Source organism: Deltaproteobacteria bacterium (assembly GCA_016183235.1).
GTDB lineage: Bacteria > UBA10199 > UBA10199 > DSSB01 > JACPFA01 > JACPFA01.
This window is the reverse complement of record JACPFA010000026.1, coordinates 1-171,982: the sequence shown is the minus strand read 5'-3', so window position 1 is coordinate 171,982 and position 171,982 is coordinate 1. Positions and strand designations below refer to the sequence as shown.

The window sequence follows — 171,982 nt, the reverse complement described above, 5'->3', positions numbered from 1 at the left end:
GTTCTCACATAGGGCTCGTTGTTGCGCCGGAAGGACGGGGTCTCCTTTTGGTGTGAAGGCGATATCAGCCTCGGTATAAACCGAACAATCGGCAAACCGAATATCGAGACCGCGGCCGGTTTCATCAGCAACGCCGTTCCACAGCGGGCTTTTCGTAATGTCAAACTTATCGTTCATGTTAACTTACCCCTTTATGTCATTGCGAGCGAGCTTAGCAGGGCCCTCTGTCATTGCGAACCCAGCAGGGTGAAGCAATCCCACCGGTTAGGCAGAAGAGATTGCTTCGCCCTGCTGGCCTCGCAATGACAGAGGGACCTTGGGCTCGCAATGACACTCGTTTCGACCCAAAAGGCCATTAGTTGCTTCATTCCGGCATTTCGCTCGCCGCCTTAAAGGCCTCCAATAAATCACGCATCTCTCTATCCCCCTGTTTCCCTTCTTCTTCCAACCCTTCATACCCCAATGCCTGCAAATAACTGCGCCACGTCCCATATTCGGCTTCAGCCTTTGCCACCGGCGTGTATCGGACAATCAACTTGCCAAGCAACCATTCATCACCCCCCAGCTTGTCCAACATGCCGGCATAAACTTCTGCTTGCTTGCGAACTCGATCATTGATGTCTTTCACTTGTAGGCTAGTATCTTCGGCACTGCTTTGCAGGTTAGCCAACATTTTATGTTGGGCTTGCAGCTCGTTGGCTGCGCTATGATAGAGGCTTAAAGAAACTTTTAAAATATCCGTATCTAATCTTTCCAACACTTGCATTTTCTGATTAATGGCCGCTCTTTTAGAATAACGTTCATCTAACGTTGTGCGAGCATCTGAAATTCCCTGCCACTTTTCAGCCGGCAATAAATCCATGGCTCGGCTGTCAACCAACCCCAAAATCAATTGCAATTTTAAATATTCTTGAAAGGTTTGATAGGTCTTATCATCGGCCAACACATTGCCCGGGCTGCGTAGCTCAGCCTCACTCATCCCTGAATGGATCAAATCTTCTAAAGTTTGGAAATTCATTTGCGCCAACAACTCGCCTTCCAACAAAGTCATTTTAGCAACACATTGGGCCTCGAGTGCATCCGTGTGTTCAATGTTTTTCAATTCCCCTTGTAATTCTGCTTTACGCCGTTCCCAATCCCCTTTCACTTCTTGCAAAACCCCTGCAAAACCCTTTTCGCTATCCGCTAAGGCCTGCTTTGCCCGTTCGTAACTGGGCACAAAGAGGGTTAATAAATTACCCTGTAACGCCTCATCGATCTCCACCTCCTGCCCCCTCACTACCGCCTCCACCATAGGGTGCATTAAATTTTCCAAGGCCTCGGTGGCCAAGACCCTACCTGCTTGGTCAATCACCCCCGCTGCCTGCGCCACGGCCCTGGCGTCTTTGCCATAAATCGTTTCCATGCCATAAAAAAATGCCTGCGTAACCATGAGTTTGCGTTGCAAAAGGGCATGTTCTTCAACGGTATAGTAAGGATTCTCCACAACCTCCGGAACTAACCTGCTCAACAAAACCGCCTTACCGCCTTCATTTAGACGGCCTTCTTGATCAAAGGCCTCGCGGGCCCAATCGTTAACCGGTTGATCCACCCAATGCAGATAGGCAATCCCTTGCTGCAGGTTATACACTTCGTAACGCCAAATAAGATCCATCACTTGCTGTTCTGTCATCTCGTAATCGGCTAAAACAGCCTCCAGATCCACACCCCCTTGCTGTTTAATCAATATCGTTGAGACAAGTAACACTTCAGATAATTCTAAGGTTTGCTTAGTTTCTAAAAAACCAAAGGAGAGTCGCGCATAATCATCGGGATTGGTTGGGTCAAAATAGTTTGATGGTGCTTCAGGGTCACTCGCAATAACCTGCGGCAACCATCCGCGCAAACCTGCCAAGACCTCCAGCGATTTTTTACGATCTTCTGCTAGCACGGCGTTCGTAATTTCTGGATATTCAGCGGCAATGTCGGCAGCATTGGCCGAACCTAGAAAAAAGTTTCCTATCCAACGAATGGGTAAAAATAACGGAAAAAGATCCTCGGTATTGATCGCCAACACCCTCGCATGAACATCTTTTTCATATCCCGAAAAATAAGCCTCACAAGATAGCTCGGCAGCTAAACTTGCCCATCCCACAATCGGGATGAGCTTGCCAGCCCCAGCCACCAACCCACGTCTGGCCAACCATCGTCTGGCCAACCATCCGCCAGCCCTTGCCAATAGGGCTTTCCCCACTACTCTTTCCCCTATCTTTGCCACCTGCTTCCCCACAAACCGCGTTGCCCTACCCTTGAAAAAGGCCGCATCCACCAAGGGCGTGGCCACCACCACCCACTTGCCATATTTGCGCGCCACATTATTTTGCGAAACTCCCAAACCGCCCAAAATTTCATCATAGGCATGCCCGGCTATAGCCCCCCAACCCAAGGCCCGCAAATTACCGCTTTGCCACAGTGCTTTACTCAAAGTCACCGAAGCCCGGGCGCTAAATTCAAGTCGCACCGCCATTTTGCGAAAGGCCCAAGCGAGCGGCCTTCCCAAAACCGGTATTTTTCGCAGGCCACTCAACCGCGCAGCCCATTTGGCCACAATGGTGGTTTTAAGTTCGATAAAAATATTCGGCCGAATCCCCAAAATTCGATACGTAAAACCCTTCACAAAATTGACCACCGGAACATAAACTTTTTTAATAAAAGGCAATTTTTTCAAAAGCCAGTGGCCAATCCCTGCTACTGCGATCTCCCCGGTCAATCTCAGGTAATCATCGACAAAATGCCCCCAGGCCAAGGCGGCTTTTGAAGGCTCCTGGCACGAAGTCTTCTCCCCGCTTTGAGTCACCAAGGTGCACAAACCCGATTCGATCTGCAGTAGGTTTTGATCTAAACCCATTTGTCCAGAAGTTAACATGGCATGACCCTTAAATTGGGCTGGTTCTTGCGTGTCCCGCCAACGCAAGTCTTCAATCACACCGTTAATCCCTGGCAACGTTTCAGCCCCCTTCGGGGTCAATATGGTCACATCCCCACCCGTGCTCACCGTGATACGAAATTGCGGCAATGCCAGTTTAACCCCGTCCACCATTTGAGAATCGCTTCGTTCCATCACAATTTGCCCATCACGCCACGACCTATCGCTAGCACTAGGCAATAAAATCCTGGCCCCAATGAGCGGATGCAGCTCTGCGGGTGGAACTTCAGGTCTGGTTCTTGAATCTTGTGTTTTCGGTGTAGAATCTAAACGCCAAGGTTTCACCCCAGGAGGTAAAAACCCCAAGGCAGCTAAGCGTTCATCGATCTTTTGCAAGGCCTCATACTTGGCAATATGGCAGGCCTGAATTTCAACAATCTGGAACGGCTTGTCTAATTTAACCCCTGCTTTAGCCAAGGCCTGGCGCTTCTGTGAGTCCAACGGCAGGCAATCTTTATTCGTAACCTCACCATCGGCCCAGCGCTGCCAATAGTTTTTAACCCATTGAAATTTTGGAAGATCACCCTTAACCCCCGGCGGTGCCATAAAAACCCCTTGGTAAAGACCCCTTAACTCTTACACTCCCCCATTCCCATTAAGAGTTCATCGGCACAATAACAATTTTGTTTCGGATTAAATGGAATCTTCCATTTAAATCTAGAGATTGAAGCTTGACTTAATCAAAAAGTAAGGTATCCTTACTTTAGAAAGTAAGGATACAAGACATGCTGACTAAAGTAACTAGCAAAAATCAGCTCACCCTACCTAAAAAAGCCCTAGAAAGTTTGGGGTTTTCTGCCGATGAAGAAAAGTATTTTGATATTGAGGTCAAGGGTAACAAACTGATTATGACCCCGGTGGTCGTCACGGTAGAAGAAAAGATCCCCCCTGCTCAATGGGAAAAATTCAAAAAATGGGCTTTAGAAGACAAAACTGGCGATGTGGTTTTTAATACTGCCGCCTCAAGCATTTCGTTCCTTGAAAAACGTAAGAAAAAATGAAGTTCATCTACAAATCAAGCTTTGTTAAGGCGTTTGATAAGCTCAATGCAAAAGATCAAGAACTCATTATCGCAACCGATAAGTTGATAAAAACTTATTTTGAAACCCAAAAAGCTTCATTTGGTTTGCGAATCAAAAAACTACACGAGGGGGTATTTGAGGCACGCGTCAACGATAAATTAAGGACCGTGTGGATTATGGGGAAAGACGAAGTTGTTTTTTCTTTACTAGGTAACCATGAAGACGTTCGGCGATTTGTTAAAAATCTTTGAACCGATCCCTGTTCAATTACCAAAAGGCGCAAAGGCTAGGCCTTCTGCGGTAAAGCAGGCCAGGCCCTTTGCTAAGGTAAGACAAGGCCCGCCACTCTTGGCAAATTCAAAGGTCTGGGTAGAAACCTTGCCATCGGCTAAAGTCAACACCCGCACCTCGCCGTCGGCATTCATCACATAGGCATATTGTTGATCGGGCGACAGCGCGATGCTTTGAATATTCCCCGTTTCAAATACACCCACGGGTTGTTGGCTCGAGTCGTCAAGGTTTAGCAAAATTACCCGGCCCGAGGCATCTGCAGTGCCCAACACCGCGTATTTTCCTGCAACACCTTTGAAACTTTCAATGACCGGCACATTGCTTTGTGCGGATGGCCTAAACCCTAGGCTGATGTTTGCGGTAGGTTCTGCCTTGGCATTCCATAATGAGAGGCTTTCACCTTCTTGGGCCACCAAAAAGAAATTACCTTCACCCATATCGGCCCCGCCTACCAATCCATAATCCCCCACGAAAACCGTTGCGGAAAGATTCGCAGCGTCAACACTGCCATCAGCCGGCGGCGGAACATAGGCACCTGAGCTATCAAATTGAGCCTTGGGCAAACGATAACTGTTTTCACCAAAAGCACTAGCATCGGCTGGCACCGCAAAACCATTAGACACGGTCATCAATTGAAAGGTGCCAGGTCCTAAAATAGGCGTGCCATCGATTTCGCCCCGAGGGTTAGCCGTTGCCACGACTAAACGAGTTTGAAATTCTGGTTCTTCCCCTGCGGCCGTTTCCACCGGCACTTGCACGGCAAATAAAGCCGTGGGCCGATTGGGCGTAAACACTCCCACACCATTGCCTGTATTATCGGTCACCTGACCTGCCCCACCCGGGCCACTGGCATCAACGGTGTCAAATAAGATCGACGTCTCGGTTTCACCTGACCCCAGGGCCACACTGTGTACCCCTGAAGCTAGAAAATAATTTTTGCTAGGATCTGCTGCATCAAGCCCTTGAGTAAACCCCACATAGGCCAACGCGATTTTTTCTCCACTGCTAGGTTCTTCATAATCTGGATTAACGTAAGTGGCGGTAGGAAAAACCGCAACCTTTGGCGAACCCGCTCCTATGGCTGGGGCCAACTCAGTAGGTAACGCAATCTCTCTGGCTGCATCGGTCGTTGCTGGGCCTACCACCGCTAATTTTGTTTTATCACCACAAGTGGCCACCACTTCGCTAGCACTTGCAGTATCAAGATCAGCAGGCTCTGCACAAAAATCACTTAAACTTTTAACAATGTTATTTTGCAACCTCCCAACATCGCCGCCTGCTTCCACGGGTGGATTATCGGTAGGCGGTGGGTTGACCGATGGCACCACCGGCTCACCTGGCTGCGCAGGCAAATCGCTATCACTACAAGCCCACGGGATCATGCCGGCAACAAATTCAGCCACCGCGATATGGGGTTTTAAAATCCACAGAGTTTCATGTTGGGGTCGCGAATCTTTCACCACGATACGGCCATAAGCAACCGGGCCTCTTGAATAGCGACTCACATTCCATGTCAGCGTCATCCCCCGACTTGATCGGGGGATCCACGACGACCCTTCAACCTTGCGTAATTTCGGAATCGCCGGGGCCGGTGCACTTTGTGCATCCGCATGAGGCCAAGAAAAATTTAACCAATCCAAAACAGATGTCATCCCTGCGAAGGCAGGGACCCATGATAACGAATCGTTTGCCATGATTGAACCCTCTAGTTTAATTAAAACCCCCCACACTGACAAATCGGCAATTTCTTCGCCCAGTTCCAAGATTAGTTGCTACAAAATGTCTTGGAAAAGTCTTTTCAAATTTTTACAAAATCCCCGCAACCAATTCCCCAATCCAGCGATGAATCCCCCATATAACGCAATACGTCAAACCCCTTGCATAGGCCATTTTTATGGGCGAACCTACAAATCCCCGCGGTGCATTTAATGTGTGTCTGGCACCACCGCAACCACCTTCTCCCCCTCGATCACCTGACCATTCAGACATCGCCGCTCGCGCTCGACCCTATGGTTTTAATGCTGGCTTTGAAACCCGCTTTATAGCACCCGAAGCCAATTGGATCCCCCCTAAAATTTACGGCAATGGGCTGACGTTGGGGGCCTTCTATCGTATTGAAACCAGCTACAACACCTTGCTCGCCTTGGAGCTCGATTACGCCCATCTCTGGCTTCGGCATGGCTTTAGCATGATCGATGCCTTTGGCGAATCAGGCGAAAGTGGCGCTATGGATATTGGCGCTTTTTCAGTTTATCATGTTGTCAAATTCACCGATATCGCAGGTATCGATGTTGGGGGGCGCGTGGAAGTAGCCCATTTATCTTTAGAAGATCTGCTTCCCCCGGGCGGCAGCCTCAAAGATATTCAAAATCTCAATGACACCGGTGCCCACCTGCTGGCCTCAGGCCGGCTTGCCCTTTGGGAAGATGCCTTAGTGGTAGCCGTGGCTGCAGGCGTGGGCTTTTATGGCGATGGCCATCAAACCTTTGTAGGTCTTTTATCCATCAACGCCAACCCCTTTGGCATTCACGACGCCCTAAAAGATTAAAACCTCCTGCCACCCTTCAGGATACGGCGTTACAATCTTCGCCCCTGGAATTTGCAACCACTCTTTGGGAAAATGCACCTCTGTTGCATGCAAAAAATAAAAATCAAACGACCTGGCACCTTCAATCACTTGCCCGTAAAGCTCATCCCCCAACACCGGGTGCCCCAAAAAAGCCAAGTGGCAACGAATTTGATGGCGCGCCCCTTGGGTAATTTCTACCCGCAACAAAGTTTTATCGGGTAAAATTTTTTCAGGCCAATAACGGGTCTTGGCCTCTATATTCCCCCGTTTGGAATCTACCTTCATCTTCATCCCTCGCGGCCCCGTGGCTTTAAGCGGCAGATTAATTTCACCGGGCTGCTCGACCCTCCCCATCACCACCGCATGATAAATTTTGCGCAACCTGCCTGCTTTTTGTAATTTAAAATATTCCCGATAGGTCGTTGCATCTTTGGCAAACAGCAACAACCCACTGGTTTTAATATCCAATCGATTCAACAACCCCGCTTCGAGTGGCTTATCCCCCACCCCGCGCAATTGCGGATAAACAGCGGTGACCCAACCCACCATGGTTTGAGTTTCATCAGCTGATAAAGGCTGCGAAGGTAACCTAGCTGGTTTGTTAACGGCTAAGATGTGCTGATTTTCATAAACGAGCCAAGTGTGCTGTGTCATCAGAGTATTTCTAATAATTTGATTTCTTGGGGACCTCTAAAAAGGGCCCAGATGTAAGGCGCCCGCAAAGACGCGACCGGAGCGTATATGGAAATACGTGAGGATCGCGGCTTTGCGGGCAACGCCGCAGATGGGTCCTTTTTAGAGGTCCCCGTTAGGGTTTGGGCTCGGTATCGATTTTACCACTGCCCCTACAATGCGGACATTTTTCTTTTAACCCAAAGGTTTTAAAAATGATCCGCGTGTATTCGTCGTGCTCGTAGCCGTGGTCGTCGTATTTGAGATGAGCAATTTCGTGAGCCAGGGTGTCGAGAATTTTTGATTTTGGCAAACGCACCACTTTGCCAATTTTGAGTCTGCCTTTTTTATCTAGATAAGTGGTTTGCGTGTGAGTGGCCAACACCACCACCTTACTTTGAAAATAAGCATTGCCCAACACGCGCATGACTCGCGTGTGCGAGGGTCGATACGAACGAATGTATTTGGGCAAAAGCAAATTGGGCATTTTTTGTTGGGCCTTGCGCAAGAAAGGATAAACCCAATGCAGGTTGGGGCTGACCTTTACCACAACCCCGGTGAGGTAACGCGAAGCATGGGGTGCTTTGGCTAAAGCTCGCGCCCATACTTTTTTCTTCCGACCTTTTTGAATGGTGTTTGCCCTGGCCTTCATGATCGGTTACCTCTATACGAACCCGCCAAGATATCAATATAAAACTAACCTATTTTGCTGAAAAAAACAAGGCAAGGAGCCGAAGGTTGGAATGAAATTTGTGTTAAAAAACCCTTAAATTTTATACCTTTATGCGTCATGGCTAAAATTTAGGCAAAAATTGTGTCAAAAATTTTTCTTTCAACGGCGCCCCCATAAAATCCATTAATTTCCGCTAGTCCCATGGGGCTGGTCACATTGATTTCGGTAAGGAAACCCGCAATCACGTCTAATCCCACAAAACGCAAACCCATTTTGAGAAGCTCGGGCCCCACCGTGTCGACTATTTTTTGATCTTCGGGGCTTAAGCGGCTGGCCACGGCCCGCCCCCCGGCATGGAGGTTGCTACGAAACTCGCCCGGTTTGGCGATCCGATTAAACAAGCCCAATATGGCTCCATCCCATAATATAATGCGCTTATCCCCAGCCTTGACTCCGGGCAAAAAGACCTGCGCCACCACGGCCCGGGTAAAATTGCAGGTTGCGGCTTGCAAAAAGGCTCGTTGCACCATGGGGTCTTGATCTTGCAATAAGGTAATCCCAGCCCCACCCGATAGCCCCAAGGGCTTGAGCACAACGGGTTTGCCCCTTTGAGTAATAAACGCCATCAATTCTTCTGCTGCGGCCGATATCACCGTAGGGGGGCAAAGCTCGGGAAACTGCAAAGGCAAAATTTTTTCTGCCGCCCCTAGGATGCCCGCAGGATCATTAATCATCGTGACCTGACCCCTTGCTAACATTAACAATTGCAAGTGCTGTAAATAGCGTTCATCAAAGGGCGGGTCTTTGCGCAAAAAAACCACGGCCATGTCTTGTAAAAAACAACGCTCTTTGGCCAAAATTTGATAAAAAGATTCTTTGGGCTTGAAAGGCATGATCGCCAGGTGCAAAAAATGCGCCCCCACTTTGCCATTTTCACAAAACAAATCCTTGGGCTCGGTGTGATAAATTTCAAACCCACGCCGAAGGGCCTCGCGCATTAATACCAGCGTCGTTTCGTTATTGGGGTTGAAATTAGCCAACGGATCAGCGATGAAAGCAATTTTATGGGAAGACATGGCAGAGAACATACTATAAATGTCACCCTGAACGAAGGATTTTGTCATTGCGAGCCCATTCATGGTCTCCTCTGTCATTGCGAGGCCAACAGAGGCCTTCTGTCATTGCGAGCCCGAGGTCCCTCTGTCATTGCGAGCCCAGCAGGGCGAAGCAATCTCTCTGTGTCTAACCGGTGAGATTGCCACGCCCAGAGCCTGTCCTGAGGCTTTGCGAAGGAGGCTCGCAATGACAGAAGGCCCCGCCCTGAGTTCGCAATGACATAAAGTATTTATGCAAAAACTTACCGTGACTCCTAAAGACGATAGCAAAAGGATCGACCTTTTTCTAAAAGAAAAACTCGCGATTAGCCGCAAACAAGCCAAAAGCCTGCTCGATGCCGGCCGGGTTTTTTTAAAAAAGAAAAAAATCTTGATGGCCGGATGGCAAGTTCAAACCGATAACGTCTTTGAAATCTTTGCCCCCAACGAAACCATCGAAAAAAAATCTCCGAGTCGCAAAAGATTTTTGAAAATTTATTATGAAGATGCCGACCTCTTGGTGGTTGAAAAGCCCGCAGGGGTGGCTTGTGAGCGCACTGCCCAAACCACTAGCTCAACCTTAGTGGATGACATCAACGACTACCTTAAACGGCAATCGGGTAGCCCACATAACTATTTGGGTTTAATGCACCGGCTCGATAAGGGCACAAGCGGGCTCATGGTTTATACCAAAAGCAAACGGGCCAATGCCCTCTCGCAACAATTTAAAAACCACTCTATTGAGCGACAATATTTAGCCCTCGTGCACGGCCGCATGGGCAAAGCCGAAGGCCGTATTCAAGTCCCTATTTTAAAAGACCCCACCAACCCGCGCCGCCAAATCACGGCTTCTAAAAATCAACCGGGCCTCCCCTCGGCCATTACCGATTATCAGGTCGTCGAACGTTATCCAAACGCAACACTCATCGAAGCCACCCTCCAAACCGGCCGCACCCACCAAGTGCGCGTGCATCTTGCCTCCCTGGGCCACCCCATCATAGGCGATCGCGTTTATGGTCAAGACGACGGCCTCAACCGCCACGCCCTCCACGCCAACTTTTTAGCCTTCCACCACCCCGTCTCCAAAAAACCCATGAAGTTCAATTCCCCCCTCCCCCCCGACCTAAAAGCCCTAATCGACCAACTGCGTAGTTACTAACCAGTCGGCTGTATGGGCCACAGCTTACTTCGGTTTATGGGCTGCGGCTTGCGTCAGATTTCACAAAAAGTGCTCAGCCCTTCGCTACCGCTCAGGGCAGGCTCCGCACTATGGCTACGCCTCCGCGCTTTTTGCTCATCTTCCTTGTCTCGCTCCATAACCCTCGCAATCTGTAGCCCATACAGCCAACTGGTTAGTAGAATTTTTCTTAAAATATTTGTAGAGAAGTCTTTTCAAGGTAGGGAGAGGTCAAGGGAGAGCCTTTTAGCGCTAAAGGTCGGCTCCTTCGCAAGGCCTCAGGACAGGCTCCGGAGGGCCTCTGTCATTGCGAGCCCAACGGGCGAAGCAATCTCACCGGTTAAACCGAGGAGATTGCTTCGTCGCAAACTCCTCGCAATGACAGAGGACCTCATAGGCCGACCGGGCGCGGGCTCTCACTTGGCCTCTCCCTACCTTGAAAAGACGTGGCGTTAATTGCAGATGAATGGCAGAATAAAAAGGAAGATTGCCACGCTCGCAAACGATGCTCGCTCGCAATGACATGAAATTACTTAACGACAACTTCGCGCGTGGTATTGGTCACCACCGTCACGGTGTCTTTGACCTTCCAATTTTTCCCCCGCACTTCCACATCATAAGTCCCCGAAGGTAACGTGCAAACTGCATTAGGCTTGCATTGGCCAACTGACGCCCCTCCATTGGCCCGATAAATTTCCACCTTGGCATCATCGATCGCACTTACTTTAACATTACCATAGCCCACAATGATCACATCGCTACGTTCGGTGGAAAGTACTTTGGTCTTGCGTTGCTCGGAGTTGTTCTGCAACTGCACTTGAATTTGATAGTCTCCCACCGGCACATGCATCACTTCGCCGGACTTTAAAGAATATTGTTTGCCAGTGCCCACATGGGTTGCGGTAATTTTATCGGAATCGGGCAGAGGTGTGGTCACACTCAAAAAACCCAAATTGCGATTTTCTTTGGGGGCATAGGGGTCAAGGGCATAACTCGTAGTGGCCAATAATAACAACACCATAACTGTCATTACCCGACTTGATCCCCCGGTCAAGCCGTGGGACGTAACCCATTGAATAATATTTTTCATATCAGGTCCTCCTCGTTTTTTTTCTTATGGCCCCATCTTTTCCCAAACGCAAGAGTTGATCCACCCAGTAGGGCTGATTTTTTAAACCTGGCACCTCAACCCAATCCCCCCGATAAATACGCCCTAAATCCTCATTTTCCTCACTTTGGTCTTTATCGAGCCTACTCACCCGAGTCAACCCCGCAGCGTTGCAAACCAATACCTCCGTTTTACCGCGGGTTTTCATTTGATTACTAACGACCAAGGCTTCTGTGTCATTGCGAGGCAAGTCGGGGCGTTCTGTCATTGCGAGCCTTTTATTCTCTGTCATTGCGAACCCAGCAGGGTGAAGCAATCTCTTCTGTTTAAGCGATGGGATTGCCGCGCCCTGCTGGGCTCGCAATGACAGAGGGCCAGAGGACCTCGCAATGACAGAAGGCCTCTGCTGACCTCGCAATGACAGATGATGGTTCGCAAGGATAAGATAACTCACCTTCAAAAACCGATTGTCATTCCCCACGATTCGATCCACCTGTTTTAAATAAGCCGGTTCTTGCCATGGCACGTAAAAATGGCACCAATCTCCGCGGGTGGCCGCCAACATGGGGCAGGGTTTGTTATGCAGGCAAGGGGCCAAGGCCTGCCAGCCATAGCCATGCTCTTTTAATAATTGATCCCGCACTTGCATTAAATCTCGGGTGGTTTGGCGCAAGGCGGGTTCAATCAAAACCAACAAACCATTTTCTTCCAAATTAGCTTCTAATACCCTAAGCACAAATTTTAATTTAAGCGCTGGAGTTTTGAATTCGTTGAGCACGTGGGACAAAAGAATTAAATGAAACCTTCCCTTAACCCGCACTTCTTGCAAGTTCCCACGGACGGTGTGAAGGGTGGGGGTCGCAGGCTTGGCCAAGCCCTGCAGCAGCTGTCTTGCATCTTGCAGAGCTTGCGGCGACCAATCCACGCAGGTTATATCTTCAATCGTATATCCATAATTTCTGGCCCAGTGGAGTGCGGCCAATCCTGCACTGCCCGGCCCCGAACCTAAATCCAAAACTTTTAAATGTTTGGGCAACACCTCTGCAGCAGGGATTTGGTTCAAAACAAAGGCCGTTTTTGCAAAATTGATGGGCAAAAAATAAAGCAAATACCCCGAACGCAATTTAGGTTGGTTATAATAATGATGCGGTATGTCCCCCCGCTCTTCCGTAAACCAAGTGGAAAGCGGCCCCACCCCACTGGCAAAATAGTCCAAGGATTTATTGCCAAAGGTTTCTTTTAGGTACGATTTTAAAAGGGGTTCCAATGTTTCTGGAAAATATAGATTCATAGAAATCGACTTGTCATTGTTTCGACCCTGCCATTGCGAGGCCAGCGGGGACTCTCTGTCATTGCGAACCCAGCAGGGTGAAGCAATCTCTTCTGCCTCACCGGTGAGATTGCTTCGGGCTGTTGCCCTCGCAATGACAGAGGGTCCCTGCTGGGTTCGCAATGACAGACCGTTCAAAATTTTCCTTGCTTTAACGCGCCGCATTACATAGACCTTTGCCAGCTCTTTGGCAACCCGTAGGTACCAGGTTTTACTGATAGTTTTTGTACAAAACATTTGCTTGACGAAGTGGATTTGCTAAATTACACTGGCGTCAGCTTTGGTAGACCTACTTGTACCTGGGGTGACCTAAAGCAACGTAAAGCCACAATTTAGTTTTAAACGCAACCTTCGTTTGGGAGGTCGTTTTTTAATCTTTCTTACATTAATAAAGGAGAGAACCCAATGAAGAAAATGAAGAAAGTCGCACTGTTTGCTGCACTCGTTGTAGCGCTTGCGCCAAGTGCCAGCTTCGCTGAAGAAGGTGGGCTTGAAATTAGCGGTGCCATCGACACCTTGATCGGTTGGCAGAAAGATGATGCCAATGTAGCGGGCAATTTTAGCTGCCCTAACGGGTTTGCTACCCCAGCAGGCCAAGCCTGTAATTCAGCTGCCGATGCCGGGGCTGGTACGGGCCAACTAGGTGACCTGCGTGGTGTAGCTACTGCGAGTCGTGACACCTTTAACTTCTACGTCGATACGGTCGAAGTCGATCTTTCTAAGACCTTTGGCGAAAACATCCGCATCCGTGCTGACCTTGATTTCCAAGGCCCAGGGACCGGTGGTGCTGGCTCGGCTGGGGCATTTGCCCTTGAACAGGGTTATGTAACCGCTAACATTCCTGTCGGTAATGGCTTGGAATTATTGGTGGGTCGTTTCAATATCCCCATGGGTGTTGAATCGGTTGATCGTCAAGACAACATCGCGGTGTCTTTCTCAAACGTCTATCGCTTCTTAAGGCCACACAACGTCACAGGTGCCAAACTCTATTATGCCTTTAATGACATGATCGATTTGCATGTGTACGCGGTTAACAACCTAAAAGACACGATTTCCAGCGCTGCAGGGACTGAGTCTGCCTTTCCCGGTGCGGGTCTTCGTTTAGGTTTTAACTGGGGCGAAGAAGGCCAAGAAAGCAGCATTGGTTTGTCTGGTGCTGGTTCGTCTGAAGTCACTACCCACAACAAGCATTTCTCGTTTATGGGTGACTTAGATGTAACCTGGGCTATCAACGATAGCTTCACCTTGGCTGGCGAATTCATTTATCGTCAAGACAATCGCTTTCCTGCCGACGGTTTTGCGGGTACTAAAAACCACAAAGCCATGGCCGGGACCCTACTCGCTGCTTATAATTTCAGCGATGCTTGGGGTGGATATGTCCGCGGTGGTTGGTTGCATGATATTAACCCACCTGCGGTTTACACCGGTACCGATCAACAAATCATCGATTGGTCGGCTGGTTTCAGCTACCAAATCGCTGACAGTGCCAAGTTAAAGATTGAATATCGCGGTGACTGGTCCTTGTTTGCTGGTGCCGCCACCAACAGCTTGGTACACGGTGCTGCTGCTGAATTCGCTTATCACTTCTAGTTTATTAGCTTAATCGAGCGGAAACACTAAGAGGCCCGGGTTGAGTCGAAAGATTCACCCGGGCTTTTTCTTTACATCGCCTTTCATAATTGCCTTTACTCTGCGTTGAAAACAAAATTGCATCCTCGACGTACAGCTAGCTTGGATCAAGAGCTTATACGCTTAAATAGTTTGCCTTCAGCCACTGGCTGAAGTTTGCCTATTACGCGAGTACGCCTCCGGATGCAATTTTGTTTCCGCCTTGATTAAAGGCAATTCTAAAAGGCTATCTGGTTTCTTAACCAATTGATTCTTAAATATTAATTTATATGATTTAGGTCAGTTTTTCGCTTGCATGTTTTTTTTAAACAAGTATATTCCGGCTCAAGTTTATCAGTGCCCTTAGCCTCAACCCTTGCCACGGGTTTTAGTGCACACCCTTCATAATTAAAAAGGAGAGAACAATGAAATGGAGATATCTTATATTGGCCCTTTTCGCCGTGGGTTTTGTCAGCTCGACTACCCAAGCCGAAGAAGGTCTTGAACTCGGTGGTAATGTAACCACCTTCTTTGGTTGGCAGAAAAACGATTCTAATGCCCTTGGAACCACCATTGGTGCCATTCCTGAACGCGGCGTTGGGACTGCCAATCGCGACACCTTCAACTTTTATCTTGATGAAGTTGAACTCAACTTACAAAAATCTTGGGGCGATAAGGTTCGAATTCGCGCCGATTTAGACTTTGGTTCGGCAGCCCTGGGTTCCAACTTTTCAGACTTTGCAGCCGCTACCGCCTTTGTGCTCGAACAAGGTTATATTGGCTTTAACATCCTCGATGCCGAAATCATCGTGGGGCGTTTCAATGTTCCCATCGGTGTTTATTCCGTTGACCGCATCAACAACGTCACCATTTCTTACCCAACGGTGTTTGGTTTGTTACCCTCCAATGGAACGGGTGTTAAATTGTTCTGGGGCATCAACGATTCTTTCGACATGCAACTCTATGTGGTTAACAACATCGCTGATACCGTCAGCACGGCAGCCGGCGGCGGACTTGGTGGGATAATTCCCTCTGGTGGTTTCCGTTTGGGTTACAACTGGGGTGATGAAGATCACCGAAGTACGGTTGGTTTGAGTGGTTATGCCGGTGGTCAATTACCCGCCTTGATGAAACACCTCACCTTCATGGGTGACATTGATTTAAGTTGGTATGTCACTGAGCAACTCTTAATCCAGGCCGAAGGCGCTTATCGCCAAGACAACAAAGTTGGGGCTGGTAAAAACAACAAGGCCTATTCTGGTTTCCTCACCCTCGACTACCTCATCAATGATTCCTGGGATGTTTATGGTAGCTATGGTTACATCCATGATTGGGAAGGTAACTTGAGTGCGGCTGGGGCCGGTGGATTCTACACGGGGGCCGATCAACAGGTTCACAGTGGCACGGTCGGAGTTGGCTACAACATCACCGATGGTGCAAAGTTCCGCCTTGAATATCGTTTAGATTATCAATTGCCCGCTGGTGCTGCAAGTAATGCGTTAACCCATGCAGCCGTGGGTTCTTTCTCCTACGCTTTCTAAGCTCATTGTCATCCTCCGACTTGATCGGAGGATCCATAATAAGCTTCCAAAAAAGGCCGGTGGCAAAACCATCGGCCTTTTTTATTTGTCGTATATGGATCCCGGGTCAAGCCCGGGATGACGCAATGCCGTCATCCCGGACGAGCCTGCCCCGGACTTGATCCGGGGATCCGGGATCCATGATGCCGAAGCAATCTCTCCCCATAACAGAAGGCTTGTCCAAATATGTTCATTTGCGATAGGTTAGACTATGACTCAGCGAGGTTATTTCGTCACCTTTGAAGGCATTGAAGGTTGTGGCAAAACGACTCAAATTCATCTACTCGAAAAATTTTTGCTCCAACAAAAACATGAAGTCGTTTGCACCCGCGAACCAGGCGGCACAGCGGTGGCCGATCAAATTCGCCATGTCTTACTTGACCCCAATAACCAAATCGACCCCATGACCGAGCTTTTACTTTATGAGGCCTGTCGCAGCGAGCATGTGGTAAAAGTGATTGAGCCGGCATTGCAAGCCGGTAAAATTGTACTCTGCGACCGTTTTAGCGACTCGACCATTGCCTACCAAGGTTATGCCCGAGGCCATGCTTTCAACAAGCTTGAACAATTGGCCCACTTAAGTCACCGCGATCTCAAACCTGATTTAACTATCCTGCTTGATTGTCCGGTTGATCAGGGCCTGAGCCGTGCCCAAGAACGCAATGTTAGCCAAGACAGTCGTGAAGACCGTTTTGAAAAAGAAGCGCTTGGCTTTCATGAAAAAGTGCGCCAGGGGTTTTTAAAAATTGCTAAACAAGAACCCACTCGCGTGATTGTGTTTGATGCGTTACAACCCCAAGCAGAACTTGCGAAGAAAATTCGAGAAGTTGTGATGTCGAAATTAAAATAACTGTCATCCTGAGGCATGTGATTTTGTCATTGCGAGCCCAACGGGCGTGGCAATCTCACCGGTTAAACAGAAGAGATTGCTTCACCCCTCAAGGGGTTCGCAATGACAGAAACGATGCTATTTCGGATTGCCTATGTTTCTCGGACATACAAAAATTTGGCAAAACCTCACTGAGCGGATCCGTGCGGGCACCTATCCTAATGCCAGCCTTTTCCTTGGCCCCGAAGGCATTGGCAAATCATTGGTCGCTAAAAGCTTAGCCCAATTGTTACTTTGCCATAGCCCGCAAAATAATGAGGCCTGTAGTCATTGCCCAGCCTGTCAAAAATTTAAACTGCACCAACACCCCGATTTTTTTACTGCCGAACGGGAAGGCCAGTTCATTAAAATCGATACGATTCGTCAGTGGATGCCGCATTTAAAATTCTCCCCCTATGAAGGGAGGGCTCGAATCTTTTTTTTACCCGATGCCCATGCCATGAACTTATCGGCGGCTAACGCTTTGTTAAAAATTTTAGAAGAACCACCCGCCCATCACTATTTTATCCTCACCACCCATGCCACGCATCGTTTACCCACGACCATCCTCTCGCGTTGCCAAAAAATTTACTTTTCCCCTTTAAGCGCCCAAGAGATCGAACAAATTTTTTCGCAAACCACTTCTAATGAACCCCTGCCAAAGTTTCCAAAATCATGGCTTGCCTTGGGGAGCCCGGGGCTTATTTTAAGCTGGTTAGCCAATACTAAATTTTTGCAACATCCTATTTGGAAAGATTTTTTTAATCATCCTGAAACGATAAAGTGGAAAGAACTGATAGATTTTTGCACCCTATTTAAAAGTTGTGAACACCCACAAAGTTTTTACCAATGGTTACTTTTTAATTTATCCCAAATTTTAAAAGAACGCCGCTGCTTTGCCTTGATGGATTTTTCTGAAAAGATCACTCGCGTGCAACGCTTGGCAGGCGTTAATTTAAATCCTATGCTCACTATGGAATATTTGTTATCGTCGATAAAAGTATGAATAGATTTTACATCACCACCGCCATTGACTACCCCAATAGCCTGCCACATTTGGGGACGGCCTATGAAAAAATTGGGGCCGATGTGTTGGCTCGTTACCATCGCATGTTGGGTGACTCGGTTCACTTTCAAATGGGAAACGATGAGCATTCGGTCAAGGTCAAGAAAGCAGCCCTCGAATTAAACCTAGACCCCAAGGCCTATTGCGACAGCATGAAAGAAAAGTTTATTGCCACCTGGAAAAATTTAGGGGTTAGCTTTGACGATTTCATTCAAACCTCCGAACCCCGCAATAAAACTGCAACCCTCAAACTCTTTACCCTGTTGCAAAAAAAAGGCGATGTTTACAAAGGCTCGTATGAAGGTTGGTATTGTGAAGGTTGTGAGGCCTTTTATTTAGATAAAGATTTGGTGGATGGCTTGTGCCCTGCCCACAAAGCCAAACCAAAATGGCTTAAAGAAGATAATTATTTTTTCAAACTTTCTCATTATGCCGATTCTATTAAGCAACATATTTTGGCGCACCCTCATTTTATTTTACCCGAAATTCGCCGTAACGAAATTGTTGCCTTTATTGAACAAGGGGTCGAAGACATTTCGATTAGCCGCTCGGGCAGTGATTGGGGCGTGCCTGTGCCCGGCGATGAAAAACAATTCATTTATGTGTGGTTTGACGCCCTGGTCAATTATTTAGCAGCCGTTAAATTTGGCGAAAAAGACGATCACCTTTTTAAAACCCTGTGGCCAGCCGATATTCATGTGATTGGCAAAGATATCACGCGTTTTCACTGCATCATTTGGCCAGCCATGCTCATGAGTGCAGGGTTGCCTTTACCTAAAACTATTTTTGGGCACGGCTTTGTTTACCTAAAAGGGGAGCGCATGAGTAAAACCTTAGGGAACATCGTTAGCCCTATGGAAATTGTCGAAAAATATGGGCCCGATGCCTTGCGCTATTATTTATTGCGTGAATCGAGTTTTGGCGCAGACAGCAATTTCACCTGGGAAGGTTTTATTAAACGTTACAATAGTGATCTAGCCAACGATTTAGGGAATTTGCTCAATCGCACCTTAGGCATGGCTAAAAAATATTTTGATGGCTTGATTGAAAATGGTCGCGCTGAAACCGAAAACCTTGATTATGATTTACTACACCGTCATGGGCTAGAAGCGGGAAAACGCATTCATGAACTTATGGATTATCAAAATGGGGATTTAAATTTTCACCAAGCCTTAGCTAGTCTTTGGCAATTTATTTCGCAATGCGACAAATATATTAATGACATGGCACCTTGGAGTTTAAAAAAACAGGGCAAAGCAGAACGGCTAAAAGACTTTACGGTTACATTAGTTCTAGCCCTAAGACTGATTGCCACCTATATAAGGCCCTTTTTACCCCACACCTCCGATAAAATCTTTGCCCAACTTAAATTCCCGGTCCCACATAACTTTGAGGAAGTAGAAACCTTTTCTAACATCAAACTCCCCCACCAGCTGGGCGAGGCCTCACCCTTATTTCCACGGATTGAACTCGAAGCCAAAACCTAAAAACAGTCTTGGCTCCAAGCATCCATGGTACCCGATTCTTTTTTCGTAAAGCTAAAACTCATCGCGTTAGCCTGAGGGCAGAATTGCTCGTTGGGAGTATTGTATTCGATCCCAAACACGGCCTTGTTCGCCTCGATGAAATCAGACAAAACATCACACTCGTGATATTCAAAGCACTGCTCGTTGATGGCAAAATCAAAATAGGGCAATAGATCTTTGATTTGCTCAAGATCGTTTTTAAGCCCCACCGCAAGATTTCGCTTGTGGGCCTCTTCGGCTAAAAACTTATTGTAAGTGATTTGATCTTGGTAATGCAGTGCAAAGCCCGTGCTGTCATCGTAGCCCGACACATTATCGGGATCAATACCATCGCAGCCTTTTTGCAGGGCCAAATCCATGCGCTTTTTCATGATGGGGCCTAGAATATCGAGCTTACTGATATCTAAATAGAGTTCGCCTTCCCAACCATTGCTCAAACCCTTCACACTTTCGGGAAAGTCCCCCGCATCCGGGCGCCAATCCTCCCAAGAACCGGCACTAAAATAGCAGATCACCTTCACCCCCCGATTTTTTAAATAGGCTATTTCTTCGGTCTTATAATCCCACAAATCAATGTCATACATGGCTACTTGACGCTCAAGATCCAAATCACCTTGAAATTGAATATGCCACGTGGTCTTAGGTTTGGGCTGCCACCAAGAGGGGCTGTTCTTGATAAGGTCATTGATAATGTCCCAGTGTGGGGGTTTCAATTCCCAAGGTTGAATGAGCGGGCCAAGGTCTTTGATATTTTTGGCCCCCAGGGGATTTTTAAAATCAAAGTTTTTAATCCAATCAACCAATGAGCCATTCCCAGAAGGAGGCACGACTGGGGTGGGAGTAGGAACAGCCGTGGACGTAGGTGTGGGGGTTGGAGAAATTTTGGGAGTTGCGGTCGCAGGCGGTGGAGTGGGGGTTGGGGTTACCGTCGGTGTCGATGTGGGTATAGTACTTGGAGTTGGTGTAGCCGTAGGCACGCAATTGACAAAAACCCCCGGGGCACAGTCTGGCAAACCCGTGTCAGAGCCTGTATCGCCAGAAGTTGTAGCTGTATCGGTTGTTTTTTTAGGAGTTTCGTCTTTAGGGATTGTCTCATCCCCTAGCGGCACATTATTTTCACCACCGCAACCAACGAGTAAAAGAAAAATCACCAACCATTTTGCCTTCATGATGCCCCCCGACATTTTAAATTAAAGGTTATTGTAATGCTTCAGTCTTGCAGGGAGAGCGCTTGGGTTATTTCGTCAGCCGCGCTCCATCGGCGACCCTCATGGGGCTAGCCGGCACGGAAGCCTTCCGGTATAACCGGCTTTCCATGCCGGCTAGCCCGCATGGGGGCCCCGCCGCTTCCGCGATGGCTTCCTCAACAACCCAAGCGCTCTCCCTGCAAGACTGAAGCATTACAGATCATTGGAATAAGCCATAGTATTTTAACTTTTTAATAGTATGTTTTCTGTCATCCTCGCGAAAGCGGGGATCCAGTTCTGTAAGTAGGGTTAAGCGCTGGATCCCCGCCTTCGCGGGGATGACAGCCTATTTAAAAGTTAAAACACTACAGCGCTTTTAGCTCGGCTGGATGAAAAATAGGTTGCGTCGAAAAACAGTACTAGCTAATTACAATTGATGAAGCATGATGGCCTGGGCCATAGCATAAGCGCGGCGAATGACTTCCTTCCAATCGGTATAAGGGGCTTTAAGTGCTTTGTAATGGCCTAAGTTTGTCGCGGAGAGATCCCAGGGTTTGGGTTCGGCTAATTGAAGAGCTAGCTGTTGACTGATGGAATTTCCCTCTTTTTGAGGATAGAGGCGATCTAAAGGACCCAAAGCTTGTAAGGCTTGGGTGGTGCCCATTTGATCAAAAAGAGCTAAAAAATCGATGAAATCCCGGGTGGTATTACGCCGTACAATCAAGTAAGCCTTGATGCGAAGCATCTCTTCTACCGTCGGAATTCTTAACCCTCGCACTAGGGTTGTCTCAAGGGGGGCTGCTCGAATGAGTTGCCTTAAGCCTGTTCTTACTCCCTGAAAATGCCCAAGGATGAGCACGGGCGGCTCTAACCTTTTAGTGTGCCATCCTGCCTCTTTTTCTACGGCTTGAAGAATGTTTGCAAACCGTTTTTTCAAATCGGAAACGACATAATCGGCATCTGCCGTCTCACCCACTAAAATACATTCAGGGAAATGGGATTGAAAGATCATTTGCGCTGAAAGCAACTTTTCCCATTCAGGAAGTTTAGCTAGAGACTTTTTACTGGATTTTTTATTCATACAGAAACTTCCCCTTGGACTCGCTTTAAAAGCCCTTCCCACAAGGGAGTAATGCCGTAAATTTTTGTTGAGGCCAAAACTTTTTTTAAGGCTAATGCCGCGGGCCCAAAAGGTTGGTCGTATAACTGACGATACAACTCTCGCCAAGCCTCTAAGGAACCTTCTGAAAGTATCTCTTCAAGATAAACTGGGTTATTCCACTCAAGTTTGGAAAGCCGAACGCTAGGTGGAAGTAAGTGAGCTTTTTTACCCCAACGGGCATGAGCCCCTTGCACCGCAATGGCCCGACGACGTTCAGCCGAAAGCTGACGCGCTCGGATCTTTCCCCCTTGTTTACCCCAGTTTTGAAAAATCAGCTTAGTTGGTTTAAAAACCTTTGCCATATCTCATCATATGCTTACCCCCTAAGCATAGTCAATATTTAAAAACAGAACAAGTTTAAAAAGGCCCTACAAATTTTCATCTACTAAAAATCACCTGCACATGCACTTAACGCCACCGTTGTCATTCCCGCGAAAGCGGGAATCCAGAGGTGTTTGAAAAGACTGGATCCCTGCCGGAGTTTACTCCTGCGTAGGCAGGGGCAGGGATGACAAGAAAAAGCGCGCGGCGTCAAGTGCATATGCGGGAAAAATCACATATAAATATGCATATTAGTTCTATTTTTATTCATAAAAGCCAAAATTTTTATATAATAGGCAACAAAAATGCCCATTGCCCGATAATTCTTTGTCAAATGGGGTAATCGCTTTAAGGAGTTTTTTATGGGATGGCTAGATAGTCTTTTTGATTCTGCAAGTTTTAATCGATCCTACGTTATGACTGACATTAATGGAGATGGGTTAAAAGATTTAGTTGTGGGTCCTAAATTTGAACTTGATCCGACCCCTGGGACCAATCTTTCATATTTTATCCAAACAAAAGAGGGCGAATATGTCCCATTACGGGATGCTCCAGAGTTTAGAGTTAAAAGACAAGATGGTACTGTGGCCATTTTTAGAAATGGGACTCCCCTTGGTGGAGAAGGTGGCTATAAAGATAATGTTATAAAAGGTTTTTATCTTACAAGAGAATCAAAATTGTTGACTGTTTTGTGTGCTACCGAAGAATATAGTGACGTTAGGGTTTGTCATGCAGGTCGCTACAAGACTTACCCGAAGGATGGAGAGACTCGTTCTCTAGAGCTAATTCCATTACAATTGATAGGTATCCTAAGTAACCCGCCCGAGGTTGATGAGCCTAACTTGGTACTCGGTGGTTGCCTTACCTTCCCCGTCGGCTTCGACTGCACCGGCACAACAGATGAAGAGGGAAATTTTAAAGAACAACCTTGTGGTTGTGAACTGGTTAAGCTTGATGCATGGGAAGGGGAACCTATTAAATCTCAAGAAGAATACGAGCCTGAACCTGTTATCACCTGTGTGCCGCCTTTGCCCTATGACTTGCCACCCCCCACAGAACCTGAACGTCGCATTGCTCGTCGCCATCGATCAACCAGCCAATGATTAACTAAAATCAAAGGGGTCTTTTTTCTTGGTTGAATCAGCGGGTTCGTTGGGTTCATCGGGTCCAGGCTCGGGGGCTTCGTCATTTATGTCTTCCCAATCTTCTAGCAGCTCGTCTTCTAGCTCAGGCAGGTCTTGATTTTTAAGCTCGGCTTTGAAGGCTTCGTCATCTGCCATTTCAAAGGCAACGGGGGCCTTGCCACGTGTCTGAGATGGCGGCGGTGGAGGGGGTGGGGTGGGGCGCCGTGGGGCACCAAAACCATAGCGGTTCACCGGCACATGGGCCGCATTGCTATCGACCACATTAATCCGTTGGCCCGTTTGTTGTTCCCATTTGCGCAGGGCCTTTTCTAAAACCGGTTGATTGATCGACCACAGCATTTGGTCTTCGCCATCTAAGATGGTGGTGGAAAACAAATTATAGGTGATGGAGAATGATTGAAAGCCCGATTCATCGGGCCCACCCCAAACAATAAATGTGCAAGGCTCTTTGATTTGCAATCGCACCGGATCGTCGGGCCGATTCTTGGTGCGTAAAAAACCCACAATATTGAGATTAAGGCGAATGGTCCATAGGTGCTGTTTGAGGCCTTTCATCACCAGCATGAGCTCGTCTAAAAAAGTTTGTTGATCGAGGTTTTGGCGTTTGACTTGTTTGGTCGCGTTGTAAGTTATAATTTCCATCGAATCAGGAACCACGAGCCCAAAAAACGACCGCAAAAAATTAAACACCTGTTCAAAAAACCAAATATTGGTTTCTTCAGGTTTCATGCGAGTAAAATTGAGATTAGAACTGAAGCCCCAGGAGCCAACCACCTCGTTGCGATTGGCCTGCATTTCCAAATATTCATCTAAATTTTTGATCATAGGTTAGTTGCCATGAAAGCCATATTGGTTAACACCAAATATTGGGAAGGTTTTATTCCCAAATACAATATGCTTAAGGCTAACATAGCCACTAAGGTGAGAGCCAGGGGATTTATCCAGGTGATGGTGACCTTGTCACCAGTTTTAAAATACATGGCCACAATGGGGGCCACATAATAATAAAAAGAAATCGCGCTAGTAAGAACGGCCACTACCACCAACGAAACATGGCCCATCATCACCGCCTGTTTGAACAAATAAAATTTACCCACAAAACCCACGGTGGGGGGCAGACCGGCCAACGAAAAAAGAAAAATCGCCAAAAGCCCAGCTACAAAAGGTTTGCGGCTTGCTAAGCCGGCTAAGTCATTCAGCTCAACGGCCTCTTCAGATCCTTTGGCGAGCGTACTTAAAATCGCAAAAGTTCCCAAGGTCATGAGGCAATAGGTTAAGAGATAAAAAAGGATGGGGCCAACATCTCCAGCCGCCTGCCCCTGCAATTGACTTAAATAGGCCACCACGCCTAACAGTAAATAACCTGCATGGCCAATCGAAGAATAGGCCAAGATGCGTTTGAGATTGGTTTGGCGTAAGGCCGCCAAGTTACCTACAATCATGGTGGCAAGGCTTAAGAGGGTGACCAAACGAATCGAAGGAACGGGAAAAAGATTGAAGGTGTATTGCAAGACGCGAAGCAGGGCCCCAAAGGCCGCTACCTTAACCCCGGTGGCCATAAACCCGGTGATGGGATAAGGCGCCCCGGTGTAAACATCGGGGGTCCAAAAATGGAACGGCACCGCCCCTACTTTAAAAGCAAAGCCCAAGATCAACAGCACAATGCCCAATTTCAAATATAAATCAAAAGGCTTCACTAACGTCACGCCCAATGAACCTTGCACCGAAAGGCTATTGGTAGCCCCATAAAACAGGGCGATCCCCAATAATAAAAAACTACTGGCGGCCGACCCCAAGACAAAATATTTTAAAGCCCCTTCACTTGAAATAAAGGCCTGCCGTTGCACGCCCACCAGCACGTAAAGCGAAAGACTCATCACCTCAAGGGCGATAAACAAAGTTAATAAATGAGTGGTCATCACCATGAGGCACATGCCCACGGCTGAAAATAAAAGTAGCGAAAAGATTTCGCCAATGCGTTCTTCTTGTCGTTTAAAATAAGAAATGGCGAGCATGCTAATCACCGCACCCACTAAACAAATAACGATGGCCAAAAAACTCCCGTAAGGATCGACGATGAGAAAAGAGGTGCTCGCTTGCGTAAAATTCGTTAAATGACCAGCAAAACCAAACAAAGCGCCCAAAAACAGTGCGGTGGTAATATAACCACAAACTTCAATGCGAATCAGGGCTTTGAGAAAGGCCAAAAACATTATCAAAAGACCCCCCGCGGCCAACAACCACACGGGCCAGAATGACTTCAGTATGCTTAACACTTGTATATTATCGATATAATGTTCAGTTAACATAAAATTATTTACTGAAGTCATTGCGAACCCAGTATTTACTCTGTCATTGCGAACCCAGCAGGGTGAAGCAATCTCTTCTGTTTAACCGGGGAGATTGCCACGCCCTGCTGGGCTCGCAATGACAGAGTGCCTCGCAATGACACCTTTTTTGAAACTTGCACCCCTCGATAGGTTTTCATTTGTAAAAGCAAGCTTTGGCTAGCCACGTCGACTTTATCGAGGAAAAATTTAGGCTGTACTCCCATCCAAAAAATTAAAACCACCAAAGGTGCCATGACAAAAATTTCTTTCCACTTCAAATCGGTCAACGTTGCCAATTTGGGATTTCGCATTTCACCAAAAAACACTCGCTCGACCATCCATAACATGTAAACCGCCGAGAGCACCACGCCAGTAGAACCCACAATGGTTAGCCAAGGCAAACTAGCATAAGCCCCCGACAAAATTAAAAATTCACCGATAAAACCATTGGTGCCCGGCAAGGCGATGCTTGAAAAAGTCACGATCATAAAGATGACGGTAAAAATGGGTACTTGTTTGGCAATGCCACCATAATCTTTGATTTCACGGGTATGAGTTCGATCGTAAATCATGCCTACCAACAAAAACAAGGCCCCCGTGCTAATCCCATGGTTGAGCATTTGATAAACTGCACCGTTAATGGCGTGAGGAGAAAGCGACATCAACCCCAACATCACAAACCCCAAATGAGACACCGAAGAATAGGCCACCAGTTTTTTAATATCTTTTTGCACCATGGCCACCAAAGCACCATAAACAATACCGATCACGGCTAACAGCGCCAGCAAGGATTGCGATTTAAGCAAGGCCTCGGGGAAGAGCGGCATGGCAAAGCGCACAAAGCCATAGGTCCCCATCTTTAGTAAAATACCAGCCAAGATAACACTTCCGGCCGTTGGCGCCTGCACATGGGCATCGGGGAGCCAGGTATGTAAGGGCACCATGGGAACCTTAATCGCAAAAGAAAGGGCAAAGGCGGCAAAAAGCCACAGTTGTTCGGTAAGATTTAATTCGAGGTTGTACCATTGGCTCAATTCAAAGGTTTGGCCGGCTTTAAAATAAAGATATAAAATGGCCACCAACATCAAAACACTACCCACTAGGGTAAAAATAAAAAACTTGATGGCCGCATAAATTTTTTCTTTGCCGCCCCAAATGCCAATGAGAAAATACATGGGGATGAGCATGGCTTCCCAAAAAATATAAAAAAGAAACACATCAAGGGCCACCAGTGCCCCCAACATGCCACACTCCAAAACCAACATGAAAAAATAATATTCTTTTTCGCGCTGCTGAATGGAACCGGTAGAAAAAACGACCGACAGAAAACTTAAAATCGTGGTTAAAAGAACAAGCCAAAGGCTAAACCCATCAACACCCAGCTTATATTGAATACCTAAGCTTGGGATCCAACTCATGGTTTCAGAAAAACGAAAACCTGCAGCGCCGCTATCATGGTACCAAAGGTGCAGCGACACTACAAAAGTTACCAAGGTGCCGAGGGTGGCAATGTATTTTGACCAACTACCTTTGAGGAGGAGGCCAAGCGCTGCAAAAGCTAGCGGTAAAAAAACCACCACGGTTAAAATATGTTCATTGAACCACAACATAAAATTACTCTCAATTTAAACCAATGCCCAAGTTAACAACCCGATCAAGGCAACAAAAAAGTAAAGGACATAAGCATTCACCGAACCGTTTTGAAAACGATTCACCAAACCGCCCCCTACTTGGGTAAAAAACGCTAGCCCTTTAATAAACAGGGTGTCGATGATGCCCTGGTCACAAAATTTTGCTAATACATACTGACTGACGCTTTTGATGGGTTGGATAATCAAAGCATTATAAATTTCATCGATAAAATATTTTTCGCGTAGCAACGCATACACCCATTTGAGTTTTTGTGCACAGTTTTGTGGCCAAGCTGGTTTTTTAAGATAGATATAAATCGCCAAACCCACAAACAAAGCACCCCACAGGGCAGAGATGAAGGCCAGCTCGATTTCTAAGCTATGCACATTGTGCCCCTCGAGGCTGGTTTCGCCAACCCCAAAAGGTAACCAAGCTTGCCAATAATTATGCAGCCCCAAACCATGACCCAAGGCATCGGGAATACCTACCCAGCCCCCAACCACTGAAAGCAAGGCCAACACCACCAAAACACTTTGCATACTAAAGGGGACTTTTTGCACGTGAGCTGCATGATGATGCCCGTGATGTTCGAGGCTAGACTTACCCAAAAAGGTTAGGGCCACCAGCCGAAACATATAAAAAGCGGTAAACCCAGCGGCAATAAAGGCTACGGTATAAAGATAACGATGACCGGTAACATAGGTTTGAAAAAGGATCTCATCTTTAGAGAAAAACCCAGCCAGCGGTGGAATACCTGCAATGGCTAAACTGGCAATGGTAAACGTAACAAAAACCACGGGGAGTTTCGATTTAAGGCCACCCATCTTTTGAATATCTTGTTCATGATGCAGGGCATGAATCACTGCACCCGCGCCCAAAAAGAGACAGGCCTTAAAAAAAGCATGAGTCATTAAATGAAAAATCGCGGCCCCATAGGCCCCCACGCCTACTCCCAACACCATGTAACCCAATTGACTCACCGTTGAATAGGCCAAGACTTTTTTAATATCGTTTTGCACTAACCCGATGGTCGCTGCAAACAAGGCGGTGGCGGCCCCCACCGTGGCAATGAGCTGCATGGTATAAGGTGCCAGGTCGTAATTGAATAAGAAAAAAAGCCTTACCATCATGTAAACGCCAGCAGTCACCATGGTAGCTGCATGAATGAGAGCTGAAACCGGGGTGGGACCAGCCATGGCATCGGGCAACCAAACATAAAGGGGAATTTGGGCGGATTTTCCCGTGGCGCCTAAGAACAAACAAAAAGTGACCCAGCCTGCCACGGGGGCTAATTGCTCGACATGTTGCATCAGATAATTAAAACTCAAAATATTTTCGCCGGCACTCACACTCATTCCCAATTGCCCCAAAATTAAAAAGAGTCCGATGAGAAAACCAAAGTCGCCAATCCGATTCACCACAAAGGCCTTTTTACCCGCCGCGGCTTTGTCAGCATCGGTAAAATAAAACCCAATCAATAAATAAGAACAAAGCCCTACCCCCTCCCACCCTACAAATAAAAAGAGTAGATTATCGGCCAACACCAGCACCAACATGGAAAATAAAAAGAGGTTTAAATAACAATAGTAGCGAGCAAAACCCGCATCCCCGTGCATGTAACCCCGAGAATAAAAATGAATTAGCGTGCCCACGCCCGTTACCACCAACACCATAACCACGGAAAGCCGATCGAGCAAAAGACTAGCACTGACTGAAAAAGGCCCGGATACGACCCAATCAAAAAGATGTTCTTGGGTGGGTGCTAGTTGACCATTCAACAAAAATGGTAACGATGCCTTGACGGCAATAAGAAAAGATAAAAATGGGAAAAGCACCCCCACTATAGCAATCAATAACTCAGGCAAAGGGCGTTTGGTTACGGAGGCCTTCACGGCAAAGGCGCCGTTCAACAACGATCCTAGGAGAGGCAATAATAAAATGACTGCTAAATCCACTTATTCCTCACTATTACTCTATAGTTACCTTCAAATACTGGATCCCGTCCCCCGACTTGATCGGGGGATCAAGTCGGGGGATGACCCGCTATGAGCGGGTCACCCTATCTCTCAAATCCATAAACATATGGGTTTGCACCGAGGCACGTTTGCGAAACAAAGCAATCACAATGGCTAAGCCAACGCCTGCCTCGGCTGCTGCCAACACAATGACAAAAAAAGCAGCCATTTGCCCTTCAACCCCCTGATGCAGACGGCTAAAGGCCACCAGGGCGATATTCACCGCGTTAAGCATGATCTCGACCCCCATCAACATAATGAGCAAATTGCGCCGCAGGCTCAAAACGGCAAAACCCAAGATAAAAAGAATAAATGACAAAACGAGGTAATGGTTGAGTGTGATCAAGGTTTTAAACTCCTCTTGGCCAAAATGATGGCACCTAAAATAGCGACCGTAAGCAAAATAGAGGTTAATTCAAAGGCCACTAAATATTCGGTAAACAAGGCCTTGCCTACAAATTTAATCGTGCCAAACTCTAAAACATTAAGCCCTTGAAACCGAGTGGGCTCTTTTAAAACCAAGGCCGTTAAAGCGAAACTGCTGATCACCAACAAGGCGACCAAAAATTTAAACGGCCCGGTAACCCCCTGCTCTACTAATTCTTCGGCTTTTAGATTGAGCAACATGATCACAAAAACAAACAAAACCATGATGGCCCCGGCATAGACCAACACTTGAATCGCTGCCAGGAAAGGCGCATCGAGCATAATGTAGAGCCCAGCAATATTGAAAAGTGCCAACACCAAAGCAATGGCACAATGAACCGGATTTTTAGCCGACAAAATTAATAAGGCGGCTAAAATTGAAACAATTGAAAAAAAGTAAAATAAAATTAGCATAATATAGTGGATCCTCAGGTCTTAGCCCGGGATGACATGTTGAACTTACCTCAGTAAAAGTTTTATCGCTGCATAAACAAAAATATTGGCCAAGGCGGCTGGCAACATGAGTTTCCAACCTAAACGCATGACTTGATCATAACGAAACCGCGGCAAGGTCCAACGAACCCAAATAAAGATCCAACAAAAAATTAAAATTTTAATAAAATAAGTGCTGAACTGCAGGGCCGCTACCATGATTTGAGCCTGGAGTTGGCTTAAAACAAGGGGGGCTTGCGTTACTACAAAAATAGCTAAGGCCATCCCTGACAAAATCAATAAAGTAGCTAAGCGCGCCTTTTCGCGATCCCTGGAGTCGCCCCATTTTATTTTGGTGCGGCGTTTGTAAAGGTGCCAACCCAAGGCTATAAAAGCAACCGCGGTCGCTAACAGCACAAAATACAACACCGAGCCCGCATGCATGCGCAACCATGTGGTAGAAGCAAAAGGAATCTGCCAACCACCAAAAAATAGCGCCACAATAATCGCGCTGCCAATCACAATGTGAGCATATTCGGCCATAAAAAAGAGGGCGAATTTCATCGAGCTATATTCGACGTGAAAACCCGCTACGATCTCGGCCTCGCCTTCGGGCAGGTCAAAAGGTAAGCGACTGGTTTCGGCAAAGACTGCGGTGATAAAGGTAAGGGCCGCAATGGGTTGAAGGATAATATTCCAATGCCAAGGTTTAACCCCCTGTTCGGCAATAATACCGGAAAGTTCAAAGGTCCCGGAAAATAAGACGACGCTCACCACCGAAAGACCCATCGAGATTTCGTAACTAATCATTTGGGCCGACGAACGTAAGCCCCCCAATAAGGCATATTTGTTGTTTGACGCCCACCCCGCCAGCATCACGCCATAAACAGAAAGCGAACCAATGGCAAATATATACAAAAGGCCAATATTTAAATCGGCGGCCTGCATGGTAAAAGCCTGGCCATTGACATGGAGGGTATCGGCAAAGGGAATGACCGCAAAGGTCATGCAGGCTACGGCCATCGTAATCATGGGTGCCATGGTGTAAAAAATGCGATTCACGTGCGCCGGGGTAATATCTTCTTTGGTGAGAAGTTTAACCACATCTGCAAAACTATGAATCAGGCCACCTAATCGAAACCCTGCAATGCTCGCCCGATTGGGGCCTCGACGATCTTGAATATAAGCCGCACCTTTACGTTCGAGCCATATCAAAAAGGGGAGCAGGTTCATGATCGCCGCAAAGGGAACTAAAATTTTGATAATAGCTAATAACATATTATTCTCTCTGTCATTGCGAGCATCCGCGAAGCAATCTCGTCGTTGGATGAGATTGCGGAGTTTATCCTGAGCCTGAGCGAAGGAGCTGGCTTGCCTCGCAATGACAGAAACCCAACCGCACAGCCAACTCTTCGATCCATTGCGAAGCGGGTCTGGTATCACCCTTGGGCTCGAAGGCCTTGGCAAAGGGCTGCACCCTACCTTGAAAATTAGTAAAGGTCCCCTCTTGTTCGGCAAAGGTTGCAGTGGGGAATATTAGATCGGCGGCTTGGGTATCTGGCCCTTCATTAGAAGCCAGCATCACCCAATGGCCGCTAGCTTTTGGTTGCAGAGCCTTTTGCTCTGCTTCAGACAGACCACCCAAGATGATACAAACCTTACTATGAATAGGAGCAGCCCCTAGCAGGGGTTTAAACCCTAATTTTTCTACACCCGCTCGGTTGGGGTTTTTATCGGCCTTGATTAAGAAATCATCGTGCGAGGGATTAGGCACAATTCGAGCCGAATAATACAAATGCGTGACTCCCAAAAGATCGGCCAATTTCTTAAGCGCCAAATTATTTTCGTTGGACTCGAGGGCCGAACCCACCAATACAATATCTTGTGGCTTGGTTTTTTCTACTTGAGACACCAAAACTTCCATGGCCACGGTGGGGGCTACAAAAGAAGCCTGGCCGTTGGTTTTGGCCTTGGGGCGCAGCAATCGACTTGAGTCGTTGACAAATTTATAGGAAAGCCTCCCCTCATCGCATAACCAACATTGATTGACCGCTTCGTTTTCTCGCGGAAGATAGCGATAAATCTTATCGTCATAATGATTGATTGTAATATTGCAACCCGTTGCACAACCCGTACAAATGGAAGGGGTCTCTTTTAAAAACCACACCCGACAGGCAAAACGAAAATCTTTGTTGGTTAAAGCCCCCACGGGGCAAATATCGACGGTGTTGAGGGAATAAAGATTATCGAGCTTCATGCCCGGAAAGGTGGTTAAGGTTTGATGATCCCCGCGATTGACAAAACAAAGCTCGCCGGTTTTTGTGATTTCGTCGCAGAAACGAATGCAGCGACTGCACAACACACAACGTTCATCGTCTAAAACCACCAATGGCCCTAAGTCGACCCGCTTTGGTTTATGCACTTTGGCCTCCGTCATCTGACTATCGGCGATCGAATGATCCATGTAATATTCTTGTAATTTACACTCGCCGGCTTGATCGCAAACCGGGCAATCGATGGGATGATTGATGAGAATAAATTCCAAAACGTTTTTACGCAAATTTTTGACTTTTTCACTATCGGTTTTAACCACCATGCCTTCTGCCGCTGTTACCTGGCAGGAAACAACGGGCTTGTTCATCTTTTCAACTTCGACCAAACACATGCGGCAATTGCCTGCGATAGAAAGTTTTTTATGATAACAAAAATGGGGAACGCTTTTACCAACTTGCTTGGCAGCCTCGATCAAGGTGGTACCCGGTTCTACAGTAACTTGAATGCCATCAATGGTTAGGGTTGGCATAGGCCTCAAACTCTCCTCTAAATTTTTTCATATAACTCCAAATAGGCATGGATAAAGAGTCAGCCAGCACACAGATGGTTTTACCCGCCATATTATCGGCAATAGAACGCAATAGTTCTAAATCTTTGGGTCTACCCTCCCCACTTAACATGCGATCTAAAATTTTAGCTGCCCAACCCGTACCCTCACGACAAGGCGAACATTGCCCACAGGATTCGTGGGCATAAAAACGGGCGAGGTTGCCCAAGGCGTCTACCATATTGGTGGTGTCATCCAACACAATCACCCCACCCGAACCCAGCATGCTGCCATGGGCCTCCATGGATTCATAATCTAACAGCACGGTTTCAACATCGTTGGCATCGAGGATCGGCGTAGAAGACCCACCGGGGATCACCGCCTTTAATTTTTTGCCACCCCGTATTCCACCACAATCTTCAAAAATTAAATTTTTAAGTGGATAACCCAAAGGGCGTTCATAATTGCCTGGGCGAACCACATGCCCGGAAACACAAAACAACTTCGTGCCAGGGCTTTTTTGCGTGCCTACGGCTCGGTAGGCCTGCACCCCATTTTGAATAATATAAGGAACACTCGCAATGGTTTCAACATTATTGATAATGGTGGGGCAACCAAACAAACCCACGATTGCTGGATAAGGGGGTTTAAGCCGCGGGTGCCCCCGTTTGCCTTCAATGGATTCTAAGAGTGCGGTTTCTTCACCGCAAATATAGGCCCCTGCCCCACGATGGATATAAACTTCTAAATCAAAGCCTGAGTTCAAAATGTTTTTCCCCAATAGCCCTGCCTGATAAGCCTCCTCAATAGCGGCCTGGAGGCGTTGCATGGGAAAATAAAATTCGCCCCGAATATACACATAGCTCACATGGGCCCCGATGGCATAACAAGCGGCAATGATACCTTCGATTAAAAGGTGAGGGTCGAGCTCGAGGATGTAGCGATCTTTAAAGGTGCCAGGTTCGCTTTCATCGGCATTCACTGTTAAATAAACTGGCTTGCCAGAATTTTTTGGGATAAAACTCCACTTAAGCCCTGCCGCAAACCCAGCCCCACCACGCCCCCGCAGCCCTGCCTCTTTAACCTGGTTGATAACTTCTTCGGGTTTCATTTGAAAAAGTTTAGCCAGGCTTTGATACCCCCCCTGGGCACGACTCACCTCCAAGCGATGGCTATCTTTGACTTTAAAATTTTTTGTTAAACGTTGTTCCATAATTTTTCTGTCATTACGAGGCCTTCTGGCCCTCTGTCATCGCGGGACCGAATGGCCCCTCTGTCATTGCGAGCCCAACGGGCGTGGCAATCCCATCGCTTAAACAGAAGAGATTGCTTCACCCTGCTGGGCTCGCAATGACAGAAGGCCTCACATCTATTTCAACTCCTCAAGAATCTTATCTACCTTTTCTATCGTTAAATTCTCATGATATTCATCATTAACCTGAAACATAGGCCCCGTCCCACAAGAACCCAGGCATTCAACCTCCACTAAACTAAAGCGCCCATCGGTGGTGATTTCCCCTAAACCAATCCCCAATCGCTTTTTTAAATGTTCGGTAATACTTGGGCTACCTAACAACTGACAAGAAAGGGTGCGACAAACTTGAATATGATATTCCCCCACTGGTTTTTGATGAAACATCGTATAAAAGGTCACCACTTCGTAAACCTTGGCAGGCGCCACGTCTAACAGACCTGCCACATAAAGCATGGCTTCTCGGCTAATAAAGCCTGTTTGTTTTTGGACAAGCCAGAGCGCCGGCAACAGGGCCGCTCGCTTGATGGAATAGCGTTGTAAAATCTTTTGAAACTCGGCTAAATTTTCGCTGGTAAATTCAAACATAGTTTATAATCGAGATTGCTTCGCCCTGCTGGTCTCGCAATGACAACGTACCTGTCATTGCGACCCCGGACTTGATCCGGGGGAAGCAATCCCTACCTATCCAGTTCTCCTGCTACAACATTCAAGTTACCTAAAATTGCAATGGCATCGGCAATCATGCCCCCCGTGATCATTTGCGGAAACGCTGCATAAATGGCAAAACAGGGTGGCCGCACCTTAACGCGATAAGGGTTTTTGCTGCCATCGCTGACAATATAAAAACCCAATTCCCCATTGGCCGCTTCAGTCGAAGAATAAATCTCGCCGGGTGGGGGGCGAACCCCTTCGTAAATTAATTTGAAATGATTCATAAGGGCTTCGATGCTTGTGTAAACTTGGGCCTTGGGAGGCAGCGCAACGCGATGATCCTCGCTCACAATGGGGCCAGGTTTGAGTTTTGCCAAGGCTTGCTCGATAATGCGAATGCTTTGGTTCATTTCTTCGACGCGTACAAAAAGACGATCAAAACTATCCCCATGCTCACCCACCACGACTTCAAAATCATATTGTTCATAACCTAAGTAGGGTTTGTCTTTGCGAATATCTCTTGCCACCCCGGTGGCCCGCAAACAAGGGCCGGTAAACCCATAAGATATCGCATCGGCTTGACTCACCACTCCGATGTCAACCGTACGATCTAAAAAAATCTTATTGCGTTGTAACAGGCTAGAAACATCGTCGATACTTTGGCGTAAATCTTTTAAAACACTGCGGAGGGTGGGTTCAAAATTTTCTGGCAAATCACGGCTTACGCCACCAATACGGGTATAATTGGTGGTAAGCCTAGCCCCACACATGCCTTCAATCAGGTTATACATTTTTTCTCGTACGTTGAAGAAATACCAAAAATTGGTGAGTGCCCCTAAATCAACGGCATTGGTGCCAACACAAACCAAATGATCCATGATGCGATTCATTTCACAGGCAATCACGCGACACACCTGAGCACGCTCGGGGATGCTCACATGAAATAATTCTTCGACCGCTAAACAAAACCCAACATTATTCATCATGGGTGAAACGTAATTGAGCCGATCGGTGTAGGGAATCACCTGCGTGTAATCGCTATTTTCAGCATGTTTTTCAAAACCACGATGCAAATAACCAATTTCGGGGATGGCCTTGATGATGGTTTCGCCATCGAGCTCGCAATAAAGGCGCAGCGTGCCATGCATGGCCGGATGATTAGGGCCAATATTGAGATGCATGGGTTTGGTATTTAAATCGCCACCGGATGGTTCGCTCATGGTATTTCAACTACCTCCGGAATGGGTTGACGCCTGGTAATCGGATAATCTTTACGCAGCGGATGCCCTTCAAAACTTTCGAACAGCAAAATGCGCTTGAGGTTGGGATGCCCTAAAAATTTGATCCCCATCATATCGTAAACCTCACGTTCGGCCCAATTCGCCGATTTCCACAAATCGGTTACCGTAGGTAACATGGGTTTTTGTTCAGGAACCTCTACTTTGACTAACAAACGGTGATTTTTTTGAACCGAATATAATACATAAACCACCTCAAACCGAACGGGGCGCTTGTTGTGATAATCTACAGCTACCATATCAAGCAGCATGCTCATGTCGGTGGCTTTATCTTCTTTACAAAATTTCAGAAAATCTAAAAGGGCCGAGGCTTCTACCACAACGTAAGGAATACTATGTTGCATCCCACACGAAATAACCTTGTCTCCAAACCGATTCGTTATTTTTTCTAATTCAATCTGCATGTACCTGCGCTTTCGGCTTATCTACAGCCACCTCACCACGGGCCTGCTTTTCCAATTTTTCTTGAATTTTTATGATCGCTAATAAAATTTGCTCGGGGCGCGGTGGACAACCCGACACAAAAACATCGACCGGAATGATTTCGTCGATGCCTTGCACCACCGCATAATTGTCATAGAAACCACCGCAGGAGGCACAGGCCCCCACCGCAACCACCCATTTGGGTTCGCACATTTGGGCATAAATTTTCTTCAAAATAGGGGCCTGTTTGTAATTGATGGTCCCTAGCACTAACATCAAGTCGCTTTGCCGTGGGGAAAATCGCACCAATTCAGCGCCAAAACGTGAAATATCAAACACCGACGACACCGCACCCATGAATTCAATGGCACAGCAGGCCGTACCAAAGGGCATAGGCCACAGAGAATATTTACGCCCCCAAGCCACCACTTCTTGGAGTTTGGTGGTTAAGACATTATTTTCTGCCACGGATGTCATATTAACTCCATTCTAGGGCGCCTCGTTTCCACACATAAACTAAACCCAACGCCAGCACCCCAATAAATAGAACCATCTCACCAAAGATGAAAAGCCCCATCCCCATGGCTTGAAAATCTTTAAATAACATGGCCCAAGGAAATAAAAAAACCGCTTCAACATCAAAAAGAATAAAGAGCAAGGCCACTAAGAAAAACTTTACGGAGAACCGATCCCGAGCCCCTTCTTTGGAAGGCACACCACATTCATAAGGGCTCAAATCAGTGCGCGATCGCTTGGGCCTGCCTATTAAATAACTCAAAACGACAAAGGCACCCGAAAAGCCAACGCCCAAGACAATTAATAACAACACCGGAAAGTAAGGATGCACAGGTTCCCACATGGAGGCTTTAGTTATCAAGCCCCTATCGATTAGACAAGCCTATTCAATATGATTTAGGACACCCGCAAAATTATTTTTGATCACATTAACGGAGGCGGGTTAAAAATATTTATTCAAAGTCTTTTCGAAAAGTAGACGGGCCCTATCCTTGTTGGCAAACATTGCGCATCTATGAAAAAGCCGGTCAAGAAAAAAAATCCCCCTTGATCAAAAAGAGGTTTCTTTTTTGACCGCACGTCCTAAGTTTGTTTAAGGGCACCAGGAGAGAGTCCGCACGAAGGCAATACAAATGCTGTCATTGCGAGCCCCGTTGGCGAGCGTGGCAATCCCATCGCTTAAACAGAAGAGATTGCTTCGCCCTGCTGGGCTCGCAATGACAGATGGCGAACGGTAGGGCGAACGGTGCGCGTTTGCAAACAAGGATAGGGCCCGTCTACTTTTCGAAAAGACGTGACCCAATTTGCAAATGAAATGAAGAATAAAAAGGAAGATTCTTCGCCATCATGGGTCCCTGCCTCCGCAGGGATGACATTGTTCAGAATGACAGATTTAATGTAATTTGGATTTGATGTATTTTTCGATTTCGAGGACGTTGTCGTTGTAGAGGCCTTGAAATTTGAGCGCCAGCCCATCTTTGGGGTCATGCCGAATCACATCAGCAACCATGACAACAGGTGTTTTGCGATTAGGTAAATGAATCGCCACTTCTAAACTTTTTTTAAGCTCAGCAACTCTCGACCTAATATTTTTAATGTTAAGATAAATCCCACCACAACTGATATTGGCGCATTTGGCCTGGATCTTTCTTCCACCATAAAGCAGCGACACCTTCAAAGAAGAATCAATTCTTTTGAAGATACGCTTCTCAATATAATTGCCAAATTCTCGACTCGACATGAAAAAACCCCTTCTCTAATTTTGGGTATAGGGAGTGGTGTAACTACTGTCAATCATTTTAAATAACGCCTTGCGTCGGTTATATAAATTAACAATGCCCCCATTACCCATTGACCAACCCCCGGGATCATACGATAATATGCAGATTGGCCAGGTAAGGGGGCGGAGGTTTGCTATGTACCCCATTGATCGAAAATTAGAAACATCGATTACCAAGCTTGATTATCTGCTGGGCAAAAAGGTGGAGATCATTGCCTTTGGTATTTCTTATATGGGTGTTCTAGAAGATGTGGATTACGAACGCGGCACACTAAAAATTGCTGACCAAAACGAATCAGCAACCATCGACCTTGAGCGCATTGAATCGTTCGGAATTGTCGAAAATTAACTATGGGGACCTCCAAAAACGACCCATCTGCAGAGCCTGTCCAGAGCGTAAGCGAAGGATTGCCCGCAAAGTTGCGATCCTCACGTATTTCCATATACGCTCCGGTCGCATCTTTGCGGGCGCCTTGCATCTGGGCCCTTTTTAGAGGTCCCCTATCTTAGACCAACATTGGTGACCTGCACATTAGCCGGCCGCGTAAAATCTTGAATCCTTTTTAAAACCTTGTTTTCTTCGATTTGAGTGGATTGTAGATTAGAAACGATGCTCTTTGCAATCGAGGCTATTTCGACCCGGGTCTTCCCACCTTCCGAGGAAAAATTTAAAACTAATTTGTGATAGGCCCCCACCGTGCCTCGGTCTTGACGCTCGAAATAAGCCACATAATGAGAATCGGCAGTGGTAGGTTGCCAGCCCGTTTCTAATTGGTTAGCCGTTTCATTTTGAATGCGATAGCCATTATTTTCTAAGGCTTGTTTAGCCGCAGAGACGACTTGGGCTTGATCGGCCTCGACAAATTTTACCAAGGGTTTCATGTTTTGAACGGTATCAAACAATAATGGTTTGCTACAATGAGCCAAACCCATGACCAACACCACACTCAACAACCACCAACTTTTTCGTTTCACAACCACCTCATTTTGTTTTGCGCGCTTGATATAACAACGCCATCAACACGAAGGCTAATACAAATAAAATCCCGCTAATAAATTGGGAAGTGCTAAGTACCTGCCCAAAAAGATTTTCAAACACAAATTTTCTTTCAATGTCGCCTCGAAGTATTTCAATCAAAGATCGCACGATGGAATAAAGGATTAGATAACTTAGAAAGACCATACCGTCAAACGCTTTATAACGACGCACGACCCCAATTAAAAAAAGAAAAAGCGCAAACTCCGCGGCCGACTCCATTAATTGGGTGGGATAAAGCGGCACCCCGGTGGGAGCCAAGGTTTCTTCAATGGGATGGAAAATGACGGCATACCAAGCCTGGGGTTGAGCCGGCTTGCCAAAACAACAGCCCGCTGCAAAGCAACCCAAACGCCCAAAGGCATGGCCCACCGACAGCGCTGGGGCCATGATATCGCCCACCTTCCAAAACGAAAGGTGTTTTTTACGAAGATAGTAAACCGCGATTGGCCCTGCCACCAATAAGCCGCCATACCAAACCAAACCACCCTGCCAAATCTTAAAGACATCGATGGGATTATCGCGAAACAATTCCCAATTTTGCAAAACATAAAAGACCCGCGTGCCAATCACCCCTGAAAAAATCATGGCAAAGGCAAAATCGGTCATGGTGGCAACGGGTAACCCGCTTTTTTTAGAATCGTATCGCACCCAAAGGAGAGCCGCCAAAAAACCAATGGCCGCCATCACCCCATAGGTATGAATTTGGAAGGCCCCTAGTTTGAACAAGATAGGATGCACGCCCAGCAACTCTAGCAAAAATAACAGTAGATGTCATTGTAATGCTGCCATTATTCAATTCATTCGCAAATCGGGCCACGTCTTTTCGAGGTTAAGGAGAGGCCAATGGAGGGCCTGCGCCCGGGCGCAGGCCCTCCATTGGCCTCTTCCTAACGGCTACGCTGCAAGAGTTCTAAACCGTAGGGGAGGGTTCAGGATTAACTGGGGTTACGGTTGGCTTTTTCTTTTGGCCACGCTGATAAAACCAAAGTAAGATGAGAAAAACAACGGCCATTAAGTTAATTCCCACCCCAATGGAAAACCCAGCGCCTGGGTAAAAGAATTGGCTATTCAAATATAAGTCGAGCCCTAGCCGGGGGTGAAACCCAAAGGTAAACCAGGCAGCGCCTGCAAAATCGACGATAAAATTGATGGGAACACTCAACAATAAGCCACAGCGGTAGCCAAATTCAGCCCAATGCAGGTTCAAAGAAAGCCATGGCAATTGAAGCAAGGCCCACCAAAAACTCAACCGCAAAGACTTGGTGGCCAGCAATTTTGCGCCGGCCAACAAACCCATCCCGCTCACGAGGAGAAGAACCGTCAACAGCACAATCTGCACGGCTACACTGGCAAGCTCGGTAAGGAGGTAAAACCCAACGCCCACCCCAGCCACACTGGCAATCAATTCATAAAAACCCAAGATTTTCCCAAAAATAGAAACCGGGGTGGTTTGTTTTTTGCCCCAACGCCATAAGAAAAGTAAAACCAGCGCCAAAAACAGCACATAGGCCACTAATGCCCAAATCATCCACGACTGAAAACCAAGGGGTTTTTCCAAAGCTGACGTAGGGGAAATGTCGTGATTGGTTCGGGAAGGCGACACTTCGCCTGAAACATGTGAAGGAGTTAGATTATAAGCCAACGTGTAATCTAAAGATTGGTCATCGGCCCAATCTTTTTCATCGAGCTTCACACGAATATAAATATTTTTGGGGGTTGAAGACGCAGGCACCTCATAAGTAAGGGATTTGCCTTCGCCAAAACGCCCCTTGGCTAAGATTTCTCCCAAGTCCCCCACAATTTCAATGTCCACGTCATGGTAATCGCGACTCCCCTTCTTGCCTCCCAATACAATTTTTACGGCATTACCGCTTGGTATCCCAATTTTAAATAGATCCATCAGATCAGCGGGCTCGGTGACGCTGTTGACTTCATACAAACCCGGCGCAATGGGAATAGCGGTGCTCGTGTTATCCCCAGCGTCGCGGCCTGAATTAGCATCGCCTATTTCTTGGGCCGAAATGTTCACCTGCCCTTGTTTGGTCACAAGCACAAATTCATGGTCTTTATGCATATCAGCTGAAGGGCTGCCAACGACTAAATAATGAGGTGTTGAACCAGGGGCTTGGGAAGTAAAATATTCACTTTCATGTTGATGATCAACATCGTCATCGGCCAATCGTTGCAATTCTTTTTGACCATCGGCCAACACAAAGCGAAAACCCTCGGGGTAACACCATTTTTTCCCTGGCTTCTCTTCAATTTGAATACCCGCGACTTCTAAGCAGGTAGGGGTTGGGAAAACTCGGATCGCAATGGCCTCTCCCTGTTTTAAATTAAATACAAAATAATCAAACTGGTTCATGCGCTGGTGATGATCTAAGTTATAACGTTTGCCAATTTCGATTGGAACGGCGGTAGCAAAGCTATCCCCACCTCGAATCTGGTTTTTGTCTTGTTTTTTCTCGATTAAAAAAGTCTGTTGGGCAAGCTTTTGAATCTCGAGTTGCAAACCAGCGCCACTACGCACATCGCTATAAGTGCCCCCAAATTGCTCGGCTAAACTTTTAAGCTGTTGGCGCGCGATTTCTTCGACATTAAACCCAATGGTGTTGATCACCACCTTAAAACCTTGTTGCGTCAAAGACCGGGCCGCCGCTAAGGGGTCGCCCCCGCAGGTTTCTTCACCATCACTCACTAAAACAATAGTATGCAGGCTCTCTTTATTGCCGGCAAAATCGCCGGCGGCTTGTTCGAGCGAATAGGCAATGGGGGTCCAGCCTTTGGGTTGAAGCATTTGCGCCATGCTCGCTATGGTGGGGCCATTCCCTTTGCCAATGGGAACCAGCAATTCGGTGTCTTTACAACTGGCATCGCGGTTACTTTTGTCAACCCGATGGGCATAAACCCGCAAACCGACTTCTGCTTGAGGAGGCACGACCGCCATGGCTTGGCTGATGGCTTGCTTGGCCAAATCTATCATGCGTTGGCCCTCGAGCAGGCTATTCATGCTGCCCGACACATCGAGAACAATCAGCATGTCTTGTTTAGGCTGACCAACGGTGGTTTGTGCAAAGGCAGACGGGGTAAGGATTAAACTAAACAGAAGAATTAAAAAAAACGAGGGCTTTTTCTTCATAAGCAAGTTTACCTTTAATTACCTAGTGGGAATGTCGAAAAATGCACTACTGGATCCCCGCTTTCGCGAGGATGACAGAAAACATACTACCAAAAAGTTGAACCACTACATTACTCAAATTCAGGCATTTTGCGAAGTTGTTTTTTTGCCCCCTGGTGTTTTTTAGCCGCTAACATTTTTTCTTTAGCCCGTTTACTGCGTTTGCGTTTTTGCCGACGGATTTTTTCAAAGGCTTGTTGCTTGGCGCTTTTTTCTCCAAGTATTTTTTCGGCTAACTTATCTATCAAACTTTTTCGGGCGTAATAGCGATTGAGGGCTTGGCTGCGGGTTTGTTGACAACGCACTTGGAGCCCCGAAGGGGCGTGCGTTAACAAAACCGTTACCGAACTTTTATTGATCTTTTGCCCGCCCGGGCCTGAACCTTTGGTAAATTCTTCGACTAAATCTTCTTCTCTAATTTTTAAATTGGCCATGGCCTGCAATAGGGCTTGTTGCTTGGCAAACGAGACTGGAAACATTTAGGTTAACTCCAACACCACCGGACAATGGTCTGACCCCATCACATGAGGTTGATGATAAACCCTTTGCACCCGAGGGCATAATTCTGGCGTTACAAAAAAATAATCGATGCGCCACCCCACGTTGTTGGCCCGGGCATTGGCACGGTAAGACCACCAAGTATAATGATGGGGGCTGGGTTCGCGTTCTCGAAAAATATCGACAAACCCGCTTTGTAAAAACTGCGTTAACCAAGCTCGCTCTGCGGGGGTAAAGCCTGTGTTGCCTTCATTTTCTTTCGGGCGGGCAATATCGATGGGTTGATGAGCAGTATTGATATCGCCACATATAATCATCGGTTTTTGTTTTTGTTGTTTTAAAGTTAACGCAAAATTTTTCGCCGCTTCGCTATAGCGCAATTTGTAGGGGATGCGACTCAAATCATCTTTCCCATTAGGGAAATACCCAGTGAGCAAAATAAAATCGGCAAACTCGGCGGTAAGCGTTCGCCCTTCACAATCAAACTCTGGAATCCCTAAGCCAGTAATCACTTGGAGGGGGGATTCTTTTACAAAAAAGGCCACCCCGCTATAGCCTTTTTTTTCTGCCGATGCCCAATGGGTTGCGGTGTAGCCCACAGGTTTAAGTAAGTCTTGGTCTAGCTGGGAAGGGCAGGCCTTGGTTTCTTGTAAACACAAAACATCGGGGGCTTCTTGGATGAGCCAATCCAAAAAACCCTTGCGGGCCGCGGCCCGAATTCCATTAACGTTCCACGTGATAAGTTTCATACAACGTTCGCAAGTGTTGATCGCCTGTGCGTTTGGTTGAGCAAATACAACAAAGGAAATTGTTTGAGTAAATTGGGATAATATAAATAAGCCACAAGCAAGCCCCAGCCAAAACCACCCACATGCACCCACCAGGCCAGTGCATTGGGTTGAAAAAATAACCCTAAGACATTAAACAAAATCCAGATGCCAAAATACCAAAACGAAGAAAGTTTGAATTGAAAAATGAGTAACATAAACGTTAATCGAGCGCGTCGAAACCAAAAGGCATAGGCGGCCATGAGCCCTGCCACCGAACCACTGGCCCCTGCAATCATCACCAGTTCTTCTTTTTGCACCAAAGACTGAGTAACCCCACCCATGATCCCCACAAAAAGATAAAAGGCCAAAAAACCTATTCGACTCATGGCATCTTCAATATTATCCCCTAAAATATACACAAAATATAGATTGCCCGCCATGTGCACAAACCCATAGTGAATAAATTGATAAGTCAAAAGATTCAAAAACCATTTTGACTGCCCCCACTGGTTGGTTACCATGGCAAGGTGACGCTCAAGCATTTCTGTGCCCCAAATAAATTGGGCAAGGTAGACGAAAATATTTAACGCAATCAGGGTGAACGTAACATAAGGGATTTTGCGGGGGCGAATATTGAATTCTACTGGCAACGCTAAAAAAAATTGGAAAAGCCAATGGCCCCAATGGGTCTTTTGATCAATGGCGGATTCGCAAGGCTGTACGTGATGCGCCACCTTGGCATGCTCAAGCTCGCCTTCGTCGAGCCAAAGACCAAAGCACTTGGGGCACACCTCGATTTTTAAGGGGTTGCCCTGTAAATAAGCATATTCTTCAAGATAAGGAATTTTGCAATTAGGGCAAGGCAACTCGGTAACGCGCGTTAATTTGCCCAAATGTTCGACGATTTGATAGTCGGCCGGGAAGTTAGGGTCTTGGGCAAGAATTATCTTTTCTAACTCTCGCTGGTCAAACCACAAGCCCCCACAATGCACACAAAAATCAATCTCGATCCCTTGGTGCCAAGTCAAATCCATCCCTCGTCGCCGACAACGGGGACATTTTTTAGGAAGCCTCATAAATGAACAAACTTTTCCTCAAATCGACGTTCGAGTTCTTTTAAGGCAAGTTCTACCGCCAATAGCCTCGCTGTATATTCTGCATACTTCTCATCAGACTCAGATAGTCGATGTTTGAGGCTTGCAATTTCTTCACGAATATCAGCAAAGATTTCCATCACGGCAGCTTGATACGCCTCTATCTTTTTCTCTAAATCGGAAAACTTGCCTTCGAATTTCGCATCCATTTGTTCGAAACGCTTATCGATGTCGGCGAAGCGCTTGTCGATGTCTTCGAAACGCTTGTCAATGTCAGCAAAACGTTTGTCAATATCGTCAAAACGACGATCGACCGATTCAAAACGTTTGTCAATACCTTCAAAACGCTTGTCCACGGCATTAAACCGCTTATCCATATCCTTGCGGATATTGGTACACACGGTCAGTAATGCCGTGTATCGATTTTCGCTGCGTTTATCGACCTCATTGAATTTTTGATCGACCTTTTTATTAAGCTGGCCAAACCATCTTTCAATGAACTTCATTTGTTGCTTTTCCATTGAGCAACCCTAAATAAAATAAAACTTATTTGCAAGTTCTACCACAAAATCGGCGTAATGCCTCAGTTTTAAATTTCTTCACACGTTAAATCGAAAAAACATAATGTCCCCATCTTTCACTACATACTCTTTGCCTTCAATGCGGTAGAGCCCCGCCTCTTTAACCTTGGCTTCGGTTCCACACTTAATCAAATCATTAAAATGATACACCTCGGCCTTAATAAAGCCCTTTTCAAAATCGTTGTGGATTTTGCCAGCGGCCTGCGGCGCCTTCATGCCTTGGGTGATGGTCCAGGCGCGCACTTCTTGTGGGCCTGCGGTAAAAAAGGTGGCGAGGTTGAGGAGCCGGTAGCCAGCTTGGGCGAGCCGGCCTAATCCCGAATGCGTCAAACCCAATTCTTTCAAAAATTCTTGCTGGTCGGCTGGAGCTAATGACGCAATTTCTGCCTCCATCTTGCCTGACAAAATCACGTAGGGGGCCTGCTCTTTTTGGGCAAGAGCTTCCACTTGTTTGACATGGGGCCCAGGGTTTTTAATATCTGCTTCGCTGGTGTTCGCCACCATCATGATAGGCTTGATCGTGATGAGATATAAGTCGTGCAATTGTAATTTTTCTTCTTCGGTAAGTGAACTTTTTCGCAAAGGGATGCCTTGATCCAGGGTTGCCTTCGCCTTGCTAAGGGCTTCTAGTTCTAGCTTTGCTGCCTTATCGCCCATTTTGGCAATTTTTTCTACCCTGAGGATGCGTTTATCGACGCTCTCTAAGTCTTTAAGCATCAATTCGGTTTCTACCACTGCAAAATCACGGATGGGATCCACTTCGCCTTCTACATGCACCACATCGCTATCTTCAAAACAACGCAAGATGTGCACAATCGCATCACAATTTTTAATATTTCCCAAAAATTGGTTGCCGAGGCCCTCCCCTTTTGACGCACCTTTGACCAGCCCTGCAATGTCAACAAATTCTACGGTGGTGGGGGTTAGTTTGTCGGGTTGAAAAATGTCGGCTAGCTTTTGCAAACGCTCATCGGGCACGGGCACCACCCCCACATTGGGATCAATGGTGCAAAAAGGATAATTGGCGGCCTGGGCGTTGGCCTGGGTAAGCGCGTTAAAAATGGTCGACTTCCCCACATTGGGGAGCCCAACAATGCCGCAATTAAATCCCACGTTGCTTCTCCTTATTTATTTCTAGCCACGACATAGTCGGTGAGGGCCATGAGCATTTGTTTAGGTTTGGAATCGGGAAAGATGGCCAATTGCGCCTTGGCAAGCTCGGCCCTGGTTTGCGCCAATTGCAGGGTTTCTTGCAAGGCCCCATACTTGTTTAAAATCTCCAACACTTTGGCAAAGTGGCCGTCACGGTTGCTCATGAGGCCAGCCTTGATGACCTTGCGCTCTCTGTCGTCGCACTGTTTTAAGGCCAGCAAAATAGGCAAGGTAAGCTTGCCTTCTTTAAGATCAACCCCATTGGCTTTGCCAAACTTCGATTCTTCACTATTATAATCGAGCGCGTCATCGGCCACTTGAAAACTGATCCCCAGGTTAAGCCCAAATTGCCGCAGGGCCTCTTGTTCTTTACGGCTCGCCCGCCCAATAATTGCCCCCACTTCGGTGGCGCAAGACATGAGAATGGCGGTTTTGAATTCAATGATTTTAAAGTATTCTTCTTGCGTCAAACTCAAGTCGCGCGATTTCAAAACTTCTAAAATTTCGCCTTCGGTGGTATAAGTGGTGGCATGGGTAATGGCCGCCAGCACTTGAATATCGCCATCTTGGGCAATCAAAGAAGAAGCCCGGCAATATAAAAAATCGCCCACCAACACCGAGCTTTTATTGTCCCAAATTGCATTACAAGAAGAGCGCCCCCGCCTGAGTTGGGCATGGTCAATGACATCATCGTGCAATAAGGTTGCAGTGTGAATGTATTCTAAAACCGTACCAAAGGTAGCGGTGCGTAACCCCTGATAGCCACAAAGGTCAGCGGCCAAAACTACCAACAAAGGCCGCAAGCGCTTGCCGCCGCTCATCACCAAATGCTCCGCCACCTGGGTGACCATGGGCACATCGGAAAAAAGATTTTCTTTGATGGCCCGCTCACAAGCCTCCATGGCCGGGGCATAGGCACTCAAGACCTTATCGAAATCGTAGGTGTCTAGATTTTCTTTAACGAGACGCAAGACCATGGTGCCTCGTTACCGATCGGATGCTTGCTTGTCAAGCATGCAAGGTTGGGTCATAATTAAGAGGATGATAACCCAGACCATTCGCCCGGTGTTTTTAAAAGGCGGCCCTCATGGGATTTTGCTCTTGCATGGCTTTACCAGCACCCCCCAATGCATGGAGGCGTTTGCGGCTCGATTTCACAAGGCCAAATTTACGGTCAGCGCGCCTATCATCGATGGCCACGCCACCCATCATCTTCATTTAGAAAAAACCCGGTGGGAAGATTGGTACCAAAGCAGCGAGGCAGAACTCAAACGGTTGGCCCGTTATTGCGAAAGGGTTTTTGTGGCAGGGCTTTCCATGGGGGGCTTGTTAAGCTTGCACTTGGCCCAAAACCATCCCCAAACGGTTCGAGCCATTGCCCTTATGGCGACCCCGCTTTATTTAGATGGGTTTTTGGTGAGGCATGTCTTTCCTTTCGTGTGGAAAACACCCTTACGTTGGCTTTATAGGTACCAGACTAAGTACAATGCCGGCATTAACGAGCCTTTGGCAAAGCGTCGCTACCAAACCTATCCCAAAATCCCAGTGCGTAGTGTGGCTGAATTGTTGGAATTGCAAATGGTGGTGCGAGGGGAGTTGCGCTACATCCACCAGCCCGCTTTTATCGCCCATTCTAAACTCGATAAAACCGTTCCTTTCGGCAATTTGGATTATATTCGAGCGGCCCTTGGTTCGCCTGAAGTCGAAACCCTTACTTTATCCAAAAGCAATCACATCCTCACGGTCGACTACGAACACGAAAAACTCTTTCACCACTTGTTAAAATTCTTCAACCACCAAAAAAAACGCAAAACTTTTTAATTGACCCTCCTACCATTAGTCGTTAGTCGTTCGTCGACTGCCATTCGACAAAAGGAGTTTTCCATGAAAGATCTTATTCTCGCCATCGACCAAGGCACCACCGGAACCACGGTTTTACTCATCGACAAAGATTTAAATTTAGTTGGCAAAAAAAATAACGAATTCCCCCAGCACTTCCCCCAAGAAGGTTGGGTCGAGCATAATTTAGAAGAAATTTGGGCGTGCACCACCCGCACCATTCAAGACGTTTTGACGCAAACTGGGGTTGATGCGGGGCGCATCGCCGGCATCGGCATCACCAACCAACGTGAAACCACCGGCATTTGGGAACGCAGCACTGGTAAACCCATCCACAACGCTATTGTATGGCAATGCCGCCGTACCGCCGATATTTGCAACAAACTCAAAAAGGCGGGGCATGAGGCTAAGTTCAAAAAAAAGACCGGGTTGGTGCTCGACGCTTATTTTTCAGGGACCAAAATTAAATGGCTGCTCGACAATGTCCCTCATGCCAAAGCCAGGGCCAAGACCGGAGAGTTGGCCTTTGGCACCATCGATACCTTTTTGATTTATAAACTCACGGGGCATCAAACCCATGTCACCGATGTCAGTAATGCCTCGCGCACCTTATTGATGAATCTTGCAACCCTGGCCTGGGATGCAGAGCTTATGAAAATTTTAGGGGTGCCGGCTGCCCTGCTGCCAGAAATCCGCTCGAGCAGCGAAGTTTACGGCCACACCCAAGGCGTTCCCGGCCTCCCTGATGGCGTTCCCATTGCCGGCATCGCGGGCGATCAACAAGCCGCGCTTTTTGGGCAGGCCTGTTTTGAAGTCGGCAGCGCTAAATGCACCTATGGAACCGGGTCATTCATTTTACTCAACACCGGCACTAAAATTGTGCCTTCTAAAAATAAATTGCTCACCACGGTGGCCTGGAAGATCGGCAACAAGGTCAATTATGCCTTAGAAGGCAGCGCCTTTATCGCGGGTGCTGCGGTGCAATGGTTACGGGACGGGTTAAAAATGATTAATTCAGCCTCCGAAATCGAAGCCCTAGCAGCGAGTGTGCCAGATTCAGGCGGTGTTACGGTTGTGCCCGCCTTTGTAGGTTTGGGCGCACCGCATTGGCGGCCCGAGGCCCGCGGCACTATCACCGGCATTACCCGCGCCACCACTCGCGCCCACGTTGCCAGGGCAACCCTCGAAGGCATTGCCTTTTTTCAATATGACATCCTGCAAGCCATGACCAAAGATTTGGGCAAAAAACTTAAAAACCTCAAAGTCGATGGTGGGGCCGTGGCCAATAATTTACTCATGCAATTCCAAGCCGATATTTTAGGCGTCAAACTCTTCCGCCCGCAAATGATCGAAACCACAGGGCTAGGCGCCGCCTTCTTGGCCGGCCTGGCCGTGGGTCTATGGAAAGATCAAAGCGAAATCACTCAATCATGGAAAGTCGATCGCATCTTCGATCCCAAAATGAATAAGCGCGAAGCCAATCAACACGTCACCCGTTGGCAAGCCGCGGTGAAGCGGAGTTATTGACTTTGCTCGCTATCTTGTAAAAATTGTTTTAGTAAATGACCGGCATGTTGAATCCTGAAATGGGTCGTAAACAATCCTTCTATATCACTTCCAAAAACCTCCGGGGATACCTCCTCCAAGCCTGCCGCCTTATATCGCATCTTGTTAAGAGGATTTCCCACATTCCAATAAGTCACGGTAACCCCTTTGCCTTCACTGGCCGCCTTATAGAGAAGTGCGCCTAAAAGATTTGCATCCATCGCATCCCTTAGCCCTTGGCCACGGGAGGCTTGGTGAACATAAACGTCAAAATAAGTAAGCGCATAGTCGGCGGGGGTCGAGCGAACTTCAAAGGAACGATACCCTAAGGGGATTAGCCCCCCTCGTAACATGGAACTTGGGCGTCGGGGGATAACCATTCCTTGACCACCGCTTGGATTATGGTCCAACCACGTTAATAAGGCGAAAAAAGTTGGGGTTGGGTCCTGGGGATCGAAGTAAAAAGGATAATAACTTGCCCCCATATAAGACAGTTTTCTATCTAAATCTTGATGCTCGCTCTGCCTACAGTAAGAGGGTCTTCGGGGCAAACCTGTAGGCTCAATATTAAAGGGGGGGAGCGTTTTTACATATCTTAAGACTTTATCTGCTCTTTTGTACGGATCAAGTTGCACCTTTAGTGGGTGGCTATCGTGGGTAACTCGAAAACTTGGAATCACTGGGGCAGATATAAACCTGCCATCGTTGGTTAAACTCATTCCCCCATAAGAAGGAGAAAAAGATTCTGCCAGAGCCTCCGTTTCATCTACAATGGGGAATTCTTCCATCCTGGCTTCCATGTACCATTGTCTTAAATCAAAATTTCTTACTTGGTGGTGAATGACCTCTAGAGGCTTCTCAAAACGCGCAGCTTCATACAGGGTAGCCCCCACCAAATAACTCGAAATAAGGCGATAAATCCCTCTTCCACGAACAGTGGGGTCAATAAATGCATCCATAAACGCTAGTTGATAAACGTTACTTCCTGTAACGATACTAAATTTGAGATATCCTATGGGCCAGTTCTGTTCGTAAATACCAAGGGTGTTATTAAACAAATCTCCTTTCTCCCGAATCGCCTCTCCTATAGATCGAAAAAATTCATTGGGATTTTTAATGTCTATTTTGAAATGGGGTATACTCCCAGTTAAATCACTATCACTTAGAGGAACAGCTGCCTCAGCCCCTTGCCCTCCCTCGACAGGAGATCTTTTCGAAACCCCGCGCCTTACATTAAAAGGCGGAAGTGTGTTTACATAATCCAACGTTTGATGAATTTGTCGATCAGAAATCGGCATGTTTCTAACCGACCCTGGAACCCCTGTAGAATAGGATCGAAAACCACCTTTATCTGCTTCAGGAAGCTTTACACTTAAACTGGCACGAGATCCTTCGGAATTAGCCCCAGCAAGTAGTGGCTTCATTCCAGCCGATGGGAAATTGGGCCATTGAAATGATTTTAAAAGTTTTGGATATTTTGTCAGGTCAAGTTTTGCAGCCAAAAAACGACCTTGGTTGTGTAACTTTGTCGCGGCTCTCCCGTAGGCTGGAATAAATTCATGCACACCCCGCATCCCCACCATAAATTGCGCTTGCGTCGTCGTCGCTTGGTAAACATCTTGTCCTACCGCCACCATTCCCACCGTGCCTCCCACAAAGGCACTCGTCACCCGGCTGAACGTCATGGCCCCGGCTAGCCTTGGCACCTCATACCTTCCCCATTGATGAAGCGCCTTGGGCACAACACCCAATCCCTCCATCCCCAACCTTAATCCCAACCACCCTATCCCAGTGTGAAAAAACTCTTCCCCTACATTAACCGGTTGTCCCGCCTTTACCTTATGCGCCACCCCTATCCCGGTGATACCCATTACTTCGGTCGTAACCCCCGCACCTTTAGCCAATATTGTCGCCGGTCTGCCTCGATTCCACCAACTCTCAACTCGCCTTCCCATCCATCCCATCACCCCATTGCGGGTCACTTGCCCCAACAACCCTACCCCGGCTAATAAGGCCACATGCTCGAAGTCTAGATTCTGCATCACCTGCGTGGCCCCGCCCATCACTCGCTCCACACTGCTACACCCGTGTTTGCTCTCAGCGCCTCCTTTACATAATTCACTGGCTGCTAATGCACCTTCATATCCCCCTTGTTCTTCGACCCATTGTAATAACGATGCACCAACGCCCTTTTGCTGCTCATTGCCAAAGCGCAACAGCTCAGCACCTCGCAACCGCAAGGCCTGCGCTAATTGTGGATCTTGTGAATGATTTATAGGACTTACCATGCATCTCCCTAGGATTGAACAATAGCTCTAAATCGCCTCAAAGATGCCTTTGTTGCTCGCAATAATTTTATAGATCTTTTTTCTGCTAACCGATATTATTTGAGTTCTGGATTTGAGTGTTTTTTATGTTAAAAACAATTAAGATTACTAAAAAAGGGCCCCTGAAGATTTGGGAACATAAAACCCATTCCCAGCGCGCAGCAAAAAAATTTGATATTGAGTTTTGGAAGCAGGCCGGCCCTCAAGCTCGGTTTGAGGCAGCATGGGGGATGATTGGGGATTTTTTTAAAATAAGAGGAAAAAATGCACCTAAGCTCCGACTACGAAGATCTGTTCAAAACATTGAATGGCTTCAAGATTAAATATCTTATCGTAGGAGCTTATGCAGTTATTTATTATACAGAGCCCCGCTATACGAAAGATATCGATGTATGGGTTTTCCCAGATTTAAATGATCATCAAAAAGTCTATGCTGCATTAAAAAAATTTGGGGCCCCTTTATCGGGTATCAATCCGCAAGATTTTCAAAATAAAAAACTAATTTATCAAATTGGCGTTGCACCTGTTCGGGTTGATATAAAAATGGATATTGAAGGCGTCGACTTTAAGATGGCCTGGAAGAACAGAAAAAAGATCTTGTTCGGAAAAACTCCTGTTTACCTCATGGGTATAAAAGATCTTATCAAAGCGAAAAAGAAAATGGGTAGGCCACAGGATCTCCTTGATATCCAAAAACTCCTTGAACATAGCCGCAAGCAATAATGAAACCGTCGTTTCGCTTAATAACCATTGTTTGTTCATTATCCCTAAGTTTGGGGTGTGGCCTAAATATCGCCCCTGAGCCAGAAGACCCCACCACCTTACCCGCTGCTGAACCCCTGCAATTCACCTATGACACTTACATGCCGCTGGCCCTGGGTGGGGTATTGCCGGGCTGGGACCAAATTCAAATCGATGGCCTTCAACCCGCCGACCTTGTCGACATCCTCATTGAACCAGCCACGCTCGCCTCCAGCCTAGCCATTGTCGATGATGGCTCGGCCATCACTTATCAAATCACCCCTCATCAAGCCGGCATTGGCAAAATCAATTACCGCATCAACGGGGTGCTGCAAAACGAAACTGTCAAACTGGTCATCCCCCCTCAGGCCATGATTCAAGTGGTCATGGGCGAGGCCCGCAGCATCATCCCACAAGAAGTCACCACCGACACGGAGGGTCGCGTTGCAAAAGACAGCCAATCCCCCACCGCCCAAGCCCTGCTAAGCGTGGTTCGCAATCGCATTGCCATTATGGAGGCAGAACAGGCCCCTTATTTATTCGTGGTCAGCACCGCTGCCTTTGCCCAAGCTAATTTAGCCGAGCGTTACACCTTGGTCATTACCGCCAACAACGGAACCACCTATCAATTTTCGCCGGTTAATCCCAACGACCCCAGTTACCCGGCCTATGCCCAGGCCGCTGACCGCGCTCAATTAACCTTCACTAGCCGCATGCTCACCTACGATCAAACCGTCTTAACCGCCGCCCAAATTTTTGATGATAGCCTAACCGATAACACCGACGGCGCCTTTGGCTATTACAGCCCCACGGCCACCCAATACCAAAACCTCCTCTCCGGCCTCAATTCCACCACCCTGCCCACAGGTATCGGCACCTCCGACAGCCAGTTTCCGGCCCTGGCCCCCATTCAAATCTTGCTTTTAAGCGACATTTCCCCCCAAAGTTTTGACGAGACCCTCCCTTCTTTTGTCCTAATTGGTGCCAGGTCTTTTCAAGACAATGCCGTTATTCAGCGCTAATCGCTAGAAACTATTTGACTTTTTTTGCTAGCCCCCGTATGAGTCAAATATGTTCGAATTCAGGGATAAAAAGCTGGGGCCCCTGAAGTTTATCAGCGTGAGTGAAGCGCGTGCCCGTTTTGCCGATTGCCTCAAAGAAGGCGATTGCAATATCGTTGTTACTCGCCACGGCGTGCCCTACAAAGTTTTTGTCAGTTACGAAGATTACCTTACCCTAAAAAACTCCACGCAAGTCGCCAACGAAGAAAATAAGGTTTCCCTTGGCAAAACCCTCGAGGCCGCTCAAACGGCTTCTCAAGAAGCTTCCACCTCCGATAGCCCATTATCCGGCCAATGGTCCCCCGTCGCCGGCTCGGTCAGTTCCACCCCCAACAAAACCAATTCCTAAAAAATTATTTTTAGAGGACCCCTTTATTATTTGAGCAAAGTCTTGCCGAAGCGGGCTAAGGGCTACCTTAAGTGTGTTTTCCGAAACCCTTTGCGCGAGAGCGACGAGTCATGAGCATCAAAAAAATGTATGGTTTGTAGAAGTTAGGGTATGACCAGAGGGAATACACTAACTTCTAAACAAACCAACATTTTTTTGATGCGAATACGAGGAGCGGAGCGCGGGTTGAGGAAACACACTTAAGGTAGCCCTTAGCCCGCTTCGGCAAGACGTGACCAGGTTATTTTTGCCCCAATTGGTATTTCTGCACCGCCGCCAGATGTTCATCATAAGTCTTAGAAAAATAATGCGTCCCATCCCCCTTTGACACAAAAAAAAGATATTCATGCTGCGCCGGATACAACGCCGCTTTAATGCTAGCCAGTCCTGGGTTGGCAATGGGCCCAGGGGGCAAACCCGGGTGAATATAAGTGTTGTAAGGGTGAGGGTCTAACAAATGCGCCCGCGTTAAATTACCATCGAAATTCTGAATGCCATAAATCACGGTGGGGTCAGTTTCTAACCGCATCCCTTTTTTGAGCCGATTATGAAAAACCCCGCCAATCAGCGGCCGTTCTGCCGCCGCTCCGGTTTCTTTTTCAATAATCGAAGCCAAGGTCATCACTTGGGGAATGCTCATACCTAGGGCTTGGCTTTGGGCCCGCAAGCTTTGATCAAACTCGTGGTTAAATTCTTCGAGCATCTGTTCTAACAATTGCCGCGCCGTCGTGTGCCCATCGTATTGATAAGTCGATGGGAACAAATACCCTTCTAGATTAGCCGCCTCGAACCCAAGTTTTGCTTTAAGCTGTTCGTCGATAAAAAGTTTGTCCCACTGCTCACTGCCCAATAAACCGGCCTTTTTTACCCGCTCGCCTATTTCTCTGAAAGTCAGGCCCTCTGGGATGGCCAAGGGAAAATGACGCGTTTGCCCCATTTCCATTTGCGTCAAAATATCTTTAATTCGCGTCATGGGCGGGATTTCATATTCACCAAAATGTAAGGTTTTGGGTTTGGCAAACTTGGCCCACAGCTTAAAGGCAAGCTCAGAGCGAATAAACCCTTGGCTTTCTAATTGAGCTGCAATTTGCGAAACCCCCATGCCCTTTTCAACATAGAAAATCCCCCCTCGCCCAAAAGGCGCCCACAAAAAATAATAAAAATCCCACAGACTAATGCCTAAAATCAAAATGAGGCTAATCCAAACCCACTTTTTCACAAAAGTCTCCCTGGTTATTTTTTTAACCCATGCAATAAATAATCTTCTAAAATCAATTTAGCCGCCATAGAATCCACGGCGCCCTTTTGTTTTTTAACATGCCCTACGGCCGCTTTAGCTGCAAAGGTCGAAAGCCGCTCATCCCACAACACCAACTCCACCTGCAAACCCTTTTGCTGCAAAAATTCCCGCAATTGCTCAAAAAATTGCGCCACCTTCATAGCCGTGGGCCCCACGCTCCCATCCATATTGATAGGCTGCCCCATCACCACACACGCAATATGCTCTTCTTGAATTTTCTCCGCCAAAAATAAAAGATCTTGCGCCAAGGCCCGGCGCTGATAAGTAACCACCGGCACACAAACCCCCTGCACCCCCAACGCCACCCCAATCCGCTTATCACTAACATCTAAAGCCAAGTATTTTTTCATAAAAAATTAATTATAGGTCAAAAATTATTTTAAGAGAAGCTCACGGCCCTTGTTTGAAAACATTGCCAGGAGCAAGCACCCTTCGCAAAGCCTCAGGGCAGGCTCCGGAGGGTTATTGTAATGCTGTCATTGCGAGCCCAACGGGCGTGGCAATCCCATCGCTTAAACAGAAGAGATTGCTTCTCCCTGCTGGGCTCGCAATGACAGATGGCGAACAGTAGAGCGAACGGTGCGCGTTTGAAAACAAGGGCCGTGAGCTTCTCTTAAAATAATTTTTGATATCTACATAACTGAAATGCTAATTACGCTGCATGTCTCAAGAACTCAAGCGCCTTCACCTCATTGTTTCCGGCCGAGTACAAGGGGTAGCCTTTCGGGCTTACACCCAAGGCGAGGCCCGCAGCTTAAAGCTAACCGGTTGGGTGCGCAACCTCCCCACCGGCCAAGTCGAAATTTTAGCTGAAGGGCCCCTGCAAGGCCTAGAAAAATTTTTACAGTGGGCAAGCCATGGCCCACCTTCAGCCCAAGTTCGCCACGTAGAAACGACATGGGGCCCATCCTTGGGTGAGTTTAGTGAATTCTCCATAACTTACTAAAGTAATGCCTCAGTTTTGCAGGGAGAGCACTTGGGTTGTTTCGTCAGCCGTGCTTTCCGCGGCGACCCTCATGGGGCTAGCCGGCACGGAATCCTTCCGCGTTCCCCCGCCAGAGGCGGGGGCCTCGGCTTTCCATGCCGGCTAGCCCGCATGGGGGCCCCGCCGCTCCAAGCAATGGCTTCCTCAACAACCCAAGTGCTCTCCCTGCAAAACTGAGGCATTACCTTACTAAACCCTTCCCCTTTACCTAGCCGTTCTGGTAAAAGAGGATATGATTTTTTACTTAACCCTATTATTTTTTTACCTAACGTTAGTTTTACCCAGCTATGCCGGCCCTAGCTTGCTTCCCGGCTCCATTGTTAACAAAGGTGGCAACTACTTGTTTATCCTTGAAGAAGGCCGCCAAGCCGAATGGTCGCCTGCTGGCACCGTAACCGTCAAAGACGCCAAAGGCAAAACCATCGTTGCGGTTAACCTCAAAGAAAAAGCCAAAAAAGTTTCTGGCTCTCAAGCCTTAGGCCTAGGGGTAGAAGAAACCGACCTAGGCGGTAACCTGCCAACCAACAAGATTTACCTGCAAAACAAACGCGTGATCAAAGGGCGAGCCCTCAGCGAAAAAATTGCCGGCGCCCCCATCCATGTTGAAAATTCCGATGTCAAAACCGTCGAAACCGGTTCTGCCCAAGGGATTAATTTCAAAAAAACCCTCTACAACAACGGGGCCTTCGCCTATCGAATGGAATGGCCGGGCGAAATCGAAGAGGCCTATTTTGACCTAAGGGGAAACTTGCGCTGGAACCGCAAACAAACCCACGTGGGCCCCATCACTTACACCCGCACCCAATGGGCCGACGGCAGTTACACCCGCCAATTCAGTGATAATAATGGGTCCATGACCTACGCCGCTGACACGATCGAAGGTTACACCCGTTTTGGCTTTAACAACGCAAACCAAGATTCATTGGTTGAAATCACCTGCAGCCCCACCTGCGAAAAGGCCGAATACCGCCCCGAAGAGGAAAAGCCCGACCCCGAAATAATTGAACAAGATTTATAATAGATAAGCGTTTTGCGGGCAGAGGTACCCTTGTTGGCAAACATTACCAGGAGCAAGCCCGCACGAAGGCTATTGTAATGCTGTCATTGCGAGCGGTGTCATCCCCGCGAAGGCGGGGACCCATGATAGCGAGCGTGGCAATCCCATCGCTTAGGCAGAAGAGATTGCTTCACCCTGCTGGGTTCGCAATGACAGATGACGAACAGTAGGGCAAACGGTGCGCGTTTGCAAATGAGGCTGGCTGCTCTCGCAAAACGCCTACCTTGTTTAAGCAACTTTTAAGGATTTGAGGAATTTCTGAAACGGCCGGGTGTAAATATCAAATTGATCGGCCGGAAAACTAGCGGTGATATTGATCGCAATATTATTGTGAATCAACGACACCTGAATTTGTTGTACCTTTTGCCCCGGCTTGATGTTCTTTAAGGCATCAGCATTGGGGCCCATAATTTTTTTCATCGCCGCCAAATCCCAACGACAAACCATTTGCATCCCCGACACCCCCGCCAACACCACCGCACGTTCATCAATAATTTCAAAACTTTGAATACCCCGTGCCTGCACCGCATCCTTGATTTTTTTAAAATAGGTTTGAATATCCATGGGTTCCAGCAGGCGTTCTTTGGTGATGATGATATTCGGGCGAACGCTTTCATCAGGATTAGGAATGGTTAACGTCACCATCCCCTGGTCTTGCCAATTTTCAGGAAATTCAAATTCTAAGCCATTCATTGAAAACTGTCCCATGGTTACTCCTATCTTACTTAAAGTAATTTTTATAATTATACCCGACCCCAGAAAGAGGGCAACTAATTTAAATATCGAGGTTACGCACGCTCAAGGCGTTACTTTCAATAAATTCCCGCCGGGGTTCTACCTCATCTCCCATTAAAATGGTAAAAATTTCATCGGCTTCAACGGCGTCGTCCACCCGCACTTGCAATAAGGTTCGGCTTTGGGGGTTGAGAGTCGTTTCCCAAAGTTGGTTAGGGTTCATCTCGCCCAAACCTTTGTAGCGCTGTACCTCTTGCCCTTCACGCCCTTCGGCTAAAACCAAGCGTTTAACCTCTCGCAAATTTTGTGCCGGAACCTCTTGGTCTTTTTTAATCAAGGTCAAGCTATCAACATAGCTATCAAACCCACTAGCCTCGATTTTTTCTTTAAATTTTTGCAATTCGATAAACTCAGGATTTTGCAAAAACGGAATCGAAATTTCGGTGGTACGACCCGAACCGTTGTATAAAGTTTTATAAATCATGCTCTTCGTATTGTGTTCTTCGTCTTCGACGGCTTCAAAATTAAAATCATGAAGTTCCGGATAGGCCTTGGCTAGAAAAGCCGCTATTTGATCGGCCACCTTATCCATGGCTTTGGCAGATTCCAAACATTTTTCGTCTAAATGGGCAGCCCAAACGCAGGCATCGACAATCCTGGGGTCCATCCTATCTTTAAACCAAAGCAGCATGTTGTCGTATTTAATCAGGGTTCGCACCAAATCCCCCAAGGCCTTTTCGGTCACGGCCTTGTTTTTAAATTTTAACTTTACTGAACTAATACCATTTTCCACCAGATAATTTTCTAACTCCGTTTCATCTTTCAAATAACGCTCGTTCTTGCCCTTTTTGATTTTATAAAGCGGGGGTTGGGCAATATACAAATAACCATGTTCGATGATTTTAGGCATTTGCCGATAGAAAAAAGTCAGCAACAGGGTACGAATATGCGCCCCGTCAACGTCGGCATCGGTCATGATAATGATGCGATGGTAACGCAGTTTTTCCAGATTAAAATCTTTTTCGCCAATCCCAGTACCCATGGCCGTGATCATGGTGCGAATTTCTTCGCTGGTGAGCATTTTGTCAAACCGAGCCTTTTCGACGTTAAGAATCTTTCCCTTCAAAGGCAAAATGGCTTGAAAGGCCCGATTGCGCCCTTGTTTTGCTGAACCACCGGCCGAGTCACCTTCAACAATGTAAATCTCAGAACGAGCGGGGTCGCGCTCTTGGCAATCGGCTAGCTTGCCGGGCAAAGAGCCAATGTCCATCGCACTTTTGCGCCGAATCAAGTCCCTCGCTTTTTTAGCTGCAATGCGCGCCTGAGCGGCCTCTACAATTTTAAGGGCAATCTTTTTGGCCACGCTGGGATGCTCACCTAGAAAAGCCGCCAACTTTTCCATCACGGCCGATTTAACTTGGCCCTCCACCTCACTATTGCCCAATTTACCTTTGGTCTGCCCTTCAAATTGAGGGTTGGGGATTTTGAGCGAAATCACGCACACCATGCCTTCGCGAATATCTTCACCCTCAATGTTTTCCTCTTTGAGCTGTTTTCCTAAACCGCTATTTTGAATGTAGGTATTGATACAGCGCGTGAGGCCTGATTTAAAGCCACTCACGTGGGTGCCACCATCGTGGGTGTTGATGTTGTTGACAAAACTATAGATTTGCTCGGCATAGCCTTCATTCCACTGCAAGGCAATTTCGACAATCACATCGTCTTTTTGAGTTTCAAAATAAATGGGTTTGGGATGTGCCGGAGTTTTGCGTTGGTTAAGATGCTCCACAAAACTAACAATCCCGCCGGAATATTGAAATTCGTGTTTTTTACTGGCATCGCGATCATCGGTGATGGTGATCTTGACCCCTTTATTTAAAAAAGAAAGTTCGCGCAGGCGATTACTCAAAATATCAAAGCTGTATTCGAGGCTTTCAAAGATCTCCGGATCGGGCCAAAAGGTGATTTTGGTACCTCGGCCGGCAGTCTTGCCCACTTCTTTAAAAGGTTTGACCGGATCGCCCTTGGCGTATTCTTGGGTAAAAACTTTGCCGTTGCGCTTGATTTCTAAGAGAAGTTTTTTAGACAAGGCATTAACGCACGACACGCCCACCCCATGAAGCCCGCCCGAAACCTTATAAGCACTTTTTTCAAATTTACCGCCCGCATGCAAGCGCGTCAAAACCAATTCTGCTGCAGGGATCTTTTCGGTGGGATGCATGTCGGTTGGAATACCGCGGCCATTGTCTTCTACCGTAATGGAATTATCGCGATGAATCTCCACATCGATGCGATCACAAACCCCAGCCAATGCCTCGTCGATGGAGTTGTCGACCACTTCGTAGACCAAGTGGTGCAACCCAGATGGCCCGGTAGAGCCAATATACATGGCGGGCCGCTTGCGTACGGCCTCTAACCCTTCCAAAACCTTAATGTCACTCGCGGTATACTTTTCGCTTTCTGCTGCCTTTGCCAAACGGGTAATCTCCATATCTTTTCTGTCATTGCGAGGCCAGCAGGCCGAAGCAATCTCTTCTGTTTAACCGGTGAGATTGCTTCGCCCGTTGGGCTCGCAATGACAACGAGTTAATCATACCCCTCACCGATTGTAAAGTTCGATTAAACCCCATTACGCTGGATATAACTTTCCTTCCTGAATCGAAAAAAATTTGCCCGTAAACTCACGAAATAAATCTTCGCGAGCGCTGGTCAGAAAACACTGACAACCCGCCCCCAGCATTTCTTGAATTAAAAATTTTAAACGCAAGCTGTCTAATTCAGAGCCCAGATCGTCTAATAAAATAATGGGTTTCATTCCTGTCTGCGTTTTTAGTAAATCCAGCTCTGCCAACAACAAGGCGATTACCAACACCCGATGCTGCCCTTGGGAGGCATGTTCCCAAGCGGGTTCGCCTGCTAAAGTAAGCAAATAATCTTCGCGATGCGGACCAGTTATGGTAAAACCTAACGCATATTCTTGTGTCAAATTTTGCGTCAAACTTTCTAGGTAGGGTCCTAAGTTTTCTCTTTGCCCCGTATAAGTTAAATTTAACAACACCTTAAATTGCCCCACTTGTTCAAAACGTTTTTGAAAAAAAGGCATCAGTGCTTTTAAATAATCTCGGCGCTTAAGGTCTACTTGGCAAGCAAGCGTTGCTAATTGCTCAGAATAAGAGCTAAGCGTTTCGTCGCAGCAATGCTCGCGTAGCAAGGCATTGCGTTGCTGCAAGCACTTTTCATATTTTCGTAATAACTGTAAATAAAAGGGGTCTTGATTGCCTAAACAAAAATCAAAACAACGCCGCCTCGAGCCGGGGGTGCCTCGAAATAGCCCGGTTAAATCTGGGGTAAAAGTGAGGACGCGAAAATATTGCCTTGCCAGGCTGGCTCGGCGGCTTTTTTTGCCATCAATCTCCCATTCTTTGCCCTCATTTTTTTGTAATAAGAACTGAATTCGGCTGGTCAAATCTTTATCTTGCACAAACTCAACCGTTACAGAGGCAAGTTCTGCCCCCCAAGCAATTTGTGCGTCATAAGCTACCCCGTGAAAACCCTTGCCCCATGCTAACGCAAAAATAGCTTCGAGCAAATTCGTCTTGCCTTGGGCATTATTGCCAAAAATAACGTTTAATTGGGGGTGGGCCGTTAAGGCCACTTGGGTAAGATTGCGATAGTGGTGGATATGTAAGGTTTTAATCCACACGTAGCTACCCTACTCACAACCGCATCGGCATAATAACATTAATGAAACTACGATCATATTCTGAGCGCATCACGCAGGGGCTAATTTCATCTTTAAATTCCAAAATGATTTTTTCATCGGAAAGGGCATGAATGGTATCTAAAAAATAACGCGGGTTAAAACCCACTTCAACTCTCTCCCCTTTGTAATCGACCTCTAATTCCTCCCTGGCTTCTCCAATATCCGGGTTACTACTTTGAATTTCTAAATTCCCCGAAGAAAAAATCATTTTAACCCCACGATTTTTATCTTGGCTAAGCAAAGAAACCCTTCGCAAGGCCCCCAAAATTTCATTACGCCCCACACTGACCACCTTTTCTAAATCTTTGGGAATAACTTTTTGATAATCCGGAAAATCCCCTTCGATCAATCTTACGATCAATAAAGCCTGATCGGTTTTTAACACTACATTTCTCCCCTCTACCCCAAACAAATATTCCCCCCCGCTTGCCAACAGACGTTTCATTTCCATCACACCCTTACGGGGAATAATCACTCCCTTTTCTAAACCTAGCGCCACCTTTCTCTCCACATGAGAAAGCCTATGCCCATCAGTTGCCACCATTCGCAAGCTTTCTTTATCTACCCTTTCAAGATAAACCCCATTCAAATTATATTTTGTTTCATCGAGCGAAACGGCATAAGAAGTCTTTTCGATCAAATAAACCAAATCTTCGCCACTCACCTTCACCAACTTACTAACATCGATCACAGGCATCGAAGGAAACTCTTCAGCCGGCAACTGAACAATTTTAAACTGCGATTTACCACAGCCCAATTCCACCCAACCACTTGTTTTAGCGCGAAAAATAATCTCTTCCCCACCCAACTCTTTGGCTATTTCATAAAGGCTCTTAGCCGGTAAGGCAGCCTTACCCTCTAGATTGCACTGTACCGGGATTTCAACGATCATCCCCACTTCTAAATCGGTGGCTGAAATCCTAAGACCACTTTGACTTAATTGAAACAAGGCATTCGACAAAATAGGCATGGTGCTTTTTCGGTCAACAATGCTTTGAATAGTTTGCAAACCTTGCAAAAGATCATTCCGTTTAATTTTAAAATCCATAGTTATCCTCTGAGTCTTCTTAAAATACAGATATAAGATATAAAAACAGTCGTAGTAATAAGTAACGTGATTAAGTGAGTAAGTGAATATTGTCTTTATATTTCAACGAGCTTACCTTCCCCTCTGCTTGTGGACAGAATGTACCTCCATTGGGGAAAAGTAGGCCTAAAATTAAATTCACGACTTACCAACTTTTATAAACCAACCTTTTCCACAATCTATTTCGTAAGACAAGGGGATTATCAATCTTCAATGTCATCCCTGCGAAGGCAGGGATCCAGATATTTGCATGAGGATCTAATTTAAGACTGGATCCCTGCCTTCGCAGGGATGACAACAGTGTCAAACAAGATGTTTTTCAATGGAGTGAATTTCGTGTTGCAGCGTCATGTCGCCTTGTAATTGTTTTTCGATCTTTTGTACGGCATGAACCACCGTTGAATGGTCTTTGCCCCCGAATTTTTGGCCCAACTCGGGGTAACTCGATTTGACGTGTTTGCGACATAAGTACATAGCGATTTGGCGAGGAACGGCAAAAGATTTTAAACGGCGAGCACTTTTGAGATCAGATAATTTGATGTTAAAATGTTCGGCCACCAATTTTTGTACCCCCTCAATGGTCAACATCCGAAAATTGTCGTTGATGGTGTGTTTTAAAACTTCTTTGGTTAGGTCTAAAGTAATCTCGGCATGGGTGAGAGAAGCAAAAGCGCTCATGCGAGTGAGCGAACCTTCTAGTTCTCGAATGTTAGTGCGAACATTGTTGGCCAAGAATAAGGCGACATCGTCGGGAAGAGGGATTTTGTCTTGCTCGGCCTTTTTGCGAAGGATGGCTAAGCGAGTCTCTAAATCAGGCGGTTGAATGTCAGCAATCAAACCCCAACCAAAACGAGAACGTAGCCGTTCTTCAAGTTGGGGGATATCTTTAGGGAAACGATCGCTCGTTAAAACAACTTGTTTTCTAGATTCGTAAAGAAAATTAAAAGTATGAAAGAATTCTTCTTGGGTTCGTTCTTTTCCGCCAATGAATTGAATATCATCGATGAGTAAAACATCACAAGATTCGCGAAACCTTTTGCGAAACTCAAACATCTTGTCATAACGAATCGAATTGATCAGTTCGTTGGTGAATTGTTCAGAATGGATATAAAGCACCCTCAATACCGGGTGAGAGCGTTTAATCTCAAGACCAATGGCATTAACGAGGTGAGTCTTACCTAATCCCACATCCCCATAGATAAAAAGCGGGTTGTAAGCTCGAGCCGGCAGATTAGCAACCGCTTTACAAGCGGCATGGGCAAATTGATTGGAGTTTCCAACCACAAAAGTATCAAAGTGATATTTAGGATTCAGATTACCCAAATAGGCATCGGGTTGACCTGCAATCAACATTCGTTCGGGTGTAACCGTGGGTCGCTCAGGAGTCGTAAGCTCGGGGGAGCGTTCTTGGGCTTGGGAGGTACGAAAATCAACCTTGTGTTCAACATTAGTTATTTTGAAAATTTCATATTTGATGAGATTGAGATAGTTGTCAGTAATCCAATCGCGGATAAATTTATTAGGGACTTCGATTGTCATCGAACCCTCAGGCTCAATGCTAAACGTAACCGGTCTAATCCAATTGTTGTAATTGAGATCACTAATTTTGGTTTTAAGTGAATTAAGAAACTTTTGAATGACCTCAGTCACATGAACAACCTTATCTTGGTTAGCCACAGGCTTATTCACAACTGTGGAAAACTCAAGAAAACAAAGAATTTCAATAACTTAAAAGAAAAAAACGCAAAAAAACCACCCTTTAACACACTAAGGTTAATTTAAAACCTCTGCGCATTCTTATTCAAAACCAACGATTTAATTTATTGCAGCGGAATGAACTAAAGTTGACGTTACCCTACGAAAAAACCTTTGCCTCCCTCTTTTACGCCGGACCTCTTTTACACCGGATGCTTTTTTCAAATTCAAAAATTAAAAAACTTTTTATATTGAATTTTTAAATTTAAAAAGAGCCATAAAAAATTTTCTTCACTTGAATCGTTAGCACGCGGAATTTTTACGAAGGCGATGATTGTTAATTTTTGCACCACCTTTTGGCAAGATTTATTTTTGATTATTTTATAACTCTAGAATTAGAAACGATTTTTTTTTGGCGTTGACAAAGGATTTTAAAAATGTTTTTGAAGCCCAAGTTCTAAATCAGTAACGAAGATCTTATTTAAAGAGTTTAGATTTCAATGAAGCGAACCTACCAACCTAGTAAACTGAAGGCAAAACGCAAACATGGCTTCCGTGAAAGGATGAGTACCACGTCGGGAAAAAATGTTTTAAATCGGCGTCGTGCTAAAGGCAGAAAACGCTTAGCTAAGCAAACCTATAAGAAATAAGCATTTGCGGGCAACTAACCCTGAAAAACTTCAATCCAAGCTTGTGGAGAGAGTTTTAAAAGGCCAACAGAAGATCGACGCTTCGCCTTTTCGACTTTGGTACTTAAAAAACGATCAACCCATTTCTCGGTTGATCTTTATCATTTCCAGTTCTAAGGTCCCCCGAGCGGTGGTGCGAAATAAAATAAGAAGGATTGGTAAAGAAGTCTTTCGAGAGCGGAAAAATTTTTTAGGCCCACTTGATTTGGTCATAGGAGTTCGGGAAAAAAGCTTAAAGCAAATTCAAAAAGCTGAAATTTGGGAAGCGATGAGGAAAATTTTTGGGTTGCTTGAGGCAAAAACGAAGTTAAAGACATTATGAAAAAGTTTTTTTTGTTCTTTATAAGAATCTATCAAAAAATTTTATCTCCTTGGGTGGGTCAGGGGTGTCGTTTTTATCCCACTTGTTCGACTTATGCCTATGAGTGCTTCGAACGGTTTTCAATAGGCAAGGCTATCTTCAAAACTTTAGGCAGGCTTGCTAAATGTCACCCCTTTCATCCAGGCGGTTTTGACCCAGTGGAGTTATCCACACATTGTGGATAAGTCGTTAACTTATGGAAAAAAATGCTTTCTTAGCGGTTATCTTAAGTGCATTAGTCTTTATTATCTATTTTGTGGTGGTTCCCAATCCCCAACGGGTACCCACGCCTCCTCCACAAAATCCTCCCATTGTTCAAACCGAGACCCAAGCGCCCCTCTCAAACCCCCCTCTCTTACTTACACCTGAGTCAGGGCCACAGTCCGTGACCTATGAGACGAGCAAGCTTGAAACAAAAGTTTTTGTAAGTCAGTTTTCAACAGAGGCAGGCCAAGCCTTAAGTTGGGAAATCCTAAATTTCAAAAAGACCACCGATGGGCAAGCGAGTCCCCTTGATCTGCTGCAAAATACGAGCGACGCCTTTCCCTTTGCTTTATTGCTCGATACCAAATTGGTGAATTCGTTTCACACCGTGGTTTCTGCCAAAACCGACGAGATTATTTATCAGACTCAGACCCCGCAATTAGCGGTGCAAAAGATCATCCGCACGACCCCACACGATTATTTTTTAGAGGTTCAGGTTCAAATCACCAATACTTCCAGCGAGGTATTGAGTTTTGTGCCAGGCTTAAGGTTAGCGGCCTACAATGACCCTCATGAAAAGCCCAAAGGCTTTTGGATCTTCAAGGCACCCTTGGATATTAACACCCCGCTCTATTTTATCGACAAGTCCGTGGAACGGCTTGCCAACCTTGACAAATTGCCAAGCTGGAAGGGTTTTATGGGCAACATTCTGTGGACGGGTTTGGAAAGTCGGTATTTTTTACGCGCCATTGTAGCCCGCACCGATTCGATGGAAAACCAAACCAATTTTGGCAAACAAGGCGATGTGTTATTTGCTGATCTTAATTATCCCAAGCAAACTTTGGCCCCAGGGCAAAGCAAACAGTTTATCTTTACGACCTATTTAGGGCCCAAGGACATGGATTTGCTCAAGGCCGGCGGGCCTAGTCTAACCAAGGCCGTTAACCTAGGTTGGTTTGGGATTATTGGTGAGCCATTGCTGTGGTTGTTGAAACAACTCCACACCTTGTTGTTTAACAGTTGGGGATTGGCCATTATTGGGCTCACCCTGTTAGTTAAAATATTACTGCATCCCGTTTCTAAAAAATCCCTCAAAGCCATGAAGGCCATGCAAGAGTTACAACCTAAATTACAAGAATTGCGCGAAAAATATAAAACCGATAAACAACGATTAAATGTTGAAACCATGAATTTATTTAGGGCCCATAAAGTAAACCCCATGGGCGGATGTTTGCCCATGCTTCTGCAAATGCCCATTTATATTGCGCTGTATAATGTCTTTTATAATTCGATCGATCTCTACCACACGCCTTTTTTGTTTTATAAAGATTTAGCCGCCCCCGATCCCTATTATATTTCACCCATTTTATTGGGCATCTTTTTGTTCCTCCAGCAAAAGCTAACCCCGCAGGCCAATGTAGATCCTGCTCAGCAAAAAGCCATGATGCTCATGCCCTTATTATTTAGTTTTTTCCTGCTTAATCTGCCGGCCGGGTTAGTGCTCTATATTTTTATCAACACGGTAATGGCAGTAGCGCAACAATATAAAATGAATAAGAATATCAGCTTTATGAAATTATTGAAGAAAAGTTGAAACTGCGTTAGACTATTGTGATGGTAGGTAACTTTCTCACCATAAGGTCCGATAAAAATAGAGGCGCATTAACAATGCAATTTTTTCGATGATTGAGGGAGATAGATACATGAAATTGGGTTGGCATTTAGCCGTTATTTTTTTGATGGTCAGCGTGGTCCCCTTTAACACCTTTGCAGAAAAAAAGAAGAGAGCGAGCGACCCACTTCCCTATGTAGAATTTGATAGTTCCAAACAACTCCAAGTCAAAAAGATTAAAGCCCCTAAGTTTTCTTTTAGTTACCCTTCAGTGTATCATGTTCACTCTTATGACGGGCAATCGATTAATATTAATGACTGGCGAAGTGCTGGGGATTTTTCAAACAGTGCCATTATTGTAAAATGGCGCAAGGGTTCTTTTAATCAAAAAGAAGAAGCCATGTATCTTAAAATGGGCAATGGCAAAAGCGCGGTTAAAATGATGCCCACCAAGAGCGTAGGCCCTACGCAGGGCAAAAAATTATGGGCCATTCGCGCTCAATATAATTTCGAAGGTACTTCGGCTGTCCCTATTACCCCGCCCGATACTTATAAAGGCGGCAAGTCTTTTGTCATTAAACCGGCCAAGGCGGTCTTGGACGAAGGCGTGGTGACCTTGCGTTGTGGGGGCTGGAACGTGCTGGTCAACTACAAATCGCGGGCCGAAAAAGACTATTCGACTCTGCAAGAGAACGTCGATCATATCGTCAAATCTTTCAAATGTAGTTAAGTAATGCCTCAGTAAAATAGATGTCATTCTGAACCCAGAGGCCCTTCGGCAGCCCTCAGGATAAATTCCGCGCGGATTTCGGAAAGCTTAAACCCCTAACACTGAGGCATTACGGAGTTAATAAAGACATCTGGATCTTTTTTTGTAAACTGCTAGTAGGTCTGGCATGAAGATGTTGACTAAGCGTGAGGATACGATTGCTGCTATTGCTACCCCTACCGGGAATGGGGGGATTGGTGTGGTTAGGTTATCGGGGACCAAGGCCTTCGCCATTCTTCAATCTTTGTTATCAAGCCCTAATATAAGTTTCACGTGGGAAACGCGAAAACTTTATTTTACATCTTTTGTGGATCCTCATTCTCACACCACCATCGATACTGGCTTAGTTTGTAAAATGCCCGGTCCCCATTCTTATACAGGCGAAGATGTGGTGGAACTTTATGGGCATGGCGGAAAGTTAGTGATGGAACGATTGCTCCAATGCGTTCTTGAGGGCGGGGCTAGGCTTGCTGAACCGGGGGAATATACCTTGAGGGCCTATCTCAATGGTAAGATGGATTTAAGCCAGGCCGAGGCGGTGGCCGATGTCATTCATGCCTCTTCAGAAGCGGCTCTGAAGGGGGCCAATCGTCAATTGCAAGGGCGGCTGGCAGAACAAGTCAGCAAATTGCGGGGAAAGATTTTATTTTTAATGAGCCGAGTTGAAGCAGCTCTGGACTTTCCTGAAGAAGACATTTCATTTTTGGGGTTAAGAGAAATTAACGAAAAATTAGACGAGATTCGTCAAGTGCAACAAAATTGGTTAGAAAAATTTTGCGTGGGAAAAAGCCTCCGCGAAGGCATTAAAGTGGTTTTATTAGGCGCGCCTAATGTAGGCAAATCTAGCCTTATCAACCAATTTTTAGGGGAAGATCGAGCCATTGTGCATGAAGCGCCGGGGACAACTCGGGATGTAGTGGAGGGTAGCTGTATTCACCGTGGGATATGGATGCAATTTTTCGATACCGCAGGGATTCGAGCCTCGGGCGACCCCGTGGAACAAGAAGGCATCCGACGTACCCTTAAGACTGCGGCGACCGCCGATCTAACTTTATTATTGATAGATGCCACAGCCCCCTCTACTGAAATGCATGATGAATTAAAACCGCCGACTCTAGCCGTGGTTAATAAAATCGATTTAAATCCCAACCTAGGTTTGATTCAGGAATTGCAAACCAGTGGGCGCTTTCAAGGCGTCTACCCCATCTCGGCCTTAAAGGGCACGGGAATTCAAGAACTGAAGACCAGCATTTTAAATTTTTTAGGGATTGATAACTTATTGAATTTAGAACAAGAAAACTGGATTAGCAACACACGGCATCGGGAATGTGTTGAGAAGTCTTTAGAATTTCTTAACCACGCCAGCCTTTCCCTCCAACAGCAAATGCCCCTAGAATGTGTCGCCGAAGATCTGAAACAAGCGGAGACACATCTCTCTCAAATAACCGGAGGGATATCGAACGAAGAGGTGCTTACCCGGATATTTCAAGATTTTTGTGTGGGCAAGTAGTTCGACTTATCAACAGAGCTATAAACAAATGAGGGGCTTTATCCACAAGAAGGCCTGTGGACATCTGTGAAACGTTGTTATTATAATGTTTCACAATTGATTATTCTGAACAATGTCATCCCTGCGAAGGCAGGGACCCATGATGGCGAAGAATCTTCCAATTCATCTGCAAATAGAGTCACGTCTTGGCGAAGCGGGCAGAGATTCCCTCAACCCCAGCAAAGGGGTTTCGGGTAGCCTCTTCCCGCTTCGCCAAGACTTTGTACAAATATCAAAAAGCGATAAAAATATTTATTGTTGCCGAGAAGGATATGAATTCTTATAATAGTGGAGGGAAGATATTTAAAGGGGGTGTAAGGGTTATGCGGTTACGTATCTTTATTCTATTGATGTTGGTGGGCTTGGTTTCGGCTTGTGCGGGAAAACCAACAGCCCATATGGCTAAAGCTCCAACAACTCCAGCGACCGATCAGGTCAAAACATTAACGCCCAGTGTGCCGGGTTACAGTATTCGAGTTAATATCCCCGAGCGAGTTTTATATCTTAAACAAGATGGCAAGGTTGTTAAAAATTATTCCATAGCTGTGGGTCAAGGGCGTTATCCAACCCCTGTGAAACAATTTACGATTGAACAGATTGTTTGGAACCCTTGGTGGATCCCTCCCGATAGTGATTGGGCTTCAGGGGCTAGCAAAACCCCGCCCGGGCCTAATAATCCTTTGGGCCCTGTTAAGATGATTATGCAGGAAGCCATTTTAATCCATGGTACCAATAAGCCAGGCAGCATTGGCCAGCCGGCTAGCCATGGTTGTATTCGGATGTATAAAGAACAGGCCGAAGAATTGGCTTGGACCTTGCAAAGTCAATATTCCGACAAGAACGATCCACAGTTAAAAGATTTTTATAAAAAGAAAAAGGGGCAATCTTTTTATGTGAATTTAAATCAAGGGGTGCCGGTAGAAGTTACTTATGATACGGTCGAAGTGGCCGATGGACAATTAGTGATTCATCCTGATATTTATCGGCGTAAAGGTGCTTTAAAACAACAGATAGAACAATTGTTGCATTTGCAAGGCAAAGAAAATATTCAGATTAAAGACGAACAATTGAAAAATATTCAAAAACTGCTACAGAAAGGTAAAGTCATCATGCCGATGTCTGATTTAGTTTATGCTTCGATGGTTTCGGCATTGTAAAATTAATTTTTGAGTTATGTTAGTATCTAATTTGCAAGCTCCGTCTTCCAAATCAATAACCTTATTATCTTTAAGCAGTCTTGAGGATTTGCCCGAGCGGTTGAAGTTGGCCAGCCCTCATTTCGCCTGCCTTTTGGCTTGTGATGCCCAAGAATTAGAAGACACCCAAATTAACGAGTTGGCGGATTTTTTACTGCAACAAGGCCTGGCCTATTTGGGAGTGTGGGGGCCAGAATGTGAAAGGGTGCGAGACCTTTTTGCCGTCAAAGTTTCAGAATTAGAAATTGCCGAGGGCGTTGAATTTCCCCTTTTGACCCACTGCCATAAAGAAAAAGAACTTGAAGAGGTATTGGGATCTTTTGTTCAATCCGCCAAGCCCGACGATGCCTATGTTAAAACCTGCCAAAGTTTGTTGATCGTGTGTGTGAACAAGCCCGAGTGGGAAACGACATTTAAGCAGACCCTGGCTGCAAAAGGGCTGCAAACCAAACCTTAACCTTCAAAATAGCGGGGATAGCACACTCGCTGTGGTCGCCCGTGGGGATGGCCTCAAGTTCTACGGCCGTGGAACCCTCAATAGCAAAATGTTCCATGGCGATCCGGGCATTAAGAAAAGGCACAACGGTATCTTGTTTACAATGAACCAACAACATGGGGGCCATGGGCTTAAATTCGTAAACCTGATTTTCCCTTAAACGCATGCGTAAAGGATGTTGGGGATTTTGCAAAAAATCGGCTCGATAATCACTTTTCAATACTAGAGTTAGATCGGTTGAAAGTTGTTCGTTGATGCTATCGCCATCATGAGTACCATCAATAAAGTTGGGTAATTCCTGAGGATAAGGAGACAACAAACTATCTTCTAAAGAAATATCGGCATAAATTTGATGATAGGCGGCCAGTAGATAGGCCAAAAAAGCAGGATAGGGGTAGGTCTTGGCCTTCAAAATATGAATGGCCGTTGCTTCCAAGGCGTAGGCACCGGCCAACGGTGCTGAAGCCGTAAGGGTTAGATTAGAAATGGGCGTTTTTTCTAAGGCTTTTGTGGTTGCCATGGTGGCATAACCACCCTCGGAATAACCGGCCAGAAACAATTGGCCATTTAAGGCGAGCTTTTGTGCTGCTGCAAATTCTTGCACGGCCCGGATCATATCGATCACCGCGTTAGCGGTGCTAGTTTCATGATGATAAGGGTGTAATAAGGTTGAATCGCCTAGGCCAAGATAATCAGGGACTAAAGTCAGATACCCTTCGCTAGCGGCCAGAATACCAAAGGCGTCAAAGCCAGTTTGTGAAGCTACGTTTTTGCGTAAAAATTCAGTGCCATGTTGAATGCTGAGCAAGGGTAATGGGTTAGAGGATTGAGGAATAAACAAGGCCCCCGAAGCCAGGGTGTCATTCCCAAAAGGGTCTTTGGTTTGATATTGGATTTTATAAATTTGAATGGCATGGCCGGTATTTAACGAAACGCCATATTCAACTTGAGCAAGATCACTGAAGTCAGCCAGATCAGCCGTTGACAAAGTTGCAAGGCTTTCAGCATCTAAAAAATGGGTTCCAACCGTTTCAGGTGCTGAATTGCCACAACTGCTGATAAAAATAACAGCGCATAACAAAAGAAATGATTTAAAGCCGTGACGCATAAGGCCTCATCGTCGTTAGATCAAATAAAGTGCTAAACTGGGAAAAGAATTTTGCAAAGAAGTATTTTTAAGCCTGGTTAAGCGATCTTGCAATGAAAGGACCTTTTATATTATGCAAGTACACTTCATTGCAGGATAGCAGAGTTTCGTTTTGAACGAAAAAACAAATAGTTTTTTACTTGCAATGGCCATTATCGATGGGAATAAATTTAGAAATCGCGTCAAAAAATGCGTCATAGATTTCAATGATTATAAGTTAGCCGACGGCAAATGTAGTTAGAATCGATGTTATAAAGAGTTTATTAAGAGTAAAATATCATTATAAATATTTTGCGTCATAAAAAGGCGAAGAGATGTTTGCATTTGAAAAGCGATATGATGTGATTGTGGTGGGGGCTGGCCATGCGGGTTGTGAGGCGGCGCTAGCGGCTGCCAAGTTGGGGGCAACTATCCTGCTGCTCACCGGCAACCTCGACATGATTGCGCATATGAGTTGTAACCCGGCCGTGGGTGGTTTGGGTAAGGGGCATTTGGTAAAAGAGATTGATGCCTTGGGTGGGGAGATGGGGAAGAATATCGATGCTACGGGCATTCAATTCCGTATCCTCAATGCCAGCAAAGGCCCGGCAGTACGGTCTTCGCGGGCACAAGCGGACAAAAATTTGTACAAGCAGCGGATGAAGGAAGTTTTGGAAAATACCCCTAACCTCGATATCAAACAAGGGCTGGTTGAAAAAATTCTTACAAAAGATAGTAAGGTGACTGGAGTCCTCACCCACTTGGGTTGGGTATTTTTGTCCCATGGGATTATTCTCACCACCGGGACTTTTTTAAAAGGGCTTATGCACACTGGGGAGAGCAGATCCCAGGGGGGGCGGGCTGGTGACATGGTAGCCATGAAGCTATCCGGGAGCTTGACAGATCTTGGATTAGAGATCGGTCGATTAAAAACTGGGACTTGCCCAAGGGTGGATGGGAAGACTATCGATTTTTCTAGCCTTGAGTCGCAACCTGGTGACAATCCACCCCAAAGATTTAGTTTTTCAAAGACGTCACAAATCGTACAAAAACAGGTTCCTTGTTACATTACCTACACCAACGAAAGAACCCACGGTGCCATTCGCAGGGGTATTCCACGCAGCCCATTGTTTAATGGGCAGATAGAAGGGACGGGGCCACGCTATTGCCCATCGATTGAAGACAAAGTACATCGTTTTACCGACAAAGAGCGGCACCAACTTTTTTTAGAACCTGAAGGCTTAAACACCCGAGAGATTTATGTGAATGGGCTGTCGACTTCTCTCCCCATCGATATTCAATTAGAAATGCTTCGAACCATCCCAGGCCTTGAAAAGGCCGAAATCATGCGAGCTGGATACGCCGTTGAATATGATTATGTTGAACCAACCCAACTAAAGGCCTCACTGGAGACTAAAGTCATCGAAAATTTATTTTTAGCCGGCCAAATCAATGGAACTTCAGGTTACGAAGAGGCAGCGGCTCAAGGGCTGATGGCTGGAATTAACGCTGTGTTGAAAATCCGGGGAGAAAAACCCTTCATTTTGACTCGAGATCAGGCCTACATTGGTGTGTTGATTGATGACCTGGTGACAAAAGGCACCTGTGGTGAACCTTATCGCATGTTTACTTCTCGAGCTGAACATCGATTGTTATTGAGGGAAGATAACGCCGATCTTCGATTGAGAGAACTAGGCATGACTTTAGGCTTGATCGATCACAAAGAATATGGGGACTTTATTCACCGGAGGACTCAAGTCACCACCATCCAAGAAGCTTTAAAAGAAATCATTTTTTACCCCACACCAGAAATTAATCAGATAATGGAAGACACCTTAAAAACAGCTCCGCTTAAAAAACCCCTGCCCTTGTCTGAAATTCTTTGCCGACCAGAATGCAACCTAGTAAATCTTGTCGAGGTTTTTTCAGAAAAGCTTGGGTTTATGAAGACCTACGATCCAGAGAATCTCTATACAGCAGAGGTGGAGACTAAATACTCCGGCTATATTGAACGAGGCAAAATTTTAGCTCGGCAATACCAACAACTGGCCGAGCACGCCTTTCCAGAAAAATTTTCCTTTGATAAAATTCCAGGGCTTTCTCAGGAAGTGGTCGAGAAATTAAAAAAGTTCGCCCCCTCTAATCTTGATGAAGCGAGCAAAATATCAGGCATCACCCCCGCAGCCTTAAGCATCCTGGCCATCTTTTTAAAAAAACAACTCAATGGCAAAGCAGCCGCTTGAGGGCTTTTGTTTCACATGAAACAAGTGGGGGTTAAAGTCTCCTGGAGAATAAAGTCATCACCGCAAATAAATATTCAAATTGTTGCACTAAAAAGCGAGGGATGCGACTTTGCGGTTGAGTTAGCTTTTTCGACCCGGCGCTCCATCGCCGACCCTAATGGGGCTAGCCGGCACGGAAGCCTTCCGCGTTCCCGCCTGCGGCGGGCCTCGGCTTTCCATGCCGGCTAGCCCGCATTGGGGGCCCCGGCGATTCCGCGATGGGTCGAAAAAGCTAACTCAACCGCAAAGTCGCATCCCTCGCTTTTTATATCCATACAAATATTTGCAGAGATATAAAAATATTTGCAGAAATATAAAAAGTTTTACTGAAGTTGGCTGAGGCTGGAAGGGGTTTGTCCCTTCGCGGAGTTTACACTGAGTCTTGGCGAAGTGCTCAGGGTAAACTCCAGTTTTCACCTCTATGGCTATATAGCCGTGAAAGCTGAGACTTTGAGTGCGCCTGGGGGCCGTAACCCCCAGGCGACACGGACCCCTGGAAGCCTCTGCCGACTTCAGTAAAACTTTTTAGGTGAGCGAGTTGCGTTTCACGTGCAACCGATGACATACATTATATTACATGTATATTTTTGTTGCTAAAAATTTTGGATTACGATAAAAGGTGTGTATCTCAATCCAACGTAAATCCAATTAAATAGGTTTATTTTAAATTAAATGGCAAAAATTTTCGCCATCACTAATCAAAAAGGCGGAGTTGGTAAAACTACCACTGCCATCAATGTGGCGTCTTGCCTGGCGGCAGCCGAACGCAAAACTCTGTTGGTGGATTTAGATCCCCAAGGCAATTCCACTAGCGGCTTGGGTTTTGTGAAACAAGAAATCACGCAAAGTATTTATGAAGTGTTGATTAATGAAGTGGCGGTGGAAGCGGCTGTGGTGTCAACCGATCTCGAATATTTAGACCTGCTGCCCGCCAACACCCAGCTGGTGGGGGCAGAGCTAGAGTTGGTGTCGGTGTTTGCCCGAGAATCAAAATTAAAAAGTGCTCTTAAAAATTTAGAAGAAGATTATGATTTTATTCTCATTGATTGTCCTCCTTCCTTAAATTTGTTGACGGTCAATGCGCTTACGGCCTGTGATGCAGTGCTGATCCCTGTGCAATGTGAATATTTTGCCTTGGAAGGTTTGAGTGAATTGACGCGCACCATCGAATTAATAAAGACCCATTTAAATCCAAAATTACAAATTGGTGGAATCATCTTAACCATGTTTGACGCAAGAAATAATCTTGCCAGACAAGTGGCCGAAGAGATCCGCAATTTTTTTGGAGAAAAAGTATTTCAAACGGTGATTCCAAGAAATGTGAAGTTGGGGGAGAGCCCATCACATGGTAAGTCGATCATTAATTATGATGTACGTTCTAAGGGGGCACAAAGTTATCTTGATTTGACTCGAGAATTGGTTGGTATAAAAAACGTACAAAATATAGTTCAAGAGGGGCAGTTTCAGGGCGAAGTTTTATTATGAGCAAGCCTTATAAAAGGCGCATGATCATTTAAATTATAAGGAGGGTTTTCGCGTGAATCAACGTGCATTAGGAAAAGGGTTGGCTTCATTATTGCCCGGCATGCTTTTGTCGAAAAGTGCGCCAGAAATATCAGAAGAGGGTGTGTCAAAATATTTGGAATGTCCGATTGATGATATTATTCCCAGCAAAGATCAGCCGCGCAAACTTTTTGAGAAAAAAGGTTTAGAAGAATTGGCTCTCTCCATCCGTGAAAAGGGTGTCATTGAACCCTTGTTGGTGCGTGCAATGCCCGGAGGTGGAAAATACGAATTGGTTGCGGGCGAGCGCAGGCTAAGGGCGAGTAAGCTAGCCAATCTCGATAAAGTCCCGGTTGTCATTTTAGATTGTGAAGACGATGAGGTGATGGAGATTGCCTTAATCGAGAATATTCAGCGGCAGGATTTAAATCCCATTGAAGAAGCCTTGGCTTATAAAAATTTATTAGAACGTTATGATTACACGCAAGATCAACTGGCCGAGCGTGTGGGCAAAGATCGATCGACGATTGCCAATGCCATACGATTGTTGGGATTGCCTGAAGAAATCCGAGGCGACATTATTGAAAATCGTTTAAGCATGGGGCATGCCCGAGCGCTTTTGGCCTTAGACGATGACGCGCTTAAGATTAAAGTGAAAAATCAGATCATAAAAGACCAATTATCCGTTAGAGAAGTAGAAAACTTAATCCGAGACCTGCGCACCGGCCTGCAGTTGCGTAAAGTTGCAGTGGCCAAGATAGAAGATCCGCAAATAAAATTTATTGAAAATGAAATGATGAAGATTTTGGGTACTAAAGTAAAAATCAAACCTTCTGGGAAAAAAGGCAAGGTGTTGATTGATTACTATACGCATGAGGATTTAGATCGAATTTATAACGCAGTTATTGGATGAAAAAAGAATAAAGATTGCGTCATCGTGGATCCCGGGTCAGGCCCGGGATGACGTGGATCGCAATGACAAATGAATAATAAGGAGGCCGATCATGGCTAGGGAACGAAACTTAAAAATGTTAGAATCCGAATCTACCACCGTGCTAGAGCGTGACGCAGAATTTGAAGGCAAATTAACCTTTGAAGGCACCGTGCAAATCAATGGCAAATTTCAAGGGGAGATTTTTTCAGACGGTGTGTTGGTGATAGGAGAGGGCGCTGAGGTACGCGCTACGATTGATGTAGGCACCGCAATTATTACCGGTACGGTTTTGGGGAGCATTAGGGCTAAGCAAAAAATTGAGATGTTAGAACACGCCAAAGTGTATGGAGATATTTTGTCGCCCGCCTTAGTGGTAGGTGAGGGGGCCTTGTTTGAAGGTCATTGTAGTATGGGGAAGACAGCCCCTGAACATTATGCCGCTCCTACACCCGAAAATAATGCCGAAGTCTTTGAATTGACCTCGCCTGCACCTACCGATTATACCCGCCGCGAATTTTAGCCCATCTTGATCTTGACAGCGTGGATGCGTCGTGTTACCCAAGCCCCGCCAAAACAAACCGGGCTTAAGCTTTAAGCCCTAACCACTTGTAACCAGGCGGGAAAATTTAAATGGAAAATCTTGTTCCGGACCTCAGTTTTATCTTAATGTCTGGGATCTTTCTTTTGGTGGTCTTGATCGTTCATTTTTTAATCTTTAAGCCTGTTTTAGCCCTCTTGGCCATGCGTAAAAATCTCACCGTGGAACGGGTTGCGGCCGCTGAAGCCATGCATGGTGAAACTGAAAAATTGTTCGCCGACTATGTTCAAAAAATCAATGCAGCTAAATTAAAAGGCGTTTTGGTTAAAGAAGAATTAAAGCGAGAGGCCAATCGTTTAGCCATGGAGAAATTTCAACAAGTGCGTGGCAAAATCGATGAACAACTACAGGACCAGCGCAAAGTTATTCAAACCGAAACCGAGCATGCCAGGGTAGAGCTGCACCGTTTGGCTAAAGATTTATCAAAAAGCATTGCCCAAAAATTTTTAGAAAAGACCTTTCATTTCTGGCCCGTGACCCTATTGTTTTGGTTGGCGAGCGCAAGCGTTATGGCTGCTGAAGGCCATACGACCGAAGGCATCCCCACCACCCTATGGTATGCCCTGGGCAACTTTGCTTTACTTTTAGTCGTACTATTTTTTCTCCTTAAAAAGCCGGTCAAAGATTTTTTTCGAGAAAGGGCAACCCAACTTAAAGATAAACTACAAGACGCCGCGCAAAAACGAGACGAAGCCTTGGGAAAATATCAAGCGGTTGAAATAAAATTGAAGCGTATTGAAGACGAGATCAAAAGTTTGGTGGAAACGATCCGCCAAGAGGGAGAATTGGAAAAGGCTAAAATCTTAAATGATGCGCAGATGCAATCAGAGCGCATGTTAGCCGAGAGCCACAAGCTGATTCAACAAGAAGTTCGTAAGGCCAAAGAGGTTCTCAAAGAAGAGGGTATCCAGATCGCCATTGAATTAGCAAGCACGCACATTCGCCAAAATATTCAAGCCGAAGATCAAAACCGTATAGTGCAAGAATACCTGGGTAAGATGGAGAAATTGGCATGATCGAAGGTTCTTTAGGCAAACGTTATGGTAAGGCCCTGCTTAGGATTGCAATCACCGCATCGCAAGTAGAAGAAATTTTAGCCGAATTAGAAAGTTTGAACGGGACTTTCTTACCCAAGGCCCCGCTAACTCTCATGTTAGGCAATCCGGCCATTTCGATTCGAGAGAAAAAAGAAGTTTTAGAGAAGATCATTCAACAGGTGGGATTAAGCCGAGCGGTGGGGAATTTATTGCGGATTCTTTTAGAAAGAAAACGCAGTTATGTGTTTAGTTCGGTGGTGCGGGAATATCGCAACATGGCCGATGAGCATTTGGGGCGGGTGCGGGCCATGGTCCATTTGCCCATGGCAACGCAGGTGGGTGATTTAGGCCTGCGCTTAGAAAAGATTTTAAAGAAAAAAGTTTTGTTAAAACAAGAGCAAGATGCTTCGTTGTTAGGGGGCATTATGATCAAAATTGGCGATCAAGTTTTTGATGGTAGCCTTAAAGCCCAGCTCAACAAACTACGTTCGAATGTCGAAAAAGTAGCGCTTTAGAGGAGAATAACGCATGCAAATCAGGCCAGATGAAATATCAGAGATTATTCAAAAACAAATACTTGGGTTTGGGCAGTTGGTCGAAATGACCGAAATAGGCACGGTTCTTTCGGTGGGGGATGGGATTGCGCGGGTGTATGGGTTGACTAAGGTTATGGCGGGCGAGTTGTTAGAATTTCCGGGCGAGGTTTATGGCTTGGCCCTCAACTTAGAAGAAGACAATGTAGGCGTGGCCATCATGGGCGAGGATGTTAAGATTAGAGAAGGGGATGAAGTCAAACGGACGGGGAGAATTGCTGAAGTCCCGGTGGGCGAAGCGGTATTAGGCCGCGTCATTGACGCACTGGGGAATCCGCTCGATGGTTTAGGGCCGATTGAATCCAAACTTTCTCGACGCATTGAAATTAAAGCCCCCGGGATTGTCGATCGAGAGCCGGTTAAAATCCCTTTGCAAACCGGGCTCAAAGCCATTGATGCCATGATCCCTATTGGGCGTGGGCAACGGGAGTTGATCATTGGCGACCGTCAAACCGGCAAAACCGCGGTGGCCTTGGATACGATCATTAATCAAAAAGGCAAAGACTGTTATTGTATTTACGTTGCCATTGGGCAGAAGCAATCTACCGTGGCCCAAGTGGTGGAAAAACTTAAAAAACATGGGGCCATGGATTACACGGTCATTGTGGTGGCGGCGGCTTCTACCCCGGCGCCTTTGCAATTTATTTCCCCTTATTCCGGTTGCACCATTGGCGAATATTTTCGAGACAATGGCAAGCACGCCCTTATCATTTATGATGATTTGTCTAAACAAGCGGTGGCCTATCGCCAGCTTTCGTTGTTACTCCGTAGGCCGCCCGGGCGCGAGGCTTATCCTGGGGATGTTTTTTATCTGCATTCCCGTCTTTTGGAACGGGCCGCAAAACTAAGTAGCGCGCGAGGTGGCGGGTCTTTAACCGCGTTGCCCATCATTGAAACCCAAGCGGGGGACGTTTCGGCTTATATCCCTACCAACGTAATTTCTATTACGGATGGCCAAATTTATTTAGAAACCGACTTATTTTATTCAGGGGTGCGGCCTGCGGTTAACGTGGGGCTCTCAGTTTCACGGGTGGGAGGGAATGCCCAAGTGAAAATGATGAAACAAGTAGCGGGAACTTTGCGGTTAGAATTAGCCCAATTTCGTGAGTTGGCGGCCTTTGCCCAATTTGGGAGCGATTTGGATGCGGCCACTCAGGCCCAGCTAGCCCGGGGGGAACGCCTAGTGGAGGTGTTAAAGCAAGGGCAATACGAACCCATGCCCGTGGAGCTGCAAGTCATTCAAATCTATGCCGCAACCAATGGCTATTTAGATGCTTATCCTACGGCAAAGATTCAAAAATATTTGGAAGAATTGCCCCTTTATATGGAAAGCAAACACAACGGTTTATTGAATGACCTGCGCAGCAAAAAAGAATTAACGGCAGAAATTAAACAAAGACTCAATCAGGCGCTAGAGCAATTTAAACAACACTTTGTAGCGTAAAAGGAGGCCTCTAAAAACGACCCATCTGCGGCGTTGCCTGCAAAATCGCGATCCTCACGTATTTGCACATACGCCCCGGGCGCGATTTTGCAGGCACCTTGCATCTGGGCCCTTTTTCGAGGCCTCCACAATATAGAGTCGTTAAAGGTAAGATAAAAATATGCCCTCGTTAAAGTCGATCCGAAAGCGTATTGTTTCGGTCAAAAATACTCAGAAAATTACCAAGGCCATGAAAATGGTGGCGGCGGCCAAATTGCGTCGTGCCCAACAGAAGCTCATGCAGTCTAGGCTTTATGGCAAAACCCTTGAAGAGTTGATTCACCGCTTATTAGCCAGCGGGCAAGATTTGCAACACCCGTTGCTCAATGCGGTTGAGCAACCCAAAGCGGCTTGGGTGTTTGCTTTTACGTCAGATCGTGGTTTGTGCGGTGGGTTTAATTCTAACTTACTCCGCCGCACCGATCGATTCTTGCGGGAAAATAAAGATCTTTATGCAGAGCTGTTGGTTCAAATGCGAGGGCGTAAGGGTTGTGAATATTATCGGGCCCGCAAAATTACTTTGGCGGCTGAGTACCCTGGGATTGCGGAAAAGTTTGATTATGCAACAGCAGGCCAATTTGCAGAGCGTTTTATGGCAGCCTTTACTAAGGGTGAGGCAGATGAAGTCTTTATTGTTTACAATCAATTTAAGTCGGCCATCTCGCAAGACATCCTAGTGAAAAAGATTCTACCCGTGGCCCTGAGCGGTGATGCGCCTAAAACGACAGGCGATATTTTATGGGAGCCCGACCAATTTAGTTTGTTAGATCAGTTGCTGACTCGGTATGTGGCGATGCAGCTTTACTTGGCACATTTAGAATCGCAGGCGAGTGAATTGGGGGCTAGGATGTCGGCCATGGACAGTGCAACGAATAATGCCAGCGACATGATGGATCGCTTGACCCTGCAAATGAATCGAGCGCGTCAAGCGGCGATCACCACCGAGTTGATGGATATTGTCAACGGCGCAGAGGCGATGAAATAATTGCGTCAAAGACGCGTCAAAATTTTTTTTAATATGGAGTCAAATTATGGCAGAAGCACAAAACGTTAGTGGGAAAATTTCTCAAGTCATTGGGGCCGTGGTGGATGCAAAATTCCCCCCGGGGCAATTACCCGAAATTTTTACGGCCCTCAAGGTCAGCAACCCCAGCATTAATGATAAACCTTGGAATTTGGTGTTGGAAGTAGCGCAGCATTTGGGCGAAGAAACCGTGCGTTGCGTGGCCATGGATTCGACCGAAGGTTTGGTGCGGGGGCAAGAGGTGGTGAACACAGGCGCCGGCATTCAAATGCCCGTGGGTGATGCGGTGTTGGGGCGCATTCTTAATGTTATAGGGGCGCCGGTGGATGAAGGGGGCCCGGTCGCGGCCAAAGAATTTCGCCCCATCCATGCCAAGGCCCCGCCTTTTGCGGATCAGTCCACCGAAGTTAAAATGTTTGAAACGGGAATTAAGGTTATCGACCTCTTAGCGCCTTATTCTAAAGGCGGCAAGATTGGTTTGTTTGGTGGTGCAGGCGTGGGTAAGACCGTGTTGATCATGGAGCTCATCAATAACGTCGCCTTGGCGCATGGTGGATATTCGGTGTTTGGTGGAGTGGGCGAGCGGACTCGCGAAGGCAACGACCTTTGGCTAGAAATGAAAGAATCAGGGGTTATTGCCAAAACCTCGCTCGTGTATGGGCAGATGAACGAACCCCCCGGGGCCCGTTCACGGGTGGCCTTGTCGGCCTTGACCATTGCGGAATATTTCCGTGATGCCCAAAACCAAGACGTCTTGCTTTTTATCGATAATATCTTTCGTTTCACGCAAGCCGGTTCCGAAGTGTCGGCCCTCTTAGGGCGTATCCCTTCGGCCGTGGGTTATCAACCAACCTTGGCAACCGACCTGGGGACTTTACAAGAACGGATCACCTCAACTAACAAAGGGTCCATCACCTCGGTGCAGGCGATTTATGTGCCGGCTGATGACCTCACCGACCCCGCCCCGGCAACCACCTTTGCCCACTTAGACGCGACCACCGTGCTTTCGAGGCAAATTGCCGAACTGGGGATTTATCCAGCGGTCGATCCGTTAGATTCTACTTCCCGAATCCTTTCCCAAGAGGTGATTGGAGAAGAGCACTACCAAGTTGCGCGTGATGTACAAAAAATCTTGCAACGCTACAAAGAGTTGCAAGACATCATTGCGATCTTGGGGATGGATGAACTTTCAGAAGAAGACAAGCTTATCGTGGCCCGTGCCCGTAAAATTCAGCGGTTTCTTTCTCAACCCTTCTTTGTGGCAGCACAGTTTACGGGGTTGGAGGGGAAATATGTTAAATTGGCCGATACCATCCGCGGTTTCAAAGAAGTGTTAGAAGGCAAGCACGATGATGTGCCGGAGCAGGCCTTTTATTTGGTGGGCACGATCGAAGAAGCGCTGGAAAAGGCCAAAAAATTGGCTGCAGGTTAATATTGTCATTGCGAGCGAGCCTCGTCGGCGAGCGTGGCAATCTCGCATGGAAGAATTTATTATGCACATAGAATTTGTAACCCCCGGGGCAAAAATCTTATCAGGTGATTACGATAGCATCGTAGCGCCGGGGTTACTGGGCGAATTTGAGATATTGCCGGGCCATACCACCATGGTGTCAGGCTTGGGTGTAGGGGTTTTGACCTTGCGTCAAGGTTCAACTATGACGCAGTTTGATGTTGAGGGTGGGGTTTTAGAGGTGGCAGAAGATCAAATTAAAATTTTAGCCGATGCTTGCACTCTTGGTTTGTTTAGAAGCTTGTCCCGAGGTTTTACGAGGGATCTCCTTGTTCGTAGGAGATCCTTCGCTAAGGCTCAGGACAGGCTTCTACAAACCATATGTTTTTTAAGCGCTCATGACTCGTCGCTCTCGCACAAAGGGTTTCTGAAAGCTAAGCCCCTAAGACTGAGGGATTACTGCACTAGTAAGTAATTCTCTTTTCTTATTTTAACAGGCATGTTTTAATCCAACGCCTATGCGGTCCAAAAAAACACTTCTTTTGGTAGCGATTTTGATCATCGTAGCCGCCGTGGGTGGGTACACGGTCAAAAAGAAATTTTTTGATAAAAAACCAAGGCCATCCAAAACGCAAATCACTAAACCCAATCTCCCTCCCAAAAGAAATCTCGCTGAGTCAAAACCCAGCGGGCTTTTTTCAGAAACTCAAAAGGCCGATCTTTTTGGCCTAACCCCTGAATCAACCCCTACCGAAACTCAACCCTTAACCGCCACCCAAGCATCGCCTTTTATTAAAATAACCTTGCCTCCTGAAAAGGCCTTGGCAGAAGGCGTGCGTTTAACGTTGGAGGGGGTGTCGGTTCAATCGAGCACGGGTAAGGCCCTCAATTATTTTTGGGAATTAGTAGTTGGGCCAGGGGAGGCAATCAAGATTGAACCGCGCAATAGCCTCACCCCTACGCTTACGGTGGGCGAGCTTACTCAAGATACAACCTTCGTTTTACGTTTGACCGTTTCGGATGGAGCCAATGAAAGCAGTGCCGATCTTAAGTTACAAGTTTTTGCCACTAAATTAGAAGAAAAGGGGGCGCTGGGTGGCAGCATTGATGCAGTTGCCCATTTAGGAGAAAACTATTTAGTAGGGCAAGGTAATGAACTGCAACTTTATGACGCGAATTTTGCAAAAATGGCCTCAAGCCTTAGCGATGATTTTATTAAAAAGATTTATGGGCTACGCGATACTCACCAACAATTTTTTGCCTATGTGCAATCGGTGCAGGGTAAATGGGAATTTGTTCAGTTAGCGGCGAATAACATCCTCGTGAAACAAGCTCTAGAAGCGCTTCCGGCTGAGGTTTATGAATTTCATTCTTTCTATTTATTGGGGAAACCCTATGCCTACACCTTAGACCCACAAGGGGTTAAACTATGGGATTTAGAAGACCCTAAAATTCCAAAGTTAAGCAAAGAAATGCCCAGCGCGTCAACGCAAGCCGTGCATTTGTCGCAATATGATCGCTATCTTTATTTGGCTGATGAAACTAACATTCATCTGTTTGATTTTAATCATTCGTTGTTACTGGCCTCGCTGTCTTCGGGTGGTTCGATTACTCATATGGAAACGGTCGAGCTCAACGTGAGTGGCAAACCCAAGGTTTTTTTGATTGTTACGGTGGGAACGGATCGAACCGGGCAGGGGCGGCAAGATTATGGGGTTCGCTTATTTGCCATTGAAGAAGCGGGGAAACTACGCGATGAGGGCAGGATTTTACTCAAAGACAATCCCCCAGTGGAGGCCTTTCATCTTATTCCCGGTGCCAACAAAGGGTTGGTGGTGGTGCGTCATCAAAATCAAGTCAGTCTTCGTTTAGTTGATCTCAATACCCGTGCCGAAATTGCCTTGCAGGGGATAGAAGGCATTGGTTTTACAAAATTAAGTGATTTAGAAACCGGAAAGATTAAAGCTGAACCCGTTACCGTGGTGGCGGATGGGGGTGGGTTAAAGGTGCTTAGCTTTGCCCCTAAGGCCGATGGCAAAAACTACCAAGTGGCGCAAAAGCTCATGATCCCAGGTTTGGCAAACGCTAGCTGGGTGATGGGCTTGAATGAAAAACTACTTTTGGTGGGCGACAATGTTGGGGGCGCTCTCAATTTAATAGCCATCCCTGACCTTAAAGTGGTGGAGAATCTTCCCGTGCCCTTTGCGCGTCAAATGTTTCCTGCAAAAAAAATGACGCAGCAGCATTTTTGGGGGTTGTTGGCCGATGTGCAGCCCACGGGGCTCAAACTTTGGCTCTTTGATGCCGATAGTGTCAAGGCCAAGGTGAAAACAGAAATTTTTACGTGGGACAATACGGGGCTCAATCCTACCGGGTTTGACGCGGTTCAAATCGCTGGCAAAAATTATTTGGCCATCAGCGCCATGCCCTCTAATCCCGGCGGGGCTTTAGTCGTGAAACCTTGGCCGCCGGGACCAACAAAAGTTGAAAAACCCGTTGTGAAAAAAGAACCCCCATCAACGACTAAAACTCCGGAGTTAGTGCCCAGCAGCACCCCGATGACCATGACCTATCCTCTAACTGAGGCCTACGATGTTGTTTTGGCCCCGAGTGGTGCCTATGCCTATGTGGCAACCGGGGCCGAGGGGATCACTTGTGTCGATTTATTGCAGGGCAGACCCAAATCGAGGGTGCGATTGGTGTTGGCCGATTTTATCGCCAAGGGTGTTTGGTTATCGGCCGACGGCAACTTGTTAGTGGGGGCCTTTTTGCGACCGACCACCCAAGAAATTTTGATTAAACTCTATTCGGTACAAGATGGCTATAAAATGATCGAAGTGGGCACCGTGAGTGGTGTGCCGGCCTACCGAGCGGGCCCTGAATGGAAGGTTCTACCCCTAGCCCTTACGCCAGATGCCAATTTTCTTTTTGTTCCCACCGGGGTTGAGGGGTTGGCGGTTTATAATATTTCAAACCCCAAAAGCCCTTCGCGGGTTGCCCAATTTAAAAGTGGCAAAGAAATTCTAGGCGCCGCTATTTTGGGGAAATATGAAAATTTTGTAGCCGCAAAAGGGGCCCAAGGCATTACGATGGTGCAATTTGGGTTTTAGATTTATTTTTCCATCGAGATGGTAATTCCCGCGAAAGGGAGTTCACCAACTTCAGCTGCATTTCCTACCACGAAAAATTTTTGTAAACCCAAGCCAAACCTTACAAATGCTGCACCCTCACGATCCCCGTAACCGATCAGGTCGGCTTTTACACTAGCGTAAGGCCGAAGCAGATAACGTTCTTCAGGGACAAGTTTGATCGCACCCAAAAATAACAGGCCAGCTTCACTACTCAATTGCAAGAGTCTTAAACCCCTTCGATTGTAATAAAAGGGAACCAGGGGGGGAAGTTCAGATCCATACCCAGCATAGGCGGCGACAAAGGTACCTGAAGGAGCCTCTAAGAGGCCTCCCCCCATGCGAAGGCTTTGACGAAAAAGATTAGTTTCGGTGATTGCTACTTCAAGGCCAGCCAAAAAATCTTTTTGAGGGTTTGCCCAAAAAGAGAAATTAAAATGCCGAAGCAATCCATAGGGGGTGGTTTGCAGATGATGGGAAGTTTTGGCCAACCAAGCTTCCATGCCAAGCCCGGTTTTAGCTAAAAATATTTTGTCAATCTCAGTATTGAGCAATTCGGGCGATGGAGCGGGTAAAGCTTCAATGGCTTGCACCATGGCCGTAACGGTGGAGGCTCCAAATTCTTGTTCGATCATGAGCCAGGCATGATGCCCCAAAACGTAATCTTGATTTTCTGCTTGGATTTCTTGTGGGGTATCTTGCTGCGGTCGATGAAATCGGTTGTAAGTTTCCTGAGGTCGATAAAATTGAGTTGTATCGGGAGGGGTAGGGTCATCGACTTCTAATTCAGCAAATCGGGTATCGACCCATGAGGCAATGCCCTCACAAAAAAATTCGCTAGGTCCCCCGGCTATGCAAAGGTTGTTGGTAAAAAGATGCGTCCATTCATGCACGGTAACGCGATGAAGTTGTTTGGGCTCGGGCCTGCCCTCCAGGTCTAAAATAAGAAGGGCTTTTTGAGTATACGCATGCGAACGATGTTTTTTACCCGGAAGTTGGGTGATAGCCACATGAAATCGTTCGCTTAGGGCCGCAGGCGTAAAGCCCAAAGTATTTTGCACAAATTGCCGAGCACGTTCGAGGGTTTCGGGAATAAAAGAATTGCGCAAATGGGCTAGGCCTTCAAGGGAAACGCCTGCGGCGTCAACATCAATGAGGGTGCGAAGCGGAGCAGGGATTTGACGGGGGAGTTCATCTTGGCTCAAACTACTTAACACCATCGAGAGTTTTTCTCGTACGAGAGGATCAGGATGACCTTGAATCATTTCTAAAGAAAGATTTTCAAAATCGATATCGGCAAGGAATCCTAAATAGTGGGTTATGTCTTTGGTAAGGGCGTAATTTTGTCCATCGGAATGGGGCATGTTTACGCTTAAAGAAGAGCCGATCAGGGAGGAAAAAAACAGCGGTTGTTTGGAATGCTCCGTGTAAAAGTCGTAGGTTCGAATCACAGTTTTGCCGGCTTTAAAACGAAGGGCTGTGGTTCGTAAAAAATTCAGCCAATGGGTATCAGAATTCTCAGGGTTATTTTTTGCTTTTACGTAACTTTCCCAAACTTGGGAGGCGCGTTCATATTCTCCTCTTTCGTAAAAATTTTGCGTTAGTCCCACAAGCCTTGGTTGAGTAAAAATTTCGCCCGTTTCATAAAGGGCCCAATGATAGTCACTAGGTTTTAAATGCAGCCCCCGTGCGTCTTCTTTGGCCACCAACCCCTTGCTTTGTAAAAATTCTTTAGCGGTTTGGTAAATAATTTCTTTAGAGCAATTAACTAATGGTGGCACGTCGGGTGGTACACCCAATAATACGCGGTCTTCGTAGGTGTCTGCCCATCTACTTTGGGCTTTTTCAATATCTCTTAGCGAAAGAATGGGGTCAGGCAGGCTATCAATATCAGGATGTTCGCTAGGATTAAGCGAGTCATAGCGCTCGGTAGCCAGGGTGAGAAGAAAATCCTGATCTTCTGACGTTAACGTTATTTTATTTTGACACGAGCCAACCATGCCCCAAGCCCCTTCCTTCCTAATAGTATCTTTAATACTAAGCAATTCTCATGCCGTGCGGTAGAAGGTTTAAATAGACTTGCCGCATCTCTTGGCCCCCAACTTTATAAAATTAAAACAACTTACACAGTTTAACCTTTTTCGGTCTTTGAGTGTCCAACAGAGCAAACCCTGTAACAATTTTTTAATCGAGAGGTGACACGTTATGCAAAAGAAATGGTTCTTTTTTGGATTAGGCATGATGAGTTTACTCATAACTTCTTTGGCCTATAGCCGGCCCTACCAATATAAAATCCGTGATCCTAAAGTGAATACTCGTATTGAACGTAAGTACGATCTAAACCACGATGGGTGGATTAGCCGAAGAGAGCGCCGTATTATTAAAGCCTCGGGCGTGAACACACGCTTCGAATACCGCTGTGATCATAACCATAATGGAGTGATCGATCCAGCCGAAGTGCGCTGCGCCTATTGGTGATAAAATTAGGGAGCCTCCGGAGCCATGAGTTGAGTGTAGAGTGATACGGGATCCTGGCAACTGGGGTCGTTCTGGTAGTCAAAACAACCGACAAAAAGGTTTTTATATTGCTTAGCATGAGGGCTTTGGGGGAGTAAAAAATCAACACCATATAAGAGATAGCCCAAAACGAGCGTGCTTTCGTGCTTCCCGTAATCTAAAGTTTGTTGGATATGATTCCATAAACTTAAAGTCACATTTTCTAATTCACTTTCTGGAATATCCGGATCGCTGCGCATGGCATCGAATTGTTTTAAATAGGCTAAAATTTCTTCATCAGGGTAATAGAGAGGTTGCAAAGAACCAAGCGCTTGTTTCCATTCGTTAATTGTTTTGCCGGGGCGAGCGTCATAAAGCCGAGTGGCGTAAGAAGCAACCACTTTGGGGCCAATGATAGCAATGGGAGAAAGCACGTTTGCCATCACCAATTCGCGATGCGTTGCCTCGTGAAGCAGGAAATAAAATAGCAATTCATATTCCCCTTGAAGCATCATTTCTAGGGCCGCTGGGCGGAGCACAATTTTATCTTGGCTGGGGTTATATTGCGCAAGGCTGGTTGCAAAGGGGTTGGGGCCATCGTCATAGGTTAGTAAAGGTTCCCATTGGAGCGCTAGCATGGGGTGATTCATAGACAACCAATCTAAGAACAGGGGCAACTCTCTTTGATAGGTTGGTGGTGGTGAAACAGCGGGTGTTTGGGATGTAGCAGAAGTAAGGGGTGAGGCATCAGCTAGTTGTTTATAAGCATCGTAATAAATGCCGTTCAGTGTAGTAAATAAGCCCATATAATGAGCCACCGCAACCCCATAGCCAATCAAGTGCCACTGAAGACTTTCGGTACTTAGGGTGAGAAAAATACTAGAGTCAGGATGGTAGAGAACTCCGAGCGTTGGGATACGAGTATTCGTAGAAGCCAAGGGAAAGGGGATTCCAAAGGGTAGGATTTCGCTATTTTCAAGCTGATACGCGCGAAGCAAGACATCAGATATTAGGCGTTCGCTGCCTTTAACGGGGTACACGCAAAACAGGCCATTGTTACTATCTTTGAGCATGGCCAAATAAAGATCGTTAGTGGGAAACGCGATATCAAAGATGTATTGGGCTTGAGGTATGGTGGGCTCTGGACTGACAGTATAAACCTGTCCATCTTTGAAGGATTGAATTTCAACAGAGTGTGGCAGTTGATTACATGTAAGATCGCCCATAAAATTATCCCCTAAGTTTAAAAAAATTTAAAAAGTATTCTCGGCGTCAATTGGATTTGGTTGCGAAGCGCGCTGATGACTAGGCCAACATTTGGCGCAAGACACTCTCGGCGGCCTCAGCTGTAGTGTGGGGAGGTAAGGGTTGGCCATATTCAACGGTGACCGGATAAAAGAATTTTTTAGGCCATTTGAAAAAGACTTTTCCGCCCTCGAAACTAAAGATGCTTCCCCACACATTTTTTAAACAAACGGGGATGATGGGGGCGTGGATGCCTTCCATAATGGTTTCAAATCCCTTTTTAAAAGGTTGCAATTCGCCCGTGCGAGTGATGCCCCCTTCGGGGAAAATGCAAACCAGCTCGCCGGCCTGTAAGCACGCGCGGCCTTGGGCCAGGCTTGCCATCACCGCTTCACGGCCTTCGTAAGGGGCGATCGGAATCACGTGCATGATTTTACAAAAAAAGTGAATCACCGGCATGTCATAAATCTTTTTCCACATGATAAATTTAATAAATCGTTGAATGGTGGCGCCCACTAAAAGTGCGTCAATAAATGAAATATGATTAACCACGAGTAAAGCCGGGCCATGAAAGGGGACATTTTCTTGGCCCTTAATTTTAATGCGATAAAGACTGTGCGTGAGCAGCCAGGCCAAAAAGCGAATGAAATATTCGGGAATGAGGGTGCAAATATAAATAACCACGGCAAGGGTAAGAATCCCCATGATTAAACAGAGCACATCAGGGGCGAGCCCTAATTGAACGGCCAAAAGTTTGTAAAGAAAGGCGCCGATCACCAAAAATAGGGCGTTCATAACCCCAACGGTGGCGAGCACGCGGCCCTTTTCGTTAAAGCCGGCTTCGAATTGCAAAAAGGCAAATAAAGGGATGATGTAAAAACCACCCGAGATTCCTAAGAGAAAGAGAGTCATGCCGCTGGCCAGATAAGAAGTTTTGGTGAAAAATAACAGGGTGCTAAAAAAGGTAAGCCCTATGCCCCCTAAAGGGACCAACCCCAATTCCACTTTTTTGCCCGACAGTTTGGCCGCCAGCATCGACCCAACCCCAATGCCCACGGCTAAGAAGGCAGCGAGCAATGAATTGTAGGTTTCGCTGAGATGAAGAAAACTTTTTCCGTAAACAATAATATTCACCTGAAAAATTAAACCCAATAACCAAAAATAACTATTGCCTAGGCCGGCTAAAAAAAGCCCGCGATACGATTTAAGATAACGCAGGTCTTTGAAGATGGCGCTGAACGGGTTCCAAGGGAAGGGGCCTTTGGCGCCGCTTGGCGCGGTTGGGGTAATAAACCGGCTGGCGAGCGTGCCCATAATCGCAATGACAATACAATAATAGGTGATCACAATGGCGCGATTATGATGAAGGTTGAGCAAAATTCCGGTTAAGGCCTGGCCTGCAATGATGGCAAAAAAAGTCGTCATTTCGACCCAACCATTGGCATGGCTGATTTCTGCTTCGCCCACGGTTTCGGGAATAAAGCCTGCCTTGGCAGGCGAAAAAAAGGCACTTTGGCTGGCCATCAAAAACAAAACAATATTCATGAACGTTGGTTGAGCAGACGCTACAGCCAGAGTACCCAAAATCATAATCGGGATTTCAGCGGCCTTGGTGATTTGCAACACTTTGGTTTTGGCATAGCGATCTGCCAAATAACCCGACCAGGGGCCAAAGATGAGAAAGGGGGCGGTAAAGGCAAGGCTGGCCTGAAACAGCAGTTCTTCAGCATTGGGAAATTGTAAAATGCTGATAAAATAAAGGGAAAGCAGCATTTTGAAAAAATTGTCGTTGAAGGCGCCCAACATTTGGGTCATGAGAAAGGCCTTAAAGCCCTTGGTAAAATAGGCGGGTTTCATTTTAGCTCCACTTAAGGACGTTGATTCCTTTGAAGCGCCTAAAGTCAGCATCCATCGTGAGAATAGAAGCCCCATGTTCGGTAGCAACCGTTGCTAGGTGGGCATCTGAAATCAAGTTGGCAGTGGAGGCGGTATCGCGGATGGCGGCCTTTAAAATATCCCAATAGCGTTCTTGCGGTTCAAGCCTGTGAGCTTGAGGTAAATTGAAGATCGTATCGATAAAGGCAATGGCCTGATTGAAGGATGTGGGTTCTTTAAAAATTCGGTGATTTGTAACAATCCGTAAAAAACCAACCATTGTAAAACTAGTGAGCCCGAGAGGTGCACCTGTTTGAGCTAATTCTTTCAATTTCTTTAACGCTTGAGCATGGTGAGGAGAATCTGAACGGTGGGCGTAAATGAGGAAATTGATATCGAGTAAAATCATGGGTGAATAATATCGGCTTCGTCAAGCTGATCCATGATTTGGGCGGCTGACAATTCCCAAGAATAGCCTGGCATAAGCCCCGGTTTTCCTTTAAAAATAGTCGGTTCAAATTCAACAGGCTTAAGAATTTTTGGCTTTAGCCGGCTTTTTTCTAACAAAGCCAACCGTAACAAATCATTGATCACTTCTTTAGCAGATTTCCCCGATTCGCGGACTTGTTTTTTTAATTTGATGGCTATGTCGTCATCAACTGTCATTGTGGTTCTCATATATGATGCTATGATGCCATAAAATTAGCATCATAGCAAGATGTTTTAACCAACCCATAAGACAGTTATCAGGTGGCAATATAGCCTTGACCCTTGAGGCCTTTGGATTTAAGCCAGGATTATGTTGACCCTCCAAGAGGCCGAAGGCTTTTTTATTAATCCCGAACAGCTTGATTTAGAAAAATATGTGCTGGCCGATTATTTTTTTGAATGCACAGTTGAGCCACAGCTTGCGGCGGCGAGCTTGGCTTGTGAGCAAAGTACTGTGCAGTGGAAACGCCCGGGGGTGAAAGAAGATTTTCGCAAAATTCACGGGGCCTTTGTTTTGAATCTAGAAGTGGTGGGGGAATCGAGCAAGCCTTTATACCCAGAGGCGGCCAGGATTTCAGAACGCTATTCTCGCTGCCGGGTGAGGGTGGCTCACCCCCATATTAATTTTGGGCCAAGGCTCGCTAATCTTTTAACCGCGCTAGCTGGCGAGGGCCCCTTTTATTGTCCGGGCATTACCACTATTAAATTGATGAATCTGGAACTTCCCGATACCTTTTTGCAAAATTTTGTGGGCCCCCAATTTGGGCTAGCGGGCTTGCGTCAAAGTTTGGGCGTGAAGGGGAGGCCTTTTTTTATTGGTGTGGTAAAGCCCAACTTAGGCTTGCCCGTGGGGGATTTTGCCCAGCGGGCTTATGAAGCCTGGTTGGGGGGGTTAGACATTACCAAAGACGATGAAATGTTGGCTGATCAGGTAAATTCGCCCCTCGAGCGGCGGGCCAAGCAATGTGGGCATAGGCGGCAGGCTGCTGAAAAAGAAACTGGCGATAAGAAAATGATGATCATGAATATCAGTGGAGAAGCCGACGAATTATTGGCGAATTACCAAAAAGTAGAAGCAAGCGGAAGTAATGCCGTGATGGTGAATCCTTTCACCATGGGCATTTCGTCGGTGGTGAGTTTGCGCAAAATTTCTAAACTACCTATAATGGGTCATTTTGCCGGTGAGGCCATTAGCTCGCGCATGCAGTATTTTGGGGTGCATACCGTGGTGTGGACCAAACTCTTGCGTTTGGCCGGCTGTGACATGATTGGCCTTTCCGGTTTTGGCGAGCGCATGCACAATACCGACGAAGAAGTCTTGGCCAACGTGGCAGCCTGTTTGGCCCCCCTGGGGCAGATTTCTGCTAGCCTTCCCATCCCCGGTGGCAGCGATTGGGCGGGTAGCCTGCCTCGCGTGTATGAAAAAATTGGCCACGTTGATTTTGGTTTTATTTCGGGGCGTGGGGTCTTTAACCATCCCATGGGGGTGAGTGCGGGGGCGAAAAGCCTGCAACAAGCCTGGGAAGCCGTGCAGCAAGGAACTTCTCTGGAAGTTTATGCACAAGGAAAACCTGAGTTAAAGGAAGCCCTGCGGTTTTTTGGATAATAACCTTACGGCAAATCAGACATTGATCCTTTCACAAAATTATGCGATTATAATTGCATAATATAAAATATACAAAATTTATAAATAAAATCAAATGGTTATAGATACAAAAAGTCTTGAAATTCTCAATCCTTGGTGGGCTAACCCACATGCCCATGAACAGGATCCCCATCTTATCGCCGTTTTGAACAAACCTTGGTATTTTGATCATCCTATAAAAAAAGAACTCCAATTTCAGATGGGGCATTCTTTTTTGATTCGTGGCCCAAGACAAATTGGAAAAACGACATTGATGAAAGAACTCATCGCTCGAGCCATTTCGTTGGATGGCGTCAAGGCAGCCCATTGTTTATTTTTAACGTGTGAAGCCATCGAGAATTATTCAGAATTGCAGCAAATTTTAGTGGATTGGCTAAAAGCAAAACAACATGAGCGGCTTTTCCTTTGCCTTGATGAGATTACTTTTGTGGAGGAATGGCAGAGGGGTATCTTATGGCTTTTAAATTCTGGTTTACTTCGAAAATCCTTTCTTTTGATCTCGGGTTCTAATGCCAGAGATCTTAAAAAAATGGCAGAGCGTTTTCCCGGGAGAAATGTAAAAGAGGTGAGCCTTTTCCCGCTCTCGCTTCGAGACTATGCAGGCCTTCCCTGCTTTCAACACATCGATGCTCATGCTCGGTTTCAAATATATTTAGAAGTGGGTGGGTTTCCACATGCAATTCGTGATTATTGCCAATTAGGTGGGGTTTCTGATGAAACCTATGAAACCTATGCGAATTGGATCTTTGGAGATGCCCATCGTTTTGAACTTTCTCGTGACATCCTCGTGCACATCATGTTTCGGATTTTTGACACACTTACAAGTCAAGTGACGTATCAACGTTTGATTGAAAAATCCCCTGTCAAAAGCCATGAGACCGCGGCTGCCTATGTTGCGCATTTGGAACTTGCTTTTCTGTGTCATGTGCTGGGGTGCTATGATCCCGACAAAGACATGGAGGCCCCGCGCAAGGCAAAAAAGATTTATTTTATTGATCCTCTACTTTATGCGGTGGCAGGAGGATTATTGCGTGGTTTAAAAAATATTTTTGAATGGTGGAAAAATCAACTTCAAGATTCAGAAATGAAAGGGAAGGTTTTTGAGGCAGTGGTGGTTAATCATTTTGCGCGAAAATATAAACGTGTTTATTCTTGGTATTCATCGAACACCCAACGTGAGGCGGATATCTTGGTTCGTGAGGGGGAGCGTCTTCGCCTCTATGAGGTGAAGAGTAGCATGCAAACTGTGCCCCCCATTTTAGGGAAACAGGTTGATATTATAACTCCAGAGAAATTCTATGACTTCTCATCAACCCAAGAAAAAACGTATTGATCTATTGCTGGTAGAAAAAAAACTAGCCCCATCCCGCGAACGGGCGCAGAGCCTCATTATGGCCGGCAAGGTGGTGGCAGATGACCATTTGGTCTTAAAGTCCAGCGAAAAATTTAACTCCAACGCTACCCTTCGCCTCAAAGGCGTTGATCATCCCTATGTGAGCCGGGGCGGCCTCAAACTCAAGGCCGCCCTGGACCATTTTAAAATCTGCGTCAAAGATTTTGTGTGTGTGGATATGGGTGCGTCAACCGGGGGATTCACGGATTGTCTGCTGCAAGCGGGTGCGTCAAAAGTTTACGCCATTGATGTGGGTACCAATCAGCTAGCCTATACTTTGCGTCAAGACCCGCGGGTGATCAGTTTCGAAAAGTTGCACGTGAAAGATTTGCGCCCCGAAATTTTTGCCGAACCCATCAACTTGGTGGTGGTAGATGTAGCCTTTATTTCTCTAACCCAAGTGATCCCTCATTTGGTGCGTGCGATCCCTGGCCAGTGGAATTTAGTTGCGTTGATCAAGCCCCAGTTTGAAGTGGGGAAGGGAGAGGTGGAAAAAGGTGGGGTGATTCATAGCTCGGAAAAACAACAAGCGGTGATAAAGAAAATTTTGGAGTTTCTAAAGGGGTGTGATTTTCAGGTTCAAGGGGTTTTGGCTTCTCCGATCTTGGGTGACAAAGGTAATCAAGAATATCTAGTTTACGCAACGCGTTAAACTCGTAACAACTTTTTTTAAGGTCATTCGATAGATGTCCCGTTATGGGGCCTCCGTCTATTCCATCGATTTCACAGGATAAAATTAGCCAATGGCGGGCAGATGCCTACGCTATGGGCGACGTAGCCGGGGTGCACATTGCCACGGCCACCGAGCACGTGCTGGCCGGTGATTTAGAAGCCGGCATTGGCGAATTAGCCAAAGCAAAGGGGAACCCTGAGGCCGATCGTTTACTCAAGCTATGGGAAGATTTGCGTTTAAACCGCCAAGGCCTCGTGGTCTTAGGGGTGGCTCAAGACATCGCTCGAATGTTGGCCGGGGCTGAAAGCTTCGATGCCGTTTCTCATCAAGTGAGTTGGCAAAAATTAGAACAAGCCATTGCGGCTGGCAAAAGCTTTTCACAAGCCTATTCAAATCTTTCTGATGAAGAAAAAACGCACATTGCCCAAGCCCTGGGTGGTCACGGTTTTTTAACCCAACTCCGCCAAATCGCTTCCGCCAGTCATCTAGAAATCTTAAGCCAACAACTTTTGGCTTTAGCTTCGAGCTATAACTTGAGCGAAGGCCACGAAGCCGGTGCCTTAGTTGTTTATCAATCTTTAGATAGCGGCCTCATGGGATTAGCCAAGGGCAAAGTGGTGGCCGATGCCAGCATGGCCTTGAGTGTGATGCAGGGAGAAGGAAAATACAAAACAGCTGAAGTGGTGCATGCCGCGCGTGGGCTGCAAGGCAGATTAGGTAGCCTGAATATGATGGGGATGCTGATCACTGGGAGTTTGCTCTCGCGGTGGGTGAAGGGCTGGGTGATGCAGCGAGGGATAGGTTTAGTGGAGGGAGCAAGTCAAGCGAGGGTGTGGGAGTTATTATCGGCAACGACTGCAACTGCGGCAGAAGTGACGTATGTGACAGCCTGGATGGAAATGAGCCAGCATGGGGAAATCAACTGGGGTCGTTATTGGCAAACCTGGGCGCATAATGCGGTTATTTTTGGGGGAGTGAGGGCTGGGGTTGGCATAGGGTTGGCGGGGCGAGAAGCGATTCATGGGATCAATGCAGCGGGATTAGCGACGAGACATTTGGAATATTTGAAGGTGACGGAGGGGGTTGCAAGACATGCGGTGCCGATATGCGGGGGTGCATGCAACGGCCACGACGGCGGAGTTAGGTGCGGCGGGCTATTTGGTGCGAGCGGCGATACCGCAGGTGCATCGATTTGAAACCAGGCAAGCTTTGGAAGCACGGCTGCATCGCAGCATTGCGCGAAATCCGCGGCTCACTCGCATTTACGAACATGCGGGGCGTAATTTGCCGGGCTTTTTCAACAACCTCCCAGCGGGCCTGGCCGCGGGGCCAAGCCTTGCCTGGGCAGCCGCAGGTCGTGGGCGACCTCCCCAAACTTGGATGATGAGCGAACAAGGCCCCAACGCAAAGGGTGGTAGAACCTCGGATCCCCGTAAAACCAGGGTTAGGGAACTCCTGGATGAAATTAACAAAACCAAAGAGGCAGCCCCAGCGCGTGCAAGATTAACCGCGTTGCGAGAAGAAGGCCTGTTGGCCGACGCCCTCTTGAAAATCGAAGCGGATGCAGCAGAGACAGGGGGGTTTGATGTCAGGGATTATGAACTGGCTTCGGGGGCCTTAAGATTCATGGAGAGAGATTTTGCCGACCATTATCGCGAGCCCAGGCAAGTCCCTTTTGGGGAAAAATTGGACTTAATTCAGCGAACGCTCGATGATCGTGAGATCAACGTTGCGAATTTTATGCAGGGCATTGTCTTAGACCCTAATACCATCGATCATTTTTACAAGATTGCTCAGATCGCCGATTTTATGGTTCATCATTGGAGGATCTTGCGCCCCTTTGAAAGGGGGAACCTTCCCACCACGCTCACCGACTTGTTGATGAAGCGACCCGGACGTTTGGCTGACCGAGGGAGCTGCCATCCTGCGGCTGTCTTGGCTGCTCATTTGGGGCACCGGGTAGGGGTGGAGTTCCAGACCCTTTCTCCTGAACGGCACGTTGCCCTTTTTACCCCGCAAGGGGGTGGGCTTTATTTCGAACCACAGAGCGGAGATTTGCTGCCCCCTGCCTATTATGAGTCAAAAAAACAGGTTTTGAATGCCGATCAACAGCCACAGCCTGTAGAGGCCCTCTTGACCAATCCCTTACTTAGGTTTGCAAGAAGTTCAGAACATCGAGACAAAATAGTGGTTTTACTCGAAGCGCTAGGGCTGGAGACGACTACTGTTCAGATAAATAAAGCTTTTTTTCTAGCAGATAAAGGGCTTAAAAAAGAAGCCATCGCTCACTTGCGAATCTTTGTTAGCCAGCATCCGCGCTATGTTTTTGCTCGCGTTGCCTTAGCGCAGTGGTTGATAGAAGAAGGGGGTGATGCCACCACTGAAGTTGAGGTTAGGCAACACCTAGAAGCAGCCGTGGCGATTTTGACCGTGCGAGCAGGGGGAGAGGGCAGGGCCTACCAAGGGTCTCATTTGTGGGTGGACGATCATACTGCTCAAGCGGCCTTTGCCAATTTAGGGGGCATGTATTTGGCTGAAACCAACTATGACAACGCTGTCAGGGTGCTCGAGTTGGGTCATAAGCTTTTTCCTCAAGGCCAAGAGATACAAAACTTATTGGTTGAAGCCTATCATGTGCAATTGGAGGCAATCAAGCGGCAGTCTTATGCTACTGATGCCCGCCAACGTACCAAGGCATTCCGCAATACATTCCGGAAGGCTCGCGAGGTATTGCTTAAGTTGGCCCAATTCAGGCCCAATGCGGTTGAAGTTTATAGTGATTTAGGAACGACTAGCCTAGGGCAAGGTTATTTAGACGAAGCCATAGCCTATTTTCGTCACGCGGCTACTTTAGAGCCGGAGGTAATAGTCCCATTTTTATTGACCCAAATTGAACTTCTTGAAACAAGGCGGGATTACGCCACTGCCTATGCTTTAGCCAAGGCCTTTGCAGACGATTTGACCACTCACGATCCTGTACTAGTGGCGAGAGCATTGGCCTGGCAGCCACCCCCCTTGACTCATGACCCCCTCGAGAGAATTCCATTAGATCACTTGGCTCAAGATTTTGCCGAGGGGCGTGCCCATGCTTGGCCCGATCTCTTGAAGTTGGTTGCAGCAGGCAGGATTGCCGAGGCCTATCTGGTAGCAGAAGAGTTAACTTATCCCAACGGGCATACGTCTGTAAGCGCATTGACGCCATTGGTGCAAGGTTTGGAGGCTTATTTTGAAGGATTCAGGCAAGACCCCTTACGATTCCCTGCATTTTTAGATGCATCAAGAGAGCTGGCCGAACAAGCGATTAGGGGAGGCATTTCTTTAAACCACGGTGGCAGCGATTATGATCTGCTTTATCGGTTGGCCCAACTAAAGACTTATTTTGGTGGCCCCGCGAGCGTGTTAACCCCCTTCCGCAGCAGGTGGGAATATCCCACAGAATTAGCCGCCCTGTTGCGGGGAGAGTTAGGTGCCTATCCTTATACCGAACCCACTTACGCCTTGAACGCCCTGGCTGCCCATCTGGGACACCAAGCCGGCATTGCCTTTCGCGCCGTGCCCCTGGATCGCAATTACGCACTCTGGGCGCCCCTGGGGGAAGGTGCATTTTTTGACCCATTTCGGGGCAAACTTTATCATCCCAAACGTTACGTGGGCGCGGGGCGGGTAGCGGCAAGGCATTTGGCCGAGCCCCCCGGCTTAGAGCATCTTTTGGCGGTTCCATTGGCTCAGTGGGCCGCACGAGGTTCTGTTGATGAAGGGTTGGTTAGGGTGAAACGTTTAGGCACACAGTTTCTTGCCGATCGTAACATCTTGATAAGATCTGCTGAAAAACACTATCGTTTGGGCCAAGTAGCCGATGCTGAAAAGATTTTAAGGGACATGCTTGCCCGAGATCCTCATCAACTCGATGCCTTTGCGCTGCTCTCAGAAATCTTGGTTAATGAGCGTCGCTTAGCTGAAGTAGCAGCTCTGATCCCTGAATCCGTACGAAAGGGTTTGCTCAGCTACCACGAGGCATTGGGTATTGACGGCCTCATGGGCTATCCACGGCAGACCATGGCCAAGTTAAACTACAGTGTTGGGGTCTATTTTCTTCACCAACACGATGAAGCCAAGGCCATCCGCCATTTGGAAATGGCATTGCGTTTAGACCCTAATTTTCACGAACCCCGCGAGGGCTTGCTTAGGGTGTATCTCCGACAGTTTGATGATTATTATGACCGAGCTTCTTATGGGATGGCCGCTGAAATAGGGCAGAAATATCTCGAGTTCTTACCGCCCGGCCACGATACCCATTCAACCATGTTATGGAATATAGGGCGGGCACATTTAAAAGATAAATTACCCGACCGAGCCATCGAATTTTGGTTGGGGCACATTGCAGAGTCCGATCACTTAGCCCTGGTGCTTTCGGAATACATGGTTAAAGAGGCCCAAATAAGCGGCCCCTCGGCCTATGAGCCCTTTGCCCCCTTGTTCGAAAAAAGACCCACCCTGCGTCAAGAAGTGCGTCAAACGGAGGCCTACCTTGGTTATGAGCCCAAGTAATAATGGGCGAGCAGTGTAGAAATGAGATTCCACGAGGCATGTAGCCCAAGGGTTGCCAAGGTAGAACCGGTATGCCAGCGCGCCAGCCCCAATAAAATTCCACCCCCCAAGATGATGCCCATGAAGATTCCGTGGTATTGAAAGTGCGTCAAAGCCCAAAGCAAGGCGGGGATGATAATAGCCCCGGGCACGGCTAGCCTAGTGGTGGCAATGCCTTGGTAAAGCAACCCACGAAACACTAATTCTTCTAATAAAGGTGCAGCGATGATGAGCGCAATCCACAAGAGGAGCAGAGACCCTGCATTTTTGTAGATGGTTTCCATAAATTCATGCACGACGGGAAAGCCTAACTTCTGCATCCCATATTCGCTGCAAACTAAATAGGCGATCAAAGTGATCTGCCAAAATAAATAACGAGGCCAGGCAAATTTTTTGAGGGCCAAATAACGAGCGACCGGTAGCCCTTGCATTTTCAAAAATCCCCCGAGCAAGGCGGTGCAAAACAAGGCGCGAGCTAAAGTGGTGAGGCTAAAATAAATACCATCGAAACTTAAATTGTGGACATAAAGCGCAAGATCGCTTTCGGGGTGGCGCCAAGTTTGTATGGCCATGAATCCCATGCCTACCACGAGTTCGGCGCCCACAAACAACAGGGCAATGGCTAAAAAAATACCTAAAGTGGCCCAGAGGCTTAATCTTTCCATGGCTTTCTCAAAAAAATATGCTACGTTACTGTGTCATTGCGAGGCCAGCAGGGCGAAGCAATCTCTCTTACTTCGCAATGGTGGCTTTTTATTATGAAACTGAAGCTCGCCTTTCGATTACTAATCGCGATTCCCCTATTCGGCATTCAAGTTGCTTGTAGTCATACGCAAGGTTCAATTCACAAGGCCAAAGGCAGGCCGCCTCCACAAAGGGCCCTGCCGTGGGCAGGCGAAAAAGAAGTAACACCGGCAGCCCCCGATGCCATTCTCAATTTCCTCGATGCCCAACTCTTTGCCTTCCGCGGTGCCAATTCCCAAGCAGAAAACGCCCTACAACGTGCGGTAGAAGCGGATCCAGAGTCGGCTTATTTACACTATGAATACGCCCGCACTTTAACCGAGACCCATCAATTGCCACAAGCCCTGGTGCAAGCCAAAGCAGCCACTCATCGCGAACCCAGCAATAGCCGATATCATGTGTTAGTGGGGCAGGTCTATTCTTTACAAGAAAATCATGCGGCGGCACTGCAAGAATACCGCACCGCTATTCGTTTAAATGCTACCTATGAAGATGCACATAAAATGTTGGTGAGGGAATATCTGTTGATGAAGAATTACCCAACCGCCCTGGTGGCTACCCAACAGTGGATTCGGCAAAACCCCAAGGCCAAACTAGCCTATTATTCGTTGGGGTCGATTTATTCGGTGCAACTAAAAAATGACGCACAAGCCATTATCGCATTCAAAAAGGTTTTAGATTTTGATCCCGACGACATTCGGGCATTGGCAAGCCTGGCCCGCATTTACATCGATGCTAAAAAATTTAAAGAAGCCGAAGGTTACATGAGTAGATTAGAAAAGCTCGCCATTGGCGATTTAGACATTACCCTGCGGGCGGGCATTCTCTACTTTCAATTGCAAAATTACCCCGAGGCTGAAAAACGCTTTGCCAAGGTGTTGCGGTTTAATCCCAATAGCGACCAGTTGCTTTATTATTTGGGGCTCACCTATGAAGTGCAAAAAAAGATGGATGAAGCCGTTAACGCTTATGCCAAACTACCCCCCGATTCGACCCTATTTCACGAGGTCTCGATTCGCAAATGGGTGCTATTATTTGACCAAGAAAAATATAAACTCATTGAATCTGAACTCAAGGCCTTACTTAAGAAAAAAGCCGACCCTGACTATTACGATATTTTAGCCGCCGTACTAAGTAAGCAAAATCGATATTCCGAAGGCATTGCTGTTTTAGAAAAAGCACTCGTAACCTTTGCCGGGAGTGAAAAATTATTATTTTCTTTGGGAGTTGCCTACGACAAAGTGGGGAAGGTAGAAGCGAGTGTCACCACCATGCAAAAGCTCTTAGAGGTTAATCCCAAAAGCCCGATGGCATTGAATTATGTGGGCTATGCCTGGGCCGATCAAGGCATTAAGTTGCAAGAGGCCTTGGAGCTTATTCAGAAGGCAATCAAACTAGATCCCGCCGATGGTTATATTACCGATAGTTTAGGCTGGGTTTATTTTCGCTTAGGCGATTTAGAAAAGGCGCTCTTTTATTTAAAAAAGGCCGACCTTATGGCGCCCAACGAATATACCTTGCTAGATCATTTAGGTGAGGTTTATCGCAAGCTCAATCAAGAGACCAAAGCCCAAGAATATTTTCGCCGGGCCTTAAAATTATTGGAAGAAAAGAAAACCTTAGATCGGCGCGAAAAAGAAGACTTAGAAAAAATTCGAAAGAAAATAACGCCATGAGCTTTATTCTGTCATTGCGAACCAAGGGAATTCTCTGTCATTGCGAGCCAAGGGAATTCTCTGTCATTGCGAGCCCAGCAGGGCGAAGCAATCTCTCTGCGTCTAACCGGTGGGATTGCCACGCCCGTTGGGCTCGCAATGACAGAGAGTCCCCTGGGTTCGCAATGACAGAGTTCCGCGCAATGACATGTTTTTTATTAGCTTTGATCTTGGTTTGGCCAGGGGTCGCCTGGGGCGATGATCCCGCAGTGGCCTGTCTTGGCGTTAAGGCCGTGGCCCAAGTTGATTTAGAAGCGAAAAAGAAAAAGCTGCATTTTGATTTAGTTATCGAAGCCCAGGCCCCCGATCAAATCCGCTTTGAAATGCTCGACGATTTTGGCCAAACTCTTTATCAGTTTGAAGGCGATGAAAAGCAGTTCAAAAAAATTTTTGGTTTTAAATTAAAACGCAAAGAATGGGTGGATCTATTCTTGAGGCAATCTTCTGGAAACTCCATGTTGCTTAAGCTCAAACGGCCGAAGGTGCAACTTCATTTTTATTTTCAATCATGGGAGTGTGACAAGTGAAACTAAGGTTGAAGATTGCTTTACTATCATGGATCCCCGCCTTCGCGGGGATGACATTGATGCTTAGTTGCTCAAGTTGGCAGCCACCCAAAGATCCTTACACCTTGATCGATCATATGGGCGGCGAGCCCGATGTGCTCAACCCCATCTTGGGGCAAGATGTTTATGAAAGTAGGGTCGATAATTTCATTTTTGATTATTTGATTATTCGCGACAATAAAACCCTAGAGTTTGTTCCCAAAATTGCCTGGCGTTGGGAGGTGAGCGATGATCATTTAGAATACATCTTTCATTTGCGCAAAGATGTGACCTGGCACGATGGCCAAGCTTTAACGGCCGATGATATTTTGTTTAGTTATGACCGCATTCGAGACCCCAAGGTAAATGCCGCGCACTTACGCAATTATTATCAAGACATAAAGTCGGTTGAAAAGCTCGATGCCCACACGGTTAAATTTACCTATGCTCGGCCCTATTTCCGAGCCTTGGAATTTATTGGGGGCATGCCCATTTTACCTCGTCATTTATATGGTTCGGCCGACAACCAACTCAAAAGTTTTTCCGAACATTCTTGGGTTAGGCAGTTAGTCAAAGACGACAGCTACGATTTTAACACGGCGGCAATCAATCGCCATCCGGTGGGGTCAGGTCCTTATGTTTTCAAAAAGTGGGAATCGGGGGCGGCCATTGTTTTAGAGGCCAATCCCAATTATTGGGACAAACAACACACCCCCGAGATTAAGCGGATTTATTTTAAAATTGTATCGAACGATACGGTCGCCTTGCAAATGCTCAAAAAAGGCGATTTAGACCAGGCTGGTTTAAGGCCCATTCAGTGGGTTAAACAAACTCAATCTGAAAAATTTCAAAAGAAGTTTTACCGTTTTCAATATTCAAGTTTAGGCTATCGTTACATTGGGTGGAATGCCAAGCGCCCTTGGTTTAAAGATGCAAGCGTGCGCAAGGCCTTGTCGCACTTAATTAATCAAAAAGAGATCGTTGAAAAACTCGAATTTAATTTGGGCGAAGCTTCCACTGGCCCCTTTTCGCCACAAGTTTATGGTTATGACCATAGTTTGCCCCCCATCGAGTTTAACCCCGCTTCGGCCAAACAATTGTTGAAAGCGGCGGGTTGGGAAGATCATGACGGCGATGGCGTTATTGACAAAGATGGAAAGCCCTTTCGCTTTACATTCCTTTTTCCCGCCGGGGCTCGTTTTTATGAACGGCTGGGGAGCATCATGAAAAATAACATGGCACGGGTGGGGATCGATGTAACTTTAAGTCGGATAGAATGGTCAGTGTTTTTACAAAAAGTCAACCAACGTGATTTTGATGCAGTGTCTTTAGGCTGGAGTGGCAGTTTTGACCCCGATCCTTACCAAATTTGGCATTCTTCTCAAATTAAAGAAGGGCATAATTTTGTCAGTTTTCAAAATGCCGAGGCCGACAGCCTCATCGAACAAGTGCGAGTGACCTTTGATCAGGCCGAGCGCGACTTGTTGCTTAAACGCATCCATCGCATTATTTATGATGAACAGCCTTACACATTTTTGTATGCTACCATGAGTTTGGTAGCCCTTGATAAACGGTTTAGCAACGTACAGCTCTATCGCGGTGGCCTTGACCCCTTAGAATGGACAGTCAAGGCCGCGCCATAAACAACTATGTTAAACTATATCTTCAAACGCCTGTTACTCATGATTCCCACCATGCTGGGCATTACGCTGGTTACATTTTTCATGATCAAGCTAGCCCCGGGCGATCCCATTACCATGAAACTCAATTTAGAAGGGTTGGCTAAAAGCGAAGAAGTTTCACCTGAGGTCATTAAAATGATGCGTCGGCAATATGGCTTAGATACGCCATTGCCCACCCACTACGATCGACTCATCAAAAACCTAAAACCCCAATGGTTAGCCAAAGCCGGGCGTTGGTTTGGTGAAAATGCCATTCAGTATCGCAAGTGGTTCCTTCGTATTGCCGTGTTTGACTTTGGGCGTTCGCTTAAACCCGATCGTCGCCCCGTGCTTGATAAAATCCGCGAAGCCTTGCCCGTGACTTTAACTCTCAACATTTTAGATATCATCATTGTTTATACAGTGTCGGTGCTGTTGGGGGTTTATTCGGCTCTAAATCGCAACACCCTCAAAGATAAAATCATGATGGTGGGGATGTTTGTCCTTTACAGTTTGCCCAGCTTTTGGATCGCTATTTTGTTGCTCATGTATTTTGCCGGGGGCGAACATTTTTCATGGTTCCCTTTAGGGGGCTTTTTGTCCGATGGCATGGACACCGCAGCTTGGTACGCTAAGGCGGGCAACATTGTATGGCACCTGGTTTTGCCGGTTGTGGTGATGGTGTATGGCAGTTTTGCTTTTTTGAGCCGCTTTACGCGTGCCAATATGCTCGAGGTGCTAGGCCAAGACTATGTGCGCACCGCGCGGGCCAAGGGGCTTAGCCCAGGGGTGGTGATTTGGCGCCATGGTTTACGCAATGCCATGATTCCACTCATCACGCTCATTGGTACCCTGTTGCCTGAATTGTTGGGTGGCTCGGTGATCATTGAAGAGATTTTTAATATTCCCGGCATGGGGTTGTTAAGTTTTGAATCACTGAAGGCGCGCGATTATACCACCATTATGGGGATTGCGACGATTTCAGCAGGGTTAACCTTAATTAGTTTATTTTTAGCGGATCTAGCCTACAAGTGGGCCGATCCGCGCATTACGTTTGAAAAATTATGATGTCATTTATGGATCCCGGGCTAGATCCGGATTGATGTGCCCCCGTCATCCCGGGCTTGACCCCGGATCCAAGTCCGGGGCAGGCCCGGGATCCATGATGGAAGAAATTAATATGGAAAAAGTCTTGAGTTACCGCCAAATGGTATGGCGACAATTTAAAGTCAGTTGGCTTAATCGCTTGGGCCTATGTATCGTGATTCTGCTTGCCCTCATGGCTTTGTCTGCCCCTTTCTTGGCCAATGGCCGGCCTTTGTTGTTGCGTCATGAGGGCAGCACTTATTTCCCTGTTTTGCAAAACCTCTGGCCCTTTTCGTATCTCAAACTTTATCCTCAAATCGATGACGATACCTGGCAAACGATGATGGAAGAAACCGGTTGGGCCTATTTTGCCCCCGTGCCTTATTCACCAGGCGATTATGATCTTGACGCAAGTCTCTTAGCCCCAAGTTCGGCGCATTGGTTAGGCACCGACGAACAAGGCCGCGACATTTTAAGCCGCATGATTCATGGTAGTCGCATCTCATTGTCCGTCGGTTTCGTGGCGGTGTCGATTTATACCTTGATTGGGGTTTTCTTCGGGGCGCTGGCTGGCTATTTTGGTGGCAAAATGGATTGGATTCTCTCTCGCGTCATTGAGGTAATGATTTGTTTTCCAACATTTTTCTTAATCATCACGATCATCACTCTCGTGGGAGGCTCTATTTATAATATCATGATCGTCATTGGCCTAACCGGCTGGACCGGTATTGCCCGGCTCATTCGGGGGGAATTTTTAAAACTGCGTCATCAAGATTTTATCGTGGCCTGTCGAGCGCAGGGTATGGGGGTCTTTCGCATCATGCGCAAACACCTCTTGCCCAACGCTTTAGCGCCGGTATTTGTGTCAGCCACTTTTGGGGTGGCCAGTGCCATTTTGGTGGAATCGAGCCTTTCGTTTATTGGCTTTGGAGTGCAGCCGCCCACCCCCAGTTGGGGCGATATCCTTTCGCAGGCCAGTGATTTTATCGATATCGCTTGGTGGTTAACATTATTTCCGGGTATAGCTATCTTTTTGACGATCACGGCGTTTAATTTGGTGGGAGAGGGGTTGCGTGACGCCATTGATCCAAAACTCAAGAGTGTAGAATGAAAAAAGCTGCGGATCCATTATTGTTAAAAGTCAAAGACCTGGTTACGACCTTTACGCTTAAAGGCAAAAAACTCGTGGCGGTCGACCACGTGAGTTTTGACCTACGGCGGGGGCAGATTTTGGGGATTGTGGGCGAATCGGGCTGTGGCAAGACGGTCACTAGTTTATCTTTAATGCGGCTGGTTGATGCCCCGGGTAAGATTGAATCTGGAGAAGTCTTTTTATTTACCAGCCAAGAAGAGCAGCCTGCCTTGCCGGTTGATTTATTGAAACTCAACGAAGAAAAAATGTGCGAGGTGCGAGGGGCCAAGATCGCCATGATCTTTCAAGAACCCATGACCAGCCTCAACCCGGTTTATACGGTGGGCCAACAAATTATGGAGGCCATTATTTTGCATCAAAAGGTCAATAAAGGGCGGGCCCGCGAGTTGGCGATTGAAATGTTAACCAAGGTTAAAATCCCTGACCCCGAACGTCGCATTGATGACTACCCTCACCAAATGAGCGGTGGCATGCGGCAACGGGTGATGATCGCCATGGCCTTGTCTTGCCACCCCGATATTTTAATTGCCGATGAACCCACCACCGCGCTGGATGTAACGGTGCAAGCGCAAATTTTACAATTAATTCGTGAATTGGTTGCCGAGATGGGCATGGCGGTCATCCTCATCACCCACGATTTAGGGGTGGTTTCGCAAATTTGTGATGAAGTGTTGGTGATGTACGCCGGCATGGTGGTGGAGCAGGCTCCCGTAGGGCGGCTACTTAGTTTACCCAAACATCCCTACACGCTAGGGCTACTGCATTCCATCCCCACCTTGCGTCAAAAAACCGGAACTCTTGCGTCAATTCCTGGCAAGGTCCCTGATTTGGCAGAATTACCAGAGGGCTGTCGTTTTGCCGACCGCTGCTTTAATGTGAGCGCGGCTTGTCACTTAAAAGTGCCAAGCGAAAAGTACGTAGGAGAAGGGCAGAATTTACGATGTCTGAATTATTAATCTTTTGTCATTGCGAGCCTTTTATTCTCTGTCATTGCGAACCCAGCAGGGTGAAGCAATCCAATGCGAAGCATTGTCCCGAGGTTTTGCGAGGGATCTCTTCGTTTGTAAGAGATCCTTCGGCTAAAGCCTCAGGACGACCTTTGGTCGGATTGCCACGCTCGGTATCATGGGTCCCCGCCCCCCGATCGGGGTCGAGGGCATACTTCGCGGGGATGACATCGTTCGCAATGACAGAAAACATGTGCTTTGTAATGATATGAAATTATGACTGAACTTCTTAAAGTTGACAATTTAGTGAAACATTTTCCCATCCGCAAGGGATTTCTGGGCCGCACCGTTGGCCAAGTGCAAGCGGTCAATGGGGTGAGTTTTACCTTGCAAAAGGGCAAGACTTTGGGTCTTGTTGGCGAGTCGGGCTGTGGCAAAACCACGCTGGGGCGCATGATCATGCGCCTGATTAACCCAAGCCAAGGCAAAATTTATTTTGACAGCACCAACCTTACCGATCTTACCGAGGGGCAATTGCGGCCCTTGCGCCGGCATTTTCAAATGATTTTTCAAGACCCTTATTCTTCACTCAATCCCCGGATGCGAGTGGGGGACATTTTAGAAGAACCCCTCATCGTGCAAAAAATTGGGGATTATCCAGAACGGCAAAAACAAGTGGAGGCCATGCTCGACCGAGTGGGGCTGCCGCACAACGCCCGTAGCAAATATCCCCACGAATTTTCCGGCGGCCAGCGCCAACGCATTGGCATTGCCCGTGCCCTCATGTTGCATCCGCAATTAGTCGTGGCCGACGAGCCGGTGAGCGCGCTCGATGTTTCAATTCAAGCCCAAATTATTAATCTTTTAAAAGAGCTGCAGCAAGAGATGAACCTCACCTATATTTTTATTGCCCACGATATTAAAGTGGTGCGGCATATCAGCGACGAAATTGCGGTGATGTATTTGGGCCACGTGGTAGAAACCCTGCCTGCCGATCAGCTTTTTCAATGCCGTCATCCTTATACGCAGGCCCTGTTGGGTAGTGTGATGGAGGTTTCGGTGGAGCGTAAACCCCCTAAATTATTGGGCGGTGAGGTGCCTTCGCCCATCAATCTTCCGGAGGGTTGCGTTTTTCACAAACGCTGTCAGTATGTCCAAGACCTTTGCAAAAACACACGGCCCGGCTTAGAAACCTTTGAACCTGGCAAGTGGGTGGCCTGCCATTTGGCCCGAGAGATTCCACCCGTAAATTCCAACGGATCTTGACATGCCTTCCCCTTGTAATCTATGAAGGGGAGATCTGTCATGCAATACTATGAAGAAATTATTTCTAATCCTAACTCTTTTTTTAATCTTCACGGCCTGTTTTTCAGCACGGCAATCTGGGGTGAATAAAAACGTTTCGGCCGTTGGTTTAAAAGTTCCCAAAAAAGGGCTCACCATCGATGCCAACTATGACCCTCGGTTAGATAATTTAATCCCTGGCTATAAAGTTATTACCATTGCGTTAACCAATAATTCCTTCGAGGTCTTAAAACTCAACCCGCTCAAAGACCGCTGGGTTATTGAAGATGCCAATGGTCGCAAACACAAGGCCACCAATAGTGTTCGCATTCAAGACCCTCGGGTGTTTGCCATGTTGCCTGCCCAGGTCAAAAAATTGATCGACTATCCCAGTGGCATATCCGTGGGCTATACCGAAACCTTTGATGTATTTTTTCCCGAAGATACCGATTTAGAGGCGTTTCGTTCGGTGAGTTTTTATAACTCAGGGTTGGGTGAAAATTTTGATATTGTTTCAATTGCCGAAGATGATCCTCGGCACCAACAAGCCCCGGCCGAAGTTGAGGTGCCTGAAAATTTCCCCAATCAATACAAGCAATACTATAACCCTAAAAAAATTCCCACCAAAGGCACTTTTAAAAAAATAAAATCAGCTCAAAACGAGCAAGAAGAGGAATTCGTTCAGTGAACTCGTGCAAAACCTATGAACTTCCTCCTCGCAAATTAGGGGAAGAAATTGCCAACAGCATCACCCACGGTATTGGCTGGTTATTAGCCATCGTGGGGCTGATTGTGTTGGTGGTTGAAGCCGCTCAATTTGGCAATGCGTGGCACATTGTGAGTTGCAGCATTTATGCCGCAACCCTGGTTTTCATGTATGCCGCGTCAACACTCTATCACAGCCTCACCAACCCTCGGGCCAAGTTTGTCTTTCGCGTCATCGAACATTCGGCCATTTTTATTTTAATTGCTGGCACCTACACACCGTTGACCTTAGTAAGCTTACGTGGGCCCTGGGGTTGGTCGATCTTTGGTGTGGTGTGGGGCATTGCCATCGTCGGCATTCTTTTTAAGACTTTATTACGCAAGCGATTTTCATGGTTATCAACCCTCTTGTACGTGTTGATGGGTTGGATCATCGTTGTCGCCCTCAAGCCCCTGTTGCAAATGTTCCCCGCCGCTGGGCTAAAATGGCTCTTATGGGGCGGGCTTTTTTATACCGTGGGGGCCGGCATTTATTCCCTCAAACGCCTCCCTTATGGCCACACCGTTTGGCACGTCTTCGTGCTAGCCGGCAGTGCCTGTCATTACTTTGCGATTAAGTTCTACGTTATTCCTTGAGTACTAAATAAGGAGAAGATTCTTTTTGAATGTAACACTCTTAAAATTCGCACTTCTTTTGAATGAAGTTTATAAATAATGCGGCAAGGAGTGATGATAAGTTCGCGGTAATTCTCAAATAAAGTTCCTTTAAGTTCTGGAACTTTTCTTCCTCTTTCAGCAAAATTTTCCAAAGATTTAATTTTGTTTTTCAAGAGAACTTTAAATTTCTCAGCAGCCATGGGTTTGTCGAGGCGAATGTACTGAATCATTCGCTCAATGTCTTTTTGGGCAGGGTTGGAGAGAAAGATTTTTCTTTTCATTACATCTTATCGAGTTGAACTTCGAAATCTTTCCATTCTGAAAAATCACCACATGCAAATGCGGTTTCGCCGGCGAGGATGGCATCAATCATTTCGAGCCGTTTAAGTTGTTCCTGATATTCTTGAACGTCCAGGCAAACCATGGCGGCCCTGCCATTTTGAGTAATTAAAATAGGCCTACGAGTTTGACGAATTTTTTTGATAACCCTTCCTGCCTGATGCATGAGTTCCGTTACAGGGATAATGTCTTGTTTAAGGTTCGATTTCATATAATTTAAATCTAATTTAAATTTACTATTATTCTAGAAAGATTGCAAGTAGTGGTTCCTTCCACTGTAACCCTTTCACTAGGGATAAATCGTATATGGCATTCCTTTTTGTTGCAGCTTTTGATAGATTTGTCTTGCTTGGTCCCCTCTCACGATCATGGCCCTTGTATTGGCCCCTTCGAAAATTTTAACTGCATTTTGCTCTGGATTAGGAATCATATCCGACGAACCAACTCCTGTTTGAATATGAATTTCATCGGATCCTATGAAGTGAAATAAAAGAGCAATGTTATTATAGGGGTTTGATTCCGTGGAATTTTTGGCTGGATTTCGGACAATAGCTAGCGAGTCAACCTTGCAGCTTTCTCCCGGCCTTTTACAGTGAGTTGTTTGAAAGGTTAGCATAGTGGCAACCAAGTCACTCTGTGCCTCAAGTGCAACATCCAGCATTTGTAGGGCCAGAGGGAGTCCGTTGGCCAAATTTTCTCGATGTTTGCCTTTTTGAGTCTCAAAAGCAGTGGGGCCGAACAAAATAAAAGCCCTTTTCCATGGGGGCTTGGCATCGGGATGATTAGAATCCGTCAGTTGGATGACCTGTTTCTTTAGAAACCTGTCAAAACCTTGAGGTGTATAATAATGAGTATGTAGAGATTCTCCTTCTTCACGCCGTCCAACAATGGCTATGGGAAGAGGTTGCCCTTCCTCAGGAAAACCTTCAATTTGCACTGGATACGTTCCTCCAGCACTATCTTTGCATTGATAGAGATAACGCCTGGATCCGTAGTCCTCGCACTCTGTAAGAACAAAAATTCGATTAGGAACAAACCACACCCTATTACCCCTTAATCCACCCCAAACTAGTCAAGTTATCAGTTATTTTAAAAAAGGGTTGTGTCAATATTTGTGCTTCGGAACCCTTTCCCAACATGGCGCCTGCCATTATTTTGCGATTAAGTTCTACGTTATTCCTTAAATCGGAGTAGAATTTTCTATACTCGTTAGTCTAAAATAGATGGCGGTATAGATGATGAGACCTTTAAAAGTATTGTCTGAGGTGATTTCGCAAGGCGCTCCCGAGAACATTTGATAGACTGTGGCATAAAGGAAAGAAGTCAGAAAATCCTCGTTCCAACCCGCCTTTACCAAGCCGTCCTGGCTTAAACAAGTCCACGCCCAACCTGGCGGAGGAGTGGGTGAATCATAAATAAGAGAATCAATTTGTTGTGTGGCATGCCTTGCAAAGCCTTGCGGGTCATACTTAAGGTCTGGAGAGGCTGAGGCTAGGAGGGCAGATTCTAGAATGGTTTGATTTAACATTTGAGAATAGGCCGCAAGGTTGATCATGCCAGTAAGGGTATCAGCCTTATCAACCGAACAGTTATTTGTGTGTTTTTGCCCACTTGCTGCCACTTCAGGATGCTGCCACATCGCAAACTCTTGATTGAAGATCCGTTGCCGCCACGCCACTTGCGTGTAAGCTTCAGTTTCGTTCAATGCCCAGCCGATAACTGGGCCTGCCTCACCCTGGCATTGCCAAGCATAGCCCTTTAAAAGGGTCGATTCGTCTGAAATCAAAAAGGCATCGGCGCCTTGCAGATCAGGGGTTGCGTGAGCGGCTAATTGCATGGCCTCATAATCAACCCACCCTAAAAATTGTTGATCGAGCGCCATTTGCAAGGCCCCGCTTAGCATCGCAAACTCGGGATCCTTAGGGCGATAATAATTGCAAGCCGATTCTGTATAAAAAGAGTGAGCGGCAACAGGGTCTGTCACTCGGCGGCTTGCCTCCAGCGCTTCGCTTTGGTTACTTTCTAAACCAAGGCTGAGTTCTCCATTAACTTCACAAGCCCAGGCCACAGGTTCGGTTCCTGAGGGTAGGAAACTCGTTTCATAATAACGTCGGAAGTCTGTAAGATAAGGCTTGGCACTATTAGCCAACTCGAGGGCACTTTGACCCACCAATTCTTGCTCAATTTTTTGGCCAGCCTGTGTGCTTCTTGGAATCAGGAGACAATCGTTAGATGCTACCAGACTTAAGTCTAGGGCTTGTCCCGAAAATTGAGTTTGGGTGGTTCCCCAAGCCATGGAAGTATGGCCATTATTGCATAGCGCGATATGAGTCGAATCTTGTGGTAATGGATATTCCCCTATTTTTCCCATAAAAACCCCTTCGTTAATCCACCCCAAACTAGTTAAATTATCGGTTATTTTAAAAAAGGGTTGTGTAATTTGAGAACCGTGAGAACCATGAAAGTTCTGTGATAGACCTTGACAATGAATGCTTTAAAGTTTACCTTTAAAAGGCCCTTTAAAGGATACTTTAAAATGATTCATTCCGACAAAATTCTACCTGTGACCCAAGTTAAGCGAGAGCTAATGAAGCTGCTCAAGTCTCTTCAAAATCAAGGGGGTGTAGTGGCTATTACGAAAGATGGGCAAGCCGCGGGTATTTTAATGAGCCCTGAGGAATATGAGGGTTTGTTAGAGACGTTAGAAATTTTGCATGACCAAAGCTTACTCCGTTCTTTGCACCGTGCCTTAAAAGAAAGCCGTGCTAAAAACTGGCATTCTCATCAAGAGGTTTTTGAGGATTGAGAGCGTTTCATCTCATTTATACCTCCGAGGCAAAACTACGCATTCGTCAATTACATCCCGTTTTAAAATCATTGATTCGGTTGGCATTAGATAGCCTCCAGGCAGATCCTTGGGCGGGAAAAGCCCTGCAAAAAGAGTTGACGGGTCTAAGATCCTTGCGCGTCAAACATTTTAGGGTTTTATACCGTGTGGCTGAGGAAGAAAAACAAATCGAAATTCTCACCTTAGGGGCTCGCAAGACAATTTACGAAGATTTTGCTTTGAAATCCAATTTAGCATCAAGGTAATGCTTCAGTCTTGCAGGGAGAGTGCTTGGGTTGTTGAGGAAGCCATCGCGGAAGCGGCGGGGCCCCCATGCGGGTTAGCCGGCATGGAAAGCCGGTTATACCGGAAGGCTTCCGTGCCGGCTAGCCCCATGAGGGTCGCCGATGGAGCGCGGCTGACGAAATAACCCAAGCGCTCTCCCTGCAAGACTGAAGCATTACGCATCAAGATGATTCTATATTGACATTTTGATGTTTTTATATAAAACTTAAAAGCGTGCATCGGACGACCATCCCATTAGAAACAAAAGTTGAAAAAGAACTAAGGCTTCTTTCTTTGCAAGAGAAGCGCAGTTTTAAAGAACTCGTGAATGAATTATTGCGCGAAGGTCTTCAGTCTTATCGAATTCGAAATAAAAAAAAGGTCGAATTTCACTGGAATAGTAGCAAGGCAGAACCGGTTGCTCATTTCGATCCTTCTGATCGTTCAACCTATTTTGATTTAATTTCCAAAAATAACCTGTGAAGGCATTTATCGACACCAACCTATTCGTGTATGCAACTTATTCCAGTTTTCCAGAACATTCTAAGGCCAAGGACTTTCTAAAAAATTGCCTTCAAGAAAATGACTTATGGTATTTTAGTTGGGGAGTCATTTATGAATATTTAAGGGTTGTGACGCATCCCCAACTTTTTAAGGGGCAAACCTTAACCCTTGAAGCGGCCTTACAAAATGTTGTCTTTTTTTCTTCCGCTCCTAACATTACTATTTTGGCTGAAACCGAGGACCATCTTACTTATTTGCGGGACTTATCAAAGTGGAATTTCCGACTGGTTGGGAATTTAATTCACGACGCCCATCACGTAGCCCTGATGAGAGAACATGATATTTCTATCATTTATACGGCAGATTCGGATCTGCACCGATTCCCCAAAATAAAAGTGGTCAATCCTCTCCTTTAATTTTTACGGCTAATGACATATTGAGCAATGGCCCGGAGGGGGTCGGCATGGGCGGAGAAGCCTTGGAGGTTGCCTAGGGCTTCCTCGATTAAATCATGGGCGAGTTTGCGCGAAGTTTCCATACCTAGCACAGAGGGGTAGGTCGATTTTTCTTTGGCGAGGTCGCTGCCTACATCTTTGCCAATCGCTTCACCGCCTTCAATGTCTAAAATATCGTCGGCGATTTGAAAGGCGAGCCCAATGTTCATGCCGTAATGGCCTAGGTTGTTAATTTGTGCTTCCGAACCCTTGCCCAGCATGGCCCCTGCCGTCACCGAGGCTTGAATTAATTTGCCGGTTTTATGCACATGGATTTTTTTTAATTCCTCAGCGCTAATTTTTTTATGTTCACTCTCGAGGTCAACCACTTGCCCCCCCGCCATGCCACCAGACCCTGCCGCATCGGCAATCAAGGCAATGACCTTTAAAAGTTGAGCGGTGTGTGTAGATGGAATAGGCGTTTTGGCGATCATGCTAAAGGCCTCGGTGAGTAATGAATCACCGGCTAAAATTGCAATGGCCTCGCCGTAAACTTTGTGATTGGTGGGGTGCCCGCGGCGCAAATCGTCATCATCCATGGCGGGCAGGTCGTCGTGAATGAGCGAATAGGTGTGGATCATCTCCATGGCGCAGGCCGTAGGAATGGCAACCTCGATATCCCCAGCCACCGCTTCACAGCCTGCTAATACCAAGATAGGGCGCAAGCGCTTGCCGCCCGCCATCATGCTATAACGCATGGCTTGATGCAAACTTGTAGGCCAAGTTGTGGTGGGGAGCAAAAATTTTTCTAAGGCGGCCTCGATGAGAGTCTTGCGATTAGCCAGGTAGGCCTTGAGGTCGATCATGGGGTTTCATCGCTTTCAAAGGGGGCGGTTTCAAGCTCACCGTTCTTTTTCATGAGCTTTTCAACCGTGAGTTCAGCGGCTTCGAGTTCGGTATTGAGCCGGCGAATATGCCCCACCCCTTCTTCAAACAGCTTGAGAGATTTTTCTAAGGCCAGGTCGCCTTCTTCGAGCGCACCTACAATCTCTTCCAGGCGTTCCATGGCCTTTTCAAATGGGAGTTTTTTGGTCATGCCCCCTGGTCTTTAACTCTTGAGGCTAAAAGCCGTCAATGCAAAAGTCGGCGTTATTTTTTGGTGCAGTGGGCAGCCGTGGCTATCGAAGAAATGCTGGTATCGACGCTAAAGCTACATTCGTAAGTGTCGTTGCCTGAAACCACAACGGCCGAACCTTGCACTTCTACATTGGCTTCGTCGTCGTTGTTGGGGTCACCATCTTCGAGTTCAGCCAAATCAAACTTTACAGCAACGTCAAAGCTCATCTTGGCACCATAGTCACCCGACAAAGCAAGCACGCCATTGGTGTTAATGTCGAACACCGCGCTATCATTATTGCCCGAAGCGGTTAAGGCATAATGTGTGGTGCCGGTGATGGTCAGGGTTGCTTTATCACTAAAATTATCAAAGTTCGAATCAACAGAAAAAGAAGCCGAGCCAGCGCCAGAACCATTTTGTGTGCCTGAGCCTGAAACCTTTGCGTTCACAGTCCCTGTTTTGAAACCATTGAGGTTTACATTACCTTCGTTAAGCGAGAAGGTCGTGGCATTGTCATCAATCCCTGCTTGGTCATAGGCCTTATCGGCCAAATCAAAATTAGCTTGGCTTACCATTTCCAAAACATTCGTAACCCAGGCATCAATTGTGGCGTTATTTGCGCCCGATTCAGCAAAAGTAGGCCCTGTGCCTTGGGGTGTGTCTTCTAATTGTTTAGTGAGGTCTTCAATGGGATTACCACCGCCGCACGCCACCAATAAAGATATTAAAGCATAAGCTATTAAATGTAATGTCTTCTTCATAATCAACTCCTTCAATTCATGTCATTGCGAGCCCTAAGCCTGCCCCGGGCTTGACCCGGCGTTATCATGGCCTAAGACCCAGCTAAGTCTCCCCGTAATGGGTTTGATCTTGTCGTATGCAAGTTGAATGCCAAATTGACACGTCCAACCGATTCATAATATAACTATTTGAAATCACTTAAATCAATGTTTGTTTTTATTGTTAATTCATGATAATTTTTATTGATAAAAATGGGGATTAAAGGCTCCATTTTAAAGATGTGTGTGGGAATTCAGCACAACTACGTGACAACGAGAGAGTTCATGAAAGGCGGTGAGTAAAAAAGCCGCACTAAGTTTGACCTCAGCACGGCTTTTCGTTTGTGGAAGGGGATCTAAACTCAACTTAACCTAAACCCTTTTTATCCCCTGTCCCTCACCCCTTACAATACCCTTATCGTCATCCCTCCTGACGGGTTGCGTAAAATCTTAAAAAAATGTAAAGCTTCAAGACATGATGAGCGAAATAACCATGCCTTATCGGGCCTTAGGGCAGTGCGGGGTGAAGGTGAGCACCTTTGCCTTGGGGGGTTGGACAACCTTTGGGGGTAGCGTGACCGATCCAAAAGTGATCCATCAAATTTTGCATCATGCCTATGGTGTGGGCGTTAATTTTTTTGACATGGCTGATATTTATGCCAAGGGCGAGACCGAAAAGGTGATGGGGCAGGTATTAAAAGAGTTTCCTCGCCATACCTTGGTGCTTTCTTCCAAGGTATTTTGGCCCATGAGCGAAGATGTCAACGATCGGGGTTTGTCACGCAAACACATCATGGAATCGGTCGAAAAAAGCCTCAAACGTTTGGGTACCGACTATTTAGATCTGTATTTTTGCCATCGCTATGACGAAGCAACGCCTTTAGAAGAAACCGTGCGGGCCATGGACGATTTAGTGCATCAGGGTAAGGTGCTTTATTGGGGTACCAGTGAATGGACAGCTGAGCAAATCACCGCCAGTGTTGAGTTATGCAAGTCCCGCGGGTATTATCGCCCCAAGGTCGAGCAACCACAGTATAGCTTAGTGGCTCGCAACAAGGTGGAACCAGGGGTGCGACAGGCGGTGAAAGCTGCGGGGATGGGGATGGTGGTGTGGAGCCCGCTCGGTTCAGGTATTTTGACCGGCAAATATGATGAAGGCATTCCCAAAGGCTCCAGGCTCGATCAGATTCCTTGGTTACGGGAGATGGTCTTGACCGATGGTAACATTGAACGTGTCAGGCAATTCAAAACCTTGGCCAAGGAAGCAGGGTGTAGCCGGGCGCAGCTGGCCTTGGCTTGGGTGGCAGCCCAACCTAACGTGTCGAGCGTTATTTTAGGGGCAACGCAATTGACGCAACTGCAGGAAAACCTAGGGGCGTTAAACATCTCTATGACGCAAGAACTTGCGTCAAAAATCGAAGCCATTTTTTCATAATGTCATGGGGCCCCCTGTCATTGCGAGCAATGTCATCCCTGCCCCTGCCTGCGCAGGGGTAAACTCCGGCAGGGATCCATGATGCCGTGGCAATCTTCCATTTTATTCTTCAATTCTCTCCAATGGATAAATATTCATTGTTTTCAAAATTAAATTTTGTCATAAAAGAGAAATGCCTCCAAAGAAAAAGACAGAAACAGAAAACCCCCTTACTCTTTCGCAGCTGGAGAAGTTTTATCAAAAGGTGATTCGGCCCGCTAATTTAGAACAGTTTAGTGAATATTATCAAAAGGTGATTCGGCCCGCTAATGTTGAGCAGTTTGGTGAGTACTATCAGAAGGTGATTCGGCCCGGGAATCTAATTCAATTTGAAGAATATTATCACAAAGTTATTAAACCTGACATCCATGGTATCATCAAAAAAGAGGTGGGAGACCTGCGCCAAGAAATGAATGAACATTTTGAAGATCTTTACAAAAAATTCGAAGATCTGCGCCAGGAATATCTATTTGCCAACGAGCAACTCAAGCGCATTGAAAAAAATTATGTTACCAAAGGGGAGTTACAAGGAGAGATTACTACGCTCAAACAAGATGTGTTGAACCTTTATTCTCGTTTGGAGCAGTTAGAAAGAAATGCCACTCATTAAGGGGGACCTCTAAAAACGACCCATCTGCAGAGCCTGTCCAGAGCGTAAGCGAAGGATTGCCCGCAAAGCCGCGATCCTCACGTATTTCCATATACGCTCCGGTCGCGCCTTTGCGGGCGCCTTGCATCTCACGCCCTTTTTAGAGGTCCCCCCAAATCCAAGTTATTAGAGGTGCCCTAAGGGTTTATGGCTTTGAGTTGTTCGAGGTTTTTTTGAAACAGCGGTTCTTTGCTGCCGGCCTCTTTAACCAATTTCTCAAGAATTTCAATAGCCTGGTCTTTTTGGCCTAGTTTGGCCAAAAGTAAGGCGCGGTCGCTTTCGAAGTAAGGGTCTTGGGGGTTTTTGGCTTTGGCCTGTTCAAACTTTTCGAATGCCGCTTTTAGTTTGCCGGCTTTGGCGAGCATTGACCCTTGCAGGGCGTAGCCGAGATAAAGGTTGGGGAAGTGTTCGGTGAGTAAGTTTGCCCACTGTTGTTGTTGGTCGACTTGGCCTTGGGCTTTGGCTAAATCATACAGCGCTAAATAGGTGCGAAAATCCTCGGGGTCGAGTTTAAAGCTTTTCATCAAATGGGTATTGGCCGCGTCATATTTTTTTAAGATTGTGGCCGTAATTCCAATGTCTTTGAGTAATTCTGCGTCATCGGTGGTGTGAAGGCGGGCCTTTTCAAAATAGTCATAGGCCTTTTCGTAGTGGCCGGCTTTCAGTTCGGCCAAGGCCTTGGCGTGGTCTTTGGGGAATTCTTGAGCATGGGCGGGAAAGATCCAAAACAGAACGATTGTTACTACAATCCACGTCATCTCGTGCTTGACCCGGGATCCATGATGGGGAGGCATTTTCTTCACTTAAGTTCCCAACCTTTCAAACGCTCTGTCAGCGGCCTGTAAAGTTTTGGCAATTCCTTTTGAGCCATGAGCTGCACCGATAAACCAGGCCTCAAAGGGGCTGGGGGGTAGATAAATGCCTTGTTCTAGCATGGCATGAAAGAATTTTTTGAAGTGCACGGTGTTAGATTGCATCGCATCATCTAAGTTAAGCACGGGCCTTGCGTTAAAAAACACCGATAACATGCCGCAGGTACTGGGCACTTGAAGGCCAATCCCATGTTTTTTGCTTAAAGCCAACAGGCCATCGCTTAAGGCCTTCGTTTGTTTTTCTAATTGGCGGTAAAAATTTTTTCGACGGGTGGCTTTAAGCGTGGCAAGCCCTGCGGCCATGGCCAAAGGATTGCCCGACAGGGTGCCTGCCTGGTAAACGCCGCCCTCCGGGCTTACCAGGGCCATAATGTCTTTGCGGCCGCCATAGGCGCCCACCGGCAGCCCGCCACCAATAATTTTGCCTAAGGTCGTGAGGTCGGGTTTGATGTCGTAGAGCCCTTGGGCGCAAGCTTCGTGCACGCGAAAGCCGGTCATGACTTCATCAAACACCAATAAGGCGCCGGTTTGATCGCAAATTTGACGCAACCCTTGCAAAAAATTAGGCTTAGGTAAAACACAACCCATGTTGCCTACCACCGGCTCCACGATGATGGCCGCAAGATCAGCGGCATGAGTTTCGGCGAGTTCTTGAACCGCCGCCAAGTCGTTGTAGGGGGCCACCAACGTGTGAGCAGCAAATTCTGCCGGTATGCCCAGGCTATCGGGCTGACCCAAGGTGAGGGCGCCCGAGCCGGCTTTGACGAGTAAGTAATCGGCATGGCCATGGTAACAGCCCGCAAATTTCAAAACTTTATTCCGACCCGTAAAACCGCGTGCCACGCGCAAGGCCCCCATCACGGCCTCTGTGCCCGAATTGACCATCCGCACCTTTTCGAGGCTAGGGATTTGTGCACATAAAAATTCCGCCATCTTGACTTCGGCTTCAGCCGGTGCCCCAAAACTGGTGCCGTGTTTGAGGGTTTGACGCAAGGCCTGGTTAACCGCAGGGTGCCCATGGCCCAAGATCATCGGCCCCCAACTGCCCACATAGTCAATGTAACGATTACCATCTGCGTCAATCAGATAGGCTTTGCTGGCCCGTTGAATAAACCGCGGAATTCCCCCCACCGACTGAAAGGCCCGCACCGGGCTGTTCACCCCACCGGGCATCACTTTCTCTGCCCGTGCAAATAATTTTTGAGATTGAGAAATTTTACTCATTGCAACTTAAGGATTAAAGAGATTTTCTTTTTTAATGCCGCATTGATTTAAAATGTCGCGCAGGGTTCCTTTAGCAAGTTCTGAATGAAGAGGGACTACCGTTCGGTAAGTTTTTTCAGAGGCGATCTTTTGCAATGAAACGTGGCTACCCTTTTGCCGAACTTCTTCAAAACCGAACTTCTTTAAAATTTTAATGAGTTCTTTCCCCGAAAGAACGGGAAGCTTAGGCATGCGAAGCAACCTCAATCGTTGTCCAAATGGGCGATCCTTCAATGGGGGGTAAGTCTTCTTCTCCAAAACTTTCTAAGTATAATTCGATGGCTTCGGAAAGATTTTTTTGAGCTTCTTCAAAGGTCTTGCCTTGGCTGGTCACATTAAGTTCAGGGCACCGTGCAACATACCATTTTTCTTCTTTTGTGATGATGGCTGAAAACTTCATAAAAAACTCCTCTGATTTTTTAAGAGTATCATAGGTTTTGGTTAAAACTCAAATGGTTATCTTAGCTAAAGGCCTTATAAGTTTTGAGGTAATGAAAGACCCCTATCATGATTCTTGCGTTCCGGGGTGGTGGGTAATCTCATATTGTTTTTCAGAAGTTTTTGTGGCATTAATAAAATCGGGTAAGAAGCAAGTAACGAGTAATGAGAGGTTTTTATGACACGAGTGTTTACCGCAATTTATGAGAAGGTGGGGAAGTGGTATGTAGCCTGTATAGAAGAGGTGCCGGGGGTAAACACCCAAGGGAAAACATTAAAAGAGGCCCGCCGCAATTTGCAAGAGGCGTTGAAACTTATTCTAGATACCAATCAAATCCTTGCAAAGTCTCAACTCCACGATCGTCATTTTATCCGTGAAACGGTCAAGATATCTCGATGAAACGAAAAGTACTTATTCGCCATCTTGAACGCCAGGGCTGCATGTTTTTGCGCGAAGGAGGCAGTCATACGGTTTATTTCAATCCTGTTACGAGGCAAACCTCGACTATTCCAAGGCATCGTGAAATTCACGACTTGTTGGCAAAGAAGATTTGCAAGGATCTCTCGGTGGTTGCTCCAAGTGGAAAATGAGGTAGTGAATGGGTGACCCCCATTCTGACTCTAACTGCCGAGTGAAAATCAATTGAAAATCAAGGGCTTGCAATATATCAAATTTGATATTATTCTCCCTTGAAATACAACCTCAGATTTGAGATAATTCCTATGAGCGCTGTTAACATCATATTTTACAAGGAAGGGAACTCGGTTCCAATTTTGGAATTTATGGAAGAGATCCCTAGGAAAGCGAGCGCGAAAGGCAAGGTTAGATTAGATAGGCTTGCCGAATTAGGAAATGCGCTTCGACGTCCTGAAGCAGATTTTCTAAGAGATGGAATTTATGAACTACGGTGGCACCTTCGGGGCATTCAATATCGGTTGTTGTATTTTTTTCATGGGAGAGAAGCAGTTGTTTTAAGTCATGGAATTATTAAGCAAGCATCAAAGGTGCCTTTAAAAGAAATTGAGCTGGCCTTAAAAAGAAAAATTACTTTTGAGAAAAATCCTGCAGTTCATTCTTATTCTGAAAATAATTAAGGAGATAATGGAGAACAATATGGGAAAAACGACAAACGGTTTAGAAATTCTAAAACGAAGAATAGAAAAAGATCCCGAATGGCAGCGGCTCTATGAGGAAGAAAAGTTAAAAGATCAAATTGCCAGACAAGTGCGCGAATTAAGAATGGAAGCTGGGCTCTCTCAGAAAGACCTTGCAAAGCTGCTAAAGACTTCGCAATCTGCTATTGCGAGATTGGAAGATGCAGATTACGAGGGAAATTCTGTAGAGAAACTTCAGCAAGTTGCTGAAGCTTTAAAATGTCGCTTAGAAATTAAATTTGTAAGACAGAGGGAATTTGAAAATCACGAAGTGCATGCCTAAGAAAATTTCATCTTCTTAATCGGTCTGTCATTCTGAACCATGTCATCCCTGCCCCTGCCTACGCAGGGGTAAACTCCGGCGGGGACCCATGATGGTAAAGAATCTTCCATTTCGGATTGCTTGTTTTTATTATTATTCCACTGAGCGTTCTGGTTCGGGTTCAGCTGGGGGGTTGGTGGCGGGTTGAGCCGGAGCAGCAGTCTTTGTTTTGGCAGCAGCAGCCGCAACGGCAATTTTTTCGTTGGCGGTGTTAATGATTCCAACGGCCGTAGACCCAGCAGTCTTGATCCGGGCATCAAAGTCAGTGATTCCTTGTTTGTTAGCAATGGTACCTGCTCGGGTGGCATTACCTTTGGCTTGCTGGGCGAGTTGTTTGGCTCTTTTAGGATCTTTTTCTAGCGCGGTCCTGGCGTCGGTAATTTTTTTATCTGCGGCGTCGAGTAGGCCAGTGATAACCCTTTTATAATCTGTGGGTCTGGATGGTTCAGCGCGACGAGGTGCTACTGTGCGTGCAGCAGCGGCTGCGGGAGGGGCTTCGGGGGAGGGGGAGCTGAGCGTTGCAATCGCGGTTACGCCGGGCTGGCGATTATAGGCTGTAATGGCAGTATTGTATTCGTTAATGGCTCGGCTTAAATTACCGTGGGCGGCGCGGGTGTGAGTGAGGATTGCATCTCGTAGGGTGGTGTATGCGGCGTTGCTTGAATAATACTGGGTGACGCCGTCGTTGGCCTCTTTGGCGTAAGCTAGAGCGTCGCTATATCTTCGTTGGGCGCTTTCTAGGGCAGCGCGAGCAATGGGGAGGTGAGTGTTGGCTAGGGTTGTGTCACCCCCACTAGCCAGGGAAACTTGGCGTGCAGCTACGGAAGTATCTTCTGTGATTAAGGCTAAGTAGCCACTGTCACCTTCAAACTTTTTTTTTACCACACCAAGCTGACCTAGTTCGGTACTTCCACTAGTATTATCCGCACCCTTTAAGTCTAACGGTGTTCGTGGAGTAGCGGCAGTTGCGCGGGCTTTGGCCGCAGCAATAGCGGTGTCAAGCGTGGCGAGATCTCTTTCAATAGCTACTAAATTAATCTCACTGTCTTGATAATCGGTTTCGCCTAAATTGTTTGAATTGGCGATTCCTTGAGCACTTGAGAGATCGGCTCTTGCCCCATTAGCTTTGCCCTCTGCCCCGCTCACATTAGATGCGACTAACCCGTTCCCTTCTGCAATTTGATCTTTCACCCTTCTAAGGGCATCTTTTACCTGGACAATAGCGTGGTTTCGGTCATCTGCCTCATAGCGTGCATTAATCCCACTAGCGGCATCATAAACATCTTTACCCAAACCAGCGAGGGCTCCAAAATCGATCCCTGTTTTGACTCGAACTGGGGAATCATCACCATTATTATTATAATCGATTCCTTGGCTGGGAGCGCCTTCAATGGCATCTTCTCGATTATAACCGGGTCCAGAAATCACATCCCAACCTACGTTTACAAACAAAAGACCACGAAGTAATCTAAGCTCTAATCCGGTTTGGAGTACGAAACTACTGGAGTCTAAGCCTTTACGTAAATTGCCACCCCCCGTGTCGCAATTACAGGTAAGATCTTGTTGTCCACCCGCTATAAAGGCTGCTAAGCCTATTTCATACCATTTATCAACAGTGCCAGTGATGTTCCAAAGCATTTGGCCTTGGATGGTCCAAACAAATTCTTCAAGTTCGCTTGTTTTCCAAAGGTTGCCATCATCATCATTAATGGCCATGAGCAAAGGGTGGGACCAATTAAAATCTAACATACCACCCAGCATTAAATCGCGATTACCCACCACACTGTGAAGATAACCAATGCCGAAACCTGACGGTTTGGCACCATCCTCCATTACATGGGTGTTCGAAAAAGCCCCCGTATCGCTGGTATCAAAGTCGCTACGGTGAACTTGCCAATTTAAACGTGCTTCAAAACCTTTCCACCAATCATTCATAAATAAAACCTCTTTTTTAAAAGCCCCCTCACCCTGTCTACTAGGGTTATCGTTGGGGTGGTGATTTTGTTTCGTGAATTATGGGCGAGCTTTACTTAAGGGCATCATAAACATCTTTACCCAATCCAAAGAGGGCCATAACGTCGATTCCCGTTGTGACTCGATAGGGAGGGTTATCGCCATTATTATTATAGCCAACTTTTTGGCTAGGGTGCCCAAGAACGGCATTTGCTCGATTAAAAATAGGTTTAGAGACAAGATCCAACCCCACAGCTATAAACCAAAGACCGCAAAGCAATCTCAATTCGGCTCCCGCTTGGAGTACGAAATCGCTGGATTCTACCCCTTCACGTACCATCCCGCCATCTGTGTCACAATTACAGGTAAGTGCTTGCTCTCCACCGCCCAAGAATGCGGCCAGGCCTACTTCATAAAATTGGTCAACGGTTCCTGGGATATTCCAAAGGGCTTGGGCTTTGATCGTCCAAACAAATTCTTCAACCTCGCTTGCTTTCCAAAAGTCGGGTTTACCATCACCATCCTCATCATCATCAAGATAAATGTTCTTAAGCAGAGGGTGGGACCAATTAAAATCTAACATACCACCCACCATTAAATCGCGATTACCCACCACACTGTGAAGATAACCAACGCCGAAACCCGAAGGCTTGCTACTATCTTTCATTTCATGGGTGTTCGAAAAAACATTCGTCGTGCTTGTATCAAAGGGGCTGCGATCGATTAGCCAGTTCAGACGTAGCTCAGCACCTTTTAAGTATTGCCACCAATCGTTCACAGGGCACCTCTTTCGTAAGTGCTACCCTGTCTAATAGGGTTATCGTGGGGATGGTGATTTTGTTTCGTGCAATTATAAAAGAATTCCCCCGAAACATTTTGTGGGGAACTCCGATACCCTATTAGAATGAAACGATTTTTCTTGACACTCTATGTCATAAGTTTTGGGTTGTGGGGGGTGTCGGCCATGGCCAAGCCTTCTGATCCCTATCATTGCACGGTCGAGGTTAAAAAATACGACATTTCCCATCTGGGGTCACTGGCTCGCAAAATCTATCAAGCCTATAACCTCAACCTCGAATGCCTCAACAAAATCGATTTTAAGCTCGTCAATTTTAAGGCCGATGATGAAACCACCTATACCGTTACCCCCGATAGCACGATTGGGGTCATGAATTTGTCTGATACGACCAAAGATGAAGATAAAAATCTGCTCGTGATCGATGGCAATTTGGGTAAAGGCTACAAAGTTATTTTAGATGGCAGCAAGCTCGACCCCGGTGACGCCCTCATGACGGTGGATGCCCCCAAAGGGCGGGTGGTCATCCGCAATTTCGTTGTGCGTAATTTACCCGTGCAGATAGTAGAAACGGGCACTTATCTGCCTTTCATTGAAGAGGGGAAATATGCCCCAGACGATTTTGACTTGGTTTTAGAAAATGTTGAAGTTGAAGGCGATAAAGATCTCGATCACATGCCTGATGAACAAGACAACTGCCCTGAGCATGCCAATGCAGATCAAAAAGACACCGATAATGATGCGACAGGTGATATTTGTGATGAAACTCCCGAGGGGGAACCCGAGCCGGAGACACAACCGGAGTCACAGCCATCTGAATCACCCAGCCCGGCGCCCAGCCCAAGCACACCACCTGTGGCAAGCCCTAGTAGCGAGCCTGAGACTCAACCCGAAACTCAACCCGAAACACAACCTTCCGAATCACCGACGCCTAGCCCTAGCGGCGAGCCCGAGACACAGCCTTCAGGTACACCAACCCCCACTCCAACGCCAACTGCACCCGCTTCAAGCCCAACGCCCACTCCCATCTTTGACATTGCCTGTGAGGGCGATGCTGATTGTGATGGCGTGGCCGATGCCCAAGATAATTGCCCAACGCTTGCCAATGCCGATCAAAATGCCGAAGTTTGTAAACCTGCCACCAGTGAAACCCCCACGGTGAACCAACCACCGGTCGCTACCATTGGTACCAGCGTGCATGATGAAGGAACGGATTGTTTGTTTAGCTTAACTGCAGCTGCGCCTCATTTGGGGAGCTGGTTGTGGGGAATCCCAGTGTTGTGGGGATTGATTTTAAGACGAAAGCGGGGATCTTTATGAAAAGGGGTGTGGGTATCTTGGGGGCCGTGCTGCTTCATTTATTCCTGGCCCAGGCCGCCCAGGCAGAAGATTTTTGCACCGATGCCAACGATGCCTCGGTGGTGAGCACCAAAACTTGCGATCCTGGCAAGGTCATATCCTTATGCCGAAAAATCAATGTTTTTAATGGGGCCAATGGCCAACCTCGAGAATGCCGGGAAAGAATCGATTTTGCGGCTGGTAAATCTTTTAATATTCCCATTCCAATTTTAAGTTTGAACATAGAGGTGGGGCCTGTGTCTTATAATGACTATGGTCAGGAAGTTCAGAATGATCTCAATGGTGATGGCAAGAATCTGATTTTTGATGGATCCAAGGCTCAATCGGTGGTGCTCAATGGGTTGAACGTCAACCCACCCGAAGGCCAGTGTGTTTTTAATATCAACATCACCGATAGCCTCTTCAAAAATTTTACGGTGAAAGCTAAAGATATTAAGAAAGCCTTGTGTACCATGCCCAGCAATAAGTTTGAAAACGTATGGGTTGAAGATGCCTCCGGAAAAAAGGTTCAATTAAATTCCGAAGGGAAATTGCCGCAAGAACCACCACCACCTCCCCCCCCACCACCTCCCGATGAAGATGAAGGTGCAATCAACGATGAAGCAAGTTTTGATCCCCCAAGTGATGAAGAAGAACCGGTGATTGAAGAAGAAGCTGCTGATGCAGAAGGCTATACCACGATTGTGGTGGTCGATTATGGAGTACCGATCGACCCCGTGGTTGAAGCCAGGGATGAAGCCTGGGGTTATGGTGGTTTGATTGCGGATGCAGCAGATGCTGCAAATAACGGTGGGGCTAACAACGGCAATGCAGATAATAATGGTGGGGCGAGCGATGATGCGTCAGAACCGCCTGCCAGTGCGTCAAAAGATGACGATGGTGATGGCATTCCCAATGGGGTCGACAATTGCCCCATGGAGCCCAATGCCGATCAAGCCGATGGCAACAAGAATGGTTTAGGCAATGTTTGCGACCCAGATTACAAACCAGCTGATGAAGACGGCGACAGCTTTGCCAATGAAATCGATAATTGCCCGTTAGAGCCGAATATCGAACAAATCGATTCAGATGCCGATGGTTTGGGCGATGCCTGTGATCAAGATTTTAGTAAAGTGCCCGATGATTTAGACGGCGACGGGGTTAAAGATGACGCAGACAATTGCGTCAATGTGGCAAACCCCGATCAACTCGATTATGACCAAGATGCCGCGGGTAATGCCTGTGATATGACGCCGGGTGAGGCCCCGCCTGCGCCTGCCCCGATGATAGACCCTGGTATTGCCGAAGGGCAGGGAGACCCCGCAGTTGATGATGGGGTTGAGCCCAAAGCAGACGAACCCTTTTTGAAATGCACAATGAGTTTGAGCCCGGCACATAGTAGCCAAGGGCTTAATTTGGGGTTGTTGAGTTTGTTGCTGCCGATTGGGGTACTTCTGTCATTGCGAGCGAGCCCCGTTGGCGAGCGTGGCAATCCCACCGCTTAGGCAGAAGAGATTGCTTCACCCCGCTGGGTTCGCAATGACAGAAGGCCGCCCACACAGGCCTCGCAATGACAGACGCTCCTTCTCAATGACACACCAATCCTTGACCCCCTCCCTCATTAGCGCTAAATCCCTCCCATGCAATTAGAACTTTCCGCTCTTCCGGAAGAGCGGCATATTTACACCGTCACCGAACTTACTGGCGAATTAAAAAAAATCTTAGAACGCAATTTTTCCCATGTGTGGGTGGCGGGCGAAATTAGTAATTTTCGTCCCCATTCCAGTGGGCATTATTATTTTTCCCTCAAAGATGAACGTGCGCATTTGCCAGTGGTCATGTTTCGGGGGGCCAATCGCCAGTTGAAATTTAAACTCGAAGATGGCTTGGCCATGTTGTGTTTGGGCCGCATTTCTCTTTATGAACCGCAGGGCAAATATCAATTGGTTGTAGAATCCATCGAGCCACAAGGCCTAGGTGCCTTGCAGCTAGCCTTTGAACAGTTAAAAACCAAATTGGCCGCGGCCGGGCTCTTTGCGGCAGAACGCAAGCGGCCTTTGCCTAAATTCCCCAAGCATGTTGGTGTGGTGACCAGCCCCACGGGTGCGGTTATTCGAGATATTATTAATGTTTTAAGCCGGCGTGACCCACGCCTGCATCTCTTTTTAGTGCCGGTGAATGTGCAGGGGGAAAAAGCGGCGCCTGAAATTGCAGCGGCGATTGACCTTATCAATGAACATGGCTTAGCCGAAGTGATGATTGTGGGGCGCGGGGGTGGGTCGCTGGAAGATCTGTGGGCGTTTAACACTGAAATCGTGGCTCAAGCCATTGCCCGTTCTAAAATTCCGGTGGTGAGCGCCGTGGGGCATGAGACCGATTTTACCATTGCCGATTTTGTGGCTGACCTGAGGGCCCCCACCCCCAGTGCTGCAGCGGAGCTCATTTCCCCCAACTTAGCCGAACTGCGTTTACAAGCAAAAGCCATCGAAAGCCGTTTGCAACGGGGGGTGGAGGCGTGGCTGCATTGGAACCGAGAAAAGGTGGCTCACCTGGTGCAACGGTTAAAACACCCGGCGCGGCGTTTAGAAGAATTAAACTTAAGGGTCGATGAATGGAGTGCTCGCTTGCATCGTGCCATTGAGCATTTTTTAAAAACCCACCAACAGCATCTCCGTAGCCTGTCGGAGCAAATTCACTTGGTTTCGCCTTTGGCGGTGTTGCAACGGGGCTATAGTTTGACCTATCGGTGGTTAGAAGATGGGTCAAAAGTCTTGGTTCGTGAGGCCACGGCCGTGCAACTGGGGGATGGGCTTCAAATATTGCTGGGGGAGGGGGAAATAAGTGCCATGGTGAAGTCATTGTGACTCTGTCATTGCGAGCGGTGTCATCCCCGCGAAGGCGGGGACCCATGATAGCGAGCGTGGCAATCTCACCGCTTAAACAGAAGAGATTGCTTCACCCTGCTGGGTTCGCAATGACAGAAGAGAGTCTTTTTTGCCCCACTTTTGTAAGATTCTACTAAAATAAAAACCTGTTTAAAATCATCGTGTTTGATAAGCCTAACCCAATAAAATGGGTTTTTTTTAACCCATGACCTTGCACAGTCTTCCTCCGTCATCAAAATTGACGATCCTATCTATTTGAAATTATTCAATAAAAAATAATTCATTAGGTCTTAACTTTGGGTATGAAGCTTGCAAACTAACTCACTGGGGCGTGGAGCTCGAAACCAAATAAGGGATAGGGGCTTTCTATGGTTGTGGGGTTTAGGAAGCGTTTTAGCTTCTGGTTCATTTTGGCAGTTTGTTCTTCCTGGTTTGGGCTTTCTTGTGGGAGCGGTTCGGGAGAGGTCGTCAATAACAATTTGGGGGGAGGCTTCTCTCTGGGTCAAGTCGTCGTGCTTAATCTGGGTAGTTCTAATCAAGCCACGGTTACGTTTGGGGCCCTGTCGGGGGGCGAGGTTTTTGTTTTTGGTTTGAGTAATGCCGATGTCAATGCCGGTAGCCTCTCCTGGACCTTAAGTGGCGCCACCAGCGCCGATACGTCTCTTGAACAAGACATGGCGTTTTCTCTGCATGAGGCCGATGCCACAGCTTCTACCCTTGAAGATGCCAATCCCGATTTAACCCCTAGCTTTCACGAAACCTTGCGCAATCGCGAAGAAATCATTGCCGCCGTGACCACAAGCCAAAATCAAGGGGATGCCTCTTTTGCCGTTGGGATTGACCCAACGGTTACCAACTGTGGTGCTGGGCCCTCGATCGATTCTAGCATTTCGATCAAAATTTTCACCAGCCTCAGCGGTTCCAGCACTGCAACCCGCAGTTTAACCGTGAAGAAGGTCACCAGTAATGCAGTATTTGCGGTTGATTCACTCGTGACCAGCTCCATCATCAGCGATGCTGAATTAGATGAATTATTTACCGCTTTTGACAATAAAATCGCCTCTGAAAAAAGTGTGTTTGGCGACTGGGACCATGCCAGCGAGTGTCGGTTTACCGTGGCCATGTCGCCTGTGGTCAATTGTTTGGGGGCCAGTGGGGGCGGCTTTGTCACCGGTTATTTTTATGGGGGCGACCAATATGATGATAGTCAAATTGCTGCCTCGAATGAGCGGTCGATCATTTATATTGCTTCACCCAATCCCAGCGGCGATCTTTATTGTAGTGGGATTTCGTTAAGTAAGAGTTTTTATCTCTCTAACATTGGCCCCATGGTCATGCCCCACGAGTTTCAGCATTTGATCAATTTTAACCAACGGGTCTTCTTTGACGGGCATTCTTCGGAAGCTAGCTGGCTGAATGAAGCCATGAGCCACTTTGCTGAAGATATGGATATGTCGGGGTCGAGCTATAGTTTTGCGAACGTCAGTGAAGAAAACCCCTCACGGGTGAGTTTGTATTTAGATTCTATCAATAGTGTGGCCTTCACCGGCGGCACGAGTTTGACGCAGCGGGGTGGGTCTTATCTCTTTTTACGATATTTGTATGAACAGGCCAACAACGGCAATATCAGTGGGGTGAGCACGGGTGATGCGGTGTTGAGCGGGCTGATCAACGGGGCCAACACCGGCACCGATAATATTGCCGATGTTACGGGGGAAGGTTTTCAAGATTTGTTAAGAGATTTTTGTTCAGCGGTTTATTTAGACGGGCTTGGCCTGTCGAGTGACAATAATTATGATTTTTCTGGGATCGATTTGCGCGGTAGCCAAAATGATAATCGGGGTACGGTGCTCAGTGGCCCGGCGGTGACGAGTTACTCAGGGTCTTCGACGTCAGGTAGTGTGAACTCACCCAGCTGTCTCTTCATTGAAATGACCGGGACTCAGGTTTCATCCGCTGGTAGCGAGGTGGCTATATCAGGGCCGAGTGGAGCCGCCGCATCGGGGGTAGTTATCAGGGCCAACTAGATTTAGAGCTCCTTATCCCAGGTCCAAAGCGTGGGGGATACCAAAGGGCACCCAGCCCATCCCCCACGTATTTTTTTCTTTCATTCACAATTAACACCACGTCTTTTCGAGGTAGGGAGAGGCCAATGGAGAGCCCGCGCCCGGTCGGCCTATGAGGGCCTCTGTCATTGCGAGCGGTGTCATCCCCGCGAAGGCGGGGACCCATGATAGCGAGCGTGGCAATCCCATCGCTTAGGCAGAAGAGATTGCTTCACCCGCTTAAGTTCGCAATGACAGAAACTATCATAGGCCGCCCTCCTGGTAAAAGGCTCTCCCTTGGCCTCTCCCTACCTCGAAAAGACTTCTTCTCAAATATTTGCAGAGATATAAAAAGTCTTCCTGAAGTGGCCTAAGGGGGTATGTTGAGAACCTGTAGCAGGAGTAAAGCTCCTTCGCAAAGCCTCAGGACAGGCTCCGGAGGTTCAAAAAATTATATTATTTTTTTGAATTAGAGGATGACGAAATTAGAGGATGACGAAGGAATACTCTAATTCAATTAAAAATAAATAATTTTTTGAGCCGAGCAGGCTTTACGGGTGCGGATTCTAGCTCAACCCCTTAGCCCTCTTCACTAAAACTTTTTAGGTGCAGTGATATTTAAAATAAATTTGCCGTTATTGGGGGCTTGGGTTAATTTGGCCTTCTATGGTGAAAAATTATCGACAGTTGGTCGCGGCGGTATTCTCCCATCCAGATAATTTTGGCGAGTTGGTAGGTTATGAAATTGTTGAGGCCAAGGAAAACTTTGCCAAGACTTCCCTTAAAATCGAGTCAAAGCATATCAGCCCTGCGGGGATGGTTCATGGTGGGGTTATTTCTACCTTTGTTGATTTTTCTATGGGGGCTTGTTTGTTTAGCGGGCTAAAGGCAGGGGAGCGTTGCTCAACGATCGAATTTAAAATTAATTATATCTCAACCGTCAAATTAAACGAAATTATCTATTGCGATGCGAAGGTTAAATACCGTGGTAAATCCCATGCCGTTACCGAAGCCCATGTTTATCGGCATAAGGGGAAAGATATTGCCATGGCCATGGGTACCTACAATATTTACAAATTATAGCGTTTGATAATACTGGCATTCAGCGGTTAGGGGGCAAGTTTCGCATTTGGGGCGGCGTGCGCTGCAATGGTAACGACCGTGAAAAATAAGCAAATGATGGGCCTTGCCCCAATCTTGCTTGGCAAACACCTTCATGAGTTGCTGTTCAATTTGGTCGGGGGTCTTGCCCTTGGCCAACCCTAGGCGTTGAGAGACTCGAAAGACATGAGTGTCTACCGCGATAGCGGCAATCCCGTAGGCATTGTAAAGTACAACATTGGCAGTTTTTCGCCCCACACTTGGTAATTGAATTAATTCTTCTTGGGTGCGTGGTACCTCCCCCCCAAATTTTTCTAAAAGGATCTGACTGGTTTTTAAGATATTTTTGGCCTTGGTACGGTAAAACCCGCAAGATTTGATCATTTCCATTAAGCGGTTTTCCCTCAATTCTAACATGGCCTTAGGGGTGGGGGCGGTTTTAAATAGCCCAGGAGTTACCATGTTGACCCGTTTATCTGTGCATTGGGCCGATAAAATGGTGGCAACTAACAATTGATAGGGGCTTTGATGGTACAATTCACAATGGGAGCTAGGGTACATAGCCTCTAATTTTTTGAGTATTTTCGTGGTGAGTTTCATGGCCTGATTAAGATCATATTGCGAGTCATAAAATAGTTATATAAGTAGTGCTGTAGTATTTTTTAGCAAGTTAAAAGTTCCTCTTTCCTTCCAGGCAGGGTGCTGCGGCTCAAAAACGCAGCACCCTTTTTTCTTACCAAAAAAACACCTTGCAGCGAAATCTAAAATCCATCACAACTTCTCTTATGAAGAGATCCCTTTTTAATATAGGTGTCATTGCGAGCGCAAGCGAAGCAATCTTCCTTTTATTTTTCTTATTTCTCCCTCCTCAATTAGCAAGGGCCGAAATTTATATCCCCCAAGGGGCCACCCCTGAAATCATCCAAGACGCCATTACCGGGCGCGATTTAGTTTTAAATCGAAAATACGCCGAGGCCGAGGCTTATTTTCACAACCTAGAAAACAAATATCCAAAGTCGCCGTTGGGGCTTTTTGGGCAAATGGCGATTTTGCAATCCAAGATGTTTGAAAATTTTGATTTTCGCTTAGACACCAGTTTAAAACCCATCACCGAAAAAATTAAAAGCATCAACGATGTCATTTTAAAAGATCCTAATGCTAGCGCATGGGACCTTTATCTCACTGGGGCTTCTAGCGGGGTAATGGCATTTTATTACATCCGGGCCGACCAACTCTTCAAGGCCTTAAGCCTAGCTGGCGATACTAAGCAGGCCTTACAAATGAGCGTGCAAAAAGATCCTAACTTTTTTGATCCGTGGTTTGGGTTGGGGATGTATGAATTTTGGCGCAGTGTTTATACGCAAAAGTTCAAGTTTTTGCCCTTTTTTAAAGACCAGCGCCAAGAAGGGATTCGCAAAATGAATTTGGCCATTGAAAAAGGTGGCGTGGGCAAACCCCTAGCTATGGCAGGCATCATTTTCGTGTATTGGGAATATCATAATTACGCCAAAGGCTTGAGCATCGCCCAAACCTTAGAGCAATCGTATCCTGGTAGTGCGGTGGCGCAAATTTTAAAAGGAAATATGTTGACTGGGTTAGCCAAATTTCAAGAAGCCTTGCAAGTGTTCACTGCGATGGAAACAAAATATCCTGATATTTATTTGACGCGTTACTTTATTGGCTATTGCCAGCTCAAACTCAAACGGTCACAAGAAGCGAGAAAATCTTTAGAAATGTTTTTGCAACACAAACCTGCCCCGGCCTGGGAGGCCTATGCCCTCTACAACCTAGGGCATCTTGATTTAAGTGAAGGCAAAACCAAAGCGGCCTTTGAAAAATTTAAACAGGGCTCACGAGTTTATCCTGATTTTAAAGGTAACTTGCAACAGGTGCAAAAAATGCGCGCCAAAAAATAAAACTTCTGTCATTGCGACCCCACGTCATCCCGGACGAGCTTGCCCCGGACTTGATCCGGGGATCCGGGATCCACGATGGCTAAGCAATCTCTTTTGTTGACAATTGGTTAAATGATGCATTACCTTCACTCCGATGGGAATTACCATCGTTCAAAAAAGTGATATCTCCCGTAAGAAACTGCATGCCAAGACAGCTTTGGTGTTGGCAGGTGGTGCTGTTTCGGGTGGTGCTTTCAAAGTGGGTGGCCTCAAGGCCCTCAACGATTTTTTACTCAATCGTAAAGTTACAGATTTTGATATTTATGTGGGCATATCCGCAGGGGCCTTTTTAGCCGCGCCGCTGGCCGGTGGGGTTCATCCCGAAGAAATTTTAAAAAGTCTCGATGGCAACTCTGAGCGGTTTTCTCAATTATCACCCTTTGAGCTTTATTACCCCAATTACAAAGAATTTTATGAACGGCCGTTGCGTTATTTTTACGAACGTCTCACCTACTTTCCTAATTTAGCCGTCGAATTTTTCAGCGCCTTGCCTCAACTAACGCCGCGTTTAAAAGAAGGTATTCTTGGTTATCTTAAGTCGCCCAGTTATTCTAATTATGAAAAGATGGTGCGGCCCTTGATTCGATCGATTTATAGCTCTCGCCCCCTGCCCTCGTTTATTTCGGCTTTGCCTACGGGCATATTTGACAACAGCCCGCTCGAGCAATACCTGCGCGAAAACATGCGGCGTAACCAAATGAGCAATCGCTTTAAAGTGCTCAAACGCATGCGGGGTAAAGATCTTTACATCAGTGCTATGGAACTCGATACGGCGCAGAATGTGGTGTTTGGTTGGGATGAAAAAAATGACGTAACCATCAGCGAGGCGGTGCGTGCCTCAACGGCCATGCCAGGCTTTTATAAACCAGCGCGCATCAAAGGGGTGGATTATATTGATGGGGGTGTGCGTAAAACCGCTAACATCGATGTTGCCATTGCCAAGGGCGCCGAGCTGGTTATTTGCTACAATCCTTTTCGCCCCATCCGTAACAAGGTTGACGTTGAATATTTGCGGGAAGAGATGCGTTATGTCACCCGTGATCGTCGGATCAGCGATAGTGGTGCGATTGGGATTTTTAATCAGGTGTTTCGCTGCCTCTATCATTCTCGTTTGCAGTATGTGATCGAGCGTTATCAACAAGATCCTAATTTCAAAGGCGATATTATTCTCATCGAACCCGAAGAAGACGATAGCTACTTTTTTGAAATGAACCCCTTTGCTTTTTGGACCCGTGCCAAGGCCGCCAAATTGGGCTTTGAGTCAGTTTATGCTTCGATTAGCAGCCAGTTTGAACACATTCGCAGCATTTTGAGTTCTTATGGGATAGAAATGACCCGCGAAATGGTAGAAAACGACGAAGCCAAAATGCGCCAGGCCAGCAACGACGATAATGTCATTATGGATATTCTCGAATCCAATACAGAGAAAAATCGTCGTTTAAAACTCGTTTCAGGCGGAACCCGCAAGGCCACCTAAAGGTAGGGGCTGCCGCCCCCAGCAATGGGGTAAAAAGTCTACAATAAAAGCATTTTACTCAGCCTCTATTATTAAAATCAAATAAATTCAAAGAGTTATAATTAATAGTAAGATTTAAACCGGCATGGTATTTGCACAACGTCTTAAGAGGAAACTATTGTCTGGGGGGACAACTGCATGGGTATTTTTACCTGGTTGGGCCGAGCGGCCGATGCTTACGAAAATTTCATCAACGATAATATGGAATCTGGGGGCGCCTTTGCATATTGGGAAGAAAAGGGCAGTTTAAGGGCAGGCATAGGAGAAGCCTTTGACGAAGTCGATGATGTAGCAAAAGAAGTTATGCCCGACATGCCCGAATGGATGCAGGTCACTTACCGTGGGACTTTTGCCGCCACTCGACTTTTTTGCCAAGGCTTTGTAGGTGGTACGGCCGATTTTGGTTGGGATGCAGCCGGTGTGGTGGCCACAAGCATTGATCATGCGGTCTCGGGAGAAGTTGACCAAGCGGTTGAATCGTTAGTTACCGGGGCTGGGGGTTTGGCAGGTGATTTGGTTGTGGGTGTAGGGGACTCTGTCGTTTATGTGGCCGACAATACGTACGACATGGTTACTAATGGCTTTGAAGGTAAAACCTTAGACGAGAGTGTGGACCAAGTCGTCGATACCCTTGGGACAGCACTCATGATCTTTTTTACGGTAAAAGGAGTTAAAGGGTCATTGCCAAAGGGTGGAGGGCCAAAATTTCAGGTAGAACCTGCAGTGGTGGCCGTGGGGGATGGAGTTGCCGTTGGGGTGCCGAGCATAAGGACTACCTTTCCAACACCGGAGCCTGGGCTTGTGGCCATGGCCTCGAGCAAAGAGCCACCTGATGATTTTAACCCCAATGACCATTTTTCAAATCCTGAAACTGAAGTCATTCGGCCAGATCAATTGTTTGATCGGCCACCTAGAACGTCTTACCGACCTCGTGGTCCCAAGGCCAGCGAATACGAACCAGCACCCGTTGCAAAACCAACGCGTGTTAAAGGCCCTACAAGAGTACCAGAGCCATCCCCTCCTGCTGAGCAAGGGCCACTTTATTGTGATGGACCTGAAAATGGAGGTATGTGGAAGGTAAGCGATTTTCCACCGAAAGCGCGAGCACTCTGGGAAAAAAACAGGGCAGCTAGCGAAGCCAAGCCATCTAAAGCCTCTCAACCTCCACCTAAGCCTGAGCCAGAACATCCTTATGATGATCCTTTGCAGCATTGTCAGGACATCAGTCGAGAAGAAGTGGCAGCATTCCAAAAGATGATGGCTGAGCGTCAACCTCCAAAACCACCCAAGGCCCTCCAGCGCAAACCCAAACCCGCGCCAGCCGATACCCCTGGAGAGATGACAGAGCTGTTTGGTGCCGAGCGGGCCAGAGAAATTAGGGCCAAATATGATAAAAAAAGTCGTCCCAAGCGTATTGCCATAGCCACAGTTGGAGCTACGGTGGCGGCAGGTGCAGTAGCAGCCTATTTTATTTGGGGGCCCGGCCGAAAACCCAATCTCGTAAATCCCTTCAATCTGCATGAAGATACTTTACGAGGCATCGATGAATATATCGAAAATTTAGAAAAAAGTTTAAGGACGCTCAAAACTAATTCCAAACATGAATTCACTAACAAATTGGTTACCGATGGTAAAAAAGTGGAACAGGCTCGTTTGTATGCCGAATTTATTAAGCTAAGGGATAAGGCCGAACAAAAAGGCAAATCCATTAAGGCAAGTGATTTAGTCGACCTACTCAACAACAATGGGATCAGTGATTTAAAGGTGCGCCTTGGTTTTCTCAAGTTGGCGCGCAATTATTTTGTTCGAGTCGAAGAAATTAAAAAGACCCTTCGCGGAATTTGCGAAGAGGTCGATGGCAAGTGTGTGGTTAGGTCCGACAAATTAATGGAATATATTGAGGATCATTTTGGTTTTACCCCTAGCGGTAGGGTTGAAGTGATCATTCACGATGTTAATATTGCCATCATTTTTCATGACCAAGATGATTATGTCAAAGCAGTTTCGCCCAAACATTCCTTGTGGAGTACAGATCGTGCAAAATGGACAGAACACGATCAAAAACAATATGAACTTCTGCGTCAATTTGCTCTTAGAACGGCAGGCATGTCGTTTGGAAAGGGTATGACCATTATTCGTAATTTTGGTGAAGCAGAAAACGAAAAAATCGATGCCCATGAAAAAGGCCACGAAGACGATTCCATCCATCCGTCCTTTGAAGATTATAGAAGCCCTTGGGCTATGCTGGAAGATAGGGCGGAGGATCCAAATCAAGAAAAAGGAAAGATCCGTGGTTTTTTAGCCTTAGTTTTCTTCAGGAATGGCATTCGTTCCATGCATACGGAGTACATTCAATATTTAAGGGAACACCAGCGTTTGATTAACAACAATCCCCTGGAATTGGGTAGCCCCCTTTATGATCCCAGGGAAAATTTGGGATTAGACGCCTATTTTGCGTTGCAGTATGCTGATAATCCTGAATTATTGGCCTATGCCCAAGCCCAACTCAGAGAGATGCATCGGCAATTTTACACTCACGTGAATCAAGCCTATGAGGTTCTAAAGCGAATCGCCAACCATTTTGAAAGCAATCCCGAAGCGGACAACGAAAACAAACCTTATTTATTAGCCTACATGGCCATTCAAGGCACTCAAAGCTGGGATTTAGAACTCATGGAGGAAATTGCTTTGGCTAGCGTTGAGTCATCAGATTGAAAAATGGCTGAGCAAGGCTTGCCAATTTTCCCCAAGGCCCCGGGATAAACGGGGCTACTTTTGACGCAATCTTTAACGCAGCTTTGGTTACGGGGAGCCATACCTTTTTCACGAGGGCTCCAATGCCCTTCTTTAAAAAACCACCGATCTTTTTAAAGGCGCCCTTGAGTTTGCTCCAAAAGCCCCCCTTGTACATTGAACCAGTGGTGTTGGCTTGTTGATTGAACTGATTTTGAGCCGTGGCCGTGGTGGCTTTGAGTTGATTCAGTTGATTTTGTAGGCTTAAGGCTTGCCCAGAATTTACACCATAGGTGCGTTGGGCTTGTTCTATACTTTGGGTTAAAGCACGTTCTTTTTCTGAAGAATAATTTTGTAATTCACGACTTGCCGCTTGATAATGGGCCTGAAAACGTTTGGTAAACAAGTTTTTCATTTCTTTTTTCGAAAGCCCATATTCTTTGCGCAAGGCCTCAATGGCCTGTTTCTTTTCATCGGGGCTCAGGCGAAAATTTTCCATGATTTGCAACATGGCTTCGTTGATCTTTTTAAAATCAATGGGTGCTTGCCCCTTGCTTTGCCGCTTACTATTTATTTTGGTTAATTCTTGTTGAGTTTTTTCATCAAGCTGGGCCAATTTTTGACGCAAATCGGTTTTGATGGACGCAATCTTTGACGCGGCATCATTTCCAACCTTAGGTGGGGAATATTGATCTAACTTAGGCGAAGGTAGGGGGAGAAGGATATTACGAGGAGGAGGCAGAACAATTTTAGGTTTTGGTAAAAATTGGCAAACAGTTTGAATAACTGAGGCTGAAATAGACATAAAAGCTCCTTTTTTTAATGACATCTGCGTCATCCCGGGCTTGTGACCCGGGATCCATGATAGTCAAGCAATTGCCAAACTCGTGCCAAGGTGAGGCGGGCTAAAAGATCCCCTTGAATTCACTTGAGTTTGCCAAAAACACCGGGGTAGGTGAGGGGGTAAAGGTGTTTGAAAAAGAGACTATGCAGTATCAAAACGATCCCTTCACCCTGATTGTTGTGGCCATGCCCCATGAGGCCAAGGCTGTGCTTGCTTGGCTTAAAGTAGAGGAGAAAATAAAATTGACCCAAGGCCTGCTTTATCGTGGGCTTATTTTTAAAAAACCAGTTTTACTTTTAAAAACCGGCATTGGAAGGGGTGTGGCTTGCTTACCAAGCCTTTTGCAACAATGGCCTATCCAAAGCGCTTTGCTGACCGGTTATTGTGGGGCTTTGAGCCCACATATTAAAGGAGGCGAGGCCATCCTAGCTCAAACTATTTTGCCAAGCCTCACGACTTCTTGGGCTTCCCTTGATTTGAAAGTAGAAAAGGCACTCAAAATCGCCGCGCTTCAATATCATAAAGCCCCGCTTTTGACCGTAGCGGCCCCTCTGGTAACGCTGCAACAGAAACAGGCGGCTTTTATGAACACCCATGCCTTTGGGGTAGACATGGAAAGCCTGGTTTGGGCCCCACCTCTAATTAAAGCGGGCATTCCCTTTTCAGCCGTACGGTTTGTTTATGATGAACAGGCTCAGAGTTTAGAAAACGTTACAGAATGGATGGGGGCTGATGGCAGGCCGCGGCCTTTAAAAATTTTAAAAACTTTAAGTGAGCAACCTACGTTTTTGTTTAAATTGCCCCATTTAAAAGCCCTGGCCCAGCAAGCTCAAGCAAGTTTACGCCAATGGATAGGGGCCTATTTTAAAGTTGAGTAATTTTTTGCAATGTGTTCAGTTCAGATGCGATTTTTAATCAAACGTCATCCCGGGCTAAGACCCGGGATCCATAGGGAGTTATTTATATGAAAAGATTTTCTCAAGTTTTTAAAGTTTCTTTGTTGCTCATCGTTGCATTAACTTTTGTGCAATGCGGGAAGGGCTGTGGTAAAAAACCCGAGGGGGTTGGTCAAGCGGCCAAAGGGATCAGTTACATTTCCAAAGATGCCAATTTTGTTCTTTCTGGCAATTGGAAAAAAATCTTAACCTCACCTTTTGGGGCGCAAATCATCACTCAAATGCCCGAACAAGTCAAACAGGTCAGCGACAAGGTCGAGAGCTTTTATGTGTTTTTGAATTTTAAAGGCTCAGGCGTTGAACCCAAACCAGCCGTGTTGTTGACCGGCAGTTTTGAAGAGGCCGCCATTTTAAATTCCATCCGTGATATGGCTCAAAAGAGCGGTGGGGAAGTGACCTCGCAAGAACATGGCGGTAAAAAGATTTACACCAACAGCAAAAAACCCAACGAGGGTTTTGCCATCCTTGACGCCAATAATATTGTGATTGGAGACACAGGTTCGGTTCAGGCCACCATCGACACGGCGGCCAAAAAAGCAGAATCCATTGAGGCCAATGGTGACATGATGAATTTAATTAAGGGCATGAATAAAGAGAAAATGGTTTGGGGAGTTAGCAAAATCCCAGCCGGGGCGATCCCTGAAGACCCATCCGGTGGCGCCAACAACCCCCTTGCCGATTTAAACAAGGTTTCGGCCATTGATTTTGCCTTAGATTTTACGGCCGATAAATTTCTCTTAGATGTGGGTGCTTTAACGGCCAATGAAGACTCAGCAAAAAAGATTGTTGGGAGCATCAATACTTTTATCACCATGATAGGTGCAGCCATGGCCCAACAAGATCCCAACATGGATAAACTCCTTAAGGGCCTTACCATAGGTTCCACCAAAGACCGCATCACGCTTTCACTCAATGTCGACAAGGCAACGGTTGAAGCCTTAAGTCAAAAGGCGATTCCTCCTAAGGGGAATGAGGAGCCACCCCCTGTGCCGGTGCAATAAATACCTTGGGGGGACCCCTAAAAAGGGCCCATCTGCTGCGTTGCCCACAAAGACGCGATCCTCACGTATTTCCATATACGCTCCGGTCGCGTCTTTGCGGGCGCCTTGCATCTGGGCCCTTTTTAGAGGTCCCCTTGATAGAAAAGAGATCTAATGATCGCTGGTCGCAACTAGGGCTTTATTCTGGGCTAGGGGTGCAACTAGCCGTATTAGTGGGTGGCGGCCTGTGGTTAGGTGATTATTTAGACCGGCAATTTTCAACCCAACCTTGGTTAGCGTTGACCGGCTTAGTTCTGGGAGCGGTTGCAAGTTTCTATCAATTGATAAAAATCGTTAAAAATAAAAACCATGAGTGAACAATCTACGGCCAAGTTTTCATTAATCATAACCCAATTGGTGGTTGCCCTGATATTGGTGGTGGCTAGTTGGGTTTTTGGCAGTTCATCGTTGGGAGTTGCAACGTTATTGGCTTCATTATTAATGACGCTTAATTTGGTAGGTTGGACATGGCTAGTTAGAAAAATCGCAGGCATTGCAGAAATTCCCCGTTTTAAATTAGCCGCCGTTTTTTTGTTAAAATTAAGCTTGTTATTTGGTGGATTTTGGGTATTGGCAAGCCTACTCAAGATGGATATCTTGGGGCTAATCCTAGGGGCTAGTACTTTGCCCCTAAGTTTTTTAGCCCAGGCGTTTAAGTTTTAGTTTTTTAGTTGTTGAGGAGTGCTGCATGATCGTCGCTGCCGAACATTTTACTTGGATCGGTTATTTTTTACCGGCCTTGAATCCCAAATATTACTACGTGTATTCAGCGCTTTTGTCGGGGGTCTTGCTGGTTTCGATAGGGTTTTATGTTAAAAGAGAATTGTTTCAATTAGAAGCGGCTGTTACCCCTAGCCCCAAGGTTAATTTATTAAACATTCTCGAAGTGGGGGTGGAGAGTCTTTATGGTTTGTTTGAAGGCATTTTAGGCCACGATGCCAAAAAGCACATGCCACTTTTGGGTGGGATCTTCTTTTATATTTTTGTGAATAACATCTTAGGATTGATTCCAGGGGTTCATGCGGCGACCGATCACATGAATACCAACTTAGGCATCGCGATCATCATCTTTTTTTATTACAATTTTTATGGTTTTAAAGCCCATGGGATTGGCTACTTAAAGCACTTTTTGGGGCCCATTTGGGTGATGGCACCTTTGATTGGGGCGATCGAGATTATTGGGCACTGTGTTCGCCCCATCACCTTGTCGGTCCGGCTTTTAAGCAACATGACAGCCGATCACATGGTGTTAAGTCTTTTTTCTGACATGGTACCATGGGTGGTACCTGTGATTTTCATGGCCTTTGGCATCTTTGTGTCTTTTGTGCAGGCGTTTGTGTTTACCCTGCTATCGTCGGTGTACGTTGGGTTGGCAACTTCCCACGAACATTGATGGTATTCCCCGTCATCCCGGACTTGATCCGGGATCCATGATGGGATTTGTCTAGTCACTTTTTGAAGGTGGCATGAGGTTCATGAAATTATAATCAAGGAGCAAAAAATGCGAAAAGTACTCTATGCAATCTATGCATCATTATTATCTTTCTTCGTGCCAGCTTTGGCCATGGCTGAAGAAGCTGCTGCCCCAGCCGGCGGTCACAATCAATTAGTAGGCTTAGCCGTGGGTTTATGTATGGGCATCGCTGTGTTAGGTGGAGCGCTTGGTCAAGGCCGAGCTGCTGCTGCAGCCCTCGAAGGCATTGGCCGCAACCCCGGCGCTGCCGGTAAAATCCAAGGCCCCATGATCATCGGTTTGGCACTCATGGAATCATTGGTGCTGTTTGCGATGTTAATCGCCTACCTGCTTTACAGCAAGGTGTAGTTATTTCGAAAAATCTTATTTGCAAAAAGGCCCTCTACGGAGGGCTTTTTTATTTTGGTTGGGGAAGTTTTTTGACTTCAGTCACAAAGTCTTGGATGGTTTTTAAATAATCTTCGTCGGCAATTCCTAAATAATCATGGACGGCAAGATTGCGGTCTTCTAAAAAATCGAGCCATTTTTCAACATTATCAATGAGGCCTAATCGCCCACCGATTTTAATTGCTTCCCTGGGGCTATAGGCTTCGAGCCCTTCCTCGGTTGATCTTTGTTTTAAGTATTTCCACGCATATTCTAAGCAAGTTTCAAAAGTTTTCGAAATGCCAGCAAAGTAAAAGGGATCTTTTTGCGCAAGCTTCAAGAAAGTTAATGCATGTTCGAGGGCTTTGATCGATTCGGGCAATTTTTTCTGTTCGGTCATGTTAAAACCTTTTTTTGCAAAGCTAACCAGTCTTGTAAATGACCGGTTAGGAATTTCCAGGTTTTAGAAATTTCTTTTAAGAAAAGATAATCTGCTTGGTTTAAATTTACGAGTTCAACAAAATAGGGGAAATTTTCGGTAAGTTCAATGCAAGCCTTTCGGATTTGTCGAAAAAGAGCATGAGAAATTTCCTTACTTGCAAAAACGCCGATATCCCAATCGGAGTAGGCGTGGGGCTTCGCTTTGCTTCGCGAACCAAACAGACAAAAAGAAACTTCGGGGAATTGTCGATGCAAGGCATCGATGATGGGTGCAATAGGTTCAAGTCTTAAATGAGCAGAAGCGGTTTTCTTTTTGATACAGTCGCCCGGTACAAGATCGAGGGCATCAAAAATTTCGGTCAATTTTGTAGGTATGACCGGATGCTCGGTCAAATAATAATGGATGGTATTGCGGTGTATGCCTAAAGCATCGGCCAACCCTTGAATAGATTTATAAGGGCTTTTTCTCAAGGCCTGGATAAAGATCGATTGATCAAGCACAAACATTCTGTAATTTTATACAATATTATTATATAAATCAATAAAATTATTGTACCTTCGTCATGTTTGTTTAGTACCTTCGTCATGTTTGTTGTTAAACTGACATTTTCATTTAGCTACCACACATGCGGGATCTTGTATTGACTTATAATGTTCACTCATTATAGATTATGTGTACACATTAGGAGAATTTATGGTTCAGGTTGGTATGCGAGAATTAAAAGAAAATATAGGGGCCTTCGTTTTAAAATTGAAACAAGGCGAATCAATCATCCTAAAATATCGGGGCAAACCATTGGGGGTCGTTCGTAGCCTTTATAAAAAGGGCAAAATGGCTCATGCTACAGAGCTTGCTTTCAAAAAACTTGAACAGCAAAATCTTATCAGCAGTGGAAGCGGCAGAATAGACTCGGGCATGCAACCTGTCAAAGCAATCGGGAAAAGCGTGTCTCTCTTAGTCATCGAATCAAGAGAATAAGTTCGTGATTTATTATTTTGATACTTCGGCTCTTCTTAAAAAGTATTTTTTAGAAGAAGGTACCCCTCAAGTCATGGGTCTTTTTGCTGAGAGGGGGCCCATTGTCTGTACTTGTTTTATTACCTCAGTTGAAGGTTATCATGGGATTTATCGAAAAAAGAAAGAAGGTAGTCTTTCAAATGCTATTATTCAAAAAGTGATCAAGCAATTCCAGAAAGATCTAAGGGGATTTAAAATTGTGAATAGCAGTGAAAAAATTATTAGCTTGGCTCAAAAAATCATTCAGAAGACAACTTTAAAAACCCTTGATTCTCTTCACGTAGCTAGTGCTTTGCTTATTAAACGTATGGTGAAATCCACAGTTACTTTTGTTTCTTATGATGTTCAACAGAAGGATGTAGCCGATAAGTTTGGGCTAAAGATTTTTTAGAGGGGGTCTTTAAAGAAAGTAGGATATAATCATCGCTAAAGTAACGAACCCTAAAAGATAGGCTAAGAAAATTAATATCCGGGGCTTGCCGGGGAAGCGGCGTTTGATATTAATTAATTCATAAATATTAGCGATGAAACCATGGCGGCCTTGATTTAAAATCATCGGGTCTTCTTGGCCAAGAAATAGTGGAGGGGCTTTGGCGGAATCTTTATTTTTAAAAATGTGCTGTTCAATGCGGGCTTGTAAATAAGGGTCGGTAGATTTTTTGGGGTCAAATTGTATTTTTGCTTCGGCCCCCGAGGCGATGGCAAATTCCGAAAGTTCCACGTGGGACATTTTAATAAAGGCAATTTCGTCGCCAAACATTTTTTGCAAAGTTTCTTTCGAGAGGGTTTTGCCAGGTTGAAGTTCTTTGAGCATGGCTTCAATCGTTTCTGTGGTGAGCGGGATTTGGGTAAATTTTTCTTCGCGGGCTTTGGTGCCTTTTAAAAATTTTAAATCACCTACTAAAAAATCTTGGCCCGTTTCTTTTTTAAACGAACCGCGAAATAATAACGAAATGATTTTATCAAGCGTGTTTTTGGCATTTTTTTCTTGATTGCCTGCGTTCATCAATTTTTGAAAAAAGGTATTCCAATCTTCTTTGGTTAAAAATTCGGGGTCGGCACCTTCAAGCATTTTGGCCACTTGCCGTTCTTTTTCTAAAACTTCATAGAGCATGAGGGTGAATTTAGTTTCAAAATCGAGGGCCTGTTCGGGCATAGAAAGTTCTTTGGCTAGCGCTTCAGTTTGTTCGCCTTCCAGGTGGGCAAGGGCTTCTTCCTCACTGCTTGCCAACTTAGAGCCCAAGTTTTTTTTAGCTAAGGCCTTTTGCAAAGCAGCTTTGGCCTCGGGGCTTAATTCTTTTTCACTGGCATCGGGCGAAGGAATTTCTTCTAGCGAACCATCTTTTAAAATTCGAAAGGCGCGCAATTGAGAACCATCTTTAACAAAGACCAAAGGGCTGCGAATTACGACGGCAATTTTAGTTTTATGAGTAGAATCTTTAAAAGTCGGGTTGCCTTCTCCCTCGACCTTTTGTGCCAATTGCATGAGTCGGGCAGGTTCAAGGGAGCGTAAAATTTGTCGGGGTTGAAAGAGCATGCGGGGACGAAAATCTTCTTTGACCGTAAAGCGCGTGTTAGTAGCGCCCCGGGGGAAATGAGTTGCGGCGGAGAAATGGTTTTTGATGAGGGGTTGGGTTGTCTTGGGTAAATAACGTAATACCAGAGTTTCAGGATTTTTAATAACGGGTGTTTTTGGGGCAACTGATTTTGGTGTAACGGAAGGAGGTAAAAATTGTTGTAGCTTGGCCACGTTTTCTGGATTACGCAAGGGGGGAGGGGTGTGTTTGCTACTGAGTGGGGTCCACCCGCCGGCTGCGGTTTTGCCTAAAAATTTATCTTGCGCGGCTTTACTTTGTTCAGTGGTTTGTTTTCTTGCCTTTTCCATAGGATTGTCTTTGGACAAGAAAACCGTTTTTTGTACGGCCTCGCGTTGGGTTTTGACGCTCTCTTGAGTTTCATGTTTGGCCAGCAGATGTTCCATTTGCGCTTGATTTTCAGCCGACTTATTTTCAAGCTGTTCTGCCGTATGGCGATCATCAGCCAAACTTTTTTCCAGCGTTTCATTTTCGTGAGGTTGGCCTTGGTTGCGAAGCGCTTGTTGTTTTTGCTGCTCTTGTAGTCGTTTAGCGGCCTCGATCTCTTGCCCCTTGGTCTTGCCCTTAACGGTTTCAAAGACCGTCGTGGTATTATCTTTTTTTTCAACCGGGCGTTCAGCAGGCGGATTATGCGAGATAGGAGCGACCATAGTTAACTCTTTAATGTTTTCGATGGGTTAGCTAATGCAAGTTGCGTCTTAAGGCTATTTTACGGAATTTGGAGTTTTAAATCTATGAAATTACAAGGTTGTGATTGTAAAATTCATTCATGCGGATGTTCTGAAAGGATTGTTCGAGGGAAAACTAGCCGCGTTTATGCAATGAACGGAAAATTGCGTTGACCAGTGACATTAATTACTATTATTTTTCCTCGTGGGTTTGGGCATTGTGCGTTTCATGAAATCTGCAAAAAGAGGTACCGTAAAATCGGTGTCCCCATGTGCTATGCTATAAATCATCCCTTTTTTAATAAGTGAACTACGGACCGGCGCGCCTGATTGTACCTTGATTCCTAAAACGGCAGTAATATCACCTGATCGATAGGGGGCAGGTCCCAATTCTGCCATAGCTCGGAGATAATTTTTTTCACTCGAAGTAACACGATCAAAACGCACTCGAAAAAAATTCTCGTCCAGTTTTTTTATAATTTGGGGAGTAGCCTCTATAATATCCTTGAGAAGGATGGGTGAGCTTTGCGCAAAATTCCATGTTTCATAACCCCATTCTTGGAGAAAATATGGATAACCCCGCGTTGTTTGTAAAATGTTGTCAATAGCTTCTTGATCAAATTCTACGCCTTCTTTTTGGACGGGAACACAAATGGCATCCTTGGCGTCCTTAGTATTAAGAGAACCTATTTTAGGATAATTAAATAAACGTTCTGCGTAGGATTTGGCTTTTCCTGCCAATCCGACTAATTGAGGAAGGCCTGCTCCTATTAAGACGAGTGGAAGTTGCTTTTGAGCGACTGAGTGAATAGCCATAATCAAAGCGCCAAATTCTTCTTCACTAATATATTGAAGCTCATCGATAATAAGGGCTATTGCGGTTTTTCTTTCTGCAGCTGCTTCTGTAATGGCAATCAATAGGGATGTAAGATCGGCTTGAAGATCCCCGCTGTCGGCCGTGCCCACTTCGGGTTCAATGTCCAAACTTATATTGAATTCATCATTTCCCACCTTAATCGTACTAAGGAAACTTTTGAGTACACGCATTGCCCGTTTTACATATTGATTTAACTTTTCCATTCGATCCAGTTTGAATAATATTTGTCTTAAAGGTGGGATCAGCAATTGAGAAAGCCTTTTATTTTCTGGTGTCTCTATGAAGCATGCTTCGTAATTAAGGGCATGAGCTTGATCGTAAATGGTTCTTAGTAGTACCGTTTTGCCAACACCCCGCAACCCTACTAATAATAGGCTCTTTTCTGAGCGGCCATTTTTGATACGGGCCAAAGTGATTTTAGCTTGATCTAGAATAGATTGGCGGCCCACCAAAGCCGGCGGTGGCGTTCCAGCTCCAGGACTAAAAGGATTTTTAAGAGGGTCCATATATATTGAAGTTATCAAAGTATAATAAAGTTATCAACGGATAAGATAACTTTGTTATACTTTAACGCCGCCCAAACTTAGAAAAGATAAGACAAATTGTTTCTAAAATAATCATTAAAATCAAAAATTTTGATCAAAATTTATACTTTTAATCAATTATCTAACAACTGACGATGAAAAGTGACGATACCACAAGGTAATCGGGGGTGTTGGAGGAAATTATGTCTCAAGTAAATGTTCGAGTTGAGGATAGAGGAACACAGGGAATCATTGATTCACAGGACAGAATTGTCGTTTCTAGAAGCTGTGAGACTCCCACAAATTGTTCAGACCCCATTGAAATTTATCTTTCTCCTCCAGCTGATCCTGAAAAACAAGCGCGATGGAAATCCAAAAATTTAGCTTTGTTGGGCCTCGAAGACCCCAGCGGTTTAAGTGGCCTACGGGTGGCGACATTTGAATCCTATGAAGAGGCTTATCAAGAATTAAAGGCTATGGGCACCGCTGTGACTCGTGATCCTACCCAATTTGCCCAGCGAGTTCAGGCTTTTATTAAAAACGGCAGAAGATTAGCTGAATCGGGGGAGGCCATCGCCCAAAAGGCAGTGAATAATCTTGAGTTGACCAATCTTCAAGATTTTACGGACCGCGTAGAAATTGCTCACAAATTTTTAGAGTTGGAAAAACAGTGGGGTATTCACGCCGAAACATTTCCTTCCCTTGGGGTACTTTTTGAAGAGCTGAAGCTTCTTGCCGGCGAAGATTCGGTATTACTTTCCCAAGTTGAGCAACTTAAAACAGAGGACCAAACTTTACGTCAACTAGCGAAACAAAATCGTTTTCAAGCTTTATCAGAAAGATTGGCTAAAGCATCCGAAACGGCCCTTCACGTCTTGCGATTAAGGCAGATTGCTGAAATTGAAAAGTTCATTGAGCAAGCGCCTACTCATCCAACGCTTCCTGATCGTCTATTTCGCTTGGCAGAACTTTATCGTGCAGAAGCCGAGTATCAACGAGCCCTTGCCATCTCTCTGGGGGCTAGAGAGGAAGCCTTAGTCACAAGTTCAGGGTTGGATCCTACTATTCCCCTTCATCAAACTTATCAAAAGGCGATCAATACTTATCAGAGCATTTTGCAGGATCACCCATCCTATAGTCGAATGGATGAAGTTATGTATCGATGGGGAGAGATGCTTTTGGACTTGGGGAAAAACAAATGGGGTGCCACTTATATGCTTCGTCTTACCAAAGAATACCCTAAATCAAAATGGGTAACAGCGGCATATCTTTATGTTGCTAATTATTACCGAGATGCTGATTTAATTTTTGCGGCGCGAAGCAATTACCTTAAAGCCTTTGAGGATCGACATTCTTCTTTTAGCGATCGAATCAAATATGATTTAATTCTCTATATTTTAAATCCCAACTGTCGTGAGCTGATGGCCCAAGGAGAATGGATCATGTCTGCATCCGATGACAATTTCAAAGAAATTTCTTTCTCCCTTCACAACAATAGAGTGGGTTGGGAATCAGTTCTAGAAGTATTAAGATCGGTCAACCCCGAAAAGATTTAAGATTTTGATAAAATTGCAGTTCCATCTTTTGCGTTGATTAAAAGAACGGGCTAGTTCTATAGAAAGTCACTTATGAACTGGTCTGGACTCGTTGGCTCAAGCATTCCCTTTGCCATGGCTGAGCATTTTAGGCGTGAACAAAAACCGCTGCTGGTTTTAGCGCGCACGGGGGTTGTGGCTGACAATCTTAAAATGGATCTTGAATTTTTTCTGGGCAGCGATGCGCCGGTACTTTCTTTTCCTAGTTATGATGTCTTGCCTTATTATGGTTTAAATCCCAATCCCCTGCTCCTGGCCGGTCGCATCAAAATCCTTTTTCATCTTTTACACACCCGAGATCCCTTTATTTTAATTGTTCCGGTGGCGGCCTTGATGCGACTTTTGCCGCCGGTTGGTTGGTTGAAAGATTCAAAGTTTACGCTTGCGGTAGGCGCATCCATTGCGCGAGACGAACTAACTCTTCAGCTTTTGCAATTGGGTTATTATGAGACTTCGTTGGTAGAAGATGTGGGGAGTTTTTCAAAGCGAGGTGGGGTTATGGATATTTTCCCTCCTCACCTTGAATGGCCGGTGCGGGTAGAATTTTTTGGCGATGTGATTGAGAGCATCCGTTATTTTAATCCTGAAAATCAACGTTCGCAAACCGAGCTTTCGGAATTTCAACTGATCCCGGCCCGTGAGGTTTTATTAAAACCCGAAAATGTTGAACGAGCCTTAAAAAAATTTCGCACCTTGGCCGATGAAGCCGATATTCCTAAACCGAAGCGGGCCGTATTTGTAGATCCCCTGAAAGAAGGCGGGAGCTTAGCTAACCTCGAAGCCTACTTGCCGCTTTTTTACGAAAAGCTAAATTCTTTGCTAGATTACTTGCCTGCAAGGACAACCCTAATTCACCTTGAACCCACCGAGCTAAAGCAGCATTGGCAAGAATTAAAAGAAAATATTGAACATGCAGCGAGTCGCAGTGAAACTTTGGAAAAACTAATTTTACCAACTCAGCTCTATTGGCACGAAACAGATTTTCAACAGCGCATGTCATTGCGACCCCGGCTTCCGAGCCGGGGGAAGCAATCTCTATTTGAAGATATTTGTATTGAAAGTTTAAACACCAGCTCTGAAATTTCGGAAGATGCCGTTCAAACCCATGATGATCTCAAAGTGCTGCTCAAAGGGCATCCCATCGATGAGCATTTTCTGGATCCTCTGAAAGCAAAGATTCAGCAATGGCAAACCCAAGGATATTTTTTAAATTTTACGGCAAGTGGCCAAAGCCAGGGTTTACGCTTAGAAGATTTATTAGAACGCTTGGGGTTTGAAGTGTCCCGCCAACAGAAGAGTTTTCTTGATTGGCAGGCTGGTGTAAAATCCCCTCAAAAAATCAATTTATTTGAAGCCGTCGTTTCGACCGGGTTTGTGTGGCCAGCCAAAAAAATTGTTTTAGTGACCGATGAAGAAATCTTTGGTCGCAAAGCCAAACGGGTTTCTGCCAAATTCAAAAAAGAACAAATTTTAAATACCTTTGATGAACTAACTCCCGGGCAATATGTCATTCATGCTGATCACGGGGTGGGTATTTATAAAGGTTTGGTTCAGCTTAAACTCGAAGGCATTGGCAACGACTATCTGCTTTTAGAATATTTGGGGGGCGACAAACTTTATTTGCCCGTGTATCGGCTCAACCTGTTGCATCGCTATTTATCGGGCGAGTCCCAAATCCCGGTGCTAGACAAACTGGGTGGGTTCAATTGGCAAAAGACCCTTGCTAAGGCAAAAAATTCTATCAAGGCCATAGCCGGCGAACTGTTGCGGCTTTATGCCGAACGCGCCACTCTGCCGGGCCATGCTTATCCCTTGGGGGGCGTGTTGATGGAAGAATTTGAATCTGAGTTTCCCTTTACCGAAACCCCCGATCAGGGGCGCGCCATTCGTGAGGTAGCGGAAGATTTGCAAAAATCTTACCCCATGGATCGTTTGCTTTGTGGCGATGTAGGTTTTGGCAAAACCGAAGTTGCGATGCGCGCCGCTTATCAAGTGATTTTAAACAGCAAGCAAGTTGCCGTGATCGTTCCTACTACTGTTTTGGCGCATCAACATTTTCAAAGTTTTAGACAGCGCTTTAAAGATACGGGTGTGCAGATTGGCATGTTGTCTCGATTCATTGACCCACACGAGCAAAAAGCAGTTTTACAAAAATTGTCTGATCAAAAAATCGATCTTATCATTGGAACGCATCGTTTGTTATCACCCGATGTCAATTTTAAAGATTTAGGTTTAGTGGTGGTCGATGAAGAACATCGCTTTGGGGTTTTGCAAAAAGAAAAATTAAAAAAATTAACCAAACAAGTCGATGTGTTGGCCATGACCGCAACCCCCATTCCGCGCACGCTTAACATGGCCCTTTCGGGGATTCGCGATTTGAGCATCATTAGCACTCCTCCCGAGGACCGCCTCAGTATTCGCACTTACGTGTGCCCTTATAACGAAGCCTTGATTCGTGAAGTTATTTTAAGAGAGATTGCGCGTGGGGGTCAGGTGTATTTTGTGCATAACCGCGTGCAATCGATTGCAGGTGTCTATGAACAGCTTAAAAAAATTATCCCTGAGGCAAAAATTGCGGTGGCGCATGGGCAAATGGATGAGGGTGATTTAGAAGAAATGATGGTGAAGTTTGTCAATCATGAAGTCAATGTGTTGTTATGCACAACCATCATTGAATCAGGTTTAGATGTTCCTACCGCCAACACCCTCATCATCGATCGGGCAGACCAAATGGGGCTGGCGCAATTGTACCAGTTGCGGGGGCGGGTGGGGCGTTCGAATGTGCGTGCCTATGCCTATTTGTTAACCCCTGTTCAAGGCCAGGGGCAGGCCCCTGATCAACGCAGCCTTACCCGCGATGCGAGGGCGCGGTTAACCGTGATTGCGCGCTATGTAGAATTGGGTTCGGGTTTTAAAATAGCCGCTCACGACATGGAAATTCGCGGGATTGGAAATTTGTTGGGCGAAGATCAATCAGGAAATTTAGCAGCCATTGGTTATGAAATGTACAGTCATCTTTTAGAAGAGGCGATTGGCGAATTGAAGGGAGAAGAGGCTGCGCTTGCACCAGAACCCGAATTAAAATTGCGCTTGGATGCAACTATTCCAGCAGAATATGTGAGCGAGACCACCTTGCGTTTAACGTTGTATCGCCGTTTGGCCATGGCCAATCAACCCGAAGAAATTGAAGGCATTTTACAAGAGATGCGCGATCGCTTTGGCACGCCACCCACCTCCCTTGCAGCTTTGGCCAAAACCATGGTCTTAAAAGTGTTGGCCAAAAAGGCCTGGCTTCGTTTGTTGCGGCAAGAAAAAACACGTTTTGTGATGGCCTTTGACCCACGTACTCCTATTAATACCAAGAGTTTACATGCCCGTTGTGATAAAGAACCGGGGCGTTTTAAATGGATTTCGCCGCATGAGCTTGCTATGGGTTTTAAAGAGGGAAAAGAGGAGATGGCGTTTGAAAGCCTGCAGAAATTTCTATTGTCAATATCTGCATAAAGAGGTGGTGACTACGTCTTTTCATTGGCTGGCGCCTCTCGCGGCGACCTTCATGGAGCCAGTGGGCATGGAAGCCTTCCGCGTTCCCGCCTACGGCGGGCCGCGGCTTTCCATGCCCACTGACTCGCATGAAGGGCCCGCCGCTTCGGCGAGGCCAATGAAAAGACGTAGTCACCACCTCTTTATGCAGACCATTCTTATTTTTCTGCAGGTTTTTCTTTTCTCCTCATGTGCAAGAGTTTCTGATTCCGACACACTTGCGATGGTGGGGGAGGAGCGTATTTCGGTGGGGGAGTTGCGGGATAGTCTCAATCGGCAAAAGGGGATTTTGCCACCGGAAAAATTTGAACAACGGGCCGAATTTGCCAAGCTTAAAGAAAAAACTTTAGAGGATTTAATCAATAAACGGCTTATGGTGCAGAAGGCGCAAGACCAGGGCTTTGTGGTGAGTGATGCAGAATTAGAGCAAGAAGTTTCTAAATACAAAAGTGGCTATAGCGAAAAAGATTTTCAAGCCATGCTGGCTAAACGCGGGATTGACTATCATGTATGGAAGGCCATTAAAAAAGAAAATTTCTTAGTGGCGAAATTTCTCAATAGTGGGGTGTTAGGTGATGGGGTGGTTACCGAAGAGGAGATCAAAAATTATTATCAGCAACATGATCAAGAATGGAATGTGCCCGAATCGGTTCATATTCGTCAAATTGTGACGGATACTCAAGAAAAGGCGCAAAATATCCACGATCGTTTGATGAAAGGTGAAAACTTTGCAAGCCTAGCCAGCAATTTGTCGATTTCTCCTGAAAAAAAAGCGGGGGGAGATTTGGGATTTATTCCCAAAGGCACCTTTCCTAAGGTCTATGATGTGTGCTTTACTATGAAACCAGGCGAAATTTCGCCGATCATTCCCAGCAGTTATGGGTTTCATGTTTTTAAAGTGATTGCCTTTAGGCCAGCCACGCGAAAAAGTTTAGAAGAAGTTGCCCCTAAAATTAGGCAGCAACTTGAATTAGAAAAAAAGGAACAGAAATTTAAAGACTACGTTTTAAAAGTTAGGCAAGAAAACAAAGTAGTCATTTTTCAAAATATCTTGAAAAAGGTAACGTTATGAAAAAATGCATTCCCTGTCATTGCGAGGCGAAGCCGAAGCAATCTCAAAGAATTAGTTTTACTACCTTAGTACTCTGTATGTTTTTATTTGCATATGTGGCTAAGGCCGAAACCGTTGATCGGGTGGTGGCCATTGTAAATTCTGAAATTATTACAGAATTAGATTTGAAACGAGTTATTAATAGTCTTGCTCATCAAAAAATAGCTGCGGGTGACAACCTAAAACAGGCCGCACTGCGGTTCCTCATTGAAGAAAAACTTTTTAACCAAGAAATTAAGAATAAAAAAATTGAGGTGACTGAGCAAGAAGTTGACGAAGCGGTTGCCAGCGTGGCTAAAAATAATGGGATTACAGTAGATCAATTAAAAAAAGAATTAGCTAAAAAAGGCACACCGTTTGTCAGTTATCAAAATCAGCTGCGTCAGCAGTTAACCCGGTTTAAATTTTTTAATAAGGTTTTGGCAAACTCGGTGACCGTGACCGAAGAAGACTATAATCGTTTTCTAGACCAACATGGGCAGGCTTTACAATCGGTAGGCGAAGTCAAATTAGCCCAACTCATTTTGCCTCTGCCGGCTAGTGCCAATGATGAGCAGCTTAACCACGCCATTGATCAGGCCATTGCGATTCAAAAGCAATCCACCAGCTTTAAGGTTTTTGCGAAGTTAGCTGAAAAATATTCGATGGATCCTGGTTTGGCCAAACCTGAAAAATATACGGTGAGTTCACTCAACCCCAGCATCAAAGAAGCCCTGGTTGGTTTAAAGCCAGGCCAGGTAAGCAAGCCCATTCGTTCGGAGCATGGGCTCCATTTGATTTTCTTGGTGGAACAAAGTGGTTTGTCAGACGTCGATCGTAATTTAATCAAAGGGCAGATTCGCGAAAAGGTTATGGAATATAAAATGCAAGAAGAGTTGAAAAAATATTTAGAAAAACTTCGCGAGTCGGCTTATATTGAGGTTAAGATTTAAACTTAATGTCATTGCGAGCGAGAGCGAAGCAATCTTCGATATTATTAAGTGGAAGATTCTTCGCTATGCTCAGAATGACACCATAATTGATGATACGCATCGCTATTACAATCGGAGACCCGCTTGGCATAGGCCCAGAGATTGTGGCCAAAGCCCTACCCCATTATTCCAACGCCCCCGTTCAATTTAAAGTTTATGGAGAACAAGGCAAGGCTTTAGATGCACGTTCCGCCGGCAAGGCTTCGATCGAATTTCTTGAAGCGGCTATGCAAGATTATTCTACGGGTCAATTTGATGCCCTAGTAACCGCCCCTATTTCCAAAGAACATGTAAGCCTGGCGGGCTTTGGTTTTCCTGGGCACACCGAATATTTGGCGAGCAAAACAAACACTGCCGATTTTTTAATGATGATGGCCGCGACTAATTTGAAAGTGGCCTTGGTAACCATCCATGAGCCTTTATCCAAGGTGCCAAGTCTTTTGACCCAAGCAAAAATTATCAAAACCATCCAATTAACCCATGCCGGCCTCAAAAAAGATTTCAATATTGAAAAACCTAGGCTAGCGGTATGCGGGCTTAACCCGCATGCAGGAGAGAAAGGCAAATTTGGTCGAGAAGAAATCGAAATCATTGCTCCTGCTATTGAAATTTGCCAGGCTCAAGGTGTAGCCTGTGTTGGGCCCAAGGTGCCGGATGCGATTTTTCATGAGGCGGTTGATGGAAAATATGATGCAGTGGTGTGTATGTACCACGATCAGGGGCTCATTCCGTTTAAGCTTTTGCATTTTAAAGATGGAGTCAATGTAACCTTAGGGTTACCTTTAGTGCGTACTAGCCCAGACCATGGAACGGCTTTTGACATTGCAGGTCAAGGAATTGCGGATCCATCGAGCATGATTGCCGCGATTGAGATGGCAATTGAAATTGTGAAGAATAGGGACCTTCTGTCATTGCGAGGCTAGCCACCCCCTCTGTCATTGCGAACCCAGCAGGGTGAAGCAATCCCATCGGTTAAACAGAGGAGATTGCTTCGGCTGGCTTGCCTCGCAATGACAGAGTTCGCAATGACAGAGAGGATATTTTATGGCCCAAATTAAATTTGGCACGGATGGTTGGCGAGCGATTATCGGTGCCGATTACACTTATGATAACGTAGCCCAAGTTCTTAATGCCTTTTGCCTGTTGCAACAACAAAAGTCGGCCCAAGGCCCGGTCGTTTTAGGCTACGATCGTCGCTTCAGCTCAAAATTATTTGCCGAACATGCTGCAAAAATTTTGTTAGCCCATGGTTTTGAAGTGTTAATGTCTGATTCCTTTTGCCCCACCCCCTGCATTTCGTGGATGGTTAAAACTTTAAAGGCCCAAAGCGGGGTAGTGATTACCGCAAGTCATAATCCCTTTCAATGGAATGGGGTAAAATTCAAAGAGTCCTATGGTGGGTCAGCCAGCCCAGAATATTGCACGGCTGTTGAAAAAGAAATTCAAAAAAATGAAGGCAATGCTATTCCCTTGGGCGACCTTAAAAAAGCGCAAGACAATGGTCAGTTAAAATATTTTTCCCCCTATGAACGTTATGTTGAGCAGCTCAAAAGTTTTGTTGATTTTAAAAAAATTCAACAAGCTAATTTAAAAGTAGTGGTTGATTCGATGTATGGTGCCGGGTCAGGATTTTTAAAAAAAATCTTAAACGATTCAGTTTATGAAATTCGACACGAAGAAAACCCAAGTTTTGGTGGAATAAATCCTGAACCCATCGATAAAAACATGGCCTTAACTTTTAAAACCGTGCTCGAACAAAAAGCCAACCTTGCTTTGGTCACTGATGGCGATGCCGATCGCATTGGGGCGGTTGATGAACGTGGTAACTTTGTTAATTCTCATCAAATTTTTTCGCTTATCCTAAGACATTTGGTAACACAAAAAGGCAAAAGGGGTGATGTGGTCAAGACGGTTTCTACCACTCAAATGGTAAGCTCGATTGCCAAGCGATATGATCTACCCCTGCATGAAACCCCGATTGGGTTTAAACATATTTGTGCAAAATTTTTAGTCACAAAACCTTTAATGGGTGGAGAAGAGTCGGGCGGGATAGGCATTGCCGATCATGTGTATGAGCGCGATGGGCTATTGTGTGGATTGTTGCTCTGTGAAATTGTGGCGACTTATCAACTTGAGCTTTCTAAAATTATTGCGCAATTACAAAAAGAATTTGGGCCTTGGTATTTTCAACGTCAAGATGTGCACATGGGTGTAGAGCGAATCACAAAATTACGACAGACATTGCAAAAAAATCCTCCTAACCAATTGGGTGATTTTAAAGTTCAGCATACTAACTTTGTGGATGGTTTTAAATTTATTTTGGCCGACGACAGTTGGTTACTTATTCGCCCCTCGGGAACGGAACCCTTGCTACGCATTTATGCTGAAACTCACGATGAACTTAACACTGAAAAATTATTGAGTATCGGTTTTGCTATGGCTCAACAAATAGCCAAGTAGATTTATCTATTGTCTTCTAAGAGAATTTTTTCTCCCACCACGATATTGTCTAAAAATTGCGGCATGGTACGTAGAGTAGCTAACCCTGCGGCTAGATCGCCTCTAATAGGATCAACAAAAATACTCGTTCCAATACCAAGTGAGCGATTTTCATAAATGGTCAGTTCTTGTCCCACATAGCTTAGGTTTCTTAAACCAGCTAAGCTGGTTAATTGCCTGTTTTCTTCAATGATTAACTTGCCAAAATAAAATTTTTGTCCGTTGCCAGCGTCTCCTTCACCTCCCACCGTGGTGAGCTGGCCCAATCCATCAAAGTGCGCGAGATTGTCATTATAAGAGATGCGCAATCGATTCTGAACCTTTTTGAGAGAAGTAAAGCCGGTTATTTCAATAAGTGCTTGATTTCTAGATACATCCAGTCGGGTTAGGCTAGCTGTCTGAGAAAACCCGCTGACACTTGTCAATTGTGGATTTCCTGCGATAGCAACTTCCCCTTTGATAAAGGGCAAAAAATTGGGATCACCTTTAAATGTGTTGAGCTGATTGAACCCACTGATTTCTTGGAGGTGAGGATTATTGAAAATGCCCATGGTTTCGCCAACGGTTAATAATCGATTAAACCCTGAAAGCGTGGTTAAATTAGAATTGCCAAGTATCTGCAAATCTTTTCCTACGTAGATTAAAGAAGGAAATTGGCCAGCATACGTGAGAATGTTTTCGCCGATATAAAGATTCCCCTGCACTAAGTTCAAATTTTGAAAGGCATCGAGTGAGTCAATCGTATTAAAAGGTCCAATGACGAGATCCTTTCCCACGATGATTAAATTATTGAGACCTTCAAAAGAATGCAAATTGGGCGTTCTTCCAATAGTGAGGTGCCCCGTAATCTGAGTGATTTTTGCCAGGGGTGCTAAACTATTGATGGGGGATTCTCGAAGCATGACATCACCATCAATGGCGCAATAATTTCCATTGGCCAATATATCCAGAGTTTGTGCGGTAAGGTTACCACGATAAACTTTTGCCACATGGTCATCGCAATTGGGGTAGGGATCGTTTAGGTCTTCGATGCCATCATTGTCATCATCGGTATCGGCATTATTCCCAACGCCATCACCATCGGTATCTACCCATTCGTTGGCATCGAAGGGTAAGGCATCTTGTTCATCGGAAAAGCCATCGTTGTCATCATCACTATCCACGTCGTCAGGCGCCCCATCTTGATCAAAGTCACTCATAGGAGGTGGCGGAGGAGGAGATGCCGGTGGTGGTGTAGGGTTGTTCCCAGGGTTATTATTGTTGCTTTGTCCACCGCCACAAGCCACGCAGGTGAAAATTAACCCTAGGAACAAATAATTCTTTATTTTATTTAACATGTGAGTATCTCCCCAAAAGGTGTGCCCTGACCCTAGAATGTAGCAAGGATCGTACCAAGATGGCTTAAATCTATTTATGTTAATAATTTCAATTGGTTGAAGTAGTGATGGGGTGATTTGTAAGGATGACAGAAAGGGGTTTGGTCACCTTAGTTTGTACAAGCCCTGAACAACTTAAGCAGAAAAGGGGAGAATGCTTTCACACATTCTCCCCTCCTCCCTGTGAACCGAGATCTTGAGTTATGGAAACAAAAAATACCCTTATCACCCTAATGATAAAGGTATTTGTTGTTTTGAGTCAATCAATTGATTAAAGAAAAAATGACTTTGACCCCTCTTGCTTTCTAAATAACTTGACCTATCGGGGGTAAAATTAGGTCAAGGGTGACTTGCCAACTGAAGCGAGATGACAATCTTTCCAAATAGTTGGATGCTTGAGGTGGTAACCAGGGGGGTTGCTACCAACTCAACAGCTTCAGTTCGGAAAGGGTTAAATGAGGATTTGCTCAAGGGGTCAAAGTCATTTTTAAATTCCACTACCATTTTCCCTTCCCTCTATTTTCTGGCATGGTTTTTGATTTTCAATTCCCCCATGCCATTTCTGTGATCTACAAGTAAAATTGTGCAGCAACTATGATTACACTGCAACATAAAAAACGTGAGGGCGGATCAACCCACTGAAATGACTTAGCTATTTTTGTACAAAAATAATTTACATTTTTCAATCAAGAAACTGGATTAAGCGCAGGGATAGACTTTTTTTAAATTTGCGTGTTAGATTGCCGCCCTCTATGGAACCACAATCTATTCTCATCAAAGGTGCCAGGCAGCATAATCTCAAAAATATTGACGTGCAAATTCCGCGCAATCAGTTGGTGGTGATTACTGGGATATCAGGTTCGGGCAAATCATCTTTAGCTTTTGATACGATTTATGCGGAGGGGCAGCGGCGTTATGTTGAATCGCTTTCTTCTTATGCCCGGCAATTTTTGCAACAAATGGGTAAGCCCGATGTAGACACGATCGAAGGCCTATCGCCTGCCATCAGCATTGAACAAAAGACTACCAGCCGTAACCCTCGCTCAACCGTTGGCACCGTGACTGAGATTTATGATTATTTGAGGTTGCTTTTTGCCCGCGTGGGTAAGGCCACCTGTTATCAATGTGGGCGTGATATTGTGGCCCAAACTTTATCGCAAATGGTGGATCGGGTTTTAAAATTGCCAGAAGGGGCGCGCATTCATTTATTGGCCCCCATTGTGAGAGGGCGTAAAGGGGAACATCAAAAAGAGTTAGCTGAATTTCAAAAAAAGGGGTTTGTGCGGGTGCGCATCGATGGGCAGGTTTACAATTTAGAATCGCTGCCCGCCCTCGATAAAAACAAACAACATAACATTGATATCGTGGTGGATCGTTTGGTGATCAAACCCGATATTAAAACCCGGCTGGCGGATAGCCTAGAGACAGCGCTCAACTTTTCAGAAGGTTTGGCCAAAATAGAAATTCTCGATGGGAAGGAAAACGCTGAAATTTTATTCAGCGAAAAATCTGCCTGCATCGAATGCGGCATTAGCTATCCAGAAATTGCCCCCCGCATGTTTAGTTTTAATAGCCCGCATGGGGCCTGTGAAACTTGCGATGGGATTGGGAGCAAGATGTTCATTGACTCTGAATTGGTGATTGGCAATCCTAATTTGTCACTCCGGGAAGGGGCCGTCATTCCTTGGGCAGGTCGTCATTCGCTTTATTATCATGGCATCATGGAAGCACTGGCGAAGCATTATAAGTTTGACCTTTATACCCCGTTCAAAGACTTACCTGAAAAACTTCAAAAAATAATTTTGTGGGGCTCTCATGGTGAAAAAATTCGTTTTTATTATGAACGCGGGGAGGGCAGAGATTTTTATGTAGCGCCTTTTGAAGGGGTGGTTCCGATTTTAGAACGTCGTTTTAAAACGACCGATAGCGATTTAGTTCGAGAAGATATTGAACGCTTCATGAATACTCAGCCCTGTCGAACTTGTATGGGGGGGCGGCTTAATCGCCAGGCCTTAGCCATTAAAGTGGGGGACCAAAATATCTATCAATGGACCCAACTGTCGATCACAACTTGTTTAGAAGAATTTCAAAAATTAAAATTAGGGCGTAAAGACAGCAAAATAGCTGAACGGATTTTAAAAGAAATAACCGATCGATTGCGATTTTTAGTGAATGTAGGAGTAGGTTATTTGAGTTTAGACCGTACCGCGGGGACCCTTTCCGGAGGTGAGGCCCAACGTATTCGTTTGGCTACCCAAATTGGCTCAAGTTTAGTGGGCGTGCTTTATATTTTAGACGAGCCCAGCATTGGGCTTCATCAACGCGATAATCAACGACTCATTGATACGTTAAAAAGGCTTCGGGATATTGGCAACACGGTGTTGGTAGTGGAACATGATGAAGATGCCATTCGTTCGAGCGATTATGTGATCGACATGGGGCCGGGGGCTGGGATCCAGGGTGGCTATGTGGTGGCGGCAGGCACGCCCCAACAAGTAGCCAACCACCCTAAATCTTTGACAGGGCAATTTTTATCCGGAAAAAAGATGATTCCGCTTCCCAAAGAGCGCCGCCCCGGGAATGGGAATTTTTTAGAACTTTTGGGTTGTACGCAGAATAATTTAAAAAATATTAATCTCAAAATCCCCTTGGGAACCTTTACTTGTATTACGGGAGTTTCGGGATCGGGCAAATCAACTTTAATTAGTGAGACGCTTTACAAGGCATTGATGCAATATCTTTTTTCTTCAAAAGATATCCCGGGCAAACACAGCAAAGTGAATGGTTTGGAATATATTGATAAGGTGATTAATATTGATCAGTCGCCCATTGGCCGTACCCCACGTTCCAACCCCGCTACCTATACCGGGTTGTTTGCGCCGATTCGGGATTTGTTTGCCATGAGCCAAGAGGCCAAGGTGCGTGGTTATAAACCAGGGCGATTTTCTTTTAACGTGAAGGGTGGAAGGTGCGAGGCTTGTGAAGGGGATGGATTGCTGCGTATTGAGATGCATTTTTTGCCGGATGTGTATGTGGAATGTGATGAATGTCATGGCACCCGTTACAATCGCGAAACTTTAGAAGTTAAATACAAAAATTATTCCATCGCTGATATCTTGGCCATGGATATCAAAAAGGCGATGGAAGTTTTGGCGAATATCCCTACCGTTCGCAAGATTTTACAAACGCTCTTAGATGTGGGGTTAGGTTATATTGAATTAGGTCAATCGGCCACAACGCTTTCAGGTGGAGAGGCCCAGCGCATTAAGCTTTCCAAGGAACTGGCCAAGCGTGCCACTGGTCGCACCCTTTATATTTTAGACGAACCCACGACTGGTTTACATTTTGCAGACATTCATAATCTCATTGAAGTTTTACAGCGCTTGGTAGATCAAGGTAATACGGTGGTGGTGATCGAACACAATTTAGACGTGATCAAAACGGCGGATCATCTTATTGATTTGGGCCCAGAGGGCGGTGACTTAGGTGGTTATGTAGTGGCGGAAGGGACGCCTGAAGAAATTAGCAAAAACCGAAAATCTTATACGGGCCAATATTTAGCAAGGTTATTGTTGGAAAAAGAAAAACGCAGCGTTGCCTAATTATAAATGAACAATGTCATCCCTGCGAAGGCAGGGACCCATGATGGTGAAGAATCTTCCATTTTATGAACGAACAATTCGAAACCATAACCGACTTAGAAAAACAGTTCGAAATCACCTGGGCCTATTTGGCCAGTGAACTGTATGAATTTTTGGTTCCACTCTCAGAAGCCAGGGCCCCCGACACCTTGCCATTTGAAGAGGGGCTTCAATCCATCTTGCTTCATATAAAAATTTTAGAAAATATTTTTTCAGAACTTGACCGGGAGCTTAACGCCTTAGGCAATTCAAGCGTGGTTGATTGGCAACCTGCCCACGAAAAAAGGAATGAAGAGATACATCTCTTTAAAGAGATCATTCGAAAATTAGAGATGCTTAAAGATCAAGAAAGCTTGTCATCTTTGGCTGCAGAAACTTATCTTCAATACCGCCAACAAATTGAGCAGTGGCAAGGCAATCTTACTAACAAGTCCTCTATATAGGCTACAGCTTGCTTCGGTTTATGGGCTGCGAGCGCGTCAGATTTCGCAAAAAGTCCTCGACGTACCCTAAGGTACGCCTGCGGGCTTTTTGCTCATCTTCCTTCTCTCGCCACATAATCCTCGCAATCTGTAGCCTATACAGAGGACTTGTTAGTATAGTAAATTTTGTAGAAATGAGTGGGTAGTACAATTTGGAAAGAAAAGGAATGGGTAAGATGGAGAAGATGTTTTTTGTCTCCCGTAACCAGATAATCAGCCTCTGCCTCCAGAGCACATTCCAAAATACGATTATCGGTCCAGTCATTTTTGATCAAGCTAACTTCTTGGGATGGATAAACTTTAGCACCTAGCTTTTCGATAAAACTTAACAAACGATCTCTTTCATGGAGGGTTAACTCAAACTTCAGTTGAGAGACCCTTTTTATTTCTTCCAAAATTTCGGGAGAAAAGAAGAGATCGAATTTTTTGTCGTGAGCTAAGTCTATAAGTCTTGAGGGGATGCCTCCTTTAAAAAGTAAACCTGAAATAAAAATGTTTGTATCAAATACCACCCTCACGACTTGCTTTTCCGTAATTCGTGAATCATTTCTACCACATCTTCATCCGATTCAATGCCTAGTTGCCTGGCCTTTTGCTGCATTTTCCTTTCAATTTCTTCTAACTCTTGTCTTTGCACATATTGGAAGAGAGCTTCTTGAATAAGTTTGCTCTTAGGTTGACCACGACTTTTCGCAAGTTTTTTAATTTTAATTTCTAAATTTTTAGGCAAGCTAAGTGAAGTCAATATAGATTCCATATGAATAAGCATATATTTATTAAACAAAAAAATCAATACTTTTTAAGCCTTCGTAGTAATGCCTCAGTTTTAGGGGTTTAGCTTTCCGAAACCCTTTGCGCGAGAACGACGAGTCATGAGCACTTAAAAAACATATAGTTTGTAGAAGCCTGTCCTGAGCCTTAGCGAAGGATCTCCTACGAACGAGGAGATCCCTCGTAAAACCTCGGGACAAGCTTCCAAACAAACTAATGTTTTTTAAGTGCGAATACGAGGAGTCCTTCGCCGAGCCTCAGGATAAATTCCGCGCGGGTTGAGGAAAGTTAAACCCCTAAAACTGAGGCATTACTGCCCAAGATGTATTCTTATATATTTGATAAATATGAAATGTAATTCATTAGTAAGTGAAAAATTATTAATAGATTAATAATTTTAATAAGTTATTAAAAATAAATATTTTGATATGTATTCTATAAGAATACGAAATTTACTAAAATCAAACAACCATCTGTGGACTTTAGCCGATGCTAAAGTCAAGAAAGGACATCATGCAGATCGAACCCATTTATACCTATCGGGACTATCGAATGTTTTTAAAAGATCGCTTTCAACAGGCCAAAGCGGCTAGCCCAGCCTTTTCTTATCGATATTTTGCTAAACGTGCGGGTTACAGTTCCCCCAATTTTTTGATGTTGGTGATTCAAGGCAAGCGCAATTTAACCGAGGAGAGCATCGACCGGTTTAGTCAGGCTTTAAAATTAAGCGCTCGTGAGACTAAGTTTTTTGAATTGTTGGTGAACTACGCTCAGGCCAAAGATGCTGAACGTAAACAAAATTATTATCAACAACTCTTGGCTTTTCCAGAATGTGAGCGAGTGCGACAGTTAGAAAAAGAGCAATATGAGTTTCTTTCTACTTGGTATTATCCCGCTATTTTAGAATTAGTGCGTTTGGCTGAATTTCAAGAAGACCCTGCTTGGATTGCCGGGCGATTGGATCATGCGGTGACTCCTAAACAAGCTCGCGAGGCCATCGAGTTACTCCTCAAATTAAAATTATTAGTTCGTGATGAACAGGGGAAATTACAAATTTCAGATCAGCCAATTACCACCGGGGAAGAAGCCCAATTTTTGGCAGCTTATTCCTATCATGAGCAAGTTATCGCTCGGGCTCGGGTGGCCTTAACCGAGCAAACCCCCGAAGAACGCGAATTTGGGGGCATGACCATGGCCTTAAGTCTTGGGCAATTGAGTAAGGTCAAAGGGATGATTCGAGATTTTCGTAAACTCGTTATCCATTATTTATCGAAACCTGAGGGGAAGCCCACCGGGGTTTATCAATTCAATCTTCAACTTTTTCGCTTGGATGCGAAAGAGAAAGGACAAGTATGAAACGCTTCTACTTATTAATTGCTTTGAGTTTATTAGGGGTGGGTTGCCAAAGTACAGCCGAAGATCCTGTCGGATCATTCCAGAAAAAAATAGGCCTGACCCCGATGCAAAGTTGTGACGAGGTTAATAGTTATCTCAAAACCAGCGCCGTTCAACAAATGAATGACCCCTTAGATGCCTATCTCAAAGAGCCGGATCAATTTTGTGTAAAATATTATTATGACGTTACGCCATCTTTGGCTTCTTCTCCCGCGAGTGAAGCTGCGACTTTTACCCCTACGAACGTTCAGGAAAAAGGCGTGGATGAATCCGATCTTATCAAAACAGATGGCAAATACGTTTATGCCTTGAGTCAAAATAAATTTTATATCTTTCAAGTATGGCCAGTTAGCCAATTTACTTTATTGGCGAGTCTTGCTGTTGATGGAGAAGCCGAGGCCCTCTATCTTTCTCAAAACAAGGTCGTGATCCTATCCAAAGTTTGGAATAACCAGTTACCCGTGGGAGTTAAGACAAGCCCAGTAAACAGTGGAGCTGGTTTTACTCAAATGACCGTTTTAGATATAAGTGCTCCCAAAAGCCCCAAGGTATTGCGAGAGTCTTATTATCCGGGCCATTTATCAGCCGATCGACGGATTGGAGATAAAATCCATTTGATTTCAAATGTGGGATTGTCGATACCCAACATGAGTTATTCAATCCCCTATGATTTGGTGGATTGTGCAGAAGAAAAAGCCACCGTATTGGGTAAAGAAAAATTAGTAAAGTATATTGAAAAACTGAAAAAAGAAAATTTAGAACAGATCGATCAATTTGATTTTTCTAAAACTTATCAGGCTAGAGCCTACCATTCTCTTTCTGCTAATGGGGCTATTACAGAAGATCCTGCCCAATGCACTGAATTTTATGCCTCTTCTAATAATACAGCGAAGTTCTTGGTGGATGTAACCACAGTATCTTTTGCCGATGTAACTGTAGCCGATCAACATGCTTTGGTGTTGGGATTGAGCGATCTAATCTATGCCAGCGGGCGCGCCCTTTATGTGAGTGAGGGTGTGTTGGGTGAAGATCAAACCGCTATTCATCGCTTTGCTTTGGCCGAAAAACCAATTTACACCGGTAGTGGCCAAGTTGATGGGCATTTGCTCAATGAATATGCCATGGGCGAATGGCAAGGGGCCTTACGGGTGGCGACGACCCAAGGTGACATCGGTGGTTTTGGGAGTAACAATTCGGCCGTTAACCAGGTCTACACCTTAGATACCCAAGATTCTGGGTTAAAGCTTTTGGGTAAAGTAGAAGGTCTTGCCAAAGGCGAAAAGATCTATGCCGTAAGATTCATTGGCCCCAAGGGATATGTGGTGACTTTTAAAAAAGTGGACCCACTTTTTGTGATTGATTTGGCAGATCCAAAGAACCCTAAAGTGGCGGGTGAACTCAAGGTGCCAGGTTTTTCGACCTATTTGCATCCTATTGATGAAAACCATTTGATCGGTTTGGGCAACGATGCTGAAGACATGGGTGATTTTGCCTGGTTTCAGGGGTTAAAGCTTTCGGTCTTTGATGTCACTAACCCTTCAGATCCATTAGAGGATTCTTCCTCCGTCATAGGGGGGCGGGGCACTGATTCGATAGCATTGTATGAACCCCATGCCTTTACCTATGATCCAACTCTATCCATGCTAGCTTTACCCATTGATTTGCATGGGCCCTCGGCTGGTGGCAGCCAGTATGGGCCTTTTCTTTACAGTGGAGTGCAACTTTATAAACTCAATGCCGATAATAGTTTTACCTTGGCCGGGACTTATCAATTGAGCACCAATGCCAATGAATATGGATATGGGCCTGATCTTGAGCATGTTCAACGCAGTATCTTTTTAGGGGATAGTAAAACCAAGGTGTTGATTTTGTTAACCACCGAGGGTTTGAGCCTGCACCAGTTAGATGGGCAATTGAGCATGCTTAAATCTTATGTATGGTAGAGGATGATCATGAAAAAGTGGGCGTTAATCTTAAGTTTGTTTTTAATGTTAGCGGGTTGTGGGGGTGAGGTTGTGGATGTAGGCAACCCCACTCCCCCAATCACGGTGGTTGATGTTGGGAATCCGGCCCCGGCTTCTAGCGGCGATTTGTCTGAGGCAGCACCTGATGTATCCGCGAGTAAGCCTGATGATGAAGAGGCTGGTGAAGAAGAAGACCCAGTCGAAGAAGATCAAAACGAAACAGACGACGAAGATGAGTCTCAGATTGAAACAAGGCGTCTTATTATGAGATCCGTTTATTATCAAAGTAATCTGTCATTGCGAACCCCTTTAGGGGTGAAGCAATCTTCCGTTTTAACTGGTGAGATTGCCACCCCGGCTCGTGGGCCGGGGCAGGCTCAGGGCTCGCTCGCAATGACAAATTATTATAATTCCATTCAGAAATTTTAACTTAGCGATTTTGGCACTGTTTTTGCTTTCTCCTTTTGGCAAATATAGGAGGTTCGCATGTCGTTAGAAATTTTAGATGTATTTGCCATTACCCCTGAAGATCAAGATCGGCCCTGGGCTAAAATTGGGGTTGCTTTTATTAATCGTGATCAATCGATTAATGTGCTGCTCGATGCCCTGCCTTTTACGGGGAAAATCCATATTCGCAAACGCAAACCTAGGCAAGCCGCAGCTCCTGCGAAGGAGGCCGTGTCATGATCAAAAAAATATTTTTTGTTTTGATCTTAGGCTTTTTCTTGCTGGCCTTGCCTTCCCAAATTCTTGCGAAAGAATTTGTAGGAGTGATTAATCTAAACCTTGCGTCTAAAGAAGAATTGATAAAGCTGCCTGCCATTGGCCCTAAAAGGGCTGAGGCGATCATTCAATGGCGGCAAAAGCGGCCCTTTAAGCGTAAAGAAGATCTTTTAAAAATTAAGGGGATAGGGCCTAAGCAGTTTGCCATATTGAAACCTTTGATTATTTTGTAAGGAATTGGTGATTTTTTGGAACGCCCCTTGACAGAGGCCGTTTATTTTCCTTACTATAAGGTAAGGAAAATAATATTAAGAAAGGAATTTAATGCCGACCTCCGTTTTAACTAGTAAAGGCCAGACCACCATTCCAAAAGACGTTCGTAAATTGTTAAAGATCGAAACAGGCGACCGTATCGATTTTATTATCAAGGAAGATGGAAGTGTGATGCTAAAACCCGCTATGATTTCAGTAAGAGAGCTTAAGGGAATCTTAAAACCTTTTTCTAAAAAATCGGTTACGATAGAAGCCATGAATCAAGCCGTTAAATCTAGATTTAAGAGGAAACTATGATTGGCTTAGATACGAATGTTTTAGTGCGTTATTTAGTGCAAGATGACGACTTGCAGGCTAAAACTGCAGCAAAGATTATTGAGGCGGGGGATGAATTTTTTATCAATCTCATCGTTATATGCGAACTTGTTTGGGTGTTGGATTCTTGTTATGAACTCAATAAGAAAGACATCATTCTCATTATTGAGAAATTGCTAACCACGCGGGAAATTACTTTTGAGAAAAGGGATACGATTTGGGGCGCGTTAGATGATTTTAAGGTTAATAGCGTTGATTTTGCTGATTGCCTCATTGGCAGGCTTAATCAAAGCCATGATTGTGAGACAACCCTAACTTTTGATAAAAGTTTAAAAAAATTAAATTCATTTCAATTTGTAACTTCCTACTAAAATCAAACGAAGTGGGGTGTACAAGCTCCGTCAATATGTCAGTTAACTGCTACGTGAAAATGTCAGTAGGCAGTTTTCATATTGAGTTAACATTTTTAAAAAAGATGTCATTGCGAGCGAGCTGAAGGCTCGCGTGGCAATCTTCGTTATTTAACTCT

General features: G+C 46.0%; 165 protein-coding genes. 93 read left to right on the top strand and 72 right to left on the bottom strand.

Going from position 1 to position 171,982, the window contains the following annotated elements; translation table 11 throughout:
• On the bottom strand, window positions 1-177 hold a 177-nt coding region (locus tag HYU97_06735), incomplete at its 3' end, for a hypothetical protein (protein MBI2336442.1).
• A gap of 187 nt (window positions 178-364) precedes the next feature.
• Entirely contained in the window at window positions 365-3,511 is a 3,147-nt protein-coding gene (locus tag HYU97_06730) for a hypothetical protein (protein MBI2336441.1), read from the bottom strand.
• Window positions 3,512-3,690: 179 nt separating this feature from the next.
• On the opposite strand from HYU97_06730, the gene HYU97_06725 reads away from it, so the two are divergent.
• Both HYU97_06725 and HYU97_06720 read left to right on the top strand, forming a co-directional pair.
• Complete coding sequence (locus HYU97_06725; protein ID MBI2336440.1) at window positions 3,691-3,966, top strand: AbrB/MazE/SpoVT family DNA-binding domain-containing protein; 276 nt, start codon at window positions 3,691-3,693, stop codon at window positions 3,964-3,966.
• A complete protein-coding gene (locus tag HYU97_06720; protein MBI2336439.1) occupies window positions 3,963-4,238 on the top strand; it encodes a hypothetical protein in 276 nt (91 codons plus the stop codon). Before HYU97_06725 ends, HYU97_06720 begins: the two co-directional genes overlap by 4 nt.
• Before the next feature lie 12 nt (window positions 4,239-4,250).
• On the opposite strand, the gene HYU97_06715 is transcribed toward HYU97_06720, so the two are convergent.
• Window positions 4,251-6,041, bottom strand: a complete 1,791-nt coding sequence (locus HYU97_06715) for a hypothetical protein (protein ID MBI2336438.1) — start codon at window positions 6,039-6,041, stop codon at window positions 4,251-4,253.
• 131 nt (window positions 6,042-6,172) lie between these two features.
• On the opposite strand from HYU97_06715, the gene HYU97_06710 reads away from it, so the two are divergent.
• Window positions 6,173-6,826, top strand: coding sequence for a hypothetical protein (locus HYU97_06710; GenBank protein MBI2336437.1), 654 nt, complete (start codon window positions 6,173-6,175; stop codon window positions 6,824-6,826).
• Here the strand turns inward: HYU97_06710 and HYU97_06705 are convergent.
• The 3 genes from HYU97_06705 to gshB all read right to left on the bottom strand — a co-directional run bounded on the left by HYU97_06705 (window position 6,815) and on the right by gshB (window position 9,280).
• A complete protein-coding gene (locus HYU97_06705; protein MBI2336436.1) occupies window positions 6,815-7,501 on the bottom strand; it encodes an RluA family pseudouridine synthase in 687 nt (228 codons plus the stop codon). The genes HYU97_06710 and HYU97_06705 overlap by 12 nt on opposite strands.
• Window positions 7,502-7,655: 154 nt before the next feature.
• Window positions 7,656-8,171, bottom strand: coding sequence for a hypothetical protein (locus HYU97_06700; protein MBI2336435.1), 516 nt, complete (start codon window positions 8,169-8,171; stop codon window positions 7,656-7,658).
• Between the two features lie 149 nt (window positions 8,172-8,320).
• A complete protein-coding gene (gshB, locus tag HYU97_06695; protein ID MBI2336434.1) occupies window positions 8,321-9,280 on the bottom strand; it encodes a glutathione synthase in 960 nt (319 codons plus the stop codon).
• 259 nt (window positions 9,281-9,539) lie between these two features.
• Between gshB and HYU97_06690 the strand changes: the two genes are divergently transcribed.
• Complete coding sequence (locus HYU97_06690) at window positions 9,540-10,445, top strand: RluA family pseudouridine synthase (GenBank protein MBI2336433.1); 906 nt, start codon at window positions 9,540-9,542, stop codon at window positions 10,443-10,445.
• Window positions 10,446-10,992: 547 nt separating this feature from the next.
• On the opposite strand, the gene HYU97_06685 is transcribed toward HYU97_06690, so the two are convergent.
• Window positions 10,993-11,553: a hypothetical protein gene (locus tag HYU97_06685; protein MBI2336432.1), complete on the bottom strand. Its 561-nt coding sequence runs from the start codon at window positions 11,551-11,553 to the stop codon at window positions 10,993-10,995.
• A gap of 1 nt (window position 11,554) precedes the next feature.
• The gene (locus tag HYU97_06680; GenBank protein ID MBI2336431.1) at window positions 11,555-12,862 is read right to left on the bottom strand and encodes a methyltransferase domain-containing protein; all 1,308 of its coding nucleotides are present in this window, start codon (window positions 12,860-12,862) and stop codon (window positions 11,555-11,557) included.
• A gap of 444 nt (window positions 12,863-13,306) precedes the next feature.
• Between HYU97_06680 and HYU97_06675 the strand changes: the two genes are divergently transcribed.
• The 5 genes from HYU97_06675 (at window position 13,307) to metG (ending at window position 19,510) form a co-directional block, all read left to right on the top strand.
• A complete protein-coding gene (locus HYU97_06675) occupies window positions 13,307-14,491 on the top strand; it encodes an outer membrane beta-barrel protein (GenBank protein ID MBI2336430.1) in 1,185 nt (394 codons plus the stop codon).
• 443 nt (window positions 14,492-14,934) lie between these two features.
• A complete protein-coding gene (locus tag HYU97_06670) occupies window positions 14,935-16,050 on the top strand; it encodes an outer membrane beta-barrel protein (protein ID MBI2336429.1) in 1,116 nt (371 codons plus the stop codon).
• Window positions 16,051-16,300: 250 nt separating this feature from the next.
• Window positions 16,301-16,939: a dTMP kinase gene (locus HYU97_06665; GenBank protein MBI2336428.1), complete on the top strand. Its 639-nt coding sequence runs from the start codon at window positions 16,301-16,303 to the stop codon at window positions 16,937-16,939.
• 133 nt (window positions 16,940-17,072) lie between these two features.
• Window positions 17,073-17,963 (top strand): DNA polymerase III subunit delta', encoded by an 891-nt coding sequence (gene holB, locus HYU97_06660; protein MBI2336427.1) that lies wholly within the window; start codon window positions 17,073-17,075, stop codon window positions 17,961-17,963.
• Complete coding sequence (gene metG / locus HYU97_06655; protein MBI2336426.1) at window positions 17,960-19,510, top strand: methionine--tRNA ligase; 1,551 nt, start codon at window positions 17,960-17,962, stop codon at window positions 19,508-19,510. Before holB ends, metG begins: the two co-directional genes overlap by 4 nt.
• Here metG and HYU97_06650 read toward each other — a convergent pair.
• The 3 genes from HYU97_06650 to HYU97_06640 all read right to left on the bottom strand — a co-directional run bounded on the left by HYU97_06650 (window position 19,507) and on the right by HYU97_06640 (window position 22,200).
• Window positions 19,507-20,718 (bottom strand): endo alpha-1,4 polygalactosaminidase, encoded by a 1,212-nt coding sequence (locus tag HYU97_06650; protein ID MBI2336425.1) that lies wholly within the window; start codon window positions 20,716-20,718, stop codon window positions 19,507-19,509. The genes metG and HYU97_06650 overlap by 4 nt on opposite strands.
• A 445-nt stretch (window positions 20,719-21,163) precedes the next feature.
• Window positions 21,164-21,817 carry a hypothetical protein gene (locus HYU97_06645; GenBank protein ID MBI2336424.1) on the bottom strand — a complete coding sequence of 218 codons (654 nt, stop codon included), beginning with the start codon at window positions 21,815-21,817 and terminating at the stop codon, window positions 21,164-21,166.
• Window positions 21,814-22,200 carry a hypothetical protein gene (locus HYU97_06640; protein ID MBI2336423.1) on the bottom strand — a complete coding sequence of 129 codons (387 nt, stop codon included), beginning with the start codon at window positions 22,198-22,200 and terminating at the stop codon, window positions 21,814-21,816. The genes HYU97_06645 and HYU97_06640 overlap by 4 nt, the downstream gene beginning before the upstream one ends.
• Window positions 22,201-22,581: 381 nt before the next feature.
• Here HYU97_06640 and HYU97_06635 point away from each other — a divergent pair, with 381 nt between their 5' ends.
• Window positions 22,582-23,322 (top strand): hypothetical protein, encoded by a 741-nt coding sequence (locus tag HYU97_06635; GenBank protein ID MBI2336422.1) that lies wholly within the window; start codon window positions 22,582-22,584, stop codon window positions 23,320-23,322.
• Here HYU97_06635 and HYU97_06630 read toward each other — a convergent pair whose 3' ends face one another.
• From HYU97_06630 to HYU97_06560, 15 genes are all read right to left on the bottom strand, one after another.
• On the bottom strand, window positions 23,323-24,189 hold the full coding sequence (locus HYU97_06630; GenBank protein MBI2336421.1) for a hypothetical protein: 867 nt from the start codon (window positions 24,187-24,189) through the stop codon (window positions 23,323-23,325). It abuts the gene before it with no gap.
• Entirely contained in the window at window positions 24,186-25,577 is a 1,392-nt protein-coding gene (locus HYU97_06625) for an NADH-quinone oxidoreductase subunit N (GenBank protein MBI2336420.1), read from the bottom strand. Before HYU97_06625 ends, HYU97_06630 begins: the two co-directional genes overlap by 4 nt.
• 131 nt (window positions 25,578-25,708) lie before the next feature.
• Window positions 25,709-27,304, bottom strand: a complete 1,596-nt coding sequence (locus HYU97_06620) for an NADH-quinone oxidoreductase subunit M (GenBank protein MBI2336419.1) — start codon at window positions 27,302-27,304, stop codon at window positions 25,709-25,711.
• 15 nt (window positions 27,305-27,319) lie between these two features.
• Window positions 27,320-29,281, bottom strand: coding sequence for an NADH-quinone oxidoreductase subunit L (gene nuoL / locus HYU97_06615; GenBank protein MBI2336418.1), 1,962 nt, complete (start codon window positions 29,279-29,281; stop codon window positions 27,320-27,322).
• An 88-nt stretch (window positions 29,282-29,369) separates the two neighbouring features.
• Complete coding sequence (gene nuoK / locus HYU97_06610) at window positions 29,370-29,684, bottom strand: NADH-quinone oxidoreductase subunit NuoK (protein MBI2336417.1); 315 nt, start codon at window positions 29,682-29,684, stop codon at window positions 29,370-29,372.
• Window positions 29,684-30,181 carry an NADH-quinone oxidoreductase subunit J gene (locus tag HYU97_06605; GenBank protein MBI2336416.1) on the bottom strand — a complete coding sequence of 166 codons (498 nt, stop codon included), beginning with the start codon at window positions 30,179-30,181 and terminating at the stop codon, window positions 29,684-29,686. Before HYU97_06605 ends, nuoK begins: the two co-directional genes overlap by 1 nt.
• 45 nt (window positions 30,182-30,226) lie before the next feature.
• Window positions 30,227-31,477, bottom strand: a complete 1,251-nt coding sequence (locus HYU97_06600; protein MBI2336415.1) for an NADH-quinone oxidoreductase subunit H — start codon at window positions 31,475-31,477, stop codon at window positions 30,227-30,229.
• 64 nt (window positions 31,478-31,541) lie between these two features.
• Window positions 31,542-33,002 (bottom strand): (2Fe-2S)-binding protein, encoded by a 1,461-nt coding sequence (locus HYU97_06595; GenBank protein MBI2336414.1) that lies wholly within the window; start codon window positions 33,000-33,002, stop codon window positions 31,542-31,544.
• The gene (nuoF, locus tag HYU97_06590; GenBank protein MBI2336413.1) at window positions 32,983-34,233 is read right to left on the bottom strand and encodes an NADH-quinone oxidoreductase subunit NuoF; all 1,251 of its coding nucleotides are present in this window, start codon (window positions 34,231-34,233) and stop codon (window positions 32,983-32,985) included. The genes HYU97_06595 and nuoF overlap by 20 nt, the downstream gene beginning before the upstream one ends.
• Window positions 34,234-34,389: 156 nt before the next feature.
• A complete protein-coding gene (gene nuoE / locus HYU97_06585) occupies window positions 34,390-34,860 on the bottom strand; it encodes an NADH-quinone oxidoreductase subunit NuoE (GenBank protein ID MBI2336412.1) in 471 nt (156 codons plus the stop codon).
• A 92-nt stretch (window positions 34,861-34,952) separates the two neighbouring features.
• Window positions 34,953-36,146: an NADH dehydrogenase (quinone) subunit D gene (gene nuoD, locus HYU97_06580; protein ID MBI2336411.1), complete on the bottom strand. Its 1,194-nt coding sequence runs from the start codon at window positions 36,144-36,146 to the stop codon at window positions 34,953-34,955.
• On the bottom strand, window positions 36,143-36,628 hold the full coding sequence (locus tag HYU97_06575) for an NADH-quinone oxidoreductase subunit C (protein MBI2336410.1): 486 nt from the start codon (window positions 36,626-36,628) through the stop codon (window positions 36,143-36,145). The genes nuoD and HYU97_06575 overlap by 4 nt, the downstream gene beginning before the upstream one ends.
• Window positions 36,618-37,124, bottom strand: coding sequence for an NADH-quinone oxidoreductase subunit NuoB (gene nuoB, locus HYU97_06570; GenBank protein MBI2336409.1), 507 nt, complete (start codon window positions 37,122-37,124; stop codon window positions 36,618-36,620). Before nuoB ends, HYU97_06575 begins: the two co-directional genes overlap by 11 nt.
• A 1-nt stretch (window position 37,125) precedes the next feature.
• On the bottom strand, window positions 37,126-37,506 hold the full coding sequence (ndhC, locus tag HYU97_06565; protein MBI2336408.1) for an NADH-quinone oxidoreductase subunit A: 381 nt from the start codon (window positions 37,504-37,506) through the stop codon (window positions 37,126-37,128).
• A gap of 549 nt (window positions 37,507-38,055) precedes the next feature.
• Window positions 38,056-38,403 carry a PilZ domain-containing protein gene (locus HYU97_06560; GenBank protein MBI2336407.1) on the bottom strand — a complete coding sequence of 116 codons (348 nt, stop codon included), beginning with the start codon at window positions 38,401-38,403 and terminating at the stop codon, window positions 38,056-38,058.
• Window positions 38,404-38,578: 175 nt separating this feature from the next.
• Here HYU97_06560 and HYU97_06555 point away from each other — a divergent pair, with 175 nt between their 5' ends.
• Window positions 38,579-38,791, top strand: a complete 213-nt coding sequence (locus HYU97_06555; protein ID MBI2336406.1) for a hypothetical protein — start codon at window positions 38,579-38,581, stop codon at window positions 38,789-38,791.
• Window positions 38,792-38,943: 152 nt separating this feature from the next.
• Here HYU97_06555 and HYU97_06550 read toward each other — a convergent pair whose 3' ends face one another.
• From HYU97_06550 to HYU97_06510, 9 genes are all read right to left on the bottom strand, one after another.
• Window positions 38,944-39,417: a hypothetical protein gene (locus HYU97_06550; protein MBI2336405.1), complete on the bottom strand. Its 474-nt coding sequence runs from the start codon at window positions 39,415-39,417 to the stop codon at window positions 38,944-38,946.
• Between the two features lie 7 nt (window positions 39,418-39,424).
• Complete coding sequence (gene lgt / locus HYU97_06545) at window positions 39,425-40,219, bottom strand: prolipoprotein diacylglyceryl transferase (GenBank protein ID MBI2336404.1); 795 nt, start codon at window positions 40,217-40,219, stop codon at window positions 39,425-39,427.
• A 172-nt stretch (window positions 40,220-40,391) separates the two neighbouring features.
• Window positions 40,392-42,620 carry a VWA domain-containing protein gene (locus HYU97_06540; protein MBI2336403.1) on the bottom strand — a complete coding sequence of 743 codons (2,229 nt, stop codon included), beginning with the start codon at window positions 42,618-42,620 and terminating at the stop codon, window positions 40,392-40,394.
• Between the two features lie 110 nt (window positions 42,621-42,730).
• Window positions 42,731-43,138 carry a peptide chain release factor-like protein gene (locus HYU97_06535; protein ID MBI2336402.1) on the bottom strand — a complete coding sequence of 136 codons (408 nt, stop codon included), beginning with the start codon at window positions 43,136-43,138 and terminating at the stop codon, window positions 42,731-42,733.
• Entirely contained in the window at window positions 43,139-43,906 is a 768-nt protein-coding gene (gene xth, locus HYU97_06530) for an exodeoxyribonuclease III (protein ID MBI2336401.1), read from the bottom strand. It abuts the gene before it with no gap.
• The gene (locus HYU97_06525; protein MBI2336400.1) at window positions 43,903-44,961 is read right to left on the bottom strand and encodes a rhomboid family intramembrane serine protease; all 1,059 of its coding nucleotides are present in this window, start codon (window positions 44,959-44,961) and stop codon (window positions 43,903-43,905) included. The genes xth and HYU97_06525 overlap by 4 nt, the downstream gene beginning before the upstream one ends.
• A 38-nt stretch (window positions 44,962-44,999) precedes the next feature.
• Entirely contained in the window at window positions 45,000-45,542 is a 543-nt protein-coding gene (locus HYU97_06520; protein ID MBI2336399.1) for a hypothetical protein, read from the bottom strand.
• Between the two features lie 78 nt (window positions 45,543-45,620).
• On the bottom strand, window positions 45,621-46,715 hold the full coding sequence (gene ychF, locus HYU97_06515; protein ID MBI2336398.1) for a redox-regulated ATPase YchF: 1,095 nt from the start codon (window positions 46,713-46,715) through the stop codon (window positions 45,621-45,623).
• A gap of 11 nt (window positions 46,716-46,726) precedes the next feature.
• Complete coding sequence (locus HYU97_06510) at window positions 46,727-47,731, bottom strand: polyprenyl synthetase family protein (protein ID MBI2336397.1); 1,005 nt, start codon at window positions 47,729-47,731, stop codon at window positions 46,727-46,729.
• A 64-nt stretch (window positions 47,732-47,795) separates the two neighbouring features.
• Here HYU97_06510 and HYU97_06505 point away from each other — a divergent pair, with 64 nt between their 5' ends.
• Both HYU97_06505 and glpK read left to right on the top strand, forming a co-directional pair.
• Window positions 47,796-48,575 (top strand): alpha/beta fold hydrolase, encoded by a 780-nt coding sequence (locus HYU97_06505; GenBank protein ID MBI2336396.1) that lies wholly within the window; start codon window positions 47,796-47,798, stop codon window positions 48,573-48,575.
• Between the two features lie 63 nt (window positions 48,576-48,638).
• Window positions 48,639-50,120, top strand: a complete 1,482-nt coding sequence (gene glpK, locus HYU97_06500; protein MBI2336395.1) for a glycerol kinase GlpK — start codon at window positions 48,639-48,641, stop codon at window positions 50,118-50,120.
• On the opposite strand, the gene HYU97_06495 is transcribed toward glpK, so the two are convergent.
• The gene (locus HYU97_06495; GenBank protein MBI2336394.1) at window positions 50,114-52,426 is read right to left on the bottom strand and encodes a hypothetical protein; all 2,313 of its coding nucleotides are present in this window, start codon (window positions 52,424-52,426) and stop codon (window positions 50,114-50,116) included. The genes glpK and HYU97_06495 overlap by 7 nt on opposite strands.
• A 303-nt stretch (window positions 52,427-52,729) precedes the next feature.
• Here HYU97_06495 and HYU97_06490 point away from each other — a divergent pair, with 303 nt between their 5' ends.
• The 3 genes from HYU97_06490 to HYU97_06480 are packed head-to-tail and all read left to right on the top strand — an operon-like array spanning window position 52,730 to window position 54,616.
• Window positions 52,730-53,188, top strand: a complete 459-nt coding sequence (locus HYU97_06490) for a hypothetical protein (GenBank protein MBI2336393.1) — start codon at window positions 52,730-52,732, stop codon at window positions 53,186-53,188.
• Window positions 53,188-54,228: a hypothetical protein gene (locus HYU97_06485; protein ID MBI2336392.1), complete on the top strand. Its 1,041-nt coding sequence runs from the start codon at window positions 53,188-53,190 to the stop codon at window positions 54,226-54,228. The genes HYU97_06490 and HYU97_06485 overlap by 1 nt, the downstream gene beginning before the upstream one ends.
• Window positions 54,229-54,277: 49 nt before the next feature.
• A complete protein-coding gene (locus tag HYU97_06480; GenBank protein MBI2336391.1) occupies window positions 54,278-54,616 on the top strand; it encodes a type II toxin-antitoxin system Phd/YefM family antitoxin in 339 nt (112 codons plus the stop codon).
• A 280-nt stretch (window positions 54,617-54,896) separates the two neighbouring features.
• On the opposite strand, the gene mltG is transcribed toward HYU97_06480, so the two are convergent.
• Complete coding sequence (mltG, locus tag HYU97_06475; protein ID MBI2336390.1) at window positions 54,897-55,874, bottom strand: endolytic transglycosylase MltG; 978 nt, start codon at window positions 55,872-55,874, stop codon at window positions 54,897-54,899.
• A gap of 14 nt (window positions 55,875-55,888) precedes the next feature.
• Complete coding sequence (gene ruvX, locus HYU97_06470; GenBank protein MBI2336389.1) at window positions 55,889-56,305, bottom strand: Holliday junction resolvase RuvX; 417 nt, start codon at window positions 56,303-56,305, stop codon at window positions 55,889-55,891.
• A gap of 311 nt (window positions 56,306-56,616) precedes the next feature.
• Here ruvX and HYU97_06465 point away from each other — a divergent pair, with 311 nt between their 5' ends.
• Window positions 56,617-56,901: an acylphosphatase gene (locus tag HYU97_06465; protein MBI2336388.1), complete on the top strand. Its 285-nt coding sequence runs from the start codon at window positions 56,617-56,619 to the stop codon at window positions 56,899-56,901.
• Between the two features lie 271 nt (window positions 56,902-57,172).
• Complete coding sequence (locus tag HYU97_06460) at window positions 57,173-57,958, top strand: hypothetical protein (protein MBI2336387.1); 786 nt, start codon at window positions 57,173-57,175, stop codon at window positions 57,956-57,958.
• Window positions 57,959-58,225: 267 nt separating this feature from the next.
• On the opposite strand, the gene HYU97_06455 is transcribed toward HYU97_06460, so the two are convergent.
• From HYU97_06455 to dnaA, 5 genes are all read right to left on the bottom strand, one after another.
• Window positions 58,226-58,705 (bottom strand): DcrB-related protein, encoded by a 480-nt coding sequence (locus tag HYU97_06455; protein ID MBI2336386.1) that lies wholly within the window; start codon window positions 58,703-58,705, stop codon window positions 58,226-58,228.
• A gap of 67 nt (window positions 58,706-58,772) precedes the next feature.
• Window positions 58,773-61,223: a DNA topoisomerase (ATP-hydrolyzing) subunit B gene (gyrB, locus tag HYU97_06450; protein ID MBI2336385.1), complete on the bottom strand. Its 2,451-nt coding sequence runs from the start codon at window positions 61,221-61,223 to the stop codon at window positions 58,773-58,775.
• 138 nt (window positions 61,224-61,361) lie between these two features.
• Window positions 61,362-62,435 carry a DNA replication and repair protein RecF gene (gene recF, locus HYU97_06445; protein MBI2336384.1) on the bottom strand — a complete coding sequence of 358 codons (1,074 nt, stop codon included), beginning with the start codon at window positions 62,433-62,435 and terminating at the stop codon, window positions 61,362-61,364.
• Window positions 62,436-62,448: 13 nt separating this feature from the next.
• Window positions 62,449-63,543, bottom strand: coding sequence for a DNA polymerase III subunit beta (gene dnaN, locus HYU97_06440; GenBank protein MBI2336383.1), 1,095 nt, complete (start codon window positions 63,541-63,543; stop codon window positions 62,449-62,451).
• A gap of 342 nt (window positions 63,544-63,885) precedes the next feature.
• Window positions 63,886-65,259, bottom strand: a complete 1,374-nt coding sequence (dnaA, locus tag HYU97_06435) for a chromosomal replication initiator protein DnaA (GenBank protein MBI2336382.1) — start codon at window positions 65,257-65,259, stop codon at window positions 63,886-63,888.
• Window positions 65,260-65,777: 518 nt separating this feature from the next.
• Between dnaA and rpmH the strand changes: the two genes are divergently transcribed.
• The 8 genes from rpmH to HYU97_06395 all read left to right on the top strand — a co-directional run bounded on the left by rpmH (window position 65,778) and on the right by HYU97_06395 (window position 72,114).
• Window positions 65,778-65,927: a 50S ribosomal protein L34 gene (rpmH, locus tag HYU97_06430; GenBank protein MBI2336381.1), complete on the top strand. Its 150-nt coding sequence runs from the start codon at window positions 65,778-65,780 to the stop codon at window positions 65,925-65,927.
• A gap of 4 nt (window positions 65,928-65,931) precedes the next feature.
• Entirely contained in the window at window positions 65,932-66,288 is a 357-nt protein-coding gene (gene rnpA, locus HYU97_06425; protein ID MBI2336380.1) for a ribonuclease P protein component, read from the top strand.
• A complete protein-coding gene (gene yidD / locus HYU97_06420; protein MBI2336379.1) occupies window positions 66,285-66,512 on the top strand; it encodes a membrane protein insertion efficiency factor YidD in 228 nt (75 codons plus the stop codon). Before rnpA ends, yidD begins: the two co-directional genes overlap by 4 nt.
• 11 nt (window positions 66,513-66,523) lie before the next feature.
• Window positions 66,524-68,125 (top strand): membrane protein insertase YidC, encoded by a 1,602-nt coding sequence (gene yidC, locus HYU97_06415; protein MBI2336378.1) that lies wholly within the window; start codon window positions 66,524-66,526, stop codon window positions 68,123-68,125.
• Window positions 68,126-68,234: 109 nt separating this feature from the next.
• On the top strand, window positions 68,235-68,873 hold the full coding sequence (locus HYU97_06410) for a hypothetical protein (protein MBI2336377.1): 639 nt from the start codon (window positions 68,235-68,237) through the stop codon (window positions 68,871-68,873).
• Between the two features lie 166 nt (window positions 68,874-69,039).
• A complete protein-coding gene (gene mnmE / locus HYU97_06405; protein MBI2336376.1) occupies window positions 69,040-70,422 on the top strand; it encodes a tRNA uridine-5-carboxymethylaminomethyl(34) synthesis GTPase MnmE in 1,383 nt (460 codons plus the stop codon).
• A 362-nt stretch (window positions 70,423-70,784) separates the two neighbouring features.
• Entirely contained in the window at window positions 70,785-71,618 is an 834-nt protein-coding gene (locus tag HYU97_06400) for a L,D-transpeptidase (GenBank protein MBI2336375.1), read from the top strand.
• Window positions 71,619-71,634: 16 nt separating this feature from the next.
• Window positions 71,635-72,114: a hypothetical protein gene (locus HYU97_06395; protein ID MBI2336374.1), complete on the top strand. Its 480-nt coding sequence runs from the start codon at window positions 71,635-71,637 to the stop codon at window positions 72,112-72,114.
• Here the strand turns inward: HYU97_06395 and HYU97_06390 are convergent.
• The gene (locus HYU97_06390) at window positions 72,071-73,261 is read right to left on the bottom strand and encodes an alpha/beta fold hydrolase (protein MBI2336373.1); all 1,191 of its coding nucleotides are present in this window, start codon (window positions 73,259-73,261) and stop codon (window positions 72,071-72,073) included. The genes HYU97_06395 and HYU97_06390 overlap by 44 nt on opposite strands.
• Window positions 73,262-73,614: 353 nt before the next feature.
• Between HYU97_06390 and mnmG the strand changes: the two genes are divergently transcribed.
• The 11 genes from mnmG (at window position 73,615) to HYU97_06335 (ending at window position 87,293) form a co-directional block, all read left to right on the top strand.
• Window positions 73,615-75,522, top strand: a complete 1,908-nt coding sequence (gene mnmG / locus HYU97_06385; protein MBI2336372.1) for a tRNA uridine-5-carboxymethylaminomethyl(34) synthesis enzyme MnmG — start codon at window positions 73,615-73,617, stop codon at window positions 75,520-75,522.
• Window positions 75,523-76,233: 711 nt separating this feature from the next.
• The gene (locus tag HYU97_06380; protein ID MBI2336371.1) at window positions 76,234-77,046 is read left to right on the top strand and encodes a ParA family protein; all 813 of its coding nucleotides are present in this window, start codon (window positions 76,234-76,236) and stop codon (window positions 77,044-77,046) included.
• A gap of 100 nt (window positions 77,047-77,146) precedes the next feature.
• Window positions 77,147-77,977 (top strand): ParB/RepB/Spo0J family partition protein, encoded by an 831-nt coding sequence (locus HYU97_06375; protein ID MBI2336370.1) that lies wholly within the window; start codon window positions 77,147-77,149, stop codon window positions 77,975-77,977.
• 91 nt (window positions 77,978-78,068) lie between these two features.
• Window positions 78,069-78,518: a polymer-forming cytoskeletal protein gene (locus HYU97_06370; protein MBI2336369.1), complete on the top strand. Its 450-nt coding sequence runs from the start codon at window positions 78,069-78,071 to the stop codon at window positions 78,516-78,518.
• A gap of 146 nt (window positions 78,519-78,664) precedes the next feature.
• On the top strand, window positions 78,665-79,612 hold the full coding sequence (locus HYU97_06365; protein ID MBI2336368.1) for an ATP synthase F0 subunit B: 948 nt from the start codon (window positions 78,665-78,667) through the stop codon (window positions 79,610-79,612).
• Window positions 79,609-80,148, top strand: a complete 540-nt coding sequence (gene atpH / locus HYU97_06360; protein MBI2336367.1) for an ATP synthase F1 subunit delta — start codon at window positions 79,609-79,611, stop codon at window positions 80,146-80,148. Before HYU97_06365 ends, atpH begins: the two co-directional genes overlap by 4 nt.
• A gap of 13 nt (window positions 80,149-80,161) precedes the next feature.
• Window positions 80,162-81,670 carry a F0F1 ATP synthase subunit alpha gene (locus tag HYU97_06355; protein MBI2336366.1) on the top strand — a complete coding sequence of 503 codons (1,509 nt, stop codon included), beginning with the start codon at window positions 80,162-80,164 and terminating at the stop codon, window positions 81,668-81,670.
• Between the two features lie 160 nt (window positions 81,671-81,830).
• Entirely contained in the window at window positions 81,831-82,694 is an 864-nt protein-coding gene (gene atpG, locus HYU97_06350; protein MBI2336365.1) for an ATP synthase F1 subunit gamma, read from the top strand.
• A gap of 46 nt (window positions 82,695-82,740) precedes the next feature.
• Window positions 82,741-84,165 (top strand): F0F1 ATP synthase subunit beta, encoded by a 1,425-nt coding sequence (atpD, locus tag HYU97_06345; protein MBI2336364.1) that lies wholly within the window; start codon window positions 82,741-82,743, stop codon window positions 84,163-84,165.
• Window positions 84,166-84,211: 46 nt separating this feature from the next.
• The gene (locus tag HYU97_06340; protein ID MBI2336363.1) at window positions 84,212-84,658 is read left to right on the top strand and encodes a hypothetical protein; all 447 of its coding nucleotides are present in this window, start codon (window positions 84,212-84,214) and stop codon (window positions 84,656-84,658) included.
• Window positions 84,659-84,701: 43 nt separating this feature from the next.
• Entirely contained in the window at window positions 84,702-87,293 is a 2,592-nt protein-coding gene (locus tag HYU97_06335; GenBank protein ID MBI2336362.1) for a hypothetical protein, read from the top strand.
• Window positions 87,294-87,295: 2 nt separating this feature from the next.
• On the opposite strand, the gene HYU97_06330 is transcribed toward HYU97_06335, so the two are convergent.
• Window positions 87,296-89,311, bottom strand: coding sequence for a hypothetical protein (locus HYU97_06330; protein ID MBI2336361.1), 2,016 nt, complete (start codon window positions 89,309-89,311; stop codon window positions 87,296-87,298).
• 205 nt (window positions 89,312-89,516) lie between these two features.
• Here HYU97_06330 and HYU97_06325 point away from each other — a divergent pair, with 205 nt between their 5' ends.
• A complete protein-coding gene (locus tag HYU97_06325; GenBank protein MBI2336360.1) occupies window positions 89,517-89,789 on the top strand; it encodes a hypothetical protein in 273 nt (90 codons plus the stop codon).
• Between the two features lie 5 nt (window positions 89,790-89,794).
• Here HYU97_06325 and HYU97_06320 read toward each other — a convergent pair whose 3' ends face one another.
• The 4 genes from HYU97_06320 to HYU97_06305 form a co-directional block, all read right to left on the bottom strand.
• Window positions 89,795-91,033, bottom strand: coding sequence for a hypothetical protein (locus HYU97_06320; protein ID MBI2336359.1), 1,239 nt, complete (start codon window positions 91,031-91,033; stop codon window positions 89,795-89,797).
• A gap of 79 nt (window positions 91,034-91,112) precedes the next feature.
• A complete protein-coding gene (locus HYU97_06315; GenBank protein ID MBI2336358.1) occupies window positions 91,113-92,909 on the bottom strand; it encodes an MFS transporter in 1,797 nt (598 codons plus the stop codon).
• Between the two features lies 1 nt (window position 92,910).
• Window positions 92,911-93,336: a PIN domain-containing protein gene (locus HYU97_06310; GenBank protein ID MBI2336357.1), complete on the bottom strand. Its 426-nt coding sequence runs from the start codon at window positions 93,334-93,336 to the stop codon at window positions 92,911-92,913.
• Window positions 93,333-93,605 (bottom strand): hypothetical protein, encoded by a 273-nt coding sequence (locus HYU97_06305; GenBank protein ID MBI2336356.1) that lies wholly within the window; start codon window positions 93,603-93,605, stop codon window positions 93,333-93,335. The genes HYU97_06310 and HYU97_06305 overlap by 4 nt, the downstream gene beginning before the upstream one ends.
• Window positions 93,606-93,726: 121 nt before the next feature.
• On the opposite strand from HYU97_06305, the gene HYU97_06300 reads away from it, so the two are divergent.
• The 5 genes from HYU97_06300 to HYU97_06280 all read left to right on the top strand — a co-directional run bounded on the left by HYU97_06300 (window position 93,727) and on the right by HYU97_06280 (window position 101,675).
• A complete protein-coding gene (locus tag HYU97_06300; GenBank protein ID MBI2336355.1) occupies window positions 93,727-95,022 on the top strand; it encodes a ribulose 1,5-bisphosphate carboxylase in 1,296 nt (431 codons plus the stop codon).
• A gap of 94 nt (window positions 95,023-95,116) precedes the next feature.
• Window positions 95,117-96,394 (top strand): ATP-binding protein, encoded by a 1,278-nt coding sequence (locus tag HYU97_06295; GenBank protein MBI2336354.1) that lies wholly within the window; start codon window positions 95,117-95,119, stop codon window positions 96,392-96,394.
• Window positions 96,360-97,106, top strand: coding sequence for a TlyA family RNA methyltransferase (locus tag HYU97_06290; GenBank protein MBI2336353.1), 747 nt, complete (start codon window positions 96,360-96,362; stop codon window positions 97,104-97,106). Before HYU97_06295 ends, HYU97_06290 begins: the two co-directional genes overlap by 35 nt.
• A gap of 44 nt (window positions 97,107-97,150) precedes the next feature.
• Complete coding sequence (locus HYU97_06285) at window positions 97,151-98,323, top strand: hypothetical protein (protein ID MBI2336352.1); 1,173 nt, start codon at window positions 97,151-97,153, stop codon at window positions 98,321-98,323.
• Window positions 98,220-101,675 (top strand): hypothetical protein, encoded by a 3,456-nt coding sequence (locus HYU97_06280; GenBank protein ID MBI2336351.1) that lies wholly within the window; start codon window positions 98,220-98,222, stop codon window positions 101,673-101,675. Before HYU97_06285 ends, HYU97_06280 begins: the two co-directional genes overlap by 104 nt.
• Here the strand turns inward: HYU97_06280 and HYU97_06275 are convergent.
• Window positions 101,660-102,379 (bottom strand): CPBP family intramembrane metalloprotease, encoded by a 720-nt coding sequence (locus HYU97_06275; GenBank protein ID MBI2336350.1) that lies wholly within the window; start codon window positions 102,377-102,379, stop codon window positions 101,660-101,662. The two genes, HYU97_06280 and HYU97_06275, sit on opposite strands and share 16 nt — an antisense overlap.
• Window positions 102,380-102,472: 93 nt before the next feature.
• Here HYU97_06275 and HYU97_06270 point away from each other — a divergent pair, with 93 nt between their 5' ends.
• The 9 genes from HYU97_06270 to HYU97_06230 all read left to right on the top strand — a co-directional run bounded on the left by HYU97_06270 (window position 102,473) and on the right by HYU97_06230 (window position 112,190).
• The gene (locus HYU97_06270) at window positions 102,473-104,134 is read left to right on the top strand and encodes a tetratricopeptide repeat protein (GenBank protein ID MBI2336349.1); all 1,662 of its coding nucleotides are present in this window, start codon (window positions 102,473-102,475) and stop codon (window positions 104,132-104,134) included.
• Between the two features lie 164 nt (window positions 104,135-104,298).
• Entirely contained in the window at window positions 104,299-104,700 is a 402-nt protein-coding gene (locus tag HYU97_06265) for a hypothetical protein (protein ID MBI2336348.1), read from the top strand.
• 50 nt (window positions 104,701-104,750) lie between these two features.
• Window positions 104,751-106,361: a hypothetical protein gene (locus HYU97_06260; GenBank protein MBI2336347.1), complete on the top strand. Its 1,611-nt coding sequence runs from the start codon at window positions 104,751-104,753 to the stop codon at window positions 106,359-106,361.
• 6 nt (window positions 106,362-106,367) lie between these two features.
• Complete coding sequence (locus tag HYU97_06255) at window positions 106,368-107,447, top strand: ABC transporter permease (protein ID MBI2336346.1); 1,080 nt, start codon at window positions 106,368-106,370, stop codon at window positions 107,445-107,447.
• A gap of 139 nt (window positions 107,448-107,586) precedes the next feature.
• The gene (locus HYU97_06250; protein ID MBI2336345.1) at window positions 107,587-108,576 is read left to right on the top strand and encodes an ABC transporter permease; all 990 of its coding nucleotides are present in this window, start codon (window positions 107,587-107,589) and stop codon (window positions 108,574-108,576) included.
• Window positions 108,573-109,574, top strand: coding sequence for an ABC transporter ATP-binding protein (locus tag HYU97_06245; GenBank protein MBI2336344.1), 1,002 nt, complete (start codon window positions 108,573-108,575; stop codon window positions 109,572-109,574). The genes HYU97_06250 and HYU97_06245 overlap by 4 nt, the downstream gene beginning before the upstream one ends.
• A 267-nt stretch (window positions 109,575-109,841) precedes the next feature.
• Window positions 109,842-110,831 (top strand): ATP-binding cassette domain-containing protein, encoded by a 990-nt coding sequence (locus HYU97_06240; protein MBI2336343.1) that lies wholly within the window; start codon window positions 109,842-109,844, stop codon window positions 110,829-110,831.
• 49 nt (window positions 110,832-110,880) lie between these two features.
• Entirely contained in the window at window positions 110,881-111,537 is a 657-nt protein-coding gene (locus tag HYU97_06235) for a hypothetical protein (GenBank protein ID MBI2336342.1), read from the top strand.
• Entirely contained in the window at window positions 111,534-112,190 is a 657-nt protein-coding gene (locus tag HYU97_06230) for a hemolysin III family protein (GenBank protein ID MBI2336341.1), read from the top strand. Before HYU97_06235 ends, HYU97_06230 begins: the two co-directional genes overlap by 4 nt.
• Here HYU97_06230 and HYU97_06225 read toward each other — a convergent pair.
• The 4 genes from HYU97_06225 to HYU97_06210 form a co-directional block, all read right to left on the bottom strand.
• Complete coding sequence (locus HYU97_06225; GenBank protein MBI2336340.1) at window positions 112,175-112,492, bottom strand: type II toxin-antitoxin system RelE/ParE family toxin; 318 nt, start codon at window positions 112,490-112,492, stop codon at window positions 112,175-112,177. The genes HYU97_06230 and HYU97_06225 overlap by 16 nt on opposite strands.
• Window positions 112,492-112,761, bottom strand: coding sequence for a type II toxin-antitoxin system Phd/YefM family antitoxin (locus HYU97_06220; protein MBI2336339.1), 270 nt, complete (start codon window positions 112,759-112,761; stop codon window positions 112,492-112,494). The genes HYU97_06225 and HYU97_06220 overlap by 1 nt, the downstream gene beginning before the upstream one ends.
• Window positions 112,762-112,839: 78 nt before the next feature.
• On the bottom strand, window positions 112,840-113,592 hold the full coding sequence (locus tag HYU97_06215; GenBank protein ID MBI2336338.1) for a hypothetical protein: 753 nt from the start codon (window positions 113,590-113,592) through the stop codon (window positions 112,840-112,842).
• Window positions 113,593-113,730: 138 nt separating this feature from the next.
• Window positions 113,731-114,921: a hypothetical protein gene (locus tag HYU97_06210; GenBank protein MBI2336337.1), complete on the bottom strand. Its 1,191-nt coding sequence runs from the start codon at window positions 114,919-114,921 to the stop codon at window positions 113,731-113,733.
• A gap of 165 nt (window positions 114,922-115,086) precedes the next feature.
• Here HYU97_06210 and HYU97_06205 point away from each other — a divergent pair, with 165 nt between their 5' ends.
• The 4 genes from HYU97_06205 (at window position 115,087) to HYU97_06190 (ending at window position 116,582) form a co-directional block, all read left to right on the top strand.
• Entirely contained in the window at window positions 115,087-115,356 is a 270-nt protein-coding gene (locus HYU97_06205; protein MBI2336336.1) for a type II toxin-antitoxin system Phd/YefM family antitoxin, read from the top strand.
• On the top strand, window positions 115,353-115,643 hold the full coding sequence (locus tag HYU97_06200) for a type II toxin-antitoxin system RelE/ParE family toxin (GenBank protein MBI2336335.1): 291 nt from the start codon (window positions 115,353-115,355) through the stop codon (window positions 115,641-115,643). The genes HYU97_06205 and HYU97_06200 overlap by 4 nt, the downstream gene beginning before the upstream one ends.
• 253 nt (window positions 115,644-115,896) lie before the next feature.
• A complete protein-coding gene (locus HYU97_06195; protein MBI2336334.1) occupies window positions 115,897-116,145 on the top strand; it encodes a hypothetical protein in 249 nt (82 codons plus the stop codon).
• Window positions 116,142-116,582 (top strand): PIN domain-containing protein, encoded by a 441-nt coding sequence (locus tag HYU97_06190; GenBank protein ID MBI2336333.1) that lies wholly within the window; start codon window positions 116,142-116,144, stop codon window positions 116,580-116,582. Before HYU97_06195 ends, HYU97_06190 begins: the two co-directional genes overlap by 4 nt.
• On the opposite strand, the gene HYU97_06185 is transcribed toward HYU97_06190, so the two are convergent.
• The 3 genes from HYU97_06185 to HYU97_06175 are packed head-to-tail and all read right to left on the bottom strand — an operon-like array spanning window position 116,579 to window position 118,478.
• Window positions 116,579-117,463 carry a polyprenyl synthetase family protein gene (locus HYU97_06185; protein MBI2336332.1) on the bottom strand — a complete coding sequence of 295 codons (885 nt, stop codon included), beginning with the start codon at window positions 117,461-117,463 and terminating at the stop codon, window positions 116,579-116,581. The two genes, HYU97_06190 and HYU97_06185, sit on opposite strands and share 4 nt — an antisense overlap.
• Window positions 117,463-117,696: an exodeoxyribonuclease VII small subunit gene (gene xseB, locus HYU97_06180; GenBank protein ID MBI2336331.1), complete on the bottom strand. Its 234-nt coding sequence runs from the start codon at window positions 117,694-117,696 to the stop codon at window positions 117,463-117,465. Before xseB ends, HYU97_06185 begins: the two co-directional genes overlap by 1 nt.
• A gap of 53 nt (window positions 117,697-117,749) precedes the next feature.
• Window positions 117,750-118,478 carry a hypothetical protein gene (locus HYU97_06175; GenBank protein ID MBI2336330.1) on the bottom strand — a complete coding sequence of 243 codons (729 nt, stop codon included), beginning with the start codon at window positions 118,476-118,478 and terminating at the stop codon, window positions 117,750-117,752.
• A 511-nt stretch (window positions 118,479-118,989) separates the two neighbouring features.
• Between HYU97_06175 and HYU97_06170 the strand changes: the two genes are divergently transcribed.
• On the top strand, window positions 118,990-119,931 hold the full coding sequence (locus tag HYU97_06170; GenBank protein ID MBI2336329.1) for an aldo/keto reductase family protein: 942 nt from the start codon (window positions 118,990-118,992) through the stop codon (window positions 119,929-119,931).
• Between the two features lie 172 nt (window positions 119,932-120,103).
• Window positions 120,104-120,580 (top strand): hypothetical protein, encoded by a 477-nt coding sequence (locus tag HYU97_06165; GenBank protein MBI2336328.1) that lies wholly within the window; start codon window positions 120,104-120,106, stop codon window positions 120,578-120,580.
• Window positions 120,581-120,756: 176 nt separating this feature from the next.
• Here HYU97_06165 and HYU97_06160 read toward each other — a convergent pair whose 3' ends face one another.
• Genes HYU97_06160 through HYU97_06145 form a run of 4 tightly spaced genes read right to left on the bottom strand, consistent with a single transcriptional unit; the run spans window position 120,757 to window position 123,154 of the window.
• The gene (locus tag HYU97_06160) at window positions 120,757-121,377 is read right to left on the bottom strand and encodes a tetratricopeptide repeat protein (protein ID MBI2336327.1); all 621 of its coding nucleotides are present in this window, start codon (window positions 121,375-121,377) and stop codon (window positions 120,757-120,759) included.
• A gap of 45 nt (window positions 121,378-121,422) precedes the next feature.
• Window positions 121,423-122,706 (bottom strand): glutamate-1-semialdehyde 2,1-aminomutase, encoded by a 1,284-nt coding sequence (gene hemL, locus HYU97_06155; GenBank protein MBI2336326.1) that lies wholly within the window; start codon window positions 122,704-122,706, stop codon window positions 121,423-121,425.
• Window positions 122,707-122,721: 15 nt separating this feature from the next.
• On the bottom strand, window positions 122,722-122,946 hold the full coding sequence (locus HYU97_06150; protein ID MBI2336325.1) for a type II toxin-antitoxin system HicA family toxin: 225 nt from the start codon (window positions 122,944-122,946) through the stop codon (window positions 122,722-122,724).
• Window positions 122,939-123,154: a type II toxin-antitoxin system HicB family antitoxin gene (locus HYU97_06145; GenBank protein MBI2336324.1), complete on the bottom strand. Its 216-nt coding sequence runs from the start codon at window positions 123,152-123,154 to the stop codon at window positions 122,939-122,941. Before HYU97_06145 ends, HYU97_06150 begins: the two co-directional genes overlap by 8 nt.
• A 216-nt stretch (window positions 123,155-123,370) precedes the next feature.
• Between HYU97_06145 and HYU97_06140 the strand changes: the two genes are divergently transcribed.
• The 4 genes from HYU97_06140 to HYU97_06125 all read left to right on the top strand — a co-directional run bounded on the left by HYU97_06140 (window position 123,371) and on the right by HYU97_06125 (window position 124,630).
• The gene (locus HYU97_06140) at window positions 123,371-123,592 is read left to right on the top strand and encodes a type II toxin-antitoxin system HicB family antitoxin (GenBank protein ID MBI2336323.1); all 222 of its coding nucleotides are present in this window, start codon (window positions 123,371-123,373) and stop codon (window positions 123,590-123,592) included.
• Window positions 123,589-123,783 carry a type II toxin-antitoxin system HicA family toxin gene (locus HYU97_06135; protein ID MBI2336322.1) on the top strand — a complete coding sequence of 65 codons (195 nt, stop codon included), beginning with the start codon at window positions 123,589-123,591 and terminating at the stop codon, window positions 123,781-123,783. Before HYU97_06140 ends, HYU97_06135 begins: the two co-directional genes overlap by 4 nt.
• Before the next feature lie 132 nt (window positions 123,784-123,915).
• Complete coding sequence (locus tag HYU97_06130; protein ID MBI2336321.1) at window positions 123,916-124,287, top strand: type II toxin-antitoxin system RelE/ParE family toxin; 372 nt, start codon at window positions 123,916-123,918, stop codon at window positions 124,285-124,287.
• Window positions 124,288-124,306: 19 nt separating this feature from the next.
• Window positions 124,307-124,630: an XRE family transcriptional regulator gene (locus HYU97_06125; protein MBI2336320.1), complete on the top strand. Its 324-nt coding sequence runs from the start codon at window positions 124,307-124,309 to the stop codon at window positions 124,628-124,630.
• A 132-nt stretch (window positions 124,631-124,762) separates the two neighbouring features.
• Here HYU97_06125 and HYU97_06120 read toward each other — a convergent pair whose 3' ends face one another.
• A complete protein-coding gene (locus HYU97_06120) occupies window positions 124,763-126,604 on the bottom strand; it encodes a hypothetical protein (GenBank protein ID MBI2336319.1) in 1,842 nt (613 codons plus the stop codon).
• A gap of 91 nt (window positions 126,605-126,695) precedes the next feature.
• Window positions 126,696-127,400 carry a hypothetical protein gene (locus HYU97_06115; protein ID MBI2336318.1) on the bottom strand — a complete coding sequence of 235 codons (705 nt, stop codon included), beginning with the start codon at window positions 127,398-127,400 and terminating at the stop codon, window positions 126,696-126,698.
• A 186-nt stretch (window positions 127,401-127,586) separates the two neighbouring features.
• Here HYU97_06115 and HYU97_06110 point away from each other — a divergent pair, with 186 nt between their 5' ends.
• From HYU97_06110 to HYU97_06090, 5 genes are all read left to right on the top strand, one after another.
• Complete coding sequence (locus HYU97_06110; GenBank protein MBI2336317.1) at window positions 127,587-128,738, top strand: thrombospondin type 3 repeat-containing protein; 1,152 nt, start codon at window positions 127,587-127,589, stop codon at window positions 128,736-128,738.
• On the top strand, window positions 128,735-130,261 hold the full coding sequence (locus tag HYU97_06105; GenBank protein MBI2336316.1) for a thrombospondin type 3 repeat-containing protein: 1,527 nt from the start codon (window positions 128,735-128,737) through the stop codon (window positions 130,259-130,261). Before HYU97_06110 ends, HYU97_06105 begins: the two co-directional genes overlap by 4 nt.
• Before the next feature lie 135 nt (window positions 130,262-130,396).
• Window positions 130,397-131,620, top strand: coding sequence for an exodeoxyribonuclease VII large subunit (gene xseA / locus HYU97_06100; GenBank protein ID MBI2336315.1), 1,224 nt, complete (start codon window positions 130,397-130,399; stop codon window positions 131,618-131,620).
• Between the two features lie 389 nt (window positions 131,621-132,009).
• The gene (locus HYU97_06095; GenBank protein MBI2336314.1) at window positions 132,010-133,668 is read left to right on the top strand and encodes a hypothetical protein; all 1,659 of its coding nucleotides are present in this window, start codon (window positions 132,010-132,012) and stop codon (window positions 133,666-133,668) included.
• 684 nt (window positions 133,669-134,352) lie between these two features.
• Entirely contained in the window at window positions 134,353-134,769 is a 417-nt protein-coding gene (locus HYU97_06090; protein ID MBI2336313.1) for a PaaI family thioesterase, read from the top strand.
• Here HYU97_06090 and nth read toward each other — a convergent pair.
• Entirely contained in the window at window positions 134,764-135,387 is a 624-nt protein-coding gene (gene nth / locus HYU97_06085) for an endonuclease III (protein ID MBI2336312.1), read from the bottom strand. The genes HYU97_06090 and nth overlap by 6 nt on opposite strands.
• Window positions 135,388-135,572: 185 nt before the next feature.
• On the opposite strand from nth, the gene HYU97_06080 reads away from it, so the two are divergent.
• The 3 genes from HYU97_06080 (at window position 135,573) to HYU97_06070 (ending at window position 140,973) form a co-directional block, all read left to right on the top strand.
• Window positions 135,573-136,703, top strand: a complete 1,131-nt coding sequence (locus HYU97_06080; GenBank protein ID MBI2336311.1) for a hypothetical protein — start codon at window positions 135,573-135,575, stop codon at window positions 136,701-136,703.
• A gap of 133 nt (window positions 136,704-136,836) precedes the next feature.
• Entirely contained in the window at window positions 136,837-138,219 is a 1,383-nt protein-coding gene (locus HYU97_06075; GenBank protein ID MBI2336310.1) for a patatin-like phospholipase family protein, read from the top strand.
• 177 nt (window positions 138,220-138,396) lie between these two features.
• A complete protein-coding gene (locus tag HYU97_06070) occupies window positions 138,397-140,973 on the top strand; it encodes a hypothetical protein (protein MBI2336309.1) in 2,577 nt (858 codons plus the stop codon).
• Here HYU97_06070 and HYU97_06065 read toward each other — a convergent pair.
• Window positions 140,951-141,796: a hypothetical protein gene (locus HYU97_06065; GenBank protein MBI2336308.1), complete on the bottom strand. Its 846-nt coding sequence runs from the start codon at window positions 141,794-141,796 to the stop codon at window positions 140,951-140,953. The two genes, HYU97_06070 and HYU97_06065, sit on opposite strands and share 23 nt — an antisense overlap.
• A gap of 113 nt (window positions 141,797-141,909) precedes the next feature.
• Here HYU97_06065 and HYU97_06060 point away from each other — a divergent pair, with 113 nt between their 5' ends.
• The 6 genes from HYU97_06060 (at window position 141,910) to HYU97_06035 (ending at window position 145,653) form a co-directional block, all read left to right on the top strand.
• Complete coding sequence (locus HYU97_06060) at window positions 141,910-142,713, top strand: hypothetical protein (GenBank protein MBI2336307.1); 804 nt, start codon at window positions 141,910-141,912, stop codon at window positions 142,711-142,713.
• An 86-nt stretch (window positions 142,714-142,799) separates the two neighbouring features.
• Window positions 142,800-143,792: a hypothetical protein gene (locus tag HYU97_06055; GenBank protein ID MBI2336306.1), complete on the top strand. Its 993-nt coding sequence runs from the start codon at window positions 142,800-142,802 to the stop codon at window positions 143,790-143,792.
• 137 nt (window positions 143,793-143,929) lie between these two features.
• A complete protein-coding gene (locus HYU97_06050; protein ID MBI2336305.1) occupies window positions 143,930-144,148 on the top strand; it encodes an AtpZ/AtpI family protein in 219 nt (72 codons plus the stop codon).
• Window positions 144,141-144,494 (top strand): hypothetical protein, encoded by a 354-nt coding sequence (locus HYU97_06045; protein MBI2336304.1) that lies wholly within the window; start codon window positions 144,141-144,143, stop codon window positions 144,492-144,494. The genes HYU97_06050 and HYU97_06045 overlap by 8 nt, the downstream gene beginning before the upstream one ends.
• 25 nt (window positions 144,495-144,519) lie before the next feature.
• Entirely contained in the window at window positions 144,520-145,224 is a 705-nt protein-coding gene (atpB, locus tag HYU97_06040; GenBank protein MBI2336303.1) for a F0F1 ATP synthase subunit A, read from the top strand.
• Between the two features lie 108 nt (window positions 145,225-145,332).
• Entirely contained in the window at window positions 145,333-145,653 is a 321-nt protein-coding gene (locus HYU97_06035; protein ID MBI2336302.1) for an ATP synthase F0 subunit C, read from the top strand.
• A 49-nt stretch (window positions 145,654-145,702) separates the two neighbouring features.
• Here the strand turns inward: HYU97_06035 and HYU97_06030 are convergent, their stop codons facing one another.
• The gene (locus tag HYU97_06030; protein ID MBI2336301.1) at window positions 145,703-146,071 is read right to left on the bottom strand and encodes a nucleotidyltransferase substrate binding protein; all 369 of its coding nucleotides are present in this window, start codon (window positions 146,069-146,071) and stop codon (window positions 145,703-145,705) included.
• A complete protein-coding gene (locus HYU97_06025) occupies window positions 146,068-146,619 on the bottom strand; it encodes a nucleotidyltransferase domain-containing protein (protein MBI2336300.1) in 552 nt (183 codons plus the stop codon). Before HYU97_06025 ends, HYU97_06030 begins: the two co-directional genes overlap by 4 nt.
• A 187-nt stretch (window positions 146,620-146,806) precedes the next feature.
• Between HYU97_06025 and HYU97_06020 the strand changes: the two genes are divergently transcribed.
• Both HYU97_06020 and HYU97_06015 read left to right on the top strand, forming a co-directional pair.
• Complete coding sequence (locus HYU97_06020; GenBank protein ID MBI2336299.1) at window positions 146,807-147,091, top strand: hypothetical protein; 285 nt, start codon at window positions 146,807-146,809, stop codon at window positions 147,089-147,091.
• A 4-nt stretch (window positions 147,092-147,095) separates the two neighbouring features.
• Window positions 147,096-147,521 carry a type II toxin-antitoxin system VapC family toxin gene (locus tag HYU97_06015; protein MBI2336298.1) on the top strand — a complete coding sequence of 142 codons (426 nt, stop codon included), beginning with the start codon at window positions 147,096-147,098 and terminating at the stop codon, window positions 147,519-147,521.
• 9 nt (window positions 147,522-147,530) lie between these two features.
• Here HYU97_06015 and HYU97_06010 read toward each other — a convergent pair whose 3' ends face one another.
• On the bottom strand, window positions 147,531-149,375 hold the full coding sequence (locus HYU97_06010; protein MBI2336297.1) for a hypothetical protein: 1,845 nt from the start codon (window positions 149,373-149,375) through the stop codon (window positions 147,531-147,533).
• Window positions 149,376-149,576: 201 nt separating this feature from the next.
• Window positions 149,577-150,776 (bottom strand): AAA family ATPase, encoded by a 1,200-nt coding sequence (locus HYU97_06005; protein ID MBI2336296.1) that lies wholly within the window; start codon window positions 150,774-150,776, stop codon window positions 149,577-149,579.
• Between the two features lie 221 nt (window positions 150,777-150,997).
• On the opposite strand from HYU97_06005, the gene HYU97_06000 reads away from it, so the two are divergent.
• The 6 genes from HYU97_06000 to HYU97_05975 all read left to right on the top strand — a co-directional run bounded on the left by HYU97_06000 (window position 150,998) and on the right by HYU97_05975 (window position 160,474).
• Window positions 150,998-152,350 carry a hypothetical protein gene (locus tag HYU97_06000; protein MBI2336295.1) on the top strand — a complete coding sequence of 451 codons (1,353 nt, stop codon included), beginning with the start codon at window positions 150,998-151,000 and terminating at the stop codon, window positions 152,348-152,350.
• Between the two features lie 72 nt (window positions 152,351-152,422).
• On the top strand, window positions 152,423-155,893 hold the full coding sequence (gene mfd, locus HYU97_05995) for a transcription-repair coupling factor (GenBank protein ID MBI2336294.1): 3,471 nt from the start codon (window positions 152,423-152,425) through the stop codon (window positions 155,891-155,893).
• 157 nt (window positions 155,894-156,050) lie between these two features.
• Entirely contained in the window at window positions 156,051-157,004 is a 954-nt protein-coding gene (locus tag HYU97_05990; protein MBI2336293.1) for a peptidyl-prolyl cis-trans isomerase, read from the top strand.
• Window positions 157,005-157,081: 77 nt separating this feature from the next.
• Window positions 157,082-157,975: a peptidylprolyl isomerase gene (locus HYU97_05985; GenBank protein ID MBI2336292.1), complete on the top strand. Its 894-nt coding sequence runs from the start codon at window positions 157,082-157,084 to the stop codon at window positions 157,973-157,975.
• Window positions 157,976-158,064: 89 nt separating this feature from the next.
• A complete protein-coding gene (pdxA, locus tag HYU97_05980) occupies window positions 158,065-158,937 on the top strand; it encodes a 4-hydroxythreonine-4-phosphate dehydrogenase PdxA (protein ID MBI2336291.1) in 873 nt (290 codons plus the stop codon).
• Window positions 158,938-159,058: 121 nt separating this feature from the next.
• Window positions 159,059-160,474, top strand: a complete 1,416-nt coding sequence (locus tag HYU97_05975) for a phosphoglucomutase/phosphomannomutase family protein (protein ID MBI2336290.1) — start codon at window positions 159,059-159,061, stop codon at window positions 160,472-160,474.
• 2 nt (window positions 160,475-160,476) lie between these two features.
• Here HYU97_05975 and HYU97_05970 read toward each other — a convergent pair whose 3' ends face one another.
• Window positions 160,477-161,850, bottom strand: a complete 1,374-nt coding sequence (locus tag HYU97_05970; protein ID MBI2336289.1) for a hypothetical protein — start codon at window positions 161,848-161,850, stop codon at window positions 160,477-160,479.
• Between the two features lie 791 nt (window positions 161,851-162,641).
• Between HYU97_05970 and uvrA the strand changes: the two genes are divergently transcribed.
• A complete protein-coding gene (gene uvrA / locus HYU97_05965) occupies window positions 162,642-165,491 on the top strand; it encodes an excinuclease ABC subunit UvrA (GenBank protein ID MBI2336288.1) in 2,850 nt (949 codons plus the stop codon).
• Window positions 165,492-165,556: 65 nt separating this feature from the next.
• The gene (locus HYU97_05960) at window positions 165,557-165,973 is read left to right on the top strand and encodes a hypothetical protein (protein ID MBI2336287.1); all 417 of its coding nucleotides are present in this window, start codon (window positions 165,557-165,559) and stop codon (window positions 165,971-165,973) included.
• Window positions 165,974-166,107: 134 nt separating this feature from the next.
• Here HYU97_05960 and HYU97_05955 read toward each other — a convergent pair whose 3' ends face one another.
• Window positions 166,108-166,524 (bottom strand): putative toxin-antitoxin system toxin component, PIN family, encoded by a 417-nt coding sequence (locus HYU97_05955; protein MBI2336286.1) that lies wholly within the window; start codon window positions 166,522-166,524, stop codon window positions 166,108-166,110.
• Between the two features lie 2 nt (window positions 166,525-166,526).
• Window positions 166,527-166,769, bottom strand: a complete 243-nt coding sequence (locus HYU97_05950) for a ribbon-helix-helix protein, CopG family (protein MBI2336285.1) — start codon at window positions 166,767-166,769, stop codon at window positions 166,527-166,529.
• A gap of 527 nt (window positions 166,770-167,296) precedes the next feature.
• Between HYU97_05950 and HYU97_05945 the strand changes: the two genes are divergently transcribed.
• The 7 genes from HYU97_05945 to HYU97_05915 all read left to right on the top strand — a co-directional run bounded on the left by HYU97_05945 (window position 167,297) and on the right by HYU97_05915 (window position 171,824).
• Entirely contained in the window at window positions 167,297-168,139 is an 843-nt protein-coding gene (locus HYU97_05945) for a TIGR02147 family protein (protein MBI2336284.1), read from the top strand.
• Window positions 168,136-170,121: a beta-propeller domain-containing protein gene (locus HYU97_05940; protein ID MBI2336283.1), complete on the top strand. Its 1,986-nt coding sequence runs from the start codon at window positions 168,136-168,138 to the stop codon at window positions 170,119-170,121. Before HYU97_05945 ends, HYU97_05940 begins: the two co-directional genes overlap by 4 nt.
• Before the next feature lie 9 nt (window positions 170,122-170,130).
• Window positions 170,131-170,571: a hypothetical protein gene (locus HYU97_05935; GenBank protein ID MBI2336282.1), complete on the top strand. Its 441-nt coding sequence runs from the start codon at window positions 170,131-170,133 to the stop codon at window positions 170,569-170,571.
• Window positions 170,572-170,628: 57 nt separating this feature from the next.
• Window positions 170,629-170,829 carry a hypothetical protein gene (locus HYU97_05930; GenBank protein MBI2336281.1) on the top strand — a complete coding sequence of 67 codons (201 nt, stop codon included), beginning with the start codon at window positions 170,629-170,631 and terminating at the stop codon, window positions 170,827-170,829.
• Window positions 170,826-171,098, top strand: coding sequence for a helix-hairpin-helix domain-containing protein (locus tag HYU97_05925; protein MBI2336280.1), 273 nt, complete (start codon window positions 170,826-170,828; stop codon window positions 171,096-171,098). Before HYU97_05930 ends, HYU97_05925 begins: the two co-directional genes overlap by 4 nt.
• Before the next feature lie 91 nt (window positions 171,099-171,189).
• Window positions 171,190-171,435 (top strand): type II toxin-antitoxin system PrlF family antitoxin, encoded by a 246-nt coding sequence (locus HYU97_05920; GenBank protein MBI2336279.1) that lies wholly within the window; start codon window positions 171,190-171,192, stop codon window positions 171,433-171,435.
• Window positions 171,432-171,824, top strand: a complete 393-nt coding sequence (locus HYU97_05915; GenBank protein MBI2336278.1) for a type II toxin-antitoxin system VapC family toxin — start codon at window positions 171,432-171,434, stop codon at window positions 171,822-171,824. The genes HYU97_05920 and HYU97_05915 overlap by 4 nt, the downstream gene beginning before the upstream one ends.
• Window positions 171,825-171,982 lie beyond the last annotated feature (158 nt).

Excerpts from the sequence above, each read along its gene's own strand:
- HYU97_06510 (MBI2336397.1), bottom strand. The coding sequence starts at position 47,731 with ATGGTCTTGCGTCTCGTTAAAGAAAATCTAGACACCTACGATTTCGAT.
- HYU97_05950 (MBI2336285.1), bottom strand. The coding sequence starts at position 166,769 with ATGGAATCTATATTGACTTCACTTAGCTTGCCTAAAAATTTAGAAATT.
- HYU97_06680 (MBI2336431.1), bottom strand. The coding sequence starts at position 12,862 with ATGAATCTATATTTTCCAGAAACATTGGAACCCCTTTTAAAATCGTAC.
- HYU97_06555 (MBI2336406.1), top strand. The coding sequence starts at position 38,579 with ATGTACCCCATTGATCGAAAATTAGAAACATCGATTACCAAGCTTGAT.
- HYU97_05935 (MBI2336282.1), top strand. The coding sequence starts at position 170,131 with ATGAAAAAGTGGGCGTTAATCTTAAGTTTGTTTTTAATGTTAGCGGGT.
- HYU97_06095 (MBI2336314.1), top strand. The coding sequence starts at position 132,010 with ATGGTTGTGGGGTTTAGGAAGCGTTTTAGCTTCTGGTTCATTTTGGCA.
- HYU97_06665 (MBI2336428.1), top strand. The coding sequence starts at position 16,301 with ATGACTCAGCGAGGTTATTTCGTCACCTTTGAAGGCATTGAAGGTTGT.
- HYU97_06465 (MBI2336388.1), top strand. The coding sequence starts at position 56,617 with ATGTCTCAAGAACTCAAGCGCCTTCACCTCATTGTTTCCGGCCGAGTA.
- HYU97_05990 (MBI2336293.1), top strand. The coding sequence starts at position 156,051 with ATGAAAAGACGTAGTCACCACCTCTTTATGCAGACCATTCTTATTTTT.
- nth (MBI2336312.1), bottom strand. The coding sequence starts at position 135,387 with ATGAAACTCACCACGAAAATACTCAAAAAATTAGAGGCTATGTACCCT.
- HYU97_06395 (MBI2336374.1), top strand. The coding sequence starts at position 71,635 with ATGTTAGTATCTAATTTGCAAGCTCCGTCTTCCAAATCAATAACCTTA.
- nuoF (MBI2336413.1), bottom strand. The coding sequence starts at position 34,233 with ATGGAACAACGTTTAACAAAAAATTTTAAAGTCAAAGATAGCCATCGC.
- HYU97_06240 (MBI2336343.1), top strand. The coding sequence starts at position 109,842 with ATGACTGAACTTCTTAAAGTTGACAATTTAGTGAAACATTTTCCCATC.
- HYU97_06110 (MBI2336317.1), top strand. The coding sequence starts at position 127,587 with ATGGCCAAGCCTTCTGATCCCTATCATTGCACGGTCGAGGTTAAAAAA.
- atpD (MBI2336364.1), top strand. The coding sequence starts at position 82,741 with ATGGCAGAAGCACAAAACGTTAGTGGGAAAATTTCTCAAGTCATTGGG.
- HYU97_06520 (MBI2336399.1), bottom strand. The coding sequence starts at position 45,542 with ATGGAAAAGCAACAAATGAAGTTCATTGAAAGATGGTTTGGCCAGCTT.
- HYU97_06595 (MBI2336414.1), bottom strand. The coding sequence starts at position 33,002 with ATGCCAACCCTAACCATTGATGGCATTCAAGTTACTGTAGAACCGGGT.
- HYU97_06125 (MBI2336320.1), top strand. The coding sequence starts at position 124,307 with ATGGGAAAAACGACAAACGGTTTAGAAATTCTAAAACGAAGAATAGAA.
- HYU97_06670 (MBI2336429.1), top strand. The coding sequence starts at position 14,935 with ATGAAATGGAGATATCTTATATTGGCCCTTTTCGCCGTGGGTTTTGTC.
- dnaN (MBI2336383.1), bottom strand. The coding sequence starts at position 63,543 with ATGGATTTTAAAATTAAACGGAATGATCTTTTGCAAGGTTTGCAAACT.
- HYU97_06070 (MBI2336309.1), top strand. The coding sequence starts at position 138,397 with ATGGGTATTTTTACCTGGTTGGGCCGAGCGGCCGATGCTTACGAAAAT.
- HYU97_05970 (MBI2336289.1), bottom strand. The coding sequence starts at position 161,850 with ATGTTAAATAAAATAAAGAATTATTTGTTCCTAGGGTTAATTTTCACC.
- yidC (MBI2336378.1), top strand. The coding sequence starts at position 66,524 with ATGGAAAAAAATGCTTTCTTAGCGGTTATCTTAAGTGCATTAGTCTTT.
- HYU97_06725 (MBI2336440.1), top strand. The coding sequence starts at position 3,691 with ATGCTGACTAAAGTAACTAGCAAAAATCAGCTCACCCTACCTAAAAAA.
- HYU97_05940 (MBI2336283.1), top strand. The coding sequence starts at position 168,136 with ATGAAACGCTTCTACTTATTAATTGCTTTGAGTTTATTAGGGGTGGGT.
- HYU97_06130 (MBI2336321.1), top strand. The coding sequence starts at position 123,916 with ATGAGCGCTGTTAACATCATATTTTACAAGGAAGGGAACTCGGTTCCA.
- mnmE (MBI2336376.1), top strand. The coding sequence starts at position 69,040 with ATGAAGATGTTGACTAAGCGTGAGGATACGATTGCTGCTATTGCTACC.
- HYU97_06260 (MBI2336347.1), top strand. The coding sequence starts at position 104,751 with ATGACATTGATGCTTAGTTGCTCAAGTTGGCAGCCACCCAAAGATCCT.
- HYU97_06020 (MBI2336299.1), top strand. The coding sequence starts at position 146,807 with ATGGTTCAGGTTGGTATGCGAGAATTAAAAGAAAATATAGGGGCCTTC.
- HYU97_06650 (MBI2336425.1), bottom strand. The coding sequence starts at position 20,718 with ATGAAGGCAAAATGGTTGGTGATTTTTCTTTTACTCGTTGGTTGCGGT.
- gyrB (MBI2336385.1), bottom strand. The coding sequence starts at position 61,223 with ATGGAGATTACCCGTTTGGCAAAGGCAGCAGAAAGCGAAAAGTATACC.
- HYU97_06630 (MBI2336421.1), bottom strand. The coding sequence starts at position 24,189 with ATGATCAAAAATTTAGATGAATATTTGGAAATGCAGGCCAATCGCAAC.
- HYU97_06525 (MBI2336400.1), bottom strand. The coding sequence starts at position 44,961 with ATGGATTTGACTTGGCACCAAGGGATCGAGATTGATTTTTGTGTGCAT.
- mnmG (MBI2336372.1), top strand. The coding sequence starts at position 73,615 with ATGTTTGCATTTGAAAAGCGATATGATGTGATTGTGGTGGGGGCTGGC.
- mfd (MBI2336294.1), top strand. The coding sequence starts at position 152,423 with ATGAACTGGTCTGGACTCGTTGGCTCAAGCATTCCCTTTGCCATGGCT.
- HYU97_06285 (MBI2336352.1), top strand. The coding sequence starts at position 97,151 with ATGGGGCCTCCGTCTATTCCATCGATTTCACAGGATAAAATTAGCCAA.
- HYU97_06140 (MBI2336323.1), top strand. The coding sequence starts at position 123,371 with ATGACACGAGTGTTTACCGCAATTTATGAGAAGGTGGGGAAGTGGTAT.
- HYU97_06150 (MBI2336325.1), bottom strand. The coding sequence starts at position 122,946 with ATGCCTAAGCTTCCCGTTCTTTCGGGGAAAGAACTCATTAAAATTTTA.
- HYU97_06710 (MBI2336437.1), top strand. The coding sequence starts at position 6,173 with ATGGGCGAACCTACAAATCCCCGCGGTGCATTTAATGTGTGTCTGGCA.
- HYU97_06490 (MBI2336393.1), top strand. The coding sequence starts at position 52,730 with ATGCACCTAAGCTCCGACTACGAAGATCTGTTCAAAACATTGAATGGC.
- holB (MBI2336427.1), top strand. The coding sequence starts at position 17,073 with ATGTTTCTCGGACATACAAAAATTTGGCAAAACCTCACTGAGCGGATC.
- HYU97_06675 (MBI2336430.1), top strand. The coding sequence starts at position 13,307 with ATGAAGAAAATGAAGAAAGTCGCACTGTTTGCTGCACTCGTTGTAGCG.
- HYU97_06290 (MBI2336353.1), top strand. The coding sequence starts at position 96,360 with ATGACTTCTCATCAACCCAAGAAAAAACGTATTGATCTATTGCTGGTA.
- HYU97_06250 (MBI2336345.1), top strand. The coding sequence starts at position 107,587 with ATGGTATGGCGACAATTTAAAGTCAGTTGGCTTAATCGCTTGGGCCTA.
- HYU97_05925 (MBI2336280.1), top strand. The coding sequence starts at position 170,826 with ATGATCAAAAAAATATTTTTTGTTTTGATCTTAGGCTTTTTCTTGCTG.
- HYU97_06540 (MBI2336403.1), bottom strand. The coding sequence starts at position 42,620 with ATGAAGAAAAAGCCCTCGTTTTTTTTAATTCTTCTGTTTAGTTTAATC.
- HYU97_06640 (MBI2336423.1), bottom strand. The coding sequence starts at position 22,200 with ATGGCAAAGGTTTTTAAACCAACTAAGCTGATTTTTCAAAACTGGGGT.
- HYU97_06090 (MBI2336313.1), top strand. The coding sequence starts at position 134,353 with ATGGTGAAAAATTATCGACAGTTGGTCGCGGCGGTATTCTCCCATCCA.
- atpH (MBI2336367.1), top strand. The coding sequence starts at position 79,609 with ATGATCGAAGGTTCTTTAGGCAAACGTTATGGTAAGGCCCTGCTTAGG.
- HYU97_05960 (MBI2336287.1), top strand. The coding sequence starts at position 165,557 with ATGAACGAACAATTCGAAACCATAACCGACTTAGAAAAACAGTTCGAA.
- HYU97_06380 (MBI2336371.1), top strand. The coding sequence starts at position 76,234 with ATGGCAAAAATTTTCGCCATCACTAATCAAAAAGGCGGAGTTGGTAAA.
- HYU97_06575 (MBI2336410.1), bottom strand. The coding sequence starts at position 36,628 with ATGCAGATTGAATTAGAAAAAATAACGAATCGGTTTGGAGACAAGGTT.
- HYU97_06340 (MBI2336363.1), top strand. The coding sequence starts at position 84,212 with ATGGAAGAATTTATTATGCACATAGAATTTGTAACCCCCGGGGCAAAA.
- HYU97_05985 (MBI2336292.1), top strand. The coding sequence starts at position 157,082 with ATGTTTTTATTTGCATATGTGGCTAAGGCCGAAACCGTTGATCGGGTG.
- HYU97_06120 (MBI2336319.1), bottom strand. The coding sequence starts at position 126,604 with ATGAATGATTGGTGGAAAGGTTTTGAAGCACGTTTAAATTGGCAAGTT.
- HYU97_06625 (MBI2336420.1), bottom strand. The coding sequence starts at position 25,577 with ATGTTTTTGGCCTTTCTCAAAGCCCTGATTCGCATTGAAGTTTGTGGT.
- HYU97_06205 (MBI2336336.1), top strand. The coding sequence starts at position 115,087 with ATGATTCATTCCGACAAAATTCTACCTGTGACCCAAGTTAAGCGAGAG.
- atpG (MBI2336365.1), top strand. The coding sequence starts at position 81,831 with ATGCCCTCGTTAAAGTCGATCCGAAAGCGTATTGTTTCGGTCAAAAAT.
- HYU97_06600 (MBI2336415.1), bottom strand. The coding sequence starts at position 31,477 with ATGTTATTAGCTATTATCAAAATTTTAGTTCCCTTTGCGGCGATCATG.
- HYU97_06365 (MBI2336368.1), top strand. The coding sequence starts at position 78,665 with ATGTCTGGGATCTTTCTTTTGGTGGTCTTGATCGTTCATTTTTTAATC.
- HYU97_06300 (MBI2336355.1), top strand. The coding sequence starts at position 93,727 with ATGTTGACCCTCCAAGAGGCCGAAGGCTTTTTTATTAATCCCGAACAG.
- HYU97_05915 (MBI2336278.1), top strand. The coding sequence starts at position 171,432 with ATGATTGGCTTAGATACGAATGTTTTAGTGCGTTATTTAGTGCAAGAT.
- HYU97_06390 (MBI2336373.1), bottom strand. The coding sequence starts at position 73,261 with ATGCGTCACGGCTTTAAATCATTTCTTTTGTTATGCGCTGTTATTTTT.
- HYU97_06460 (MBI2336387.1), top strand. The coding sequence starts at position 57,173 with ATGATTTTTTACTTAACCCTATTATTTTTTTACCTAACGTTAGTTTTA.
- HYU97_06730 (MBI2336441.1), bottom strand. The coding sequence starts at position 3,511 with ATGGCACCGCCGGGGGTTAAGGGTGATCTTCCAAAATTTCAATGGGTT.
- HYU97_06165 (MBI2336328.1), top strand. The coding sequence starts at position 120,104 with ATGCCTCCAAAGAAAAAGACAGAAACAGAAAACCCCCTTACTCTTTCG.
- HYU97_06605 (MBI2336416.1), bottom strand. The coding sequence starts at position 30,181 with ATGCTAATTTTATTTTACTTTTTTTCAATTGTTTCAATTTTAGCCGCC.
- HYU97_06700 (MBI2336435.1), bottom strand. The coding sequence starts at position 8,171 with ATGAAGGCCAGGGCAAACACCATTCAAAAAGGTCGGAAGAAAAAAGTA.
- HYU97_06255 (MBI2336346.1), top strand. The coding sequence starts at position 106,368 with ATGTTAAACTATATCTTCAAACGCCTGTTACTCATGATTCCCACCATG.
- HYU97_06220 (MBI2336339.1), bottom strand. The coding sequence starts at position 112,761 with ATGAAATCGAACCTTAAACAAGACATTATCCCTGTAACGGAACTCATG.
- HYU97_06030 (MBI2336301.1), bottom strand. The coding sequence starts at position 146,071 with ATGACCGAACAGAAAAAATTGCCCGAATCGATCAAAGCCCTCGAACAT.
- HYU97_06210 (MBI2336337.1), bottom strand. The coding sequence starts at position 114,921 with ATGGGAAAAATAGGGGAATATCCATTACCACAAGATTCGACTCATATC.
- HYU97_06170 (MBI2336329.1), top strand. The coding sequence starts at position 118,990 with ATGCCTTATCGGGCCTTAGGGCAGTGCGGGGTGAAGGTGAGCACCTTT.
- metG (MBI2336426.1), top strand. The coding sequence starts at position 17,960 with ATGAATAGATTTTACATCACCACCGCCATTGACTACCCCAATAGCCTG.
- HYU97_06560 (MBI2336407.1), bottom strand. The coding sequence starts at position 38,403 with ATGTCGAGTCGAGAATTTGGCAATTATATTGAGAAGCGTATCTTCAAA.
- HYU97_06480 (MBI2336391.1), top strand. The coding sequence starts at position 54,278 with ATGTTCGAATTCAGGGATAAAAAGCTGGGGCCCCTGAAGTTTATCAGC.
- HYU97_06265 (MBI2336348.1), top strand. The coding sequence starts at position 104,299 with ATGACAGAGTTCCGCGCAATGACATGTTTTTTATTAGCTTTGATCTTG.
- HYU97_06275 (MBI2336350.1), bottom strand. The coding sequence starts at position 102,379 with ATGGAAAGATTAAGCCTCTGGGCCACTTTAGGTATTTTTTTAGCCATT.
- gshB (MBI2336434.1), bottom strand. The coding sequence starts at position 9,280 with ATGTTCTCTGCCATGTCTTCCCATAAAATTGCTTTCATCGCTGATCCG.
- HYU97_06055 (MBI2336306.1), top strand. The coding sequence starts at position 142,800 with ATGAAAAGATTTTCTCAAGTTTTTAAAGTTTCTTTGTTGCTCATCGTT.
- HYU97_06160 (MBI2336327.1), bottom strand. The coding sequence starts at position 121,377 with ATGACGTGGATTGTAGTAACAATCGTTCTGTTTTGGATCTTTCCCGCC.
- HYU97_06645 (MBI2336424.1), bottom strand. The coding sequence starts at position 21,817 with ATGAATAAAAAATCCAGTAAAAAGTCTCTAGCTAAACTTCCTGAATGG.
- HYU97_06295 (MBI2336354.1), top strand. The coding sequence starts at position 95,117 with ATGGTTATAGATACAAAAAGTCTTGAAATTCTCAATCCTTGGTGGGCT.
- xseA (MBI2336315.1), top strand. The coding sequence starts at position 130,397 with ATGCAATTAGAACTTTCCGCTCTTCCGGAAGAGCGGCATATTTACACC.
- HYU97_06410 (MBI2336377.1), top strand. The coding sequence starts at position 68,235 with ATGAAATTGGGTTGGCATTTAGCCGTTATTTTTTTGATGGTCAGCGTG.
- HYU97_06535 (MBI2336402.1), bottom strand. The coding sequence starts at position 43,138 with ATGTTTCCAGTCTCGTTTGCCAAGCAACAAGCCCTATTGCAGGCCATG.
- HYU97_06105 (MBI2336316.1), top strand. The coding sequence starts at position 128,735 with ATGAAAAGGGGTGTGGGTATCTTGGGGGCCGTGCTGCTTCATTTATTC.
- HYU97_06010 (MBI2336297.1), bottom strand. The coding sequence starts at position 149,375 with ATGGTCGCTCCTATCTCGCATAATCCGCCTGCTGAACGCCCGGTTGAA.
- HYU97_06495 (MBI2336394.1), bottom strand. The coding sequence starts at position 52,426 with ATGGTAAGTCCTATAAATCATTCACAAGATCCACAATTAGCGCAGGCC.
- HYU97_06175 (MBI2336330.1), bottom strand. The coding sequence starts at position 118,478 with ATGAAGAAGACATTACATTTAATAGCTTATGCTTTAATATCTTTATTG.
- HYU97_06310 (MBI2336357.1), bottom strand. The coding sequence starts at position 93,336 with ATGATTTTACTCGATATCAATTTCCTCATTTACGCCCACCGTTCAGAT.
- HYU97_06400 (MBI2336375.1), top strand. The coding sequence starts at position 70,785 with ATGCGGTTACGTATCTTTATTCTATTGATGTTGGTGGGCTTGGTTTCG.
- HYU97_06025 (MBI2336300.1), bottom strand. The coding sequence starts at position 146,619 with ATGTTTGTGCTTGATCAATCGATCTTTATCCAGGCCTTGAGAAAAAGC.
- HYU97_06305 (MBI2336356.1), bottom strand. The coding sequence starts at position 93,605 with ATGAGAACCACAATGACAGTTGATGACGACATAGCCATCAAATTAAAA.
- ruvX (MBI2336389.1), bottom strand. The coding sequence starts at position 56,305 with ATGAAAAAATACTTGGCTTTAGATGTTAGTGATAAGCGGATTGGGGTG.
- HYU97_05945 (MBI2336284.1), top strand. The coding sequence starts at position 167,297 with ATGCAGATCGAACCCATTTATACCTATCGGGACTATCGAATGTTTTTA.
- HYU97_05975 (MBI2336290.1), top strand. The coding sequence starts at position 159,059 with ATGGCCCAAATTAAATTTGGCACGGATGGTTGGCGAGCGATTATCGGT.
- rpmH (MBI2336381.1), top strand. The coding sequence starts at position 65,778 with ATGAAGCGAACCTACCAACCTAGTAAACTGAAGGCAAAACGCAAACAT.
- HYU97_06035 (MBI2336302.1), top strand. The coding sequence starts at position 145,333 with ATGCGAAAAGTACTCTATGCAATCTATGCATCATTATTATCTTTCTTC.
- HYU97_06080 (MBI2336311.1), top strand. The coding sequence starts at position 135,573 with ATGAAGAGATCCCTTTTTAATATAGGTGTCATTGCGAGCGCAAGCGAA.
- HYU97_06005 (MBI2336296.1), bottom strand. The coding sequence starts at position 150,776 with ATGGACCCTCTTAAAAATCCTTTTAGTCCTGGAGCTGGAACGCCACCG.
- HYU97_06330 (MBI2336361.1), bottom strand. The coding sequence starts at position 89,311 with ATGGTTGGCTCGTGTCAAAATAAAATAACGTTAACGTCAGAAGATCAG.
- nuoD (MBI2336411.1), bottom strand. The coding sequence starts at position 36,146 with ATGAGCGAACCATCCGGTGGCGATTTAAATACCAAACCCATGCATCTC.
- xth (MBI2336401.1), bottom strand. The coding sequence starts at position 43,906 with ATGAAACTTATCACGTGGAACGTTAATGGAATTCGGGCCGCGGCCCGC.
- HYU97_06635 (MBI2336422.1), top strand. The coding sequence starts at position 22,582 with ATGGGATGGCTAGATAGTCTTTTTGATTCTGCAAGTTTTAATCGATCC.
- HYU97_06325 (MBI2336360.1), top strand. The coding sequence starts at position 89,517 with ATGCAAAAGAAATGGTTCTTTTTTGGATTAGGCATGATGAGTTTACTC.
- HYU97_06245 (MBI2336344.1), top strand. The coding sequence starts at position 108,573 with ATGAAAAAAGCTGCGGATCCATTATTGTTAAAAGTCAAAGACCTGGTT.
- HYU97_06270 (MBI2336349.1), top strand. The coding sequence starts at position 102,473 with ATGAAACTGAAGCTCGCCTTTCGATTACTAATCGCGATTCCCCTATTC.
- HYU97_05920 (MBI2336279.1), top strand. The coding sequence starts at position 171,190 with ATGCCGACCTCCGTTTTAACTAGTAAAGGCCAGACCACCATTCCAAAA.
- HYU97_06455 (MBI2336386.1), bottom strand. The coding sequence starts at position 58,705 with ATGGGACAGTTTTCAATGAATGGCTTAGAATTTGAATTTCCTGAAAAT.
- atpB (MBI2336303.1), top strand. The coding sequence starts at position 144,520 with ATGATCGTCGCTGCCGAACATTTTACTTGGATCGGTTATTTTTTACCG.
- HYU97_06000 (MBI2336295.1), top strand. The coding sequence starts at position 150,998 with ATGTCTCAAGTAAATGTTCGAGTTGAGGATAGAGGAACACAGGGAATC.
- uvrA (MBI2336288.1), top strand. The coding sequence starts at position 162,642 with ATGGAACCACAATCTATTCTCATCAAAGGTGCCAGGCAGCATAATCTC.
- HYU97_06225 (MBI2336340.1), bottom strand. The coding sequence starts at position 112,492 with ATGAAAAGAAAAATCTTTCTCTCCAACCCTGCCCAAAAAGACATTGAG.
- HYU97_06705 (MBI2336436.1), bottom strand. The coding sequence starts at position 7,501 with ATGACACAGCACACTTGGCTCGTTTATGAAAATCAGCACATCTTAGCC.
- HYU97_06135 (MBI2336322.1), top strand. The coding sequence starts at position 123,589 with ATGAAACGAAAAGTACTTATTCGCCATCTTGAACGCCAGGGCTGCATG.
- HYU97_06485 (MBI2336392.1), top strand. The coding sequence starts at position 53,188 with ATGAAACCGTCGTTTCGCTTAATAACCATTGTTTGTTCATTATCCCTA.
- ndhC (MBI2336408.1), bottom strand. The coding sequence starts at position 37,506 with ATGTGGGAACCTGTGCATCCTTACTTTCCGGTGTTGTTATTAATTGTC.
- HYU97_06375 (MBI2336370.1), top strand. The coding sequence starts at position 77,147 with ATGCTTTTGTCGAAAAGTGCGCCAGAAATATCAGAAGAGGGTGTGTCA.
- HYU97_06355 (MBI2336366.1), top strand. The coding sequence starts at position 80,162 with ATGCAAATCAGGCCAGATGAAATATCAGAGATTATTCAAAAACAAATA.
- HYU97_06685 (MBI2336432.1), bottom strand. The coding sequence starts at position 11,553 with ATGAAAAATATTATTCAATGGGTTACGTCCCACGGCTTGACCGGGGGA.
- HYU97_06280 (MBI2336351.1), top strand. The coding sequence starts at position 98,220 with ATGCGGTGCCGATATGCGGGGGTGCATGCAACGGCCACGACGGCGGAG.
- HYU97_06045 (MBI2336304.1), top strand. The coding sequence starts at position 144,141 with ATGAGTGAACAATCTACGGCCAAGTTTTCATTAATCATAACCCAATTG.
- xseB (MBI2336331.1), bottom strand. The coding sequence starts at position 117,696 with ATGACCAAAAAACTCCCATTTGAAAAGGCCATGGAACGCCTGGAAGAG.
- HYU97_06320 (MBI2336359.1), bottom strand. The coding sequence starts at position 91,033 with ATGGGCGATCTTACATGTAATCAACTGCCACACTCTGTTGAAATTCAA.
- HYU97_06335 (MBI2336362.1), top strand. The coding sequence starts at position 84,702 with ATGCGGTCCAAAAAAACACTTCTTTTGGTAGCGATTTTGATCATCGTA.
- HYU97_06315 (MBI2336358.1), bottom strand. The coding sequence starts at position 92,909 with ATGAAACCCGCCTATTTTACCAAGGGCTTTAAGGCCTTTCTCATGACC.
- HYU97_06720 (MBI2336439.1), top strand. The coding sequence starts at position 3,963 with ATGAAGTTCATCTACAAATCAAGCTTTGTTAAGGCGTTTGATAAGCTC.
- HYU97_06690 (MBI2336433.1), top strand. The coding sequence starts at position 9,540 with ATGCAAAAACTTACCGTGACTCCTAAAGACGATAGCAAAAGGATCGAC.
- yidD (MBI2336379.1), top strand. The coding sequence starts at position 66,285 with ATGAAAAAGTTTTTTTTGTTCTTTATAAGAATCTATCAAAAAATTTTA.
- HYU97_06065 (MBI2336308.1), bottom strand. The coding sequence starts at position 141,796 with ATGTCTATTTCAGCCTCAGTTATTCAAACTGTTTGCCAATTTTTACCA.
- HYU97_06235 (MBI2336342.1), top strand. The coding sequence starts at position 110,881 with ATGAAGAAATTATTTCTAATCCTAACTCTTTTTTTAATCTTCACGGCC.
- HYU97_06145 (MBI2336324.1), bottom strand. The coding sequence starts at position 123,154 with ATGAAGTTTTCAGCCATCATCACAAAAGAAGAAAAATGGTATGTTGCA.
- HYU97_06620 (MBI2336419.1), bottom strand. The coding sequence starts at position 27,304 with ATGTTGTGGTTCAATGAACATATTTTAACCGTGGTGGTTTTTTTACCG.
- pdxA (MBI2336291.1), top strand. The coding sequence starts at position 158,065 with ATGATACGCATCGCTATTACAATCGGAGACCCGCTTGGCATAGGCCCA.
- nuoB (MBI2336409.1), bottom strand. The coding sequence starts at position 37,124 with ATGACATCCGTGGCAGAAAATAATGTCTTAACCACCAAACTCCAAGAA.
- glpK (MBI2336395.1), top strand. The coding sequence starts at position 48,639 with ATGAAAGATCTTATTCTCGCCATCGACCAAGGCACCACCGGAACCACG.
- HYU97_05930 (MBI2336281.1), top strand. The coding sequence starts at position 170,629 with ATGTCGTTAGAAATTTTAGATGTATTTGCCATTACCCCTGAAGATCAA.
- HYU97_06370 (MBI2336369.1), top strand. The coding sequence starts at position 78,069 with ATGGCTAGGGAACGAAACTTAAAAATGTTAGAATCCGAATCTACCACC.
- nuoE (MBI2336412.1), bottom strand. The coding sequence starts at position 34,860 with ATGTTTGAATTTACCAGCGAAAATTTAGCCGAGTTTCAAAAGATTTTA.
- HYU97_06075 (MBI2336310.1), top strand. The coding sequence starts at position 136,837 with ATGGGAATTACCATCGTTCAAAAAAGTGATATCTCCCGTAAGAAACTG.
- HYU97_06505 (MBI2336396.1), top strand. The coding sequence starts at position 47,796 with ATGATAACCCAGACCATTCGCCCGGTGTTTTTAAAAGGCGGCCCTCAT.